Origin of the sequence: Plantactinospora sp. CA-294935, assembly GCF_050936445.1 — a bacterium.
In the GTDB taxonomy this organism is placed as follows: Bacteria; Actinomycetota; Actinomycetes; order Mycobacteriales; family Micromonosporaceae; genus Plantactinospora.
The window spans coordinates 5,964,729-6,195,414 of sequence record NZ_JBNJMU010000001.1; the positions used below are offsets into that span (position 1 = coordinate 5,964,729).

At 70.9% G+C, this 230,686-nt stretch carries 182 protein-coding genes (2 of these 182 only partly in view); 110 read left to right on the plus strand and 72 right to left on the minus strand.

Annotation, left to right across the window (positions count from 1 at the left end):
• Window positions 1-597: the 5' portion of a glycosyl hydrolase family 95 catalytic domain-containing protein gene (locus ACQEVC_RS26485; protein ID WP_432882468.1), read on the minus strand. It extends 2,802 nt beyond the left edge of the window; the window shows 597 of its 3,399 coding nt (coding positions 1-597); its start codon is at window positions 595-597; the stop codon falls past the left edge of the window.
• A 338-nt stretch (window positions 598-935) separates the two neighbouring features.
• Here ACQEVC_RS26485 and ACQEVC_RS26490 point away from each other — a divergent pair, with 338 nt between their 5' ends.
• The 10 genes from ACQEVC_RS26490 (at window position 936) to ACQEVC_RS26535 (ending at window position 10,888) form a co-directional block, all read left to right on the plus strand.
• The gene (locus tag ACQEVC_RS26490; protein ID WP_432882470.1) at window positions 936-1,766 is read left to right on the plus strand and encodes a fumarylacetoacetate hydrolase family protein; all 831 of its coding nucleotides are present in this window, start codon (window positions 936-938) and stop codon (window positions 1,764-1,766) included.
• On the plus strand, window positions 1,763-3,082 hold the full coding sequence (locus tag ACQEVC_RS26495; RefSeq protein ID WP_432882473.1) for an L-fuconate dehydratase: 1,320 nt from the start codon (window positions 1,763-1,765) through the stop codon (window positions 3,080-3,082). The genes ACQEVC_RS26490 and ACQEVC_RS26495 overlap by 4 nt, the downstream gene beginning before the upstream one ends.
• Entirely contained in the window at window positions 3,079-3,972 is an 894-nt protein-coding gene (locus ACQEVC_RS26500; protein WP_432882476.1) for an SDR family NAD(P)-dependent oxidoreductase, read from the plus strand. The genes ACQEVC_RS26495 and ACQEVC_RS26500 overlap by 4 nt, the downstream gene beginning before the upstream one ends.
• Before the next feature lie 319 nt (window positions 3,973-4,291).
• Window positions 4,292-5,341: a sugar ABC transporter substrate-binding protein gene (locus ACQEVC_RS26505; RefSeq protein WP_432882479.1), complete on the plus strand. Its 1,050-nt coding sequence runs from the start codon at window positions 4,292-4,294 to the stop codon at window positions 5,339-5,341.
• Entirely contained in the window at window positions 5,341-6,873 is a 1,533-nt protein-coding gene (locus tag ACQEVC_RS26510) for a sugar ABC transporter ATP-binding protein (RefSeq protein ID WP_432882481.1), read from the plus strand. The genes ACQEVC_RS26505 and ACQEVC_RS26510 overlap by 1 nt, the downstream gene beginning before the upstream one ends.
• A complete protein-coding gene (locus ACQEVC_RS26515) occupies window positions 6,870-7,901 on the plus strand; it encodes an ABC transporter permease (protein WP_432882483.1) in 1,032 nt (343 codons plus the stop codon). The genes ACQEVC_RS26510 and ACQEVC_RS26515 overlap by 4 nt, the downstream gene beginning before the upstream one ends.
• An 82-nt stretch (window positions 7,902-7,983) precedes the next feature.
• Window positions 7,984-8,316 carry an L-rhamnose mutarotase gene (locus tag ACQEVC_RS26520; RefSeq protein ID WP_432882486.1) on the plus strand — a complete coding sequence of 111 codons (333 nt, stop codon included), beginning with the start codon at window positions 7,984-7,986 and terminating at the stop codon, window positions 8,314-8,316.
• Entirely contained in the window at window positions 8,313-9,323 is a 1,011-nt protein-coding gene (locus tag ACQEVC_RS26525; RefSeq protein WP_432882489.1) for an aldo/keto reductase, read from the plus strand. The genes ACQEVC_RS26520 and ACQEVC_RS26525 overlap by 4 nt, the downstream gene beginning before the upstream one ends.
• On the plus strand, window positions 9,320-10,171 hold the full coding sequence (locus ACQEVC_RS26530; protein ID WP_432882492.1) for an amidohydrolase family protein: 852 nt from the start codon (window positions 9,320-9,322) through the stop codon (window positions 10,169-10,171). The genes ACQEVC_RS26525 and ACQEVC_RS26530 overlap by 4 nt, the downstream gene beginning before the upstream one ends.
• A gap of 45 nt (window positions 10,172-10,216) precedes the next feature.
• Entirely contained in the window at window positions 10,217-10,888 is a 672-nt protein-coding gene (locus tag ACQEVC_RS26535) for a FadR/GntR family transcriptional regulator (protein ID WP_432882495.1), read from the plus strand.
• A gap of 69 nt (window positions 10,889-10,957) precedes the next feature.
• Here ACQEVC_RS26535 and ACQEVC_RS26540 read toward each other — a convergent pair whose 3' ends face one another.
• Together ACQEVC_RS26540 and ACQEVC_RS26545 are read right to left on the minus strand one after the other, a co-directional pair.
• Window positions 10,958-11,509, minus strand: a complete 552-nt coding sequence (locus ACQEVC_RS26540; protein ID WP_432882498.1) for a hypothetical protein — start codon at window positions 11,507-11,509, stop codon at window positions 10,958-10,960.
• Between the two features lie 103 nt (window positions 11,510-11,612).
• Window positions 11,613-12,563, minus strand: coding sequence for an AraC family transcriptional regulator (locus tag ACQEVC_RS26545; protein ID WP_432882500.1), 951 nt, complete (start codon window positions 12,561-12,563; stop codon window positions 11,613-11,615).
• 73 nt (window positions 12,564-12,636) lie between these two features.
• On the opposite strand from ACQEVC_RS26545, the gene ACQEVC_RS26550 reads away from it, so the two are divergent.
• Window positions 12,637-13,641, plus strand: a complete 1,005-nt coding sequence (locus ACQEVC_RS26550; RefSeq protein WP_432882502.1) for an SDR family NAD(P)-dependent oxidoreductase — start codon at window positions 12,637-12,639, stop codon at window positions 13,639-13,641.
• Window positions 13,642-13,684: 43 nt separating this feature from the next.
• On the opposite strand, the gene ACQEVC_RS26555 is transcribed toward ACQEVC_RS26550, so the two are convergent.
• Together ACQEVC_RS26555 and ACQEVC_RS26560 are read right to left on the minus strand one after the other, a co-directional pair.
• Entirely contained in the window at window positions 13,685-14,446 is a 762-nt protein-coding gene (locus ACQEVC_RS26555) for a PIG-L deacetylase family protein (RefSeq protein WP_432882505.1), read from the minus strand.
• Window positions 14,447-14,652: 206 nt separating this feature from the next.
• A complete protein-coding gene (locus tag ACQEVC_RS26560) occupies window positions 14,653-15,675 on the minus strand; it encodes a zinc-dependent alcohol dehydrogenase (RefSeq protein ID WP_432882508.1) in 1,023 nt (340 codons plus the stop codon).
• Window positions 15,676-15,777: 102 nt separating this feature from the next.
• Between ACQEVC_RS26560 and ACQEVC_RS26565 the strand changes: the two genes are divergently transcribed.
• Complete coding sequence (locus ACQEVC_RS26565) at window positions 15,778-17,493, plus strand: dihydroxy-acid dehydratase (RefSeq protein ID WP_432882511.1); 1,716 nt, start codon at window positions 15,778-15,780, stop codon at window positions 17,491-17,493.
• Window positions 17,494-17,514: 21 nt separating this feature from the next.
• On the opposite strand, the gene ACQEVC_RS26570 is transcribed toward ACQEVC_RS26565, so the two are convergent.
• From ACQEVC_RS26570 to ACQEVC_RS26580, 3 genes are all read right to left on the minus strand, one after another.
• A complete protein-coding gene (locus tag ACQEVC_RS26570; RefSeq protein ID WP_432882513.1) occupies window positions 17,515-18,477 on the minus strand; it encodes an NAD(P)H-dependent flavin oxidoreductase in 963 nt (320 codons plus the stop codon).
• 180 nt (window positions 18,478-18,657) lie between these two features.
• Window positions 18,658-19,869, minus strand: a complete 1,212-nt coding sequence (locus ACQEVC_RS26575; RefSeq protein ID WP_432882516.1) for a right-handed parallel beta-helix repeat-containing protein — start codon at window positions 19,867-19,869, stop codon at window positions 18,658-18,660.
• A gap of 76 nt (window positions 19,870-19,945) precedes the next feature.
• Window positions 19,946-21,220: a pectate lyase gene (locus ACQEVC_RS26580; RefSeq protein WP_432882518.1), complete on the minus strand. Its 1,275-nt coding sequence runs from the start codon at window positions 21,218-21,220 to the stop codon at window positions 19,946-19,948.
• Window positions 21,221-21,610: 390 nt separating this feature from the next.
• Here ACQEVC_RS26580 and ACQEVC_RS26585 point away from each other — a divergent pair, with 390 nt between their 5' ends.
• The 10 genes from ACQEVC_RS26585 to ACQEVC_RS26630 all read left to right on the plus strand — a co-directional run bounded on the left by ACQEVC_RS26585 (window position 21,611) and on the right by ACQEVC_RS26630 (window position 38,207).
• Window positions 21,611-23,806 carry a sigma-70 family RNA polymerase sigma factor gene (locus ACQEVC_RS26585; RefSeq protein WP_432882521.1) on the plus strand — a complete coding sequence of 732 codons (2,196 nt, stop codon included), beginning with the start codon at window positions 21,611-21,613 and terminating at the stop codon, window positions 23,804-23,806.
• Window positions 23,807-24,274: 468 nt separating this feature from the next.
• Window positions 24,275-25,612 (plus strand): ABC transporter substrate-binding protein, encoded by a 1,338-nt coding sequence (locus tag ACQEVC_RS26590; protein WP_432882524.1) that lies wholly within the window; start codon window positions 24,275-24,277, stop codon window positions 25,610-25,612.
• 31 nt (window positions 25,613-25,643) lie between these two features.
• A complete protein-coding gene (locus tag ACQEVC_RS26595) occupies window positions 25,644-26,600 on the plus strand; it encodes a carbohydrate ABC transporter permease (RefSeq protein ID WP_432882527.1) in 957 nt (318 codons plus the stop codon).
• A gap of 9 nt (window positions 26,601-26,609) precedes the next feature.
• The gene (locus ACQEVC_RS26600) at window positions 26,610-27,515 is read left to right on the plus strand and encodes a carbohydrate ABC transporter permease (RefSeq protein ID WP_318395639.1); all 906 of its coding nucleotides are present in this window, start codon (window positions 26,610-26,612) and stop codon (window positions 27,513-27,515) included.
• Between the two features lie 30 nt (window positions 27,516-27,545).
• Window positions 27,546-29,300, plus strand: coding sequence for a glycoside hydrolase family 43 protein (locus ACQEVC_RS26605; protein ID WP_432882530.1), 1,755 nt, complete (start codon window positions 27,546-27,548; stop codon window positions 29,298-29,300).
• Between the two features lie 32 nt (window positions 29,301-29,332).
• The gene (locus ACQEVC_RS26610; protein ID WP_432882533.1) at window positions 29,333-30,223 is read left to right on the plus strand and encodes a PmoA family protein; all 891 of its coding nucleotides are present in this window, start codon (window positions 29,333-29,335) and stop codon (window positions 30,221-30,223) included.
• Window positions 30,220-31,230: a PmoA family protein gene (locus ACQEVC_RS26615; protein ID WP_432882535.1), complete on the plus strand. Its 1,011-nt coding sequence runs from the start codon at window positions 30,220-30,222 to the stop codon at window positions 31,228-31,230. The genes ACQEVC_RS26610 and ACQEVC_RS26615 overlap by 4 nt, the downstream gene beginning before the upstream one ends.
• Window positions 31,227-32,501 carry an ROK family protein gene (locus tag ACQEVC_RS26620; protein ID WP_432882537.1) on the plus strand — a complete coding sequence of 425 codons (1,275 nt, stop codon included), beginning with the start codon at window positions 31,227-31,229 and terminating at the stop codon, window positions 32,499-32,501. Before ACQEVC_RS26615 ends, ACQEVC_RS26620 begins: the two co-directional genes overlap by 4 nt.
• Before the next feature lie 300 nt (window positions 32,502-32,801).
• Entirely contained in the window at window positions 32,802-35,672 is a 2,871-nt protein-coding gene (locus ACQEVC_RS26625) for an immune inhibitor A domain-containing protein (RefSeq protein WP_432882540.1), read from the plus strand.
• Window positions 35,673-36,032: 360 nt separating this feature from the next.
• Window positions 36,033-38,207, plus strand: coding sequence for an amylo-alpha-1,6-glucosidase (locus tag ACQEVC_RS26630; protein ID WP_432882543.1), 2,175 nt, complete (start codon window positions 36,033-36,035; stop codon window positions 38,205-38,207).
• A 91-nt stretch (window positions 38,208-38,298) separates the two neighbouring features.
• On the opposite strand, the gene ACQEVC_RS26635 is transcribed toward ACQEVC_RS26630, so the two are convergent.
• Both ACQEVC_RS26635 and ACQEVC_RS26640 read right to left on the minus strand, forming a co-directional pair.
• Window positions 38,299-38,850: a dihydrofolate reductase family protein gene (locus ACQEVC_RS26635; protein ID WP_432882546.1), complete on the minus strand. Its 552-nt coding sequence runs from the start codon at window positions 38,848-38,850 to the stop codon at window positions 38,299-38,301.
• Window positions 38,851-39,130: 280 nt separating this feature from the next.
• The gene (locus ACQEVC_RS26640) at window positions 39,131-41,821 is read right to left on the minus strand and encodes a M14 family zinc carboxypeptidase (protein ID WP_432882549.1); all 2,691 of its coding nucleotides are present in this window, start codon (window positions 41,819-41,821) and stop codon (window positions 39,131-39,133) included.
• 196 nt (window positions 41,822-42,017) lie between these two features.
• Between ACQEVC_RS26640 and ACQEVC_RS26645 the strand changes: the two genes are divergently transcribed.
• Window positions 42,018-43,403: an aminotransferase class I/II-fold pyridoxal phosphate-dependent enzyme gene (locus ACQEVC_RS26645; RefSeq protein ID WP_432882552.1), complete on the plus strand. Its 1,386-nt coding sequence runs from the start codon at window positions 42,018-42,020 to the stop codon at window positions 43,401-43,403.
• A gap of 43 nt (window positions 43,404-43,446) precedes the next feature.
• Here the strand turns inward: ACQEVC_RS26645 and ACQEVC_RS26650 are convergent, their stop codons facing one another.
• Window positions 43,447-45,405 carry a fibronectin type III domain-containing protein gene (locus ACQEVC_RS26650; RefSeq protein ID WP_432882554.1) on the minus strand — a complete coding sequence of 653 codons (1,959 nt, stop codon included), beginning with the start codon at window positions 45,403-45,405 and terminating at the stop codon, window positions 43,447-43,449.
• Between the two features lie 148 nt (window positions 45,406-45,553).
• Complete coding sequence (locus tag ACQEVC_RS26655) at window positions 45,554-46,213, minus strand: M23 family metallopeptidase (RefSeq protein ID WP_432882556.1); 660 nt, start codon at window positions 46,211-46,213, stop codon at window positions 45,554-45,556.
• Window positions 46,214-46,692: 479 nt separating this feature from the next.
• Here ACQEVC_RS26655 and ACQEVC_RS26660 point away from each other — a divergent pair, with 479 nt between their 5' ends.
• Both ACQEVC_RS26660 and ACQEVC_RS26665 read left to right on the plus strand, forming a co-directional pair.
• Window positions 46,693-48,174 (plus strand): RICIN domain-containing protein, encoded by a 1,482-nt coding sequence (locus ACQEVC_RS26660; protein WP_432882558.1) that lies wholly within the window; start codon window positions 46,693-46,695, stop codon window positions 48,172-48,174.
• Window positions 48,175-48,263: 89 nt separating this feature from the next.
• Window positions 48,264-49,607, plus strand: a complete 1,344-nt coding sequence (locus tag ACQEVC_RS26665) for a hypothetical protein (protein ID WP_432882561.1) — start codon at window positions 48,264-48,266, stop codon at window positions 49,605-49,607.
• Window positions 49,608-49,659: 52 nt separating this feature from the next.
• Here ACQEVC_RS26665 and ACQEVC_RS26670 read toward each other — a convergent pair whose 3' ends face one another.
• Window positions 49,660-50,631, minus strand: a complete 972-nt coding sequence (locus ACQEVC_RS26670) for an ion transporter (protein WP_432882563.1) — start codon at window positions 50,629-50,631, stop codon at window positions 49,660-49,662.
• Window positions 50,632-50,903: 272 nt separating this feature from the next.
• Here ACQEVC_RS26670 and ACQEVC_RS26675 point away from each other — a divergent pair, with 272 nt between their 5' ends.
• Both ACQEVC_RS26675 and ACQEVC_RS26680 read left to right on the plus strand, forming a co-directional pair.
• Window positions 50,904-51,368: an NUDIX domain-containing protein gene (locus ACQEVC_RS26675; RefSeq protein WP_432882566.1), complete on the plus strand. Its 465-nt coding sequence runs from the start codon at window positions 50,904-50,906 to the stop codon at window positions 51,366-51,368.
• 272 nt (window positions 51,369-51,640) lie between these two features.
• Entirely contained in the window at window positions 51,641-52,843 is a 1,203-nt protein-coding gene (locus tag ACQEVC_RS26680) for a fumarylacetoacetate hydrolase family protein (RefSeq protein ID WP_432882569.1), read from the plus strand.
• Window positions 52,844-53,076: 233 nt separating this feature from the next.
• On the opposite strand, the gene ACQEVC_RS26685 is transcribed toward ACQEVC_RS26680, so the two are convergent.
• Window positions 53,077-54,741, minus strand: coding sequence for a glucuronyl esterase domain-containing protein (locus tag ACQEVC_RS26685; RefSeq protein ID WP_432882572.1), 1,665 nt, complete (start codon window positions 54,739-54,741; stop codon window positions 53,077-53,079).
• 453 nt (window positions 54,742-55,194) lie between these two features.
• Between ACQEVC_RS26685 and ACQEVC_RS26690 the strand changes: the two genes are divergently transcribed.
• Window positions 55,195-55,992, plus strand: coding sequence for an NADPH-dependent oxidoreductase (locus tag ACQEVC_RS26690; RefSeq protein ID WP_432882574.1), 798 nt, complete (start codon window positions 55,195-55,197; stop codon window positions 55,990-55,992).
• Window positions 55,993-56,060: 68 nt separating this feature from the next.
• Here the strand turns inward: ACQEVC_RS26690 and ACQEVC_RS26695 are convergent, their stop codons facing one another.
• Together ACQEVC_RS26695 and ACQEVC_RS26700 are read right to left on the minus strand one after the other, a co-directional pair.
• Window positions 56,061-56,297: a preprotein translocase YidC gene (locus ACQEVC_RS26695; protein ID WP_318395658.1), complete on the minus strand. Its 237-nt coding sequence runs from the start codon at window positions 56,295-56,297 to the stop codon at window positions 56,061-56,063.
• A gap of 279 nt (window positions 56,298-56,576) precedes the next feature.
• Entirely contained in the window at window positions 56,577-57,290 is a 714-nt protein-coding gene (locus ACQEVC_RS26700) for a hypothetical protein (RefSeq protein WP_432882577.1), read from the minus strand.
• A gap of 394 nt (window positions 57,291-57,684) precedes the next feature.
• On the opposite strand from ACQEVC_RS26700, the gene ACQEVC_RS26705 reads away from it, so the two are divergent.
• The 4 genes from ACQEVC_RS26705 to ACQEVC_RS26720 all read left to right on the plus strand — a co-directional run bounded on the left by ACQEVC_RS26705 (window position 57,685) and on the right by ACQEVC_RS26720 (window position 63,279).
• Window positions 57,685-58,716: a HEAT repeat domain-containing protein gene (locus tag ACQEVC_RS26705; RefSeq protein ID WP_432882580.1), complete on the plus strand. Its 1,032-nt coding sequence runs from the start codon at window positions 57,685-57,687 to the stop codon at window positions 58,714-58,716.
• A gap of 49 nt (window positions 58,717-58,765) precedes the next feature.
• The gene (locus tag ACQEVC_RS26710) at window positions 58,766-58,945 is read left to right on the plus strand and encodes a hypothetical protein (RefSeq protein WP_432882583.1); all 180 of its coding nucleotides are present in this window, start codon (window positions 58,766-58,768) and stop codon (window positions 58,943-58,945) included.
• Between the two features lie 283 nt (window positions 58,946-59,228).
• Window positions 59,229-60,488 carry an acetamidase/formamidase family protein gene (locus tag ACQEVC_RS26715; RefSeq protein WP_432882586.1) on the plus strand — a complete coding sequence of 420 codons (1,260 nt, stop codon included), beginning with the start codon at window positions 59,229-59,231 and terminating at the stop codon, window positions 60,486-60,488.
• A 310-nt stretch (window positions 60,489-60,798) separates the two neighbouring features.
• Window positions 60,799-63,279, plus strand: coding sequence for a M14 family zinc carboxypeptidase (locus ACQEVC_RS26720; protein WP_432882588.1), 2,481 nt, complete (start codon window positions 60,799-60,801; stop codon window positions 63,277-63,279).
• Window positions 63,280-63,446: 167 nt separating this feature from the next.
• Here the strand turns inward: ACQEVC_RS26720 and ACQEVC_RS26725 are convergent, their stop codons facing one another.
• On the minus strand, window positions 63,447-63,830 hold the full coding sequence (locus ACQEVC_RS26725) for a cellulose binding domain-containing protein (protein ID WP_432882590.1): 384 nt from the start codon (window positions 63,828-63,830) through the stop codon (window positions 63,447-63,449).
• Between the two features lie 120 nt (window positions 63,831-63,950).
• On the opposite strand from ACQEVC_RS26725, the gene ACQEVC_RS26730 reads away from it, so the two are divergent.
• Window positions 63,951-64,217: a hypothetical protein gene (locus ACQEVC_RS26730; RefSeq protein WP_432882592.1), complete on the plus strand. Its 267-nt coding sequence runs from the start codon at window positions 63,951-63,953 to the stop codon at window positions 64,215-64,217.
• A gap of 1 nt (window position 64,218) precedes the next feature.
• Window positions 64,219-65,016: a CehA/McbA family metallohydrolase gene (locus ACQEVC_RS26735; RefSeq protein ID WP_432882594.1), complete on the plus strand. Its 798-nt coding sequence runs from the start codon at window positions 64,219-64,221 to the stop codon at window positions 65,014-65,016.
• Between the two features lie 107 nt (window positions 65,017-65,123).
• Here ACQEVC_RS26735 and ACQEVC_RS26740 read toward each other — a convergent pair whose 3' ends face one another.
• Window positions 65,124-66,056 (minus strand): lysophospholipid acyltransferase family protein, encoded by a 933-nt coding sequence (locus ACQEVC_RS26740; protein ID WP_432882597.1) that lies wholly within the window; start codon window positions 66,054-66,056, stop codon window positions 65,124-65,126.
• A gap of 398 nt (window positions 66,057-66,454) precedes the next feature.
• Here ACQEVC_RS26740 and ACQEVC_RS26745 point away from each other — a divergent pair, with 398 nt between their 5' ends.
• The 3 genes from ACQEVC_RS26745 (at window position 66,455) to ACQEVC_RS26755 (ending at window position 69,941) form a co-directional block, all read left to right on the plus strand.
• Entirely contained in the window at window positions 66,455-67,504 is a 1,050-nt protein-coding gene (locus tag ACQEVC_RS26745; RefSeq protein ID WP_432882599.1) for an LLM class flavin-dependent oxidoreductase, read from the plus strand.
• A 139-nt stretch (window positions 67,505-67,643) separates the two neighbouring features.
• Entirely contained in the window at window positions 67,644-68,300 is a 657-nt protein-coding gene (locus ACQEVC_RS26750) for a maleylpyruvate isomerase N-terminal domain-containing protein (protein ID WP_432882602.1), read from the plus strand.
• A 153-nt stretch (window positions 68,301-68,453) separates the two neighbouring features.
• Window positions 68,454-69,941 carry a chitinase gene (locus ACQEVC_RS26755; protein WP_432891704.1) on the plus strand — a complete coding sequence of 496 codons (1,488 nt, stop codon included), beginning with the start codon at window positions 68,454-68,456 and terminating at the stop codon, window positions 69,939-69,941.
• A 376-nt stretch (window positions 69,942-70,317) separates the two neighbouring features.
• On the opposite strand, the gene ACQEVC_RS26760 is transcribed toward ACQEVC_RS26755, so the two are convergent.
• Window positions 70,318-71,595, minus strand: a complete 1,278-nt coding sequence (locus ACQEVC_RS26760) for an IS110 family transposase (RefSeq protein WP_432882604.1) — start codon at window positions 71,593-71,595, stop codon at window positions 70,318-70,320.
• Window positions 71,596-72,135: 540 nt separating this feature from the next.
• On the minus strand, window positions 72,136-72,903 hold the full coding sequence (locus tag ACQEVC_RS26765; protein ID WP_432882606.1) for an SDR family oxidoreductase: 768 nt from the start codon (window positions 72,901-72,903) through the stop codon (window positions 72,136-72,138).
• Between the two features lie 77 nt (window positions 72,904-72,980).
• Between ACQEVC_RS26765 and ACQEVC_RS26770 the strand changes: the two genes are divergently transcribed.
• On the plus strand, window positions 72,981-73,601 hold the full coding sequence (locus ACQEVC_RS26770) for a TetR/AcrR family transcriptional regulator (protein WP_432882609.1): 621 nt from the start codon (window positions 72,981-72,983) through the stop codon (window positions 73,599-73,601).
• Between the two features lie 531 nt (window positions 73,602-74,132).
• Window positions 74,133-74,612, plus strand: a complete 480-nt coding sequence (locus ACQEVC_RS26775; protein ID WP_346263625.1) for a YcxB family protein — start codon at window positions 74,133-74,135, stop codon at window positions 74,610-74,612.
• A 525-nt stretch (window positions 74,613-75,137) separates the two neighbouring features.
• Here ACQEVC_RS26775 and ACQEVC_RS26780 read toward each other — a convergent pair.
• The 3 genes from ACQEVC_RS26780 to ACQEVC_RS26790 form a co-directional block, all read right to left on the minus strand.
• The gene (locus ACQEVC_RS26780; RefSeq protein WP_432882613.1) at window positions 75,138-75,575 is read right to left on the minus strand and encodes a hypothetical protein; all 438 of its coding nucleotides are present in this window, start codon (window positions 75,573-75,575) and stop codon (window positions 75,138-75,140) included.
• Between the two features lie 177 nt (window positions 75,576-75,752).
• Window positions 75,753-75,983 carry an anthrone oxygenase family protein gene (locus ACQEVC_RS26785; RefSeq protein WP_432882616.1) on the minus strand — a complete coding sequence of 77 codons (231 nt, stop codon included), beginning with the start codon at window positions 75,981-75,983 and terminating at the stop codon, window positions 75,753-75,755.
• 158 nt (window positions 75,984-76,141) lie between these two features.
• Entirely contained in the window at window positions 76,142-77,005 is an 864-nt protein-coding gene (locus ACQEVC_RS26790; protein WP_432882618.1) for a hypothetical protein, read from the minus strand.
• A 3-nt stretch (window positions 77,006-77,008) separates the two neighbouring features.
• Between ACQEVC_RS26790 and ACQEVC_RS26795 the strand changes: the two genes are divergently transcribed.
• Window positions 77,009-77,635: a TetR/AcrR family transcriptional regulator gene (locus tag ACQEVC_RS26795; protein WP_432882620.1), complete on the plus strand. Its 627-nt coding sequence runs from the start codon at window positions 77,009-77,011 to the stop codon at window positions 77,633-77,635.
• 242 nt (window positions 77,636-77,877) lie between these two features.
• On the opposite strand, the gene ACQEVC_RS26800 is transcribed toward ACQEVC_RS26795, so the two are convergent.
• Entirely contained in the window at window positions 77,878-78,333 is a 456-nt protein-coding gene (locus tag ACQEVC_RS26800) for an anthrone oxygenase family protein (protein ID WP_432882622.1), read from the minus strand.
• A 194-nt stretch (window positions 78,334-78,527) separates the two neighbouring features.
• Here ACQEVC_RS26800 and ACQEVC_RS26805 point away from each other — a divergent pair, with 194 nt between their 5' ends.
• The 3 genes from ACQEVC_RS26805 (at window position 78,528) to ACQEVC_RS26815 (ending at window position 80,483) form a co-directional block, all read left to right on the plus strand.
• Window positions 78,528-79,148: a TetR/AcrR family transcriptional regulator gene (locus ACQEVC_RS26805; protein ID WP_432882624.1), complete on the plus strand. Its 621-nt coding sequence runs from the start codon at window positions 78,528-78,530 to the stop codon at window positions 79,146-79,148.
• A 297-nt stretch (window positions 79,149-79,445) separates the two neighbouring features.
• Window positions 79,446-79,790 (plus strand): winged helix-turn-helix transcriptional regulator, encoded by a 345-nt coding sequence (locus tag ACQEVC_RS26810; RefSeq protein ID WP_432882627.1) that lies wholly within the window; start codon window positions 79,446-79,448, stop codon window positions 79,788-79,790.
• A 48-nt stretch (window positions 79,791-79,838) separates the two neighbouring features.
• Window positions 79,839-80,483, plus strand: a complete 645-nt coding sequence (locus ACQEVC_RS26815) for an NADPH-dependent F420 reductase (RefSeq protein ID WP_432882630.1) — start codon at window positions 79,839-79,841, stop codon at window positions 80,481-80,483.
• A gap of 117 nt (window positions 80,484-80,600) precedes the next feature.
• Here ACQEVC_RS26815 and ACQEVC_RS26820 read toward each other — a convergent pair whose 3' ends face one another.
• The 4 genes from ACQEVC_RS26820 to ACQEVC_RS26835 form a co-directional block, all read right to left on the minus strand.
• Window positions 80,601-81,845: a tyrosine-type recombinase/integrase gene (locus ACQEVC_RS26820; RefSeq protein WP_432876572.1), complete on the minus strand. Its 1,245-nt coding sequence runs from the start codon at window positions 81,843-81,845 to the stop codon at window positions 80,601-80,603.
• Window positions 81,842-82,915, minus strand: coding sequence for a tyrosine-type recombinase/integrase (locus tag ACQEVC_RS26825; RefSeq protein ID WP_432876570.1), 1,074 nt, complete (start codon window positions 82,913-82,915; stop codon window positions 81,842-81,844). The genes ACQEVC_RS26820 and ACQEVC_RS26825 overlap by 4 nt, the downstream gene beginning before the upstream one ends.
• 235 nt (window positions 82,916-83,150) lie before the next feature.
• On the minus strand, window positions 83,151-83,615 hold the full coding sequence (locus tag ACQEVC_RS26830) for a nuclear transport factor 2 family protein (protein WP_432882633.1): 465 nt from the start codon (window positions 83,613-83,615) through the stop codon (window positions 83,151-83,153).
• A 223-nt stretch (window positions 83,616-83,838) separates the two neighbouring features.
• Window positions 83,839-84,741, minus strand: coding sequence for a LysR family transcriptional regulator (locus ACQEVC_RS26835; RefSeq protein WP_432882635.1), 903 nt, complete (start codon window positions 84,739-84,741; stop codon window positions 83,839-83,841).
• Window positions 84,742-84,856: 115 nt separating this feature from the next.
• Between ACQEVC_RS26835 and ACQEVC_RS26840 the strand changes: the two genes are divergently transcribed.
• From ACQEVC_RS26840 to ACQEVC_RS26850, 3 genes are all read left to right on the plus strand, one after another.
• Window positions 84,857-85,702, plus strand: a complete 846-nt coding sequence (locus tag ACQEVC_RS26840; protein WP_432882638.1) for an oxidoreductase — start codon at window positions 84,857-84,859, stop codon at window positions 85,700-85,702.
• 132 nt (window positions 85,703-85,834) lie between these two features.
• A complete protein-coding gene (locus ACQEVC_RS26845; RefSeq protein ID WP_432882640.1) occupies window positions 85,835-86,125 on the plus strand; it encodes a hypothetical protein in 291 nt (96 codons plus the stop codon).
• Between the two features lie 8 nt (window positions 86,126-86,133).
• The gene (locus tag ACQEVC_RS26850) at window positions 86,134-86,718 is read left to right on the plus strand and encodes a GNAT family N-acetyltransferase (RefSeq protein ID WP_432882643.1); all 585 of its coding nucleotides are present in this window, start codon (window positions 86,134-86,136) and stop codon (window positions 86,716-86,718) included.
• Window positions 86,719-86,924: 206 nt separating this feature from the next.
• On the opposite strand, the gene ACQEVC_RS26855 is transcribed toward ACQEVC_RS26850, so the two are convergent.
• Entirely contained in the window at window positions 86,925-88,892 is a 1,968-nt protein-coding gene (locus ACQEVC_RS26855) for an ABC transporter ATP-binding protein (protein WP_432882646.1), read from the minus strand.
• A 447-nt stretch (window positions 88,893-89,339) separates the two neighbouring features.
• Window positions 89,340-90,665, minus strand: coding sequence for an MFS transporter (locus tag ACQEVC_RS26860; protein WP_432882649.1), 1,326 nt, complete (start codon window positions 90,663-90,665; stop codon window positions 89,340-89,342).
• 249 nt (window positions 90,666-90,914) lie between these two features.
• Here ACQEVC_RS26860 and ACQEVC_RS26865 point away from each other — a divergent pair, with 249 nt between their 5' ends.
• Complete coding sequence (locus ACQEVC_RS26865) at window positions 90,915-91,994, plus strand: glycoside hydrolase family 19 protein (RefSeq protein ID WP_432882652.1); 1,080 nt, start codon at window positions 90,915-90,917, stop codon at window positions 91,992-91,994.
• A 134-nt stretch (window positions 91,995-92,128) separates the two neighbouring features.
• Here the strand turns inward: ACQEVC_RS26865 and ACQEVC_RS26870 are convergent, their stop codons facing one another.
• Both ACQEVC_RS26870 and ACQEVC_RS26875 read right to left on the minus strand, forming a co-directional pair.
• Entirely contained in the window at window positions 92,129-92,437 is a 309-nt protein-coding gene (locus ACQEVC_RS26870; protein ID WP_432882655.1) for a hypothetical protein, read from the minus strand.
• A 596-nt stretch (window positions 92,438-93,033) separates the two neighbouring features.
• A complete protein-coding gene (locus tag ACQEVC_RS26875) occupies window positions 93,034-93,312 on the minus strand; it encodes a GlsB/YeaQ/YmgE family stress response membrane protein (protein ID WP_432882657.1) in 279 nt (92 codons plus the stop codon).
• Between the two features lie 329 nt (window positions 93,313-93,641).
• On the opposite strand from ACQEVC_RS26875, the gene ACQEVC_RS26880 reads away from it, so the two are divergent.
• Together ACQEVC_RS26880 and ACQEVC_RS26885 are read left to right on the plus strand one after the other, a co-directional pair.
• Entirely contained in the window at window positions 93,642-93,965 is a 324-nt protein-coding gene (locus tag ACQEVC_RS26880; protein ID WP_346261793.1) for an STAS domain-containing protein, read from the plus strand.
• Window positions 93,966-94,032: 67 nt separating this feature from the next.
• Entirely contained in the window at window positions 94,033-96,735 is a 2,703-nt protein-coding gene (locus ACQEVC_RS26885) for a hypothetical protein (protein WP_432882660.1), read from the plus strand.
• A gap of 48 nt (window positions 96,736-96,783) precedes the next feature.
• On the opposite strand, the gene ACQEVC_RS26890 is transcribed toward ACQEVC_RS26885, so the two are convergent.
• Window positions 96,784-97,101, minus strand: coding sequence for a hypothetical protein (locus ACQEVC_RS26890; RefSeq protein WP_432882662.1), 318 nt, complete (start codon window positions 97,099-97,101; stop codon window positions 96,784-96,786).
• Window positions 97,102-97,451: 350 nt separating this feature from the next.
• Between ACQEVC_RS26890 and ACQEVC_RS26895 the strand changes: the two genes are divergently transcribed.
• On the plus strand, window positions 97,452-100,856 hold the full coding sequence (locus ACQEVC_RS26895; RefSeq protein WP_432882664.1) for a galactose-binding domain-containing protein: 3,405 nt from the start codon (window positions 97,452-97,454) through the stop codon (window positions 100,854-100,856).
• Window positions 100,857-101,190: 334 nt separating this feature from the next.
• Here ACQEVC_RS26895 and ACQEVC_RS26900 read toward each other — a convergent pair whose 3' ends face one another.
• Complete coding sequence (locus ACQEVC_RS26900; protein WP_432882667.1) at window positions 101,191-101,919, minus strand: class I SAM-dependent methyltransferase; 729 nt, start codon at window positions 101,917-101,919, stop codon at window positions 101,191-101,193.
• A gap of 168 nt (window positions 101,920-102,087) precedes the next feature.
• Here ACQEVC_RS26900 and ACQEVC_RS26905 point away from each other — a divergent pair, with 168 nt between their 5' ends.
• Complete coding sequence (locus tag ACQEVC_RS26905) at window positions 102,088-102,597, plus strand: mycothiol transferase (RefSeq protein WP_432882670.1); 510 nt, start codon at window positions 102,088-102,090, stop codon at window positions 102,595-102,597.
• Between the two features lie 153 nt (window positions 102,598-102,750).
• Here the strand turns inward: ACQEVC_RS26905 and ACQEVC_RS26910 are convergent, their stop codons facing one another.
• Complete coding sequence (locus ACQEVC_RS26910) at window positions 102,751-105,066, minus strand: ATP-binding protein (RefSeq protein WP_432882672.1); 2,316 nt, start codon at window positions 105,064-105,066, stop codon at window positions 102,751-102,753.
• Between the two features lie 191 nt (window positions 105,067-105,257).
• Between ACQEVC_RS26910 and ACQEVC_RS26915 the strand changes: the two genes are divergently transcribed.
• The 6 genes from ACQEVC_RS26915 (at window position 105,258) to ACQEVC_RS26940 (ending at window position 113,420) form a co-directional block, all read left to right on the plus strand.
• Window positions 105,258-105,950: a hypothetical protein gene (locus tag ACQEVC_RS26915; RefSeq protein ID WP_432882674.1), complete on the plus strand. Its 693-nt coding sequence runs from the start codon at window positions 105,258-105,260 to the stop codon at window positions 105,948-105,950.
• Between the two features lie 73 nt (window positions 105,951-106,023).
• The gene (locus ACQEVC_RS26920; RefSeq protein WP_432882677.1) at window positions 106,024-108,054 is read left to right on the plus strand and encodes a hypothetical protein; all 2,031 of its coding nucleotides are present in this window, start codon (window positions 106,024-106,026) and stop codon (window positions 108,052-108,054) included.
• Window positions 108,055-108,058: 4 nt separating this feature from the next.
• The gene (locus ACQEVC_RS26925) at window positions 108,059-111,079 is read left to right on the plus strand and encodes an ATP-binding protein (RefSeq protein WP_432882678.1); all 3,021 of its coding nucleotides are present in this window, start codon (window positions 108,059-108,061) and stop codon (window positions 111,077-111,079) included.
• Window positions 111,080-111,087: 8 nt separating this feature from the next.
• Window positions 111,088-111,507 (plus strand): hypothetical protein, encoded by a 420-nt coding sequence (locus ACQEVC_RS26930; RefSeq protein WP_432882680.1) that lies wholly within the window; start codon window positions 111,088-111,090, stop codon window positions 111,505-111,507.
• A complete protein-coding gene (locus ACQEVC_RS26935; RefSeq protein WP_432882681.1) occupies window positions 111,504-112,550 on the plus strand; it encodes a hypothetical protein in 1,047 nt (348 codons plus the stop codon). Before ACQEVC_RS26930 ends, ACQEVC_RS26935 begins: the two co-directional genes overlap by 4 nt.
• A 27-nt stretch (window positions 112,551-112,577) precedes the next feature.
• Window positions 112,578-113,420 carry a hypothetical protein gene (locus ACQEVC_RS26940; RefSeq protein ID WP_432882684.1) on the plus strand — a complete coding sequence of 281 codons (843 nt, stop codon included), beginning with the start codon at window positions 112,578-112,580 and terminating at the stop codon, window positions 113,418-113,420.
• A gap of 232 nt (window positions 113,421-113,652) precedes the next feature.
• On the opposite strand, the gene ACQEVC_RS26945 is transcribed toward ACQEVC_RS26940, so the two are convergent.
• Window positions 113,653-115,089: a non-reducing end alpha-L-arabinofuranosidase family hydrolase gene (locus ACQEVC_RS26945; RefSeq protein WP_432882686.1), complete on the minus strand. Its 1,437-nt coding sequence runs from the start codon at window positions 115,087-115,089 to the stop codon at window positions 113,653-113,655.
• 719 nt (window positions 115,090-115,808) lie between these two features.
• Between ACQEVC_RS26945 and ACQEVC_RS26950 the strand changes: the two genes are divergently transcribed.
• The 15 genes from ACQEVC_RS26950 (at window position 115,809) to ACQEVC_RS27020 (ending at window position 141,936) form a co-directional block, all read left to right on the plus strand.
• A complete protein-coding gene (locus tag ACQEVC_RS26950) occupies window positions 115,809-117,431 on the plus strand; it encodes a sigma-70 family RNA polymerase sigma factor (RefSeq protein ID WP_432882689.1) in 1,623 nt (540 codons plus the stop codon).
• Between the two features lie 1,117 nt (window positions 117,432-118,548).
• The gene (locus tag ACQEVC_RS26955; RefSeq protein ID WP_432882691.1) at window positions 118,549-119,712 is read left to right on the plus strand and encodes a hypothetical protein; all 1,164 of its coding nucleotides are present in this window, start codon (window positions 118,549-118,551) and stop codon (window positions 119,710-119,712) included.
• A 317-nt stretch (window positions 119,713-120,029) separates the two neighbouring features.
• Window positions 120,030-126,770 (plus strand): SDR family oxidoreductase, encoded by a 6,741-nt coding sequence (locus ACQEVC_RS26960; RefSeq protein WP_432882693.1) that lies wholly within the window; start codon window positions 120,030-120,032, stop codon window positions 126,768-126,770.
• 2 nt (window positions 126,771-126,772) lie between these two features.
• Window positions 126,773-131,245: a beta-ketoacyl synthase N-terminal-like domain-containing protein gene (locus ACQEVC_RS26965; RefSeq protein ID WP_432882696.1), complete on the plus strand. Its 4,473-nt coding sequence runs from the start codon at window positions 126,773-126,775 to the stop codon at window positions 131,243-131,245.
• A gap of 31 nt (window positions 131,246-131,276) precedes the next feature.
• Complete coding sequence (locus tag ACQEVC_RS26970) at window positions 131,277-131,564, plus strand: acyl carrier protein (protein ID WP_432882699.1); 288 nt, start codon at window positions 131,277-131,279, stop codon at window positions 131,562-131,564.
• Window positions 131,561-132,343 carry an alpha/beta fold hydrolase gene (locus tag ACQEVC_RS26975; protein WP_432882702.1) on the plus strand — a complete coding sequence of 261 codons (783 nt, stop codon included), beginning with the start codon at window positions 131,561-131,563 and terminating at the stop codon, window positions 132,341-132,343. Before ACQEVC_RS26970 ends, ACQEVC_RS26975 begins: the two co-directional genes overlap by 4 nt.
• The gene (locus ACQEVC_RS26980) at window positions 132,273-133,250 is read left to right on the plus strand and encodes a hypothetical protein (RefSeq protein WP_432882705.1); all 978 of its coding nucleotides are present in this window, start codon (window positions 132,273-132,275) and stop codon (window positions 133,248-133,250) included. The genes ACQEVC_RS26975 and ACQEVC_RS26980 overlap by 71 nt, the downstream gene beginning before the upstream one ends.
• On the plus strand, window positions 133,247-134,983 hold the full coding sequence (locus ACQEVC_RS26985) for a hypothetical protein (RefSeq protein WP_432882707.1): 1,737 nt from the start codon (window positions 133,247-133,249) through the stop codon (window positions 134,981-134,983). Before ACQEVC_RS26980 ends, ACQEVC_RS26985 begins: the two co-directional genes overlap by 4 nt.
• Window positions 134,984-134,996: 13 nt before the next feature.
• Window positions 134,997-136,004 (plus strand): extracellular catalytic domain type 1 short-chain-length polyhydroxyalkanoate depolymerase, encoded by a 1,008-nt coding sequence (locus tag ACQEVC_RS26990; protein ID WP_432882709.1) that lies wholly within the window; start codon window positions 134,997-134,999, stop codon window positions 136,002-136,004.
• A 491-nt stretch (window positions 136,005-136,495) separates the two neighbouring features.
• A complete protein-coding gene (locus tag ACQEVC_RS26995; protein ID WP_432882711.1) occupies window positions 136,496-137,587 on the plus strand; it encodes a sensor histidine kinase in 1,092 nt (363 codons plus the stop codon).
• Window positions 137,580-138,704, plus strand: a complete 1,125-nt coding sequence (locus ACQEVC_RS27000; protein WP_432882713.1) for a hypothetical protein — start codon at window positions 137,580-137,582, stop codon at window positions 138,702-138,704. Before ACQEVC_RS26995 ends, ACQEVC_RS27000 begins: the two co-directional genes overlap by 8 nt.
• Window positions 138,686-139,342 (plus strand): DNA-binding response regulator, encoded by a 657-nt coding sequence (locus ACQEVC_RS27005; protein WP_432882716.1) that lies wholly within the window; start codon window positions 138,686-138,688, stop codon window positions 139,340-139,342. Before ACQEVC_RS27000 ends, ACQEVC_RS27005 begins: the two co-directional genes overlap by 19 nt.
• A 515-nt stretch (window positions 139,343-139,857) precedes the next feature.
• Window positions 139,858-140,433, plus strand: a complete 576-nt coding sequence (locus ACQEVC_RS27010) for a hypothetical protein (protein WP_432882718.1) — start codon at window positions 139,858-139,860, stop codon at window positions 140,431-140,433.
• A complete protein-coding gene (locus ACQEVC_RS27015) occupies window positions 140,417-141,064 on the plus strand; it encodes an OmpA family protein (protein WP_432882720.1) in 648 nt (215 codons plus the stop codon). The genes ACQEVC_RS27010 and ACQEVC_RS27015 overlap by 17 nt, the downstream gene beginning before the upstream one ends.
• Window positions 141,061-141,936 (plus strand): SMI1/KNR4 family protein, encoded by an 876-nt coding sequence (locus tag ACQEVC_RS27020; RefSeq protein WP_432882722.1) that lies wholly within the window; start codon window positions 141,061-141,063, stop codon window positions 141,934-141,936. The genes ACQEVC_RS27015 and ACQEVC_RS27020 overlap by 4 nt, the downstream gene beginning before the upstream one ends.
• Window positions 141,937-142,378: 442 nt before the next feature.
• Here ACQEVC_RS27020 and ACQEVC_RS27025 read toward each other — a convergent pair whose 3' ends face one another.
• Window positions 142,379-143,665 carry an MFS transporter gene (locus tag ACQEVC_RS27025; protein WP_432882725.1) on the minus strand — a complete coding sequence of 429 codons (1,287 nt, stop codon included), beginning with the start codon at window positions 143,663-143,665 and terminating at the stop codon, window positions 142,379-142,381.
• 102 nt (window positions 143,666-143,767) lie between these two features.
• Between ACQEVC_RS27025 and ACQEVC_RS27030 the strand changes: the two genes are divergently transcribed.
• Window positions 143,768-144,883 carry a MerR family transcriptional regulator gene (locus ACQEVC_RS27030; RefSeq protein WP_432882728.1) on the plus strand — a complete coding sequence of 372 codons (1,116 nt, stop codon included), beginning with the start codon at window positions 143,768-143,770 and terminating at the stop codon, window positions 144,881-144,883.
• A gap of 129 nt (window positions 144,884-145,012) precedes the next feature.
• Here ACQEVC_RS27030 and helR read toward each other — a convergent pair whose 3' ends face one another.
• From helR to ACQEVC_RS27045, 3 genes are all read right to left on the minus strand, one after another.
• Window positions 145,013-147,166, minus strand: a complete 2,154-nt coding sequence (gene helR / locus ACQEVC_RS27035) for an RNA polymerase recycling motor ATPase HelR (RefSeq protein ID WP_432882730.1) — start codon at window positions 147,164-147,166, stop codon at window positions 145,013-145,015.
• Window positions 147,167-147,185: 19 nt separating this feature from the next.
• Complete coding sequence (locus ACQEVC_RS27040; protein ID WP_432891706.1) at window positions 147,186-148,700, minus strand: MDR family MFS transporter; 1,515 nt, start codon at window positions 148,698-148,700, stop codon at window positions 147,186-147,188.
• Between the two features lie 519 nt (window positions 148,701-149,219).
• A complete protein-coding gene (locus ACQEVC_RS27045; protein ID WP_432882732.1) occupies window positions 149,220-152,612 on the minus strand; it encodes a glycosyl hydrolase family 18 protein in 3,393 nt (1,130 codons plus the stop codon).
• Between the two features lie 280 nt (window positions 152,613-152,892).
• Here ACQEVC_RS27045 and ACQEVC_RS27050 point away from each other — a divergent pair, with 280 nt between their 5' ends.
• Complete coding sequence (locus ACQEVC_RS27050; protein ID WP_432882734.1) at window positions 152,893-155,754, plus strand: helix-turn-helix transcriptional regulator; 2,862 nt, start codon at window positions 152,893-152,895, stop codon at window positions 155,752-155,754.
• A gap of 216 nt (window positions 155,755-155,970) precedes the next feature.
• On the opposite strand, the gene ACQEVC_RS27055 is transcribed toward ACQEVC_RS27050, so the two are convergent.
• The 3 genes from ACQEVC_RS27055 to ACQEVC_RS27065 all read right to left on the minus strand — a co-directional run bounded on the left by ACQEVC_RS27055 (window position 155,971) and on the right by ACQEVC_RS27065 (window position 158,347).
• Window positions 155,971-156,609 carry a TetR/AcrR family transcriptional regulator gene (locus tag ACQEVC_RS27055; RefSeq protein WP_432882736.1) on the minus strand — a complete coding sequence of 213 codons (639 nt, stop codon included), beginning with the start codon at window positions 156,607-156,609 and terminating at the stop codon, window positions 155,971-155,973.
• 42 nt (window positions 156,610-156,651) lie between these two features.
• Window positions 156,652-157,488: a class I SAM-dependent methyltransferase gene (locus ACQEVC_RS27060; protein WP_432882739.1), complete on the minus strand. Its 837-nt coding sequence runs from the start codon at window positions 157,486-157,488 to the stop codon at window positions 156,652-156,654.
• A 199-nt stretch (window positions 157,489-157,687) separates the two neighbouring features.
• Window positions 157,688-158,347, minus strand: a complete 660-nt coding sequence (locus ACQEVC_RS27065) for a class I SAM-dependent methyltransferase (RefSeq protein ID WP_432891709.1) — start codon at window positions 158,345-158,347, stop codon at window positions 157,688-157,690.
• An 87-nt stretch (window positions 158,348-158,434) separates the two neighbouring features.
• Here ACQEVC_RS27065 and ACQEVC_RS27070 point away from each other — a divergent pair, with 87 nt between their 5' ends.
• Both ACQEVC_RS27070 and ACQEVC_RS27075 read left to right on the plus strand, forming a co-directional pair.
• The gene (locus ACQEVC_RS27070; RefSeq protein ID WP_432882742.1) at window positions 158,435-159,370 is read left to right on the plus strand and encodes an AraC family transcriptional regulator; all 936 of its coding nucleotides are present in this window, start codon (window positions 158,435-158,437) and stop codon (window positions 159,368-159,370) included.
• A 214-nt stretch (window positions 159,371-159,584) separates the two neighbouring features.
• Entirely contained in the window at window positions 159,585-160,316 is a 732-nt protein-coding gene (locus ACQEVC_RS27075) for a tetratricopeptide repeat protein (RefSeq protein ID WP_432882745.1), read from the plus strand.
• Between the two features lie 137 nt (window positions 160,317-160,453).
• Here ACQEVC_RS27075 and ACQEVC_RS27080 read toward each other — a convergent pair whose 3' ends face one another.
• Window positions 160,454-161,215 carry a methyltransferase domain-containing protein gene (locus tag ACQEVC_RS27080; protein ID WP_432882747.1) on the minus strand — a complete coding sequence of 254 codons (762 nt, stop codon included), beginning with the start codon at window positions 161,213-161,215 and terminating at the stop codon, window positions 160,454-160,456.
• A gap of 80 nt (window positions 161,216-161,295) precedes the next feature.
• On the opposite strand from ACQEVC_RS27080, the gene ACQEVC_RS27085 reads away from it, so the two are divergent.
• Together ACQEVC_RS27085 and ACQEVC_RS27090 are read left to right on the plus strand one after the other, a co-directional pair.
• On the plus strand, window positions 161,296-161,712 hold the full coding sequence (locus ACQEVC_RS27085) for a MerR family transcriptional regulator (protein WP_432882749.1): 417 nt from the start codon (window positions 161,296-161,298) through the stop codon (window positions 161,710-161,712).
• Window positions 161,713-161,794: 82 nt separating this feature from the next.
• Complete coding sequence (locus tag ACQEVC_RS27090; RefSeq protein WP_432882752.1) at window positions 161,795-162,043, plus strand: RCC1-like domain-containing protein; 249 nt, start codon at window positions 161,795-161,797, stop codon at window positions 162,041-162,043.
• A gap of 82 nt (window positions 162,044-162,125) precedes the next feature.
• On the opposite strand, the gene ACQEVC_RS27095 is transcribed toward ACQEVC_RS27090, so the two are convergent.
• From ACQEVC_RS27095 to ACQEVC_RS27110, 4 genes are all read right to left on the minus strand, one after another.
• Window positions 162,126-162,443, minus strand: coding sequence for a hypothetical protein (locus ACQEVC_RS27095; protein WP_432882755.1), 318 nt, complete (start codon window positions 162,441-162,443; stop codon window positions 162,126-162,128).
• Window positions 162,444-162,478: 35 nt separating this feature from the next.
• The gene (locus ACQEVC_RS27100; RefSeq protein WP_432882758.1) at window positions 162,479-162,859 is read right to left on the minus strand and encodes a hypothetical protein; all 381 of its coding nucleotides are present in this window, start codon (window positions 162,857-162,859) and stop codon (window positions 162,479-162,481) included.
• 253 nt (window positions 162,860-163,112) lie between these two features.
• Window positions 163,113-164,399, minus strand: coding sequence for an epoxide hydrolase family protein (locus tag ACQEVC_RS27105; RefSeq protein WP_432882761.1), 1,287 nt, complete (start codon window positions 164,397-164,399; stop codon window positions 163,113-163,115).
• Between the two features lie 190 nt (window positions 164,400-164,589).
• Window positions 164,590-165,564: a DUF5937 family protein gene (locus ACQEVC_RS27110; protein WP_432882764.1), complete on the minus strand. Its 975-nt coding sequence runs from the start codon at window positions 165,562-165,564 to the stop codon at window positions 164,590-164,592.
• Window positions 165,565-165,779: 215 nt separating this feature from the next.
• Here ACQEVC_RS27110 and ACQEVC_RS27115 point away from each other — a divergent pair, with 215 nt between their 5' ends.
• Window positions 165,780-166,793: an alcohol dehydrogenase catalytic domain-containing protein gene (locus tag ACQEVC_RS27115; RefSeq protein WP_432882767.1), complete on the plus strand. Its 1,014-nt coding sequence runs from the start codon at window positions 165,780-165,782 to the stop codon at window positions 166,791-166,793.
• A 180-nt stretch (window positions 166,794-166,973) separates the two neighbouring features.
• Window positions 166,974-167,129 (plus strand): hypothetical protein, encoded by a 156-nt coding sequence (locus tag ACQEVC_RS27120; protein ID WP_432882769.1) that lies wholly within the window; start codon window positions 166,974-166,976, stop codon window positions 167,127-167,129.
• A gap of 397 nt (window positions 167,130-167,526) precedes the next feature.
• Here the strand turns inward: ACQEVC_RS27120 and ACQEVC_RS27125 are convergent, their stop codons facing one another.
• Window positions 167,527-168,315: an ABC transporter permease gene (locus ACQEVC_RS27125; RefSeq protein ID WP_432882771.1), complete on the minus strand. Its 789-nt coding sequence runs from the start codon at window positions 168,313-168,315 to the stop codon at window positions 167,527-167,529.
• The gene (locus ACQEVC_RS27130) at window positions 168,312-169,241 is read right to left on the minus strand and encodes an ATP-binding cassette domain-containing protein (protein WP_432882772.1); all 930 of its coding nucleotides are present in this window, start codon (window positions 169,239-169,241) and stop codon (window positions 168,312-168,314) included. Before ACQEVC_RS27130 ends, ACQEVC_RS27125 begins: the two co-directional genes overlap by 4 nt.
• 108 nt (window positions 169,242-169,349) lie before the next feature.
• On the opposite strand from ACQEVC_RS27130, the gene ACQEVC_RS27135 reads away from it, so the two are divergent.
• The 3 genes from ACQEVC_RS27135 to ACQEVC_RS27145 all read left to right on the plus strand — a co-directional run bounded on the left by ACQEVC_RS27135 (window position 169,350) and on the right by ACQEVC_RS27145 (window position 172,906).
• Complete coding sequence (locus tag ACQEVC_RS27135; protein WP_432882775.1) at window positions 169,350-170,714, plus strand: sensor histidine kinase; 1,365 nt, start codon at window positions 169,350-169,352, stop codon at window positions 170,712-170,714.
• Window positions 170,714-171,370: a response regulator gene (locus tag ACQEVC_RS27140; RefSeq protein WP_432882778.1), complete on the plus strand. Its 657-nt coding sequence runs from the start codon at window positions 170,714-170,716 to the stop codon at window positions 171,368-171,370. The genes ACQEVC_RS27135 and ACQEVC_RS27140 overlap by 1 nt, the downstream gene beginning before the upstream one ends.
• A gap of 303 nt (window positions 171,371-171,673) precedes the next feature.
• Window positions 171,674-172,906 carry a cytochrome P450 family protein gene (locus ACQEVC_RS27145; protein WP_432882781.1) on the plus strand — a complete coding sequence of 411 codons (1,233 nt, stop codon included), beginning with the start codon at window positions 171,674-171,676 and terminating at the stop codon, window positions 172,904-172,906.
• A gap of 4 nt (window positions 172,907-172,910) precedes the next feature.
• Here ACQEVC_RS27145 and ACQEVC_RS27150 read toward each other — a convergent pair whose 3' ends face one another.
• The 3 genes from ACQEVC_RS27150 to ACQEVC_RS27160 are packed head-to-tail and all read right to left on the minus strand — an operon-like array spanning window position 172,911 to window position 175,826.
• Window positions 172,911-173,570 (minus strand): response regulator, encoded by a 660-nt coding sequence (locus ACQEVC_RS27150; RefSeq protein WP_432882783.1) that lies wholly within the window; start codon window positions 173,568-173,570, stop codon window positions 172,911-172,913.
• Entirely contained in the window at window positions 173,552-174,676 is a 1,125-nt protein-coding gene (locus ACQEVC_RS27155; RefSeq protein WP_432882785.1) for a hypothetical protein, read from the minus strand. Before ACQEVC_RS27155 ends, ACQEVC_RS27150 begins: the two co-directional genes overlap by 19 nt.
• Window positions 174,669-175,826, minus strand: coding sequence for a sensor histidine kinase (locus ACQEVC_RS27160; protein ID WP_432882788.1), 1,158 nt, complete (start codon window positions 175,824-175,826; stop codon window positions 174,669-174,671). The genes ACQEVC_RS27155 and ACQEVC_RS27160 overlap by 8 nt, the downstream gene beginning before the upstream one ends.
• Between ACQEVC_RS27160 and ACQEVC_RS27165 the strand changes: the two genes are divergently transcribed.
• Together ACQEVC_RS27165 and ACQEVC_RS27170 are read left to right on the plus strand one after the other, a co-directional pair.
• Window positions 175,819-177,198, plus strand: coding sequence for a type VII secretion target (locus ACQEVC_RS27165; RefSeq protein ID WP_432882789.1), 1,380 nt, complete (start codon window positions 175,819-175,821; stop codon window positions 177,196-177,198). The genes ACQEVC_RS27160 and ACQEVC_RS27165 overlap by 8 nt on opposite strands.
• Entirely contained in the window at window positions 177,195-177,488 is a 294-nt protein-coding gene (locus ACQEVC_RS27170) for a hypothetical protein (RefSeq protein WP_432882792.1), read from the plus strand. The genes ACQEVC_RS27165 and ACQEVC_RS27170 overlap by 4 nt, the downstream gene beginning before the upstream one ends.
• Before the next feature lie 67 nt (window positions 177,489-177,555).
• Here the strand turns inward: ACQEVC_RS27170 and ACQEVC_RS27175 are convergent, their stop codons facing one another.
• Together ACQEVC_RS27175 and ACQEVC_RS27180 are read right to left on the minus strand one after the other, a co-directional pair.
• Window positions 177,556-179,073, minus strand: coding sequence for an RICIN domain-containing protein (locus ACQEVC_RS27175; RefSeq protein ID WP_432882794.1), 1,518 nt, complete (start codon window positions 179,071-179,073; stop codon window positions 177,556-177,558).
• A 307-nt stretch (window positions 179,074-179,380) separates the two neighbouring features.
• Window positions 179,381-180,847 (minus strand): glycoside hydrolase, encoded by a 1,467-nt coding sequence (locus tag ACQEVC_RS27180; RefSeq protein WP_432882796.1) that lies wholly within the window; start codon window positions 180,845-180,847, stop codon window positions 179,381-179,383.
• A gap of 676 nt (window positions 180,848-181,523) precedes the next feature.
• On the opposite strand from ACQEVC_RS27180, the gene ACQEVC_RS27185 reads away from it, so the two are divergent.
• The 9 genes from ACQEVC_RS27185 to ACQEVC_RS27225 all read left to right on the plus strand — a co-directional run bounded on the left by ACQEVC_RS27185 (window position 181,524) and on the right by ACQEVC_RS27225 (window position 189,577).
• Window positions 181,524-183,416, plus strand: a complete 1,893-nt coding sequence (locus tag ACQEVC_RS27185) for a rhamnogalacturonan lyase (RefSeq protein WP_432882799.1) — start codon at window positions 181,524-181,526, stop codon at window positions 183,414-183,416.
• Window positions 183,417-183,613: 197 nt separating this feature from the next.
• Window positions 183,614-185,410 (plus strand): ABC transporter ATP-binding protein, encoded by a 1,797-nt coding sequence (locus ACQEVC_RS27190; protein WP_432882802.1) that lies wholly within the window; start codon window positions 183,614-183,616, stop codon window positions 185,408-185,410.
• Between the two features lie 74 nt (window positions 185,411-185,484).
• Window positions 185,485-185,619, plus strand: a complete 135-nt coding sequence (locus ACQEVC_RS27195) for a keywimysin-related RiPP (RefSeq protein WP_432882805.1) — start codon at window positions 185,485-185,487, stop codon at window positions 185,617-185,619.
• A gap of 58 nt (window positions 185,620-185,677) precedes the next feature.
• Window positions 185,678-187,489, plus strand: a complete 1,812-nt coding sequence (locus ACQEVC_RS27200) for an asparagine synthase-related protein (protein ID WP_432882808.1) — start codon at window positions 185,678-185,680, stop codon at window positions 187,487-187,489.
• Between the two features lie 10 nt (window positions 187,490-187,499).
• Window positions 187,500-187,760, plus strand: a complete 261-nt coding sequence (locus ACQEVC_RS27205) for a lasso peptide biosynthesis PqqD family chaperone (RefSeq protein ID WP_318395731.1) — start codon at window positions 187,500-187,502, stop codon at window positions 187,758-187,760.
• Window positions 187,757-188,197 (plus strand): lasso peptide biosynthesis B2 protein, encoded by a 441-nt coding sequence (locus ACQEVC_RS27210; protein WP_432882811.1) that lies wholly within the window; start codon window positions 187,757-187,759, stop codon window positions 188,195-188,197. Before ACQEVC_RS27205 ends, ACQEVC_RS27210 begins: the two co-directional genes overlap by 4 nt.
• Entirely contained in the window at window positions 188,194-188,736 is a 543-nt protein-coding gene (locus ACQEVC_RS27215; RefSeq protein WP_432882814.1) for a MauE/DoxX family redox-associated membrane protein, read from the plus strand. Before ACQEVC_RS27210 ends, ACQEVC_RS27215 begins: the two co-directional genes overlap by 4 nt.
• A gap of 9 nt (window positions 188,737-188,745) precedes the next feature.
• The gene (locus tag ACQEVC_RS27220; protein WP_432882817.1) at window positions 188,746-189,300 is read left to right on the plus strand and encodes a hypothetical protein; all 555 of its coding nucleotides are present in this window, start codon (window positions 188,746-188,748) and stop codon (window positions 189,298-189,300) included.
• Between the two features lie 64 nt (window positions 189,301-189,364).
• Window positions 189,365-189,577, plus strand: coding sequence for a DNA-binding protein (locus ACQEVC_RS27225; protein WP_432882820.1), 213 nt, complete (start codon window positions 189,365-189,367; stop codon window positions 189,575-189,577).
• Window positions 189,578-189,729: 152 nt separating this feature from the next.
• Here the strand turns inward: ACQEVC_RS27225 and ACQEVC_RS27230 are convergent, their stop codons facing one another.
• Window positions 189,730-190,788, minus strand: coding sequence for a Glu/Leu/Phe/Val dehydrogenase dimerization domain-containing protein (locus tag ACQEVC_RS27230; RefSeq protein WP_432882822.1), 1,059 nt, complete (start codon window positions 190,786-190,788; stop codon window positions 189,730-189,732).
• A 109-nt stretch (window positions 190,789-190,897) separates the two neighbouring features.
• On the opposite strand from ACQEVC_RS27230, the gene ACQEVC_RS27235 reads away from it, so the two are divergent.
• Entirely contained in the window at window positions 190,898-191,356 is a 459-nt protein-coding gene (locus tag ACQEVC_RS27235) for an Lrp/AsnC family transcriptional regulator (protein WP_432882824.1), read from the plus strand.
• Between the two features lie 36 nt (window positions 191,357-191,392).
• Here ACQEVC_RS27235 and ACQEVC_RS27240 read toward each other — a convergent pair whose 3' ends face one another.
• Window positions 191,393-192,076: a DNA alkylation repair protein gene (locus ACQEVC_RS27240; protein ID WP_432882827.1), complete on the minus strand. Its 684-nt coding sequence runs from the start codon at window positions 192,074-192,076 to the stop codon at window positions 191,393-191,395.
• 389 nt (window positions 192,077-192,465) lie between these two features.
• On the opposite strand from ACQEVC_RS27240, the gene ACQEVC_RS27245 reads away from it, so the two are divergent.
• The gene (locus ACQEVC_RS27245; RefSeq protein WP_432882829.1) at window positions 192,466-192,885 is read left to right on the plus strand and encodes a hypothetical protein; all 420 of its coding nucleotides are present in this window, start codon (window positions 192,466-192,468) and stop codon (window positions 192,883-192,885) included.
• Window positions 192,886-193,150: 265 nt separating this feature from the next.
• On the opposite strand, the gene ACQEVC_RS27250 is transcribed toward ACQEVC_RS27245, so the two are convergent.
• Window positions 193,151-194,644: an MFS transporter gene (locus ACQEVC_RS27250; RefSeq protein ID WP_432882831.1), complete on the minus strand. Its 1,494-nt coding sequence runs from the start codon at window positions 194,642-194,644 to the stop codon at window positions 193,151-193,153.
• Between the two features lie 254 nt (window positions 194,645-194,898).
• Here ACQEVC_RS27250 and ACQEVC_RS27255 point away from each other — a divergent pair, with 254 nt between their 5' ends.
• Entirely contained in the window at window positions 194,899-195,270 is a 372-nt protein-coding gene (locus tag ACQEVC_RS27255) for a YciI family protein (RefSeq protein WP_432882834.1), read from the plus strand.
• On the plus strand, window positions 195,267-196,520 hold the full coding sequence (locus ACQEVC_RS27260; protein WP_432882836.1) for an RNA polymerase sigma factor: 1,254 nt from the start codon (window positions 195,267-195,269) through the stop codon (window positions 196,518-196,520). The genes ACQEVC_RS27255 and ACQEVC_RS27260 overlap by 4 nt, the downstream gene beginning before the upstream one ends.
• A gap of 188 nt (window positions 196,521-196,708) precedes the next feature.
• Here the strand turns inward: ACQEVC_RS27260 and ACQEVC_RS27265 are convergent, their stop codons facing one another.
• The 3 genes from ACQEVC_RS27265 to ACQEVC_RS27275 form a co-directional block, all read right to left on the minus strand.
• Entirely contained in the window at window positions 196,709-198,592 is a 1,884-nt protein-coding gene (locus tag ACQEVC_RS27265) for a calcineurin-like phosphoesterase C-terminal domain-containing protein (RefSeq protein ID WP_432882839.1), read from the minus strand.
• Window positions 198,593-198,982: 390 nt separating this feature from the next.
• Entirely contained in the window at window positions 198,983-199,684 is a 702-nt protein-coding gene (locus ACQEVC_RS27270; RefSeq protein ID WP_432882841.1) for a VOC family protein, read from the minus strand.
• Between the two features lie 97 nt (window positions 199,685-199,781).
• Entirely contained in the window at window positions 199,782-200,369 is a 588-nt protein-coding gene (locus ACQEVC_RS27275; protein WP_432882844.1) for a TetR/AcrR family transcriptional regulator, read from the minus strand.
• A gap of 67 nt (window positions 200,370-200,436) precedes the next feature.
• Here ACQEVC_RS27275 and ACQEVC_RS27280 point away from each other — a divergent pair, with 67 nt between their 5' ends.
• A complete protein-coding gene (locus ACQEVC_RS27280) occupies window positions 200,437-201,279 on the plus strand; it encodes a class I SAM-dependent methyltransferase (RefSeq protein WP_432882847.1) in 843 nt (280 codons plus the stop codon).
• A 112-nt stretch (window positions 201,280-201,391) separates the two neighbouring features.
• Window positions 201,392-201,775, plus strand: coding sequence for a hypothetical protein (locus tag ACQEVC_RS27285; RefSeq protein ID WP_432882849.1), 384 nt, complete (start codon window positions 201,392-201,394; stop codon window positions 201,773-201,775).
• 116 nt (window positions 201,776-201,891) lie between these two features.
• Here ACQEVC_RS27285 and ACQEVC_RS27290 read toward each other — a convergent pair whose 3' ends face one another.
• From ACQEVC_RS27290 to ACQEVC_RS27320, 7 genes are all read right to left on the minus strand, one after another.
• A complete protein-coding gene (locus tag ACQEVC_RS27290; protein WP_432882851.1) occupies window positions 201,892-202,485 on the minus strand; it encodes a lytic polysaccharide monooxygenase auxiliary activity family 9 protein in 594 nt (197 codons plus the stop codon).
• Between the two features lie 409 nt (window positions 202,486-202,894).
• A complete protein-coding gene (locus ACQEVC_RS27295; RefSeq protein WP_432891711.1) occupies window positions 202,895-203,974 on the minus strand; it encodes an enolase C-terminal domain-like protein in 1,080 nt (359 codons plus the stop codon).
• Between the two features lie 5 nt (window positions 203,975-203,979).
• Window positions 203,980-207,117 (minus strand): FAD-binding and (Fe-S)-binding domain-containing protein, encoded by a 3,138-nt coding sequence (locus ACQEVC_RS27300; RefSeq protein ID WP_432882854.1) that lies wholly within the window; start codon window positions 207,115-207,117, stop codon window positions 203,980-203,982.
• Window positions 207,118-207,187: 70 nt separating this feature from the next.
• Window positions 207,188-208,954: a thiamine pyrophosphate-dependent enzyme gene (locus ACQEVC_RS27305; RefSeq protein WP_432882856.1), complete on the minus strand. Its 1,767-nt coding sequence runs from the start codon at window positions 208,952-208,954 to the stop codon at window positions 207,188-207,190.
• Window positions 208,955-208,988: 34 nt separating this feature from the next.
• Window positions 208,989-209,198, minus strand: coding sequence for a hypothetical protein (locus tag ACQEVC_RS27310; RefSeq protein ID WP_432882859.1), 210 nt, complete (start codon window positions 209,196-209,198; stop codon window positions 208,989-208,991).
• A 649-nt stretch (window positions 209,199-209,847) separates the two neighbouring features.
• Entirely contained in the window at window positions 209,848-211,050 is a 1,203-nt protein-coding gene (locus tag ACQEVC_RS27315) for an MFS transporter (RefSeq protein WP_432882862.1), read from the minus strand.
• A gap of 158 nt (window positions 211,051-211,208) precedes the next feature.
• Window positions 211,209-212,333, minus strand: a complete 1,125-nt coding sequence (locus ACQEVC_RS27320; protein WP_432882865.1) for a DUF2330 domain-containing protein — start codon at window positions 212,331-212,333, stop codon at window positions 211,209-211,211.
• A gap of 318 nt (window positions 212,334-212,651) precedes the next feature.
• On the opposite strand from ACQEVC_RS27320, the gene ACQEVC_RS27325 reads away from it, so the two are divergent.
• Window positions 212,652-213,476: a hypothetical protein gene (locus ACQEVC_RS27325; protein WP_432882867.1), complete on the plus strand. Its 825-nt coding sequence runs from the start codon at window positions 212,652-212,654 to the stop codon at window positions 213,474-213,476.
• 114 nt (window positions 213,477-213,590) lie between these two features.
• Here ACQEVC_RS27325 and ACQEVC_RS27330 read toward each other — a convergent pair whose 3' ends face one another.
• Genes ACQEVC_RS27330 through ACQEVC_RS27340 form a run of 3 tightly spaced genes read right to left on the minus strand, consistent with a single transcriptional unit; the run spans window position 213,591 to window position 216,387 of the window.
• Window positions 213,591-214,352, minus strand: coding sequence for an SDR family NAD(P)-dependent oxidoreductase (locus ACQEVC_RS27330; RefSeq protein WP_432882869.1), 762 nt, complete (start codon window positions 214,350-214,352; stop codon window positions 213,591-213,593).
• The gene (locus ACQEVC_RS27335) at window positions 214,349-215,245 is read right to left on the minus strand and encodes a dihydrodipicolinate synthase family protein (RefSeq protein WP_432882872.1); all 897 of its coding nucleotides are present in this window, start codon (window positions 215,243-215,245) and stop codon (window positions 214,349-214,351) included. The genes ACQEVC_RS27330 and ACQEVC_RS27335 overlap by 4 nt, the downstream gene beginning before the upstream one ends.
• Window positions 215,242-216,387 (minus strand): mandelate racemase/muconate lactonizing enzyme family protein, encoded by a 1,146-nt coding sequence (locus ACQEVC_RS27340; RefSeq protein WP_318395754.1) that lies wholly within the window; start codon window positions 216,385-216,387, stop codon window positions 215,242-215,244. Before ACQEVC_RS27340 ends, ACQEVC_RS27335 begins: the two co-directional genes overlap by 4 nt.
• 144 nt (window positions 216,388-216,531) lie before the next feature.
• On the opposite strand from ACQEVC_RS27340, the gene ACQEVC_RS27345 reads away from it, so the two are divergent.
• From ACQEVC_RS27345 to ACQEVC_RS27385, 9 genes are all read left to right on the plus strand, one after another.
• Window positions 216,532-219,642 (plus strand): TIM-barrel domain-containing protein, encoded by a 3,111-nt coding sequence (locus tag ACQEVC_RS27345; protein WP_432882875.1) that lies wholly within the window; start codon window positions 216,532-216,534, stop codon window positions 219,640-219,642.
• Window positions 219,643-219,758: 116 nt separating this feature from the next.
• Window positions 219,759-220,580: an IclR family transcriptional regulator gene (locus ACQEVC_RS27350; protein WP_432882878.1), complete on the plus strand. Its 822-nt coding sequence runs from the start codon at window positions 219,759-219,761 to the stop codon at window positions 220,578-220,580.
• Entirely contained in the window at window positions 220,577-221,461 is an 885-nt protein-coding gene (locus tag ACQEVC_RS27355; RefSeq protein WP_432882881.1) for a carbohydrate ABC transporter permease, read from the plus strand. The genes ACQEVC_RS27350 and ACQEVC_RS27355 overlap by 4 nt, the downstream gene beginning before the upstream one ends.
• A complete protein-coding gene (locus tag ACQEVC_RS27360) occupies window positions 221,458-222,357 on the plus strand; it encodes a carbohydrate ABC transporter permease (protein WP_432882884.1) in 900 nt (299 codons plus the stop codon). Before ACQEVC_RS27355 ends, ACQEVC_RS27360 begins: the two co-directional genes overlap by 4 nt.
• Before the next feature lie 87 nt (window positions 222,358-222,444).
• A complete protein-coding gene (locus ACQEVC_RS27365) occupies window positions 222,445-223,761 on the plus strand; it encodes a sugar ABC transporter substrate-binding protein (protein WP_432882887.1) in 1,317 nt (438 codons plus the stop codon).
• Window positions 223,762-224,111: 350 nt separating this feature from the next.
• On the plus strand, window positions 224,112-225,941 hold the full coding sequence (locus ACQEVC_RS27370) for an RICIN domain-containing protein (RefSeq protein WP_432882890.1): 1,830 nt from the start codon (window positions 224,112-224,114) through the stop codon (window positions 225,939-225,941).
• Complete coding sequence (locus ACQEVC_RS27375; RefSeq protein ID WP_432882892.1) at window positions 225,938-227,224, plus strand: NucA/NucB deoxyribonuclease domain-containing protein; 1,287 nt, start codon at window positions 225,938-225,940, stop codon at window positions 227,222-227,224. The genes ACQEVC_RS27370 and ACQEVC_RS27375 overlap by 4 nt, the downstream gene beginning before the upstream one ends.
• A 69-nt stretch (window positions 227,225-227,293) precedes the next feature.
• The gene (locus ACQEVC_RS27380) at window positions 227,294-227,878 is read left to right on the plus strand and encodes a hypothetical protein (RefSeq protein WP_432882895.1); all 585 of its coding nucleotides are present in this window, start codon (window positions 227,294-227,296) and stop codon (window positions 227,876-227,878) included.
• 331 nt (window positions 227,879-228,209) lie between these two features.
• Complete coding sequence (locus ACQEVC_RS27385; RefSeq protein ID WP_432882898.1) at window positions 228,210-230,366, plus strand: M1 family metallopeptidase; 2,157 nt, start codon at window positions 228,210-228,212, stop codon at window positions 230,364-230,366.
• On the opposite strand, the gene ACQEVC_RS27390 is transcribed toward ACQEVC_RS27385, so the two are convergent.
• Window positions 230,360-230,686: the 3' end of a LacI family DNA-binding transcriptional regulator gene (locus ACQEVC_RS27390; RefSeq protein WP_432882901.1), read on the minus strand. Its footprint extends 741 nt past the window's final position; the window shows 327 of its 1,068 coding nt (coding positions 742-1,068); the start codon falls outside the window, past its right edge; the stop codon is at window positions 230,360-230,362. The genes ACQEVC_RS27385 and ACQEVC_RS27390 overlap by 7 nt on opposite strands.

A 230,686-nucleotide genomic window follows, 5' to 3' on the forward strand; every position in this document is an offset into this window, starting at 1 on the left:
GGCGAAGTACTCCCGGGTGTAGCGCACCCCGTCGTCGGTGTAGGAGACCTTGGCGACCGCCCGGCCGATGTTCAACTCGCGGCGGTAGTCGCTGACCGTGCCCGGGTCCTCGGTGAGCCGCAGCGACAGATCCCCGAAGGTGTTGTACGACCCGAAGCCGCTCTTCGGCTGGCCGAGCCGGTCCGCCACCTCCTGCGGGCTGAGCCGGCCCCGCTCGTTGATCAGGCGCTGCACCTCCTCGATCGCGCCGGGGCGCGGCGAGGTCCAGTTGCCGAAGTTGTAGCCGCCGGCCGAGCCGGGGCCACCGGTCCAGAGCGTCTTCTCGTTGAACTGCACGGTCTCGGCCGCGACCCGGCCGAAGACCATGCCGCCGAGGGCGCCGTTGCCGATCGGCAGCGCCTGGGTCTCCCAGTCGGCGGCGGGTTCGTCGTACCAGAGGGTGAGCGCGTCGTCGCCGGAGGCCGCGCTGCCCGACCTGCTGTCGGGGGCGGCGGAGGCGGGGGTGGTGGAGAAGGCGGGCGCGAACGCGGTCAGCGCGGCCACCAGCGCGGCGGCCGTCCACCGGCGCGGCAGGGGCCGCCGGTTAGGGTCATCCATTACTGTCTCCGGATCGTCCAGATGGGCCGGGGGAGAACTCTGGCGGGGCGAACGTCGCGGCCACGACCGCGCGTCCAGCATGCATCCGATGTTTGGCGATGAGGTTACAAAGGACACCCGGGAGAAACAAGAGAGGATCTTGGCACGGGTCACCTGGTCACCGACCTATCGCCAGCCTAGGCCCGAATTTTCCGTGCGGACGACGGCAGCGTGCCGAGGTCGCAGGCCCGCGATTACCGTCCTGGTCTTGTGCCCGGCCGAGCCCACCTGATAGACATCGGATGTATTGCTGACGGGTTACCACAGAAGTCTGGGGGCGACGGGTGAGGCTGTTGCGGGTGGGCGCACCGGGGCAGGAGTCCCCGGCGCTGCTGGACGAGGCCGGGCGGTTGCGCGACCTCCGTGGAGTGGTCGACGACCTGGACGGATCGTTCCTGGCCGGCGGCGGCATCGAGCGGCTGGCCGGGCTCGACGTCGAGGGGCTGCCGGTCCTTCCCGAGGGCCTGCGGGTCGGGCCGCCGCTGCGGCCGGGAAAGATCATCTGCATTGGCCTGAACTACCGGGACCACGCCGCCGAGACCGGCGCTCCGCTCCCGACCGAGCCGGTGGTCTTCATGAAGGCCCCGGACACCGTGGTCGGCCCGGACGACGAGGTGCTGGTGCCACGCGGCAGCACCAAGACCGACTGGGAGGTCGAGCTGGCGGTGGTGATCGGGCGTAAGGCCCGCTACCTGTCCAGCCCGGAGGAGGCGCTCGGCTGCGTCGCCGGCTACGCCGTCTCGCACGACGTCTCCGAACGGGAGTTCCAGCTCGAACGCGGCGGCCAGTGGGACAAGGGCAAGAACTGCGAGACCTTCAACCCGCTCGGCCCCTGGCTGGTCACCGCCGACGAGGTGCCCGACCCGCAGGATCTCGGGCTGCGGCTCCGGGTCAACGGCGCGCTCAAGCAGGACGGCAACACCAGGAACATGGTCTTCCCGGTCGCCGAGATCGTGCGCTACCTGAGCCAGTTCCTGGTGCTCTATCCCGGCGACGTCATCAACACCGGCACGCCGGCCGGGGTGGCGCTCGGCCAGCCCGAGCCGAAGCCGTACCTGGTCGCCGGTGACGTCGTCGAACTGGAGATCGACGGGCTGGGGCGGCAGCGCCAGACGGTGGGGCAGGCATGATCTTCACCGGGCTGGAGATCGCCGACATCCGCTTCCCGACCTCCCGCGAACTCGACGGCTCCGACGCGATGAACCCCGACCCCGACTACTCGGCCGCGTACGTGGTGCTGCGCACCGACGCCGGGGACGGGCACGAGGGGCACGGCTTCGCCTTCACCATCGGGCGGGGCAACGACGTACAGGCGGCGGCGATCGCGTCGCTGCGGCCGTACCTGATCGGACGACCGGTCGAGGCGGTCCTGGCCGACCTCGGCGGCTTCTGGCGCGAGCTGGTGCACGACTCGCAGCTTCGCTGGCTCGGCCCGGAGAAGGGCGTCATGCACATGGCGATCGCCGCCGTGGTCAACGCGCTCTGGGACCTGCGGGCCAAGCGGGCCGGGCTGCCGCTGTGGCGGCTGCTGGCCAGGATGAGCCCGGAGGAACTGGTCGACCTGGTCGACTTCCGCTACCTCAGCGACGCGCTGACCCCGGACGAGGCGCTCCAGATCCTCCGGGACGCCCGTCCCGGCTGGGCCGAGCGGGAGGAACACCTGCTGCGTGACGGCTTCCCCGCCTACACCACCTCGCCCGGCTGGCTCGGCTACGACGACGACAAGCTGCGCCGGCTCTGCAAGGAGGCGCTGGCCGACGGCTTCACCCAGATCAAGCTGAAGGTCGGCGCCGACCTTCACGACGACATCCGGCGGATGGGCATCGCCCGGCAGACCTGCGGGCCGGACATCCGGATCGCGGTCGACGCCAACCAGCGCTGGGACGTGCCGCAGGCGATTTCCTGGGTACGCGAGCTGGCGCCCTTCGACCCGTACTGGATCGAGGAGCCGACCAGCCCGGACGACGTCGTCGGGCACGCCACCATCGCCCGGGAACTGGCACCGGTCCGGATCGCCACCGGCGAGCACGTCGCCAACCGGGTGGTCTTCAAGCAACTGCTCCAGCTCGACGCGATCTCCTACGTGCAGATCGACGCGAGCCGGGTGGCCGGGGTCAACGAGAACATCGCGATCCTGCTGCTGGCGGCGAAGTTCGGGGTGCCGGTCTGCCCGCACGCGGGCGGGGTCGGGCTCTGCGAGCTGGTGCAGCACCTGTCGATGTTCGACTACGTCGCGGTCGCAGGCTCCATGCAGGACCGGGTCATCGAGTACGTCGACCACCTGCACGAGCACTTCGTCGATCCGGTGGTGATCCGCAGGGGCCGGTACGTCGCACCGACCGCGCCCGGCTTCAGCGCGACGATGCGCCCGGAGACGCTGACCGAGTACGCCTATCCAGACGGCCCGGTCTGGGCCGCCCCGCCGGCCGAGGTGGCGGTGCCGTGACCGCCGAGATCGTGCCCGGCGTCGGAGGCGGCACCGGTCGGGGCGAGTTCGCCGGGCTGACCGCGGTGGTGACCGGTGGGGCCTCGGGCATCGGCCTGGCCACCGCCACCCTGCTGGCCGCCCGGGGCGCCCGGGTCGCCTGCCTGGACCTGAACCCGGGCGGCGTCCCCGAGCCGCTGAACCTTTTTCAACCTGAACCGCGCGGCGCCCACGCACCGCGTCCGACCTCGCGGCCCGCCGGACCGCAAGGGGAGGGTGAAAAAGGTTCACTGCTCGGGATCGCCGCCGACGTCTCCGACGACACCTCGGTGCGGGTCGGTGTCGCCGCCGCGGCCGGCGCGCTCGGCGGCATCGACGTACTCGTCAACAACGCCGGGATCGGCGCGCAGGGCACCGTGGAGTCCAACCCGGACGACGAGTGGCACCGGGTGCTCGACGTGAACGTGGTCGGGATGGTCCGGGTGACCCGGGCCGCGCTGCCGTACCTGCGCCGCTCGGCGCACGCCGCGATCGTCAACACCTGCTCGATCGCGGCCTGGGCCGGGCTGCCCAACCGGGCGCTCTACAGCGCCAGCAAGGGCGCGGTGCAGTCGTTGACCCTGGCGATGGCGGCCGACCACGTCCGGGAGGGGATCCGGGTCAACTGCGTCAACCCCGGCACCGTGGACACCCCCTGGGTACGCCGGCTGCTGAACTCCGCCGACGACCCGGCGGCGGAACTCGCCGCGCTCCAGGCCCGCCAGCCCACCGGCCGGCTGGTCGGCGCGGACGAGGTGGCGGCGGCGATCGCCTACCTCGCCAGCCCACTGTCCGGGGCGACCACCGGCACGGTGCTCGGGGTGGACGGCGGCATGCACGGGCTGCGGCTGCGCCCCGCCCCGCCGGGCTGACCGGCTCCACCATCGGCCCTCCGATGTGGACCGTCGACCTTCGGGCAGGTTGCCGGTTTCGCGTTCCAGGCTGCCTGTTGCACGGCTCTCCGATGTGGACCGTCGACCTTCGGGCAGGTTGCCGGTCTCGCGTTCCAGGCTGCCCGTCGCACGGTCATCCGATGTAACGATTCCGCCTGCCCGGTAACAGGCCGGGAGATTGCCGGTTCTGGGTCTTGCGGGGGCAAGGGCGGACTGATAGACATCCGATGTATTACCCGCGTGTTTCCGATTGCCTCCAAGAATTGCCCACCGTATCCGCACCGGATGGAGGACCACAGTGAGACATACCGCCAAGTCCCTGGCGGGGATCGCGATGGCCGCGACTCTCGCCGTCGGCACCGTCGCCTGCGGCGAGTCGTCGTCGAGCGGGACGGGTGGCCAGACCGGCAGCAGCCCGCAGATCGGCATCGACCTGCCCCGCGCCGACTCCGACTTCTGGAACTCCTACGCCAAGTACGTCCCGCAGTTCGCCGACGAGTACGACATCAACCTGATGGCGCCGACCAACTCGCAGAACGACGTCGCCAAGCTGGTGGCGAACGTGCAGGCGATGGTGAGCCAGGGTGCCAAGGCGATCGTGATGGCGCCGCAGGACACCGGCGCGATCGCCTCCACGCTGACCACTCTGGAGTCGAAGAAGATCCCGGTGGTCTCCGTCGACACCCGTCCCGACAAGGGCAAGGTCTTCATGGTGGTCCGGGCCGACAACCGGGCGTACGGCCAGAAGGCGTGCGAGTTCCTCGGCGAGAAGCTCGGCGGCAAGGGCAAGGTGATCGAGTTCCAGGGTTCGCTCTCCTCGATCAACGGCCGGGACCGCTCCGAGGCGTTCGCCGAGTGCATGAAGACGAAGTTCCCCGGGATCACCATCTTCGAGGAGCCGACCGAGTGGGAGGGGCCGAAGGCCGCCGCCGCGCTACAGACCCGGCTCGCCCAGCACCCCGACATCAAGGGCATCTACATGCAGGCCGGCGGCGTCTTCCTGGCGCCGACCCTCCAGGTGCTGAAGGCCAAGAACCTGCTGGTGCCACCGACCGACCCCAAGCACATCTTCGTCGTCTCCAACGACGGCATCCCGCAGGAGTTCGAGGCGATTCGCAAGGGCGAGATCGACGCCACCGTCTCGCAGCCCGCCGACCTCTACGCCAAGTGGGCGCTCTATTACGCCAAGGCGGCGGCCGAGGGCAAGACCTTCCAGCCCGGCCCGACCGACCACAACAGCACCATCATCGACGTCGGCAACGGCCTTGAGGACCAGATCGCCGCCCCGCTGGTCACCAAGGAGAACGTCGACGATCCGGCGCTCTGGGGAAACCAGATCGGCAAGTGATGACCGGTCAGACGCAGACCGCAGGCACCGTGGCCGGGGCCGTCGCCCCGGCCGCGGAGGCCCGCGACATCTCGAAACGGTACGGCGCGACGGTCGCCCTGCACGCCGCCGGCATCAGCATCGCAGCGGGCGAGACACACGCCCTGGTCGGGCGTAACGGCGCCGGCAAGTCCACCCTGGTCTCGATCCTGACCGGGCTGCAGCGGCCGGACAGCGGCCAGGTGCACTTCGACGGGGTGCCCGCGCCGGCGCTGGCCGACCGCGACGCCTGGCGACAACGGGTCGCCTGCGTCTACCAGAAGTCGACCATCATCCCCACCCTGACGGTCGCGGAGAACCTCTTCCTGAACCGGCAGGCCGGGCGCGGGCTGATCGACTGGCGCGGGCTGCGCCGCCGCGCCGCCGACCTGCTCGAAGGGTACGGCGTCGCGGTCGATCCGGCCGCGCCGGCCGGCAGCCTCAGCGTCGAGCAGCGCCAGCTCGTCGAGATCGCCCGCGCGCTGTCGTTCGGTGCCACGTTCATCATCCTGGACGAGCCGACCGCGCAGCTCGACGCCGCCGCGATCGAACGGCTCTTCGACCGGATGCGCGAGTTGCAGGCCGCCGGGGTGACCTTCCTGTTCATCTCGCACCACCTCCAGGAGGTCTACCAGGTCTGCCAGACCGTGACGGTGCTGCGCGACGCCCGGCACATCCTGACCCAGCCGGTCGACACGCTCTCCCGGGAGGCGCTGGTCGCCGCGATGACCGGCGACGCGGGGGAGACCCTGGCCGGGATCGACCGGCCGGCCGTACCGGAGAGCGCGCCGGTCGTGCTCGACGTCGCCGGGCTCGGCCTGGCCGGCTTCTACGAGAACGTCGACCTGACGGTGCGGGCCGGTGAACTGGTCGGGCTGATCGGTTCGGGCAGCAGCGGCAAGGTGGCGCTGGCCGAGACGATCGCCGGGTTGCGCCGGGCCGACACCGGCACGGTCAGCCTGGCCGGCAACACCCCGAAGCCGGGCAGCGTGCCCGCCGCGCTTGCCGCCGGCCTCGGCTACCTGCCGCAGGACCGGCACCGGGAGGGGCTGGTACCGCTGCTGTCGGTGGCGGAGAACGCCACCCTGCCGATCACCGACCGGCTCGGGCCGGCCGGGATCGTCGCGCCGGCCCGGCAGCGTGCCGTGGCCCAACGCATGATCGAAACCTACGACATCAAGACCGACGGTCCGCACCAGCCGGTCAACGGCCTCTCCGGCGGCAACGCCCAGAAGGTGGTACTCGCCCGCGCGCTGGCGAACGACCCGAAGGCGCTGGTGATGGTGAGCCCGACCGCCGGAGTGGACGTCCGTTCCAAGGACTCCCTGCTGCGGGCCGTCGCCGAGGCGGCCGCCCGGGGCACCGGGGTGCTGATCGTCTCCGACGAGCTTGACGACCTGCGCTCGTGCGACCGGGTGCTGGTGATGTTCCACGGACGGGTGGTCCGGGAGGTCTCCCGGGGCTGGGCGGATGCCGAACTGGTGACCGCAGTAGAGGGAGTGGAGGAGCCGTGACCGGCACCCAGACAATCGCCAAGCCGCCGGCCCCGGCCGGAGGAGGCCGGCCCGGCCTGGGCGGCCGGGTGCCGCTGGCCCGGCTGCGGGACCTCGCGCTGGTCCCCGCGATCCTGCTGCTCGTCGTGGTGGGCGCGATCATCGACCCGGTGTTCCTCTCCGCCGCCAACATCACCAACGTGCTGCAACAGCAGACCGAACTGGCCCTGCTGGTACTCGCCGAGGCGATCATCCTGATCGCCGGCAAGTTCGACCTGTCGCTGGAGTCGACCATCGGGCTCGCCCCGGCGCTGGCCCTGGCGCTGGTCATCCCGGCCGCCAGCAACGGGCTCGGCACCGAGCTGCCGGCCAGCCTGGCGATCCCGATCTGCCTGCTCGCCGGCATGGCGATCGGGGCGTTCAACGGGCTGCTCATCCTGCGCTTCAAGCTCTCCGCCTTCATCGTGACCCTGGGCATGTTGATCGTGCTGCGCGGTCTCCAGATCGGGATCACCGGCGGGCAGAATCTCTTCGACATCCCGCCCTCGGTGCTCTATCTGGGCAACGCGGTCTGGTTCGGCGTACCGGCGTCGATCTGGATCAGCGGGACGCTCTTCGTCGTCGGGATCGCCGCGCTCGGGTTCTTCCGGCACGGCCGGGCGGTCTACGCGATCGGCGGCAACACCGACGCGGCCCGGGCCGCCGGGATCCGTACCGACCGGGTGGTCTGGATCATCCTGATGATCGGCGGGCTGCTGGCGGCGCTGGCCGGGCTGCTGATGACCGGCCGGCTCGGCTCGGTCGCGGCGGCACAGGGCGACGGCATGATCTTCACCGTCTTCGCCGCCGCGGTGATCGGTGGGATCAGCCTCGACGGCGGCAAGGGGACGCTCTTCGGCGCGCTCTGCGGCGTCATCGTCCTCGGCTTGATCAACAACATCCTGACCCTCGCCGGGGTCTCCGCCCAGTGGATCCAGGCCATCTACGGCGCCATCATCCTGATCGCGCTGATCCTGGCCCGGCTCACCTCCGGCAAGGCGCAGGACTAGCGGACCGACCGGTCCGGTGTGCCCGCCGACGGCACACCGGACCGGTCCCGACCGGACAGGCATCGGAAGGAGCTTCGCAGCCATGCAGCGGATCGCCCTGCACACCCGGCTCAGGCCGGGGCGGGAGGCCGAGTACGACCGCGTCCACCAGGTCATCCCCGCCGAGCTGGACGGCGCGCTGCGCGCAGCCGGGGTGCGGAGCTGGCGGATCTGGCGGGACGGGCGCGACCTGTTCCACCTGGTGGAGGTCTCCGACTACCAGCGGATGCGGCACGAACTGCGCGACCATCCGGCGAACGTGCCGTGGCAGGCTCGGATGGCGGAGCTGCTGGAGGTGCGGGACGACTACTCCGGCGACGACTCGGGCCTGTCGCTGGTCTGGGAGTTGCCGGTACGCGACGAGGAGGCGGCATGACGGGGATCAGGGTGGGGCACTCCAAGGTGGTCGTGAGCCCGCTGGGCCTCGGCTGTGCCCCGATCGGCAACCTCTACACGGCGGTCGGCGAGGCCGAGGCGATGGCGACGGTGGCGGCGGCCTGGGAATCCGGGATCCGCTACTTCGACACCGCCCCGCACTACGGCCTCGGGCTCTCCGAGCGGCGGCTCGGCGACGCGCTGCGTACGCTGCCGCGCGAGGAATACACCGTGAGCAGCAAGGTGGGGCGGCTGCTGGTACCGGACCGGTCCGGGGCGGGGCGGCGGGACGACGAGGGTTTCGACGTACCGGCCGACCACCGGCGGCTCTGGGACTTCAGCGCCGACGGGGTCCGGCGGTCGCTGGAGGCGAGCCTGGTCCGGCTCGGCCTGGACCGGATCGACCTGGTGCTGATCCACGACCCGGAGGACCACCAGACACAGGCGCTGGAGCAGGGCTATCCGGCCCTGCACGAGCTGCGGGCCCAGGGCGTCGTCGGGGCCATCGGGGTCGGCTCGAAGCAGTGGCAGGTGCTGCACCGGTTCGTCGCCGAGACCGAGGTCGACGCGGTGATGGTGGCCGGCCGGTACACGCTGCTGGAGCAGCCGGCGCTGGACAGCCTGCTGCCGGAGTGCGGCCGGCGCGGCGTGTCGGTGCTGAACGCGGGCGTCTTCAACAGCGGACTGCTCGCCGTCGAGCGGCCGCACGCCGGGCTTCCGTACGACTACGCCGACGCCCCGGCCGAGATTCTGGAGCGGGCCCGGGCGATCGCCACCCTCTGCACCGAACACGGCACCACGCTGCCGGCGGCGGCGCTCGCCTTCGCCGCCGCCCACCCGGCGGTCGCCTCCGTGGTGGTCGGCGCGCACAACCCCGAGCAGGTACGCCGGAACGCCGCGCTCTACGCGGCCGAGCCGCCGTCCGGGGAGTTCTGGTCGGAGCTGGTCGCCGTGGGACTGCTCCGCCCGGACGCGCCCGTCCCCACCCAACGGGTCGGTACGCCGTGATCGTCGACGCGCACCACCACCTGTGGCGGATCGAGGACGGCTACCGGTGGCTGGACGCGCCGGAGCTGGCCCCGATCCGCCGCTCCTTCCTCCCCGCTGACCTGGTCACCGAGCTGGCGGCGGCCGGGGTCGACCGGACGGTACTGGTCGAGGGCGGCCGGTGCGACACCGCCGAGGCGGAGATCCTGCTCGGCCACGCCGCCGAGTGTCCGGCGATCGCCGGAGTGGTCGCCTGGGCGGACCCGGCCGATCCGGAGCTGGCCGACACCATCGCCGGCTACCGCCGGCTGCCCGGTGCCGAGCTGCTGGTCGGGATCCGGCCGCAGGTGCAGGCCGAGACCGATCCGGGCTACCTGGACCGGCCGGAGGTGCGGCGCGGGCTGCGTACCATCGCGGAAGCCGGACTGGCCTTCGACGTGGTGTGCCGGGCGGACCAGTTGCCGGCGGTGGCCCGGGCCGCCCGGGAGGTGCCGGAGCTGCGGTTCGTGCTGGACCACCTGGGCAAGCCGGCGATCCGCGACGGTGCGGCCGGGTTGGCCGCCTGGTCCGGTCCGGTCGCCGAGCTGGCGGCCGTGCCGAACGCGACCGCGAAGCTCTCGGGGCTGGTGACCGAGGCGGACTGGGGGCGGTGGCTCCCGGCGGACCTGCGGCCGTTCGTGGCCGAGGCGGTCCGGCTGTTCGGGCCGGAGCGGCTGATGTTCGGTTCGGACTGGCCGGTCTGCCGACTCGCCGCCGGTTACGGCGCGGTGTTGTCGGCGCTGACCGAGGTGCTGCCGCCGCTGTCGACGGCCGAGCGGTCGGCAGTCTTCGGCGAAACGGCGGTGCGGACCTACCGGCTCGGCACCTAGCCGGCGCCTAGTCTTCGCGGTACGGAAGGACGTTGGAGGAAACGCGTGGCGGTCACAGACGAGGCGATCGACAAAATCAAACAGATGATCGTCGCCGGCGAACTGCGCCCCGGTGACCGGCTGCCCCGGGAACCCGACCTGGCCGAGCGGCTCGGCCTGTCCCGCAACTCGCTGCGGGAGGCGGTCAAGGCGCTCTCGCTGATCCGGGTCCTCGACGTACGCCAGGGCGACGGCACCTATGTGACGAGCCTCGACCCGGCGCTGCTGCTGGACGCGTTGAGCTTTGTCGTCGACTTCCACCGCGACGACACCGTGCTCGAATTCCTGGAGGTACGCCGGATCCTGGAGCCGGCCGCGACGGCGCTGGCCGCGCAGCGGATGACCGAGGAGCAGTTGGGCAAGCTGCGAGATGTGCTGGACGGGCTCGGGGAGGATCCGAGCATCGACGAGCTGGTCGCGAACGACCTGGAGTTCCATCGGCAGATCGCGGCCTGTGCCGGCAACAACGTGTTGACGTCGTTGCTGGACAGCCTCTCCGGGCCGACGACCCGGGCCCGGGTGTGGCGCGGGCTCACCCAGGAGGGTGCGGTCAGCAAGACCCGGGAGCAGCATGCGGCGATCCTGGACGCGGTCGCGTCGGGGCAGCCGGAGCTGGCCCGGGCGTGGGCGACGGTGCACGTCGCCGGGGTGGAGGAGTGGCTGCGCCGGGTGCTCTGACGCCCCCCGTCGACATCGTCGTCGGGGCAGGCATCCTCAGCGGGGGCAGGGGCATCCGGGCGAGGCTGGTCACGGCACCGGGTCGGCCGAGCTGGCCTGGCGGCGCCCACCACGTCGTTGCAGCAGCCGCGCCACGACCATGGGCAGCAGGTGCAGCACGACGATGAGCACGGCGGCCAGCGAGGCGGTCTGACCGGCTGAAAGCCCCTGCAGCGCGAGCACCAACCATGCGCATGCGCCGGTGACCAGCGCGTTGATCGCAAGCCGCAGCACAATCCCGCGAGTCGACGTGTCCGTGCCGGCCGCGTCGGGCTTGGCGGCGTTCCGCCGCAGGTTCGTGACCGTCGCCGCGACCGCCATCAGGATGGCGAACTGGAGCGCCCAGAAGGCGGTCCTGCCGACGCTGGCCCCGCCGGTCACCGAGGGCGCGGCGACGGTCGTGACCGCGAACACGGCGAAGGCCGGAATCCAGGTGAAGACGAAGGCGGACGTCGCTGTCAGCGCGATCCTTCTCGGCAGGCTCATCTCCGGCTGAACCTGTTGTCCGATGCGGGCGAGCACCTCGTCGGAGGCCCACACCAACTTCCGGGGCGACCGCGTGTCGGGCGTCGGGCGTGACATGCGGGCAAGCCTAGTGGGGTCGGTCACCGATGGCGAGAACGGGCAAACCGCCGGACTCCGTGGCCTGGATATCCGTAGCGCCGCTGTTGCCGCCCGGTGGAGGTCAGACCTTCAGAGAGGTCGTCCGGGCGGACAATTCATCGCGTACCCGGTGTCGGTAGCGCAGCGGTGACTCGCCCACCTCCCGCTTGAACGCGGTGCTGAACGCACTCTCCGACGCGTAGCCCAGTTCCGACGCCAGCGATCCGACCCGGACATCGCCGTCCCGAAGAGCCCGCTGCGCCAGCAGCATCCGCCAGCGGTTGAGGTAGGTCAGCGGCGGCATGCCCGCCACGGTCCGGAAGCGTTCGGCGAACGACGTCCGCGACATCGCCGCGGCACGCGCCAGTTCCTCCAGGCCCCAAGGCTTCCCGGGTTCGGCATGCATGCGGCGCAGCGCCGGGCGCAGCCGTTCGTCGGTCAGTACCCGCAGCCATCCCGGGGGCAGCTCGGCCTGGTCGACGTAGGCGCGCAGCACCTCGAGCAGCAGGAGTTGGCCGTACTGCCGGATCGCGAACGCGGAACCCAGCCGGCTCCCGGTCACCTCGTCGAACAGCCGGTCGAGAGTGCCGCGCAGGTTGGTCGCCGCAGCAGCCGATGCCCGGACGTGCCCGACCGGCGGAAGCGCGTGCAACAGGAGTGCCTGACCGGCCGGGTTGAGGTCGACGCGACCGCCGACCACGACGTCGTCGGCATCGCGGTCGGCGGTGACGAGCCGGGTGGAGGCGAAGCCCGGCTCGGGCCCGATCTCGTGGCGTGGTCCGTCGCCGGTGCCGCCCTCGAGTTCCAGCCACGACCGGTTGTTCAGAATGGCGACGTCGCCCGGCTCCAGCTCGATCGGCCCGTCGACGCCGTTGGTGGTCAGCCGGGCCCGACCGCAGACCAGCGCGAAGAACTTCAGCCGGCCGTCGATGGCGGCGCGCGACACCCAGCGGCCCCGCATCGCGAAACCGCCGGACAGCAGACCGCGGACCTCGACGAGGTCGAACGCCTCGGATAGCTGATCACCGGCCATCTCCGTACTATCACGCAAGAAATGCGGACTGACAACTATTCAGAGTCCGAAAGGCCGGGCGCAGGCTGGTGGCATGACAGACAAGCAGCAGCCAATCGGCACCGGATTCACCGCCGCCTCGACGGCCGACGACGTCCTCCGGGGCATCGACCTGGCCGGCCGGAACGCCATCGTCACCGGCGGACACGCCGGGCTCGGCCTGGAGACCACCCGTGCGCTCAGCAGGGCCGGCGCATCCGTCACCGTCGGGGTGCGCAACCCGGACCGCGCGGCGGCAGCGTTGGCCGGGATCGAGCGGGTCGAGATCGGTCACCTGGACCTGCTCGACCCGACGTCGATCGACGCCTTCGCCGCCCGCTACCTCGGCTCCAACCGCCCGCTGCACATCCTGATCAACAACGCCGGCATCATGAGCGGGCCCCTGTTCCGAGACGCGCGTGGGTACGAATCGCAGTTCGCGACCAACCATCTCGGCCACTTCCAGTTGACGCTGGGCCTGCTGCCCGCACTGCGCGCCGCCCACGGCGCCCGGGTCGTCAACGTGACCTCCGGTGGGCACCGCCTCTCCGACATCCGCTGGGACGACCCGCACTTCGCCACCGGCTACGACGGGATGCTCGCCTACGGCCAGTCCAAGACCGCCAACGTGCTGTTCGCGGTCGAGCTGGACCGCCGATGGGCCGACGACGGGATCCGCGGCTACGCGGTGCACCCCGGCATCGTCGTCAGCACCGGCCTGGGACCCTCGCGGGCCGAGGACGGACCCTCGGTGACCGAGGACCAACTGCGGGCCATGGGACTGGTCGACGAATCCGGTCTGCCGATCATCGACCCCGACCGTGGGCAGAAGACACCGCAACAGGGGGCCAGCACCAGCGTGTTCGCCGCGACCAGCCCACTGCTGGCCGGAATCGGCGGTGTCTACCTGAAGGACAACGACATCTCACCGCTGGACACCCCGAGGCCCATCGACTTCGGTACCGAGCCGGACGTCCCGTCCGACGTCGTTCCGCACGCGCTCGACCCGAAGTCGGCGCAGCGGCTCTGGGAGCTGAGCGAGCAACTGCTCAAGGCGTAACGCACCGCCGCGGTCTCGGCGCGATGGCTGCGGCAGCCGAGCTCTATTGGAGGCCGAGGCGGAAGACCTCGAAGCCGGCCGCGTACCTGACGCCCAGGCGGTTGCCGGTCTGCCGGGAGATGCCCTCCAGGAACTCTTCGGGGTCGAAGTCGCCGGCGCCGAGACCGCGCAGGTAGGCGGCATGCGCCTCAAGTGACCGGACGCCCAGGTCGAAGGTGTCGGTGATATCGGCGGCGTGCTTCGACAGCGGTGAACCGGCCGCCCACACCTCCCGGACCCCGCCCCACCTCTCCAGCCCCTCGTCGAGTTGCTCGCGGAACACCCAGCGGTTGGCCGCGTCGCGTACGGCGTCGAGCACCGCCCGACCGGTGACGATGTGGTCGGACATGTTCAGCGCGTTGCCGGCCTCGTCCCAACTGTCCCGGAAGTTGTTGGTGATCACGATCTCCGGCCGGTACCTCCGGATCACCCGGCTCAGGTCACGGCGCAGCGCGACGCCGTACTCCAGTACGCCGTCGGGCAGCCCGAGGAAGTCGACCTGGGACACCCCGACGATCGCTGCGGAGGCGCGCTGCTCCTCCTCACGGATCGGCCCGGCCTCGGCCGGGTCCATCCCGTCAATGCCGGCCTCACCGCTGGTGAGTAGCGCGTAGACGACCTCCTTGCCCTGCCGCGTCCAGCGCGCGACGGCTGCGGCGGCGCCGAACTCCAGGTCGTCGGGGTGGGCGACGATGGCGAGCGCGCGCTGCCAGTCCTCGTCGACGGGCTGGAGCGGGTTGGGGACGACGGGTGTGTCAGCAGTCATGGAGCCCATCTTGCTCGACGCCGCTTCGAGGCAGCATCCGCGCCACGGTTCCACGCCGTTGCGATTCCGGCTGCCCGTCCCGTCCTCGGCCAACCAGGTCGGGTAGGTGTGCCGGGACAGCCGGGCCGGCGTGACCCGGCCGCGTTCCGGGTCGCGGTCGCTCAGCGGGCTCCGGTCGCAGTCTCAGCGGCGCGGGTCGCGGTCGCTCAGCGGCGCGGGTCGACGTGGATCTTCGGGGCGGCGCCCCAGCCGGGCTCGCGCTCGCCACGCAGCACCCCCGCCACCTCGTCCAACCCGACCGTCGCCGCCACCAGCGGGCGCGGGTCGACCGCTCCGGAGGCGTACAGCTCGATGGCGCCGGCCAGCCCTCCGGACGCGCTGAGCACGCCGACCGCGGTGACGTCCTTGAGCACCAGGTCCCGGGTGTCGAGCAGGCTCGGCCGTTCGGCGAGGCCGATGTAGACGACCCGGCCACCGGGCTCCACCCGGTCGACGGCGAGCGCCGGCAGCCGCTCGTCGTTGGCGGCGTCGGCCACCGCGTCGAAGGCGAGCGCCGCCGGGTCCGGCAACGTCCGCGCGGTCCAGGCGTACCCGAAGCCGAGCCGGCGGGCGAAGTCGAGCGAGGGCTCGTCCCGGCCGAGCAGGTGCACCTCGGCACCCCGGGCCGCCGCGATCTGTGCCACCAGCAGCCCGATGGTGCCCGGGCCGAGCACCAGCAGCCGGCGGCCGGGGCCGACCTGAGCCGCCTCGACCACCCGGAGCGCGTTGCCGCCCGGCTCCACCAGCGCACCGAGCGCCGCGTCGACCGAGTCGGGCAGCGGGTGCAGGGCCCGGACCGGTACCGGCAGCCGCTCGGCGAGCGCACCCGGCCACCCGCCCCGGATGCCGATCTCGTGGCGGTCGGCGCAGAGATGCTGCCGTCCGCCGTGGCACCGGGCGCACCGGCCGCAGCCGAGCATGGTGTCACCGGTGACCCGCCGACCCAGCCACCCCTCGGCCACGCCCGGGCCGACCGACGACACCACCCCGCACCACTCGTGCCCGATCCGGAGCGGATACCGGGCATCGCCGCTGTGCAGGTACGCCATGTGCCCGGAGAAGAACTCGGCGTCGGTGCCGCAGACGCCGGCCCGCCGTACGTCGACCACCACCTCGCCCGGCCCGGCGACCGGCGGCGCGACCTCGCGTACCTCGGCCGCACCCGGGCCGCTCAGCACGAAGGCACGCACGGTCAGATCACCGCACCGGACGGGGCGCGACGTCGCGGTGCCGGCGCGATTCGAGGAAGCCGGCGTAGGCGGTACCCGAAGTTGTTCTTGATAATGGAGAGTATGCCTGCACTTCGGAGCGACCAGTGGTACGCCGGCTCGGACCGTAACGCCTACCTGCACCGGGCGTGGATGCGGCGCGGCCTGCCGGACTCGGCGTTCGAGGGACGCCCGCAGATCGCGATCGCCAACACCGCCTCGGACCTCACCCCCTGCAACCGGCACCTGGACGAGGTCGCGGCGAGCGTCGCGAACGGGATCTGGGAGGCCGGCGGGGTGCCGCTGAACCTGCCGGTGGTCTCGCTGGGGGAGACGCAGGTCAGGCCGACCGCGATGCTGTGGCGCAACATGGCCGCGATGGCGATCGAGGAGATGATCCGGGCCAACCCGGTCGACGGGGTGGTGCTGCTCGGCGGCTGCGACAAGACCATCCCGGCGCTGCTGATGGGTGCCGCCTCGGTGGACCTGCCGGCGGTGGTGGTGCCCGGCGGCCCGATGCTGACCGGTACGTTCCGGGGCGTGCCGCTCGGCTGCGGCACCGACGTGTGGCGGCTGTCGGAGGAGGTACGGGCCGGCACGCTCTCCCCGGAGGGCTTCCTCGACTCCGAGTCGTCGATGATCCGCAGCCGTGGGCACTGCAACACCATGGGTACGGCCTCCACGATGGGCCTGCTCGCCGAGGTACTCGGGATGACCCTGCCCGGTACGGCCGGCCTGCCGGCCCCGGACAGCCGGCTGCTGGCCCGGTCGCACGGCACCGGCAAGCTGATCGTGGAGATGGTCGCGCGGCAGCGCCGGCCGAGTCAGGTGTTGACCGAGGCGTCCTTCCGGAACGCGATCGTCGCGCTGGCCGCGCTGGGCGGCTCGACGAACGCGGTCGTGCACCTGCTGGCCATCGCCGGCCGGGTCGGGGTGCCGATCACCCTGGACGACGTCGACCGGCTCGGCAGCGGGGTACCGCTGCTGGTCGACCTGCAACCGGCCGGCCGCTTCCTGATGGAGGACTTCCACCGGGCCGGTGGCCTGCCGGCGGTGCTGAACCAGGTCGCCGACCTGCTCGACCCGGCGGCGCCGACGGTGACCGGCCGGCCGATCGGCGACTACCTCGCCGGGCACGAGATCAGTGATCCGGAGGTGATCCGGACCCGCAGCGCACCGCTGATGCCGGAGGCGGGGATCGCGGTGCTGCGCGGCAGCCTCGCCCCGGCCGGCGCCATCATCAAGCCCGCCGCCGCCTCTGCGCACCTGCTGCGGCACCGGGGCCGGGCGGTGGTCTTCGACTCGGTCGAGGACCTGCACGCCCGGCTCGACGACCCGGATCTCGACGTCGACGCCGACTCGGTGCTGGTGCTGCGCGGCTGCGGGCCGAAGGGCTATCCGGGGATGCCGGAGGTGGCCAACCTGCCGCTGCCGGAGAAGCTGCTGCGCCAGGGGGTACGGGACATGGTGCGGATCTGCGACGGCCGGATGAGCGGCACCGCGTACGGGACGGTGGTGCTGCACGTCGCGCCGGAGGCCGCCGCCGGTGGACCGCTGGGTCGGGTACGCACCGGTGACCCGATCGTGCTCGACGTCGAGGCGCGCCGGCTCGACGTGGACATCCCGGCCGCCGAACTGGCGGCCCGGCCGCTCGCCGAGGCGATGGCGACCGCGTTCGCCCAGCCGGCCCGGGGCTGGGAGCGGCTCTACGTCGACACGGTGCTCGGGGCGGACACCGGCGCCGACCTGGCGTTCCTGGTCGGCGGCAGCGGCGACCGGGTGGCCCGGGAGTCGCACTGACGAACCGGGCCGGGCCGTCTGTCAGCGCCGTCCGGCTCTGGCCAGGGCCTCCTCGGCCTGGGTGGCCAGGGTGCTGACCAGGTCGGCTGCGGACGGCAGGTCGGTGATGAGGTCGACGGCCTCGCCGGCCCAGACCGGTAGCGGCGGTATGGCGCCGAGGGCGACGTCGTTCTGGTAGTCCCGTCCGGCCTGGGAGTCGCCGGCGAGTTCGGCCTCGCGGCCGCGCCACCGGTCCAGGTGGGGGTGGCCGAGGGTCCGGGCGGGGTACTTCGACGGCCATCGGGAGCCGCGCAGGACGTCCAGTACGCTGCTGCGCTCGGTCTCCTCGCCCCGTCCTTCGATGATCGCCTTGGTGATCTCGGGTGGGACCAGCGCCTCGGCACTGGCCTGGAAACGGGTACCGATCAGGGCTCCGGCGGCGCCCAGGGCCAGGGCCGCGGCGAGGCCGCGGCCGTCGGCGATCCCGCCGGCCGCCAGCACCGGCACCGGCGCCGCGAGATCCACCACGACGGGTACGAACGGCAGTGTGGACCGTCCCCGCCGGGCTCCGTGGCCGCCGGCCTCGGTGCCCTGCGCCACGATGACGTCGGCGCCCAGGTCCACGGCCTGCCGGGCCTCCTCCAGATCGGTGACCTGGATGATCAGGACCGCTCCGGCCCGCCGGACGGGTTCCACGAAGGGGCTCGGATCGCCGAAGGAGAGCATGACCGCCCGGGGGTGGTATTCCAGCGCGCGTTCCACCGCACCGACGTCGATCGCCCAGGTCAGGAAGCCGACCCCCCACGGCTGATCCGTGCCTGCCGCGACGATCGGCGCCTCGCGGTCGAGCCACTCCCGATCGCCGTGAGCCGCGCCGAGCATCCCGAGGCCGCCGCCGCGAGCGACGGCCGCTGCCAGTGCGCCGCCGGCCGACCCGCCCATCGGCGCCAGCGCGATCGGATGCCGTACCCCGAACAACCGCGTGAACTCTGTCGTCAACGCCATCGTCGCATCATCGCTGCCGCGCGGTGACATTGTCTCGTTCCCGACCCGGGTCGGTGCGACGTACTCGATCACGTCGCCGTGGCGGTGCCGGGACCCGACCGGCCCGGCGAGGGACCTCGCCGGGCCGGTGGCCCTGTCAGAGCTGCCTGAAACCGGGTGTCCGTGCCGACAGCCGGGTGCCTACAGCCGGGCGCCGAGCTGGGGATAGTCGCGTGGGCGCAGGAAGTCCGAGCTGCGGATGTTGCCGTTGGCGTCGCGCGGTCCGGTCAGCGTGGCCGGGTTGGTGCTGACCAGGTCGGCCGCGCTCCACGAACTCTTGATGTCCCAGGAGTTGCCGGTGGCCGTGGAGGAGCCGAGCGAGACCCCGGCGCCGTTGGCGACGGCGAGGTTCCCGGTCAGCCGGGACGTGGAGTTGGCGAACTTGAAACCGCCGTCGCCGTTGCGCCAGGCGCTGTTCCGGTCGACGGTGATGGTGCCGGGGTTGCCGTTGTCGATGAAGCCGCCGACGGCGTTGTCGAAGGCGATGCTGTTCCGGATGGTGTGGTTGGCCGGCGGATCGGGGTCGCCGCCGCCCATCTTGAAGCCGTTGCCGTCGCCGACGTAGTCGGGCAGGTTCCACCGGTTGACGCCGTTGCCCCAGGCGGCCGAGTTCTCCACCAGGATGGGGGAGGTGAAGAGCCAGGCGTCGAAGCCGTCGTCGGAGTTGTTCCACAGCCGGGCGCCGCGTACGACGTTGCCGCTGCCCGAGCCCTCCTTGATGGCGAGCCCGTCGGCGCTCTCGCCGTTCTTGCGCGGGTCGCGGTTGCCGTACGCGTCGAGGTTGAGCACCTGGTTGTTACTGGCCGCACCCTGGATCTGGAGTCCGGACTCGTAGTTGTCCCGGGTGACGAGCCGGTCGAAGACGTTGTTGTTGCAGTCCCGGCAGAAGATCGCGTACGGCCCGTGCGTGATCTCCAGCCCGCGGATCCGCCAGTAGTCGGCCTCCATGTGCAGCACTCCGCGCTCCAGGTTCGGGATGCTGCCGCCGACCGGCGCCGGGGTGTGCGGCAGGTTCTCCCCGTCCAGCACCACCCGTTCGCCGTTGTAGTTGCTGATCGTGTACGGGCTCGCCGAGGTGCCGTCCTTCATGATCCGTACGTTGGTGCCGAACTGGTAGGTGCCGCCCCGCAGCGCGATGGTGGTGCCCGGGGTGGCCAGGTCGACCGCCCGGCCCAGCGTCGCCAGTGGGGCACTCAACGTGCCCGGGTTGGCGTCGTTGCCGTTCGTCGCCACGATCAGCGTCGACGCCGCGGCCTGCGCGGGGACGGTGGGGCCGAGACTGGTGCCCACGGCAGCGGCGACGGTGGCAGCCAGCGCCGCCGACAGTGCCGTTCGGTGCAGTCGTCGAGACATCGAGAAACTCCCTGGTGGTTGACCGGGGTGGGCGGGCCCGCCGTGCCGCGCGGGCCCGCCCGGTGCGGCCCGGGTGTTACCGGTAGGTGAGGTCGGACGAGGAGTAGACGCAGTTGGTGCCGTCGGCGCCGGTGCCGACCTGGGTGGGCTCGTCACCGTCGTCGTTGCCGTTGTACTTGCGGCAGATCACCATGGACTGGCCGGAGTCGTTGACGATGGTGATCCCGGTGAACCGGGCGGTATCGCCGTAGTTCACGTTGACCCCGGCGACGGTGTTGCCGGGCCGGGTCAGCGTGACGTTGCGGATCACGACGTTGCGCTGGTGCTGGGTCGAGCAGTTGCCGCACGAGCGGTAGAAGGTGCCGAAGTTGCTGGCCTGGAAGTTCTGGATGGTCAGCGTGCCGGGCCCGTTGTGCTGGAAGACCTTGTCGCTGGCGCTGCGCGCACCGCCGCCGTCGACCAGGAAGCTCGGCGATCCGCTGCCCCGGAAGGTGGCGGCGTCCTCGCCGACGTCCTCCCACCAGACGTTGCGCAGGGTGCACGGCCCGGAGCAGTGCACGCCGTCCCCGGCGGGAGCGCCGATGATGACGTTCTGCAGGGTGGCGCCGGAGGCGAGGTTGAACATCGGGTCCTGGTCCTCTTCCTGGCCGCCGTCGCCGATGCAGCAGTACCGGCGCATCCCGCCGTCGAGGGTGCCGGAGACCGAGATGGTGCCGTTGACGCTGACCTGCCCGGTCGGGGTGGGCCAGGCGCCGGTCGGCGGCGGGTTCGTCGGTGGTGTACCGCCGCCGACGGTGGCCAGCCGCCACTGCTGGTTCGCCCCGTCCAGGTCGGCGAACTGGGCGATCGGGGCGCCGTCGGCGGTCGACCACTCCCAGACGTCCAGGGCCTTGCCGCTGTGCCGGTTGATGAACCGGACGTGCCCGCCGTCGGAGTCGGCCAGCCGGAAGTGCTGCCGGGTGTTGTTGTTGTCGGTCATCTGGACCAGGCCGGCGCCGTCGTCGGCGTTGGGCAGTTCCAGCACCTTGCCGCTGTGCACCGAGCGGATCCGGTAGTAGCCGCCGCCGGCGTCGACGAACCGCCACTGCTGGACGGCCAGGTCGTTGCGGGCGAACTGGACGATCGGCGCACCGTCGTTGGTGGCCCAGTTGTAGACGTCCAGGGCCTTGCCGCTGTGCCGGGAGATGATCACGTAGGTGGCGTTGGTGTCGACGGTCGCGGCCGAGGCGGTGCCGACGTCGACGACGCCGATCGTCGCCACCGCGGCGAGCGTGGTCGCGCCGGCCAGGACTGCCGCCCGCCAGCGTCTGGCGGGGCGGGTAAGGCCGGCCGCCGCTATGGACTGCGTCATATCGGAGGACCTCCGGGAGCGTGGGTGGTGGTTGGGGGTACGAGGAACGCGCTTTCCTGTCAAGGCCGGAATCCTGTCGATCGATCAACCTCCAGTGCTGGTAGTGCGGCCGGGAGCCGGACCGCCGGCTCGCCGGGGCGCCGGACCTGCTCCTCGGACGGTCGCGCCGTCCGTCGCCGGTGCCGGGACGACCGGTCGGTGTGGCTGCCCCGCCGCCGCTGTTGGAGCGGCACTGTAGTAGAGCCATCGACAGCCGTCCAGATAACAGAAACCTGCCGAGAATTCGCGTCCATTGGAAGAACTGGGCGAACGCCGTCTCGTTGACGTCCGCCGGTCACTGTGTCACGCTCTGGCACAGCATGGCGCCGATCGACAGTGAGCGATGTGCGGATGGCCCGGAGCAAGGTCGAGTCACCCCGCGACACCGGCACGCTGGTCCGCGCCGCGCAGGCCGGCGACAAGCAGGCGCTCGGCGAACTCGTCGCCACCCATCTCCCGCTGGTCTACAACGTCATCGGCCGCGCGCTGAACGGGCACGCCGACGTGGACGACCTGGTGCAGGAGAGCATGGTCCGGGTGATGCGCGGCCTGCCGGGGCTGCGCGAGCCGGACCGGTTCCGCGCCTGGGCGGTGACCATCGCCTACCGGCAGGTCCAGCGCTATCTGCGGGAGCACCGGTCGAACCGGCTCCGCCTCCAGGAGGCGCCGCCGGAACTCGCCGACCCGAGCGGCGACTTCGCCGAACGTACCGTCACCGAGCTGGTGCTCACCGGCCAGCGCCGGGAACTGGTCGAGGCCACCGCCTGGCTGGCCGACGACGACCGGTACCTGCTCGCCCTCTGGTGGCAGGAGGCGGCCGGCGAGCTGACCCGGAGCGAGCTGGCGGAGGCGCTGGCCATCACCCCGCAGCACGCCGCCGTACGCCTGCAACGGATGCGGGCGCGGCTGGACTCGGCGCGGAGTCTCGTCCGGGCACTGCGGGCCGAGCCGCGCTGCCCCGACCTGCCGGGCCTGGGCAGTGCCGGAACCGGCCCGTCCGACTCCCGCAGCCGCAAGCGGCTCACCCGGCACGTCCGGGAGTGTCCGCGCTGCACACCGCACCGGCACGGACTGGTGCCGCCGGAGCGGCTGCTCCTCGGCGTCTCCGCCCTGCCGCTGCCGGTCGCCGTCGCCGAAGGGGTCCGGATCGCACTCGACGCCGCCGCGCCCGCGCTGCTCGCCCCGGCCGTGCAGTCGGCGTGGCAGTCGGTCGTCGGCACCGTGCACCGGTTCTTCCAGGTCAAGACCGCGGCGGCGACCGCCGTGACCGTGCTGGCCGGCGGCGGGTTCTCGTATGCGGTCCACCAGACAGGGCTGCCGGAGGTCGAGGCCGGTGGCGCGGCGGCGTATCCGAGCGTGGTGACCAGTGGGGAAGCCGCTGCGGCCGCCACCCCGACCGCGAACCCGGCGGTACGGCAGCCCTCGCCGCCGGCCGGTCCGGGCGCGGTCACCGGCCTGACCCGGGCCGACCTGTACGTCGCGCCGGACGGCTCGGACAGCGCCGACGGCAGCCTGGAGCGGCCGTACGCCACCCTGAACAAGGCGGTCGCGGTGGTCCGGCCCGGCCAGACGATCGCACTGCGCGGCGGGACGTACCGGCCGACCGAGCCCGTGGTGATCGACACCAGCGGTACCCCGGACCGCCGGATCACCCTCGGCAACTACCGCGACGAGCGCCCGGTTGTCGACGCCGCCGCAGTGCCGGCGGACAAGTGGATGGTCACGCACCGGGGCAGCTACTGGACCGTCCTCGGCCTGGCGGTGACGAACTCCCGCAGCCACGCGTACGTCTGCGTGGCCTGCCGGCACAACGTGTTCCGGCGGCTCTCCATGCACGACAACGTGCGCTCCGGGCTGACCCTGCGCGAGCCGGGCACCATCGGCAACCAGGTGCTCGACAGCGACTTCTTCGGCAACTACGACCCGGCCGACCGGGGCCGCTCGGGTGTCGGGCTGGCCGTGAAGTTCGGGTCGGGGGAGGGCAACCTGGTCCGGGGCTGCCGGGCGTTCGACAACGCCGCCACCGGCTTCGACGTCGGCCACTTCGCCGGCTCGGTGCGGCTCGAACACAACTGGTCGTACGGCAACGGCGTCAACCGGTGGGGTGCGACCGAGTGGCAGGCCAACGCCGACGGCTTCCGGCTGGGCGGCGGCGACCCGGCACCGGCCGCCCCGCACGTGCTGCGGCAGAACGCGGCCTGGGACAACGCCGGGCACGGCTTCGCCGACGGGGGCAATCCCGGAGCGGTACGGCTGGAGCGGAACACGTCCTTCCGCAACGGCGGTACCGGCTTCGAGGTCCCCGGCGCGGCGGCCGTGCTGGACCGCAACGCGGCCGTCGGCAACTCCTCGCCCGCCTCGCTCGGCGACGACGGCCGGTCCACTGGCAACAGTTGGGACCGTGGTGGCCCGGCGGGGATGGGGTTCCGGTCCACCGATCCGGCCGGCGCACAGGGACAGCGCCGGCCGGACGGTCGGCTTCCGTCGACGGAGTTCCTCGTCGGCGCCACCGACATCGGCGCCACGATGCGGCCACCGGCACAGTGAACCTTTCACCCTGAACCGCGCGGTGCTTGCGCACCGCGTCTGACCTTGCGGTCCACCGCATCGCAAAGGCGAGGTTGGAGAAGGTTCAGTGACGAGCCGGTCCCTGCGGGCCCGGTCGTGGCGGACCGGCACCCGGGGCGAGGGCGGCGGGACGGAGATCCGGTGGGCCCGGCCGGTGCGGGGCCACTGTAGATCCGGCACTGACCGCAGTCAATGCGCTTCGCTATTCGCGAGGAGTTTGTTTCATCGGTTGACGTAAACCGAAATCCGGTCGTAACCTGTCCGGCAAGATCGGACCCGCCGGCCTGCTTCCCCTGCTCCACAGCGCCCCGACACCACCGAGCCGGTGGGCCCGTCGCGGCCGACCCGTCGCCGTAGCCGGTGCGGCGCGGCCCGCCCGGGTACCCCCGCACCAGCCTGGAACCCGCACCGGTGGCCGCCGGCAACTCCTGAAGGGACTGGGATCCCGTGACTGACCGAACGGCAAGAGTCGCCCGGACGCCGATGAGCCGCCGGGCCGTGCTGAGGACGGCCGGGCTCACCGGCCTCGGTCTCGGCCTCGGCGCCTCGGCATGCGGCCGGGGGTTCGGCGGCGGTGACGACGCCGAGGGCGGCACCGTCGCGCTCAACATGGTCTGGTGGGGCGACGCCAAGCGCGCCGAGAAGACCCAGGCCGCGCTGGACATCTTCCAGCGGAAGAACCCCGGCGTCACCGTGCGGACCGAATACCAGGACAGCGGACCGTACAAGGACAAGCTGGCCACCCGGTTCGCCGCCGGAGACGCGCCGGACGTGATGGCGATGCGGATGGACAGCCTGCGCGAGTACGCCGACCGGGGCGCGCTGCTCGACCTCGGGCAGCACGCCGACGCGGTGGACCTGACCGGGTTGAGCGAGAACGCCCGGGCGCTGGCCGCGGTCGGCGACAGGACCTACGGGGTACCGGCCGGGCTCAACGCGATCGGCTTCGTCGTCAACCGGACGCTGACCGAGAAGTACGGCGTCGCGGTGCCGGACGGCGACACCTGGAACTGGCCGGACCTGGCGAGGTTCGCCCGGGAGGTGACCAGGGCCAGCGGCGGCAAGGTCTACGGCACCAACTTCGAGGCGTACACCCTGGCCAACATCATCGTCTTCACCCGGCAGCGGGGTGAGGACTTCTACACCGCCGACGGCGGGCTCGGGGTCAGCGAGGCGACCGTCGCCGACTGGTTCGGGATGGTCGAGTCGATGCGCGCCGAGGGCGGCTTCCCGCCGGCCGGGTTCATCGAGAAGATCGGTGCGTCGGCGGAGCAGTCCTACCTGGCCAGAGGGTCCATCGCGTCGCAGATCATCCCGACCAACAACCTGCTGGCCTTCAACTCGGCCGCCGGGGGCAACCTGGCCCTGCTGCGCATCCCGGGCGAGACGCAGAGCTCTCGTCGCGGCCAGTCCGTCGACTGCCCGCACCTCTGGTCGGTCGCCGCCGCCTCCAAGCACCGTGCCGAGGCGTTGCGGCTGCTCGACTTCCTGGTCAACGATGTCGAGGCGTCGAAGGCCACCGGCACCACCCGGGGCGTGCCGGCGAACTCGACGGTGGCCGACGAGATCAAGGCGACCCTGAGCCGGGACGACCAGGTCGCCACCGAATACCTCGGCGGGTTGCAGCGGGAGCAACTGCCCCGCTCGTACACCTATCCACCCGGCTCGTCGAAGATCGCCGCCACCCTGGAGTCGATCGCCGCCGAGGTCGAGTTCACGCGACAGACCCCGCAGCAGGCGGCGAAGGCGTTCGTCGAGGCCGGTCGGAAGGCGCTCGGCAGGTGAGGGCATCCTCCCCGGCGGGGGACGGCCGACCGTGAGCACGACGACCGGAGCGCCGGCCGGCGCCGCGGTCCGGCTCGATCCGGGTACGCCGCCGCGGGTGCCCGCCGCCCGCCGGGCCCGGCCGGGCAGGGACCGGGCCGGCTATCTGTTCCTGCTGCCCTGGTTCCTCGGGATGCTCTTCACGGTCATCCCGTTCTTCGCCTCGCTCTACCTGGCGTTCACCGACTACAACCTGCTCAACGCGCCCCGCTGGATCGGCGCGGAGAACTTCACCGAGATGCTGCACGACCCGCTGTTGCGCCAGTCGCTGAAGGTGACCTTCGTCTACACCTTCGTCTCGGTGCCGCTTTCCCTGGTCGTGGCGCTCGGGGTGGCGATGCTGCTCAACCGCGGCATCCGGGGCCTGTCCGTCTACCGGGCCGTCTTCTATCTGCCGTCGCTGCTCGGCGGCAGCGTCGCGGTGGTGCTGCTCTGGCGGTACATCTTCGGCCTGGACGGGATCGTCAACGCCTTCCTCGGCTGGTTCGGCATCGACGGACCCGGCTGGACCTCCGACCCCGACTGGGCGCTGACCACCCTGATCGTGCTGCACATCTGGACCTTCGGCTCGCCGATGGTGATCTTCCTCGCCGGGCTGCGCCAGATCCCGACCATGTACTACGAGGCCGCCGCGATGGACGGGGCGTCGAAGTGGCGACAGTTCCGCTCGGTGACGCTGCCGCTGCTCAGTCCGATCATCTTCTTCAACCTGATCCAGTCGCTGATCACGTCGTTCCAGACCTTCACCCAGGGCTTCGTGCTCAGCGGCGGCACCGGCGGCCCGGCCGACTCCACGATGTTCTACAACCTCTACCTCTACCAGCAGGGATTTTCCCAGTTCAACATGGGCTACGCCTCGGCCATGGCCTGGATGCTGCTGGTCATCATCGCGGCCTTCACCGCGCTGAACTTCCTGGCCGCGAAGTACTGGGTCTTCTACGACAACTGAGGTCACGCCATGTCGATCGAGACGAAGACTCCGGCCCGGGCTGCCCGGCGGCGGGCCGAGGAGGAGAGCCACCTCGAACGGGTGGGGAGCACTCGCCGGTCCCGGTTCACCCGGCACGTACTGCTCTGCCTGGTCGGCGCGGTGATGCTCTATCCGCTGCTCTGGATGGTCTCCAGCTCGGTCAAGCCGAGCCGGCAGGTCTTCACCGACCTGTCGCTGTGGCCGGCGGACTGGGACCTGAGCAACTATCCGGACGGGTGGGTCGCGCTGGAGCAGCCGTTCAGCGTCTACCTGGCCAACTCGTTCGTGATCGTCGTGCTGAGCATCGTCGGCAACCTGCTGTCCTGCTCACTGGCAGCGTACGGCTTCGCCCGGCTGAACTTCACCGGCCGCAAGCTCTTCTTCGCCCTGATGCTCGGCACCATGATGCTGCCCGGGCACGTGCTGCTGGTGCCGCAGTACATCGTCTTCGCCAAGCTGGGCTGGATCAACACGTACTACCCGCTGCTGGTGCCGAACTTCCTGGCCACCAACGCGTTCTACATCTTCCTGATGGTGCAGTTCATGCGGGCGCTGCCCCGGGAACTCGACGACGCCGCCCGGATCGACGGCTGCGGGCCGTTCCGGACCTTCTGGAGCGTGATCATGCCGCTCTGCATGCCCGCCTTCGCCACCACCGCGATCTTCACCTTCATCTCGGTCTGGAACGAGTTCTTCGGCCCGCTCATCTACCTCACCGACTCCGAGCTGTACACGGTGCCGCTGGCGCTGCGCCAGTTCGTCGACTCGGAGGGCCAGTCCCAGTGGGGGCAGATGTTCGCCATGTCGTTCCTGTCGCTCGCCCCGGTGATCGGGTTCTTCATCGCCGGGCAGAGGTACCTGGTCAAGGGCATCGCCACCACCGGCCTGAAATAGCCGGCCGAGGACGGGGAGGGCGCCACGCCGATGGCAGAGCAGCGACGACCGGCAGAGCAGCGACGACCGGCAGAGCGGCGACGACCGGCGGGGTACCGGCGGCCGTGGGTCGCCGACAACGGCGACGGCACCTACCGCAACCCGGTGCTGCACGCCGACTGGTCCGACCCCGACATCGTGCGGGTCGGTGCCGACTACTACCTCGTCGCGTCCAGCTTCCACCGGGTACCCGGACTGCCGGTCCTGCACAGCCGGGACCTGGTCAACTGGTCCATCGTCGGCCACGCGCTGCCCCGGCTGGAGCCCGAGGAGGAGTTCCGGACCCCGCAGCACGGCCGCGGAGTGTGGGCGCCGGCCATCCGGCACCACGACGGCCGGTTCTGGATCTTCTATCCCGACCCGGACCGGGGGATCTTCGTGGTCACCGCCGCCGACCCCGCCGGTCCGTGGAGCCGGCCCCACCCGCTCAAGACCGGTCGCGGTCTGATCGATCCCTGTCCACTGTGGGACGAGGACGGCTCGGCGTACCTGGTGCACGCCTGGGCGAAGAGCCGGGCCGGCTTCAACAACCGGCTCACCTGCCACCGGATGAGTCCGGACGCGACCGAGCTGCGTGACGGCGGGCGGGATGTCGTCGACGGTGCCGCGCTGCCCGGCTACCGCACCCTGGAGGGCCCGAAGTTCTACCGCCGCGACGGCTGGTACTGGATCTTCGCGCCGGCCGGCGGGGTCACCGACGGCTGGCAGTCGGCGTTCCGGTCCCGGCACGTCCTCGGCCCCTACCAGGACCGGATCGTGCTGGCCCGGGGCGACACCGCGATCAACGGACCGCACCAGGGCGCCTGGGTGACGACCCCGCAGGGACAGGACTGGTTCCTGCACTTCCAGGACAAGGGCGCCTTCGGCCGGGTCGTGCACCTGCAACCGATGCGGTGGACCGCCGACGGCTGGCCGGCGATCGGCACACCGACCGGCCGCGCCGTCGACCGAGCCGGCGAGCCGGCGGGCGTGTTCGGCGACGGGCCCGGCCGGCCGGTGCTCCGGCACGCCAAGCCGGCCGTCACCCCGGTCAGCCCGGTCACCGCCCCGGCCGCCGGTGACGACTTCACCGGGCCGCGGCTCGGGCCGCAGTGGGCGTGGGCCGCCAACCCCCGGCCGGACTGGTGGACGCTGCGGCCGGCGGGCGGGCTGCGGTTGGCCTGCGTACCCACCGATGCCGGCGACGACCTGCGGGGACTGCCCAACCTGCTCGGCCAGCGGCTGCCCGCCGACCGGTTCCGGGCCAGCACCCGGCTGCGGCTCACCGGTACCGGCCCCGGCGCCCGGGCCGGGCTGGCCGTACTCGGTAGAAGCTACGCCTGGACCGGCCTGCTGCGCACCGCGCACGGCGCCGTGCTGGTGCGGCGTACGGCGGGCGCGGGGGAGCGGGAGCGGGACGACGCCGCCGGGCTCGACGTACCGCTGCTGGCCGACGGGGATCCCGCCCCGGTGCTGCTCCGGGTGGACGTCTTCCCCGACGGGCGGTGCCAGTTCCTCGCCGCCGTCGGACCCGAGCCGCCCCGACCGGTCGGCCCGCCGTTTCCGGCCACCGCCGGCCACTGGGTCGGTGCCATCCTCGGCCTCTTCGCCACCGCACCAGCGCAGGCGGCGCCGGAGGACCCGGCACAGGGGTCCGCCGACTTTCCCGGATCCGGCCCAGCAGCAGGTCCGCTGGCCGGCACCGGCACGGCGGAGTTCGACGCCTTCTGCGTCACCGATGCCGGCCGAGCGGACCGCCCGGCATGACGGCCGGGCAGCCACCCCGGGAGGAGGCGAGGATGCACGACCGGGAGAGCGCCGCCGACCCCGTCAGGCTGAGCCTGGGCGGCCGGGCCGTCGCCGACTACGTGTGGCTGCCGCGGCTGCCCCGCACCGTGTCGCCCCGGCCGTTCCTGCATCCGGTACGCACCCTCGCCGGCACCGAGGTCACCGAGTCGATGCCGGAGGACCACCTGCACCACCTCGGGGTCAGCGTCGCGGTCGCCGACGTGGGCGGCGCCAACTTCTGGGGCGGGCGCACCTACGTGCCCGGGCACGGGCCGGTGCAGCTACCCAACCACGGCACCCAACACCATCGCGTCTGGACCGTCCGGACCAGCACCGACGTACGCCACGAGCTGCGCTGGGTCGGCCCGGACGGCACCGAGCTGCTGCACGAGCGCCGGCGGATCGCCGCCCTGCCGCTCACCGGGCAGGCGTGGGCGCTCGACTTCGGCTTCGAGCTGACCAACGTGACCGCCGAGCCGCTGGCCATCGCCAGTCCCGCCACCAACGGGCGGCTGGGCGCCGGGTACGGCGGGTTCTTCTGGCGGGCCCGGCGCGGCGACCGCCGGGTGCACGTGCTGGGTCCGGAGCGGACCGGCGAGCGGCACCTGCACGGTCGACGGGCCGCCTGGCTGGCGCTGACCGGCGCCAGCACAGACCCGTGGACGTTGATCTTCGTCCCGGCGGACCGGCCGCACCGGACCGACCTGTGGTTCGTGCGCAGCCGCGACTACGCCGGGGTGGGTTCCGCGCTGGCCTGGACGCAGCCGCTGGTCGTCGCGCCCGGCGGCCGGCTGCACCGGCGCATCGTCACCGTCGTCGCCGACGGCAGGCTACGCTCCCGACAGGTCGCCGACCTCGCCGGCGCGGTGGCGGCGATCCCGGCCGAGGCGGCACGGTCGTGAGCGCCAGCCGTCGGGTCGAGCCCGGTGGCGCGGCCGTCCGGGCCGGCGGCGAACCTCGGCGGTTGGCGCACCACGGGGGCCAGGCGACGAGAGGCGGCGAGGTAACGATGGCACGTCCCGGCGTACCGGATCCGGTGCTCGCCGACCGGCCGCCCGGCACCGCCGTACTCCGGGTCCAGGGTCGCGACGTCGCCCGGTACACCTGGCGGCCCGACCTGCCGCTGGCCATGTCCCCACGCCCCTACCTGCACCCGGTGCGCACCCTCGCCGGCAGTACGGTCACCGACGCCGCCCCCGACTCGCACCCGCACCAGTTGGGGATCAGCATCGCCGCCCCGGACGTCGGCGGGCGCAACTTCTGGGGCGGGCGCACCTTCGTGGCCGGACACGGCCCGGCCTGGCTGGACAACCACGGTTTCCAACGGCACCGGCGCTGGCTCCGGCACACGGGCGAGGAACTGGTGCACACGCTGGTCTGGACGGACGCGCACGACCGCACGCTGCTGGCCGAGCAGCGCGCCATCACCTGCCGGCCGGTCGACGGGACCGCCTGGACGCTGGGCCTGCACACCCGGCTGGCCAACGTCACCGACCGGCCGTTGACCATCCGCAGCCCGGCGGCCCAGGGCCGGGCCGGGGCCGGCTACGGCGGGTTCTTCTGGCGCGGCCCGGCGGTCGCCGACACCGCCCGGATCCTCAGCCCCGCCGGCACCGACGCGACCGCCGTCAACGGCAGCCTCACCGGCTGGGTCGCGGTCACCGCCACCGGCGATGCCGGCCCGTGGACCGTGCTCTTCGTGCCGGGTGACGACACCACCGCCCGGGACAAATGGTTCGTCCGGGCCCGCGACTATCTCGGCGTCGGCTCGTCGCTGACCTGGGACCGGCCGCTCGTGCTCGGCCCGGCCGAGACGATCACCCGGCACCTGGTCACCGTCGTCGTCGACGGCGCCCTGTCGGTGGCGACGGCCGCCGTACTCGCCGAGCGCGTCCGGCAGCCGGCATGACCGGACCGATCCGGCCGAGCCGACCCCGGCAGGTCGAGCAGCCCGTCCGGCAGGAGAGCCTACGCAGCATCAACCTCGAACTCGTCTTCCGGCAGATCCTCGGCGCCGCGCACCCGATCTCCCGTACCGAACTCGCCTCGGTCACCGGGCTGACCCGGCCCACCATCACCCGGATCGTCGACGACCTGCTCGCCGGTCGACTCGTCACCGAGACCGGCCTCGCCCACGACGGTCGGGCCGGCCGGCCCCGGGTCGGGCTGACCATCTCCGACCGCGGACCGGCCGGGCTCGGCCTCGACATCCGCGCCGATGGGCTGGCCGCGTGCGTCGTCGACCTCACCGGTACCGTCCGGCACCTGGCCTTCGCCCCGGCGAGCTACGCCGACCGGGGCGCCCCGGCCGTGCTGGCCGACCTGGCCCGGATGGCCGACGCCGCCGTGCACGCCGTCGCGGCCGAGGATCTCGCCGTCGTCACCGCCACCCTCGCCGTGCCCGGTCCGGTCGATGCCGGGCTGGTCAGGTCCGCCCCGGCGCTGGGCTGGCGCAACGCCGACGCCGGTACGCTGCTGCGGGCCGCCACCCGGCACCTCGACCTGCCGATCACCGTCGACAACGAGGCCAACCTCGCCGCGCTCGGCGAGCTGTACGCCACCCACCACACCCTGGACAGTTTCGTCTACGTCTCCGGCGGGCTCGGTATCGGTGCCGGGATCGTCCTGGACGGACGGTTGATGCGCGGCTCGCGGGGTTGGAGCGGCGAACTCGGCCACGTCACCGTCTATCCGGACGGCAAGCCCTGCCCCTGCGGCTCCCGGGGCTGCCTGCAGACCTACGCCAGCCTGGAGGCGATCCTCGGCGCCGAGCCGGCGCCGCCGGGCTGCACTCCGGACGCCGAGATCACCGCCCGGGCCGACGCCGGCCGCCCCGACACCCTCGCCGCGCTCGACGTCGCCGGCACCGCGCTGGGCGTCGCGCTCTCCGACATGCTCAACATCCTCGACATCGGCTCGGTACTCCTCGGCGGCAGCTTCTCGCTGCTGGCGTCCTGGCTCACCGCCAACGCCCGGGCCGAGATCGACCAGCGGGTGCTGACCACGGACTGGGCGCCGGTGACCGTCCGACCTGCCCTGCTCGGTCCGGACGCGGCCGTGATCGGTGCCGCGCTGACCTCCATCGACCAGGTCCGCGAGCAGCCGGCCGGCTGGCTGTTGCGCCAGTCGGGACGGTCCGGACCTGCCCGGTCGAGACAGCCGGCGAAGCGGTCCGGGTAGCGGCCGGACCCGGCGCGCTTCGGCCCGCTCCGCGCCGGGGGCGGGGATGTCGGGCGTCCCGCTCGGTGCCCGGACCGAGTGGCCGGGGGACCGGTGCGGGGGCGTCGCGGCTGCTGGCCGGGAACGTACGTGATGGACGGACAAGCGCGAACTGCCCGGTTGGACGGTTCTGTGATGCCGAAAAGACAACGGTGGTTGTCCATGGCCGTGCCGTCGCATAGCGTCCCTGTCGTTGCCCGCGTGTCCGAGCGGATGCGCGGGGTGATTGCTTCGCTCAGGGAAGCGCGGAAGGGGAGGGACGTGCAACGACTGACAGTCAGCGGGGGGATGAGATGGGCGGGCGGGCGCAAGCGCCTGCTCGCGGCGTCGGTACCCGTGCTGCTGGTCGCGGCGGCCGGGGTGGCGATCAGCGGTGCCGAGCCGGCGACCGCTGACCGGGCGGCCCGGTTCACGCCGACCGAGCGGGACTACTACATCAACTACGTCGACCCGAAGGTCGAGCGGCCCAGCGACGGCCCCGAGGTGGCGGTCCAGGGCGGCAAGCGCAAGGTCAAGCAGGAGCGGCCCGATCCGGTCGCCGCGTTCGGCCGAAAGTTCGTCGAGGGCAACCCGGTGGCGGCCCGGGGCCTGGCCAAGACCGAGGCCGAGGCGATCCGGACCGGCAAGAACCCCCGGCACATCCGCTACAAGCAGGCCGACGAGACGCAGGTCGCGAAGCTGTTGACCATCCTGGTCGAGTTCAACCCCGACGCGGACGACGACTTCACCGGCGTGATGGTGCCACGCGCGACGTTCGACGACGCGACCACGCCGGAGAACGAGCGGGAGTGCGTGCCCGGCAACGTCCAGAACGGGCCGCTGCACAACAACATCCCGAACCCGGCGAAGGCCTCGCACCCGGACAACAACTCGATGTGGGTGCCGGACTTCTCCACCGAGTTCTACAACAAGATGCTCTACAGCCGGGAGGGCATCACCGAGCGGGTCCGCACCGACCTGCGCGGCCCGGACGGCCGGCGCGGCATCGACCTGCGCGGGTACACGATGCGCAACATGTACCTGGAGATGTCCAAGGGCGCGTACACGGTGGACGGCCAGGCGACCCCCTGGGTGACCGTGCCGCACTCCGAGGCGTGGTACGGCGCCGACACCTGCACGCAGGTCGACGGCGAGTGGGTGGCCGGGGCCAGCCAGGACATGAACGGGCACCCGGACAACCCGGCCGGGCCCGGCGCGCTCGGCGTCGACGCGGTCAACGTGCTGGCCGCGCAGAACCCGGACTTCCCGTGGGCCGACTACGACATCGAGGACACCGCGGACGCCGACGGTGACGGCAACTTCAACGAGCCGGACGGGGTGGTCGACCACCTGGTGCTGGTGCACGCGGGTGAGGACAAGTCCGGCGGCGGTGGCGCCGAGGGCGCGTACGCGATCTGGGCACACTCGTCCGCCATCGTGCCCGGCCACACCATCCCGGGTACCGACAAGATGATCAGCAACTACATCGTCCAGCCGGAGGACTCCGGTGTCGGCGTCTTCGCCCACGAGTACGGCCACGACCTCGGCCTGCCGGACCTGTACGACATCGGCTCCGGCGGCGACTCGGACGTCGACTTCTGGGACCTGATGTCGTCCGGCTCGCACACCGGCCCGATCTTCCAGGGCATCCCCACCCACATGGGCCTCTGGGACAAGTTCGTGCTGGGCTGGGCCGACCCGGTCATCCTGAACCCCGGCGACGACCCGGCCCGGGTCAAGCTCGGGCAGACCTCGCGTACCCCGGTCGGCACCGAGGACGGGGTCCGGGTGAACCTGCCGGCCAAGCAGATCACCCTCTCCACCCCGCACAGCGGGGAGGGCCAGTGGTGGACCAGCAACGACCAGTCCTGGGCCGACGTACGGCTGACCCGCACCCTGGAGGTGCCGGCCGGTGGCGACGTGCGGTTCTGGCTCTGGAACAACTACTCCATCGAGGCAGACTGGGACTTCGGCTTCGTCGAGGTCTCCACCGACGGTGGCAACACCTGGGCCGAGCAGAAGGTTTTCGACTCCGCCGGCAACCTCGTCTCCACCGACGACGGCTACGCCGACCCGAACGGCCGGATGCACGACTACGGTGACAAGAAGTACGGCCTGACCGGCAGCACCGGAGGCGAGTGGCGGCACGACTACGTCAGTCTGACCGGCTTCGCGGGCCAGACCGTGCAACTGCGGCTGCGGTACGCCACCGACGCCGGGTTCGAGGACACCGGCTGGTTCACCGACGACTTCTCGGTCACCGCGGACGGCGCCGCCGTCTGGTCGGACGACGTGGAGAGCGGTGCCAACGGCTGGACCGCGACCGTCGGCAGCTTCACCACCACCACCGGGGCCGGCTGGGCCATCTCGCCCGGCGAGTTCTCGTTCGCGCACTACTACCTCGCCGAGTGGCGTAACCACGACGGCTTCGACGAGGGCCTGAAGTACGCGTACCAGACGAACTACAGCCGGGACGGTGCCTGGAAGGTGGACCGGGTGCCGTACAACGCCCCGGGCATGCTCGTCTGGTACCGGGACACCAGCTACGGCGACCTCAACCTGACCCTCAACAACCTGTTCGACCCGCCGAGCGTCGGTTCCAAGGGCGGTCTGCTGATCGTGGACTCGCACTTCGACCCGTACCGCCGGCAGGGCACGGCGGCGGCGAAGGACCCCTCGGGGCTGGACAACCTGCCCTCGCGGCCGCAGTCGTCGAACGCGGCGTTCGGGTTCGGCAAGACGTACCCGTTCACCGAGTGTTTCGAGGCGCCGAACGAGCCGTTCAGCGCGTACTGCACCAAGTTCAAGTCGCAGCCCGGGGTCAGGTCGTTCACCGACAGCAGGGGCTGGTACCCGGGCATCGAGTACCGGCCGGACCTCGACGCCGCGAACCCGCTGTTCTTCCGCGACGCCGACGCGTCGGTCGTGCTGCCCTCGAAGGGCAACGCGCCGTACTCGGTGCGGACCGTGGACAAGAACGGCAAGCCGGCGCCTGGCCAGTACGGCATCGACCTGGGTGGCGGAGTCCTGACCGGCACCGGCAACCCGGGCGAGGTCGGACTGAACTTCGGTGTCCGGTTCGACCTGCTCCAGCCCGGCCACCGCAACCAGTGGGCGGTCGTCCAGGTGGTGCCGCCCACGGCGGCGCCGTAACCCGGCACCGGAGAGGTCCGGAGCGTTTCCGGGGCCGCCGCCAGCACCCCGCTGGCGGCGGCCCCGTCCGCTTCCGGCCGGTCTGCCGCCGCTGCCTGCCGAGCCGCCGGCGCACCGCGGCCGCCCGGTGGTGCGGTCGGGTCCGCCGCTCGGCGGGCGTGGCGACCCGGGCCAGCTTCACGAGATCGATTGGACGGAGGTTGGCGGGGAACTGGACGCCGTCGGCGACGGACCGGTGCGGTGCCCGGCGGGTCGGGGGCGAGGCTGCGCCGGCCCGCGTCCGGGCGTTTAGCCAGGCCGCAGGGCTGCCGCCAGGTAGCATTACGGGCTATATGCACGCAATCCGCTCCCCTCTCGGAGGTGCGCGTGACGACGACCGGTCGACGGCGGCCCACTCCCGCCGACCCGAGCCCCGAGCCGGTTCCGGGCGGCCAGGCACCGAGCGGGACGGATCGTGACCTGCCGCCCGAGCTGGGCCCGAACGCGATCGGCGTACTCGACGGGCTGTCGTTCATGCTCTCCGACGCGGTCGGAGACGTGCCGCCCGGCTCGATCGGCGGGCTGGTCCACGAGGACACCCGCTTCCTGAGCCGCTGGCAACTCCTGCTGGGCGGCGTCCGACCGCTGCTGCTCGGGTCCAGCTCGGTCGACCCGTTCTCGGCGGCCTTCTTCCTGGCCAACGCGGAGCTGCCCGAGCTGCCCGCCAACCGGATCGGGATCCGCCGGCAGCGGTTCGTCGGCGAGGGCATGTTCGAGCGGATCGCGGTGCAGTGCTTCGCCGACGAGCGGGTGCCGATCGAACTGCGGCTCGCGGTCGACGCCGACTTCGCCGACCTGTTCGAGATCAAGGAGCAGCTCCGGGACCGGTCCGGACAGATCGTCCGGCAGCACGTGGCCGACGGTTCCCAGCTCTGCTTCGGGTACGAGAACGAGGGTTTCACCGCCCGCACCCAGGTGCTGGCGATCCCGCCCGCGACCCGGATCGAGGGCGACGACCTGGTCTGGGACCTGGACCTGCACCCGGGGGAGAGCTGGCAGGTCGAGCTGCACGTGCCGCTGCGGTACGTCAACATCGACGTGGTGCCGACCCGCCGCGAGTTCGGCGAGGTGTTCGAGGTCGGCGGCGGCGGCAACGACTCGACCAGCCGGTGGCGGGCCAGCCGACCGGACGTGCACGCCGACTCCGACCTGCTCTGCGACGTCTACCACCAGTCCGTGGCCGACCTGGTGTCGATGCGGGTCGAAAAGGAGGTCTCCGGGCAGCGGGTCGTCATCACCGCTGCCGGGCTGCCGTGGTTCCTCACCGTGTTCGGGCGGGACTCGTTGATCACGGCGTACCAGGCGATGATCGGCGGGCCGGAACTCGCCCGGGGCACCCTGCTGACCCTCGCCGCGCACCAGGCCACCGAGCTGGACGACTTCACCGACCGGGAGCCGGGCAAGATGATGCACGAGTACCGCAGCGGCGAGCTGACCCGGCTCGGTGTCAAGCCGCACAACCCGTACTTCGGCGCCTCCGACACCACCCAGCTCTGGCTGGTGCTGCTCTCCGAGTACTGGCGCTGGACCGGCGACGACCAACTCCTGCACGACGTACGGGACAACGCGTACGCGGCGCTGCGCTGGATCGACGAGTACGGCGACTCCGACGGCGACGGCTACGTCGAGTACGCAACCCGGTCCAGCCAGGGGCTGGGCAACCAGTGCTGGCGGGACTCCTGGAACGGGGTGCAGTCCGCCGACGGGACGATTCCGGTGCTGCCGATCGCGACCTGCGAGATCCAGGGTTACACCTACGACGCGAAGCTGCGGATGGCCGAACTCGCCGACGGCCCGTACGCGGACCCGGAGCTGGCCCGGCGGCTGCGCGCCGAGGCCGCCGAGCTGGCCGACCGGTTCGACCGGGACTTCTGGCTCGACGACCGGGGCGGCTACTACGCCCTCGGCCTGGACGGCGACAAACAGCCGATCGACGCGATGACCTCCAACATGGGCCACCTGCTGTGGAGCGGCATCGTGCCGGCGGAGCGGGCCGCGATCCTGGCCCGGCAGCTCATGTCCGACCAACTCTTCTCCGGCTGGGGCGTGCGTACGCTCTCGACCGGTGATCGCGGCTACAACCCGATCGGCTACCACCTCGGCACGGTCTGGCCGCACGACAACTCGCTGATCGCGCACGGGCTGGCCCGGTACGGCTTCCGGGCGGAGGCGAACCGGATCATCGAGGCGATGATGGAGGCGGCCCGGTACTCCGACAACCGGCTACCGGAGGCGTACTCCGGCTACGACCGCTCGTTCGGCCGGGTTCCGGTGCCGTACCCGACCGCCTGCAACCCGCAGGCCTGGGCCAGTGCCGCACCGCTGCTGTTCCTGCGGACCATGTTCGGCCTGGAGGCCCGGGACGGACGGTTCGTGCTGGACCCGGACGTCCCCGAGCGGTTCGGACGGATCCAGCTCAGCCGGGTGCAGGGCTTCGGCCAGTGTTGGGAGATCGAGGTGAACCGCCGGCAGGGCCACCTGCGGCTGGTGGCCTGACCCGGGCGGTGCCGGGTTCGTCAGCCACCCGGTGCGGCGCGGCTGTGGCCGGGCGGAGGTGGACCCGGGCGGGGCCCGGGCCCACCGTGGCTCAGGCGTCGGCCGGCCGGTAGGTGGCGATGATGACACCGCTCTTCATGACCCGGGTGTCGGCCAGTTCCAGCGTCGTCGTCACGTCGGAGAGCGCCGAGCTGAACGTCGGGCCGCCCTGGAAGACCGGGTGGATCCAGAACCGGACCTCGTCGAGCAGGCCGGCCTTGAGCAGGGTGTGCGTGACCACGCCGTATCCGTACATCAGGATGTCCCCGCCGTCCTGGGCCTTGAGCCGGGTGACGGCCTCGACGAGGTCGCCCTGGAGTACCTCGGTGTTGTTCCACTCCGGTTCGGTCAGGGTGGTCGAGGCGACGTACTTCTGCACGCTGTTGAAGTACGCGGCACCGGTCCTCGGGTCGCTCTCGTCCATCTTCGGCCAGGTGGCGGCGAATCCGTCGTAGGTGTGCCGGCCCATCAGCAGCGCGTCGGCGGCCGCGGTCTGGCTGGCGGCGACCGCACCGGCCTCCTCGTCGAAGTACGGGGCCGTCCACACCGGGTTGTCGATGACGCCGTCGAGGGTGATGTAGGTCGAGCTGATGATCTTGCGCATCGGGGTGTCTCCTGTCGTGTCGTCGCTGTCGACCAGAACACTGCCCGGGCGCCCTTACGATTCGCTTCAGCTGGCCTTACCCGGCCGGTTCCGGCGGCCCGACCGGTCTCCGCGGGTCGGCGGCGGGGGCGGCGGCGGGTCCAGCGCCGCCCGGAGCAGCGCGACCGCTGTGCCGCGCCGACCACCACGGGCGCAGGCGGACGGCACCGGGGAGCCGACGCGCGGGTCCGGGTGGCCACCTCGACGGTGACCACCCGGACCCGGTGTCGTGCCGACCGCGCTACCGTGCGGCGAGCGCGCCGTCCGACCCGAACCGTGTCCGGAGTTGCTGGAGCCCGGTCGCGTCCACCTCGGCCGCCGGGCCGTGGTAGATCGCGTTGTACAGCAGGTTGAACTGCGCCCGGGGCAGGGTACGGAAGGTGATCTCGCTGCCGTACGTCACCGCCTGCCCCTTGCCGACGGTGAAGGACGCGGTGTTGACCGCACCCCGGATGTGCTCGGCCCCGCGCAGGTATCCGCTGGCCAGCACCTCACCCTCGGCCGGGTAGTTCGACACCACCGTCCCGCCCGCGCCGGTCAGCTCCCACGCCTGGGTGTCGTAGAGCCAGACCGGCCAGGATTCCGGCATGCCCCAGGCGACCGGGTTGTCCGGGTCGAACTCCTGGTGCAGCAGGCTGCCACCGGTGACGAACTGGTCCTCGTCGTCGGGCAGGGCCGGCTTGATCGGCAGGTTCAGCAGCTCCTGCACCGTCGCCACCGAGCTGCCGATCGCCAGCAGCGTGCCACCGTTGCGGACGAACTGCTGAAGCTTCCGCCACCCCTTGTCGCCGACCCCGTAGGCCCAGGAGTACTCCTCGGCGTACTCCTTCGGGTCCAGGCCCTCGACGATGTCGTCCTTGGAGATGCCGTGCGACAGGACGATGGTGTCGTACAGCTCGTTCAGCGACTTCCGCTGGAAGTCCTGCGCGGCGACCACGTCGTAGTTGACGCCGTACTGGTCGAACTGCCACATGTCCCAGCCGCCCGGCATGTTGCCGATGCCCCGGAACAGGCCGACCCGGGTCTGCGGCTTGAGCTGCACCCCGGCGACGCGCGGCGCCCGGGCGACCGCGGTGACCTGGAGGCCGACCTTGGCCGACGCGGTCGCCAGCACGTTGCGGGCCTGCGGGGTGGCCGGCACGACGTAGGTACCGGCCGGATAGCTGCCGCCCGGCGCGCTGAACCCCTTCGCGGCGCGGAACGTCGGGATGTTCGCGTCCTGCAACGCCGAGACGATCTGGATCGTCCCGTACGACTCGGGGCGGACCAGGTAGGCGCCCCTGTCGCCCGGAGCGGGCGGCATCGTCACCTGGGGCAGCTTCACCGAGGTGACCCGTTCCAGGCTGGCCTGGAACGGCGCGCGGATCTCGGCGACGTCGACCCCGAGTTGCAGCGGCAGGCTGGTGGTCGCCTCCGCGTACGGCAGCAGCACCGGGCACTCGGTGCAGTCGCGCACCTCGGGGTACTTGTCGGTGCCGAGCACCTGGTGCGCCCAGTTGCCGCGCGGCTGCCGCATCTTGATCACGTACGAGCCGGCGCCGTAGCGCTTCCCGTCGGCGACGAACTCCGAGGTGGCCCGCTCGATCTCCACCTGTGTCCACTCCAGGCGCTGGAGCATCTCGAAGGTGGCGTACGGGTCACGCTGGTCCGCGTCGACCACGAACGCGTAGCTGCCGGCGGGTACGCCCTTGGTCATGTACTCGTGCGGCACCGCGTACAGGTTGTCGTAGAGCAGTTCCCGGCCGTTGTCCGCGGTGTACTCCATCCCGGCGTAGGTGGCGATCTTCGCGTAGTCGACGATGTCCGCCAGGGTCCAGGTGTTCGAGCGGTACGGCTCGATCAGGCTCATCCGGGCCTGCTGCGGGCCGAGCGGGCGACCGTCCGACGACACCTGCGGGTACGCGTAGTCGGTCACCGAGGCGATCTCGGTCAGGTAGACGCCGGAGCCGGTGAACGGGAAGAACCCGACCGGCTGCTCCAGGGTCCAGAAGATGTGGTAGTCGAGGCTGCCGACCCCGGTCTTGCCGGCGGCGGCGAGCGACCGGGCGGCGTGCTGGCCGATCGCCGAGACCGAGGAGCTCATGTTCGCCGGCACGTTCTCGCTGGTGATCCCCCCATACGGCGGTACGAAGATCCGGCTGCCGGTGTTGCCCTTCTGGTGCATGATGTGCACGATCGCCGGCCGGTACTTCTTCTCCAGCGCCAGCCGGTACTGCGCCTCGATCTGGGTGAACATCGTCCAGTCGCGGTTGTCGTCGTGCCCGGTGTACTTCTGGTAGAGGTCCGGGTAGGTCCGCCGGTAGTTCGTGCCGGCGGTTTTGTTGAAGTGGTCGATGATCAGGTGCTGGCCGTCCGGGTTCTGCGACGGCACCAGCACGATGACCGAGTTGTTCAGGACGTTCCTGGTGAAGTCCGAGTCCTCGGTGGCGAGCCGGTGCACGATGTCGTTGATCGCCTGTCCGTTCCCCACCTCGCTGGAGTGGATCGTCGCCTCCAGGTGGTAGAACGGCACCCCCTCCTCGGCGAGCCTGCGGGCCTGCTCCGGGCTGGTGTTGCGCGGGTCCGAGAGCTTCTGGTTGATTTCGACCAGGCGGTCCAGCCGGCGCAGGTTCTTCGGCGCGCTGATGAGCACGGTCGCGTATTCGTTGCCCATTGTGGTGCGCCCGATGGTCTCGTAGTCGACCCGGTCGGACCGTTCCGCGACGAGTTTCATGTAGCGGAGTACGTCGGGATAGCCGGCCAGTTTCCCTTCGGCGCCCATCTTGAAGCCGAAGTGCTGTTCCGGGGTGGGGATGGCCGTGGCCCGGGCGGTGACGGCGGTTTCGGCGAGGCCGGGACCGGCGGTGGCGGTGGGTGCGACGGCGGTGGATCCGACCAGGGCCACCAGGCCGACACAGGCGGCGTATAACAACGGGGGGCGGGTCTTGAGCATCGCGGGACCTTTCGACTCGACATCAGTAGTCGTAGATCGACCGTGCCTGAACGCTAGCGGTGTGCGTGAAGATCCACAGTGGGGTCGCTGTTCGCGTTTGTTCGGTCTTCGGGCCCGCTCGACGAAAGCTCAAGAATGCCTCAACATGGTTGCCCCGGGCATGGACGGCGATGTATCAAGAGCCATGATCGCTGGGGTGCCGCAGCCACGGATCACCGACCAGCTCAGGGACGCCGACGCGGTGCCCGGGCGCCAGTCGGACCGGCTGCACGCCAGCGCCCTCGCATTGATGCTCACCGACCGGTCGGCCCGGGGGATCGCCGACCGGCTCGGCCACCTGATCTATTCCGGCGAACTCGGCCAGGGGCTGCACCTGCCCACCGTGCGTGCCCTGGCCGCCGCACTGCACGTCGGTCCGACGACGATCGCGTCGGCCTGGGCCCAACTGCGGCAACGCGGGCTGATCCACTCCGACCGACGGCACGGCAGCTTCGTGGGCGGCCCGGGTCGGCTGGCCGGTCGCCGCTACGCCAGCCTCCCGGCCCCGGCTCGGGTCGGGTTGGACCTCTCCACCGCCTTTCCCGATCCGGCGCTGCTGCCGGACCTGGCCGGCCCGATGGCCGAGGCGGTGCTCGGTACCCGCTGGCGCAGCTATCCGGACGACACCGTGGACCCGCACCTGGCCGCCGTCCTGCACGCGAGCTGGCCGTTCGAGGCCGAGGACTTCACCGTCACCAGCGGTGCGCACGACGCCGTGCACCGGGTCGCCGACGTGCTGCTGCACCCGCACGACCGGGTGGTCGTCGAGGAGGTCGCCGCCGCGTCGCTGCTGGACATCGTCGAGGACCACCGGGCCCGGGCGACCCCGGTGATCTGCGACGACGAGGGACCGCTGCCCGAGGCGCTCGAACTGGCCCTGACCGCCCAGCCCAGGATGCTGCTGTTCCAGTCCCGGATGGCCAGCCCGCACGGCCACGCGCTGTCCCGGCGCCGCGCCCAGGCGCTGGCGCCGATGCTCGCCGGCCGGGACATCGTGATCGTCGAGCAGGACACCGCGCACGAACTCGCCCCGACCCCGGACGTCTCGCTCGGCGAGTACCTGCCGGAGCAGACCCTCCTGGTGCGGAGCTGGAACAAGTCGCACGGGCCGCACCTGCGGGTCGGCGCGCTGGCCGGGATCCGGCGGGTCGTGTCCCGGGTACGTGCCCGGCAGAAGGCGACCGGCAGTTGGCCGTCGGTGCTGACCCAGCGCGCCCTGGCGCAGATGCTCACCGACCCGCAGACACAGGCGGCGATCCGGCTGGCCGGGAGCCGCTACCGGCAGCGCCGGCAGCGGATGGTCCGGGCCCTGCACGAGCACGGGCTGGCGCCCACCGGCGTGGCCGGGCTCTCCGTCTGGGTGCAGGTCCGCAACGCCGGCACCGCGATCCGGTCGCTGGCCGCGGACGGCATCGGCGTCGCCTCCGGTGCGCCGTTCGTCGCGTACGCCGACGGCAGGGCGCACGTGCGGATCGCCACCACCCTGCAGCACGACCGGCACGCACACATCGCCCGTACCCTCGGCGAGGCGCACCGTAGCTGACCGGCCGGCAGCCGGGTCCGGTCCGCACCGCCGTCGGGCGCCGTCAGCGCAGCACCAGCACGTCGTAGTAGTCGAGCCGGTCGACCGTGACCGACAGGCGGCCGTGCCGGCAGGACCAGGCCGGCACCCGCGACCCCGCGAAGTCGGGCGAGACCAGCTCGATCCGCCGGGGGCAGGACGGCAGCTCCACCCGCAGGTCGACGCCGGTCTGCGGGATGATCCCCCGGTCGTAGTTGTGGTTGACCAGGTGCAGTGTCCGCGCCCCGCTGCCCCGCTGCACCAGCAGGCTCGCCGCGACGTTGCCCACCCCGACCCGTACGCCCTGCGGACCGTGCTCGTTGTCCCGGTAGAGCGCCCGGTGCTCCCGGTAGAACCTGGTGTACGTCTGGAAGAAGCCCAGCATCCCGGACTGCTCGGCCGTCGGGCCACCGACCGTGTCCTTGAGGTGGAAGGCCGGAAAGAGCCCGTTGGCGTACGCCTCGGCGCCGAAGATCTGCCAGTAGTCCTGCTTCTGGGCCGGCGGCAGGTTCTGGTAGTCGGTCATCATGTCGTTGGGCCAGTCGATGAAGACCGCCACCGGCACGTCACCGGCGATCTCGCGGTTGCGCTCCTTGAGATAGCGGTAGTTGGCCTGCAACGACTTGGCGCCGTCGAGGTGCCCGTCGACCACCGGCACGTAGTCGGCGCCCCGGAAGTCGGGGGTCTGCTCGTCGGGGTTCCACGGGTACATCCCGACACTGTTGAAGTCGACGTACGGCAGCAGCCCGTTCGAGCTGACCAGGAGTTGGCGGTGCGCGGTGTCCCGGGCGTACGCCCGCAGCTCGTCCACCATCTCCTTCCAGTACCGCCGCAGGTAGCTGACGGTGAACGACAGGTCGTCGGCGTACATCCGGTTGGCGGTCACCCGCCCCCACTCGGCGGCCATCGGGTTGGCGGCGGTGAGCGGGTCGAGGTTCCAGCCGTTGGCCCGCAGGTAGTCGCGGTAGTTGAAGTTGCGGGTCAGGTCGTCGGCGGGTACGTCGGGGCGGACGAGGTTGTCGTCGGTCATCCCGAACCGGGACTTCCAGTCGGCGGCGGTGAAGGCCGGGTACTTCGCCAGCAGGTACCGGTTGAAGTCGGCGATGGCGTGGTCGTCGAAGCCCTCGTTGCCGTTGAAGCCGTACTTCTGCCCACCGCTGAACCCGGCGTTCACCTCGTCGAGGTTGATCCCGTCCACCCCGCCGTCGATCTGGATCTTGGCCCAGTCGAGCAGGTACTCCCGGTACCTCGGATTGAACATGTTGCCCCGGCGGGCCGGATCGGGGAATCCGAACTCGTCGTGCGGTACCGGGTTGTTGTCGGCGTCCCGGGTCGACATGTCGTCGAAGATCTCGGTGCTGGCGAAGTCGTGCGGGAAGATGACGCTGGCCGTCCCGCTGCCCATGAAGGTGATGCCCTTGGCGTGGTAGCGCCGGATCTGGTCGAAGTTGTAGTCGGCCGCCTCGTCGCCGCTGGTGGACCACTTCCCGATGGCCCGGATGGTGACATCGGGGACCAGCTCGTAGACCTGCGGATCCTCCTCGTGCACGTCGGACTGGCTGAAGCCGAAGACGGCGAAGTCGGCAGCCCGGGGCCGACCGACGGTCGCCGTCGCCCGGTTGCTGGCCGGCGAGACGTTGCCGGCCGCGTCCCGGGCGGTCACCACGAACGCGTAGGTCGTCCCCGGCACCAGGTCGGCGACGGTCGCGGTCGTGCCGGGGACCGACCGGACCAGGGACCGCCCGGCGTAGAGGTCGTAGGCCACCACCGCCACGTCGTCGGTGGACGGGCGCCAGCTGAGGGTGACCCCGGTGCCGGTCACCCCGGACGCGGTCAGCCCGGTCGGCGCGGTCGGCGGTCGGGCGTCGTGGCCGTCCGGGAGCCCGGGCGCGGCCGGGGCGGCGGTGGCGGGCCGCACCGGCAGCACCAGCGCCAGTACGACGGCGCACAGTGCCCAGCGCGGGGTTCCGGATCGCCGTGGCATCGCGTTCCTCCGTGGCCAGCATCCGACGGTCGTCCGCCGGGCCGGCGTCGCGCTGCTGCCGGCAGGGCACCGCGAGCATATGCCCGGAGCATCAATATAGAAAGCTGTCTATCGTGACTCTCGGGGCCGACGGCGTCCGGAGGACGGGTTACGGCTGCCCGGCGGCGCAGTTGTTGCTGGTCCGGGTGACCGTGTATTCGGTGTCGTCGTGGGTGATCCCGGAGGGCTCGCCGTCGAAGTACGTCTCGACCTTCTGCCAGCCCTGGCGCTGCTCGTAGTGCAGGTGCGGGGCGCCGGAGTTGCCGGTGCTGCCGACCCGCCCGATCTGCTCGCCCTGCTCCACCCGCTGACCGACCCGGACCAGCGGCGGTTCGAGCAGGTGCAGGTACTGCGTCTCCCACTTGCCGCCGTGGTCGATCTTCACCCAGTAACCGCCGCCCCGCCCGCGCGGACCGTCCGGGTCCTCCGGCGTACGGCCGCCGACCGAACCGTTGATCCCGGCCACCGTGACCCGACCGGCGTACGACGCCAGCACCGGCCGCCCCCACGCTTCGCCCTCGGTCGGGAAGAGGTCGACGTCGTAGTCGTCGTGCCCGGGATAGGTCCCGAGCTGCCAGGTCTCGCCACAGGCGACCGGCAGCTGGAAGAGCGGACGTGGACCCGGCGGTCGCAGCAGCAGCACGGCGACCACGGCCACCGCGAGCACGGCCACGGCCGACGCGACGGCGGCGAGCGTCAGCAGGATCCGGCTGGTACGGCTCCGGGGGCGGCGGCGGGTGCGGCGTCTGGTCGGCTGGCCGGTCGTCACCGCCCCGAGGATGGCAGACGGCGGCAACCCGCCGGCCTCCGGGTCCGGCGCGAGCGGCCGGCGTCGGGCGGTCAGGTATGCGTGGCACCGGTTTGTTTCATCGATTGACTTAATCTGTTGCGGTGTCATAACCTCGCAGGTGCATCGAGATGGATCAGTGGCAGGGGCAACCACCTCCATCAGCTCGTCGCTCGTCCGGGCCGGCGGCGGCTACCCAGTCACACGATGACGGCCGACAAGATCGCGACAGTTCGGATTCCCCACGATCGCGACCCCGCGCGACGCGGCGACCGCCGTCGAGCCCCCGGCACCAGGCAGGGCGCCGCCGAAGCGTCGTACGGCCCTCTCGGCGTCGACCGTCCCACTGTCGGTCGGTGCTGCCTCGGACCCGATCAACGTGGCCACTGTCGGCGACGCTCCCGACCGGCGAGCCGTCGCACCCCACCCGGCCGGCCATCCTCACGCAGAAAGGACAGTAGATGTCCCAACCATTCCCGCCGGCGTTCCGGCGTGTGGTCCTGACGGCTGTGCTGGCGCTGACGGTGCCCGCCGCCGTCGTGGCGGTGTCGGTGCTGCCGTCCCAGGCGGCGGTGGCGCCGGCCGACGGCGGTGTTTACACGATGGCGGTGGGTGCGTCGGGTAAGTGTCTGGAGGTGGCGGACGGTTCGGCGGACAACGGTGCGTTGTTGCAGCAGGCGTCGTGTTCGGGATCGGCGCGTCAACAGTGGCGGGTGGTGTCGTCGGCGGGCCGGTTCAACGTGGTGAATGTTGGTAGTACCCGGTGTGTGGACGTGCCGTCGGGTTCGGCGGTGTCGGGTGTGCAGTTGCAGCAGTGGGGCTGTGGTGACGGTACGAAGGTGAACCAGTTGTGGTCGTTCGTGGGGTCGTCGGCGGCGTCGGGGAGGTACCGGATCACGAGTGCGGCGAGTGGGTTGTGTGTCAGTGACCGGGACGGTTCGACGGCGGGTGGTAATCCGATCGTCCAGGAGACCTGCGCGGACGTGGCCCGGATGCAGTGGGCCTTCGAGCAGGTCGGCGGCAACCCCAACCCGACGCCGACCGGCGGGCGGAACTGGCCGAACACGGCCGACGGCTTCGCGCAGGGCACCACGGGCGGTGCCGGCGGGCAGACCGTCACGGTCAGCACGCAGGCGCAGCTCAACCAGTACGTCACGGCGAGCGCCCCGTACGTGATCCGGGTGGCCGGCACCATCAACATCAGCCCGAAGGGCACCGAGCTGCGGGTCGCCTCGAACAAGACCATCATCGGGGTGGGCACCAGCGGACACATCGTCGGCGGGGGCTTTTTCCTCGGCGCCGGAGTCAGCAACGTGATCATCCGGAACCTGACCATCCGCGACACCCTGATGCCGGACGACGACCCGGGCGACGACGCGTACGACTACGACGCGATCCAGATGGACACCGCGAACCGGATCTGGATCGACCACAACCGGCTGTCCCGGATGAACGACGGCCTGATCGACAGCCGCAAGGACACCACCAACCTGACCGTCTCCTGGAACCACCTGGTCGACAACAACAAGACCTTCGGCATCGGCTGGACCGACAACGTCACCGCCCGGATCACCATCCACCACAACTGGTTCCAGAACACCCGGACCCGCAACCCGAGCGCGGACAACATCGCGTACTGCCACCTCTACAACAACTACGTCCAGAACACCTCGTCGTACGGCAACTACATCCGGGGCCTGACCAAGGGTGTGGTCGAGAACAGCTACTTCGAGAACAGCCGCAACCCGTACTACGTCGAGGCCGGTGAGCTGGTCAACCGGGGCAACGTGTTGGTGAACAGCCCGTGGGACTCCGGCAAGGTCACCGCCAAGGGCTCGGCGTTCAACCCGAGCAGCTTCTACTCGTACACCCTCGACCCGGCCGCCAACGTGCCCGGCCTGCTGCGCAGCTACGCCGGGCCGCAGGCGAACATCGGCACCTGATCCACCCCGCGCGCCGTCCCCGCCCCGCGTGACCCCCAGCCCGGGGCGGGGACGGCGGCATCCGCCATTCCGCCACGTCTGGAGTAGCGATGAAACGTCGTACCGCACTGCTCACGACCGGGCTGCTCGCGGCCACCTCCCTGGGCACGCTCTGGACCCCGGCCCTCGGCGCTCCGACGTCGCCGGACACGCCGGCTGCCGCTCCCACCGGCCCGCAGGCCGTCGGGCCGGTCGTCGCCTTCCCCGGCGCGGTCGGGGTCGGTGCGCTGGCCAGCGGTGGCCGGGGCGGCTCGGTCCACCACGTGACCAACCTCAACGACTCCGGCCCCGGTTCGTTCCGGGACGCCGTCGGCACCGGCAACCGGATCGTCGTCTTCGACGTCGGCGGCTACATCCGGCTCAGCTCCACCGTGCTGGTCAAGAGCAACATCACCATCGCCGGCCAGACCGCACCCGGTGGCGGCATCGGGGTGATGGGCGGCGAGGTCTCGTTCAACAGCGCGACGAACGTGATCGTCCGGGACTTCCGGTTCCGGCAGGGCGACCTCGACCCGAACGACGAGAACAACGGCCTCAACTGGCTCGACGCCAGCAACATGATTTTCGACCACGTGTCGGTGGAGTTCGCCCAGTGGAACAACATCGGCGCCGTCCGTTCCCGGGACGTCACCATGCAGTACTCGATCAACGCGAACCCGATCGGCCAGCAGTTCGCGGCGCACACCGAGACCGGCCCGTTCACCTGGTATCGCAACCTGTTCGCGAACGCGCACAACCGCTGCCCGCTGGCCAAGGGGAACACGCAGTACATCAACAACGTCGTCTACAACTACCAGGCGGCGTACACCGCCGGGAACTCCAGCGGGCACTTCCTGCACGACGTGGTCGGCAACTACTTCATCACCGGGCCGCGCACCACGAACTCGTCCAACGCGTACTACCAGATGCGCAACCAGGAGGTCTACAACAGCGGCAACGTCATCGACAGCAACCGCGACGGCCAGCTCAACGGCGGGACGCTCAACGTCGGTGCCGGGGGAACCGCGATGGCCACCCCGTGGTCCGGGACCACCGCCGGGATACCGACCCTGCCCGCCGCGGACGCGTACGCCGAGGTGCTGGCCCGGGCCGGTGCCCAGCCGCGCGACCGGGTCGACGACCTGGTGCTCGCCGACGTCGCCTCGCTCGGCACGGCCGGCGACCTGTGGGCCTCGCAGACCGCCACCGGCCTGGACAACAGCGGCTACGGCACGATCCCCGGCGGTGCCGGCCCCACCGACACCGACCGCGACGGCATGCCGAACGCCTGGGAGACCAGGTACGGTCTGGACCCGAACTCCGGCGCCGACGCCTCCGGCGACTTCGACCGGACCGGCTACACCAACATCGAGAAGTACGTCAACGGGCTCCTCGACGGCTCCTACCGAGCCTGAACGGTCAGCGGGCGCCGGGCCCGGCGGCGCCCGGCTCCGGCATCCGCCGTGCTCACTTTCCCGCCCTGGCCGCCCTGCGCCCGGACTTCGGCCGCCGGCCGGTCGGGCGGCGGTCCGCCCCGCCGGCCGGCGCCTGGCCGGCCAGCTCGGCTTCCAGGGCGTCCAGCGCGGTCCGCAACTCCCGCAGCCGCGCACCGATCTCCGGCGACGCCCCGGGCCGCGGCACCCGATGCCCGGCCGGTGCCGCCACGACCGCCGTCCGCGCCGGCTCGGGCGCCGTGCCGGGACCGGCCGGCCGCTCCGCCTGGTGGGCGTCCTCCAACGCCTTCAGCACGATGCCGACCAGCAGGTTGGTGAGCAGGTACGAGGCCATGATGATGTACGAGGCGTAGTAGAGGACGCTCCACTCCGAGACGGCCCGACCGGCCTCGAAGGCGTCGGTGATGCCGTCCAGGGAGAGCAGCAGGAAGAGCGTGAACATGGCGCGCCCGACCGTGCCGTACCGGTCGGGGTAGGCGTCGCCGAACGCCATCCAGCCCACCATGGCGTACAGGTAGATGGTCAGGGTCGCGATCAGCAGGAAGCTGACCAGTCCGGGGAGGCTGCGCAGCACGCCGCCGATCACCACCCGCAGGCCGGGAAAGAGCCGTACCGCCCGCACCACCCGGGCGAGCCGGACCAGGCGCAGCAGGGTCACGTTCTCCCGTACGCCGGGCAGCAGCGGCGCGCAGACGATCAGCAGGTCGAACAGGTTCCAGCCGTCGCGGAAGAACCGGTGCGGGGTGGTGAGGTGCGCACCGAACCGCAGGAGCAGTTCGACGACGAAGAGCGTGAGGCAGACGTACTCGACGGCCAGCAGGACACCGCCGGCCCGGTCGAGCGCGCGGTCGTAGGTCTCGACGCCGAGCACGATCGCGTTGACGATGATCAGGGCGAAGGACCCGGTGTTGAACCAGTCGGCGTCGACCACCCGGTCACACCGGGCCGCCAGGCGCGCTCTGGCGGTGGGCCGGGCTTCGTACACGCCGACACTCTCCTCTGTGGATGGACCTGCCGCCGGACAGCCTAATTCGCGGCCTACCCGGCGATGTCGGGGGAGGAGGATGCTGCCGACGACCCGGGCCGAACCACCCGGTGTCCCGCCCGTGCCGCCTTTGCTCTCCGGACCGGGATGACCTATGGTTCCTATTCGATGTAGCCGACTCCTTCCCCCGTGGGAGCCGGCTACATCCTTTTCGGAGATCGTCACCCGGGCGACGACGAGGGGCCTGACCGCCCGGACGGGGAGACCTGACGATGCCGGAGAGCAGGCTCGCGCGGCCTCGGGTCTCGGCCGGCGCGCTCTTCGCCGACGACGACGGCCGGATACTTCTGGTCGATCCGGTGTACAAGGCGTTCTGGAACCTGCCGGGCGGTGGCGTCGACGCCACCGAGACGCCCCGGGCGGCCTGCCGCAGGGAGGTACGCGAGGAACTCGGGCTCGACCTCCCCGTCGGTGCACTGCTCGCGGTCGCCTGGACGGCCAACGGTCCGGACGGACACCTCTTCTTCGTCTTCGACGGCGGAGTGCTGTCGCCGGAGCAGCGGGCCGCGATCGTGCTGCCTCCCGGCGAACTCGCCAGGTACGCCTTCGTTCCGCCGGCGGCGGCCCCGCCGCTGCTCGCCGAACCCCGCCGGGTGCTGCTCGCCGAGGTGTTGCGGGCCCGTGCCGACGGCCTGACCCGGTACCTGGAGCTGGAACTGGAACTGGACGGAGCCTGACCTCCCCGGCCCGGTCGCTCCGGCCGGCCGGCGGAGCAGCGGAAGCCCCGGGGCGCTCCCGTCCCGGTGGCGGGTGACGTCGGCACCCGCGTTGACTACCGTGCCGGGGAGGGGCGGGAGGTCCCGGTGCACCGGGTGGGCGCCGCATTGAGTTCGATCTTCAGGCGATCGGGCGGTATCGTTGCAGGCCGCACCCATGCTCATGTTCCGGGACGCCGTCGACGACATCCGCCCCCGAGACGAGCGGTCCCTCGCCACCCTGGGAGACCCTCGTGACCCTGCCACCGCCCGAGCCGACCGCTGACTGGTTCGGCACCGCCGCCGAGGCATTGCCGGACGACGCCGAGCACAGTGTCCTGGTCGGCCGGATCTGGGACCCGGCCGTCGGGGGGCCGTCGCCGGTGGTGGTCCGCGACGGCGAGGTCTTCGACGTCAGCGCCGAGTTCGCCACCGTTCGCGACATCTGTGAGCTGCCGGAACCCGCCGCCGTGGTCGCCGGGCTCGGTGGCCGGCGGGTCGGTGGCTTCGCGGAACTGCTCGGCAACACGGGCCGGGTGGCTCGGGACCGGGGCCGGCCCTGGCTGCTCGCGCCGGTCGACCTCCAGGCGCTCAAGGCCGCCGGGGTGACGTTCGCGGTCTCGCTGATCGAGCGGGTCATCGAGGAGCGGGCCCGGGGCGACCAGGCGCTGGCGGCGGAGATCCGGCAGCGGTTGCTCGCCGAGGTGGGCGCCGACCTCCAGGATCTGGCCCCGGGTTCCGAGGAGGCGGCGCGGTTGAAGGAGCTGCTGGTGGCCGAGGGAGTCTGGAGCCAGTACCTCGAGGTGGGGATCGGGCCGGACGCCGAGATCTTCACCAAGGGGCAGATCCTCTCCGCCGTGGGTACCGCCGTTCCGGTCGGCGTACTCGGCACGTCGACCTGGAACAACCCCGAGCCGGAGGTGGCGCTGCTCGTCGCGTCGACCGGGCGGATCGTCGGGGCGACCCTCGGCAACGACGTGAACCTGCGGGATGTCGAAGGCCGGTCGGCGCTGCTGCTGCCGAAGGCCAAGGACAACAACGCGTCGTGCGCGCTCGGCCCGCTCGTGCGGCTCTTCGACGACCGGTTCGACCTGGACCGGGTACGCGGGCTCGAGGTGGCGTTGGAGATCGAGGGTGCGGACGGCTTCCGTCTCGACGGGATCTCGGACATGTCGCGGATGTCGCGCGACCCGGAGGCGCTGGTACGGCAGTTGCTCGGCCCCCACCACCACTATCCGGACGGAGCCGTCCTGATGCTCGGTACCATGTTCGCGCCGATCCAGGACCGGGACCGCCCGGGAGAGGGGTTCACGCACAAGGTCGACGACGTGGTCAGGATCAGCTCGGCTCCGCTCGGCACCCTGGTCAACCGCGTCCGGCACAGCGAGGACTGCGACCCCTGGGACTTCGGGGTCCGCGACCTGATGGGCAGTCTCGCCCGCAGGGGACTGCTCTGAACGTCGGGACCCGCAGGACTGGGCGGGCGTGCCCTCGGCGACGATCTCGCCGCCGTGGTGGACCCGCCCCGCCGGCGGCGTCACCGGCGCGAAGATCAGGCGTCGGGCGACCGGTGCTTCGGCCCCGGGCCGCGACGGTCGGGCCCTCGGTCGACGGGAATCGGCGGGGCCCGGTGCGGAGGCTCGTCGCCGCCGCACCGGGCCCCTGCGGATAGGCTCCCGGGCGCGGGAGCCTATCCGGCGGAACAGGTCGGACTCATGCCCGACCCGGAACCGGATCCCTGGAAGCCGAACTCGGTCGACTGGCCGGCGGCGATCGAGCCGTTGAAACTGACGTTGGTGAACTGCACCGCACCGGCGTTCCCGCTGCGGTTGGCGTTCCAGACGTTGGTGACGCTGGCACCCGACGGCAGGGTGACCGAGACCGTCCAGCCGTTCACCGGCGCGGAGCCGGCGGTGACCCGTACCGTGGCGACGAAGCCACCCGTCCACTGGTTGAGCGACACCGTCGCCGAGCAGGCGCCGGTGACCGGCGGAGTGGTCGGCGGCCGCGTGGTGGGCGGGGTGGTGACCGGGGGCGTGGTCGGCCCACCGGTCGGCGGCGTGCTGGGCGTCGTGCCCGGGCCGTCGGTCAGGGTCGGGGTCTGCCAGTCGCGCCACTCGGCCAGGTTGCCGGCCTTCCGGCTGGAGATCCGCATCGTGCCGGCGGCGTTGCCCGTCTTCAGCAGGAACTTCTGGAGGTTCTGCTGCAACGGGGTGCGCCACTCGGACCGGACGGCGCAGTGGGTGCCGTCCTGGACGTCCGACCAGTAGGTGATGTTGTCACCCGCGCCGAGCGCCTTGTAGACCTCGGCGCCGCCCAGGGCCGCCACGCTGCCGGACCGGGCGCCCAGCCAGTCGACGTGCGGGTTGTCCATGATGAACAACCCGCGCGGCGCGACCATGCCCACCATCTGGTGGGTGTCGATCGGCAGGCTGTTCGGGTTGCCGGTGAACGAGCTGAACGCGTCACCGAGCCACGGCTGCTCGGAGTAGGCGCTGCTCAGTGGCTGGGCTCCGCTCTCCGTGGCGATCGAGCGGAAGGCGCCGACGCCGGCGCTGCCGGACTCGATCGGCATGGTCAGCGCGATGCGCTGGTCGAAGACGCCGATCGTGAACGCGCCCTTGCCGTACCGGGAGCAGCCGGTGACGCCCATCGCGTCGGCCCGGAGAATGTTGCCGCCGGACTGCTCGATGACGTCGATGATCCGGCTCACGCCCCAGGCCCAGGCCATCAGGATCCCGGTGCTGCTGGACGCGCCGTAGATGCTGTAGAAGGCGCCCTGCTTGTTGTTCCGGGGAGTGCCCTCCCGGCCCACGGCGAAGGGGTCGAAGCTGATGGTGGCGACACCGGCGGACCGGATCGTCGAGGTGTCCGCCCCGAGACCGCCCACGACGACGACGGCCGGGAAGGGGCCAGTGCCACTCGGCAGTTGGACGCCTGCCGAGAAGCTCGCGCTCCTGCCCTGGTCCGACACGTTCACCGTGATGTTGCTGTTCGACACCGTGCCCGTGACGGTGGCCGGCTTCGCGGGCTTCTGGCCGTAGACGTGCCGCTCCGCCAACTCCCGGGTCTCCGCCCGGCGGCATCGCCAGTCGGCCTTGCTGGTGATCCGGGTGCCGTCTATCTTCCGGAACGGGTCCGGGAGCCTGGAGTTGGATGTCGACGAGCCTGAGCCGGGCACGGGGCAGTCGGCGCCCTCGTCTTCCACGGTCGAGGCGGCCACGACGACGTCGGCGGCAGCCTCGGCGGTGGTTGTTCTCGCTACTACAGTTACCGTTCCGACGACCGCGAGCGCCGCTACCGCGAGCGTGACGACCGTCGAGCGGATCTTAGAGCAGCCCGAGGTGATGGCCACTAGGGCTCTCCTTCCGGGTGGGGTGATGGTCTCGGCGGACAGCGATCGATGATCGCCGATGCCGACATTGATAAGTTTCAAGCAAGGCACTGAAACATGTCAATGCCGCCTGGCCGCTGCTGGATCTTGTCGCCGCCGGTCACCCGAGGATCACCCGAAGTGGCCGTACTCACCCCTGGGGCAGGGGTAGGAGCTGGTCACCCGGGCGGGTGATCTCCGGCAGGTAGGGGGTCTCGGAGAGTACGAAACGGGTGACGCCGCGCTGCTACTCACCCGAACGGGAGGACGATCCCGGACACCGGATCAGCCCACCCGGGCCGCGCATGGCACCATCGCGCGAATGATGCCCGCCCACTCCCGCCCCGCCCGGTGCCGTCGCCTTGCCCGCCGGGTCCGCCCCGGCCAGCCGTTCCCGTACCGGACCCGGCGATCCTCGGACGAGGTGACGGCGCGATGACGGCCGCGGCCCGCTACGGCGACCCCGCCGCCGTTCTCGCGGTGGCCAGCGATGTGCTCAACCTGCAACTCGCACACCGTTCCGTGCGCAGGTTCGGGCCGCGCGAGGTCACCGACGACGAACTGACCGCGTTGATCGCGGCGGCCCAGTCCGCGCCGACGTCGTCCAACCTCCAAGCCTGGAGCGTGGTGGCGGTGCGCGACCCCGCGCGCAAGGCCCGGCTGGCCGGGCTCGCCGGCAACCAGGCCTTCGTCGCGCAGGCGCCGCTCTTCCTGGTCTGGGTCGCCGACCTCGACCGGGCCCACCGGCTGGCCGCACGCGCCCGCCGGGAGGTCGCCGCCGCCGACTACCTGGAGACCACCATCATCGGCTTCGTCGACACCGCGCTGGCCGCCCAGAACGCGGTGGTGGCCGCCGCATCGCTCGGCCTCGGCTCGGTGTTCGTCGGCGCCATCCGCAACCGGCCCGCCGAGGTCGCGGCGGAACTGAAGCTACCGCCGCACGCGGTGGCGACCTTCGGGCTGGCCGTCGGCACGCCCGATCCCACCGAACAGGCCGACATCAAGCCGCGGTTGCCGCAGGCCGCCGTCCTGCACCGAGAGCAGTACGACGCCGTCGCGGCCGACGCGCACATCGCCAGCTACGACAGGATCCTCTCCGGGTACAACGCCCGCTTCGGGTTGTCCGGCAACTGGAGCAGCAGGGTGTTGGACCGCCTCCGTGGGCCGGCGTCGATGGCCGGCCGGCACCGGCTGCGGGAGATCCTGGAACGCCTGGGCCTGCCGTCGCGCTGACCGGACCGGGGACCCGCCACCGGCCGATGACGACCGCGACGGGTGCGGGTAGCGCTCAGCGGATCGGTTCAGTGCACCGAATCGGGGTGCCCGGTCGTCGCCGAGCCGCCGCCGCTACCGCCGGACGCGCCGCCGGCCACCCCGGAGTTGTCGTCCTCGGTGACGATGTCTGGCCTCTCGTCCGTACCCGACGGCGCCGGAACCTCCGTCTCGGCGACCACCTGTGTCAACCTGGCCTGGCCGTCCTCGTCCTCGGCGCGGTCCGGATCGACCGGCTGCTCGCCCTGACGCGCCCGGTATCCCATGACCGTCCTCCCGATCCGCTCCCGGACGCGGCAGTCGCCTGCCGTTGCCCACCGAGGGCCCGTCCGCGCGGTGCGCTTACCCACGGCGGACTCCGAGTCACCCACCAGCGCCCGGATGTACGGCGGCTGAGCCGGACGGTGCCGGAATCGTGGTCGGTGAGGCTCGATCTCCCGGATCTCCCGCTTCGGGTCGGTTTGTGCCCGATGCGGGTCGGCTCGTGCCCACTTGGGGTCGGCTCGTGCCTGCTTCGGGGTCGGCTCGGCGGCTTGCCGGGGATCTCAGGCCAGCAGCGCTGGTCTCATCTCCGCGCCCAGATTGATCGCGCTGACCACCCGGCGGCCGGTGTGGTCATAGACGTCGATGTTGTTGTTGCGCCGCATCAGTTCCCGGGCCGGAGGCGGCAGCCGGGGTGGGTCGTCCATGGCCGCGCGGATCTGCTGGGCGGTCGATATCAGCCGGTTGGCCAGGGCGGCGGCGTCGACGTCCGCCCGGACCCGGCCGTACTCCCAGCCGGCGGCGGTGAGGTCGAGCACCTCGAACACGTGTCGGAGCAGCGGGCTCGGATCGGTCATCCGCACCAGCCGGGGCGCCCGGGCGCCGACGACCGTGACCGCGCCGGCCACCTGCGCGTACGGGTGGAAGCCGCAGGGCAGCGCCAGCAACGGCCAGCGCAACTGCGGCCCGGCCTCCCGCCACAGCGGCCGGTAGTTCCGGCGGTCCACCACGAGCCGGCGACCGGTACGCCGGTACAACTCGGTGGCCTGGGCGAAAAGGTCGGCGTGAGCCGCGTCGGCGAACTCCCGGATGACCCTGGCCGCCACGATCAGGCCGTCGTCGCCGTCCAGCAACCGGGTGACCGCGTCGGCCTGGTCGGCGAACCGGACCTGCGCGCCGGCGCCGAACCGGTGCCGAAGGTCCGACAGGAGTGCCTCCTGCCGGGCCGGATCGTGCTGGACCTGCCTCCTACCCAGCAGACGCCGGAACCACCGCATGTCGTCTCGTTTCAGCAGCCGACTGAGGAACGCGGCAATGTTACAAGGTCCGGCCGGCGGAAGTGGAGAGCGGCGCCGTACCCGGCCCGGCGATCATGGTGGCGGCAGCGCCCGTCGCGGCCTCCGGGGCGGGACGAGGAGGGCTGCCGTCCCGTCGGCGCCGGGGGGAGCGGATCCGGCCCGGACCGGAGGCCGGGTCCCGCGTCAGCCCCGCTGTCCCTTGTGGGAACGGCGGGGCCTCCTTGGCGCTGGATTCCAGGCGCACCACGGTAATCCCGCCAAGCCTACCGATGATCCGGTCTTGGCGATCTTCGCGGTGGGGGCGGAGCGCCGGGGCGGACGGGACGACGGGACGCCGGCGACACGGGACGCCGAGGGTGTGTACCGTCGCCCCGTGCTGGACGAGCTAGACCGGTTGCCGTGGACGGAGCTGACGCACGCGTACGGCCCCGCCGGCGACGTGCCCGACCTGATCCGCAGAGTCGCCGGTCCCGACGAGGAGGACGCGCTCCAGTCGCTCTACGAACTGCGCGCCCGCATCCTGCACCAGGGCAACGTGTGTTCGGCGACCGCCCCGGCGGTGCCGTTCCTCGCCGTCCTGCTGAACGAGCCGGCCACCACGGACCCGGGCGGCATCGCACATCTGCTCGGCGACATGGCCGACATCGTCGACCCGGACAATCCGGTGCTGGCCGCACTCCGCAGCACGGTCACCGCCCAGGTCGACCGGCTGCTTCCACTGCTGGCCGCCGCCGAACCGTGGACCCGGCTGGCCGCCGCCTACGCGCTCGGACAGTGCCCGGAGCGGGCCGGCGACATCCTGACGGCCCTGCACGGCCGCTGGCCGGTCGAGACCGACGCCCACGCACGGGGGGCGCTGGTCATCGCGGCGGCCACCCTCGACCCGGCCACCACGCTGCTCGCCGAGGCGTTCGCCGGGGACGGGCCGGCCACCGTACGCGCCGCGGCGGCACTGGCCGCGGCCCGCGCACCGGCACCGTGGCCCGGCGACGTGGCGGTCGCGGCCGTACGGGCGGGCTGGGCCGACGGGGACCCCTGGCTCGACCGCGACGAGCACGAGTACGGCGTCGAGGTCGGCCCGTACCTGTGGAACTGGGATCCGATCGAGGACCTGCTCGACCATCTCGTCCCCGCCGACCAGCCCGCCGTGGTCACGGCACTGCTCGCCTCGGCCGATCCGGCGGTACGCGAGAAGGCGGCCCGCTGCGGCGGCGGGCTCGTCGGCCGGTACCGGTCGGTGCGCCGGCCGATGGTGCAGGTGCTGGCGACCGCGCTCGACGACCCCGCCCCCGCGGTCCGGGAGGCGGCGGTCTGGGGACTCCGCCGGGCCGGCGACGCCACCGCCGTCGCCGCCGACGCGCTGGCCGCGTCGGTCGGGCGGGACGACGACCTCGCAGCCGGTTAGGCGCTCGCCGCCCTGGTCGAGATCGGCGACCCCCGGGTACGCCCACCGGTTGCCGGCGAGGATCGCCGCCGGGACCGCCGGTCCCGACGCCGTGACCGCGCTCGCCTCGGCCGGCGTACCGGCGGATCCGGGCCTGCTCGACGCGGTCCGCCACCGGCTGGCGCGGTTGCCCGCCGACGTGCCGTTCGACCCGGCCGCGCACCTCGGCCGGCTGTCCGACGCCTCCTGACCCGGCTCGCCGTCGTCGCCGCCGCCGAGCCGGCCAGTGGTACCGAGCGGAAGCACCGGATTTGCACGACCGTCACGTGGTGGAAACACCGGACGGCGACGGTGTACCGACCCTCCATGATCGAGAGGGCGGATCCGAGTACCCGGGAGCGGCTCCGGCCGGGCCCGTGGTGCCCTTGCCAGTGGACCTCATCAACCTCCGGTGCGGTCGGTGTGGCCGCAGGTGAGCGCCGAACCTGACCGCCACGGCCCAGGTTGAGCAGGTTCAGGGACGGGAGTCGAGCATGTCCACCAACCACTGGAGTTCGGCGAGTCGGCGCAGTCTGCTGGCCGCCGGTCTGGCCGCGACCGTCGCGGCCGGCGTCCCGGCCGCCGCCCAGGCGTCGCCCACCCGTGCCGGTGGCCGGGGCGGTCCGCAGCGGCCGAAGTGGAACCACCACCTCAGGTCCACCCCGGACACCTTGCACTGGGGCGGGTTCCCGATCGGCTGGGAGCCGGGTCTCACCATGAGGTCGGGCGAGACCGTCCGGGTCGACACCCTCTCCCACCAGGGGTTCACCAACCCCGCCGTGGACCCGCGCGACTATTTCGGTGCCTTCGGAGTCAAGCCGGACGAGATCCTCTCCGACGGACTGGCGTTCTGGGAGACCCTGCCGGAGCGGCAGGCCACCGGCCGGCAGTACGGCGGGCACGTGCTGACCGGCCCGATCTACGTCAGGGGTGCCGAGCCGGGCGACACCATCGCGGTCGACATCCTCGACATCGACACCCGGGTGCCGTACGGCTTCAACAACACCGCGCCGACCGGCGGAGTCATGGCGACCTTCTATCCGGGTTGGCGGGAGGGCGACCAGGGCCTCGACATACCGGCCGAGATCCCGCCCGGCCTGCCGGCCGGCGTCTGGCCCGACGTGCGTACCCACCTCTACCGCACCGGCATGTACCGGGGGAGGGAGGTCGTCTTCTTCTCCGAAGACATCATCATCCCGACGAGGAAGTTCATGGGGATCATCGCGGTCGCCTCGCCGACCGGCGAGTTCATCGGCAACACCGAGGACGCCCCGCCGCCGGCCACCGGCGTGCAGAACTCCACGCCGCCGGGCAAGTTCGGCGGCAACATGGACGTCCGCGACCTCAACGTCGGGACCACGCTCTATCTGCCGGTCTTCCAACCCGGGGCGCAGGTTTTCATCGGCGACCCGCACAGCTGCCAGGGCGACGGCGAGGTCAGCGGCACCGCCGTCGAGCACTCGCTCTCCGGTACGTTCCGGATCACCCTGGTCAAGAACGTGCCGACCGAACTGCCGTGGGCCGAGACCGACGACCACTGGATGATGATGGGCATCCACTGGGACCTCGACCGGGCGATGCGGATCGCGGTCGAGAAAACCGTGGACTTCCTCGTCACCACCCAGGGCCTGACCGTCCCGAAGGCGTACTCGTTCGCCTCCATCGCGGTGAACTACCACAACGCCGAGGTGGTCGACCGCACCCAGGTCGTGACCGGCTACATCCCGAAGAGCGTCTTCAAGGGCCGCCGCTGATCCGGGCACCGGTCGTGGCGACGCCGGGGAGGTGCAGACGGGACTGTCGTTACTCCGCGTTGCCGCGGTGGGACGACAAGCTCAAGTAATGCTCAAGATCCGGTTTGCGCCACCCGTCGATGCGAAAAATGCGCATACGCTCACCGCACCCAGCCCGCTCACCGGCCACGCCATCCTCTTCAGGTCGGCAACCGCGTCGTACCACGGCTCACCGTGGGCGAGCTCAGCACGACCGTGCTGAACGGATCGGGCCGCCCCGACCTGGGGCCGGCCCGGCGTCAACCACAGGCCGCAAACAGAAGGAGGGAGCATGCGACGCAGACGACTGCGCATCGCGCTGCTCGCGTTGCCCGCCCTGGTCGGGACAGTCCTCATGGCGACGGCGCCGGCAGGCGCGGATCCAGCGAAGTCCGCGGCCGCGGGCGGTCCCGGACGATCCTCGCTTGAGGGCCAGGAGTCGGTACGCCTGGTGCGCATCCAGCTCACCGGTGCCGACATGCTGGACAAGGTGGTCGCCGCCGGCTTCGACCTTGAGCACGGGCTTCGACGCGTGCCGGCCGGCATCGAGGGCGAGGCGGTGGTGACCGCCGGACAGGTCGCCGAACTCAGGGCGATGGGCGTCACCATCCTCGGCAACGGCGAGAGCTTCGCCTGGAGCGACGAGGCCGACGGCGGCCTCCAGACCCTCGGCGCGCGGGCCGTCCAGCCGGTCAACCACGAAGAGACGGTACGGGTCGTCCGCGCCGACTGGTTCACCACCAAGGGCCAGGGCTTCCTCTACGTCGAGGCGCGGACCACCGAAGGGCAGCAGTCCGACCCGGTCGTCACGATGCAGCTCGAGAACGACTCGGGCCGGGGCACGCCGTTCGGCTTCGCCCGGACGATGAGCCGGTTCGTCGACTCCGGGCAGTACATGTTCCATCGGAACCTGTTCAAGCTCGACGCGCGCCCGAAGCAGATCCGGGTGACGAGTTCGACCGGCGGCGTCACGACCGGTTTCGTCTCCAACTGGCTTGAGGAGGCTCCGCCGCCACTGACGGCGAATCCGGGCTACAAGTCGGACTTCGTGGACGGCTACCGGCACCCGCAGCAGCTCTACCGCCGCGCCGAGGAGATCGCCCGGCAGTACCCGGACATCGCCGAGATCGTCTATCTGCCGAACAGGACGAACGGCTACCAGCGCAAGGCGCAGGCCACCATCGGCGGTACCGGGCAGGAGGCGGTCGTCGTCAGTTCGGCGGCGTGGGGCCACGAGGGCGGCAACGACATCACCGTCGAGTTCGTGGACCGTCCGGGGGCGAACCTGCCGCTCGGCGTCGAGGTCGTCGGCAAGGCGGTCCGGGTCCTCCTCGGCAAGGACGCCTCGGGCGGGCTCGCGAGCACCGCCGCGCAGGTGGCCGCAGCCCTGGAGACCGGGTCGCAGGGCCTCATCGACCGGGCGCACCCGTACCGGACGAACGCCGGTACCGGCATCGTGGCTCCGACGGCCGGTCCGGTCGCGCTGACCGACTTCCTCGACCAGAAGCGCGCCGGCGCACCGGAGGGTGAGGTGCCACGCGGCCCGGCCACGATCCCGGTCCTGCGGATCGGCAAGCACCGCGACGGCAAGAAGCCGGGTGTGCTGATCCAGGCGCAGGACCACGCCCGCGAGTGGGTACCCGCGACGACCACGCTGGAGACGGCCGAGCGGCTGGTGCACAACTACCGGTCCGACCGGGAGACGAAGAAGATCGTCAACGACACCGACATCTTCCTCATCCTCTCCAACAACCCGGACGGCGCGAACTACAGCTTCTACAACTTCGCGTCGCAGCGGCGGAACATGACGAACCACTGCCCGGACGAGAACGCCGATCCGGCCCGGCGTGACGCCTGGGGCGTCGACCTGAACCGGAACTACCGGGTCGGGTCCGGCCACGACGGCTACGCGGGTGGGTCGACCGACTGCGTCAGCAACACCTACCAGGGACCGGAGGAGCTGTCCGAGCCCGAGTCGAAAAACATCATCTGGCTGGTCGAGAAGTACTCGAACATCAAGTTCATGATGTCGGTGCACTCCAACGGTGGCCAGCTCTTCTGGCAGCCCGGCGCCTACATCGCGGACGGCCGGATCACCACGCCGCGCCCGCCGCTGGGTGACGAGGCGTTCTACTGGCAGTCGGCCGCCCGGATCCTGTCGCAGGTCAAGGCGCACCGGGAGACCGTGGTCACGCCGGAGAACGTCGGCGGGTCGTCGGACGTCCTCTACTCCTCGGCCGGCAACGTGCGCGAGGACCTGTACCACACCTACGGGATCTACGCCTTCGGCTGGGAGGTCGGCGGCTCGATCTACAACCCGGCCACCGGCACCTGGCAGGGCGGCTCGTTCCAGCCGCCGTGGGTGGGTGATCCGGCGCTGGTCAGCGGCCACGCCGAGACGATGGAGTACGCCAACGGGATCATGGAGATGTTCCGGATCGCGGCGGAGTGGGGCAGGGACAAGCAGGACCCGACGTCCCGGCTGCTGCCTGGCGGCGGAAAGTACTACGGCCCCGTCGACGTCCGCTTCGAGACCAACGAGCCGGCCACCATCTACTACACGACGGACGGCAGCCGACCCACCCTGAACTCGCCGCGCTACGAGGCGACCGAGTTCCGTGAGCCGGGGCAGGTGTTCCACGTGACCGAGACGACGACGTTCCGGTGGTTCTCGGTCGACGCCGCCGGCAACATCGAGAACAACTACGACCCGACGAAGAACGAGCGGCGCGACAAGTACCGCACGGCGACGATCAGGATCGTCAAGAGATGACGATCAGGATCGTCAAGAAATAGCGCCCCAGGTGACCAACTGCCTCGTCAGTGCGGTTCCGCCGTACTGACGAGGCAGTGGTCGTCACGATGTCGGGCCCGGTCCGCCCGGGAGGTGCGGCGTCCGTCCGGTACTCCGTTGTCGCGGGATCGTCCGTCGAACGGACGCTAGCCGGCCTGGCAGGGGGCGCCGTTCACCGCGAAGTCGGTCGGGGTCGGCGCGGGAATGGTGGTGAGATAGCCGATCGTCACGCTGCCGTTCGGCGGGACCACGGCGTTGTACCCGAGGTCCCGGGTGGTGACGATGTCCGCACCCCGGCTGACCAGCTCCGCTCCGAAGAAGTACAGCGGCTGCTTGTCGGGGAAGGAGAATCGCAGCGTCCACCCGTTGATCTCGGCCTGGCCGAGGTTGCTGATGATCAGTTGGGCCTGCATGGCCGGCGGGAACGCTCCGGTGACCTGGTACCGCACGCCACAGGCGGGTGCCGGCTCCGCCGCCGCGTACCCGACCGTGCCGGAGGCGGCGGTCAGGACGGCGGCGAGGGCGGGCACGAGCAGGATACGGAGCCAACGGGCCACTCGGGACGGACGATTGCGCATGACGGTCCTCGCTCTCGGCTAGCGCCGGCGGCGGGGTGCCCCCGACACCCGGACATCCATGATGAGCGACGGATGACCGCTCGCGATAGCGTCGATTCGCCAAGGCCGATCGATGTCGGAAAGCTGTCCGTCCCGGCACGGGCGGTGCCCGGCACCGACCGCCGGCTCCAGGATCGGTGCACGACCTCGGCTGCGGCCCGGTCCGCGCGGCGGTACGCCGACGATCGTGACGTGCACGACCTCGGCGGCGGCGCGGCCGGCTCGGGGTACGCCTACGATCGTGACGTGCACGACTTCGGTGGCGGCCCGGCCGGCTCGGCGGTACGCCTACGATCGTGAGGTGCACGACCAGAGGAGCAGCGAGCCCGGAGTCGACAGCACGCTGCCGGCGCCCGGTTTCGGCCGGGCCGACATTCACCTGCACACCAACCTGGGCGACGGCTGGATCAGCCCGGCGCGGTTGGTCCAGACCGCGGCTCTCCGGCAACTGACACTGATCGCGGTCACCGATCACGATCATGTCGAGGGTGCACGGCGGGTCGAGGAACTGCTGGCCGAACAGGACTCCCCGGTGCGGATGATCACCGGAGTCGAGGTTTCGACACGTCACGGCCATCTTCTCGGCCTCTTCGTCACGAAGGCACCCAAGCCGCTGCGCCCGGTTCAGGAGAGCATCGACGCCATCAAGGAGCAGGGAGGGCTGGTGGTCGTGCCGCACCCGCTCGGGAACCTGGTGCCGAGCCTGAGCCGCCGGAGGATCGACGCACTGCTCAGCGCGGGGTACGAGATCGACGGGATCGAGGTTTACAATCCGAGCCCTGCCAACTCGACCCGGCGCGCCGCCGTGCGTTCGGCCAACGAGGAGTGGGGCCTGGCCGAGATCGGTGCGAGCGACGCGCACTTCTGGCAGCACATCGGTGCCGCCTACACGCGCTTTCCCGGAACCACACCGAACGACCTGCGCCGAGCCATCCTCGACCGCAGGGTGCGGGCCGGTGGGCAGGAGCAGCCACCGGCCCGGCTCAACCCCGCCGCCTACGTCGCACAATGTGCCTGGAGTTGGTTCGTCGACCCTCCGCGCCGGATGGTCCGTCGCCGCCGCGAGTCCCGGGCCGAGCGCCGGGCTGCCGAGAGCTGATCGCGGCGATCACGGGCGCTGCCAGGTCCCTGCGTCGGAAGCGCCTCACACCCGCAGGCGTGCGACCCATGGCGTGCGGAGATGGCCTCGCCGAGCGGTGTGTGCGGCTACGCGGCCATCGCCTCCGTGGCCTCCGCTCCCGGTACCTCCGCCTCGGCGGGCCAGAATCGGCGGAACATGAACCACTGCGTCGGGCACTGCCGTACCACCTCCTCCTGACACGCGAACATGTACTGCGCCAGGCGCCGCATCTCCCGCTTCCGTTCGGGGTGGCTACTCGCCGCGTTCGGGAACATCGGTGGGAACGCCCGGATGTAGTAGCGGTTGTTCGGTGCGTACCAGACGTAGCCGGGCATGATCGGCGCCCCCGATCTCACCGACAGCGCCGCCGACCCGACGGGCACGTAGGTCTTGTGGCCGAAGAACGTCACCTCCACGCCCCGTTCTCTGGGCACCGGCCGGTCAATGACGATCGCCACCGCTCTGCTCGCGACGAGTTCCTGCATCACCCGGCGGACGGCACTCGACACCGGGATGATGTCGACGCTCTTCTCCCTCCGGTGTCCCTGAAGGAGGTTGTTCAGTCGCGGATCCTTGAATGTGTCCGCGATGGCGGAGAGCGGGACGTGGCGCGCGGCGATGGCGCCGGCAAGGTCCCAACTCCCGAAATGACCGGTAGTGATGATCACCCCCTTTCCGGGCGCCATCGCCGATCGGACGCACTCTGTCCAGGTCATGCCCTGGGTCAGATCCTGGGTGCGGGCGTCGATGTCGAGCATGTCGAGATAGGGCAGGCAGATCAGTGATGCCGCAGTCCGGCCGTAGTTGCTCCAGGAACTCAGCGCGGCCCGCCTGACCCGAGAATCGGATGCGGGCAGACCCAGGACCTTCGCCATGTTTTCCTGCGTCACCAGGCGCTTGGAGCGCCATCCCAGGTAGCTCGCCGAGGTGACGGTTGCGGCAAGTCCGTTCCTCACGCGGCGCGGCGTCCTACCCACGACGGCAATTCCCGAGCGCGCGAGCCAGTATACGGATGACACCGTGCGGCCTCCCTACGTCCGGAATTCCATCATCAAAGACGAATGGCGAAGCAGACAGTGTGGATGCCTGAAATCTGTGTGGCTCGGTGGTGAACCTCGCTCATTCGCCGCCGGCCCCGTCGCCAGGGCTCGGCACCGTCGAGCGCTGTCGTCGCGGCGCGGCCGTGTCACGGCGGTGGACCGTCCGCCCCGGCTCGGCTGGGGCCTCGCCCGGGGTGGTCGACGGTCGCCTCCGGCACGGAGGAAGCGAAGGCCGCCTGGGTGCGGGACGGGGCGTGGGTGGAGCTTTCGACAATCGACACGTCGGAGAGGTGATGGTTAGGGTTGGGTTGCTACGTACTTCAACCGCACTGCTTCCCCCACGTGTGACGACGACCCGCGGCCAAGGAGGCACCACCGTGAAGTTCAGCTACGCCATGCTCCCCGATTATCCGATCAGCGAGTCACTCGCATCCATCAGGCTGGCGGACGAACTTGGCCTCTATGCCGTGTACGCGGCGGACGAGCCGTGGCACAAGGACATGTGGCTGCTGTTCGCCGCCGCTGCGGCCCAGACCTCGCGGATCCGGCTGGGCCCGAGCCTGTCGTCCGTCACGCTCCGCGAACCGAGCCTCATCGCGCAGGCCGCCGCGACCCTCGACGAGCTGACCGGCGGCCGTGCCGAGGTCGTGCTGGGCAGCGGCAACTTCGGCGTCCTGGCGCAATACAAGATCGACTGGACCACCACCAAGCCGCTCAGTCGGGTCAAGGAGGCGGTCGGGGTCGTCCGTACGCTGCTGGACCAGGGCACCATAACCCGCGATGGCGAGTTCCACTCCTACGACGGGTTGTTCACCTTCGCCCGTCCGGTCCAGCAGCACCTACCCGTCAAGATCGGTGCGATGCGAGGGCCGAAGTCCTTCCAGGCCGCCGGTGAACTCTCCGACGGCGTGCACCACGCGCTCAGCTACTCGCGTGCCGCCTACGAGTACGCGGTCGAGCATTTCAGGATCGGCGCGGAGCGCGCGGGCAAGGACTGGCGGTCCCTGGACATCGGCGCCTGGGTCGTCTTCGCCGTCGGACCGGACTCGGCTGCCGCCAAGGAGGCTGCTCGGAGCATGGTCGGCCTGTACGCCTCCGCGATGCCGAGCGAGCAGCTCGAACGCAACGGCGTGAACCCCGATGACCTGGTGCCGATCACCAAGGCCATCGCAGCGGGAGACCTCGCGCGAGGCATCGAGCTGACCAGTCCGGAGATCACCGAGAAGCTGTCCCTGGCGGGCACTCCCGACGAGGTGCGGGCGAAGATCGAGAGGGACATCGCCCCGACCGGTGTCAACCATATGATCTGCGCGATCACCGATGCCGGCCTGGTCAAATCCTTCACCGGCCGTGACGTTCCCGGGGTGGCCGACGTCGACAGTCAGCTTCGCCTGATCCACGACGAGTTGATGCCGGCCTTCCCCTGACCGGCGCTGCTTTCCACCCGCCTCGGATCGGATCGGATCTACCGATCGGACGCGTTCCGGTCGGCTTCGGGCCGCTCGTCGAGTACGGCGGTTCGACGGTCTTGCCGTCGCGGGGGCGGCACCGCACTATCTTGCCGATGTGGACCTCTTTTCACGCTCCTGGACGGCGCTGCGCACGGCGATCGCCGAACTGCCGGACGAGGCCTTCGCCCGGCCGTCCGGCTGTACCGGCTGGCTCGTGCGGGACCTGGTGTGTCACCTCGTCATCGACGCCCAGGATGTCCTGATCATCCTCGTGACTCCCGCCGAATCCGAACCGACCCGCGACGCGGTCACCTACTGGGAGGTCGCCGAGACGCCGCCGACCGGGGACGACCCGCTCGACGCGCTGATCGTCCGGCTGGCCGCCGCGTACCAGGAGCCGTGGCTGCTGAAGTTCCACCTCGACGACGTGGGTTCCGCCGCCGGTCGGGCCGCCGTACTCGCCGACCCGGACCTCCGGGTCAGCACCCGCGACCAGGTGCTCACCGTGCGCGACTACCTCGCCGCGTACGTCCTGGAGTGGACGTTGCACCACCTCGACCTGATCGCGTACGTCGAGTATCCGAGGAAGCCGCCCGCCGAGGGTCTCGCCCGGTCGCGCGAGATGCTGGAAAAGATAGCCGGTAGCCCGTTTCCCGCAGCGTTCTCGGACGAGGACGCGCTGCTGGTCGGCACCGGCCGGCGTCCCCCCACCAGCTCGGAAGAGGCCGAATTGGGCGAGCTGGCCGGGAAACTCCCGCTCGTCCTCACCTGATCGTCTGAGTCGACCGCACCGGCGGCGCGGCAGGACGGGTTTGCCGCCGGGGTCTGGACAGGAACTGTTAATAGTCCTAATAATTAACCATCCTGTCGATGGTCGGTATGCCCAGTGACGCCTCCGGAGGACCCCATGAGACGCTCCAGAACACTGCTGCTCACCGCCGTCGCCGCGGTACTGGCGACCAGCGGCGCCGTGGCTGTCGCGCTGCCCGCGTTCGCCGCCGGACCCACCGCCACCTTTGCCAAGACCTCCGACTGGGGGGCCGGCTGGGAGGGGAAGTACACCGTCAGCAACGGCGGCACCAGCACGCTGACCTCGTGGTCCGTCGCGTTCGACCTGCCGGCCGGCAGCGTCGTCGGCACCTACTGGGACGCCCTGCTGACCTCCTCCGGCCAGCGGTACACCTTCACCAACCGATCCTGGAACGGCACTCTCGCTCCGGGCGCCTCCGCGTCGTTCGGCTTCGTCGTGACCGGCGCCGGCACCCCGACCAACTGCACCCTCAACGGAGCCTCCTGCGGGGGCACCGGCACGCCACCCACCACCACCCCGCCCGCGACCACCCCGCCACCCAGCACTCCGCCGCCCACCACCCCGCCCACCGGTGGGCTGCCGAAACGGGCACTGATCGGATACCTGCACGCCAGCTTCGCCAACGGCTCCGGATACCTCCGGATGGCGGACGTGCCCGCCGACTGGGACATCATCAACCTCGCCTTCGGGGAACCGACCTCGGTGACCTCCGGCGACATCCGCTTCCAGCTCTGCCCGGCCGGCGAATGCCCCGGCGTGGAGACCGAGGCGGCGTTCATCGCCGCGATCCGGGCCAAGCAGCAGCAGGGCAAGAAGGTGCTCATCTCGATCGGCGGGCAGAACGGCCAGGTGCAGTTGACGACCACGGCGGCCCGGGACCGGTTCGTCAGCTCGGTCAGCGCCATCATCGACCGGTACGGGCTCGACGGGCTGGACATCGACTTCGAGGGCCACTCCCTGTCGCTGAACACCGGCGACACCGATTTCCGGAACCCGACCACCCCGGTGATCGTGAACCTGATCTCGGCGATCCGGGCCCTCAAGCAGCGCTACGGCGCCGGCTTCGTCCTCACCATGGCGCCGGAGACCTTCTTCGTGCAGCTCGGCTACCAGTACTACGGCTCCGGTCCGTGGGGCGGGCAGGACCCGCGCGCCGGGTCGTACCTGCCGGTGATCCACGCCCTGCGCAACGACATCACGGTGCTGCACGTGCAGGACTACAACTCCGGACCGATCATGGGACTGGACAACCAGTACCACACCATGGGCGGCGCGGACTTCCACATCGCCATGACCGACATGCTGCTCGCCGGCTTCCCGGTCGCCGGGAACGCCGCCAACGTCTTCCCGCCGCTACGCGAGGACCAGGTCGCATTCGGTACGCCCGCGGCCACCAGCGCCGGCAACGGCTACGTGGCCCCGGCCGGCGTGCAGCAGGCGGTCACCTGCCTGGTACGCGGCACCTCCTGCGGCGGCTACACCCCGCGCAGCGGCACCAATCCGAACTTCCGGGGCCTGATGACCTGGTCGATCAACTGGGACCGCTACTACGGCTGGGAGTTCCGGAACGCCCACGAGCCGTTCCTCAACTCCCTTTCCTGACCCTGTTCCCGTTCAGCGGCAGACCGCCGGTCGCCGCCGTTTCGGATCGAGTCGAGATCGACCTCGCGTTCTCCGAGCAGGACTCGGCGGAGGTGGTCCTGCTCCACCTTACCCGCCGCCCTAAGTGTCATTGATGGCCTTGAGCTGGGCGAACACGTCACGCACATGTTCATGACGTTGGTGTGGGGCGACGGGATCGATGCCCCCCGCCCTGCGGCTGCCGTCCACGGCACTGGCGCCGGCCCACTACACTCGGTCACCGCCTAGCGGATGCCTCGGGCGCGGATCGCGGCTGACTCGAAAATGTTGAGTGGGTGGGCAGGCGGCAGCATCGCGGTGTAGCCGCGATGGGTTGGGTTGGCTGTGACCTGGTTGGTTAGGTGGCGGAGGCGTCGATGCGGGTGGTGAGGGTGACTTGCTGTCCGGTGATGCGTTCGAGTTGGTGGATGAGGTTGTGTTGGAGGTGTTGGTGGTAGCGGGTGTCGTGGTAGTTGGCGCCGAGGTCGTGGTAGCGGGCGGTGGGGTCGGCGAGTAGGTGCCAGATGACGGTGCGGATCGAGTTGCCGGTGGCGACGATGGCGCGGAGTTTGCCTCGGCGTCGGGACAGGCGTCGGTAGCGTTCGCCGAGGAAGGTGTCGCTGCGGGCGAGCACTGCGGTGATTTCGCCGAGGGTGCTGGCGAGCCAGGGGTTGCCCTTGCCGGTGGTGGCGGGTTTCGTCTTGCCGGCGGACTGGTTCGCGCGGGGTGCGAAGCGGGCCCAGGACGCGAGATGTTTGGCGGTGGGGAAGACGGTCATGTCGACGCCGAGTTCGGCGATGAGTTCCTGGGCGCAGGTGGCGCCGATCCCGGTCACTTCATCGAGTTGAGCGACCTGAGCCGCATAAGGGCTGATCACGGTTTCGATCACGGTGTTGAGCTCGCTGATGTCGGCGGTCATCGCGTCGATACGTTGGAGCATCTTGGCGCAGAGCAGGGCGTGGTGGTCGGCGAAGTGGCCGGTCAGGGCCTCCCGGAGTTGGGTGATCTTTGCGCGGAGCCGGCCGCGGGCCAGCTCGGCCAGGACCTGCGGGTCGCGTTCCCCGGCGATCAGCGCTGTGAGGATGGCCCGGCCGGAGACGCCGAACATGTCCGAGGCGACGACGGACAGTTTGATCTGGGCGTCTTCGAGGAGTTTCTCCAGGCGTTGCTTCTCTCGGGTGCGGTCGCGGATGAGGGAGCGGCGGTAGCGGGTGAGGTCGCGTAGCTGGCGGATCGGTTTGGGTGGCACGAAGCTGGGCGCGCAGATGCCCCGCTCGACGACCTTGGCCAACCATACGGCGTCGAGTTTGTCGGTCTTGGGTCGTCCGGGCACGTTCTTGACGTGGCTGGCGTTGAGGAGCCAGCACTGGAACCCTTCCGCCTCCAGGAGGTAGAACACCGGCTTCCAGTAGTCGGAGGTGGCCTCCATCGCCACTCGCGTGACCTGTAGCCGACGCAGTTGGTCAGCGAGGTGGAGCAGGGCGCCGGTAGTCGTGGCGTACTCGGCGACTTCTTGTCGCCGTCGGCCTGGAAGGCGTTCGTGCGGCACCCGGATGCAGGCCACGAGATTGGCTTTGCCGATATCCAGAGCGGCGACCCGCTCCACGAACTCGGCTGATTCGTCGGTTGCTTCCACCTTCGCTCCTCACCGCACTGTAGGCAGCATCGGGTGGCTGCCCGCAGGGCCGAGGAACAACAACAGGCGGACCACCTCGTCCTGCTGAGGACTTCGGCCAGCGAGGCCCTGGGGTGTCAACCACGAAGCATGCGGATTGCAGGATCTCCAGGAGTGCGGCACGGACCCGTCGGATCCCGGCGTCGTCCACGTCGAGGTGCAGGCGGCAGTCGCGCGGGAAGCCGAGGGCCGCGGCGGTCCGTGCGCCCAGTTCGAGGGACAGCTCGTGGTCGATGAGGGTCCAAGCGCCCGGTCCGTTCGCGACCGATCCGGCGCTGTTGATCACCTCGTCCGCCCATCCGTCGTAGCGCAGCCGGATCAGCATGACGTGGACGCCTGCGACGCCGAGGATCAGCGTGAGTTCGTCCTCCCGACACACGACCGCCGACCCACATGATGCTCAACCAGATGCACGCGCCTCGGTGCAACCGACGCCGGCGAGCAGCGCCCGCCGTCGATTTCGGTGACGAGCGGATCGCGGCTTTTCCGCACAGGGATGTGTCACAGGTGTGCGCCGCCGGTGGCGTCGAGATGCTGGCCGGTGACCCAGCGGGCCTCGTCGGAGGCGAGGAAGGCCACCACGTCGGCGATGTCAGCGGGTTGGCCGACCCGGTTGAACGCGGAGAAGGAGCCCCAGAAAGCGAGTTGTTCAGGGTTGTCCCGCAGCCAGACGGCGTTGCTGTCCACGTCGACGATGCCAGGGACCACCGAGTTGACCGTGATACCGCGTTCGCCGAGCTGTTTGGCGAGGGTGAAGGTGAGAGTGTGGATGGCGCCCTTGGTCAGCGAGTAGGTGATCATCGCGGGTGCGGCGATGCGGGTGACGCCGGAGGAGATGTTGATGACCCGGCCGTTGTTCCGCAACTGGTTCAGGGCCTGCTGAAGGATGAAGAACGGGGCTTTCACGTTCACGGCGACGATCTTGTCGAATTCGGCCTCGGTCGTGCGGGCCAGGTCGTTGGAGCTCGCGATGCCGGCGTTGTTGACCACGATGTCGACGCCCGGTTCGGCGCCGGATTCGGTGAGGCCGGCGTCGAAGGCGGACCACAGCGCCTGTGCGTCGCCGGGTACACCCAGTTCAGCGCGGACCGCGAACGCGCGGCCGCCGGCTCCGGTGATGGCGGTGACGGTGTCGTTCGCGGCCGCCTCGTTGGTGCCGTAGTGGACGGCGACGAGGGCGCCGTCCGCCGCGAGTCGTGTGGCGATTGCCCGACCGATGCCTCGGCTGCCGCCCGTGACCAGAGCGGTCTTGCCGTTGAGCAGTGCCATGATGCCGCGTGACCTTTCTGTAGTAATCACTATGTATTGCCTGGGCATCAGGCTAGCGAGCGCTATAGAATGTGTCAATGGCCAATGATCGTCCCCGCCGGCGTGGCCGGCCCCGAGCCTTCGATCGGGACCAGGCCCTGGTGACGGCCCTGCGCGAGTTCTGGCAACGCGGCTTCGAGTCGGTGTCGGTGGCCGAACTCACCGCGGCCATGGGCATCACGCCACCCAGCCTCTACGCGGCGTTCGGCGACAAGAAGACCCTGTTCCGCGAGGTGGTCGAGCGCTATCAGCAGACTCACGGCGCGTTCTTCGCGACGGCACTCTCGGCGGAGGAGTCCGTGCGCGACGGTGTCGCCCGCGCGCTACGCGCCGCTGCGGTGGAGTACACCCGGCCCGAGCATCCACCTGGTTGCCTCGTCATCAGCGCGGCCGTCAACTGCACCGCAGCATCGGCTGACATCACCGAACTGCTGCGCGCCCAACGGACCGCCAACATCACCGCGCTGCGAAAGCGGATCGAGGCCGATGTCGCCGACGGCCGGCTGCCCGCCGGCACCGACGCCGGCCGTCTGGCCGTCCTCGTCGGCGTCATCCTGCAAGGCATGTCCCAGCACGCGCGCGACGGCGCCGGCACGGATGAGCTTCTCGCCGTTGCCGAAGCCGCTATGCTCGCCTGGCCCGCGAAGATCGACGCGTAACCGTTTACACGCTGCGCATGATCCGATATCCGCTCATCGGCTCCGTTCCGGGCGCCCGTCAGACCGCCTCCACGTGACCGTGCGTGACGCGCGGATCGCGGCTACGAGCGTGTGCGTCTGTCAGCCATCATGTGCGGATGGCAGCAGACATCTCGCCCACGCCCTTGAGCGATGCGGAGATGGAACAGCTCGTCGAGTCCTCGCCCGGTACGTCAACACCGAGCTCGACCAGTTTGAGCATTGGCGGGTCGAGACAGACTACGGACCCGCGTTCATCGACATCTCACGCCACGCGTCGCACGACGCCCACTGGGCGATCTGGCCATTGCCCGCTTCCGTCGGCAAGGAGTCCTGAACGACAGCGCGTGCTCACCGGCTCGGCATGAAGTCTTCCGACCATGCGCCCGCCGCTTCGGTCAACGCCCAGGCTCCTTTCCGGTAGTGGCTCCTTCCACCCGAGTGGATGACCCACGAAGATCAACCACAAGAGCGGAACCGAGCCGGCCGTTCCATGCTGACTAGGATGCGGCGATGCAGATCTCCATGTGGGTCCCCTATGACGAGAAGCGACTACGGCGCACGCTCCGGTTCCTCCTCCGTCCGCAGCTGAACTCCGTCCGCATCCTGGGCGGAGTGCTGATCGTCCTCGGCCTCGCCCTGGTGGCACTGGAGCCCTCGATGCCGATGGCCTACGGGGCTTTGGTCCTCGGACTGCTGTTCGTGGTCGCGATCGCACCGATCACGGTGGCTCGGTCGGTGCGTATGCAGTCCGACGTCATCAAGGACGGGTTTCACATGACGCTGGACGACGAGTGGGTCACGGTGGCCAACCCGCTCGCCGAGTCGCGGTTTCGGTGGGCCGGCCTCGGCCGCGTCATCGAGACCCCCGAGGTCTGGTACATCATGTTCGGCAAGATCCAGGCGATCACGATCCCGAAGGACCTGTTGACCGAGGAGCAGCGGGCCGAGTTCGCCGCGTTCGTCAACGGGTTGCAACCCGCCTGGAAGTGACCGCCGCCCATGGCGAAACAGTCACGAGCCAAGACGATGGGGCCGCGAGCCGGCCGATCGTCGGGTTCGGCGCAGGCGAGCTTGACTACCCCGCCCTGAGCACGTCGTCGAGCGGCCAGGCGCGGCGCAGCATAAGCAGCCCGCGGACCGTACGAAGGCGCTGGTGTTCGTCGCACAGTGAACCCGACAGGGCGGTGTACAGCGCCGAGCAGGTGACGGCGATCGGACGCTGGGGCATGTCGTCTGCCCACGCCGCACTCGGCAGGACCAGCCACGACCCCACCCGAGCAGGAGGCCCAAACGCACGACATTCGGCAGATCCGGGCACCGCCGTCCCCGCTTGCGGTGACTTAGCGTAGTCGACGAATGCTCGCGGCCTGCCCTCGCGGACGTACCGACGTCAATGGCTGCTGTGTACTTCATGGCGTACGCGGCTCTGCAGTTCGAGGCCTGTATCTCACTCTCTTCGATCAGGCCCTGGAAGAGTCGAGTTATCCGGGGAGGGTCGGCTATCCGGGCCGTCGTTCAGGAGCGCCGACGGAAGAGTCGGAAGGTCAGGTAGACGATCGCCGTGGCCAGCAGCACGCTTCCCACCGGCGCCATGACCGAGGTTCCCAGGGAGCTCTTTCCAGGGGATCCCAATGCCATGTGCACGAAGAAGCCACCGGAGAGCAGCCCCATCCCCGTGAAATAGACGAGGAAGCTGATGATCGTGGCGCGATCGGACAGACCGGCCCGATTCGCCGACATTACATAGAGGATGCCGATCGCGGTGAGGATGCCGGCGTGAGCATGACCGGCGCGGAAGAACTGTTCGGCATGCGCATCGATGGCGATCTCGGTCAGCAGTCGCAGCAGCGAGTAGCCGCCGAACATGACCCCGAGCAGGGTGAGCCAGCTGATGGCGATGAGAGTGTCGGTGACTTTCCGGCGCACGGGCGGGGCGGTGGTCTCTTGCGTCATGGTGGCTCCGTTCTCGATGGTGTGGTGACGTGGTCTGGCTGGTGGTGGCGGTTTCGCGGTCATGCGATGTCTGCTGTGCCGATGGCGACTAAGACGAATCCGGCGAGCAGTAGCCAGGGCCGCACGCCCTGGAACGCTTCCCAGCGGCGGCGGGTGCGTTCCCAGTCCACCGGTGGATCATCGATGTTCCAGGACCCCGTGGGCGATGTTGATAGGGACATTGACGATGACCGTGAACCCGATCGCCGAGCCGAAGGCGACCACCGCGACCCAGTACCACCGCGCTGAAGGCGAGCCGCTGGAGCTGGCGACGGCGATGGTCAGCGCAAGGCTGCGGAGAGCCTTTGGGACGAACTGCTTGACGGCATCAGGCAGCTCCAGGAATCGCCCGACGTACCGCACCGGCACTCGGACTAGCCGCAGGGATGACGCCGCGGGGCTGCCTCGCCAAGGTCACGTGTACGGATCTGCCGCCGAGCGCGGGCGCTCTGGACACCGGCGCCCCGTCACTCTCCGTACGCCATCGACCAGCCGCCGAACGCACGCTCGTGTCGATGAGCGGATGTCTATGCCTGCGCGCTCTCCGGCGGTTCGACGCGCTGCTGTGCTGGATGGCGACGCTGGCCGGCGGGTGGATCGGCCTGCCGATGGTCTGATCGAAATGACTCAACGGGACCGGTGCGTCGGTTATTCGGTATCGCCTGGATGGGAACGGATGTCAGGCGGATCAGGGTGATGCTGTAGGCGACGATCCACACGACCCAGATCAGCCAGCCGACAAGGCCGAGGAGACTGACCGGACCGGGGTCGTCGATGACCAGGGGGCTCAGCACGGCCGAGCCGAACTGGAGTGCGGCGGCCAGCAGGCCGATCCCGCTGTGCCAGCGGCGGATCAGGCCGGCGCGTCGGCCGCTGATGGACAGGCCGGTCATGGCCAGTGCCAGGAAGGTGCCGTTGAAGATGAACAGCGCGTTGTGTAGTGCCCAGAGTCCGGCGATCGTGCTGCTGTCCTGCGTGGTCGTTGACGCGAGCGCGAGCCGGGTGGCCATCACGCCGGTGAAGGTGATGTTCTGCATGATCACCCCGGCGAATCCGACCAGGGACCAGGCTGTGCCTTGCTCGCGATCGGATCGCCACAGCACGGAGACCGCGCCGGCGCCGAACAGGGTGGCCAGCACCCAGGCGATCGGGGCGAGTGCTGACGCGAGGCCGACGGTGTTCTGTTGGGTGGTGAAGAACTGGACAACGTCGTTGGTCTCAGCGCCGGTGTGGGGCAGGCCGGCTGGCACCAGGAAGGCGTTGGTGGAGGCGATCAGGATGGCGAAGCCGAGTCCGGCGAGTCCGGCGATCCGTGAGAACGTCCAGGTGCTTCCGACGCCGAGTTTACGTGACATGTATTCAATATAAGGTACGGAAAGCGAAGGAGGCAAGCCATGACCGCCGAGGCAGGCAGGCGCAGGTACGAGTCGTTGCGCCGGGCGGCGCAAGCGGCAGAGACCAGGGGTGAGATCGCCAGCGCCGCTCGTCGGCTGTTCCTCTCCCGGGGCTGGGCGGCGACCACGGTACGTGACGTGGCGCGGGAGGCCAGGGTCTCGGTGCCGACCGTCTACGCGGTGTACGGGAACAAGATCGGGCTGATCCAAGCCCTGGCCGACGCGGCAGACATCGCCGCGAATCCATCGCAGTCGCTCGCCGAACTGGAAGAGGCCGGGAACGATCCGGTGCGGCAGCTCGCGGCGATGGCCGGCTACGACCGGCGTCTCTTCGAGCGCGCCGGTGACGTCATCACGCTCGTGCGCGAGGCGGGCCGCACCGAGCCCGAGCTGGCGAGCGTCTACCACGCCGGCCGTCAGCGGGGGGACGAAACCAGGATCCAGGTGTTCTCGTCGTGGCCGGGTGGCGTTCTCCGGCAAGGATTGGACATACCGTCGGCCGTCGACATCTACGCGGCGATCTGCAACATCGACGTCTACACCGCACTGACCAACGAACGCGGCTGGCAACCCGATCAAGTCGAGCGCTGGTGGACCGAGGCCCTGGCCCGCGAACTCCTGACCTGAAGTGTCATGAGGCGCCTCATGACGGGCCGTCCTGGTACGGAAGATTACGAGGTAGACGACGACTACGAAGACCACGCCACCTCGTCCCACGGGCACCGCATCCCAAGCCAGGCGGGTACTGGCCGCGACTGACCGTCGGCAAGCCGGTCGCATTTGATTCGGTATCCGCTTCTGTAATCCCCTACACCACAACGGATCCCGTCAACTCACTTCACGTGGTCAACGGGTAACCCAACACTCTCTCAGCCGACCGTGGCGACCGAGAGAGCGACGAGCAGGAAGGCCGCGAGATAGGCCCACGAACGGTATCCCTGAAACCACTCCCAGCGGTTACGGCGCTCTTGCCAGCGCTCCGGAGGGAAATCCTTGTCCCAGCGCAGTGTGGACAGGTTGATCGGCACGTTCACGACCACGGTCGTGACGATGCCCGTGGCCCAGGTCGCGGCCGCAACCCAACGCAACACCTCGGGCAACCCCGCTCCATCAGGGCGGGCCGCGTAGCTGATAGCCAGCACGAGCGAAGCCGTCATCAGCACCGGCATCACAATCCCGAAGGTACGCAGCAGACCCTGTTCGACCTGGATGTGGTCACGCGGCGCCAGACGCTTGACCACCGGATGCACAAAAGCATAGGAGCCGAACTCGGCGCACGCCGTGAACCCCAGCACCGCGACGGTGGCGAACATCAGCACGTCCATACCCGGTCCTCTCATCGTGCCGGACTGCACAGTGTCACGCCCCATCGACGAGCTGTGCCGCAGCATCCGCGACGTGACACCGCACATGAGAAAGCACGACTGGAGCCGATCGCCGCGATCGCCGGTGCTCCCGCCGAGGTGGCCGATCGGCAGCGCAGCGCAAAGGTTATTGATTGATTGATAACATGTCAACCATGGGCCAGAAACGAAACTCCTCGTCCCAGCGACGCGCTTCCGTGCTCGCTGCGGCGATCCGGATCTTCGGCAGCAAGGGCTTCGCCGCAACCACCACGGCAGACATCGCCCGCGAGGCCGCCGTGAGCCAGCCCTACGTGGTGTCCCTGTTCGGCAGCAAAGACGCGCTCATCCGAGCCGCGATCGAGCACGCGCTCGACAGAGTGGTCGAGGTGTTCGAGCAGACGATCGACGACGACGCACCTGGCGACCTCGCACCGCGTATCGGCGTCGCCTACCTTCAACTGTTCAAGGAGCAGGGATTGCAACTCTGCCTCGCGCACGCCTTCACCGCCGGCACCGATCCGGAGATCGGGCCACTCGCCAGAGACGGCTTCCTCCGCGTCTACCGAGTGCTCGTCAACCGCGGCGATCTCACACCCGAACAAGCCAGTCAGACCCTCGCCACCGGCATGATGGCCAACGTCATCCTCGGCTTACGTCTGGCCGACGACTACGACCGTGAACCCGTAATACGCGAACTCCTCTCGGCGACCTACCCGAGCAATGTCGAGCTCCTCAGGACCGTCACCGGTGCCTACGATGGCGTCGCCCCTCTACAAGGTGGGGCCGGCGTTTGATCCGCTGGTGGGTCAGGTCAACGACGGGACGGTCGGATCGTTGGGCTGCAACTGCAGCGCCCGATGGGGCGCCGACCGTTGTAGTGACGCGAATGTTCAAGTGGCCCCTGCCCGGCGCATGCCGCAACTCCCGCCGTGCGCCCACGCCGTCGGCCAGCGGGTCGCCGAGCGGCTTGGTTTCACCGTAGACATGCGCCCGGGTACGCGGTGCCTGCCAGCATGGTGGATCCTGGTTGACGTGGACCACGATCTGTTGACCGCTGTAGCGCCCTCGCGAGAAGCGGAGGTCGGCGTTGCATGAGTGACTTAGACGTGTTTCTCGCTGACTGCCCCGCCCGCACGACGCTGGATCTGGTGGCTGACACCTGGTCGGTCGTCGTGGTGTTCGGGCTGGGACGCGGTCCGCAACGCTACAGCGATCTCCACGACCGAATCGGCGGGATCAGCAAGAAGATGCTCACCCAGACACTGCGCAAGCTGGAGCGCAACAACCTCGTGGAGCGACGAGTCTTGGCTACCGCGCCTGCGGGCGTAGAGTACCGACTGACCCAGCTCGGGCAGAGCCTGCTCGGGCCGGTGTCGGTACTCGCCCGGTGGGCTGAGGAGCACGCCGACGATCTTGTTGACGACGACAGCATCTGACCAAGCAGGGAACCGGATGGTGCCCCACGTCCGCCTAACGTTGCCGTCATGAGAATTGGTGTTCTTGGTGCCGGGGTGATGGCCGACGCGCTCGGCACCCGGTGGGCCGCCGCCGGCCACGAGTTGATGGTCGCGGGTCGGACGGCGAGCAAGGCCGAGGCATTGGCCCGGAAGTGGGGCTGCCGCGCCGGAAGCTTCAGGGAAGTGGCCGAGTTCGGCGATGTCGCTCTGATCGCAGTCCTCTACCAAGGCATGCCGGCCACCCTGGCCGAGATTGGCGACGCGCTGCGCGGCAAACCGATCGTCGACTGCAATAACCCGGTCGAGATCGAGCACTTCACTCTGGTCACCGAACCCGGTCGGTCGATGGCACAGGACATCGAGCTGGCGACCGGCGGACACGTCGTCAAGGCGTTCAACCTCTGTGAGGCGCGCGTGTGGCAGATGGATCCGCCGATGTTCGACAACCGTCGTCTGGTGGTGCCCTACTGTGGTGACCACTCCGCCGCGCTGGACATAACGCGACATCTCATCGCCGACCTCGGCGGTGAACCGGTGCCGATCGGCGGCCTCCGGCATGCTCACCACCTTGAGGCGATGGCTGCGGTCGTGATTTCGTTGCTGTTCGGCGGACGTGATCCGTACACCGTCTTCAACCTCGTTGACCGCGCCACCGTCAGTATCGACGCGTAGCTGAATCCGCCGGGACATCGCTGGCCGACAGCCGAAGGGCTGTCGGCCAGCCCGTCGAGATGCGTCTCCACGAACGCACTGTCATCGGCATTATGCAGGTAATCCTTGTCAAGTTGATCATGATGCTTGTTGGTCGAGGCCATCGAGGAGCCGGGTGAACAGGTCGGCGCGGTGGGTCTGGTTGTTGGCGGCGGCGTGGTCGTGCTGGCGTTGCAGGGTGGGCCGGAACTCGATGCTGGTTTGGAAGAAGGTGCAGGTCTCGCAGATGGCTTCGAAGGCGCAGTCGAGTTCGGGTGGGCGGGTGCAGTAGCCGTTGCCGAGCAGGCGGTGGTGTTCGCGGCGAAGTTGGGCCATGCGGGGCCCGATGGTGTCGGCGGGTAGGGGTTTTCCTTGCTGGTAAAGGGATTCGACCTTTTCGGTGACGGCGAAGTATTCGTCGGCGACGGTGCGGTTGGCGATTTTGGCGTAGCGCAGGGTCATGTCGAGGCTGCGGTGTCCGAGGAGGGCGGCGATGGCTTCGAGGGTCATGCCGCGGTTGATGGCCTGGGTGGCCAGAGTGTGCCGGAGTTGGTGCGGGTGGATGTGGGTGAGACCGGCTGCGGTGCCGGCTTTGTTGATCAGCCGGGTGACGGTGTGCCGGTCGAGCGGGCGGCCGTTCTCGCGGGGCAGCAGTAGCGGGTTGTCGGCGTGGACGTGGACGTTGCGGTAGTCACCGATCAGGGTGACCAGGTGCGGATGCAGGGGCAGGTAGCGGTCCTCGTGGAGTTTGCCGACCGGGACGTGCAGCCAGTGCGCGGCGCCGATGAGCACGATCGCGTCGGCTTGCAGGGCGGTGAACTCGCCGACGCGTAGCCCGGTGCGCAGCAGCACTTCGACCACGACACGGGTGAGCACGCGGGGCTGGGTTTGGGCGGCTCGTAGCAGTTTCGCCGCGGACGCGTCGTCGAGGGCCTTTGGCAGGGGGTGGTCCTGTCGCGGCAGGTCGGCGGGGATGATCGGGATCCGGGCGGGAGCTTCGGGCCAGTCCCAGTCGCTGATGCGGACGAAGAAGATGCGCAGGGTGCCGAGCCGGTGCGCGAGGGTCGCCGGGGTGAGCTTGTCGGTGCGGTAGCCGGTTCTGGCGGTGAGCCAGGTGCGGAAGCCCTCGATGTGCCGGCGGTGGATGTCGGCGACGTGGCGGACCTCGGGTGCCTGCTCGACCAGGAACGCGGCCAAGGATCGCAGGGCCAGGTCGGCGCTTTTCACGCTGCCCGGCCGCAGGATGCAGGTCAGTTGGTCGAGGTAGCGGCGCATCGGTGTCACCATGTCAGGGATCTCGGTGGCGAGCTGGTCCCAGCCGGGGAGCTGCCGAGGGCTGCTCACCGTCCCCCCTCGATCAGGCTGACGCCGTTGCGGGGCAACGGTTTTCCGGAGAACAGTTGCGCGTCGATCACCTCGGCGGCCCGCCGGTATTGCGAGGCCAGCCAGTCGTCGGCCAGGTGCAGGTAGATGCGGGTGGACTCGATCGAGGCGTGCCCGGCCTGGGCCTGGACCGCCTCCAAGGCCATCCCGGCCTCCCGCAGCCGGGTCAGGCAGGTGTGCCGCAGCTGATGGCAGGTCACCGTGTCCAGCCCGGCCCGCTGCCGGGCCGAGTCCAGGATCTGATCCAGCCCAGCCGGTGACAGTGGCCGGCCCCGGCGAGGGCCTTTCAGCACCACGAACAGCCGGTCGGTGGCGATGCCGGGCGGGCGTTCGTGGTGCAGGTAGGCGGCCACGGAGGTGAAGAACCGGCCGGAGACCGGGATCTGCCGCTGATGGCCGCCCTTGCCCTCGGCGATGAACACCCGCCGGGCAGCGACCTGCAGATCGTCCAGCCGTAGACCGAGGACCTCACAGCGGCGCAGTCCACCCAGCACCATCGCCTCACACATGGCCCGGTCCCGATGCGTGCGCAACGCCGCCAGCAGCGCATCCACCTGAACCGGAGACAGAATCCGCGGCAGGGTGCGTGGCGTGCGTACCAGCGGCACGCCCTGACGGGGTCGCTGCCGTTCGCGGCGTGTCGGCAGGCCTCGGGGCACCGGGTTCGCCTCGACATCACCGCGGGCCTGCAGGAACGCGAACAACCCGGACACGCTTGACAGCCGCCGCCGGACCGTCCGGGCCGACACGCCAGCGCCGTCACCGGCGGCCTGCAACCGCCGTGCCGGGCCGCCGGCATACTGCGCGGTTACGAACGCCAGAACGTCGGCCGCGACGACCCGACCCGGCGCCTTACCGACCACGGTGAAGAACACCTTCAGGTCATACGCGACCGCGACCACAGTGTTCGGCCGCGACCGCACCGACAGGAACTCCAGATAGGCGTCCAGCAACGGCATGCCGAACCGGACAACAAGATCACCAGCCGCGGTCCTCGACCGCCTCAGCACAAGATCGACCCAGACGGACATGCAGGAACCTCTCCATCGAACCCACCACCAACACCGGCAATGGGTCAACGACGATTACCTGCATATCAAGCAGTTCCGGACGTCCCACCATGGAGTCTGGTCACGAAGCGTGACGGCGGCAGATCGGCGGCCGTGGCATCCGAAGCTGGAGGTCGCTGATCTGGGCTTGCCGGACGGGTGCCTGCCGGATCTGCCGCAGGCATCGTGGGAAGGCTCGTGCTGACACTGGGAATTTTCAGGCGGTCGAGGGCCGGCGGTCGACCCAGTCGGTGATGAGCCGGCGCTCGGCGAAGAACCATCGACCGCTCTGCCGGACGAAGGTGTCGTGGTAGCGGATCGACATGACCATGAGGGTGCGCTGTCCCTGTTCGGTCCAGAGGTGGTGCGCGAGACAGTAGGTTTCTCCGGTGGCGTCGTCACCGTCGACGGTCACCGTGCTCTGACCGTTGAAGTGGGTCGTCCTGTCGTAGTTTCGCAGCGAGGCGAAGGCGGTGGCCAGTTCGTTTCGACCGGTGAGGACCTGCGCCGGCTCGGTCGTGTCGGGCTCGCCGTCGTACACCGCGACGCGGGCGTCGTCGGTGAAGAGTGCCGCTTGTCCCTGGGGGTCGCGTCGGTCGGCCAGGTGGGCGTAGGCGTCGACCAGTTCGCGGATCGCCAGCCGGTCGGCGACCTGCTCAGGCAACGGATTGCGATTACTCATGGTGGTTCCTTGTGCTCAGCACGGTAGCCCGTGGCGCATTGTCACCGACGATACTGACCCGGACCGGCCCAGTCCGGCCAACACCGATTACCTGGCACGGCGGCAGTCGCAGCCTGTGGCCCGTGGCTTTCGGTGCCAGGAAGCCCTGCCGACCGTCGGGCCAGGGCGGGGATATGTGTGGGGTTGGTGATCCGGAACTGGGATCCGGGTGATCGGTGGGTGGTCAGCCGGTGGTGGTGAGGTCCGTGGTGGCGGCCAGGTCGGTCACCATGTTCAGAATTCGGCGGAGCGCGGGCGAGGTGTTGTGGGGCTGCCAGACCATTTCGGTTGCCATGACCTCCCCGGCGAGCGGTATGAACACCACGCCGGTACGGCGCAGGTTGTGCGCCGACCAGCCGAGTCGGGTGATCCCGACGCCGGCCGCGACGAGGCCGAGTAGCCCTTGAACGCTGGTGTCCCGGGCGACGATGTCGGGGGTGAACCCGGCGGCGCGGAAGTTCTCGTCGAACGTCTGGTGCCAGGGTTCCCAGGAACTGCGCGGGGTCATCACCCAACGTTCGTTCGCTAGTTCAGACAGGGTCAGCTCGGTGCGGTCGGCGAGGGGGTGCCCCTGGGGCAGGACGACGCATACCGGTTCGGTGGCGACGGTGCGGGCGGCAAGGCCGGGGACCTGCGGTGGGCGGGTGAACGCGAGGTCGTACCGGCCGTCGAACAGGCCCTCGACCAGCGGCCCGATTGTGGTCTCTTCGGTGGTGAGTTTCAGGTGGGGGAGACGTTCCCGGGCGGCCCGGACCACCGGTGGGAGCAGGTGGTTCGCGGTGGTGGCCAGGAAGGCCAGGCGGAGCTGGCCGGTCTCGCCGCGTACGGCCCGTCGGATCACGGCGACGGCCTCGTCGGCGCGGTTCAGCACCGCGCGTGCCTCGGGCAGGAACAATGCCCCGGTATCGGTCAGTTTGGTGCCCCGACTGTCTCGGTCGAACAGTTTCGCGCCGAGGATCCGTTCCAGTGCGTTGATCTGCTGTGACAGGGACTGTTGCGTGATCATGAGTCGGGTGGCGGCCTGGGTGAAGCTTGACTCCTCGGCGACGGCGACGAAGTACCTGAGCTGCCGAAGATCAGGGGTCACAGGCCAAGCCTACCGCCGTACCAGGTAGCCGGTGTTGGCCGTTGCCAACCACTCGTCGGCAGCATCGTTCGTGTTCACGACGAACACGTAATCGGCAAACACCACGTTGAAGGGCATGGGAATGACGAACTCAACGCAGGGCCGCGTCTGGTTGATCACGGGCTGCTCGACTGGGTTCGGCCGGGAGGTCGCGCTGGCCGCGCTGGCTGCCGGCGACCAGGTCATGGCCACCGCACGCCGTCCGGAGACGCTCGCCGACCTTGCGGAGATCGGCGGCGACCGGGTCAGCACAGCGGCACTGGACGTTACGGACCCGGCATCCGTCCAGGCGGCGGTAAAGGCGACGCTGGCTGTGTTCGGTCGCATCGACGTCCTGGTGAACAACGCCGGGTTCACCATGATCGGCGCCGTCGAGGAAACCTCGATGGCGCAGCTGCGCTCGCTGATGGAGGTCAATTTCTTCGGTGCCGCGGAGGTCACCAAGGCGATTGTCCCCCTCATGCGCGAGCAGGGCAGCGGGACGATCGTGCAGATGAGCTCCCTAGGCGGCCGGATGACCTACCCGGGACTGGGCGGCTACGACGCCGCGAAGCACGCGCTCGAGGCTTTCAGCGAGGCGCTGTCGAGTGAACTGGCACCCCTGGGCGTTCGGGTGCTGCTGGTGGAACCGGGCATGTTCCGCACCAAGATCACCAGCAACATGGTGCTGGCCCCCGAGAACCCGGCCTACCAGGCGAGCTCGGGAGGTCTCCGGCAGATGGTCGCGGGGTTCGCGGGCAACGAACCGGGTGACCCCGCGAAGGCCGCCGCGGCCATCATCAAGGTGCTCGACGCCGAGAACCCGCCGCTCCGCCTCGTACTCGGCAGCGACGCGGTCGATGCGCTGCGTGCCCACCACGAGTCCCTGCTGGCCGACATGGTCACCTGGGAGACGCTCAGCCGCTCGACGACGATGTCGTGACATCCGCAACCGTCTTCCGGTGACCGGAGCCACCTGATGGCGTCTCCGAACAACGTCCGATGGCAGAACAACACGCGGGACCGGGCCTGGCTGATCACCGGCTTTTCCGCCGGCTTCGGTCGGGAACCGGCGGTGGCCGCCGGCGACCGGGTGATGGCCACCGCACGCCGGCCGCGGAAACCCAAGGAGCAATTTGACATGCCCGGTCCACAACGACCGATCGGTTCCGGCTTCGGCGCCGCGTCCACCGCCGGGGAGGTCATCGAGGGGATCGACCTCTCGGGCAGAACCGCGATCGTCACGGGCTGCCACTCCGGCCTCGGCCTGGAGACCACCCGCCGGGTTGCCGTTACCCCGTTACCGCCGAATGGGGCGCAGACCCGAGTTGTACCGGCGGGCGAAAGCCGCACCCGGTCGAAATGAGGTGCTTGATGATTCCGACGCCTGCCAGGCTGCGCGGCATGGACGTTCGTCTTGAGCCTTGGTCGGAATCCGCGCTCGACCTCCTGCGCCGGATCAACACTCCGCAGATGCGTCGACACGTCGGCGGTCCCGAGCCGGAGGAACAACTGCTTGCCCGGCACCGCCGATACCTTGCCATGCCGGCAACTGGTCGCGGCTGCATGTTCGCCGTACTGCTTCGCGACGAGATGGTCGGCAGCATCGCCTACCACCAGCGTGACTGGCAGGGTGAGCAGATTTACGAGACCGGCTGGAACGTCCTACCGCCCTACCAGGGGGGCCGAGGCATCGCCACCACAGCCGGCACCGCCCTGATCACCATCGTCCGCGAGCTTGCCCGCCACCCCGACACGCCCCACAGCCTGCACGCGTTCCCCTCGGCCGAGAACGCCCCCTCCAACGCGCTCTGCCACCGCCTTGGCTTCACTCTCCTCGGCCCCTGCAACTTCGAGTACCCGCCGGGTAGCGGCTCCCTGATGCGCAGCAACGACTGGCGCATCGACCTCGCCAACTCCGGCCGGCCTGCCGTCACGCCGCGGCTCGACCGCCGGTGACTTCGACACAGGCCCTAGCGGAGGTAGATGCGGACGTGCACCCGGTGGTCCCGTCGTCTGCGCGACGCTGTGCAGGTTCGTCTGGACCTACCCGTGCAAGTTGGGCATGTACGCCGAGGGCTGCAGCATTGCGCACCTTCTGATATCCCACTGTCCCAATATCCGCTGTGCCGGCGGGAATGACCGGGTCCGTGCCGGCGTACCCTTCACGCGGACGCGGTCTGCCGGGGCAGTACCGCCGCGCTGGGTGCGCTGGTGTCGTAGCCGGCGGCCTGGAGGGTGAACAGTTCGGCGTACCGGCCGGCGGCGGCGATCAGCTCGTCGTGGGTGCCGGCCTCGACCAGCCGGCCGTGGTGCAGGACGTAGATGCGATCGGCGTGCCGCACGTTGGCCAGCCGGTGGGTGATGAGGATCGTGGTGGCCCGGCCCTGCCGGTCCCGGATCGCCTGGAACAGCGCGTCTTCGGCACGGGGGTCGAGGGCCGAGGACGGTTCGTCCATGATGAGCAGGTCGGCGTCGCGCAGGAAGCCGCGGGCGGCGGTGATGCGCTGCCACTGCCCGCCGGAGAGGTCCTGCCCGTTGGCGAAGGTGCGGTCGAGCAGCGTGTCGTACCCGTGCGGCAGCTCGCGGATCATGTCGTGGGCGACGGCGCGGGCGGCGGCGGTCCCGATTCTGTCCTGGTCGGGATCGCTGGAGATGTCGCCGATGGCGATGTTCGTGGCGGCGGTGAACGGCCACTTGTGGTAGTCCTGCGTGACCACCGCGATCCGGGACCGCAGCTTGTCGACGTCCCAGTCCGGCAGGGGTCGGCCGTTGTAGCGGATGGTCCCGCCGGTGGGCGTGCGCAGGGTGGCGATCATGGCGGCGAGGGTCGACTTGCCGGAGCCGTTCTCCCCGACGAACGCCACCGTCTGTCCCGAGTCGATCGTGAGGGTCACGCCGTCCACCGCCGGCCTGTCCCGCTCGGGGTATCGCAGGCTGACCGCCTCGACCGCGATCTCACGTAGCCGACCGCCGGATGCGGCGTGCGGGGCCACCACGGCCGTGGGCGGGAGGTAGTCGGCGGCGCGCGCCATGAAGCCGGTGTAGTCGCGGAAGTGCTGGCCCTCGGTGTAGACGCGGTCGATCTGGAACGTGACCACGGACAGGGAGCGCTGCGCGGACTGCACGGCGATCACGCAGGTCGCCGCGGCGGCGAGCGGGATCTGCCCGTCGACGAGCAGCAGCCCGAGCAGGGCGTAGACCGCGGCCGTGGCCACGCCGCCGACCATCGCCCCGACGGTGGTGGTCGTGGTGACCCGCCGGGCCAGGGCGAGTTGGATCGCGGTCTCCACGCCCATCACCCGGTCGTACTGGTCGAGCAGGAACCGGCGCAGCCCGTACGAGCGCAGCTCCGGCGCCGAGGCCCGCTCGGCCATCAGGCGGTGCAGTAGCCACAGCCGGCGACGGCGGACCGAGCCGGCCGCGTAGGTCTGGTAGCGCAGGTGACCGGCCCGCAGTGACGCCCACGCGTTGGGTACCGTCGCGACCAGCAGCGCCACCAGCAGCAACGGGTGGACCACGACGACGGCAACCGCCACGGCGAGCAGCCCGGCGAGCCCGGCGAGCAGGTTCATCGACGACTGCACCAGGTCGGTGGTGGAGTCCGCGCCACGGGAGGCGCGTTCCATGTCGTCGGCGAACGCGTCGGCGTCGAACGCCTCCAGCCGTACGGCGGTGGTCACCTCGAACAGGCCCCGCTCCACCTCGCGGTCCACCTTCGGGGCGAGCCCGTTCTGCGCGTACCCCATCGCGGTGGCCATCCCCGCCCGTAGCCCGGTCACCGCGGCCAGGGCGACCAGCGCGGGCAGTGCGGCGATCACCTTGTCGCCGGTGGGTCCGCCCGCGAACAGCTCCACCAGCACCCGCTGCGCGGCGAGAAGCCCGAACGCCGACATCACCCCCGCGGCCACCGTCGTCGCCGCCACCACCGACGTCCGGACCCGGTCGGCACGCCAGCTCACCACGAGCGCGGCCCAGACCAGGCGGGGCAGCTCGGCGAAGACGGCGAACAGGCCCGCCTGCGCCCGCGCCCGCACTCCGGTCTCCCACCACATCTCCCGCAGTTCCGGCAGCACCGAATCCGTCTTGACCGGGCCGGGCGGGGCGGGTGTGCGGTGGTCGGTAGTGGGCATGGGGTACCTCCGGATCATGAACTGGCGGCGGTTCCGGTGCTTCCGGCGGCGCGGTGCGGCGAATGGGTGGCCCCTGCCGACGACGTGGCCGGTGCGTGCGAGGTGTACGGCGTCAGCGATGGTCCGGGGTCAGGCACCCGGGGGCCGCCCTCGGGGGACGGAGCGGCCCGGTACCCCGAACACGGTGAGCGGCCGCCCCGGGGAGAAGCCGAGTCGTACCCGCTGTTGGGGTCGGTGAGCGGCAGCCCGGCTGTCAGCCGCGTGCCGGGCAGGGTGATGGTGAAGTCGAGACGACCGGAGGGCATGGATGGACCGTAGGACGGCCTCCTCCCGACACGCCCGCAGCGCCGGGCGCGGAAAATTTCGGTAGACGCGAACACCAACTCCGACAGATCTCTGACACCGCGCGGCCCCTGCGGTCGCCGTCGGTTGCCCGGCGTCCCGGTGCTACCCGGACCGCGTGGGCGTCGGGGTGGCGTCTGCGGCGACCGTCGATGCTGCCTGGGCCGCCCACTCCTCGTCGGCGGCCCGCTTCCTGGCGAGCCCGTCCCGGCCGTCGTAGCGCATGAACGCCGGTAGGGCCGCCGCCAGCGCCAGCGTGCCGACCACACAGAGCACGCCACCGGAGACGATCGACCCGCCGATGCCCATGAAACGGGCGGCGACCCCGGAGCGGAGCTGGCCGAGCAGCGGCCCGGTGGCATACGAGATCATCTCGATGCCGGCCAGCCGGCCACGCAGGTGATCGGGGATGGTCTGGTTCCAGATGGTCATCCGGAAGATGCCCGAGACCATGTCGGCCGCGCCGGCGAACGCGAGGAAGACGAGCGCCAGCCAGAGCCAGTCGGTCAGGCCGAAGCCGATGATTCCCACGCCCCACAGCCCGGCGGCGATCACGACCATCAGCCCGTGCCGGTGCACCCGCCCGGTCCAACCGGAGGTCACCGTCGCGAGCAACGCGCCGGCGGCGGGCGCCGCGTAGAGCAGGCCGAGCACCGCGGGGCCGCCGAGCTTGCTCGCCATGAAGGGGTAGAGCGCCTGTGGCATCCCGAAGAACATCGCGTTGATGTCCACGAGGTAGGTACCGAGCAGTTCGGGCCGACTTCGCGCGTAGCGCAGGCCGGTCACCACGGAGCGCAGCGAGGGGCGCTCGGCGGCCGGCGGAGGCGGCACGGCCCTGACCAGATACAGGCAGATCAGTGAGAAGGCGAACGTGCCGAGGTCGACCGCGTAGACCCAGGGCATGTCGACCGACGCGATCAGCAGGCCGGCGACGGCCGGACCGCCGAGTTGGGCGATCTGCATCCGCAGGGAGTTCAGCGCGCTGGCCGCCGGGATCTCGTCCAGCGTGACGACGCGCGGGGTGAGTCCTTCGAGCGCCGGCCGCTGGATGCCGTCGATCGCGGCGGCCAGCGCGGCGATGACGTAGAGCAGCCAGAGGTGCGGGCGGTCGAAGAGCGAGTTGACCAGCAGCACGCCGCAGAGTGCGGTGAACGCGACCTCGGCGCCCAGCACCAGCGCGCGCCGGTCGAGGTAGTCGGCCAGGGCGCCGCCGACGAAGGCCATCACCAGCAGGGGTACGAGTTCGCACACGCCGAGCAGACCGACCAGGAGCGGATCGTCGGTCAGTGCGTACACCTGGAAGGGGATGGTGACGTACGTTATGAACGACCCGAACCCGGACACCCCGCCCGCCGCGAACAGGAGCCGGAAGTCCCGCGACGTGCGTAGCGGCGTGACGTCGAGCGCCATCCGGCGGAGCAGGCGTTTCACGAACCGTGATGCTGCACGACCGGTGTTGCCGGTGTCGATCGGGTTTCCCGGCCACCCGGAGCGACCCTACCGAATGTGGACAGTGGAATCCGACCCGCGAGGTCCGGTCCCGCGCGCCGACGCTCTGTAATCAGTAAGGACTGTGAACAAAAAGATTAGTAAGGTTTACGAACAGAGCGTGTTACGGTCACCTCCATCGATGTGCGGCCAGCCATCGGCCCGAGGTATCCCAGGGGAAGGAGTGACCACATGTCGAGACTGCGCGCCCTGGTCGCGCTCGCGACGCTGGTTGCCGCGAGTGGACTCATGGCGATCATCCCGTCGACCCCGGCGTCGGCGGCGGCCTGCGCCGCGCCGTGGCAGTCCTCGGCCGTCTACTGGGGCGGCGATCAGGCCTCCCGCGGCGGGCGTAACTACCAGGCGAAATGGTGGACCCAGAACGAGGCGCCGCCGGGCACCACCGGCGTCTGGCAGGACCTCGGCGCCTGTGACGGCGGCACCACGCCGCCACCAGGAGGAAGCTGCGACTACCCGAACTGGGTCGCCGGCACCTGGTACGCCGCCGGCAGCATCGTGCGGTACACCAACGGCCTGTACTACGTCGCCGAGCACGACAATCCCGGCTACGACCCCGTTGTCAGCACCTGGTACTGGGAGCCGTACACCTGCGGCGGCCAACCGCCGACCACTCCGCCCCCCACCGGCCCGGGCGGCTTCGTGGTCGGCGAGGCGCAGTTCAACCAGATGTTCCCGAGCCGCAACTCCTTCTACACGTACTCCGGACTCGTCGCCGCCCTCAGCGCCTACCCGGCGTTCACCAAGACCGGGAGCGCCACCGTCCAGCGCCAGGAGGCGGCGGCCTTCCTGGCGAACGTGCACCACGAGACCGGTGGACTCGTCCACATCGTGGAGCAGAACACCGCGAACTACCCGCACTACTGCGACCCCGGCCAACCCTACGGCTGCCCCGCCGGGCAGGCCGCCTACTACGGGCGGGGGCCGATCCAGTTGAGCTGGAACTTCAACTACAACGCCGCCGGGAACGCCCTCGGGCTACCCCTGCTGACGAACCCCTGGCTGGTGCAGAACGACGCCGCGGTGGCCTGGAAGACCGCGATCTGGTACTGGATGACCCAGAACGGGCCGGGCAGCATGACCGCCCACAACGCGATGGTCACCGGCGCCGGGTTCGGCGAGACCATCCGCAGCATCAACGGCTCGATCGAATGCAACGGTGGGAACCCCGCCCAGGTGCAGAGCCGCGTCACCAGGTACCAGCAGTTCGTCGGCATCCTCGGCGTACCGGCCGGAGCGAATCTCCACTGCTGATCCACGGCTGGGCCTCGTCACCCGTCGCCGCGCGGGCGACGAGGCCCGACCGGTCCCGGACAGTTACCCGGGACGCGCGACCCCCGACCCTGCCAGCCTCGGAGGCGCAGGACGTGTTCGACCGGCCCGGAGGTTCAGATCCGCGTTCTCGGCTGCGGTTGGATCGTCGCGACCGCGCCGTTGAGCGACGTCAGGGCACGGTTCTGGTGTGCGACGGCCTTACGCAACGCGTCGGCCGGGCCGGTCTGTCCGGCGGTGGCGGCGGCACCGGCCAGTTCGGTCATGCACTCCTCCAGTCCCGAGCCGATCCGCTGCAGGACGGCGAGCAGGACTGCCGGCTCGGTCACCCGCACGTCGCCGCGCAGGTGGAGCGCCAGCTCTTCGAGGGCCTGTTGCGAGTCGATCGCCAGGTTGACGAGCTTCGGGTCGGGGGTGTCGGGCATCAGCCGGCCCTGCCCGTGCGCGGAGTCGGCGGGTCGGCCGGTCGGCGTACGGCGTGGGGTGTCCGCTCGGCGGACCGGTTACGAAGGCCTGCGGTCGTACCGTCGTGCGGCTGCCGGGACAGGCCGACGGCGGCGCGGTGTAGGCGGTGGGCGGTCTGGGCGGGAGAGTCGGAGCATGGTGCCACCGGTCCAGGATGGCAGCGGATACCCGCGTCGCCCTCGGACCTCCGATCATCACTTGGGCCTGAGTGGTCCGGGCCGGGTGCCGATTGGACTGTCCCCCTTTCCTGCCCACGGGCACCGAATCACCGCACCTCGGCGGGTACGGCGACGGTCGGGCGATTTGGCGTCGGCCGATCGGCGGTCAACGGGGCGTGGTACGGCGCCTGGTGGCGGCCCGGCCGTCGTCGGTGACCGCGCCCGGATCTCGTGGCCGGGGAGGTCGCCGACGTGGCCCGGGCCGGACCGCCGTAGCTCAACGGGATGCTGACCAGGTGGCGTGCACTACTGAACCCTTTTCAACCTGAACCGCGCGGCGCTCACACACCGCGTCCGGCCTCGCGTTCCGCCGTACCGCAAGGGGAGGTTGAAAAGGTTCACTGGGTGGAGGTCGCCGGATTGCCGGGCGACTTGCGGTTGCCGAGCAGGTACGCCAGCCCCACGCCGGCGATCGCCAGCACGATCTGCAGGGTGATCTCCTTCCATCCGTACTGTCGGTCGTCGCCGAAGATCAGTGCGAGTACGGCGGCCACCAGCGCGCCGGCCACGGCGAGCGCGGGCGCCAGCCAGATGGCGTTGGCCTGACGGCCTTTCAGCGCGAACCCGCCGATGAGGCCGATGAGGACGCCGATGATGACGGCGAAGAGGAAGTTCATGTGGGTACTGCCTCTTTCTTCTCTCGAAGGGACGGATGCCCCAAGAGGATCCTCAGGTTCTCAACGGACGTCAATATGTAGACGGGCGGCGAGCCACCCGTCGCCCCGGACGCCTTTCCCGGAGGTCGGCGGTCGCGGTCGCCACCGCGACTCGGGACACCGCCGGTACCCCCGGCGGCCAGGAGCAGCCCGTAGCCGGCGGCCACGAGAACACCTGGCGACACGTCGCGATATCGAAATAGGCGCAATCCTTGCACCGTTCTCGACACCTGCTTTTCGGCTTCATAGGGTGGGCGATCACACAGTCTGTGGTGAAGAAGGGCGGTCCAGTGCCCAACACCCTGGTGGAGGTGTCGACGGTCGGGGACGGCACCCTCGTCGTGCAGCCGCACGGGCCGGTCGGGATCGACTGCGCCGCCGAACTGCGGCACATTCTCGTGCGTGCGGTCCGCAAGATCCGGCCGTGGCGTGTGATGGTGGACCTGTCCGACGTGTCGGCCCTGGACCCGATCGGAGTCGGCACGCTCGCCGCCGCCTGCCATGTCGGTGACGACGACAACGTCATCGTTTCCTTCTGTACCGGATCCGCGGTCATAGCCAGCCGGCTCGCCGCCGCCGGGGTCCCTCCGCAACGACTCCGGCAGACCCGGTGACATCCGCCCGGAAGAGTTGGTCGACTCGCTGCCCGCGACGTTGCGCGCATGGGATAGAAACAGTCACATGCACAGATTCCTGATCTCGGCCGCGCTCGCCCTGGCACTGGTGACGGGGGCGGCCGGGCCGGCGACGGCCGTTCCCCCCGGAAGCCCTTCGCCGCGGCCGGCGGCCTTGGGCTGGTCGGTGACCGACGGCAAGCTGACGTGGCGCTCGGAGAGCCGGGTGCCGATCGGCGACGCCGCCGTGGAGTTCTGGTCGGGCGACAAGCGGCTCGGCCGGGCCCGCCCCCACCCGGACGGTCGCACCTTCAGCCTCGGGCTCAGCGGATCCGTCCGGTTCGGCGAACTGACGGTGCGGGCCGGCGGCAGGCGGATCGACCAGGCCGCGACGCCCAGCCCCCGGCGCTCCGCGCCGGTCGCCGCCGTGCCGGCCCCACAGCCGGCCGGCGCCGTCGATCCCGGCGTCGCCGGGCCGTACCGGTCCGTCACCGGAGAATACGACCTGCCCGCCGTCAAGCTGCCCGACTTCCCGGAGAAGGTCGAGATGCGCGCCGTCGTGGTCGCCCCGCAGGGCGCGCCCGGCAACCGGCCGCTTGCCCTGTTCCTGCACGGCCGACACACCTTCTGCTATCGAGGAGCCGAGGAGGTGCCCCAGGAGTGGCCGTGCCCGGCCGGCACCGACCCGATCCCGAGCCACCGGGGCTACCTACAGGCCCAGCGGCTGCTTGCCTCGCAGGGCTACCTGACCGTCTCCATCTCGGCCAACGGTGTCAACGGACAGGACTGGGACGCCGAGGACGGCGGCGCGCAGGCACGCTCCTCGCTCGTCCGGCTGCACCTGGCGAACTGGGCCGACTGGGCGGGTGCCGGACGCGTCGGCGCCCCGGCGATCGTCCGCGCCGCGCCGCGCGCCGACCTGTCCCGGGTGTTCCTGATGGGCCACTCCCGCGGCGGCGAGGGCGTCAGCCGCGCGGCGATGGACTCGCTCACCCCGCCGCCCGCCGCACAGGACGGCTACCACGGCAAAGTCCGCTGGAGCGTACGCGGACTGCTGCTCATCGGTCCCACCATCTTCGGCCACGACCCGGTGCCGAGCGTCCCGTCGGTGACCATCCTGCCCGGCTGCGACGGTGACGTCTCCGACCTGCAGGGCCAGATGTTCGTGGACGAGACCCGGGACGTCGGCGACAGCCGGGCGCTGCGCAGCGCGCTGTACGTGGTCGGCGCCAACCACAACTTCTTCAACACCGAGTGGACGCCCGGGCAGTCGGTGGCACCGTCCATCGACGACTTCCGTGCGGTTGGCGAGCCCGACCCGGTCTGTTCGCCCGGCGCTGGGACCCGGCTCACCGCCACGCAGCAGCAGACCGTCGGCGCGACCTACATCGCCGCCGCCGCGCGGCTGTTCGTCGCTGGCGACGACCGGGTCCGACCGCTGCTCGACGGCACCGGCGTGCGGGCGCCCTCGGCCGACCCGGCCCGGGTGCTCAGCCACGCGCTCGGTGCCAACCGTACCCGGCTGCTCACCCCGGACCCGTCGATGACGGTGTCCGGCGGCGCGCGGATCTGCGACCAGGTAACCGACGACGCCGAGCGTTCATGTATCCCCCCGGAGGACCGGAACGCCCTCCGGGCGCACTTCGTGCCGTTCCTCTGGACCGTCCCCGAGCCCGACCGGTACGCGGCAGCGCTGAACTGGTCCGCCGCCGGCAGCCCGATCCGGCTGGCTCCGGCCCGCCCGGTCACCGTCGCCGGTGCCCGCGACCTGGCGCTGCGCGTGATCGTCCCACCGAACACGACCGGTACCCGGCTCGACGTCACCGTCGTCGGCACGGACGGCCGCCGCAGCAGGCTGGGCGAGGTCCGGATCGACGGTCTGCCCGGCACCGACAACACGACCTCGTACTGGGGTCAGGAGGTGCGGGTGCCGCTCAAGGACGCACCCGCGAGGCTGGCCGCCATCGAACTCACCCCGCGCGGTGGGCCGGGCCGGGCCTGGCTGCTCGACGCGTGGGGCTGGAAGCCGGGTACACCCCAGGCGCGCCCGGAACGCCTGCCACGGCTCGACATCGGCACCCTGCGGGTCGCCGAGGGCGACTCCGGCACGAAGACGTACGAGATCCCGGTAACCGTCACCGGAGACGGCGGCGGCGTGGTGCGGCTGTTCCAGTCCGACGACACGACGTTCACGAGCCGTTCCTGGCTGGTCACCGTCCAGCCCGGGCAGCGCACCATCCGGGTGCCGATCGACGTCACCGGTGACTCGGTGTGGAACTACACCGAGAATCAGACCCTGGCCGCCAAGGCGGAGCGGGGCTTCGTGATCGGTAGCTACTACGGCGGAATCTCGACCGTCAACGACGACCCGGAGCCGACGCTCTCCATCGAGTCCGCTTCCGCCCGCGCCGCCGAGGGCGAGACGCTGACCTGGCGCTTCTCCTCGTCGGCGCCGACCGAGACGGGCATTTTCGGGTACGCCCTGCCGCAGGCTCCGGCCAGCGGCGTGGAACTGTCCACCACGGACGTCGACCCGGACTGGTTCACCCTGGGCTCGCTGGAACCGGTGCAGCCGTCACGCCCGCTGTCGCAGACCTGGCTGGCGCCGTACCTGTTCATCGACCCGGCCGCGGCCACCGGCGAGATCACCGTACCGACGATCACCGACTCGGTGGCCGAACCGGACGAGTTCGTCGAGCTGCATTTCGTCGACATGCCGGAAGGGCCGGTACCGAGCACGGTATTGACCGGTGTGGTGACCGACGGCTGACCCGATGGGTCCGGGCCGTACCGCAGGGCACGGCCCGGACCTTCTCTGTTACGCCTGGATGGCGCAGCGCGGTTCGCAGGTGCCCAGGAACAGCGTCGTCCAGCTCGCGGCGGCGCTGGTCACCGGTGCCATCTCCCGGGTCAGCCGGCCGGTGTCCAGGTCGAGGACCTGCACCGCGTTGTCCCGGAAGACCGGTACGGCGTCCCGGGTGAGCTGGATCCTCCGCCACTGGTGCGACCCGGACGACGCCTCCCGCTGCCAGCGCGATTTTCCGCTGTGCCGGTCGAGGACGGCAATCCCGCCCGGCTCGGTCACCACCACGCTCCGGTCGCCGCAGAGCGTGGCGCCGCTCCGGGAGGCCTTCACGAACCCGACGAGACACGATCCCGATCCGGGACCGCCGGGTGTGCGGAGCCCCGGGCCCGGGCGGCCTGTCCGGTACGTTTCGCGCTTTCGTCGAACTATCGGAAAGTTAGAGCTGTCACGACGAAACATCTAGACATCCAAACGTAACGATCGTAGGGTTTGCCTCGCCAGGCAGCGGCGTGCCCGGTCAGCTCAGGACGTACGAGGTTTCCCGTCGGCCATCAGGGTGCGCGCCGCCGAGCGGTCGGCCGTGCCGTGACGGTGCGGCGTCGTCCCGCTCACCCCTGGGAGGAAACGTGTTCCTACCATCCCGACGAGCGCGCACATCGATTCTGGGCACGGTCGCCACCGTGCTCGCCGTCGCGGCCGTCTGCCTGCCGGCCGGCGGTGCCACGGCCGCGCCGCCGCCACAGGAGCCCGGTGTCACGCTGCGGGTCTTCGACCTTCAGGTGCCGCTGAACAACCTCTGCACCCTCAAGGCCGCGCAGACCCCGAACGTCGACAAGCTCATGCCGGTGGTCGACTGGACCAGCGCGGCCGACTTCGGTTTCGAGAACTACTTCCTGGCCCAGGTCCTCGGCAACATCAACATCGCCCAGGCCGGCAGCTACACCTTCCGGCTGCTCAGCGACGACGGGTCGCGACTGCTGATCGACGACGCTGTCGTCGTCGACCACGACGGACTGCACGGACCGGATCCGAAGGACGGCACGGTCGACCTCACGACCGGCTACCACTCGCTGCGGATCGAGCACTTCGAGCGCGAAGGCGGCCAGCAGCTGACGCTGCAGTGGCGCACACCCGGCTCGACGTCGTTCGTGACCGTGCCCAACTCGGTGCTGAGCACCGACGCCGGGGTCGTCCGGGTGACCGCGCCCGGCCGCAAGGAGTGCGAGGCCAGCGGTGACTCGCCCGGCGACGGGCTGCCGCTGGACGCCGTACACCCCGGCTTCACGCTGACGAACCTGCGGCCCAGTGGCTTCGAGCCGCAGGTCACCGGTTTCGACTGGCTTCCGGACGGGCGCCTCGCGGTGCTCACCTGGGGAGGTTCGCTGACCACCGCCGGCGAGGTCTGGCTGCTGGGCAACGTCACCGGCAACACCAGCCCGGCCCAGGTGACCCGGACCCGGGTGGCCAGCGGGCTCCAGGAGCCGATGGGCATCAAGTACGTCGACGGCAAGCTCTACGTGTCGGAGAAGCACCGGCTCACGGAGCTGAACGACACCAACGGCGACGGGGTGACCGACAACTATCGCACCGTGGCCACCTGGCCGTTCGGCCAGAACTTCCACGAGTTCGGGTTCGGGCTGCTCTACGCCGACGGGTTCTTCTACCTGAACCTCTCGGTGTCGATCAACTACGGCGGCGCCACCACGAACCCGCAGCCGGCGGGTAACCGGGGCACCACCATCAAGGTGAACCGGACGACCGGCGCGGTGTCGTACATCGCGGGCGGGCTGCGTACCCCGCACGGCATCGGCTGGGGGCCGGAGAACGGGCTCTTCGTCACCGACAACCAGGGCGGCTACCAGCCGGCGTCCAAGCTGCTGCACATCAAGCAGGACCGGTTCTTCAACCACTACCTCAACCCGGCCGGGCCGTTCGACAACAACCCGGTGACCCAGCCGGTCATCTGGTTCCCGCAGAACGAGATCGGCAACTCGCCGAGTACGCCGGTGATGATGACCCAGGGGCCCTTCGCCGGGCAGATGGCGATCGGCGACGTGACGTACGGCGGCCTCCAGCGGGCGTACCTGGAGAAGGTCAACGGGGAGTACCAGGGCGCACTGTTCCGGATGACCCAGGGTCTTGAGGCCGGTGTCTCCGAGGTCAGCGTCGGCCCGGACGGTGCTCTCTACACCGGCGGGCTGCACGGCGGCGGGAACTGGGGGCAGGAGGGCAAGCTCAGCTACGGCCTGCAGAAGATCACCCCGAATGCCAGCGCCAACTTCGACATGCTCGCGATGCGGGCCCGGCCGAACGGGTTCGAGATCGAGTACACCAAGCCGCTCTCGGCGGCGACCGCGACCGCGCTGGCCTCGAAGTACCGGGTCAAGCAGTGGCGGTACGTCCCGACCGCCGCCTACGGCGGGCCGAAGGTGGACGAGGAGACGCTGTCGGTCTCCTCGGCGACGCTGTCGGCGGACGGCAAGAAGGTCACCCTGGTCGTCAACGGGCTCAAGGCCGGCCGGGTGGTCCACGTCCGCTCGCCCCGGCCGTTCAGCGCGAGCGACGGCCAGGCGCTGTGGAGCACCGAGGTCTGGTACACCCTCAACGCCATCCCCGGCCAGGTGCCGCCGGTCAACCTCGCCCTGGGCAAGCCGGCCACGGCCGACAGTTCCTGCTCGGCGATCGAGGGCCCGGCGAAGGCCGTCAACGGGACCACCACCTCGGGGAACCTCGACAAGTGGTGCTCGTCGGGATCCAGCAGGTGGTTGCAGGTCGATCTCGGCTCGGCCCAGAGCGTGAACCGGGTCGTCGTCGCGCACGCCGGTGCCGGCGGTGAGGCCGCCGCCTGGAACACCCGCGACTTCGCCGTCCAGGTCAGCACCAACGGCACCGCCTGGACCACGGTGGCGAACGTCGCCGCGAACACCGCCAACACCACCACGCACACCTTCGCGGCGACCCAGGCCCGGTACGTCCGCCTCGCCATCACCACCCCGAGCAGCGACGGCAACACCGCGGCCCGGATCTACGAGTTCGAGGTGTACGGCGGTGCCGCCCCGACATCGGGCAACCTCGCCCTGGGGCGGCCGGCGACCGCGGACAGTTCCTGCTCCGGCACCGAGGGACCGTCGCAGGCGGTCAACGGCAGCGTGACCGGCGGCAACAGCGACAAGTGGTGCTCTCTCGGCGCCACCAAGTGGCTGCAGGTCGACCTCGGCACCACCCAGACGGTGCACCGGTTCGTGGTCCGGCACGCGGGCGCCGGTGGCGAGAACGCCGCCTGGAACACCCGCGACTTCGCCGTCCAGGTCAGCACCAACGGCACCGCCTGGACCACGGTCGCGAACGTCACCGGCAACACCGCGAACGTCACCACCCACGACGTCCCGGCCAGCCAGGCCAGGTACGCCCGACTGGCCGTGACCGCGCCGACCAGTACCACCGACAACGCGGCCCGGATCTACGAGTTCGAGGCGTACGGACCCGGTGCGGACACCGGCCGGATCACGCTCTTCGACGGGACCAACATGAACAACTTCCAGCAGGCCAACGGGGCCAACCCGACCTGGCCGCTGGGCAACGGCGGCGTGGAGGTGCTCGGCGGCGACATCCGGAGCCGGCAGAGCTTCGGCGACTTCAGGCTGCACATTGAGTTCTGGCTGCCGAACCTGCCGGCGGACGTCACCGGGCAGGCCCGGGCGAACAGCGGCATCTACCTGCAGGACCGGTACGAGTTGCAGGTGCTCGACTCGTACGGCGACACCACCCCGGCCAGCAACGAGTGCGGCGCCATCTACGAGAAGCTGGCGCCGAGGGTGAACGCCGCGACCGCGCCGCAGACCTGGCAGACGTACGACGTGACGTTCCGCGCCGCCCGGTTCGACGCCTCCGGGGCCAAGACGGAGAACGCCCGGGTCACCGTCGTGTGGAACGGCGTCACCGTGCACGACAACGCCGAGATCACCGGGCCGACCGGCGGCGGAGCGCCGGAGGGGCCGTCGGTGGGCCCGATCCGCCTCCAGGACCACGGCGATCCCGGCCCCAACCTGTTCTACCGGAACATCTGGGTCGAGCCGCTCAGTTAGCCGGCGTCCGGTACACCGCCCGTCGTGCGCGGGCGGGCGGTGCACCGGCGGCGGACGTGCGAACGGTCGTCTCCGGGGACACCGACGCGTCGAAGATCGGCCTGGTCAACCACGTTCGTCAACCGCGGCGACGACTCGTTCGATGCCGGGCCGGTGGCGAACGACGAGGTTCACTGATGAAAGCTCTCGCGACCGCTGTCGCCACTCCGAATCGGGAAGGCAATACAGACCGGCCGTCACGACGCCGAACCTCGTCGGCACCGCCGCCAAGGCTCGATCGGAGAAGCCGATGGCCAGCAACGGCGATGCCGGCTGGTGCGCCGGTAAGACGGTCTCAGGCCACGGGCAGGTCGGCGGCACGCCAGAGGCCGAGTGTTTTGTCGGCGTAGGCGCCGCCGGCCTCCGTACAGCCCTCGACGATCACGCAGAGTGGCTCGGGCAGGCAGAACGGCGGCAGCTGGAAGTTGAGCGGGCGCCAGTCGCCGGTAGCCGCGTCGGCGTTGGTGTCGATCTCGACGAACGTGGTCATCAGCACGTACTCGGCGCCGCTGGCCTTGATGTTGGCCAACACCCGCCGAATCTGGTCGTACGTCAGGTGTACCAGGCAGTCGCGGCACAGGACCAGGTCGGCCCGGGGCAGGCGATCGCGGCTCAGATCGAGCAGTTCGAAACGCCGGTGCTCGTCGGCGTATCGAGCGTTGTTGCGGTCGACGATATCCGCGACGATGTCGGCGCCGATGTAGCGGTCGAGCGTGCTCAGGTCGACGTGTCGCATCCAGCCAAAGTCGCCGCAGGGTGCATCGAGCATCACCTTCACGCCGAGCCGTCGCAGCAGCGCGGGGATCTCCGCGCGGAGCACCGCCGTGGCGCCCAGTTCGGAGCCCTCGCCCGAGGTGGATTCCGAGCTTCCCCACAGGTTCGTGCGGTGGATGTAGGTGAAAATCTCGTCCTGTAGCCGGCCGGTCAGATCGGCGGCGCGCTCGTGGTAGCGCAGGCTGGCGAGCACCGGCGGGCGCTCGGCGGCCGGGGGAAGGGGCCGGCGCGGACGGTCCTGGTCGCTCATGACGCCATTGTTCACGCTCCTGAGAACTGGGTATCGGCGGCGGCAGGCTGGCCCCAGCCGGCCATTCAGCCGGTAGCGGCGGCGTGGCTGAGGGTGTCGACGAGCACGACGGCCGCATGCGTGGTTGAGTGGGACGAGAGGGCCCGCCACGCGAAGGGAGCCGAAGACGTGAACGGTGCGCAGCTGCTCGGTGACGGGTTCGGCCGGGTACGCGACGAGCTGCGGGCGACGGTCGAAGGGCTGACCACGGAGCAGCTCGTGTACCGCCCCACGCCGGAGGCCAACTCGATCGGTTGGCTGGTCTGGCACCTGACCCGGATCCAGGACGACCACGTCGCCGACGTCGCCGGTACGGAGCAGGTCTGGACGGCGGCCGGCTGGTCCGACGAGTTCGGGCTGCCGTTCGACGTGTCGGCGACCGGCTTTCGACACAGCAGCGCCGACGTCGCGGCGGTACGGGTCCGGCCGGAGCAGTTGCTCGGCTACTACGACGCGGTGCACGACCGGACCGTCGAGTTCCTCTCCGGACTCACCGACGACGACTTCGACCGGATCGTCGACCCCTCGTGGGATCCGCCGGTGAGCCTCGGCGTCCGCCTGGTCAGCGTGCTCACCGACGACCTGGAGCACCTCGGGCAGGCGGCCTACGTACGCGGCATGCTGCCGGTGGCGACGTGATCTCCGGCCAGGAGGTGGTGAAGGCCAGAGCCGTCGACGACGTGGTGCTGCGTATCCTGCTCGCCCCGCTGTCGGGGCAAGGCGAGGGCGACCACCCTCCAGGTGCTCAGCGACCGGACTGGCGATGGAGTTCGCGCCGAGTCGGGCGGCCGATTACCCGGGCCAGCCTCCGCCGGCTCCGGTGAGCGCCGCCAGATCGTCCAGCGCGCGCCGGCTCGCCGCCTCGTGGCGTCGGTCGCCGAGGGCGCCGAACGCCGCAGCGGCTTGGTCGAGCAGATTTGCCGCGTCGTGGAGCCGGCCGATCCCGCGTACGGCGATCGCCAGCTCGTGCCGGGCGTACGCGGCGCCCCAGCCGTCGTCCACCTCGGTGAAGAGGCGGATGGCCGCGTGGTGCTGGTCGATGGCGTCGACGGTTCGGCCGGTGTGGGTCAGCGCCCGGCCGAGGCCCACCCGGGTCATGGCCTCGCTGCCGGTGCTGCCGAGGGCCTGGAAGATGCGCAGCGCGCGGCCGTACTCCCGCAGAGCCTGCGCCGAACCATCCGCCCGGATGAGCACGTGGCCCAGATGGTTGAGGGCGGCCGCCTCCTCCCACCAGTCGCCGTACTCGTGGGCCAGCGCGACAGCCCGGCGCAGTACGGTGGCGGCCCGGGCGTACCGGCCCAGTTCGGACAGTGCCATCCCCATCCGATCCAGTGCCCACGCCTCCTCGACGGTGCCGGCGCCGCGCGCTACCCGGACCGCCTCGCCGGCGCAGCGCAGTGCCGCGGCCGGCCGTCGTAGCTGGTACCAGGCGAGCGCCAGCGCGTTCAGGGCCGCCGCTGTCGGAACGGCGGCGCCCTGTCGGCGGGCCAGGCCGAGCGCTGTGCGGGCCAGTTCTCGCAGGTCGCGCCAGTGACAGCGCAGGTCGTAGAACCACGGCAGCAGCGAGACCAGCGGATGGACGAGATCGGCGCGGTTCAGCGCGGCGGCCCGCCGTACGCCACCGAGAATCGCCGCACGTTCGGCCTCGAGCCACTGGATCGCCTGCTGCTGGCTGGCGTGGTTGGCGTGGTTGACGGTGCGCCGCCGTCCGTTCGGCGGGGCGCCGCCGTCCGTCTCGTCCAGGGCGAGCCGGGCGGCCATCTCCGCCGTCGTGCCGAGCAGCCAGCCGAGCAGGTCCTCCTCCGCGCCTCGACGCTGGTCTGGCCCTTCCTCGGCGATCAGGCGCTCCCGGGCGTAGAGCGCCAGCAGGTCGTGGATCCGGTACCGGCCGGGCGCCGTGCCGGGCTGGACCATGCCCGCCTGCTCGACGCTGTGCAGCAGCCTCTCGGCCACCGAGGGCACCGTGCGGGTCAGGGCAGCGGCGGCCGGGATGGTGCACTCCGGTACGGGCAGCAGGGCGAGCCGGCGGAAGAGCCGGCGGGCGTCGGCCGGCAGGATTCGGTACGACATGTCAAAGGTGCTCCGCACCGCGCGGTCGCCGCCGGCCAGCCAGTCCAGGCGTTGGTGCCGGTCGGCCAGCGCCTCGGCGCAGTCGCGGAGTCGCCACCCGGACCAGGCGGCCAGGCGCCGGCCGGTGATCCGGGTGGCCAGGGGTAGTCCGGCGCAGTGCCGGGCGATCTCCGTGGCGGCGGCGGGCTCGGCAGCGATCCGGGCAGCACCGACGATCTCGCCGAGCAGCGCTGTGGCGTCCTGTTCGGACAATGGTCCGACGGGATGGTGCAGCGTGCCGTCCAGGCCCATCAGCGGGTTGCGACTGGTCACGATGACCAGAACCTCGGCGGAGCCGGGCAGCAGCGGCCGGACCTGGGCCTCGGTCGCGGCGTTGTCGACCAGGACGAGCATCCGGCGGCCGGCCAGCAGCGACCGGTACCAGCCGGCCAGCTCGGCATCGCCGTTGCGCGCCACCGCGTCCGCGACCCCGAGTGCGCGTAGCCACTGCCCGAGGGCGACGGCCGGCGCGACCGGCCGTTCGTCCGCTCCGCGCAGGTCGACGAAGAGCTGCCCGTCCGGGAAGCCCGGGGCGAGCAGGTGCGCCAGGTGCACCGCGAGACTGGTCTTGCCCACGCCCGGCGGTCCGGAGACCACCAGTACGGCCGGCGTCCGCGCGGCGGCGGCCGACAGCACTGCCAGGTCGTCGGCGCGGCCCACGAAGTCGGCCAGGTCTGCGGGAAGCTGGGCGGGGCGGGGACCGGCCGGCGGAGACTCGACCGGACCGGCCGGGGCGGCGTCGGTCGCTGACTCGCCGTCGGCCCTGGCCGCGAGCGCCTCCTGCCACTTCCGGCGCAGTGTCGCGGCGTGTTCCGGGAAGACCCGCTCGTACCGGTACAGCAGGTCCTCCGGCGGCAGGCGCCGGCCGTGCTCGTAATCGGAGAGTGCGCTGTGCGCGCGCAGGCCCAGCCGGCGGGCGAGTACCCGCAGCGACAGGCCGGCGAGCCGGCGGCAGCGGCGTAGTGCCGTGCCCAGCTCGGCGTACGGGGCTTCGGTCATCACCAGTTCCAGCGGAGGCGACGGTGGCGCGGATTCGGCGCGGTGAGTCGGATGTGCTGGAAGCGTTCCGCAATCGGTCTGCAGAACGCAAGTCGACCGCGATGGTTGCTTGACTGTGCACCGTGCCACCGGTCAATCGGGTGTCGTGGAGGGGGTAGAGCTTGGTAGGGCAGCCGTTTCCGTCCTCGCCCGTGGTGCGGCCGGCCTCCGGCGCGGGGGAGATCCGGTCCGGCTACCTCCACCTGAAGTTTCCTTCCGTGGACCTGGCGGCGGTGCTGGGCCTGGTCGACGTGGCGCTCGGTGAGCAGGGCTGGCTGCCGGGCGAGGCGCCGAACCGCGGTGTCCGGGCCGGGGACGGCCGGCGGTCGTACCACCGGAGCTGGCGGCATCCGACGGCGCCGGTCTGGCTGGCGCGGGCGGCCATCGCGTTCCACCCGGTGGCCGTGACCATCGGCCGCGAGCGGATCGGGCCCCCGTTCTCGCCGGGCCGCCGGCTGCTCCGTGGCACGCTGCTGTACCTGGTACGCCGGGCCAGGAGCCTCGGCGGGGTACCGCTGTCCGACGGGGCGCTGCCGCAGTTCCACGCGGATGCCCAGCGCCGGGTCGTCCAGGCGACCGCGATCGCGTTCGAACTCGAACAGTTGACGTTCGCGCTGCGACACCGCAGGTGCCCGCGCTGTGCCCGCTGGGGCGAGCCACGGCAGCGCTGGTGCTGGGCCTGCCAGTACGAGTTCACCGGCGAGGAGGACCACGTGGCCGATGCCGCCGCGGCCGCCGCGCGGCAGCGCCTCGACTGGCTCCGTGCACAGCGACTCGACGAGCCCGCCGGTCGACCGCCGGCCGCGCCACCGCTGTCCGCGCTCGGCCTGGGCGGGCCGGAATGACCGAGCAGAGCGACGGCGTCAGCCAGCTCAGCCCGACAGGCCAGGCCGCCGACGAGCGACGCGAGGAGGGGTCGTGACCGAAGCGCGGTGGGGAGCCGGCATGGGAGCCCGGACGCTGTCCACCACGGTGCCGGTCGGGGCGGCCGCGATCCGGCGGGCGGGGGAGCTGCCCGCCCGGATCTTCGCCTCGGCGGAGCGGTGGGGCTGGGAGTTCCGGCCGCCGGGTCCGGTGGCGGTGCCACCCGACCTGCCCCAGCCCGTCTGCCACCTGCCGCCGCCGGCCTGGGCCACCGACGCGGCCCGGGCCCGTGGCCGCGCGAGCACGCTGCGGGTACTGCTCGGACTGGCGATCGGCGTACTGGCCATCTCGTACGTGGTCGCCGGGTTCTACACCTTCGGCAGGGTGTCCGGGGCGCTCAGCGTGCCGGACGTGCCGGAGCCGGAGAAGACCCGCCTGGAGCAGGCGGCGGCGGACCGCTATTTCGAGGCGCATCCGTTTGCCGACGAGCCGTTGCACTACCTGTCCATGGGGCCCGACGTGGTGCTGGGCCTGCTGCTGGCCGGCGTGCTGCTGTGGGTGGTGGTCGGGCCACTCGCCCGGTCACGCGCCGCGGCCGGGCACCGGGACTGGCTCGGCGCGGTCCGCGACTCGCTGGACCGGTACGAGGCGGAGGCCGGGCCCTGGGCGGCCCGCCGACGGGCGGCCCGGGAGGAGGCGGAGGACCAGATCAATGGAATGCCGTTCTGGTTTCCGCTGGGTCCGCACGACGACGGCCGGGTCGACGTGTACGGGGGCACCACGCGCGGCTGGTGCTGCCTGCTGCTCACGATGGGCGCCTCCCTGGTCGGGGCGGGCGCCCGGCTGAGCCTGCTGGACCTGACCAGGGAGGGGGTCGGTCAGCCGCTGGTCCTGCTCGCCGAGGCGCACGGCCGGTCGGTACGGCGGCTGAACCTGCCGGCCGACGCCCGGAGCCTCAACCTGCTGGCCGGACTGGAGGGCCGCGAGGTCGCCGAGTTGCTCGTCATGGCCGCGCACGCGGCGGAGCCGGTCGCGTCCCCGGAGCGGCACACCCTGGACATGCGGGTGGTGGGCCAGGTGTGCGACATCCTCGCACCGGAGCTGACGATCGCCCGGGTCTGCGCCGGGCTGCGTACGCTGCTGCGCCAGGAGCCGTTTCCCGGCCCAGGCTCGGTGCTGACGGTCGACGAGTACGAGCGCCTGCACGAGGCGTTCGGCGAGGTGTCCCGGAAGACTCTTGAGGATCGCATCGGCGCCATCGAGGCACGCCTGCACCCGCTGCTGCGCTTCGGTGCCCACGCCGGTGAGCCGGTGCTCGACGGCACTGTCGAGATCTCCGTCGTGGAGGTGGACGAGGCGGCCGGCGATCTCGCGGCCGAGCTGCTCGCCCCGTTGCTGCTCAACGTCGCAGCCGCACACGCGCAGCACGGAACGGGCGGTGCCGGCGGTCGCCGGGCACTGGTCGTCGCCGGCGCGGACCTCGTCCCGCGCGCCCAACTCGAACGCCTGGACCGCATCGCGCGACGCCGTGACATCCGGCTGGTCTATCTCTTCCGGCACGTGCGGCAGGACGCCGAACAGTTGCTCGGCAGCGGCGGACCGGTGGTCCTCATGCGGGTGGGCAACGCCAAGGAGGCCGAGGCGGCGACGACCTTCATCGGGCGCGAGCACCGGTTCGTCGTCAGCCAGCTCACCATCGCCGCCGGCACCGGCACCAGCGAGTCCACCAGCACCACCCGTACGCACGGCACGTCCCGTTCCGAGACGAGGTCGGACAGCCGTACGTTCGGCGCCGGCCACGGCAGCCGCACGTCCGGCCGGAGCGTCACCGAGGGCACCTCGGAGAGTACGTCCCACGGCACGTCGGACGGGACGAGCATGTCGTTCAACGAGTCGGTCGGGCGGCAGCGCAACTATCAGCTCACCGTCGAACCGCGCCAGCTACAGACCCTGCCGGAAACCGCGCTGTTCGTCGTCGACCCGGAACGACGAGAGGGGCCACGGGCCCGGCTCGGCGACTGCAACCCGTGGATCGTCACCGCCGGCCGGGTACAGGACGAGCCGCGCCGTTCGTTGGCCGGGTGACCCGGTGTCCGGCGGAATCCCGCTCCTGGACGAGGGGCGACCCGTACACCGGCTGGTCGCGATCCAGGCCACCCCGGACGTTCCCGAACAGGACCGGGAACCGGCGGGGGCACGAGCCACACTGCTGCCGGCACTGGGCCAGGCGCACGCCTTCGGGTCCACCGTCCTACATGCCTGGGTGCGTCCGGTTCCGGGGGCGCCGATCGAGGTGCTGACCGGCGGCTTCGCGGCGGTCGGCGCGGCCGGCCCGTACCGGAGCACGCTGTATCCGCTGGGCGGGCTGGTGGCGCCGCTCGCCGACGGTGCCGCCGGTCGCACGCTGCGCTCCCTGCCGGCCTGGGTGCGTTGCGCGGGCGGGGTGGACACGCTGGCCGCCCCCGCGACCGGGCAGCGCCGCTCGCCGGGTGCGTTCGTCTTCGAGGACTGCGTGACGCAGCTCGTGGACACCCCGTTCGCCTGGTTCGTCGTCGCCGAGCCGGTTGCCGACGAACACGCCCGGAACAGGCTGCGCGAGCTGGCGTACGCGATTCCGCGGCTGCGTGACCGCCAGGGCGTCTCGGAGACCGGCCGGATGGAGCTGGAGCAGGCCGAGGCGCGCTATCGCGAGCTGGCCCGGGCCGAGCCGGCCGGGCTGTGGGACGTACACGTGCTCGTCGGGGCCACCGACAGTGTCCGCGCCCGCGGCGTGGCGGCCCTGCTCTGCCGGGCGGCGGCCACCGCCCCACTGCCGTACGCCCTGCGCCCGCTGCCGGAGGTGGCCGACGGGCTGGACGGGGCGTGGGCCGCACCCGGCCGGGTGACAGCACTGCACGCGCCGTTCGCCGCGCCGGCCGAGGTGGTCGCGGCGGTGGCCCGCCCGCCGCACCGGGAGCTTCCGGGGGTACGGATCGTCCGGCCGAACACCTTCGACGTCACGCCGGAGACCGTCCCGTCCGAAGCCGTCGTCGCGCCGGGGACCGTCCCGTCCGGGACCGGCACGGCGGCCGGCTCCGTCCCGCCCGGGACCGGCGCGGCGGCCGGGTCACTGGTGCTCGGCACGGTGCTGGACCGGGCGCTGCTGCCGGCCGGTGAGTTCCGGGTCGGCACCGGGACTCTCAACCGGCACACGTTCGTCTGCGGCGCGACCGGCGCCGGCAAGTCCCAGACGGTACGCGCGTTGCTGGAGTCGCTGCACGGTGCGGGCGTGCCGTGGCTGGTGATCGAGCCGGCCAAGGCCGAGTACGCCGGAATGGCCGGGCGGCTGCCTCCGGACGCCCGCGTGCTGGTCATCCGGCCCGGTGAGGTGGACGTCGCGCCGGCCTCACTCAACCCGCTCGAACCGGAGCCGGGCTTCCCCATGCAGACGCACATCGACCTGGTACGGGCTCTCTTCCTTGCCGCGTTCGAGGCCAACGAGCCGTTTCCACAGGTGCTCAGCCAGGCGATCGTGCGCTGCTACGAGGAACTGGGTTGGGAACTGCCGCTCAGCGAACCCCGGGACCAGTCCGTCCGGCCCCGTTACCCCACCCTCGGCGACCTCCAGCGCGCCGCCCGGGAGGTCGTCACCCGGATCGGCTACAGCGACCGGATCGCCGCCGACGTACGCGGCTTCGTCGACGTACGGCTCGGCAGCCTGCGCCTCGGCACGCCCGGCCAGTTCTTCGAGGGCGGCCACCCGTTGGACCTTGCGGACCTGTTGCGCCGCAACGTCGTGCTGGAACTGGAGGACATCGGCGACGACCAGGACAAGGCGTTCTTCATCGGTACGGTGCTGATCCGGATCGTCGAGCATCTGCGGGTACGCGCGGCCAGGGACGGCGCCCCGCGCGGCCTGCGCCACGTCACGGTGATCGAGGAGGCGCACCGGCTGCTCAAGCGAGTACCCGAGGGGAGCACCGCCGGGCACGCCGTGGAGCTGTTCGCCGGCCTGCTCGCCGAGATCCGCGCGTACGGCGAGGGCATCGTGGTCGCGGAGCAGATCCCCGCGAAGATCCTGCCGGACGTCGTGAAGAACACCGCCCTGAAGGTGGTGCACCGGCTGCCCGCCGCCGACGACCGGCTCGCCGTCGGTGCCACCATGAACCTGGACCCGGAGCAGTCGCAGTACGTCGTGACGCTGCCGCCCGGCCGGGCCGCCGTCTTCGCCGACGGCATGGATCGTCCGGTCCTGGTCGGGATCCCGTTGGGCGAAGAGCGGGAGGACACCTCGGCCGCCACCCGCCGGGTCGCGATCGCCCGGCCGGCGTTCGCCGGCTGCCCGGTGTCCTGCCGCGCGGAGCCCTGCACCCTGCGGCGGATGGTCACGGCCGCCGGGCTGGTCCGGGACGAGCCGAGGCTGGTGCTCTGGGCCGAGGTGCTGACCGCCGCCCACGTCGTCGGCGAGGCGGAACCGGTGCCGGACGCCCGATGGCTGGCCTCGGTGCGCGGTCGCGCCGACGAGGCGACGCTGGTCTGCGCTACGGCCCAACTCGCCCACGAGGCGGTCCAGGTGCGATACCAGGTCCTCGCGTCGGCGTACCAGCCGGAGGCGCTCGCCGGCCACCTGGCCGACCGGCTGCGCGGTTGGCTGCTCGGCCCGGCCGCCGAGGACTCCCGGTGCGCCGGCGAGACGCACTGGCAGGCGGGCGCCTTCCGCTGGGTGGACGTGGGTTGGGCGCTGCGGCGGGCCGGGCGACAGGACGGCCCGCACGCCGACACCGGCCAGTGGCGGCGGCGCGGCCTGGATCTGCCCGGTACCACCCCTGCCGAGCAGTTGGCACAGCTCCACGCCCGTCCGGAGAGCCGGCTGCCCGGGTGGACCGGGGTGGGTGGCACGTCCCGCCCGGCCCGCTGGGCCGTCGCGGTCGACCGGCTGAGCGACGAGCCGGACCCGCGCCGCCGCCTGCGGCAGGCGGCTGGCTTCCTCGCCCTGCAACGGCCCTGGCTGGTCGGCCGGTTCCTGCCACCGGCGCCCGGCACCGCCGGCCAGCCGGCGGGGCGGGCCGGGACGCCCCGGGCGGAGACCGGATCGGCGCCGGCGGACGCTCCGGCGGCCGGTGACGAGTAGGAGGACCGATGGACTCGCCGGACCACGACATCGTCGCCGCCGACCGGCGGCTGTCCCTGGCTACCCCGACCGACCTGGAGGCGGTCGCCACCCGCGCCGTCGACCTCTACGACGAACGGCTCCTCGAAGAGGAGATCCCCACCATCGACCAGGGCGGACCGACCGGGCCCGGTGGGTTCGACCCGTACGACGAGCAGTTCCTCGCCGACGGCGGCCCGAGTGGCTACCTCGGCCCAGCCGACCGGCACCCCGGGCCGGGCGGCGGTGCTGGTCCGGCCGGCGACGGCTACGACACGTCGAGCCTGGCGCCCCCGGTCTCGCCCTCGGCGCTCAACTTTGTCGACGGGCACCCGCACAGCGGACTCATGCCCGAGGAGTTCATCCTCGCCGAGCAGTTCGACCAGTTGCGCACGAAGGAAGGTTGGTGACGATGATCGGACTCGCCCAGGCCGACGATTTCGACGAGCAGCGGCAGGACCAACAGAAGGAAGGGATCGACTATCTGGCCCGGTTGCCCCAGCAGCCCTGGACGGACGAACCGAAGCCGCCCAGCGACACCTTCGTCGAGGACCTGCGTAAGGATGCGCAGGAGACCGCCGGCCTGCTGCACGATGCCGCCCAGGTGGGTGGGCAGCTCGCCGACGGGGCCGCCGCCGGCCTGCCGCAGGAGGGGCAAGCCACCGTCCAGGTCGGTGGCGATCTCGTCGAGGGCGCGACCGGAATGATTAAGGACGCGTACCAGATGCCACCGTCGCCGGAGTGGTACCTGGACGCGGAGACCCAGGAGGTGACCGCCTGGGTCGAGCATGCCGGGAGGCTGTACCACGGACCGCTCCCGGAGTCGGAGTCGGAGTCGACAGCCGGGGCGAGCATTCGCGATGCCAGCGAGTTCCAGCCGTTCGCCGACCCGATGGACGTGGTGATGACCCGGCCCTGGTCCGCCGGCCAGGGCCAGGGATCGGAGAGCGCCGACGAGGTGGCGACGCGGCTACCGGCACCGGCCCAGGCGGTGTCCGAGCTGTACGAGAGCGTGCAGGTCCTCGACGCCCAGTTCCGGCACGGGCACGACCTGCCGACCCAGCTACCCGAGCTGTCCGAGATGGACACCGCCGAGCTTCGCGGCGTGGTGGCCGAACTCAAGACGCAGGTCAAGGAGCTGGTCGCCGAGATCAAGGAGCGCCGCGCCGAGGAGAGCCGGGCGGTGGTCGAGGAGAGCCAGCAGGTGGTCGAGGAGACGGCCACGCTGGACGAGGCACCACCGCCGCTGGTCGCGGTGACCACCGACCCGCCGCCGGATGGTTCCTACCAAGCCGGGTATCGCGGTGAGCCGGGCGGCGACCAGACTCGACCGGTGGTCGAGCCCACACCGGCGCCAGCGGAACCGACGGTGGAAACGCCCACGACGCCGGAGGAGTATCCCCCGTACGAGGCCGGATATCGCGGCGAGCAGCCGCGCCGGCCGGAACAGTGACGGATCGTCCCCCGTGCGGGCCACGCCGTGAGTGAGCTGCCCGGTGCGTTCAACATCGCGCTGACCGTGTCACGCCCGCTGGCCCGCGCCCAGCTCCGTACCCTGCCGTGGGGAGTGTCCGGCTGGTTGTTCGGGCTGGGCTGGCGGTTTTTCGCCCGCAGGGTCGACGGGCATTGGGCGCTGGCGAACGCCGAACGGCTCCGCTTCGCCCTCGGCGCGGTGGTGGTCTGTTCCGGCCTGGCGAGCGCCGCCACCCTCGGTGCCCGGGTCTGGCCGCTGATCCTGGCGAAGGCCGTGCTCGGCCCGGTGCTCGGGACGCCGGGCGTCGCGGCGGCCGGCGCGTACCTCCTCGTGCGCTCCGAGGGCGACCGGGCGTACGCCCGGACGCTGCTGCGCCGCCCGTTCGTCGTGGGGCTCGGCTGGCTCTCCGCCGCCGGCGTTCTGCTGCTGGTGTTCTGGTTCGTGCACGACGATCTGCGCCGGCCCGGCGTGTCCACTCTGCTGTTGCTGCTCGGGGCGGCCGGTCTGGCGCCGTTCACGCTGGGCGGCGTACTCCAGATCCACCGCAACGTGTTCGCGGCGGCCGACGGGCATCCACTGATGCCCGCGCTCGCCGCGCCGTGGCTCTGCCTCGGCGCGGTAACGGTGGAACTCGCCATGGTGGGTGTGCGACCGGCGTCGCTGGCCCTGTCCGGGGCGGCCGCCGCCGCAGTGGTGGCGGTCTGCGGGTGGGAGTACCGTACCGGCCGCGAGGTGTACGGCATCAGCGCCCGTACGGGCCCACCGGGCCTGGAAACCGACCCGGACACCGGTCAGGTGTGGTGGTCCCCGGTTGCCGGCCCTTCGTACTCACCGGCCCGGCCCGAGTGAGGAGCTCCGGTGCTTGATCAGTGAACCTGGGCGCAGCCGGCCTGATGGCCGATCCGGACTGACCCGACCACGGTGGGCGTGCGCCCCTGCACGTCAACGAGCCGGTTCACGGGGTGGCGCGGGTGCGCGGGCCGGCGGCTCCGCCCCATCGTGGTGCGGGGCCGCCGGCGGACCTGCGGTCGGCTGTGCGCTTACCGCTGGGATGTACGGAGGCTTCCTCAGCGGACAACCGTCAGCAGGTGGAGTTGGTCTGGGTGAGTAGGCCGAGGCGCCAGGGGAGGCTGTTGTAGTCGCCTCCGGCGTTGGGGTCCATGCCCTGGTAGGCGTAGCGCATGTTGCAGGGGCTGATGGTGAGGGTCTGGTCGACCTGGTCGCGGATCATCTCGCCGTGGCTGATGTCCCGGGTCCAGGCGCCGGCGGGGAAGTTCACGTTGTTGGCACGGGCGAAGGGGTTGCTCTCGGTGTCGGCCAGCGCCTGCCAGGGGCCGGCGATGGCAGGTGCGGTCCAGGATCGGAACCACCGGCGGCCGTCGCTGCCGATCGCCTCGTGGATCAGGAGGTACTGATTCTGGCCGGCCACCTTGTAGACGTTGGCGGCTTCGAAGAGCCGGTTGCGGTCGGCGTCCTGCATCGTGATCACCGGCTGGTTCATGCCGTTGGGGAAGTTCGCCACCGAGGTCTGTGACCGGTAGAGGTGGCCGTTGTCGTCCGAGGAGAACAGGTGGCAGTTGGCGCTGTCGCAGATGACCCACATGTCGACCCAGTAGCCGTTGCCGATGTTGTCCCGGATGATCTGCGGCATGTCGCTGTAGAAGTGCCGTGGCGCGGTCCAGCCGTTCGGGTTGCTGATGTCCGGGTTGGTGGAGTAGGAGGCGTTACCGGTCTGGTAGACGAGGTACCACAGTCGGTGCGGTGCGAAGTAGAACACCTGTGGTGCGGCCCGGTACCCGGTGCCGAGCGGCGCCTGGTCGAGGTAGTGGAAGGTGGCGTTGTTGGCCTGCGACCAGTCGGTGAAGTTGAGGTAGACGAGGTTGTAGCCCTCGGACTTCGCCGTGCTCGCGAAGACGTGGTACCGGCCGTTGTGGTAGACGACCGAGGGGTCCTTGATCCCGGCGATCTGGCGACCGTCGTTCTTGGGCCCGACCAGCACTCCGCTGGAGTTCCACCGGAAGCTGGTGGGCAGGCTTCCGGTGGGCGGGTTCGTGGGCGGGTCGGTCGGCGGGTTCGTGGGCGGGTTGGTCGATGGGTTGGTGACGCCGCCGGTGCAGGTCGTGCCGTTCAGGGTGAACGTCGAGGGCACCGGATTGCTGCCGGTCCACGATCCGTTGAAGCCGAACGACACGCTCGCGTTCGTGGCGATCGCGCCGTTGTAGCCGGCGTTCCTCGCGGTGACCTGGGCGCCGCTCTGGGTGACCGACGCGTTCCACGCCTGGGTGACCTGCTGACCCCCGCCGTACGTCCAGGTCAGGGTCCATCCGTTGATCGGGTCACCCAGGTTGGTCACGGTGACATTCGCGCCGAACCCGCCGGACCACTGGGACGATATCGAGTAGTTCACCGAGCAGCCGGCCGCAGCGGCGTGCGCGGGGAGGACCGCTGCCGCTGCGGCGGCAACCATTCCGATGACCGGTACGAGCAACCCTGCTCGTAGTCTGGCTGTCTGACGCACTGAAGACTCCTTACAGTCGCGCTGGTATCCGCCGCGTGTGGTGCACGGGACGGCGGGGCGTGTCCGCGTCGGCTCCGTACCAGCCAGCGGCCCTCGTGCCCGCGATGGGGTCGCGAGCGGTGCGACCGCCGGCGGTGGGTCCGGGGTGCACACGGTGCGCGACCGGCGCACCGGGCGGGCCCGCCCGCTCGATCGTGATTGGCGTGTCGGGTGACCCGACCGGTGGCGCGTCCGCGCGGCGGTACCGGTGCCTCCCCGGGTGCGGTATGCACCCGTGCCCATGGGTCGACATCGATGTGAGCGGTAACATATCCCTATCGGGACAGGGATCGCAAGAGGCGATTCCCGGCGTGTCGAATGAACGCACCACGTCGTCCGAACGATGGACCTGGCGGTCGCCCTCGGGTCGCCTCTTCCTGTTTCTGGACGACAGCGAGAAAGTCCGAGAATCCATCCCGGGATCCCGGATAAGGCGTACCGGGTTCCGCGTTCTGGTGGGGGTGGTGCTTCGTGACCGGTGGCCGGACAGATGCGGCCGGTTCTTGACTCAGCCGCCGCCGTCCATCACAGTCAACCACCACACCGCGGGCGCGGCGACTGCCAGGTACGCGTTCGGCGTGTGGCGGTTCGACCCGTGCCGCTGCTCGCCGGGTCGTCCTCTGGTCCGGGACGCCGGCCCCGATCCACCACCACCCCGGGTCCTGCGACAGCGATGGGATATGCGAGCTACCCGTACCAACGAGGCGAGCCTGGTCGTCGCCGCGCAGGCCGGGGACCGGCAGGCGCTCGACGAGCTCATCGCCGCCTACCTGCCGATCGTGTACACCCTGGTGCGCAGGGCCATGAGCGGCGATCCGGATGTCGACGACGTCGTGCAGGAGACGATGCTCCGCGCCCTGCGCGATCTGCGGATGCTGCGGACGCCGGAGAGCTTCCGGCCCTGGCTGCTCGCGGTCGCGTTGCGCCAGGTAAGCACCCAACTACAGCGGCAGCGCCGGGCCGCCGAGCGGGCCGTACCCCTGGACGAGGTGGCCGCGGAGCCGGACGCCGACGCGGACTTCGAGGATCTGACGTTGCTGCGTCTGGACCTGTCCGACCAGCGCCGGCAGGTGGTACGGGCCAGTCGCTGGCTCGATCCGGAGGACCGGGCCTTGCTGTCGCTGTGGTGGCTGGAGACCGCGGGTCGGTTGAGCAGGGCGGAGCTGGCGGAATCGCTCGGCGTCGGAGTGGCGCACGCCGGGGTGCGCGTCCAGCGGATGCGCCAGCAGCTTGAACTGAGCCGGACGCTGGTGGCCGCGTTGGACGCCAGCCCCGGCTGCGACCGTCTCGGGGCTGTGCTGGTCGGCTGGGACGGCCGGCCGAGCCCGCTGTGGCGCAAACGTATTACCCGGCACACCCGGTCCTGCCCGATCTGCCAGCGCCGTACCGGGGATCTGGTCGCGCTGGAGCGCCTGCTCGTGGGCCTCGCGCTGGTTCCGGTTCCCGCCGCGCTGGCGGCGGCGCTGGCCGGCAAGAGCACGGTGACGGCCGGGGTCGTCGGCGCTCTGTCGACGGCGGCCGTCTCGGGCGGGAGCGGGGCCGGCGGTTCCGCGGCGGTCGGCGCGAGCCTCAAGGCCGGGCTTGTCGGACAGCTCGGTCAGCTGATCGGGGCGCATCCCATCGTGGCGGCGGTCGCCGCCGGTACCGTCGTCGCCGGTGCCACGGTCACCACGGCAACCTGGCCGGCGCCGGAACCACGGCCACCCGTGCGCATCGCCGCGCCGCCATCGGCACCTGGCGCCACCGTGCCGCCGTCGGTGCCGGCGGTCGTCGTCGCGCCGACGTCGGCACCGCCCGCGAGCGCGCCGACTCCCCGGCGCCCGAGCCCGGCCGGCGGTACGCCGTCGAGCGTCGAATCCCGGCCGTTTCCGTCCGGGAGCGTGTCGATGGAGTCGGTCAACCAGGTGGGGCTGTTCGTCATCACGACCGACGACCTCGGTGTACTGACCCGGGTCGGCCCGGACAGCGACGGGACGGCCCGGCAACGTGCGACGTTCGAGGCGGTCCCCGGCCTGGCCGACAGTAGCTGTGTCTCCTTCCGGGCCCAGGACGGGCGGTACCTGCGGCATCTGAACTGGCGGGTGCGGTTGAACGCGGACGTGGGCACCCCGCTGTTCCGGGGGGACGCGACCTTCTGCGTGCGCGAGGGCGTGCTACCGGGCTCCGTGTCGCTGGAGTCGTCCAACTACCCCGGCTGGTTCCTGCGCCACCGCGACCTCCAGTTGTGGGTGGACCAGTCGACCGGCACCCCGGACTTTCGTGCTGACGCCTCCTTCCGGACCCGGCCTCCGCTGGCCGGGTGACACCCTGCCCTCGCCGTCGGCCTCCCTCCGGGCGGTCACGTCGCCGGCCGTTCGGCGAATGGCCGTGCGGCGGCGGTGCGACGGTCGACCGCTCGGCGGCCGTCGCGACCGTCCGGCACCGTCGCCGATAACAGAAAAACGGTGTGAGATTTGTGATTGTGGTGGATCGGCTCCTCTTCGGTGAAAAGTGTTATCGGTCGCCACGGTCAGAAGTCGGAGTCGTAAGGGCTTGTTCGGACGTGCGGGAAGCCGGTTCAGGCGCGGGCATTGAGGCCTGCACCTTGAAGGCCCTGAAACGGTCGGGCAATATCACATACGTCCGCTGAGCGGTTTCATCCGGTCCCGTTCGATGTGCCGAGGCATCGGCCGTCGGCCTTTGTTACCGTTAACACGCTCGGTGTCGCACCCGGGCGACAGAGGGGAAAGACCCTTGGACGTCGTGGCGCAGACCCCGCCGGTCGCGCCGGCTGCCGGACCGCCCACGGTACGGGTCGCGGCTGGTGGCCATCCTGGCGGACCGCGATCGCCGCCACCCTGGCCGGTGGCCCTCCTGGCGGTCGCGTTCCGCCCGGCGACGGGATCGCCGGTGTCGGTGGATACCACCCGGCTCCGGCCAACGCGGACATCCGCCCCGGCGCCGGACGGCAGGCCCGCTCCTCCTGCAGCAGGGATGGCGTCACCTTCGCCACCCACGGCCCGGCCCTCACGTTGCACAACGCCTGGCAGTTCTTCATGGGATACCGGTCAGACCGAGGTCGTTACCGGTAGAGGACTCGGGATACTCAACTACGCCACCCAGGCGCTCGGTGGCGCGGTCACGGGCCGGAGGTTCGACCTGTCCGCACCCTGAGGCTCCCGACGAATCAGGCGCAGGGACCGCCTTTCGGCGTCGACGACGTCCCGACGTCACCCCATCCGCGACGTGGAAATGGCCCGCCCGGAGCCGGTGCGGAGCGGGCCCGCACCGGATCCCGGCGCTGTCCGTGGATACCCGGACGAGATCATTTCCGCTCGACCGGTCGGGCGCGGACACATCGATCGAGGCCTTCCGGATCAACGGGCAGCGTGATCAATTGTTTGGACTACCATCGGCCCCTCCCAACGGAAGGAGTCCATAGTGAAGCGATTGATCGTCGTCGGCGTCGCCGCCATCCTGCCGCTCTGGCCCGGCATCCCGGCGTCCGCCAACACCGCGGCGGCACCGCCGGCCCGGGTAACCTCGCACTACGAGACGGCCACCGGTAACACCGCCGCACGGGACTGTGGCTACAGCGTCGCCCTGCCGGACCAACCTGGCCAGGCGCTCTGGCTCTTCTGCGACACCGTGTTCCTCGACGCGGCGGGTGAGGCCTTCGGTTTCATCGGCGGGACCACCGCCGCCACCGGCCCGTACGCGCCGGGAGCGGTGCCGGACCAGTTGAGTGAGCTGCCCACCCCGCCCGCCACGCCAGCGGTACCGCCGCGCACCGATGCCCCACGCCCGTTCCTCCCGACGCCCACCGGGCTGGTGCTCCCGGACGGCAGGCCGTGCGGTACGGCCGGCACCAACTCGTACGCGGCGTCGTGGCTCAGTGGGGCCACCCGGGGGCCGGCCCGGCTGATCAACGGGTACGACGGCAGTGACCTAGTCGCCCTCACCTACTCCGACGTCTGCGTCCGCGGCAACTGGGTGTGGACGACGCAGGCCTGGGGGATCAGCTTCTATCACCCGGCGAGCAACACGTTCGTGGCGCACCACCGCGTTTTCGCCACCGGCTCCACCGACGACCTCGCGTGGCAGCGGCAGTTCGGCTCGCCGATCTTCGCCGACGACGGGTTCCTCTACGTCTACGCGTTCCACTGCGACGACTCGGGCTTCGGCACGTGCGGCACCGGCCGTACCGTGCTGGCCCGTACGCTGTGGCGCGGCGTCGCCGCCTGGTCGCGCCCGCTGGCCTACCGCTACTGGACCACCGACGGCTGGACCAGCGACATCACCGCCGCCGACTCGGTGATGTCCGGGGCCCGGCCGTTCTTCCTCGACGTTCGCGCCTATTCCGACGGGCTGGCCGCCATCGAGCAGACCAGCCTCGGCGGCCACTACCGGATCTGGCGCGCGGGTTCTCCGGCCGGCCCCTGGACCGTCGGTGAAGAGCGACAGATCCCGGATTGCGCGTCGAGTGCCGAATCCTGGTGCTACGCATTCTTCGGGCATCCGGAGCTAAGTACGGCGAGCCATCTCATGTTGTCCTATTACGACCCTGACCAGCAACACGTCTTGGCGAACGCCGTGTCGTGGTGAAGCAACCGACTGCATGGCATCTGCGAAATGTTACATAGCGGGTGCAGATACTCTGCGGCGTCCCGTCGATGACGGGGAATGCCCAGGTGCCTGGGGATTGAAGAAGATCACCAAAACGGCGAAGGGACGTCGTCAAGTGGTCTTGTCCGATTGATATTGGCGCCCATAAAGTGATGGCCAGCTCAGCAGCGGATCTTTGTCCACCTAGTGCGGATCGCCGTTGAAGTAATCACACCATTCGGGGGCATGCGGTGTGTAGTGATGAGCTAGTGGTCGCCATCTGTCCAGGTACCGTCTTCGAACCCAGTCCACGTCTGGTGGCCGCCGTCGGCGCCGGTGGCGGTCTGGGCGTACTCGACCTGTCTGTCGACAACACGCGCGGGTTGCGGGCGGTGCGCGAAACCGCGTCGCTCTCCTCCGTACCGTTCGGGATCCGGGTGGCCGCAGGCTGCGAGGCAACTTTGTCCGATGTGGAGCAGGCGGCCGCGGGCCGGCTCTGCACGGTGGTCGTGGCACCGGACTCACCCTGGCCCGTGCCGGAGGTGGCGGCCCGGCACCGGGTTCTCGTCGAGGTCACCGGCCTCGACGAGGCCCGCCGGGCCGCCACGGCCGGCGCGTACGGGCTGATCGTCCGCGGCTCGGAGGCAGGCGGCCGGGTCGGTGAACTCAGTTCGTTCGTCCTGATGCAGCGGATTCTCGCCGACGACACCCTGGACCTGCCGGTCTGGGTCTGCGGCGGCATCGGCCCGCGCACCGCCGCGGCCTGCGTCGTCGGCGGTGCCCGCGGCGTGGTGCTGGACAGCCAGCTCGCGCTCATGCCCGAGGCCGACCTGCCGGACGACACCATCGCCGCCATCCGCCGGATGGACGGCTCGGAAACCGTCCTTCGTGGACACGTACGGGGGATTTCCCGACCTGGCACCGACGACCTGCTCCAGGTCGGCCAGGACGGTGGACTGGCGTCGGAGTTCGTCCGCCGCTGGCCGGACGCCGCTGCTGCGGTACGCGGAGTCAGGGCGGCGATCCTCGACGCCACCGCCGACGACGCCGCCCCCGATCTGCTGGCCTCCGGGGCGCCGCTGGCCCGCGCGCTCGGCGTGCGGTTCCCGGTGGCACAGGGGCCGATGACCCGGGTCAGCGACGAGGCGCCGTTCGCGGCAGCGGTCGCGGACGGCGGCGGCCTGCCGTTCGTCGCGCTGGCGCTGGCCGACGCGGAACGGTCCCGGCGCCTGCTGCGCGAGACCGCCGCCGCGCTGGGCGACCGTCCCTGGGGGGTCGGCATCCTCGGGTTCGTCCCGGACGAACTGCGGGCGGCGCAGCTCGAGGTGATCCGGGAGATCCGACCGACCTGCGTCATCGTCGCCGGAGGGCGGCCGGCGCAGGCGACCGTGCTGGAGGCCGACGGCATCGCGACCTTCCTGCACGTGCCCTCGCCCGGCCTGCTGCGCCAGTTCCTGGCCGCCGGTGCCCGCAGGTTCGTCTTCGAGGGCGCGGAGTGCGGCGGGCACGTCGGCCCCCGGGCCAGCTTCCCGCTGTGGGAGGCCCAGCTCACGGTGATCGAGCAGCACCTCGACGCGGGCGGCGACGGCGCCGGCCTGGAGGTGTTCTTCGCCGGCGGCGTCCACGACGCGCGGTCCGCGGCGATGGTCGCGACCATGGCGGCGCCGCTGGCCCGCCGTGGCGTGCGGATGGGCGTCCTGATGGGTACGGCCTACCTGTTCACCCGCGAGGCGGTCGAGTGCGGCGCGATCCGGCCCGGGTTCCAGCGCGAGGCGTTGGCGGCGACCGGCACCGCCCTGTTGGAGACGGCGCCCGGGCACGCCACCCGGTGCCTGCCCAGCCCGTTCGTGGACGACTTCCACCGGCTCCAGGCCGAGTTGTCCGCCGCCGGAGCCGACAGCCGGCAGGTGTGGCAGCACCTGGAAATGCTCAACGTCGGCCGGCTACGACTCGCCAGCAAGGGCGTCCGCCGCGACGGCGACGACCTGGTGGCGGTCGACGAGCACATCCAGGCCGCCGAGGGGCTGTTCATGGCCGGCCAGGTCGCCGTGCTGCGCGACGAGCCGACCACCATCGCCGACCTGCACGCCGGGGTGACCGGTGACGCGGCCGCCTTCCACCGCGAGCGGACCCGCACGCTGCGCGCCGAACTCGGCAGCTCGGAGCCGGCCGGGCGGCCACGGCAACCCGCACCGCTGGACATCGCGATCGTCGGCATGGCCTGCGTGTTCCCCGGGTCGCCCGACCTGGCCGGTTTCTGGCGGACGATCCTCGACGCCGAGGACGCGATCACCGAGGTACCCGCACAGCGGTGGGACGTCGACACCTACTACCGGCCCGAGGTGGGCCCCGACCAGGCCGGCCGGTACACCGTGTCCAAGTGGGGCGGCTTCCTCCGGCCGGTACCCTTCGACGCGATCCGGTACGGCATCCCGCCGGCCGCGCTGGGCAGCATCGACCCGACCCAACTGCTGGCGTTGGAGGTCGCGCACCGGGCCTTGCTCGACGCGGGATACCCGCCGGAGTCGTCCACGGTGGACCGCTCCCGGATCGGGGTGGTCTTCGGTGCCGAGGCCGGCAGCGACATGGGGCACGCGCAGACGCTGCGTACCATGCTCCCCGGCTACCTGGGTGAGGTACCCGCCGGGCTGGAGGGTCAGCTCCCGACGGTGACCGAGGACTCCTTCCCCGGCGTACTGGCGAACGTCATCGCCGGCCGGGTCGCCAACCGGCTGGACCTGGGCGGGCCGAACCTCACCGTCGACGCCGCCTGCGCATCCTCGCTGGCCGCGCTCGACGCGGCCTGCAAGGAACTGCTGACCGGCGACAGCGACGTGATGGTCTGCGGCGCGGCCGACCTGCACAACGGCATCAACGACTTCCTGATGTTCACCTCCGCCCACGCGCTCTCCCCGACCGGGCGCTGCCGCACCTTCGACAGCTCCGGAGACGGGATCGCGTTGGGAGAGGGAGTGGCCTGCGTGGTGCTGCGGCGGCTGGCCGACGCCGAGCGCGACCACGACCGCATCTACGCGGTGATCAAGGGCGTCGGCGCGTCGAGCGACGGTCGGGCGCTCGGCCTCACCGCTCCGCGTGCGGAGGGCCAGCGGCGGGCGCTGGACCGGGCGTACCGCAGCGCCGGGGTCTCGCCGAGCCGGGTGGGGCTGGTGGAGGCGCACGGTACCGGCACGGTCGTCGGCGACCGTACCGAGCTGGAGACCCTCACCAGGCTCTTCACGGACGCGGGTGCGGCGGCCGGAGAGTGCGCGCTGGGATCGGTGAAGTCACAGATCGGGCACACCAAGTGCGCCGCCGGTCTGGCCGGCGTGATCAAGGTCGCCCTCTCGCTCCACCACGGAGTCCGTCCGCCCACGATCAACCTGAGCCGGCCCAACCCGGCCTGGCAGCCCGAACTGAGCCCGTTCGCGTTCTACACCGAGTCGCGTCCATGGCTGGCGGCCCCAGCGGATCGACTGGCCGGGGTGAGCGCCTTCGGCTTCGGCGGCACCAACTACCACGCCGTACTCGGCGGTCACGCCGGCACGGTGCCGCCGCGCCACACCCGGCACGAGTGGCCTGCGGAGCTCTTCTGCTTCCGCGGCGCCGACCGGGCCGCGGCACACCGGTCGGTGTCGGCGCTGGCGGGCGAGCTGGCCGCGCCGCGGGTACCCGCCGTCCGGCTGCGCGACCTGGCCGCCCGGCTGGCCCGGGAGTCCGACCGCCGGAGCGGCCCGGTCCAGGTCGCGGTCGTCGCCCGTGACCTGGACGAGCTGGCGACCCTGCTGCGGCGTGCGCTGGCCGGTGAGCACGACCCGAGGAGCGGCCTGGTCCAGCCGTCCCGGCCGCCCACCGGGGGCACGGTGGCCTTCCTGTTTCCCGGGCAGGGCAGCCAGCGGCCGGGTGCGTTGGCCGACCTGTTCGTGAGCTTTCCCGAGCTGCGGCGCTACCTTCACCTCGGCGGAGAGCTGTCCCGGCTGCTCTGCCCGCCCAGCGCGTTCGGCGAGCCGGCCCGGCGCGAGCTCTCGGAGCGGGTCCGGGACACCCGTGCCGCGCAGCCGATCCTCGGCATCTGCGGTCTCGCCGTCGACCATCTGCTACGCCGGCTCGGCGTCCAGCCGGACGCCGCCGCCGGGCACAGCTACGGCGAGCTGGTCGCGCTCTGCGTGGCCGGCGCCTTCGACGAGCAGACCCTGCTGGACCTCAGCCAGGAGCGGGCGGACGCCATCCTGGCTGCCGCCGGTGCCGACCCGGGCACGATGGCCGCGGTCGCGGGGACCGCGCGGCAGGTCGGCGACATACTCGCCGACGGTGGCGTCGACGACGTGGTCGTGGCCAACCACAACGCACCGGACCAGGTCGTGATCTCCGGACCCAGCCCGGCCGTCCGGGCCGCGGTCGCGACGTTGACCGACGCCGGACTGTCCGCTCGGGGACTCCAGGTCGGGTGCGCGTTCCACAGTCCGCTGGTCGCTGGGGCCGGCGAACGGCTGGCCGAGGTGCTGGCCCAAACCCCGGTGACGAGGCCGGCGATTCCGGTCTGGGCCAACCGGACCGCCGGGCGCTACCCGGACGACCCCGACGGGATCCGGCGCGAACTGTCCGCGCAGGTCGGCGCGTCGGTGCGGTTCGTGGACCAGATCGAGGCCATGTACGCCAGCGGGGTGCGGACCTTCGTCGAGACCGGTCCGGGTCAGGCGCTCACCCGGCTGGTCGGTGCGGTGCTGGGCGACCGCCCGCACCTGGCCGTCGCGTGTGACGGTGCGCCAGGTGCGGGGCTGCGGGCCTTCCTGCTCGCGCTCGCCGAGCTGGCCTGTGCGGGCGTACCGGTGCAGACCGGCTGGCTGTTCCGGGGGCGGGACGCGGACGGTGTCCCGGAGCGCGAGTCCCCGGCCCGGCCGACCTGGACGGTCGACGGTCAGCTCGTCCGGGACGCCAACGGCGACTGCCTGCCCGGTGGCATGAGACCACCCCGACGCGTCGAGGAGTTGCAGATGACCACAGCGGCTGGCGGACGGGACGATCTGGTCGCCGAATATCTCAAGACGGCCCGCGAGCTGATCGCCTCGCAGCGTGACGTCATGCTCGCGTACCTCTCGGACGGGGCGCCGGGGAACACCGGCCGGCTGGTCTGGCAGCCCGCCCAGGCGGAGCTGGCGGCGTCCCCGGCGGTCGCCGTACCGGCGCCGGCCGAACCCGCGCCGGAGCCGGTCGAGGCGGTACCCCCGGCCGAGCTGGACTTCCAGGGCGCGGTGCTCGCGGTCATCAGCGAACGCACCGGCTACCCGGTCGACCTGGTCGGCCTCGACCTCGACCTGGAGGCCGACCTGAGCATCGACTCGATCAAGCGCGCCGAGGTCGCCGGAGAGGTCGCCACCCGCCTGCGGCTGCCGGTGGCCGGCGGTGACCAGGCCGCGCTCGAGGACCTGGTCAAGGCGCGCACGGTCCGCGCCATGGTGGAGTGGTTGACCGAGAAGGTCGCCGCCACCGCACCGGCGGGTGGCCCGTCCCTGCGGGCGCCGGAACCACCGGCGTCGCCGCGCTCCCCGCAGGCGGCGGAGCGGACCGGCCCCGACCATCCGATCGCGGCGCCGACCCGGATGGTGGCCCGCCGTCTGGCCCTGACGGAACCGGCGGGGGCGGCGGACAGCGACCTGTCGGGCGCTACCTTCCTGGTCACCGGTGCCGGGCCGGTACCGGACCGGGTGGTGGAATTGCTCCGCGAGCGTGGTGCGACCGCGCGGACCGCAACGCTGGAGGAGGACCGGCCGCTCCCGGCGGACGAGCTGGCTGCGGCCGGCAAGCTGGACGGACTGGTCGTGCTCGACGGCCTGACCACCGCCGGGTGGCAGTTGCTGCCGGCGGTCTTCCCGCTGGTCAAGCAGGCCCTGGCCGCCGGTCCCCGCTGGCTGCTGGCCGCCGCCGCGGCCGGCGGAACCCGGGCCGACGGCCTGCCGGGTCTGTTCCGGACGATCAACCGGGAGTACCCGGCGGTGTCGGCGCGGCTGGTAGAGATGGACGGCTCGGCGCCGGCCGAGCGGCTCGCCGCCGAACTGGTCGAGGAGATCCTGCTCGGCGGGCAGGTGCCGGTGGTCTGCCGGGACGACGGCGCCCGGTACACCGTGGACCTGGTCGGGGAACCACTGCCCGGCCCGTCCGGCGGCGGCGCCGGGCCGGCGGCCGACGGGGTGGCGGAAGCGCGGGCGCTCGGTCTCGGCAGCGACTCGGTGGTGGTCCTGATCGGCGGTGCGCAGGGCATCACGGCGTCGTTCGCCCGGCTGCTCGCGTCCGCCACCCGCTGCCACCTCCAGCTGGTCGGCCGCACCTCACCGCCGGACCATCCCGAGCAGCCCGACACGGCCGGCGCCGCCGACCTCGCCGGGGTACGTGCGGCGCTGTCCCGGCGCGGCCTGCGCTCACCGGCCGAGATCGACCGGATGGCGCAGGGCATCATCACCGGACGCGAGGTCGAGGCCACCGTCCGCGAACTGCGTGATCTCGGCAGCGAGGTGCGCTACCACACCCTGGACGTGCGCGACCAGGAGGCGACCCACCGGCTGCTGAAGGAGATCCAGAGCGAGTACGGCCGGATCGACGGCGTGGTCTTCGCCGCCGGGATCATCGAGGACAAGCTGCTGGCGGACAAGTCCCCGGAGTCTTTCGCCCGCGTGTTCGGCACCAAGGTGGACGGTGTGCACGGTGTGCTGGAGGCGCTGGAGGACCTGCCCCGGGCGCCCCGGTTCGTGGTCCTCTACGGCAGCATCGCCGCGGCCTTCGGCAGTCGCGGCCAGGGCGACTACGCGGCCGCGAACGACGCGATGGCCACGGTCGGCGGGCGGTGGGCGGCCCGTACCGGCATCCGCTGCCTGACCGTGCACTGGGGACCGTGGGCGCCGGTGGCGGGGCACCGTGGCATGGTGACGGCCGAGCTGAGCCAGGAGTACGCCCGCCGCGGCATCGCGCTGATCGACCGCGAGGAGGGCGTGCTCAGCCTGCTGCGCGAGCTGGCCTGGGGTGACGCCACGGTCGGCTCGGTCGTCTACACCGCCTCGGGCTGGTAGCCGTGACCGGGCCGATCGCCATCGTCGGGATGGCCGTGCTGATGCCCCGGGCGCGGACCCTGGAGGACTACTGGCGCAACCTGGTCGACGGGGTGGACGCCATCACCGACGTGCCGCCGAACAAGTGGGACGCGGAGTTCTTCGACCCCGACCAGGCGCACCGGCCGGACCGGCTGTACTGCCGGCGCGGCGGGTTCGTCGACGAACTCGCCACGTTCGAGCCGCTGCGCTACGGACTCATGCCCGCGTCGGTCCCGGACATCGAACCGGATCAGTTGATCGCGCTGGACGTCGCCGCGGCGGCGATTGAGGATGCCGGCGGGTTCGACCGGCTCCCCGACGGCGACCGGGTCGGGGTGATTCTCGGCCGAGGTGGCATCCTCAGCCCGGCACAGGCCCGCTACGCCCAGCGGGTACGGATGTCCAGCCAGGTGACCCTGGCACTCCGTGAGCTGCTGCCCGACCTGGAGCCCGGCCGGCTGGACCTGGTGCGGCAGCTCTTCGACGAGCGGCTCGGGCCGCACCAGCCGGAGGGCACGATCGGGCTCGTCCCCAACCTGACCGCGTCGCGGATCGCCAACCGGTTCAACTTCCGTGGCGCCGCGTACACCCTCGACGCCGCCTGTGCCTCCTCGCTGATCGCGGTGGACCAGGCGATTGGCGAGCTGTACCGCGGGCGGCTGGACGTGGTGCTGGCCGGCGGTGTGCACCACGTGCACGACATCAGTTTCTGGTCGGTTTTCAGCCAGCTCCGGGCGCTGTCCCGGCGCGGCGAGATCCGGCCGTTCGACCGGGACGCCGACGGGCTCCTGATCGGCGAGGGCACCGGCATCGTGGTGCTCAAGCGGATGGCCGACGCGGTCCGGGACGGTGACCGGGTCTACGCCGTGGTCAGGGGCATCGGGGTGTCCAGCGACGGCCGGTCGGCCAGCATGTTCAACCCGGCCACCTCCGGCCAGGTACTCGCCATCCGGCGGGCCTGGCAGGCGGCCGGGCTGGACCCGACCGCTTCGGACGCGCTGGCGATGCTGGAGGCGCACGGCACGGGTACTCCGACCGGCGACGCGGCGGAACTGGCCACCGTGGCCGAGGTGTTCGGCCCGGACCGGGGCGGAACCCGGCCGGTGATCGGATCCGTGAAGTCGATGATCGGCCACACCATGCCGGCCGCCGGGGTCGCCGGGCTGGTCAAGGCGGTGCTGGCCGTACACCGTGGCGTGCTGCTGCCCACGCTGCACTGCGACCGTCCCCGGCCCGAGCTGGAACGGACGCGGTTCCGGCCGCTGCCGACGGCGGCTCCGTGGGAGGGTACCGGCCCGCGCCGGGCCGGCGTGAACGCGTTCGGCTTCGGCGGCATCAACGCGCACATCATCGTCGAGCAACCACCGGACCCGCCGCTGCGGCGCCGCACCTCCCCGGCCACGGTGACCGTCGAGGAGCCGGAGCAGGTACTCCGGCTGGCCGCACCCGACCCGGCGGCGCTGCGCCGGCTGCTCGACGCCGACGACGCCGAGGTCCGCGCCCTGGCCGCCGCCGGCCCCGCCGGGCAGCGGTGCCGGATCGGGATCGTCGGCCCCACGGCCGACCGGCTCGGCACCGCCCGGCGCGCGGTCGCGCTGGGCCGGGCGTGGCGTGGCGGTCGCGACGTCTGGTTCAGTCCGGAACCGCTGCTGTCCGGCCCGACCCCGGGGCAGCTCGCGTTCGTCTTCCCCGGCCTGGAGGCGGAGTTCACCCCTCGGGTGGACGACGTGGCGGCACACTTCGGCCTCCCCGACCGGGACTGGTCGGTACCGGATCTCGGCCAGCACGGGGTCTGCGTGATCGAGGCGGGCCGGCTGCTCGACGCGGCCCTGCGGCGCGTCGGTGTGCTGCCCGACGCGGTCGCCGGGCACAGCCTGGGCGAGTGGGCGGCGGCGGCGACCACCGGGCAGATGAGCACCGCGTCCGTCGAGGAGTTCCTGGCCCTGTTCAACGCCGACGCGGTCGAGCTGGCCGACTACCGCTTCGCGTACGTCGGTGCCGGCGTCGAGCAGGTGGAACCGCTGCTCCGCGACTACCCGGGCGTACGGATCTCGCACGACAACGCGCCCAGCCAGTGCGTGGTCAACGGGCCGGAGGCGCAGGTGCAGCGGCTCGTCGCCGAGCTGCGCCGTAACCACGTCATCTGCCAGCCACTGCCGTTCCGGTCGGCGTTCCACACCCCGGCGTTCGCGCCCGGACTGGAGGCGATCGGCGCGGCGTTGCGCCGCTGGGAGGTGGGTACCCCGTCCCGCCCGGTCTGGTCGGCGACCATCGCCGCGCCGTACCCGTCGGATCCGGCCGAGGTGTCGGCGCTGTTCACCCGACACATGATCGAACCGGTCCGGTTCCGGGCCACCGTCGCGGCCATGCACGACGCCGGAATCCGGGTCTTCCTACAGGTCGGAGTCGGACAACTCAGCTCGGTCATCGCGGAGAACCTGCGCGGGCGCGATCACCTCGCGATGCCGGTCAACGTGCCGGCCCGGACCGGGCTGGCCCAGCTCCGCCGGGTGGCCACCGCGCTGTGGGTGGAGGGCGCCGACCCGGATCTGACCGCGCTCCCGTCCGCGCCGGGAGGCTCCGCGTCCGGTACCCGGCCGACACCGCCCGCCTCCGGTGGCGGGCCGGCGGCGGGCAACCCGCCGGTACGTCGCGGCGCGCCGGTCCGGCTCGACCTCGGCGGACCGCTGGTGCGGCTCGGCCCCGCCGCGAACGGCCTGCTGGGCGCCGCCGGAGACGGCACCGGGCAGGTCGGTGCCTCCGACGACAGCGCCGCCACGTCCGGCGGGGCGGACGTGCTCAGCACCCTCGAACGGCTGGCCGGGGGTTCGAGCGCCGCCGCCGAGCTGGCCGCGCTACTGAAGGACACGGCACACAGCGCGGTCAGCGTCCTGGACGCCGCGAGCCGGACATCGTCGTACCGGGAGACCGTCCGGGTGTCCCTGGACGACATGCCGTACCTGCGACACCACTGCTTCTTCGTCCAGCCCGACGACTGGCCGCATCCGGAGGACCGCTGGCCGGTCGTACCGGCGACCACCGTCGTGCAGCACATGATGGACGCGGTGGAGCGGGCGGCGCCCGGCGTACGAGCGGTCGCGGTCCGCGACGCCCGATTCCACCGCTGGGTGATCGCCGCACCCCCGCAGGACGTCGAGATCACCGTCCAGCCGGACGGCCCCGGCCGGTACGCGGTCTCGTTCGGCGCGTTCGCCAGGGCCGTGGTGGAGGTGGCCGACGGTTATCCCACGGACCCGCCCCCGCCGCTGTGCCACGACCCGGGCACCGAACGGCCGCCCACGGTCAGCGCCGCGCAGATGTACGCCGAGCGGCTGATGTTCCACGGGCCGATGTTCCAGGGCGTCAGCGAGGTGCACGCGCTCGGCGACATGCACGTGCGGGGCGTGGTGACCACCCCGTCGCCGCCCGGCGCGCTGCTGGACAACGCGCTCCAGCTCATCGGCAACTGGCTGATCACCACCCAGCCGTGGCGCACCGTGGCGCTGCCGGTGGCGCTGGGCCGGGTCCGGTTCTTCGGCCCGCCGCCGCCGGCCGGAAAGGCGTTCACCTGCGTCGCCCGGGTCCGCTCCATCGACGACACCCAGCTCGTGGCGGACACCCAGCTCGTCGACGGCGACCGGGTCTACGCCGTGATCGAGGGGGCGGTCGACCGGCGCTTCGACAGCCACCCCTCGGCCCGCCCGGCGGAGCGCTTCCCGGAGCGGTACCCGATGTCGCAGCGGCAGCCGGAGGGCTGGGCCATGGCCTTCGACGCCTGGACCGACCCGGTGACGCTCGCGATGGCCGCCCGCGGCATTCTCGGCGGCGCCGCGTACGCCGACTTCGAGCGGCAGCCCCCCGCGACCCGTAAGCGCTGGCTGCTCGGCCGGATCGCGGCCAAGGACGCGGTCCGGTTCCGACTGTGGGAGGACGGCCACGTCGACGTGTACCCGATCGAGCTGACCGTCCGCGACGAGCCGGACGGGCGGTCCTGGGTGGACCCGCGACCGGGCCGGGGCATGCCGGAGTGCGACGTGTCGCTGGCGTACTGCGCCGAGATGGCGGTGGCGATCGCCCGGCCACGCGCCGGGACGGCATCACCCGGCGGCCCGGGGGTGGGCATCGATGTCGCCGAGATCGTCGAGCCGCCGCAGAGTACCGCCGGGTTCGACGAGGCAGAGTCCGCGCTGCGGGAGGCCGTGTTGGCGACGGGGGACCGGGCCACCTGGCTGGCCCGGACCCGGACGGCCAAGGAGGCGGTGGCCAGGGCGGAGGGTGCCGGTCCGGACGGCACCGCGGACCGGTGCACCGTCGTGGCGGCCACGCCCGACGAGACCACGGTCGCCGTCTCGGGCCGCACCTACCGGGTCGGGCACCGGACGGTGGCCAACCCCGACGACCTTCCGGCGCGGCGCTACGTCGTGAGCTGGACCTGGGGGCCGGTGTCGGGATGACGGACGAGCCAACGACAAGGGGGAGTACCCGATGATGCCGGCACAGGTCGCCATCCTCGCCGAGGTCACGGACATGCTGCGCGCCGTCCGCGACGACATCGACGCCGAAGTCACCATGGACACCACGTTCCGGGAGGACCTCGGCATCGAGAGCATCGAGATCGTCGCACTCGCCGGCCGGTTGCAGGCCCGGTACGGCAACGCGGTGAACCTGGCCCAGTTCGTCGCCGGCCTGGACCTCGCCTCCATCCGCGACCTGCGGGTCGGTGAACTCGTCGACTACATCGCGGCGGCCCTCGACCGGCCGGTACGCACATGACCACCCTGCGGGTGAACGGCATCTCTCTGCACGTCCAGGTGCTGGCGCCGGTGGCCGAGCGGGCCGCCCCGGCGGTGCTGGTGCACGGCCTGGGCGTCGACACGCTGGCCAGTTGGTACTTCACCCTGGCCGGGGCGGTCAACGACACCGGACGCCGGGTGGTCATGTACGACCTGCGGGGACACGGCCGCAGCGAGCGTCCGGCGACCGGGTACCGGCTCGACGACTTCGTCGACGACCTGGCCGGCCTGCTGGCGGCGCTCGGCGTCACCGGCCCGGTCTGCCTGCTGGGCAACTCCTTCGGCGGGACTGTCGCGTTCGGGTACGCGCTGCGGCACCCGGACCGGGTCAGCGGCATCGTCGCGATCGAGTCGGCGCCACCGACCGAGGAGTGGTTGTCGCGGGCCCGCCGCCGGCTGGAGTTGCCCGCCGGTCGCGAGCGGTACGGCGCCTCGACGCTCGCCGCCGACCTCGGCAGCAGCCGGCCGGCGGATCCGGCGGAACTGGCCGGGATCACCTGCCCGGTCCTCTGCGTCTACGGCGCGGAGTCCGGTCTCGCCGCAGCCCTGCCGCGGATCCGGAACTGGCTGCCGCAGGCACGCATGGCGGTGGTGCCCGGGCAGCGGCACACCGTCCTCGTCGACGCGCCCGCAGCGGTACGCGAGCTCGTCCTGCCCTGGTTGGACACCCTGGAGGGGAGGCATCCGGATGACCGCACCGATCTCGGGGCGCTGGATCATCATCAGCAACGGCCGCTGCGGCTCGACACTGCTCTCTGACCTGATCGCCGATCAGCCCGACACGCTGTCGGTGCAGGAGTTCTTCATGTCGACCGTACCGGCGACGAAGAGCGACGCCGTGCTCGCCGGTGCCGAATACTGGGCGCTGCTGAGCAGTCCCAAGCCGGACCTGGCCGAACTGTTCCGGATCGGCCTGCTGCCCCGCGAGGTGCGGTATCCGGCGGACGGCCGCTGGGCCGGCGAGCTGACCGCGCTGCCGGGCATCCTGGCGGTGACCCTGTCGAAGATCTCCGACGACCCGGACGCGCTGTTCGACGCGCTGGCCGCGCGGGTGCCGGGCTTTCCGCGCCAGCCGGTGGGGCGGCACCACGAGATGTTCCTCGACCTGCTGACCGTGCTCACCGGACGGCGGCGCTGGGTCGAGCGTTCCGGCGGCTCCAGCTATCTGGCGCCGTACCTGCTGCGGGCCTTCCCGGACGCCGGGTTCGTCTATCTGACCCGCAACACGTCCGACACGGCGCGGTCGATGAGCCGCCACTCGTCGTTCCAGATGATCCAGCTCCGGGCGGAGTTCCTGGGCCGCTGCGGGGTCGACCCGTTCTATGCCGAGCCGGAGGCGGTACCGGCGGATCTCGCGCCGCTGCTCCCCGACCGGCTGACCGCCGCCGCACTGCGCGAGCGGGGTCAGGACGTGCGCCGCTACCTCTGGCTGTGCGCGTTCCTGACCAACCAGGTGGAGCAGGCCCTCGCCGACGTCGCGCCCCGACGGTTGCTCACCATGCGGTACGAGGACCTGGTCGCCCGACCGGTCGAGGAACTGGGCCGGCTGGGCCGGTTCCTGGAGTTCGAGGACTGGGCCGGTTGGGCGGACGTCGCCTCGGAACGGGTCGTTGCGCCGGCACCCGGCACCCGCCATCAGATCGAGGGAGGAGCAACGGTCTCATGAACATCCGTCGCAGATATCCGACCCGACGACACCGGCTCGGCGCGGTGCTGGCCGTGCTGTTGCTGACCCTGCCGTTCACCGCCACCCCGGCCACGGCCACCCCGGCCCCAGCCGAGCCCGAGCCGGGGCAGCGCGCCTCCGTGACGAGCACGCTGCCGTACCAACTCATCGCCAAGGCGCGCCCGGACGAGTGCTTCAACGGGATCGGCGTGGTCTATCCGGCCGGGCCGCCGTGCGCACAGGGACAGCCGAAGGTCAACCAGGCGTACGTCTGGGGGCTGGCCCAGGTCGGTACCCGGGTGTGGTTCGGCACCGGCGCGAACGTGCACTGCGTGGTGCAGGGCGCGACGCTCGGCGAGCCGCAACCCGTCGCGATCCCGGACTACGTCTGCGAGTACGGGGAGAGCCAGATCGTCAAGCAGAACCCGATCGTGCCGGCGGCCGTCGGCGACCAGCGCCGGCCGGAGGTGTTCTACTTCGACCAGTCGACCCGCACGGTGGTGCGCAAGACCACCGACATCGAGAACGCGTCCGCCGCCGACCAGCTCCGGCTGCGGGCGACGCTCGGACTGCGGGCCGGTGGCGCCTTCAACAACGTGGTGCTCTTCGGTGGCCCCGGACTCAACAACAGCATCAACCTGTTCGCGTTCAACGGCACCACGGGGGCCTTCCTCGGGTCGACGAACCTCACCGCGTACGGCAACATCCGCCACTTCGTGGTGGCCGAGGGCGCCCTCTACGCGGGCGTCGGAATCGGGCGCAACGGCGAGGACGGCGGCCAGGTGCTGCGGTGGACCGGCAGCCTGACCAACCCGTTCAGCTTCGTGACCGTGGCGAACCTGCCGGCGCAGGCCGCCGACCTCACCTACTTCAAGGGCCGGATCTACGTCAGTTCGTGGTCGACCGCGCTGGCCAGTACCCCGCAGCAGACGGCCGGCCTGTGGATGAGCCCGCTGCTGGCCGACGGCCAGCCGGGACTGGTCGCGGGCGACGCGGGTAGCTGGCGGCAGGTCTGGCACGCGCGGATGTACGAGCCGGACCCGGTGATCGCCGGTACCTACGGCCTCGGCGGCCTGGCCGCGTTCGGCGACTACCTCTACTGGGGCACCATGCACGTGCCGCTGAAGTCGGCGTTCGCGCTGCGGTTGCGGTACCCGCAGCCGAGCGACGAGGCCAACTGCCAGCTCCTCAAGAGTTCGCTGCGGGCCGCCGTCGTGTTCCGGGGCCGGGACTTCGGTGCCACGAACCAGCAGGTCGACCTGCTCTACGGCGCCTCGGAACTGTCGGCGTACGACCCGGCGGCGAACGCCGGCGTGGGCGGCTGGGTGAACAGGCCGACCAACTACACCCCGCTGTACGGCTCGCAGGGCATCGGCAACGGGTACAACAACTACCTCTGGAAGATGACCGTGGCCGGCGGAAAACTGTTCATCGGCACGATGGACTGGAGTTACCTGCTCAAGGGGCGGATCGGCAGCGGCCGGTGCGGCCACGACATGGGGGAGTACAACGACTACGGCGGCGACCTGTGGATGTTCAGCACCCCGGACGGGCCGGGAACGCCGGTCGACACGGTCGGGGTCGGCAACTACCTCAACTACGGGATCCGCAACATGCTCGCCGACGGGTCCAGGCTGTATCTGGGCATGGCCAACCCGATGAACCTGCGCACCGACCCCAACGACGCCGTTCCGGAAGGCGGTTGGGAACTGATCGAGATGACCGTCGGGTAGGGCGGGGACCGGCATGGTCGACCGACCGGCATGGCACCGGCGGGTCCGGTCCGTGCTGCCCCCGGTGCTCGTCGCGCTGCTGTTGGCCGGCGGCTGCTGGTCGGCGGACCCGCCCCGCCGGCCCGGCGGATCCCCGCCGGCACCGTCCGGCGGGGCGGCGCCCGAGGGCCTGCCCGCCGGTACCAGCGAGCACACCCTCACCGTGGACGGCCGGCGGCGCACCTTCCGGGTGTACCGGCCGGCCACCCTTGCCCGGTCCGCCCCGGCGCCGCTCGTGGTGATGCTGCACGGCGCCCTGGGCAGCGGTAGCCAGGCGCAGTCGTCGTACGGCTGGAACGCCGAGGCGGACCGCGGGGGTTTCCTCGTCGCGTACCCGGACGGGATCCGGCGGGCCTGGGCGGTCAGTCCCGGCTGCTGCGGCCCGCCCGCCCGGTCCAACGTGGACGACGTCGGGTTCGTCGAACGGATGGTGTCGGCGATCGCCTCTAGGACGCCGGTCGACCCGGCCCGGATCTACGCCACCGGGATCTCCAACGGCGGAATGCTCGCGTACCGCCTCGGTTGCGACACGACCCTGTTCGCGGCGATCGGGGTAACCTCGGCCACCCTGCTGGGCCCGTGTCCGGCGCCAGCGCCGACGTCGGTCATCCACCTCCATGGCACGGCGGACCGCACCGTCCCCTACGGTGGCGGGCCGGGGCGGCGGGACAACGGCGGCCAGGGGGCGATGCCGGCCGACACCGCCGGCCCGGCAGTACCGGCGCTGATCGACACCTGGCGGCGGGTCGCCGGGTGCGGCGCAGCCACGGTCAGCGTCGCGGGCGCCGTGACGACCTCGGCCGCCACCTGTCCGGAGGGGCGAGGGGTCACCCTGGTCACCGTCGCCGGGGCTGGCCACCAGTGGCCGGGCCAGCCGGGGCCGGGCGGCGCGGCGGCACGGGCGCTGCTCGACCCGCCGTCACCGGCCCTGGACGGTACGGCGGTGATCTGGGCGTTCTTCCGCGCCCACCCCGGACCCTGAGCGGCGCCGTCCACCGCCGGGCGCCGTGCCGGGGGCGTGCGGTGCAGACCGGCCGGCGGGTGCGAAGGGTGCTACGCGGGACAGGACGCAGTCGTTGAGGTCTTCCAGCACAGACAGTCGCTGGTCCAGGCGGGTGCGGAGCAGCTCACGGCTTTCCAGGTCGAAGAACGTCGCCGGGACCGTACGGCATCCGGGGGCGCCCTGGTCGACTCCGACGGCAGCAGGTATACCGATTACGACCGTGTCGCGGACCGGTGGACGTACTGACACGGATTCCCAGGAGCTCCGGTGACACTACCGATCGCCAGGCATCGCCCGGCGCTGCCGGCGAGACCGATTGCCGACGCCCTCGTCCGCGCGGTTCTCGGTAAGCACGTCGAGGGCTGGATGCCATGACGGGTCGGTGGTGGTCGCGGTCGTCACCGCTGAAGCCTCGGCCGAGGCTGGCAGTTCCTCCGTCTGGCGGACTTCCGGGTGCGACGGAGGACGGGTTGGGCCGGCTGGGCCGCCGTTATGCCGTCCTCGTACGCACGGCGGTGCTGGTCTGCGCGAGCGGTGCGGCGTTGTTCCAGGCGACCCCCGACCGTCGGTCGCTGGTCGGAGTGGTGGTCGTAGGGCTCGGCACATGGAGTGTGGTGTACGCGCGCTTCGGCTCCCGTGGTTGGCTGCTGCTCGCGGACACGTCCGTGATCATGTTGCTGTGCCTGACCCAGCGGTGGACGGTGCCGCCGGATGCGCTCGGCGACAGCACGAACTGGGTCCTCGCCGTCGCGGCTATCACGGCCGTCGCACACCAGTGGCTCACCAGTGCGGCCCAGGGCGCGCTGCTGACCACGGCGATCGTGGCGGCGCACCTGACCGGGAACGTCCTCGCTTCGTCCGACCCGCCGGCCGGGTCCGTTCCGCTCGGCCTCTGGACCTTCGCCGAGGCCGGGCTGTCCAGGGCGCTGTACCTGCTTGTCCGGGCCGGTGCCCGGCAGGCTGACCTGGCTGTCGCGCGGAATGAACAGGCCCGGCGCGACGCCGCGGTCGCGGCCGCCCGGCGCGTGGACGAACGAGAGCACCTGGCGGTGCTGCACGACACCGCGGCGAGCACCCTGCTTGCGGTCGGCGCGGGCATGGTCGACGGCACGGAGCCGTGGCTCGCCGACCAGGCGGCCCGCGACCTGGAGATCCTCGCCGCACGACCGGACCTCGGCGGCGGTGACGCCGACCTGGTGCGGCTGCTGCACCAGGTGGTGCGGCAGGCGCCGGTCGCGGTGGAGCTGTGCTCGCCGCCGGTGGTGCCGATGACGAGCTTCCGGGCCACGGCGATCAGCGCGGCCGTCCGGGAGGCGCTGACCAACGTGGCGCGGCATGCCGGGGTTGAGTCGGCCGAACTGACGGTGCGGCGTACCGGTGGGTGGACCGTGGTGGAGGTCGCCGATCGGGGCAGGGGCTTCGCGCCGGAGCAGGTACCGGAGCACCGGCGGGGATTGTCGCACTCCATCGGGCAGCGCATGGCGCGGGTGGGTGGGCGGGCGGTCGTGACGTCCCGTCCCGCCGGCGGCGCCCGGGTGAGCCTGGAGGTGCCGGATGACTGAGCCGACGTCGTACCCGATGGCGGGCCGGCTTGTTCGGGGCCTGCGGTTGGCGACCTTGGCCATCACGGTCTCCGTGTTGTTCGGTTTCGCTCTGCCGTTGATGATCGGGAGCCCGGAGACCTACCGCAGCCTGGCGCACCAGGTGGTGGCCTTCACGCTGCTGACCGCTGTCGCCGTCGTGGCAGGTGTGCAGATCCTGCGGGACAGGCCGCTCGGCCGACCGCGCTGGGTGATGTTGGCGGCGGTCTGCGTGGCGGCGGTGTTGGCGACCACCGGGATTCCGCCCGCCGAGCTCATGTCGGAAGAGGAGTGGTCCTACGGTGTGATCGGCTGGTTCGGCCTGCTGGTGCTGATGGATTACAGCACCAGGGCCGCAGCCGTGTTCCTCGGTGCACACACCGTCGCGAGTTTCGGGCAGTTGGCGCTGGTCGGGCAGCAGCACGAGATCGCCGACCTGGTCGTCGTCACCGCCATTGTGCTCGGTGGCGAATTGCCGGTCCTGGCCGGTGCCATGGCGCTGCAGGGCCTCGTCGACGCCGCGTCGGCGGCCGCCGCCGACGCGGAGCGGGTGCGCACCGCCGAGGCCATCGCGGAACACCTGCACGCGGACCGCCAGGTCCGGTACGCCGACCTCGCCACGACCTCCGTACCGCTGCTGGCCGACCTGGCGGCCGGTTCGGCAGACCTGTCCGACGAGCGGGTCCGGGCCGGCTACGCGGTGGCCGCGGCACGCTTGCGCCGGCTGTTCGCCGAGCACGACGAGGTGTCCGATCCGTTGTTGCACGAACTGCGCGCGTGTCTCGACGTCGCGGATCGTAACGGAGTCGCGGTCTACCTCGGCACCCTCGGCACGTGGCCGACGCCGCCGTTGGCGGTACGCCGCGCGTTGACCGAACCGGCGTTGCGGATTCTGGCGGCCGCTGCCGCCCAGGCCCGGGTCACGGTGCTCGGATCGCCGACCAGCGTCACAGTGAGCGTTCTCGCCGACGCTAGGATCGGTGCGTCGGCCGGTGACGCCCCGGAGGCCACGGCCGTCGACCGCAGCGGGGTCACCGTGACCCGGCTGGTGGACGGGCCGAAGGTGTGGGTAGAGGCCACATGGCGCGCGAGGGACTGAACACGGTGGTGGTCATCGACGACCATCCGGCGATCATCTCCGGGATCGCGGCCTGGTGCGCGGCGGCCGACCCGCCGGTCCAGATCGTCGACTCCGGCCGGACCCCTGCGGTGGCGTGGACCGACCCCGGCCTCTCCGCCGACGTGGTCGTGTTCGACCTCCTGCTCAGCGGGCAGGTTCCCGCCTACCCCGACCTGCGGCGGCTGGTCGACTCGGGTCGGCAGGTGATCGTCTACACCATGCGCGAGGACCGGGAAACCATCCTCACCTGCCTCGACCTCGGCGCGTTCGCCTGCCTCGCCAAGACCGAGGGGCCGGGGCACCTGGTCCATGCGATCCACGCGGCGAGCCGGAACCTGCCCTACACGCCTCCCTCGATGGCCCGTGCGATCAGCACGGACACCCGGCCGGACCGGCCGCGTCTGACTTCCCGCGAACTCGACGTGCTGGCCAATTGGTTCGCCTGCGAATCCAAGGAGATGGTGGCCCGCAAGCTCGGGCTCTCCGTCCGAACGGTGAACAGCTACATCGACCGGGTCCGCATCAGGTACGCCGAGGCCGGCCGCCCGGCCTCGACCAAGGCAGCGCTGGTTGCCCGGGCCATCCAGGACGGCCTGGTCCGGTTGGACGAGCTGTAGTCGCAACTGCCCGGACTTGTGGGTCAAATGACCGTCACGGCGGCCTCGGCCCCGCCCTAGCGTTGTCGACAGGTACACCCCCACGCCGAACCGCGGCTCCCCAGGGTACGACGCGTCGCTTCGCCGTCGTGAGAGTTGTCGCCGAGGAGGAACGACATGGTCGCGGACATGACCGGTGACAGATCAGCGTGAGCGGGGCGGTATTCATCACGGTTCGGTCCGGACCGGCGTGGACGTTCCGGCGAAGCTGGGCAGGTTCTCCTCCGGGACTGGAGGCTACCGCAGGGCCGCCGGGGCGTGGGAGGCGATCGGCGAGGCGTCGGGACGGATCGGCAGGAACATCGACCGGGGGAATCGCCTCGCTTCCCGGCCGCGTTCGGACTGATCGGAAGGACGATCCAATGAACCATTTTCAACCTGAACCGTGCGGCGCTCACGCACCGCGTCTGACCTTGCGGCCCACCGCACCGGAAGGGGAGGTTGAGAAAGGTTCGATGCGAATGAGATCCGCGCACGTGACGGCCTTGCTCCTCGCCGCGATCCTGACGCTGGCCGGCTGCACCGGGGACGACGAGCGGGGTTCGGGATCGCCAGGTGCGCAGCGGACGACCGATCCCTCGGGCGAGCTGCCCGGGGGGCCGGGCCGCTCCGGTCAGCTCGGTGCCGTCGTCGCGACGCGGCAAGGATCGGTATCCGGCACCAACTGGTCCAATCCAATCAAGGTCGAGCTGTACGAACTCCGACGTGACCAAGGGTTCGTCACGGTCAATGTCCGGATCACCGACATGACTCCGAAGGGCGGTGGAGGCGTCTTCGGTTGGCGTGCGGCGGACTTCTTCAGCATCGAAGGCTCGGCCGGGACACACGGCTTCGACAGCGTCTATCTGCTCGACCGGAAGAACCGCAAGAAGTATCTGGTCGCACGTGACGCGCACAAAGGGTGCCTGTGTTCCACCAGGCTGGGGATTCATGTGCAGCCTCAGCAGACGATCGGCCTCTATGCCACCTTCGGGGCCCCGCCGGACGACGTGACCGCCGTCGACGTCTACGTGCCGCAGGTGGAGGCGTTCGAAGATGTTCCGCTCGCCTAGCCGCGGACGCCACCTGCCACGCGCCTCGGCGGCCGCCGTCGTCGGACTGCTTGCCTCGGCAGGGCTGCTCGGCCCGGAGCAGACCGGGGTGCGTGCCGCGCCGGCCCCCACTCCGGCTCCGTCGGCATCGGTGCTCGAGTTGGCCGGGGAACCCCCGGTCGGTCCGATCACCAGGCCCGTGGTCGAGGTACAGACTCCGGCGCTCGACGTGTTCTCGGTGACCGGGACGGTACAGGGAGACGAGACCGAGGCCGACTCCACCAGCGAGGTCGAACTGACCCTCGCCGCCGACGTGCTCTTCGCCTTCGCCAAGGCGGAACTGACGCCCGCCGCCCGCAAACGGCTCGACCGAGCCGCCGAGCGGCTGCGTACCCAGGCAGCGGGTTCGGTGCATATCGCCGGGCACACCGATTCGATCGGTACCGAATCCAGCAACTTCGCGCTTTCCCGATCTCGGGCCGAGGCCGTCCGGGCCCACCTCACTGCGCTGCTGGCCGATGTGCCGCTCACCTTCGAGGTCACCGGCCACGGGGAGAGCCGGCCGGTCGCCGGGAACACCACCGCGGACGGAGCGGACAATCCGTCGGGCCGGGCCAAAAACCGGCGGGTGGAAATACGCTACCGGAAATGAACCGCGTTCCGGCCGGCTTCTCGGAAGGGAGTGGCCCTGCGATGGACCAGCCGTACAACGGACGGCTCCGTACGCTGGCGGAGGATTTTCCGCACCTGTTCGAGCTGCTGCCGGGAATGTCCACACAGGAGATCGATGCTGCGGCCGAGCGGCTCGCCGTCGCGCTCCCAGGGGAGGTACGCCAGCTACTCGTCACCAGCAGAGGAATCCGGCTCCGCGGGACGTACGTCGAAGAGCGCTTCGACGATCATGGCTTGCAGCAAGGCTACCTGAGCGCAGGCGTCGGCTGGCCGAGCCGGCCCTGGCCGCTCTCCACCGACGGCGGTCGCGGCTACCAACTGGTTTCGGTCCTGCCGAGCGGGGCGTGGGGTCCCGTGCTGTACACCCACAACCTGCTGGAATACCAACTGCTCGCGACGTCGTTCGACGCCTACCTCGATTGGTATGCGGCAACAGCCCGGTCCCTCGACCTGGGTGAGATCCTCGACGACCTCGGCCTCGACGACCTTCCCGACGATACCGACCCGTGGCAGCACCACGACGTGCGAGATGCCGTCTCCGTCATCTTCGACGACAATCTCGTAGCCGATCCGGTACCCGCTCGGATCTGGACGGTCGCCGACGCGATCAAGGGTCCCGATGCGTGCGTGTCGGAGTGTTTGACGGACCTCGACGATTCCTGGTTGGTGGCCGACCTGCGCGCCGGCGGGCAACCGCTATTGCGTCTCCACTACGGCGAGCGGGACGAAGAGGTACCGGCTCGGTGCAGCGATGACGGCCTGGTCTTCGCCCTGCGGATGCACAGCCCGGAGGAGGTGAGGCAGGTAGTTCAGCGACATCGACCGACTGAGACGGCTCCAGGCGGGTCTTGAAGCCCGGGCAGACAATGGCCGGGGTGTTCGGCGCGTGTCAGGGGCCCGCACGGTCACGCCGCTGACACGCGCAGCTGCCCGGAACGGAGACGGAAAGGCCCGGTCAATTGACAGGTCTCGCAGACCCGGCGTGCGGGTGGGTAGGTCAGACGCTCAGCTTCGCATCCGGCCCGAACCGAGCAGACATCCCTCATTCGCGGCACTACCCAACGCACCGCACCGCCGCCGGTCTCACGCCCGGAATTAGAGCCCTCGTCACTTCTTCGGGTACGGCGTCAGGTCCGTCATCATGGTCACGCCGACGGGCGGGGGAGGTCGTAGAGCAGATGCGTCACACGGTTGCCCGCGGGCTGCGCACGGGTCCCAGAGTGCGGCGGCGTACGGCTGGCTCGCAGCGTCCGATCATGCCGAGAAACGGACGCGTGGACTGCGTACGAGGGCGTCATCGCGGGTGTGGTTCTGGAGCGGATCGCGCATCACGGGCGGACTCCGCGCGGTTGGGGGAAGTCCCAGGGGTGCGGCCCGGCACGGCGACGCGGATCACGAGCGGACCCCGGCGGCCCAGCGTCCACACGGTGAGCGCGCAGCAACAGAGCGCCGCTCCCGCGATCGTGACCGCTGTCCAGCCGCCTGCGGACCAGAGTGCGGTCGCGGTGGCGGAGCCGATCGCAGCGCCGATGAAGTTGCCGGTGCCCAGCGCCGTGTTGAGCCGGCTGCGGGCCTCGTGGGAGAGGGCGAACAGCCGCGCCCGGTTGAGGAGGGCCTGCCCCTGGAGGGCGATATCGATCATGATGATCACGATGACGACGAGCACGACAGACCGGCCGGCGAACGCCGCGCCGACGAAGGCGCCGAGGGCCAGTACCCATGCCGCGCCGGTGGCCGGAAGCGACCAACCGCGGTCGTGCAGCCGACCGGCATGCTGGACAGCGAGGGCACCGGCGAGGCCGGCCAACCCGAACAACCCGATCACCGGCACCGGGTACCGGAACGGCGGACCGCTGAGCAGGAACGTCAACGCCGTCCAGAACAACGAGAACACGGCGAACCCGATGGCCGCGAGGACCAGTGTCCATCGGGCCGCCCGCTCACGCATGACCACCGCGCCGACCGACGCGATCAGCGCCGGGTACGACATGCGCGTCCGCGGTGCCAGCGGTGGGATCGCGCGGTACAGCAGGACCGCGAGCAGGACGGCGACGACCGCGGCGAGGGCGAAGATCGTACGCCAGCCGGCGGCACCGGCGACGAACCCACTGATGGTGCGGGAGGCCAGGATACCGGTGAGGGTCCCGGACCCGACGGCGCCGACGACTCGGCCACGTCGGGCATCGTCGGCAAGGTCCCCGGCGAGCGGTGTGAGGACCTGTCCGGAAATCGTCGTCACGCCGAGCACGCCGAGCGCGAGGAGGAGTAGCCCGATCGATGGCGCCAGCGCGCACAGCAGCAGCGCGGCGGCCGACATCAGCAGCATCACCGGGACGAACCGGCGGCGGTCGACGACGTCGCCGAGCGGCACGAGCAGCAGCACGCCGACGGCGTACCCGAGCTGCGTCGCGGTGACGAGCCAGCCAGCCGTCGCGGTCGTGGCACGTAGCTCGCCCGCGATGAAGCCGAGCAGCGGCTGCGCCCAGTACAGGTTCCCGATGGCCGCTCCCGCCGCCACCGCGAACAGGAACGTCAGCCGGCTGCTCATCTCCGACGGCGGTACCACTCGGGGTGCTGCCACCCTGCCACGCTAAGGCGCGGAATCAAGGCGTCGACCCGGCGGCAGGACGGCCTTACCGCTGCGCTTGACCCTCACGTGGCGTCATGCCGCATTGTCGGTGGCGTGGAAGAGCACCTGACCGTGGGACGCGTGGCCGAGTTGGCCGACGTGAGCGTCCGCACGCTGCATCACTACGACGAGATTGGCCTCGTGCAGCCGTCCGCGCGGACCGCGGCCGGATACCGGGCCTACTCCGTGGGCGACGTGCAGCGACTGCGGGAGGTGCTCGCCTACCGGCGGCTGGGTTTCGGATTGCGCGAGATCGCGGATCTGGTGGACGCCCCGACCACCGACGCGGTCGCACATCTGCACCGGCTGCGCGGCCTGCTGCTGGAACAGCGCGACCGCGCTGCCGCCATGGTGACGGCCATAGACACGGAACTGGAGGCACGGGCAATGGGGATCAGGACGACGCCGGAGGAACAACTCAAGGTGTTCGGCGCGCAGTTGTACGAAGCCATCGGGTCCGCTTACCCGGCGACGCGGCGCACCGAGCCGCGGATCGCCGCGCGCGTCTGGGATGCGCTGGGTGACGCACGGACGGTACTGAACGTCGGGGCTGGCACCGGCTCCTACGAGCCCCCCGACCGCGATGTCACGGCGGTGGAACCGTCGGCGGTCATGCGGGCACAGCGTCCCGCGGGCGCGGCGCCGTGCGTGGCCGCCGCTGCGGAGAGCCTCCCGTTCGAGGACCAGTCCTTCGACGCCGCGGTGGCCTTCAGCACTGTGCATCACTGGCACGACCCGATCGCCGGGCTGCGCGAGATGCGGCGCGTGGCCCGCCGCGTGGTGGTGTTCACACACGACGCCAGTAACGCCGGCTGGCGTCAGCGGTTCTGGCTGACCCGCGACTACCTGCCCGAGGTCGCCGGCCTGGTCGCCGGCCGGCCCTCGGTGGACCAACTGGCCCGCGCGATCGGGGCCCGCATGGAGCCGGTGCTCGTCCCGTGGGACTGCGCTGACGGCTTCTTCGAGGCCTACTGGCGTCGGCCCGAGGCGTACCTGCAGGAACATGTGCGTCGGGCGGTATCGGTATGGACCAGAGTCGGGCCGGAGGCCGAGCAGCGGGCGATAAGCACGCTCCGGCAGGACCTTTCCTCGGGCCGGTGGGCCGAGCGCAACCGCGAACTCGCCGCCCTCGACGCGGCAGAACTCGGTCTCCGTCTCCTCGTAGCCTGACCACCGTGCGATAACGCCGTCAAGCGGTGCCTGAGCTGCGGTGGCCCCCCGACCCGCGGTCCCGGCCGACGCCAGTTGGCCCCGGCTGCCTGCTGTCGTGGGCAGGCGAGATCACTCAACGGGCTGCGGTCACGTGGTCAGGATGACGAGCTGCCGGGTCGCCCGGGTCATCGCGACGTAGCGGTCGACCGCTCCCTCGATACCGTCACCGAATCTCTCCGGGTCGATGAGGACGACCAGGTCGAACTCGAGACCCTTGGCGAGTTCCGGGGTCAGCGACCGGACCCGGGCCGTGTCACGGAATGCCGGGTCGCCGATGACACAGGCGATCCCTTCGGCGTGCGCGGCGAGCCATGTGTCGAGGATCGGGGTCAGCTCCGAGGCGGAGCTGTGCACGACCGGGATGCCGCTGGTGCGGATCGAGGTCGGCACGTTGGCGTCCGGGAGCACGGCCCGGATGACCGGCTCGGCTTCCGCCATGACCTCTTGCGGCGTCCGGTAGTTGATGCTCAGCGAAGCTGTCTCGATCCGGTCGAGACCGGCCCGCCGGAGGCGGTCCTGCCACGACTCGGTGAACCCGTGCCGGGCCTGGGCGCGGTCGCCGACGATGGTGAAGCTGCGCGACGGGCAGCGCAGCAGCAACATCTGCCACTCCGCGTCGGTGAGCTCCTGCGCCTCGTCCACGACGATGTGCGCGAACGGGCCGGCGAGCAGGTCCCGGGCATCGGCGGGCGGCGGCGCGACGCCGTCGGCCAGGGCATCCTGGAGGTCCGATTGGCGCAGCATCGTCATCAGGCCTTCGCCGTCGTCGTGGGCAGCGGAGGCGATCAGGTCGTCGACGACCCGGGCGAGCTGGTCGCGGCCGGCGGAGACGGCGGCATCATGCCGGCGCCGACGTTCGGAGGCCTCCGCATCGCCGAGCCGCTGCCGCGCGGCGTCCAGCAGCGGCAGGTCGGACACCGTCCATGCCTGGGCGTCCGCGCGCTGCAGCTTGCGGATGTCGTCGGTACTGAGCCAGGGGGCGCACTTGCGCAGGTAGGCGGGGACCGACCACAGGTCGCCGACAAGACTCGGGGCATCGAGCAGCGGCCACGCGCGGTGGAGAACCGCGCGCAGTTCCCGGTTCCGCTCCATCGACGCGCGGAACTGGGCCTCCGGCTCGTCGCCGTCGTACTTCTCCAGCAGGATCGTGAGCAGCGCGTCCCAGATCTGCTCGCGCGCCTCGTTGTGCGGCGTGCCCGGATCGGGCGCTTCGAACGCCTCTGCCCAGTCGTCGGCGCTCAGCCGGATGTCGGACCATTCGGTCGCGATCGTCATCCCCTGCGCGGGCGGCTCCTCGTAGAACCGTACGGCCGCCTCGATCGCCGTGACCATGTCCGCGGACGACTTCAGCGCGGCCACCTCCGGGACGGTCTCGGCGACCGCTGCGACGCCCTCGGGTACGAGGTCCCGCAGCGTGCAGGTCTGCACGTCCTCCTCGCCGAGGCTGGGCAGCACGTCGGCGACGTACGCCAGATACGGCTCATGCGGGCCGACGAACAGTACGCCGCCGCGCCGGTGACGGAGCCGGGGATCGGAGTAGAGCAGGTACGCGGTGCGGTGCAGGGCGACCACGGTCTTGCCCGTACCCGGACCGCCGTCGACGACGAGCGCGCCCTGTGATCCGGCCCGGATGATCGCGTCCTGGTCGGCCTGGATGGTGCCGAGCACGTCCCGCATCCGGGCCGACCGGTTGCCGCCGAGGCTGGCGATGAAGGCGGACTGGTCGTCGAGCGCGGCGTGTCCCTGCAGGCCGTCGGGGTTGAACACCTCGTCCCAGTAGTCGGTGATCCTGCCACGGGTCCAGCGGTACCGGCGGCGGCTCGCCAGGCCCATCGGGTTGGCGTGGGTCGCCGCGAAGAACGGCGCGGCCGCGGGGGAGCGCCAGTCGACCAGCAGCCGGCGGCCGTCGCTGTCGGTGAGGCCGAGCCGCCCGACGTAGACCGGCTCGGCGTCGTCCGCGCCGACCATGCGGCCGAGGCACAGGTCCAGGCTGAAACGGCGCAGCGTACGCAGCCGCGCGGTCAGCTGGCGGACCTCCTGGTCCCGGTCCACCGCCTGCCGGCCCTTGCCGGCGGGCGCCTTGCGCGCGGCGTCCAGGCGGGCGGACAGGTCGGTGTACGTCTGCTCCAGGCTCTCCGCCATGGCCGTGAAATGCTGGTCGTCGTCGGCGATCAGCCTCGGGTCGGCCTTGGCCGCGAGGTTGCCGGGCAGGTTGAACACGGCGGTGGTCAGATGGTTCATGTCTTGGCTCCGAGGTGAGTCAGTTGCGGCCGGCGGATTCCCGGGCGAGGCGCTCGTCGCCGGTGAGGGTGGACAGCGGCTTCTCCTTGATGAAGACCACCGCGAGGACGGCGAGGAACGCGATCGGCGCGGCGACCAGGAACAGCTCCGAGGTTGCCGTGCCGTAGATGTCGCGGATCACGGCGAGGACCGGTGCGGGAAGTGTCTCGAGGTCGGGTACCTTGGCGCCGCCCGCCATCGCGGCCGCACCGAAGTGGTCGGCGGAGAGCGAGGTCACCCGGGCGGTGAGCACCGCGCCGAGCGCGCTCACCCCGATCGCGCCGCCCATGCTGCGGAAGAACGTGAGCGTCGAGGTGGCCGCGCCGAGTTGCGCGGCGGGTACGTCGTTCTGCGCCGCGAGCACGAGGTTCTGCATGAGCATGCCGACACCGACCCCGAGCAGCAGCATGTACGCCGCCAGCGGCACCGTGCCGGTCCGCACGCCGATCGTGCTCAGCAGCAGGAACCCGCTGGTCATCACGAGCGAGCCCACCACCAGGTACGCCTTCCACCGGCCGAATCGGGTGATGAGTTGTCCGGCGACGGTCGAGGAGACCAGGACGCCGAAGATCATCGGAAGGCTCATCAGGCCGGCCACCGTCGGGGACTTGCCGAGCGCCACCTGGAAGTACTGGGACAGGAAGACCGTGCTGCCGAACATCGCCACGCCGACCAGCGTGCTGGCCACCACGGCGAGGGTGACCGTGCGGTTGCGGAAGAGGCCGAGCGGGACGATCGGGTCCGCGGCTCGCGACTCGGTCCGCACGGCGAGCGCGAGCAGGAGCAGACCGCCGCCGGCGAATGCCGCGCTCTGCCACGAGCCCCATCCGAAATGTTGACCGGCCAGGCTCGACCAGATCAGCAGGGCGCAGACGCCGGCCATGATCAGGAACGCGCCCAGCCAGTCGATGGTGACCGGCCGGCGGAGGACCGGCAGGTGCAGCGTCCTCTGCAGCAGCGCGATCGCGGCCAGGGAGAACGGCACGCCGATGAGGAAACACCAGCGCCAGCCCAGCCACGAGGTGTCCACCAGGATCCCGCCGATCAGTGGGCCGGCGATCGTGGCCACGCCGAACACCGCGCCGAAGACGCCGGAGTAACGGCCCAGCTCACGTGGCGGGATCATCGCGGCCATCACGATCATCGCGAGCGCGCCCATGCCCCCGGCGCCCACCCCCTGCGCGACCCGGCTGATCAGCAGCAGCGTGACGTCCGGCGCGAGGCCGGCGATCAGCGAGCCGACCACGAAGAGACTCAGCGAGATCTGGATCAGCAGCTTCTTGCTGTAGAGGTCGGCCAGCTTGCCCCAGAGCGGCACGGTCGCGGTCATCGACAGCAGCTCGGTGGTGATCACCCAGGTGTAGACCGACTGGGTACCGCCGAGGTCGGCGACGATGCGCGGCAGCGCGTTGGAGACGATCGTCGATGCCAGGATCGTGACGAAGAGGCCGAGCATCAGGCCGGACAACGCCTGGATCACCTCGGTGTGCGACATCCGCGGGGACGGCTCGATCCTCTCGGGCGGATCGTCCGGCGTGGCCGCCGCCGGGGTGCCGGACGAGGCCAGCTCGGAGGGAACGGACATCGATTCTCCTGACGGTCAGGTGTTTCATGGACGCGACGGATCGCGGCCGCGCGGTCACGCGGGCCGGGACGAAGGCGCTGTTGGTACCCGCCCGGTGGCGGGGCTTGATTGCTTCGGGCCGGACTGGGGCCGTGCGGGGTCAGGTCGCCCGCGCCCGTGTCACTCCTCCTGCGCGGTCGCCGTGCGGCCCGATCTTCGGCACCGACATCCGCATTTGTGAGCCCCCCGTTTCCCGCGGACTCCGGCTTCGACCAGCGATTCTGCAGCACGACCTGGGTCTTGCGGCAAGCCCCGGGGTGCGCTATACGTTAAGAAGGGCAAGGAGTGTGCAGTCCTCCTCGCCAGTTCTCCGGACCCGCCCATGAGAGCAAGGCGTCCCTCAAGTAGCTGTGCAGCTTGAGGGACGCCTCACAGATCACAGTGGCGGGGTCAGCCGGCTGGGCCGATCAGCTTCCACGGCTCGTGGTCCGCGTCCACCCCGGTACCCGGGATGTTGCCCTGGGTCCACCACTTGGCCTGCCAGACCATGCCGCCGTACTTCACGGTGGTCTGTTCGATCGGCTGGGTCGCCGGATCGTAGACCTTGCTCGCGTCCCATCCGGGGGCGGAGCAGCCGCCCGCCGGTGGGGCCGTCTGGGATGCCCCCCGGTTGTGTTCCGACTGCAGCGCGAACCGCTGGGTTGCCACCCTGAGCGTGGTGTTCACGGGTCCGGTGGCCGGGAGGTAGTAGATGATCGGGATGTCCAGACTCTTTCCCGACGGGATGATCTGGCAGTAGTCCAGTTTCACGCCGACCCGGTGGAAGTCACCGCTCAGCCCGCTGCCGACGTTGGGGCCGGTGTGCCCCGGCTCCACCTGCCATCTGCCGCCCTGCGGCCCTGTCTGCCAGTTGCCGTCCTTGACCAGGGGCGGGGTGGAGGTGGGCAGGTCGAAGCGGAGTTCGACGTCCTTGCCGCCACCGATCGTGACGCCGGTGTTGTTGGTGATCCGGAGCCTGGGCTGCATCGGCCACAGGTCCGTGGCCGTGGAGCCGTACTCCACCAGGTCGACCGTGACGTCGATCGCCGCCGACGGCATCGTCACGGAGCTGCCCGTGTTGCGGCTGTCGCCGTAGGGGTCCACGCCGGCCAGCCGCTGGTGCAGCTTGTCGGTCATCGTGTAGCCCATGCGGCAGGGGTTCGTGCCGGTCACGCTCGCCGGGCAGTGGTAGTCACCGGCCAGCTCCCACATCATCACACCACCGGCGCCCTTGTCGATCACGTAGTCGGCGACCGCGTCGATGCCTTCCCCGTCCATCGTGGACAGGAACACGTCCTTGCTGTCGTTCCACAACCAGGACGTCTTCGTGGTGTCGTCCCAGTGCCGGACGTACTGCCCCTTGATCTCGTCGGACGGGTCGTCGTCCGGAGTCAGGCCCACGTTGTCCGCGTACCCCGGCATGACGTTCCGCTCCAGGTTCTCGGCGTGCCACATGGGGCTGACGCCGGCACCCAACTCCTCGCCCTCGGCGGTCTTGTCGTGCCAGATGTTGTCGATGCCGACGGCGCCGTTGCCGCACGGCCGGACGAGGCCGGTGCCGGGTGCGCAGTCGGTCCCCTCTGACGTCCCCCACAGCCCGGATTCGCCACCGTCGACGCCCCGCCAGCCCCGGGTGTAATACGGGATACCGATGTTGATCCGCCCCGCCTGCATCGCACCGCGCAGGTAGTGGAATGCCCAGTCGGTGTTGAAGTAGCCGATGCCGTCGTACTCCGGGGTCTCGTAGAGGTCCTTCAGCTCCACGTCCCTGCCGTCGTCGTAGAGCGGGGCGTTGGGTCCGACCACGTCGTTCCAGGTGCCGTGGAAGTCGTACGACATCAGGTTGGTGAAGTCCTGGTACCGCAGCGCCTTCTGGTTGGCCATGCCGCGCACCAGGTAGCCCGACGCCGACGATGCGGAGGTCAACAGGTAGTACCTGTCGTCCGTGGCGGCGGCCCGGTCCAGCTTCTCACGCAGCGTCTTCATCAGCGCGGTGTAGCTGGCCGGCAGTCCCGGCCGCCGGGACCGCGCCGCGTCCCAGTCGTTCGGGTTGCCGGTCTGGTCCAGCATGGTCGGGTACTCGTAGTCGATGTCCACCCCGTCGAAGCTGTACCGGCGCAGGAAGTCCACCACGGAGTCCGCGAAGGTGTTGATCCCGCCCTGGTTGACCGTGCCGTCGGCGTTGGTGGTCATCGCGTAGAAGCCGCGTGACTCGGCCCAGCCGCCGACCGAGATCAGCGTCTTGACCCGGGGGTGCAGTCCCTTGTACTTGGTCAGCAGGTTGAAGTGCCCCTGGTACGGCAGGCCGGGGTCCATCTCGGCGCCCCGCATGCCGGGCCACGTCATGCCGATGGCCGGGTTGTCCGGGCCGGCGGCGCCCACGGATATCCGGTTGTTCTCGATGTGCGCGAAGGCGTAGTTGAGGTGCGTCACCTTCGACCATGGGATGTTCTTGACCAGGTAGTGCGGCGTGCCGTCGGCGCCGGTGCGGCCACCGTTGAAGTAGCCGATCACCCGCCGGGACCGGCCCTGGCCGAGCCATTCCCGGCCAGCGGAGTCGTAGACGTCGCAGTACGGGGTCTCCACGCCCGCGGTCGGCGGCAGGCCGTCAGGTCGGCAGGTGTGGTGGGCGCCGGTCGGCGGCTTGGTGCCGCCGTCGTCGCCACCGGCGTGCGCCTCCATCGGGTCGCCCACCCCGCCGTTGAGCTCGGAGGGGTCGGGCGGGGTGACCCCGTTGTACGCGTTCCAGGTGTAGTCGAGGTCGGCGGAGTCGGGCTTGCCCGGCCAGTTGAAGTAGTTGTGGACGAGCTCAGCCGGGTTGGTGGCCAGATACCCCCTGCCCGGGACGTCATCGGCGTCGTCCCAGGCCCACGCCGGGTTGGCGGCGTCGGTAGGGCAGTCGCCGTCCGCCGGTCCTGCCACCCCGCCTTCGCCGCAGACGGCGCCGTGCGGGTTGCCGCCGTCGTCGCCGGCGAAATTGTTCGGCGTGGCGAACAACGTTGTCAGGTTGCGGTTGTCCCACATGCCGCCCGGGGCGAAGATGTCGGTCAGGGTGTACTGCACGTCCCGGTCGTTCGGCCCGTCGGGCACCTCGGCGGTGGAGCCGGGGTAGTAGAGGATGCCGTCGCCGTTCCGGTACTGGTCTCCGAGGTCGGGGGAGGGCTTCCGCTCAGCACCCATGGCCCACGCGGCGTGCGTGCCGGCCTGCTGGGCCGTCCACGGGCGCTGGTGATCGTCGTCGTCGTGCGGACTGCTCGTCATCGCGATCACACCGTCGACGTCCTCCCCGCCGCTGGCGAAGTCGCTGCCGTCGGGTACCCAGGAGTAGAAGTCGCTGTGCGACACGGTGATGGCGGCCTTGAGCCTGCCGTGCGCGGTGCCGTCGTTGGCCACGACGAGCAGGGCGCCTTCGGCGTCGTTCTCGTGCTCGGTCGCGTCCTCCTCGTAGTCGTCGAGAGCGGCGTCCGCCCAGTCGCGGGGGTGGAAGAACATGTAGATCAGGTAGGAGAAGCTCGGCGTCTGGACCACCGAGTAGTACACCTGGGCCGCCAGCGGGTGCTCGCTGGCGTTCTCCCAGTTGTTGCGGCCGTTGAGGTCGCCGTCGAAGTCGTACGACGTGATGTAGTCGGACTCGCCACCGAATGAGGTCTCGCCGCTGGTGTCGACGTCCTGGAAGTGCACCGGGGCCCACCACCGGGCGAGTTCGGCCCGCTCCGCCGCCGTGGACGGAATTGTCGTCGCGGCTGCGGCGGGACGGGCCAGACCGACGGGGACGGACACGGCCAGTAGGGCGAGGACGAGCATTACCGCCAGAATTCTCGGAATTGACTGCACACGGTGGGGAAATGTCGCCATCGTTTCGACCGACCGCCCGCTGCTGCTCAACATTTGAGAATCGTGCCAGCAGCAGCACGGGTCAGACATCGGCACGGTGACGCCACTGGTCGGCCGAAACCTCGACCGGTCTGATAAGCCCATACGTCAGATGACGCACCCGTCCTCAGTCAGGATCAAGGAGTCTCCCACGTCCGTGCTCCCGACAAGAGGGACGCCTTGATCATGAGTGAGGCGCTATCGTATCGAAGTGATTCCCGTCGATCGACCGAATGTCTGGGTTGGGCGCGACGAGGAACTGGCGGTCCTCGGCGCCGCAGTCGAGGGCCTGGGGCGCGGTGCAGGCTCGGTGGTGTGGGTGGAGGGTGAGGCCGGCATCGGCAAGTCCTCCATGGTGGCGGCGGCGCTGGGCGCCGCCCGCGACAGCGGACACGAGGTGCTGTGGGGCACGGCGGATCAGCTCTCCCAGCGCTTCCCGTTGGGCGTGATGGTGGATTGCCTGCAGGTCCGGACAGGCTCGCCGGATCCCCGTCGGGCGGGTATCGCGAAATTCCTCCGGGACCGGCGACCGGGACTGTTCGAGGCGGACGACATCGCGCACACCGCGGTCGAGATGCTCGTGTCGCTGGTGGACGAGATGTGCACGGCGGCCGCCACCGTCCTGGTCGTGGACGACGTGCAGTGGGCGGACGAGGCGTCGTTGCTGGTGTGGCACCGGCTGGCCATCGCGGCCGAGCAGCTTCCGCTGCTGCTGGTCGGTGTGTGCCGGATGGGGCCCGGCCGGCAGGAGGTGCGGGAGTTGCGGGCGGCCGCCGGGCGCCGCGGCACCGTGATCTCGCTCGGCGCGCTGCCGGATACCGACGTCGCGGCCCTGGTGGCCGGCCTGATCGGCGTGCTGCCAGGACCGGGCCTGACCCGGTTGACCGCACGGGCCATGGGCAACCCGCTCTACGTACGCGAACTGGTGGACGCGCTGGTCCGGGAGCAGCTCGTCGGGCTTTCCGGCGACGTACCGGAGACCGTGCTCGACCGCATTCCGCCCTCGTACGCGGCCGCGCTGAGCGACCGGCTCGGCGCCCTCCCCGCGCAGACCGCACGGATACTGCGCACCGCGTCCCTGCTCGGTGGCGAGTTCACGGTCACGGAGCTGGCGGCGGTGCTGGGGGTACCCGCCTCGGAGCTGGCCGCGGGCGTGCAGGACGCGGTCGTGTCCGGGCTGCTCGTCGGCGTGGGCCGGGAGCTGGCGTTCCGGCACCCGTTGATCCGGCAGGCTCTCTACGAGGGCATGCCCACCGCGTTGCGATCGGCGCTGCACGGCGAGGCGGCCCAGGCGCTGGCGGCAGCCGGTGCCGACCCGCTGCGGGTGGCGCAGCAGCTACTCGCGTCGGATCATCCCGGCCGCGACTGGGCGCGCGGCTGGCTCGTCGGGGCCGCTCCGGCCCTGGCCGCGCGGGCCCCCGGCATCGCGGTCGACCTTCTCCAGCGAGCGCTCGACCCGGCGCTGCCCAACCAAAGTGACCGGCAGACCCTGCTCGTCGGCCTCGCCCGCACGCTGCTCCGGATGGGCCGGCACGTGGATGCTGCGGCACGCGCTCGGCAGGCGTTGGCGATCACGGTCGAGCCGCAGCACCGCGCCGAGATGCACTGGGTGCTGGCCCGGGCGCTGTTCAGCGCGGGCGACAACGACGAAGCCGTGACCGCCGTCCGGCGCGCGCTCGCCTGGCCGGAGCAGCCCGACCGGTGGCGGGCTCGGCTGCTTGCGTCGCTCGCAATGTTCCAACGCGCGAGCACCGGCGACCTCGACGCCGCCGACGCCACCGCCCGGCAGGCTCTGGACGTGGGCGAGAAGGCGGCCGACCCGCTCTCGATGGGCTACGCGTTGATCGATCTCTGGTTGAGCCACTCCGTCCGGCGGGACCACGCCGCCGCGCTGCACTACGTCGATCGCGCCCTGGAAGTGCTGGCGGAGGACCCAGAGCACGCGAACCTGCGAACGTACGCGCTCGACGCCCGGACCTTCACCCTGCAGAACCTCGACCGCTGGCCAGAGGCTGAGGCCGCCCTTCGGCGCGGTCGGGCGCTGACCCCGCATACGAACGATTCCGGCCAGGTGACCTCGGCGCTGACCGCGGCCGTGCTGCTCTACTGGCTGGGCCAGTGGGACGACGCGATGGCCGCGCTGGCCCCGGTCGACCTGGACGCCACCACACTCACGTACTCCGGTCTGCGCGAGCGCGGGCCGATGCTGCTGTGGCACGGTGTTGCCGCGATGATCACCGGTCGGCGGGCCGAGCGGTCGGCGGCGGACGAGCACCTGCGCGCCGGACTGGACCTCCCCGTCGTGACGATCTCGGACCGGGAGAACTCCGACTTCCTGCTCGCCGGGCACGCGCTCGCCGCCGAGCAGGACGGGAAACCGGGCACCGCCCTGTCGATCCTGTCGGGCATGCTGACCCGGCGGCCCGGTGAGATGACGCTGGCCCACCAGTGGCTGCCAGACCTGGTACGGATCGCACTGGAGGTCGGCGACCACGCGGCCGCGGCGGCCGCGCTGCGCGCCTGCGAGTCCGAGGCCGCGGCGGAGGACCCGCCGGCACGGGCGTCCGCCGCCAGCCACCGCTGTCGGGGACTGTTCGACCGGGACCCCGCGCCGCTGCGCGCGGCCGCCGCACATTACCGGGCGGTCGGACCGCCGGTGCCGCTGGCCGGCACCCTGGAGGATCTCGCCGACGTGCTCGCCGGCCGCGGCGACGCGGCCGAGGCGCGGCTCGTCCTCAACGAGGCGGTCGACCTCTACGACGGCTTCGGCGCCGCCTGGGACATCCGCCGCGCGGAGAGCCGGCTACGCCGGCACGGCATCCGGCGAGGCATCCGAGGGGTACGTCCACCTCGCCCCACCGCGGGCTGGGAGGCACTCACCCCGACCGAGCGCCGGGTGGCCGCCATGATCGCCGAAGGCCGTTCGACACCGGTCATCGCGCAGGACATGTACCTGTCCCGGCGCACCGTGCAGACGCACGTCTCGCACATCCTCGGCAAGCTCGGCATGCGCAGCCGACTGGAGATCGCCCGCGAGGTACTGCGCCGCGAAGCCGACGCCGTCCAGCACTGAACCCAGCCAGGCTCCGGCCGTGTTCGGTGTCCCCCGGTTACGCACCCGCAGCGACCGGCGACGTCGCGACGGAGCCCGCAGCGTGCACGGCCCGGGCCTTCGCGCGCTCGTCCGCCGACGGCTGACGTCGGCGACCGGCGTGTGCTCGGTCGTCGACGGCATGCCGAAGCCGAAACGCTGCACCGCCGCAGTCGGGTGAGTTCGGTGGGCTGGACTTCAGCCCGGTCCGGAGGTGCTTCCTCCGTGCCCGATTCCGGCCAGCACGGTGGTGACGATGGATTCGACCGAAGGTGGCTCCGCGGTTGCCGCCCGGTGCCGGAACAACCCCGGTAGCACTGTCTCGTGACAGGCCCCCACGATCATCGCGGCGGCGGCGTCGAGTTGGGCGTCCGCGGCGAGCCGGCCCAGGTCTCTTTCCGCGTGCAGGTAACGGGCCAACCGATCGCGCCAGTCCTCGCCGTGCCCGTCCAGCTCCGCGAACTTGGCGAGGACCGTGGGCTGGGCGAGCAAGCCGGCGAACGCGGGCAGGATCGCCCGGTGCAGCGCCAGGCCGTAGCCGAGGTAGCCGCGCAGGTTGGCTTCGACGGTGTCGGTACCGGGTTCGGGGAGGTCACCCAGCCCTCGTTCGACGGTGCGGACATGCGCGCGTAGGGCGTTGGCCAGTAACTCCTCCTTGTCGGCGAAGTAGTTGTAGAGCACCCCGTCGGCGACACCCGCCTGCCGAGCGATCGCCCGCACGGTGAGTCCCGCCGTACCCTGGGTGGAGATCATGCGTTCGGTGATGGCGATCAGATGCTCACGCAGGCTTCGCCCATCGTCGCTGTGGCGCAGCGCTGCCGCGTTTCTCGGTGACATCCGGCCTCGTCGTGGTCAGTCGAACCAATCGGGCGGGAGATGTTACGGGGTGGCGGCGGTGACCAGCCACGCCGTGCCGCGCAGCCGGACGGCCTCGGCCTGGGCGAAGGAGCCCAGCGCGGTGGTGAGCGCGTCCCGGGCGTGCGCCGCGGCCTCGGGGTCGACCTGCGTCATGTGGTACCTGACCGGTCCCCAGCCGGTGAGGAACTCGACCGCGTCGGGGACATCCCGACCCCAGATCTGGTCCGCTTCGACGCGCATGCAGGTGATCTCCTGGAATCCGGCGTCAGTCAGCAGGCGGCGGATCCGCGCGGGATCGGCCAACGACGTGGGTCCGCTGCCATCCGCGCCGGTCGGGCGCGGCAGGTACGGGGCCATCGCGTCGAGCACGGTGCCCAGGTCGGTGCCGGTGAGTTCGGTCAGGGACACGAACCCGAGCCGGCCCGCCGGGCGCAGCGCGCGACGGATGTTGGCGAAGGCGGCGACGGGGTCGGCGAAGAACATCACCCCGAACCGGCTGACCGCGACGTCGAAGGCGCCCTCCTGGAACGGGTGGACCTGCACGTCACCCTGCTCGAAGGTGACGTTGGGGACGAACTCGGCCGCCGCGCGGGCCCGCGCCCTGGCGAGCATGGGCGCTGACAGGTCGACACCGGTTGCGTGCCCGTGCGGGGCTCGACCGGCCGCCAACCGGGTCAGTTGACCGTTCCCACAGCCGATGTCGAGTATCCGATCCCGCTCGCCGATCCCGGCCGCCTCGAGCAGGTACTCGTTGAAGCCGCTGTTCACCGCGTCGTAGCGGTCGTCGTGGGTCGCCCAGTGCTCGCCCTCGTAGCCGTTCCACGCCTGCGCCTGGGCGGTGTTGACGATGCCTGCCACCGGTACCTCCCCGTCATCGATATGAACGGTTGTTCATGAACGCAGGTTCAGAATGACCCGTCGGGGAGCACGCGTCAACGCGGCGGGCCGTTCCAACTGACCGATACTGCCGCCGGGCGTGCCGACACCGCGATCCGGCGATCGCGCCGACCGGTTGGCGGCCAAGGGGTGGAACTGTCGACCCGGAGGACGGCCAGCCCTACCCCGCTCTGCCTGCTGCGGCGCGGTAGAACACGACGCCGCCGAGCCGGCTCCTCCCACGACCGTTTTCCGTGACACCGGTCAGGCCGGCATCGGTCAGCGCGGCCAACACCCGCTCGGGGAGGCTGCCCGCCAGCCGCGGATCGCGGTGGGCCCGGCCCGCTCGCCGCCCGGACGGCGTGCCGTCGATGTCGACCAGGTGCAGTTCACCGCCGGGACGCAGCACCCGTCCGACTTCACGCAGCGCGCGCGTCCGATCGTCCTCGTCGAGGTGGTGCAGCATGAACGCGGACAGCACCCGGTCGAAGCTGTCGTCGGGCAACGGCAGCGCGCCGGCGAAGGCGCGCTCGTACCGGATCGGGAGCTTGGCCCGGGCCGCCTTGCGGCGGGCCCGGCGCAGCACGGCCGGGTCCGGGTCGATGCCCAGCGCGTCGACGTCCAGGCGCCGACGCCCGAGCGCCCGCAGCAGGTTGCCGGTGCCGCAGCCGATCTCCAGGATCCGCTGGCCGGGTCGGAGGTCCGCGAGGTCCAGAAGCTGTTCGTGAACGCGTCCGACGCCCACGAGGCGGGCGAACGGATCGTAGAGGGGCAGCAGCCAGCGCTTGCCCATGGCGGGCAGGTAGTGCTGCTCGCGACTGGCGTCGGCCGGTCCGGTCATGTCACGCTCCGATATCCGATGAAGTTTGGTCGCACCCTCAGCCTCATTCGGCCCGGGGACGTGGACAATGGCGGAAATATGGCTGAGATGCGACAAAGTTTGGTTCCGGGGTCCCGCCCTGTCGGGGTGACCGGCCAGGGCGTACCGGTCATCGGCTTCGGCCACGTGCCCGGCGTTGCCCCGGTCGCGGTGGCCCGGGTCCCCGAGAGCCTGCCGGTCGGCCCTGCCGGCGGCGGCGCGCACACGCACGACTTCCTGGCGCTCTTCTACGCGCATCGTGCCGACGGGGTGGTGTTGATCGACGGCCGGAGATGGACGGTGACCGACGGCGACGTGTTCGTCATCGCACCGGGGCAGGTCGTCTCGCTCCGTGACCCGCACGAGGAGGTCGCCACCGACGGCTGGGTGGTGTGGTTTCCCGCCGACGTCGTGCGGCCCGGGATGTCCGGGGCCTACTCGTCGTGGCGGGCGCACCCGTTGCTCTTCCCGTTCGCGCAGGGCACCGATCGGGCGCAGCGGCTGCGCATCCCAGCGGCCGACCGCGCGGGGTGGGTCGAGCGCTTCGCCGCGCTCGATGCCGAGCTACGGGCCCGGCGCGACGGCCACCAGGAGGCCGCCCTCGCCCACCTGACCCTGTTGCTCGTGGCTGCGGCTCGGCTGTCGACCGGCGTCGCCGACCAGTTGCGGTCCTCGGACGAGCCGCTGCTCGCGGCCGTCTTCGACGCCATCGAGCAGCGCTACCACGAGGGCATCTCGCTCGCCGACGTCGCCGCCGAACTCGCGCTCACCACCGGCCACCTCACCACCGTGGTACGCCGCAAGACCGGCCGGACCGTTCAGCAGTGGATCGCGCAGCGCCGCATGCAGCAGGCGCGTCTACTGCTCACCGAGACCGATTTGACCGTGGCGGCGATCAGCCGTCGGGTCGGCTATCCCGACGTCAGCTACTTCGTCAAACGCTTCCGCGCCGACCACGGGGTGACCCCGGGGCAGTGGCGCGACACCGCCCTTCCCACCCGGTGAAACACTCCACGGTGACATTTGTCCAAGACTGAACCTTTTTCAACCTGGACCGCGCGGCGCTCACACACCGCGTCCGACCTTACGGTCCGCCGGACCGTAAGGGGAGGTTGAAAACCGCGCCGCTCCAGCAGTTGCAGAGGTCGAACAGTGGTTCAGAGGTCGAGCGCCGGACCTTTCCTGAGCGCGCCGGGAAAATATGTGGGAGATACGAGTCATGAACTTCAGCGCGGACGTGCGTGCGGCCTTCCGGCGTGGTGAGAGCGATGCCGTGGTGCGGATGAGCGAGGCCGAGATCGAGCGGGCCCGGGCGGCCGGCGACCCGGCGGGCGAGGTGGAGGCCCGGTACAGCCTGGCGCGGGTGGCCATCCGCGGCGGTGACCTGCCGGGCGGGGAGGCTCGGGCTCGGGAGGCGCTCGCGGTCGCGGTGCGTTCCGGTGACCGGAGCCTTGAGGAACGGCCGAGGCACGTACTGGCAGCCGTGGCCCGGATGTCCGGCGACCTGCTCCGTGCGCGGGAGCTGTACCTGGAGAGCATCGCCCTCAACGAGGCGCTCGGCCAGCCCAGGATGGTGAACTCGGAATATCACAACCTCGCCTTCTGCGAGCTGGGTCTGGGCAATCTCGACGTGGCGAGAGAGCTGTTCGCCGAGGGCCGTGAGCGGGTGTTCCGCAACGGCTGGGCCGACTTCGTGCCGTACGTCTGCGTGGCGGGCGCCGCGCTCGCCTCGGTCGAGGGCGATCACGCGCGGACAGCGCGGATGATCGGCGTCGCCGACGCCGCGTTCGCGTCGCTCGGCCAGGTACCGGATCCCGACGACGCGGCCGACCTGGCCAAGGCCCGCGCCGCCGCGACCGAGGCGCTCGGACCGGCCGCCTTCACCGAGGAGTACGCACGAGGTCAGCTCCTCGACCCGGCCGCGGCCTTCACCGACGACCGCGAGGAGTGAGGGGAGGTGGCGAAGTATTGATGGCGCTGACCTCCTACGATCTGGTCGGTGACGGCGGACGAGCTGGCTCGCCCGTACCGACACCTCCCGGAGTTCACCGCTCGGCGGCGGGGACGTAGCGCCCGACGTGTGTGAGGTCAGCGGGTGGCGGAGGCCAGGAACATCGGGATGGCGACCAGCAGCCGTCCGTCCCGGGCGCGCTGGGTCTGCTCGTCGACCCAGTGCTCGGCCTGGTCGTCGCTGATGGCACCCGTCCTGCGTGCGGCGGTGGCATGTCCGGTGAGGATCGGCAGCATCGTGGTCTCGGTGAACACCGAGGTGTGAACCTCGATTTCGACGTTCTGGAAGCCCGTGTCGAGAAGCAGGGCACGGTAGGCGCGTGCGATGCGGGGGTGGGGGAGGGTGTCGGCGCGGGCGTGCACGATGCGGCGGGTCAGTGTGGGCTGGTCGGAGTCGATCACCAGGGTGTCCCAGTCCTGGCCGAGCAGGACGATCCGCCCATCGGGGGCGAGGACCCGGCGGGCTTCGGCCAGCGCGGCGTGCGGGTCAGGCAGGACGTGGTAGACCTTGTCCGCCCGGTATCCGCGCACCTGCCCGTCCGGCAGCGGCAGGTCGGCGGCGTCCGCGGCGCGTACGTCGATGTCGGGGAACCGGGTGTGGGCGGCGGTCAGCATCGCCGGATCCGGGTCCACGCCGATCGCGGTGGCGCCCTGTCTGGTCAGTTCGGCGACGGCCCGTCCGGTGCCGCAGCCGACGTCGACCACGGTCGCGCCTGGCGCCAGCCGCAGCAATTCATAGGTACGCGCGCGGAGCTGGGCGGCACCGGGCATGGCGTCGGCGGCGTCGAGTACCCGGATCAGAGTGTCGGTGTCGGTGTAGGCGGTGTGCGTGTCGGCCATGGCCCGAGTCTGCGAGTTCAGGTTGACCTGAAGTCAACCCGGCTCTTGTTAAGGTGCACCTGAACTGGGGTGGTGGTGGGGTGGAATACAGGATCGGCGAGTTGGCGGCCCGGTTCGGACTGGCCACGCACGTGCTGCGGCACTGGGAGGAGATGGGCTTGCTGTCCCCGGCCCGGCGGGTGGCCGGCCGGCGGGTGTACGGACCGGCGCACGTGACCCGGGTGGCGGAGATCCTGCTGGGCAAGGATGCCGGCTTCAGCCTCGAGCAGTTGCGGGAACTGTTCACCGCCCCGGACCGCGACCGACGGCGGGAGGTGCTGCGCGGCCAATTGGCCCAGGTGCGGGCCCGGATGGCCCGGCTGGCGCTGTCGCAGACGCTGTTGGAGCACGGGTTGCGCTGCCGGCACCCCGATTACCAGTCCTGTCCGCGGTTCCAGGCGATGGTGCTGGCCCGGCTGGACGGCGTGGACCTGGCCGAGTCCCTTGACCACCCCTGACCCTGCTGGCTGCGATGGGAGGACGTGCCGGTCCGGTGGATCGGTAGCCGCCCGGCCGTGCGCGTGCGGTCAGAGGTGCACGATGCCCCAGGTGCGCTCATCCGGGCCGACCAGAACAGTCATACCGGACCGGCTCACGGTCCGATTCGCTCACCAGGCCATTCTATGGAGCGTGGCGGACACCTCCACCGGTCAGGCCTATATCTGGGGCAACAACGCCTACGGCCAGTTGGGCAACGGCGGTAACGTCGACTGCAGCGCCCGGCACAGACCGTGCGTTGCCGGGCTGCGGAACGGGACGGCGAGGAGCCGGGGCTACCCGGCCCGGTAGCGGGCGATCGACCCGGCGGCGGCCTCGTCGTCCTCGTAGTAGCGCATGAAACGCTCGACGGAGCCACCGGTCTCCAACATGCTCAGTCCGATGGCCCGGACCTTGCGTGCCAGGTCGGGTCGTCTGGTCCACCGGCGTCGTCCGGGATGTCGAGGATGGCCGCCATCACGGGGGCGACTGCTGGATCGTGGTTGCCGGAAACTGCCCGGATCAGGTGGGCACGTTGTGTCCAGTCGTCCAGCGAGGGGTACGCCTCGACCAGAGCCTTGAGCAGGTTCTCACCGAACGGTTGCCGCAACCGCTCCACCGCGCCGCGGTCGCCGGCACGGATCGCCGCCAGCAGGGCATGCAGCAGGCTGGCGTCGCTGATGTCGTACTGCCGGGCCTCGACGGTCTCCACCCGGTGCTCCCCATCGACAACGGCCAGTACGGTGGTCAGTTCAAGTACCACAGCCGGTCGGCGTACATGTCCTGTTCGATCGCCCCGGCGAGATCGCCCTTCCCGTGCTCGCGGAGGCGGTCGGCGGCGTGCCGCAGGTAGTCGCGGGTGCCGGCGACCACCGTCCTGCCACCCGGAGACTGCCGCCGTGGCAACGTGTACTCGCCGGCCAGCGCGGTGACCACGAGCAGCTGCGGGCCGTCGTCGTCCGGCACCCGCCACACCGCGTCAAGCTCGTCGGGCTCGGTCGGCTCGCCGTCCCCGCCCCGGAGAGGTACCGCTCCCGGAAACACCTGTTGTACGTAGCTCCTGGCGCACAGCCGGGCGATCGTCCGGTCCGCCTCCCACACCGTGCGGGCCGCCGCCTCGCGATCCATCCGCCGTCAAAGCTCAGCCACGGGTCCGGGCACCAGCCCGACACGCTACCGCTGCGGCACCACGGGGCAGAAGGCCGCGTACCGCACCCGGAACCGAGCGCCCAGCACCCGGGCGACCAGGGTGTCCCCGTCGCGGGATGCCGCCGCGGGGCGGTACGGACGCCCACCCCGCGACGGTCGTTACCCGGTCAGCCGGCCGGTCGTCGGCCGACTGACCGGGGATGCTCAGCCGCCCGATGCCGTACCCGGTGGGTCAACGAACCAGGCGAGCGAACCTCCGCAACTCCTCGGTGAGGATTTCCGGTTGCTCGAACGCGGCGAAATGGCCGCCCCGGGTGACCGTGTTGAAGTAGACGAGATTGGACTCGTAGACGCGTTCGGCCCAGACTCTCGGAGTGGGGATGATCTCGTGGGGAAAGACCGTGAATCCGACCGGGACCGTGAAGTCGTCGGCCGTGCCGGCGGCCCGCGCGTCCTCCCAGTAGATCCGCGCCGAGGAGGCGGCGGTGCCAGGCAGCCAGTACAGCATGATGTCGTCGAGCATCCGGTCGACACCGAGGACCCGTTCGGGATTGCCGTCGCTGTCGGTCCACTCCATGAACTTCTCGTAGATCCACGCCGCCTGCCCCACCGGGGAGTCGGTCAACGCGTACCCCAGCGTCTGGGGGCGGGTGGACTGCTGGTAGATGAAGCCGGCGCCGTCGTCGAAGAACCGCCGCAGCTTGTCCAGCGCCTCCTGCTCCGGGGGCGTCGGCGGGTCGCTGACCGGCGGCTGGAAAACGGGGAAGAAGTTGAGGTGGATCCCGGCGAGTCCGGCGGGCCCGAGCTTGGCGAGTTCATGCGTTACGGAGCCGCCCAGGTCGCCGCCCTGAGCGAGCCAGCGACGGTAGCCGAGCCGGGACATGAGTTCCGCCCAGGCTTTCGCGATCCGCTGGATGTTCCACCCGGTCGTGCCCGGCTTGTCGGAGAATCCGAAGCCCGGTAGGGACGGCACCACGACATGGAACGCGTCCGCGGCGCTTCCGCCGAACGCCGTCGGATCGGTCAACGGCCCGATCATGTCGAGGAACTCCACCACCGAACCCGGCCAGCCGTGGGTCAGCACCACCGGTACGGCGCTGGCGTGCCGGGAGCGTACGTGCAGAAAGTGGATCCCCAACCCGTCGATCTGGGTGCGGAACTGGCCGAACCCGTTCAGCCGTGCCTCGACCCGACGCCAGTCGTACCGGGTCCGCCAGTGCTCGACCAGGGCGCGTACCCGCTCCAGCGGCACCCCCTGGGATCCGTCGGGAACAGTCGCCCGCTCCGGAAACCGGGTCGCCGCCAACCGCCGCTGCAGATCGCGCAGCGCGCTGTCCGACACCGACAACCGGAACGGTGTCACGTCGGTTGTGGCCGCCGGCAACGTCGCCCCGGGCTCGGCAGCCGCCGGGGATGCCGCTGTGCCCACCAGCCCGAGCGGGCCGGCGACAGCGCCGACCGTCGCGGCCGCCCGCAAGGCCGTGCGACGGGTCAGGCCACGGGTATCTTCGTTCCGCACGATTCCAGCCTTCCTTGTTCGAGTGATCGGCAAGGACGACGGTCTGCGGTGATGGTCGGGATGAACGTCCGACTGCGACTCGACCGGGCACCGTAGCGCGTCGAATGCCTGCGTCCGCTCACCGTGGCAGCCCTGCCCGGAGGTCACCAACGATTCGATGGGGTTGGAATCCGGCGTCGCCGTCGGCACCTCAGCCGGGATCCGGCCAGCTCCGCTCGAACCCGGAACCACCGGCCGTGACCAGTACGCTGGCCAGCGGCGTTCGCCGGTACAACACCCGGCGCCCGGACCGCCACGACGTCACCAGGCCGTTGCGGCGCAGCACCGACAGGTGGAAGCTGACCGACGGTGCGCTCTGACCGAGTTCACGGGCGAGGTCGGTGGTCGATTTCGGCAGCGTGAGACAGCTCAGGATCGCCGCGCGGCTGTGACCCAGCAGCGCACCCAGCGCGTCGTCGTCATAGTCGGCGTCCCGGGAATCGCCTCCCCACAGGGTGCCGACTCCGCGACAGGCATAGATGAGGCTCGCCGGTCGGTCGGGACTCTTGTCCACCACCAGGTTCGGCCACGCGAAGACCGACGGCACCAGCAGGAGCCCGTCACCGGCCAGGTCGTGTTCCACCGAGTGCCGGGGCTTGTCGATGCGCAGGATGTCACCCCGCACGCTGATCTCCGGGTGCAGGCTCGACAGCAGCGCGTCGACGCCACCGCCGGTCAGCCGACCAGCCCGGTACGCGACATCGTCCTCCAGCACCGCGCGTAGCTCCCGCCAGTGCGGTTCGAGCGCCACCGACCAGTACCGCCACAGCTCGTCGGCCAACCGTCGCGCGCCGGCCGCCCCTTCGGCAACCAATGCCTGGGCCGGCGCCGGCATGGGTTCCCGCTCCCACACCGCCGCCAGGTCGGCACGGATTTCCGCCACGGGCGACTCGGCAACCAGCGTTAGCTGGTCGTCGATGGTGCCGGCATCGGTGGCCGCGACGAACAGGAAGTCCGCCACGTACGCGCTCGCCGGCACCACCGCGCCCAACAGCGCCATGTCCACCCCACGGAGGCCGTCCCGCGTCGCCGCCAGCCAGCCCTGGTGCAGCGGCGCAACCCGTCCCGACGACAGTTGGTACAGGCTCTCGATCACCTCGGCGAGCGGCGAGAGCGTAAACCGCATTCTGGCCACGTCAGCCAGACCCATCCGCAGCCGGATCACACCGCCAGCCTAGGCGCTCCGGATGCTGGAAGAGCGGCGGCGGTCCAGGTGTCTCGGCTGGCCGGCCGGGTAGGCGTGAGCTTCGTGCGGGGGTGGCCGGATGTCCTGTGCGCGGCCCCGCCGCCGTGGGGGAGGGGATGTTCGACCGCTTATGCGGATAGGAGTGAGGTTTGCCCATGCTTACGGCCATTGCCACCGCAGTTGGTGAGCCGCTCACGGTCACCGAACGCCAGGTACCCGAACCTGGACAGGGCGAGGTCCTAGTCAAGATCAGCGCGTGCGGGATCTGTTACACGGACCTGGACCTGCTCCAGGGCCACTGGCCCATCGCCCGCTTCCCGGTCGTCCCCGGCCACGAGATCACCGGCGTGGTGGCCGCTACCGGCCCCGGCGTGTCGTGGCCCGAGGTCGGTGCGTCCGTGGGCGCCCAGTTCCTGGGCGACTCCTGCCGCCACTGCGACTACTGCGTGCGCGGCGAGCAGATCCTCTGTCCTCGTAAGCGCATCACGGGCATCGTGCTGGACGGCGGTTACGCCGAGTACGCGGTGCTGAAGGCCGACTTCGTGACCCCGCTGCCGGAGGGGCTCGACCCGGTCGCCGCGGCCCCGCTGATGTGCGCGGGCCTGACCGCCTTCAACAGCCTGCGGCAGGGCGGGATCACCGCCACCTCGCGCGTCGCGGTCATCGGCACCGGGGGCGTCGGCGCGCTGGCGACCCGCTACGCCGTCGCCATGGGAGCCCGGGTGGCCGTCATCGGCCGGACTGACCGGGGCGAAGCAGCCGCGAGGGAGATGGGCGCCGAGCAGTTCATCGCGACCCAGCAGACCGACCCGGCCGAGGCACTCAAGGCATGGGACGGCTGCGGTGCGAACCTCGTCCTCAACGCCACGCCGTCCACCTCGGCCGCCGCGGCGACGCTTCCCGGTCTGGCGCCCGACGGCTGGCTCGTGCTGTGCGGGTACGACCCCGAGCCGCTGACCCTGCCCACCCAGACAATGGTCCTCAACCGGCTGCACGTCATGGTCAATCCGTCCGGCTCCCCGCACGACCTCCGCGACACCCTCGCGTTCTCGGCGGCACACGACATCCTGCCCGAGATCACCCCGATAGGGCTGCGCGATGCCAACACGGTGCTCGACAACATGGCCAAGGGCCATTCCGGCAAGCGGTCGGTCATCACCTTCGACTGAACGCCACCCGTGACCGCATGGCCGGACATCGACTGCGCGCCGGAGATCCCACCACCACCTGACTGTTGCCCCTCGACCACACAGGCCCTTCCCAAGGTCACGCCCGTGCCCGGGCGCCGGTCGGCGCCGTTTGGTGATACTGTTGACTCAGTCAATGAAATAGCTGAGGTGGGCAATGTTATGTCACTTCTCCTGCTCCTGCTGTTCCTGCTCGGGCTCGGACTGGCCTCGGCGGCTGGTCTGACGGTGGACAGTCGGGACGGGGCGGACTGGCGTCCGAGCTGCGGCGGACTCCGCCAGCCGCCGGGCCGCCGCTCGTTGTCCGCGGGACGGTGACCTCCGCCCGTCGCATCCGAGTGCCCCGGGCGAGGCCGCCGTCCTTCCCGCGAGCAGTTGCCCGCACATCGATATCGGCCGCCGGTCGGTCCGGCCGATATCGGCGTCGAGTTGCCGTGCGGCACGAGCCGCCGGGCTCCGTCGCGGTGCGGGGGTACGACCTGGGCGAGTGTGCCGCACGTCCTGCTCCTCGGTGCCTGGGACACGCATGGTCACGGCCAGCCGGCAGGCGGATCTTGGTCAGCGTCCAGGCGCCTTCGTCGCGGTGCCGGGCTGTGGCGTCACGAGTCGGGCGGCCACGCTGGCACAGATCCCCGCACCGTGGCCGAGACCCCTCTGGTCGGGATGGCGCGTCTACGCGACGGGCCATCGGCGATGGCTCACCCGACAGCTCCCGTCAGGCGTCCCGGCGCGCGAACAATGTCCAGGCGGCGGTCAGGACGATGACGACGAAGGCCGTGAAGACGCCACCGGCTGCCCAGCGGCCGAACAGGTCGAAGTTGTCGGCGTCGGTGAGAGCGGCGGTTCCGCTGAGGTCGACCAGCCGCAGGCCGGCGGAGAACGGCAAGAACTTGATCATGGGCGCGAGCCAGTCGAGCGCGGGGACGAGCGACAGCCTGAAGATCATCTGTTCCACGACGAGTGGCGTCACGAGGATCGCCACCAGCGCCGCCGGCACGCTGCGGAACAACTGGGCCAGTGCGGCGCCCAGCACGGCCCACAGCACGACGAGCAGGACGTAGCCGGGCAGCGCCGCATCGAGAGGCTGCTCGGTCAGCCCTGGGAACTCACCCCAGAAGACGAGGCCGACGGCGACGTTGACGAGCATGGAGGCGACCGTGACCGCCACCGCCGCGGCGGCCACGACCGCGAGCTTGGCGGTCAGGACCGTGGCTCGGCGCGGAATGGTGGTCAGCGTCGGCTGGATCGTGCCGTACCGGTACTCGTGACCGGTGGCGAGGATGCCGACGGCGGCCATGAACACCGCCAGCAGCGGCAGCGGCGAGGCGGTGCCTCCGCCGGTCACGGTAGCCCCGACGATGTCGGTGTCCAGTGGATTGTTACGGGTGGCCAGATTGACCAGGAACGCCACCGCGGCGTTGAGGAGCAGGGCCAGGCCGATGAGCCAGTACGTCGAGCGGATGGTACGGAGGCGTACCCATTCGAAGCGCAACGCGTCGATCATGCGGCACCGCCGGCGGTGCCGAGTTGCCGGGCGACGTACTCCTCGGATGCGCCGGTGGCGGAGATGAACGCCGTTTCCAGCGACGCGGTCAGGGTGGTCAGCTCGTGCAGCGGGATGTTGTTGGCGAACGCGATCTCGCCCACGTCGGCCGCGTCGGCCCCGGACACCCGCAGTGTGCCGTCATCGGCGACCTCGACCTCGACGCCGTGGGTACCCTTCAGCGCCTGGGCGAGCCGGTCGGCCCGGGGGCTGCGGATCTGGACGGTCGCCTGGGTGAACTGCTTCACGAACCCGTCCACGTCGCCGTTGTAGATCATTCTTCCGCGGCCGATCACCACCAGTTCGTCGGCCATCAGCTCCATCTCCGACAGCAGGTGACTGGAGACGAGGATGGTGCGGCCCTGCGCCGCGAGCGACTTCAATATGTCGCGCAGCCAGTGGATGCCGTGCGGGTCAAGCCCGTTGGCCGGCTCGTCGAGAATCAGCGTCTGCGGATCCCCCAACAGGGCCTGCGCCAGCCCCAGCCGCTGCGCCATGCCCAGCGAGAAGCTCCGCGGCTTCTTCCGGGCCACCTCCGCCAACCCGACGAACTCCAACACCTCGTCCGCCCGGGCCGCCGGGATCCCGCCGCCGGCGGCCAGCATCCGCAGATGGTTCCGGGCAGTGCGGGTCGGGTGGAACGCCCTGGCCTCCAGTACGGCACCGATCTGGCGCATCGGATGCCGGATCGTGCCGAACCGGCGTCCGTCGAACAGTGTCTCGCCGCCGCCGTGGTCGAGATCGAGCATCAGACGCATGGTGGTGGACTTGCCGGCCCCGTTGGGACCGAGGAAACCCGTCACCATACCCGGAAGTACATCGAACGAGAGATCATCGACGGCGACCTTCCCGCTGTACCGTTTATGCAGTCCTTGGGCTCTGATCATGTCCCGGACGCTACGAGGAACCGGCCTGCCGGACATCGGTCTGTCGTCAGGCCTGCCCCTGACTTTCGTCAAGGGTGCCGCCGGCACCAGCGTATGTATCGTGGCCTGGTGCGTTACGACCGGGCGGACCGGGCGTGGACACCGCTGCTGATCGTGTCGGCCGGGGTGTCGGTCTCGGAGGTCTTCACCACCGGCGGCTGGCTGCCCCTGGTGGCAATCGTGCCGGCTTTCGTGGCCGGGCGGCGGATGGCCTCGCTTTCGGTCGCGCTGTGGGTTTTCACGGCGGCGGCGTTCGCCGGGCTCGCGGTGGCGCTGTGGCGCTCCACCGATCCGTTGTCGTACTGGCTCACGCTGGTCCTGCTGTTGTTCGTCGTCTCGGTGCTGCCGTGGTGGGTGGGCCGCTACCGGCGCCTGAGTGCCGAGCACGGCGAGCGCGAGCGCACGATCGTCGCGGGACAGGCCCGGCTGCGCGAGCGGGCGACGATCGCCCGGGACATGCATGACTCGCTCGGACACGAACTGGCCCTGATCGCGCTGCACAGCGGTGCGCTGGAACTGGCCGGCGACCTCACCGACAAGCACCGGCACGCCGCCGGAGAACTGCGGGCGAGCGCGGTCCGGGCCACCGAACGGCTGCGCGACATCCTCCGGGTACTCGGCAACGCCGATGCCGCCGCCGATCTGCAACCGGCCGACGAGAGCGTCGACGATCTGGTCCGCCGCGCCGTCACGGCCGGCATGCAGGTGCGGCTTCGCCGTGACGGATCAGGCCCGACATGGTTGCCGATGAGCAGCCAGGCGGTGCACCGCGTGGTCCAGGAGTCGTTGACCAACGCCGCCCGACACGCACCCGGAGCGCAGGTCACCGTCACCATCGCCCGCCAGCACGCCGGCACCCGCATCGACATCGTGAACGACGCACCGGCGCGGCCCGGCGACGGTGCCGGCAGCGGGCAGGGGCTGATCGGGCTGGACGAGCGGGTCCGGCTGGTCGGCGGCCGGCTCGAAGCCGGACCCCGGCCGGACGGCGGCTGGGCGGTCACCGCGGTGCTGCCCGACGACGCCGGATCGCGGCTCGACGACGGTCCCGCCGGATTCGAACTGCAAGGCACGAGGCGGCTCACCCGCCGCCGGCAGATGCAGTCCGCCGCCCTTCCCCTCGGCGCCGCGCTCCTGCTCGTCGCGGCCCTCGCCATCCTGCAGATGTACACCGTGTCACGCACCGGGCTCTCCGACGAGCTGTACCAACACCTGCGGCTCGGCCAGACGCGGGCACAGATCCAGCCGCAGTTGCCGCCACGCGAGATCGACCCGCTGCCGCGAATCCTGAACGAGCCACCGACCCCGGCCGGCTCGACCTGCGCCTACTTCCAGGCCGGTGCCAGCCTGTTCAGCGACGCCGCCAGCGTCTACCGACTCTGTTTCAGCGACGAAGACGTACTCGTCGCCAAGAACCGGATGGAAAAGGTGTGATGGTGACCCCGATCCGGGTACTGCTGGCCGACGACGAGGCCATGATCCGCGCCGGTGTCCGGGCGATCCTGGACACCGACGACCGCATCGAGGTCGTCGCCGAGGCCGCCGACGGACGCCGAGCCGTCGAGCTGTGCCGCGCCCACCGTCCCGACATCGCGCTGCTGGACATCCGGATGCCGGTTCTCGACGGACTCGCCGCGGCCGACGAGATCGCCGGCACGGTACCGACCACCAGCATCGTGATGCTCACCACCTTCGGCGAGGAGGAGTACATCGCGCGGGCGCTCGGCGGTGGCGCCGCCGGGTTCCTGCTCAAGGCCGCCGACCCGCGCGAACTGATCGCCGCGGTGCACGCCGTCAGCGACGGGGCCGCCTTCCTCTCACCGGCCATCGCCCGGCAGGTCATCGGAACCTACCGCGACAGTCACCGCCGCCGGGCCGCCGATGCGGCGCGGCGCGTCGGGTCGCTGACCGAGCGGGAACGCGAGGTACTCGCGCTGCTCGGCGCCGGACACTCCAACGGCCAGATCGCCCGCTCCCTGCACGTCGTCGAGGGAACCGTCAAGGCGCACGTCAGCTCGATCCTCATCAAGCTCGACGCGCAGAACCGGGTCCAGGCCGCCGTCCTCGCCCACCAGGCCGGCCTGTCGTGAGCACGTCGCGCACCTGGCCTGCGTCGCAGATGACATGGATCCTGCTGTCCGGTTCGTCGCGGTCGACCGGGTTCGGCATGACCGCTGCGTACACTGCCGCGCGCCTGGAGCGGGTCCGTTTCATTCCGGAAGAACCACTCCCTGGATGACCGGTGCGACTCGGTCGATACTTGTCGATGTGACCGATGCGCGCGGCGTGGCGGCGTCCTACGCCGCCGGGATCCGGCACCGTGCTGCTCGGGACCCCACGCCGCACGGGGCTCAGCAGCACGGCCCCACCAACCGTGACCCTGGAGAGGACTTATGGACGCCCCTGACGTCGGTACCTTCGTCATCGACCCCACTGGTCGCGACATCCTCGGCGACGCGGAGCGCATCCGCCGAGTAGGCCCGGTCGCCCGCGTCGAGATGCCTGGCGGCGTGCGGGCCTGGGCGGTGAGCGACCAAGGGCTGCTCAAGCGCCTGCTCGTCGACCCGCGCGTGTCCAAGGACGCCTACCAGCACTGGCCGGCATGGATCAACGGCGAGATCTCCTCCGACTGGCCGCTGCTCCCGTGGGTGGCCGTCCGCAACATGCTCACCGCCTATGGGCCCGATCACCGGCGGCTGCGCGGGCTGGTTGCCGGCACCTTCACCGCACGCCGGATCGCCGCACTGCGGCCGCGGGTCGAGGCGATCACCGGCGACCTGCTGACCGAGCTGACCGCCCTACCCCCGGACCGGCCGGTCGACCTGCGCGAACGCTATGCCTACCAGTTGCCGATCACGGTGATCTGCGAGCTGTTCGGCATCAGCGACGACGCCACCCGCGAGGAGGTGTCCCGGTGCGTGGACGCGTTGTTCAACATCGGGAAGGCGCCCGAGGAGACCGTCGCCGCCTTCCCGCGCCTACAGCAGATCCTCCGGGAGCTGATCGCCGAGAAGCGCCAGCGACCCGGCGACGATCTCGCCTCGGCCCTGATCGCCGCCCGCGACGACAGGTCGTCGCTGTCCGAGGACGAACTGGTCGACACGCTGGGGCTGTTCGTGAGCGCTGGCCACGAGACCACCGTCAACCTGCTCGGCAACGCGGTTGTCGCGATGCTCACCCACCCCGACCAACTCGGCCTCGTCCGCAGCGGGCGGGTCGGCTGGGGGGAGGTGATCGAGGAAACGCTACGCAACCAGGCGCCGGTGCCGAACCTGCCGCTGCGCTTCGCCGTCGAGGACATCGACGTCGGTGACGGCGTCACGCTACGCGCGGGCGAGGCCATCCTCGCCTGCTACGGGGCGGCCGGACGTGACCCGCTCGTACACGGCGGCGACGCCGACCGGTTCGACGTCACCCGCGCGGCCAAGGAGCATCTGGCCTTCGGCCACGGCGTGCATCATTGCCTCGGCGCGCCACTGGCCAGGTTGGAGGCCGCGATCGCGCTCCCCGCGCTCTTCGCGCGTTTTCCGGATCTGACCCTGGCCGCCGAGCCGGGCGAGCTGCTTCCACTGGAGTCCTTCGTCTCGAACGGGTACCGCACGCTGCCCGTCCGGCTCGCCCCCTGACCCCTTACCCGTCCAGCTCGTCGAGTGTGATCAGGCCGTCGTGGAGGGCTCGGGTCACGAGTTCGCTCTTGGTACGGGCCGGCCGGCCGACATTGGCGTACTTGACCCGTACCCGCTCGATGTGCGTGTCCACGGTTTTCACGCTGATGTTCAGCCTGGCGGCGACGAGTTCCTTGGAGGAGGAGGCGAACCAGGCGCGCAACACCTCGGTCTCCCGACGGGAGATCCGGGGGCGGCCCGGATCATCGTCGGTTATCAGCACTCCGCCGAGCGAAGGCGCGGTGTACGGCTTGCCGTTCGCGGCCGCCTGGATGGCCGGTACCAGGTGCTCCTGCCCCTCGGTTTTGGTCAGGTACGCGAGCGCGCCGAGGTTCACGCACTTGAGCACCGTACGACTGTCGGTGTGCTGGGAGTAGACGATGACCCGGCGACCGTGGTCGACAAGCCGGCTCAGCTCGCCGAAGGCGGGCGTCTTGGGTATCAGTTCCAGGTCGAGGATGACCACGTCGGCCTTTGCGCCCGGGCCCGTCCACACGTTTGCCAATCGGGCCTCCGCGTCGATCAGCTCGATCGGTGGCCGCGCCTGGCTGCACCAGTAGCGCACGCCTGCGGCGATCGCTACATGGTCGTCAACGATCACTGCCGTTATGGGTCCGCCCGCCATCGCACCTCCACCCACAGCTTCTCCTCGTTGCGAAACGTGTCGAGCCGTACCCCCGGCACCTCGGGCGGCGGCAGGTCGACCTGGCCGCAGTCGGCGACGACGCTGACCGACACCAGGTCGGGAGTGCCGATGACGGTGACCCGCGCCCACGACGCCGCCGTGGCCAGCATGGTGAGCGGGGCCTCGGTGAGGTCGCGACGGACCGGCAGCGGAAGGTCCGGGCATTGGCCTCGGGCGTCCAGCTCCACGAGTACGCCTTTGCGGTCCGCGACATCCGCGCAGTGCCGCAGCTCGTGCAAGAGCTGGTTCTGCGCGATGTCGACCTCGGCGAACAACCGCCGCATCCGGGCCGACTCGATCGCGCAAGCGCGGCGGACCTGTCGGTCGAGGGGGTCGAGCCGTCCGCTGGACAGCCCTTCCAGCAACGGGATCGTGCTGTGGTCCAGGTCGGCCAGCCGCTGCTGCCGCCGTCGGTGTGATTCGACCGCCGCGGCCTCCGCGACCGATATCCGCTCGGTTTCCCATTTGGCGGCGGCCGCCGACGCGGCGATGTTCCGGAACGCGGCGGCAGCTATCGCCATGCACATCGGGTAGCCGATGACCCCGATCGACCCCGTCGCGAACCGCAGGAGCATGGCCCGATCGCCGTCGCTGGACAACAGGACGTTCACCAGCGCCACGCTCCAGTGGGCGCCGAGAAATCCGAGATGGACCCGCAGCGGTTGACTCAGCAGGATCACCAGGCCGACCCAGGTCGCCTCGCCGAAGATCCAGTCACCGGCCAGGGCCGCGTGGCCGTAGGGCAGCGCCGCGTACGACAGCGCTGAACAGAGCAGGACCACCGCCACGGCCGGCCATCGCCACGCCACCGGCCACAGTCGGCCACGGGCCACCAGCACCGCCTCGACGGACAGTAGCCCGGCGAGCAAGGCGAACGCGCACATCTGTACCCACGCCGGCTCGTACCACGTCCAGTGCCGCAGAATGTTGGGCAGGCTCAGCAGCAGCAGACCGCTCGCTGCGACGGCCAGGACCCCGAACCGCAGCCGAGCGATCAGCTGGGCCCGGGTGGCTCGCTCGATCGCCTCCCGGGGATCGTCATCCACCGTGCCACTCCAGCCGCACCAGCGTGCCCTCGCCGAGCCGGGAGGTGACCGTCGCAGTACCGCCGATCGCGGCCAAGCGGCCGCTTATGCAGTCCCGCAGGCCTCGCCTGGTCGCAGGCACCTGTTCGGGGATGAAGCCCGCGCCATCGTCGGCGACATCCAGCCGCAACCGTGCCGGCCCTCCACTCAGCCGCACCGTGATTTCCTGTGCGCGGGCATGCCGGACGGCATTGTTCATCGCCTCGCGCGCCGCGTCAGCCAGCGCGCGGCCGACGCGGTAGGGCACCAGCAGGTCCGAGGGGGTCGAGAGGTGTACCGGCAGCCGGTTCACCGCCTCCACCTCCGCGCCGAGGAACTGCACCAGATCGGCGTGAGAACCCACCTGCTCGCCGTACGCACGCAACATCTCCAGGTCCCGCCGGGCCCGTGGTGCGAGCCAGTCGTTCCCGGCCCGCACCTCACCGCCGCCCACCATCAACAGAGTCGTGGCAGCGGTGTCGTGCAGCGCGTTGACCAGTTCCCGCTCGTCGGCCCGGACCGCGGCCGCGACCTGGTGCGCCCTGCGCGCGTTCTCCGCGTCCCGGGCCAGACGATCCGCGCTGCGGGCTCCCTGCTCCACGAGCAGCCACGCCACCCGGGACAGCGTCGCGATCGCCAGCACCCAGATCGCGGCGTGCACCACGTTCGCCGCCGCATCCGACCTCAGCACGACGGCAAGCAACGTCCCGGCAGCCACCGCGGTCGCCGCGATGCCGTACGCCAGCGGCGTATACCACTGATAGGTCACGCAGGCGAAGCTGACCAGCAGGCGTATCCAACCGATGTTCTCGTGCTCCGCCGCGTCGGTCCAGAAGATGCTCAGGCACACCAGGGCCATGACCGCGGCGTCCACCCCGGCTCCCCACAGGTCCGTCCGTCGGAGCAGCCACCACACGTACACTGCGCTCCACACCGCGGCGCAGCCGACCACCAGTGCCGTCGACGTCACGTGCTCGTCCGTGGCACGAAGCAGCCCGATGACGGCGACCGGCCCGAAGATCGCGACCCGGACAACGGCCGCGAAGCGCCGGCCGAACCGCGACAGGAGCACCGACGACTCCCCGCCGTCGGTCGCCTTCACCACATCACCGAAGCCTGGAACCGTGCCCACCGCCCCTCAGCTTGAAGGCATGGCCGGCAGACACTCTAGCGCCGCCAGCGGTACTGAGAACGAACATGTGTGGGGTGTTCACCTGACACAGCTCAGGTCCGTACGTCAATACCCTGATAGCCGCGATACGCCTCCTCGGCGGCGCTGCCGCCGGGCCGACTGCGCCGCCCGGTCGGTGCTGTACCGGATGCGGAGGCGCTGGCTGGCACCGTGCACCGGCTCACGGCGCCGGCTCGACACGCGAGGACGAACCAGGCACGGCGACGCGGGGAGCGGCATGAGCACATTGCGCGTTGAGGCAACCGGGCTCGAATCGTTCGCCTCGCGCATCGGCGACCTCGGCCGGGATGTGTTTGCGGCCCGGTCCTACATCTACGGATACGCCGATTTCAGCTGGCAGGAAGAGGGGCTGATCAGCCTCTTTCGCTCCGCCCACGAGAGCGCGAGCGACGACCTCGTCGATGCGCTGCGCCACCTGGAGGACCTGCTGAGCGAGTCGGCCTTCGAGCTGTTCTCCGCCGCGCACTACTACGTCAACACCGACATTGCCGCCGCCGCCGAACTGGACCGCGGCTACGCCGCGCCTGTGGCGTGGTACCAGCCGCCGGGTTGGCGCGAGACAGCCACGGTGCCGCACGGGCCGCTGTACGCCGGGAGCGACCCCACTCACCACCTGACCGACCCCGGTGAGCCGGAAGCCAGCGTCGGCAACGGGTACCTCGACCTGAACGCGGTCTTCGAACCTGTCAGTCCGGCATCCTGGCTGAACTGGCTGCTCCGCGAGACCCTCGGCTACGACGTCATCAGATCGCTGACCACACCGTTCACCGGTGACTGGCGAGCGCTGGCCCGCTACGGCCTCGCCCTGGACCGGTTGGGTGCGTGTCTGGCCGAGGTGGGCCGCAATATCCAGCACGCCACGGACGAGGTCGACCAGTACTGGACCGGCAACGCGGCGAGCGGCGCGACGGCGTACTTCGCCGAGGTGGCGGCGGCATGCCACCGAGCGCAGTCCGTGCTGCGTGAGGTGTCCGTGCAGTACCAGGAGGCCGCGCAGGGTGTGTGGCTGCTCGCCAACCAGGTCGCCGGGATCATCAGCGCGATCACCGACGCGGTGCTGGTCGGCGGACTCGGCGCCGGCCTGGGTGCGCTGACGAGTTGGAGCGGGATCGGCGGCTGGGCCGGTGGCACGCTGGCCGCCTCACAGGTGCTGCGCATCCAGCAGCTGATCCAGAAGGCAGCCGGCAAGATCCAGGCCGCCACCACCGCACTGCAGGCCATCGCCGGAGCGGTGAAGGCCCTGACCGACCTGGACGCGCTCAAGTCGTTGAAGCTGCCGGCCCAACCGTACGACCACCCGAGGCAACCGTGACCGTCTACGACGAGTTGGTGACGATGACCGGGGGCGACCAGCAGGCCGCCCGAGTGCTGCTGGCGGGCTTACGCCAACTCCGGGACCGCGCGCCGGACCAGGAGATGCGGAGGTTCGCCCGAGAGGTCCTGGAGGGACAGGTCAGCCTACGCGAGGTTGCCCGGTCCGAAGCGTACGCGTGCGTACTGAGCCGGCACTTCGATCACCTGACCGATTGGCGCGATCATGTCCAGGACGTCGATCCGGCCGGCGAGGACCGTGAGCGTGGCGTCCGCCGGGACCAGCGCTGAGCCGGCGTCGTGACCCGGAGCGTCGGCCTACCCCGGTGCCCGGAGATACCCGACGGCTCTGCGCCACTCACCCCCAGCGTCGGGCGAGGCCGTCGTACTCGGCCTGGGTCAGCGGGAGGACGGTGCCGTGGCGAGGCCGACCGGGCATCGTGTAGCCGGAGACCATGCTCCATTGGCCGGTCGCCAGGTCGGTCGTGGTGAACGGGATGTAGCCCCGGCCGCCGTACTCGTCGATGTAGAGGTACCACCGGTTCTCGGTGTTCGACTTGAACACGAGCGGCCCCTCGCCCTGGCTCAGCGAGCCCTGGCCGATGCACTCCCGGACGAACGAGTAGTTTCGGTTGAGGACCGTGGCGGACCGCTCGGCCAGGATGAACTTGCCGCACGCCGACTGGGAGGAGCTGCGCTCGTCCTTGGTGTAGCGGTAGTAGCTGCCGTTGTCCTTGATGAGCGTGGAGTCGATGGTGGAGTAGCCCTTGTCCACCCAGACCTGTGCGGGGCTGAAGGTGCGGAAGTCGCGCGTGGTCGCGTACATCATCCGGTTGTAGCTGCTGCCGGTGTGGTTCGGGTCGTCGGCGGCGTAGAGCTTCGAAGCCCAGAAGACCACGTACTGGCCGATGCTGTCGTCGTAGTAGGCCTCCGGCGCCCAGGTGTTGCCGGCGGTGTCGGGCGAGACCCGGACCAGCCGGGGGGCGCTCCAGGTCACCAGGTCGGTGGACTCCCAGACCACGATGGACTTGCTGCCGGTGCGCTGCGCGGCGTCCCAGTTGCCGCCGCCGTAGATGCGCAGGTCGGTCGCGATCTGGTAGAAGCGGTCGCCCTGCGGAGCACGGATGATGAACGGGTCCCGCACACCCCTGGTGCCGACGTTCGAGGTGAGGACCGGCTGTCCGCCGTTGAGCTGCCGCCACCGGACCGGGTCGTTGCCCTGGCTCAACCCGAAGTAGATCTGCTCGCCGTTGGCGCTACCCTCGCCGGTCATGTAGCTGAACAGGTAGCCGGCGTAGGTGGTGGGCGGGAGCGCGTCGGTGCGGACGAGTTGCCACTGCTGGTTTGCGCCGCCGGTGTCGGTGTACTGCGAGATCCGGCCGCCGTCCGTGGTCGACCAGTCCCACACCTCCAGAGCCTTGCCGCTGTTGCGGTTGACGAGCTTGACATACCCGCTGTCGGTATCCACGACCCGGAACTGCTGGTTGGTACCGCCGTTGTCGGGCCACTGCACGACATCGGCGCCGTCGGCGGTGGAGGAGCCCGAGACGTCGACGAGGCTGCCGCTGTGCCGGGCACGCAGCTTGTGGTAGCCGCCGCCGGCATCGACGAACTGGAACTGCTGGTTGGTCTGACCGGTCCGGGCCCACTGCTGAACGGCCGTCCCGTCGGCGGTGGACCGGCCGGCGATCTCGACCGCCTTTCCGCTGTGCCGGGACACGATCTGGTAGTACGCCAACGGATCGATCGTGGCGGCGCTGGCCTGCTGGCTGGGGACGAGCGCGGTGAGCCCGGCGACGAGCACCGTGCCGACCAGCGCGGCGCCGAGGCGACGGGGACGACGGTCCAGGCCGGCGGGCCGTTCAACGACGGACATGTTCAACTCCTGGAGACGGGGCGCTTCGAACGGAGCGCGACGATGGCCCGGTACGGGCGTCGCAGAACGGCACGGCTGCGCCAACCCTGACGGTGGGACGGCGGTGGTTGGTGGGTTCGGACGTCCGGCATCGTGCTGCCGGTACCGGCGGTGGGATCCAGGCACTCCACGACGACGTCTCGCACTGGTCGAGGCGCGGTGCCCGTTCGTCGCGGGTGTTGCACCTCATCCGCTGCAACAGGTCCATGGACAATCCCTGAGATCTCGTCGCGGTGCGACCGGTGACCGGTCGGGGTCCGGTCGCGCGCTACACAGTGACACCGTCGACCTGGAGGGTCTGCACCGATGCCGCGGGGAAGGCGACACTGACCCGTTTGCCGTCGACCCGGGTGTCCTGGCGTTCGGTGTACCGGTCACCGCCGGCCGGCACGGTGGACCAGCGCGGCACCAGGCCGGCGGAGCCACCGGTCACCTGGCCGAAGCCGGACATGTCGAAGGTGAGGGTCTGGGCGGCGCCCGTGTTGACGGCGACGATGACCAGCCGGCGAGCGCCGGGGTCGTACCCGGCGACGGCGTGGTCCACGCCGGTGTCGATGATCCGCATGCCGGGGCGGATGTGCCGGGTGAACTGGGCAAGTACGTAGTACTTCGGCTGTACGGCGCCGGCGCGCAGGGTGTTGAAGTCGTACTGGATGGCCGCCCAGCCCGCACTCGGGTCCATCACCTGCCAGTAGCACCACGCGGTCGGATGTAGCCAGCGCCAGTCCAGGCAGAGGTTGCGCGCCATGGTGATACCGGTACCGTCGCTGTCGCCGGCCTCCGAGTTCCAGAGAATCTTCCCCGCGGCGCGTACGTCGCTGTACAGCAGATCGCGTCGACCACTGGCGCCCTGGTATCCGTGCACGTTGACCTGCCGTACCACCGCCCTGGTGCCGGCGTCGAAGCTGTTCCAGGTGGTACGGGCCAGGTCGTAGCTGGTTTCGTCGGACGCCGAGATGGCGACACCGGTCAGGCCCTGCCGGTCCAGTTCGGTGCGCAGGTTGGCCAGCACGCTGCGCTGCGTGGTGGCGTCGATGTGGCATCCTTCCTGCGTGCCGCCGGCCCGCCACCAGTTCGACGACGGTTCGTTGAAGGGATCCACGGTGCGGAAGGTGACGCCCCAGCGGTCGCGGGCGTAGCGTGCGGTCACCGCCAGGTGCAGGGCGTGTTGACGGTGGTTCCACGACTGGAGGTTGAGACCGCCGTCCGCAGCGCCGGACGGGTTGTGGTTGAGGCACATCCACCACATCGGGGAGTTCGCGAACAGCTCGGCGATCGCCCCTCGCTGGACCGCCTTGGCCAGCGCGGCGCGTTGCGTGGCGTCGACGTTCCAGTTCCACGCCGACGACGCCGGGTCCTCGTTGTGCCAGTCCTGCCAGAAGCCCTCGATCTGCTTGAAGCGGGGGATGTTGGGGGAGGCCACCATCGTCTCGCCGTCGACGCTGTTCCAGCTACAGGCGCCCAGGTTGTAGCGGGCGATGTTCAGGCCGAGACCGGGGAGCGTGGCGCCGTTGTACGCCACGGACCCGGTGGTGAAGAAGATGTCCGCGAAGTCGTCCCGGTCGCCGAACACGTTGGCCCACCAGGCCAGCGACGTGCCCCAGCCCTCCCACCCGCCGTAGTCGGCGCGAGGATCGATCGTGATCGTGACGTCGGCGCGGGCTGGGCCTCCGGCGATCGCGCCACCTAACGCTCCGGCGCCCGCTGCGACGAGCAGCGTCCTGCGCTTGGTCATGGGTCCTCCAGCAGGCTGTGGGACACACCGCCAGGTGCCGAGACGAGAACCTGGCGAGCCGGTCGGCCGACCCGGGCCGGCTGCGGATCACGCCGAATTGATGTTAGCGCTCACATTCGCCTGGTTCGTCAGAGGCGGTTGTTTCGGGCTTGTGCTGAAGTGTTGACGCTCGTAACTGCGATGTCAAGGTCGGCGACGGTGCGCCTCCGGTCGGTCGGGAGGGGGGTCCTGGGTTCGTGAACGGTTCCGGTGTGCAGGCCTTTGGGTCGGCCTGGAGGGCCTGGCCGGGTGGCGGAGGAGTAGCGTTTGTCCTGGCTGGTCCGCCGGGGAGCACTTGACGCACATACGCTCCATGTTTACATTCGTCTATGCAAGTGTATTGACCGATCGTGTGGCGGATGTCCTCTAGACCGGACCAGGGGCGACGGGGGCCTCGGGGCGGGCTCGGGGGTGCGCGGCGAGCGGGGCCGCCTCGCCCGGAGGGTCGCCGCATCTGTTAGCGCTCACAGTTGCGGTCGGTGGGCTGACGCCGCTCAAGGGACGATGCCGTTCGCGTCAACACCGGCCGTCGTCCTCGGTAGACGGTGCAACATCGAACGTCAGGGCATCACCCGGTACGAGGCCACTCAACATCCATCGGTGCGCATTCCTGTGCACCCCTTACCTGGACGGTCCAATGAAACGTATCAACCACCACCCCCCGACCGGCCTGTCCCACGTCCGGTCAGCTCCGCGTCTCGTGCTCGCCACGGCAACCGCCATCACCGTCGTGGCTGCCGGCATCGCCGCCCCGACCGGCGCGCACGCCGCAACCGGCCCGCTCTCCGCCCGAGCCGCCTCCGCACCCCCCGACGCCCATGCGACGACGGAGAAGCTGAACCGCGGAGCGATCGCGATCCGCTCCGACAGGGGCAACTTCGTGTCCTGGCGGTTACTGCGTACCGATCCGCCCGGCACCGCCTTCAACGTCTACCGGGACGCAGTCAGAATCAACCCCACGCCGATCACCACGGCCACCAGTTACCTGGACGCCGGTGCGCCTGCGGACGCGACCTACTCCGTCCGCCCGGTCACCGCAGGCGTGGAGCTGCGCTCCGCCGCCGAGCCCGAGGTCGTACCGTTCGCCACCTCACGTGACGTGCCCTTGCAGATCCCGCCCGGCGGCTCGACGCCCAGCGGTGAGTCGTACAGCTACTCGGCCAACGACGCCAGCGTCGGGGACCTGGACGGCGACGGCGAGTACGAGATCGTGCTCAAGTGGGACCCGTCCAACGCCAAGGACAACTCACAGTCGGGCTACACCGGCAACGTCTACATCGACGCCTACAAGCTCAACGGCACCCGGCTGTGGCGGATAGATCTCGGCCGCAACATCCGGGCCGGTGCCCACTACACCCAGTTCCAGGTCTTCGACTACGACGGCGACGGCCGCGCGGAAGTGGCGATGAAGACCGCCGACGGCACCCGCTCCGGCACCGGGCAGGTGATCGGCAACGCCAACGCCGACCATCGCAACTCCAGCGGCTACATCCTCGCCGGTCCGGAGTTCCTGACAATGTTCAACGGCCAGACCGGCGCCGTGCTCGCCACCGTGAACTACGAGCCGGCGCGCGGCAACGTCTCCTCCTGGGGAGACAACTACGGCAACCGGGTCGACCGGTTCCTGGCCGGCACCGCGTACGTCGACGGGCAGCGACCGTCGCTGATCATGGCGCGGGGCTACTACACCCGGGCCGTGATCGTCGCGTGGGATTTCCGCAACGGCAGTCTGACCCGGCGCTGGACCTACGACTCCGGCAGCGGCGGTGCGTACGGGCAGGGCAACCACAACCTGTCCATCGCCGACGTCGACTCCGACGGCCGTGACGAGATCGTCTACGGGTCGGCCACCATCAACGACAACGGCACCCTGATGTACTCCACCGGCTTCGGGCACGGCGACGCGATGCACGTCGGCGACCTGATCCCCAGCCGGGCCGGCCTCGAGGTGTTCACCATCCACGAGTCCGGCAACCAGCCGGCTGCCGACGTGCACGCCGGCAGCAACGGCCAGGTCATCTGGCAGCGGCCGAACAACGGGGGAGCGGAGGGTCCCGGCCGGGGCGTGGCCGCCGACATCTACGCGGGCAGCCCCGGCGCGGAGTTCTGGGGCTCCGGCACCCAGATGGGCAACCTGTACAACAGCTCCGGTGCCTCGATCGGCCGCAACCCGTCCTCGGCGAACTTCGTCATCTGGTGGGACGGCGACGCGCAGCGGGAGTTGCTCGACGGCACCCACATCGACAAGTACGGGACCGGCGGCGACACCAGGCTGCTCACCGGATCCGGGGTCGCCTCGAACAACGGCACCAAGTCCACCCCGGCACTCTCCGCCGACATCCTCGGTGACTGGCGTGAGGAGGTCATCTGGCGTACGTCGAACAACTCGGCGCTGCGCATCTACTCCACCACCGACTCGACCAGCATCGCCCGGCCCTCCCTGATGCAGGACCGGCAGTACCGGGTCGCCGTCGCCTGGCAGAACACCGCCTACAACCAACCGCCGCACCCCAGCTTCGCCATCGGGTAGCGCACCCTCGGCGCCATTGCGCCGAATGCAGACCCATCGGGTACGTGCACAGCCGGGTGCAGTCGAGGCGGTCAGGTTCACCAACCCTGACCGTCCTCGGCTTCCGATATAGCTGGAGTATCGGGCCACGCCGGAGGGTGTCGGTGGGCCGGCGCCGATCCCGACCGGCACCTCCGACACCCGGTGAGGACGACGGCATGCTTCCCATCACCCGTGCCGCCGGCCGGGCACCGCTGGCGTCCCTGCTGAGCTACGTCCGTCCGCACGCCCGTGGACTGCTCGGCGGAGCGCTCCTGATGTTCCTCGGCGGGCTGGCCAATCTCGCCCAGCCGATGGTGGTCAAGAGCCTGATCGACGCGCTGACCGGCGGCACCCCGTACCACCAGCCGATGCTGCTGCTGGTGTCGCTGCTGGTACTCAGCGTGATTGTCGGGGTCTGGGGCATGTACCTCGTGGAATTGACCGCCGAGAGCGTCGTGTTGACCGCGCGGCAGCGGCTTGTCACCCGGTTGCTGCGGCTGCGCGTCGCGGTCGTGGACGGCGCCGAGCCCGGGGACCTGCTGTCGCGGGCGACGGGAGACACCACGCAACTGCGGGCGGCGGCCACCAGCAACGTCATCGACCTGGTGGCGGGGACCTTCCAGATCGCGGGCGCGGTGCTCCTGATGGCGCGCCTCGACGCGGTCCTGCTCGCGGTGGTACTCGTTGTGCTGCTGATGCTCGCCGCCGTGACGCTGGCCCTGGTCCCGCGGATCCGCAGCGCCGGGGAACAGGCGCAGGAGGCGGTCGGCGGGATGGGAGCGGTTCTCGAACGTACGCTGGGCGCCTTTCGGACGGTCAAGGCCAACGGCGCCGAGGAGCGGCAGGCCGCCGCGGTGCACGACGCGGCCCGGCAGGCGTGGCGGCGCGGGCGGCAGGCGGCGCGGTGGGTCTCGCTGGCCGGCATCGCCACCGGCCTCGCGGTCCAGGTCGCCTTCATCGTGGTGCTGGGGGTGGGTGGCGCGCGGGTCGCCGCCGGCGGTCTCGCCGTGTCGTCCCTGGTGGCCTTCCTGCTGTACCTCTTCTACCTCGGCGGCCCGGTGACCCAGCTGGTGGGCGGCTTCACCGGGCTACAGGCGGGCCTGGCCGCGGTCCGGCGTATCGACGGGATCGCCGAACTCGCCGCCGAGGACCTGGACCGGCCCGTGGACGCCCTGGCAGGCAGTACCGCGGCGCCCGTGACGGTGACGTTCCGGGACGTCTCGCTGCGACATCGGCCCGGCGGCCCGACGATCCTGGAGCACGTCGACCTGCGGCTGCCGGCGACCGGCCTCACCGCCATCGTGGGACCCTCCGGTGCCGGGAAGACGACCCTGCTGGCGCTGATCGAGCGCTTCTACGATCCCACCACCGGTCATGTCGAGATCGACGGCCGCGACGTACGGGATTGGCCCCTGGCCGACCTGCGCGCCCGGATCGGCTACGTCGAGCAGGACGCTCCGGTCCTGTCCGGAACGCTGCGGGACAACGTGACGATGGGCTCGGCACACGTGCCGGAGCCGTGGCTGGCGGAGGTGCTCGAACGGACCCGCCTCGTCCCGCTCCTACAGCGGCTACCGGACGGCCTCGGCACCGAGGTCGGCCATCGCGGTGCGTCGCTGTCCGGCGGGGAACGGCAACGCATCGCGATCGCCCGCGCCCTGCTGCGCCGACCGGGGCTGCTGCTGCTGGACGAGCCGACCTCGCAGCTCGACGCCATGAACGAACGTGCGCTCGGTGAGATTGTCGCCGCCGTCTCCCGGACCACCACGGTGGTGATGGTGGCGCACCGCCTGTCCACGGTGACCCGGGCCGACCGCATCGTCGTGCTGGACGCGGGCCGGATTCGTGCGGTAGGCACGCATGCCGACCTCCTGGACGACTGCGAGCTCTACCGCGGGCTGGCGGCGACCCAGTTGCTCACCGGAGCCGGTGCGCAGGTGCGGAAACAGAGCTCCGATATCGCGGCAGTATAGATCCACCTCGGATAGTGCTCGCACGACGGGCTCAGGACGCCGGAGCCCGACTCACACCGAGGAGGTACATCGAGATGGTGCAGAAGAAGGCCTACGAGCGGCCCACCCTGTCGAAGGAAGGCAGCTTCGCCCGCAAGACGGCCGGCAGCCTTTTCACCAGCTGCCGGGAGTCGTTCGTCACCCAGAAGCCGCGTTCGATCTGCAGCTGACGGCACGAGCCCACCGTACCGAGACAGAGGGGTAGTGCCGATGGTGGCCGTTCCGGACATGGCATCCGGGCTTTCGTGGTTCGTGGTCGTCCCGGACACCGACGCCGGTCGCGCGCTCGTCGAGCCGCTCCGGCAGCGGGCCACGGGGCTGCGGATGCTCACCCATGCCTCCGGACGCCCATGGATGCTCGGCCGGTGGACGGACGACGAGGTGGCGGTGGCCGAGTTGGGCGACCGCCGCCTCGTCGCGCTGGGCGAACACCGTCTCCCAGTGGATGAGCTCGAACGACGTGGTGCGGGCGCCCGCGACGCCGGGCAGATGTGCGCCGCCCTGCAGGGCCTGCCCGGAAGCTTCCATGCGCTCGCCGCGACCCCGGCGGGGACGGCGGTGCACGGCAGCCTGTCGGGATACCGCCGGGTCTATTTCGTCTCGGCGGGGGAGCAGACCGCCGCCGGCGACCGGGCCGACGTACTGGCCGGGCTGGGCGGCGCGCAGATCGACGACGAAGCACTCGCCCTGCGGATGCTTGCCCCGTACGCCCCCTGGCCGATCTTCTGGCAGCCGGTCTGGCGCGGAGTGCACGCCGTACCTCCGGACGGCCGGCTGCTTCTGGACCGTGCCGCGGCACCGCGCACCGTGACCCGGTGGCGCGCTCCCGAACCCGTGCTCGACCTGGCCACCGCCGCCGACCGGCTACGTCGGGCGTTGTCCGACGCCGTCGCCGTGCGCGCGGGCGCGAACGACGTGATAGCGAGCGACCTGAGCGGCATGGATTCGACGTCGCTGTGCGCGCTGGCCGTCCGCGGCGGCAGCCGGGTGGTAGGGCTGACGTGCGTGAGCCCGGACCCGCTCGACGACGACCTGCCGTGGGCCCGCCGGGCCGCCGCCGAACTCGGCTCCGTGATCCACGAAGTGGTGGACGGCGAGGCGAACCCCCTACCGTACGAGGGCATCCTCCGGGCGGAGGACCGCTTCGACGAGCCGACCGCCGCAGTGCTGTACCGAGCGAGCTTCCTCGCCGTGTCCCGCCGGGCTGCCGCGCACGGCGCTCGTACCCGTCTCACCGGGTTCGGTGGTGACGAACTGCTCACCGCCGACCCCATGATGCAACTGACCCTGCTGACAACGCATCCCCGGCAGGCTGTTCGTCACCTGCGACTGCTGCGCGCGGCATACCGGTGGGGACGCCGGGACACGCTGCGTGCGGTCGTGGACAGGCGCTCGTACGGCCGCTGGATGGCGTCGCTCGGCGAAGACCTGGACGGTGCCGAGATCGCGCGGGTGCGTCCGCTCCTCGGCTGGGGCGCTCCGGCCGCGACAGCGCCGTGGCTCACGGCGGATGCCAGGGCGGGGCTGGGCAAGGCACTGCGCGCGCGGGCGGCCGCGGCAGTGCCGCTCTCCGGCGACCGCGGGCTGCACGGTCGGCTCGCGGGGGTGTACGCCGGTGCGGCAAATGCCCGGCACCTCGCCCAGTCGACGCGCCGGGTCGGGGTGACCGCGGCTCTGCCGTACCTCGACGACCAGGTCCTCGAGGCGTGCCTGGCGGCGCACCCCGCCCACATCACCGCACCCCGCGACTACAAGCCCCTGATCCGCGCCGCTATGCAGGGCGTGGTGCCGCAGGCGCTGCTCGCGCGCGACACCAAGGCCGACACCTCGATCGCCGCCACCCGTGGCGCCCTCCGGTACCGCGACGACCTGCTCGCACTCGCCGACGATTCGCGGCTGGCCGGACACGGCCTCGTGGACGTCGCCGCACTGCGCGCGGCCCTCCGCAACCCGGACGACCGCACCTGGTACGACCTCGACCAGACGCTGGCCTGCGAGACCTGGCTGCGCACCGTGGAACCCGCCCCCGCTATCCGATGAGGGAACGACCATGACGTGGAAGCTGCGCGACCGGGTGTCCTGGACGCCGACCGAGTACGGTGGCGTGCTACTGGACTCCACCTCCGGCGAGTACTGGACGCTCAACCCGACCGCGGCGGCGGTGCTCGCCTCGCTGCTGGCCGACGGGAGCCCCGCGCACGCGGCGGCACGACTCGAGGAGGAGTTCGACGGCGACGCCGCGGCGATGGCCGCGGACGTGCCCGGGCTGATCGCCGACCTGGAGGCCGCCGGACTGGTGGTCGTGGGGTGACCTCGGAACAGGTACTCCGGCACGACCCCGGGCGCCTGGGTATGCGGCGCCGGCTGGTCGTGCGCGCGGTCGTTGCCGTGGCCAGGCTGCTGGCCGTGCAGAAGCCCGATCGCATTCAGCGGGTACTGCACCGCCTCAGCCGTGGCGCGCGTCCGGCGAGTCGTGCGGAGGCGGCCACCGCACGCCGGGACACCGTCGCGATCAGCGCCTTCTGCAGCGGTCCACTCGGATGCCTGCCGCGTTCGATCGCCACCGTGCTGCTGTGCCGGCTCGAGGGCGGCTGGCCGGTGTGGCACGCCGGCGTACGGCGGTATCCGCCGTTCGGCGCGCATGCCTGGGTCTCGGTGGACGGCGCCGCGGTGGACGAGCCGTACCCGGAGGGCTTCCACATCCCGCTGCTGACCGTCGCCGTCGAGAACCGGCAGGAACTCGGATGAGCGCGGTGCTCCCGTACCTCTCCGTCGTCTGCCGCGGCACTGTCGTCGTGGTGTTCGCGCTCTCCGCGGTCAGCAAGCTTCGCAGCCGGGCGGCGTACGCTCGGTTCCGCCGTTCCACCCGCCTGTTGACGGGCCTGCCGGAGGATCCGGCCTCGGCGCTGGCCCGGCTCGTCATCGCCGGTGAGGTGACGGTGGCGGTGACCGCATCCGCCGGCCCGCTCTCATCCGCCGGGCTCGGCGTGGCCGGCGTGCTGCTGTGCGGCTTCACCTGGGCACTGGCGCGGTCCCCGGAATCCGGGCAGGCACTGGAGTGCGGCTGCTTCGGCTCGTCGGTCTCCGCCACCCGCCACACCGCCATCGCCCGTAACCTTCTGCTGCTGGGCGTGGTGTTCGGCGGACTCGTGAGCAGCCACATCGCGACCGGGGCCGTACCGGTGCGCTGGGACGCCACGCTGGTGTGTGTGGTGGGCGCCGTCGCGCTGGCCACCTTCATCACCCACCTGCACGAGATCACGTCCCTGTTCACCGCTCGTCTGTGAGGCCGCGTCATGTCCGTGCTCGTCGCCACCGTCGTGCTCAACAGCGTCGTGTGCGTGTTCAACACCGCCCTGCTGGCCGCGGTCGTGCGGCGGCTGCGCTACCAGTCCGAACTGCTGTCCGAGGTGGAGCGACAGGGCGTTCCCGCGCGTGCACTCCCGCGCGGTGACATCGTGGGAGGCTTTCTCGCTCACGACACCCGCGGCCGGCCGGTCACCTCGGACGTACCGGCGGACACGCTGGTCGGCTTCTTCAGTCCCACCTGTGCATCCTGCCGTCGTGAGCGCGCACGGTTCCGGGCGGTGGCGGCGCGCTGGCCGGGCGGCTCGGCGCAGGTGCTCGCCGTGGTGACGGGACCCGGCGCGTCGGCCCGGTTCCTCCACCGGCTGGAGCCGGTGGCCCGGATCGTCGTGGACGCGGACGAGGTGATGCGACACGCGTTCGGTATCGAGGGATTCCCGGCGATCTTCGTGCTGGCGGAGTCCGGGTGCTTGAGCTGGACCGGTATACACGCCGATGCGGTGCCGGGCCTGACCGCGAACCCGGTCGGCCCGCAGGCACGGTGACCGCACGCACAAGGCGGGGCTGTCACTTCCGGTCCGGGGCGCGCGGCCGAATTATCGTGATCCCATGAGTACTCGCCAGGTGCCCGTGCAGATCGGTGACCTGCCAGCGATCGGCCGACCAGCCAACAGCGCCTTGCTCGAAGCCGGCATCACGACGCTCGCGGAAGTGGCCGCCTACCGGCGCCGCGATCTGCTGGCCCTGCACGGGGTAGGGCCGAAGGCGGTCAGCATCCTGGCCGCCGCGCTGGCCGAGCGTGGCCTTGCCTTTGCCGATTGACGACAGCGGCCCCGGCTTCGGTAGACGGGCGGGCCATCGCGCGTCACGTCAAAGGCCACGAGAACGGAGCTTCCGGTCAGGGGCAGGTGGCGGTACTCCAGGGCCGGTAGGAGCCGGTGACTGGTTGCGGCGCCGAGTGGTGACGGCAGAGGTCAGCCGCGGCCGCCGTGAATGCGTCGGCGAGCGCGGGAGCGCGCGGCTTCGGCCGGGGTCGAGCCGGTGGTTCGGGCGGTACGCAGGATGCCGGCGAGGGTGTCGGCGATGCCGCTGACCCGGACGGTGGCCTGGGCGGAGGTCTCGTGCAGCAGCTCGACGGCGGTGGCGTGGATGACGCCGCCGGCGCTGACGACGACGTCCGGCGCCCAGAGGATGCCGCGCTGGTGCAGCAGGTCGGCGGTGGCCGGGGTGTCGAGTTGGTTGTTGGCCGGTCCGGCGATCGCGGCGCAGCCCAGCGCCGGCACCGTACGCGCGGTCAGGAGACCGCCGAGGGCGGCGGGAACGAGCACCTCCACGTCGGCGGTCAGGCACTCCCGCGGACTGACCCAGGCGGCACCGGCGGCCTCGGCGAGCGGGCGCAGGCTCTCGTCGATGTCGCTGGCGACCAGGGTCGCGCCGGCGTCGGTGAGCATCCGCAGCACGTGGCTACCGACCCGGCCGAGGCCGAGCACGGCGAAGCTGCGCAGGGACAGGTCGTCCGAGCCGAACCGTTCGGAACACAGAGCGTGTAGTGCGGCGAGTACCCCGACGGCGGTGTACTCGGAGGAGTCGCCGCTGCCGCCGGCCTCGACCGGTCGGCAGAACGCGTACGGGGTGCGCTCGGCGATCGTGACCATGTCGTCCGGTCCGGTGCCCACGTCCGGGCCGGTGGCGTAGCTGCCGGCCAGACCGGCGATGACGTCGCCCACGTCGTGCAACACCGCCGTGCGGTCGGCCGCGTTCGGCGGGCTGCCCACAGGCAGGGCGACGACGGCCTTGCCACCGCCGTTGGGCAGACCGGCCAGCGCGCACTTGTCCGACATCGCGGCGGAGAGCCGCAGCGCGTCGGTGAGCCCGTCCCGCCAGTGCGGGTAGGGTGCGAGCCGGCAGCCGCCGATGGCCTGCCCGAGCTTGGTGGAGTGCACCGCGACCACGATCGGCAGGCCCGATCGTGCGCCTCGCCTGACGACGACGTGTTCGTGCGTGAAGTCGGTGTCGATCCCGCTCGTGACCATGATGGCTCCCTGCCGTTCGCTTGCCGCAACCGGGCCGACATTAGGCAGGTGATCGGCTCTGTCTCGCTCTTACCGAACGTCGTTCGAACAAAGTGGCAAGATTTGGGTCGTGGACGAACTTGATACGGCGATCATCGAACGCCTGCAAACGGATGCCCGGCAGACCAACCGCGAACTGGCCCACGCGGTCGGCATCGCGCCGTCCACCTGCCTCGAGCGGGTACGCGCGCTCCGGGAACGCGGCGTGATCACTGGATTCCACGCCGAGATCAGCCTGTCCGCCCTGAACCGGGGTGTCCAGGCCCTGCTGCACGTACAGGTCCGGCCCCTGAGCCGTACCGTCATCGACAGCTTCAAGAAGTACGCGATGGACCTGCCCGAGGTGCTGTCGGTGTTCGTCGTGGCGGGCGGTGACGACTTCCTGGTCCACGTCGCCGTGCCCAGCGTGGACGGCTTGCACGCCTTCCTCATGGACAAGTTCAGCGGGCGCCGCGAGATCGTCGGCTTCCGCAGCTCGATCATTTACCAGCACGCCCGGAAGCAGGTCATCGAACCGATCGATCTATGATCATGTGAGCGCGATCCCCGGCCAGTCGGAATCGCGCTAGGCGTGCTGTCGGCGCACCATCTCGCCGATCCAGATGGGCGCGAACGGAGACGTGCAGCCCGGGGAGGTCGGGTAGTCCTTGAGTACCTCCAGGCGCTCGCCGATGGCGATCGCCCGGGCGCGGTGCTCGGCATGCTCGATCCCGATCTGAGCCAGGCAGTGGTTCATCGCCCACTGCAGGCGATCCGGGGCACCCTTCATCTCCGCCTCGATGACGTCGAGCAGTCCTGCGAGGTCGAGGCCCTCGGGCTTCTTGGCCACGCGTTCGGTGGTCAGCGCCCAGCCGGCACTCGCGACCACCGGGTCCGGATCGGCAAACCAGGCCAGGCGCAGCTCTTCGAAGTGCGGATTGTTCTTCACCACGTAGTTCACGAGCCAGTCGTGCACCTTGGGCGTGCGCGCCTCGCGCAACATGGCGTCCAACTCGTCACGCGCGAACGCCTTCGGTCGGCAGATCAGCATCGCCAGCAGTCTCGCCGCGGTGTCGTCCGTCTCCCAGAGCTGGCGCGCGAGTTCCTGCTGCGTCTTCAGCCGCTTCGCGAGCGCGCGCAACTTGCTGAGGTTCACGCCGTGATCGTCACCGTGTTTCTCGTTCACCTTGCGGATTTTCGGGTCCTCAAGCTCGGCCAGCTCGGCCAGCACCTCGGCCAGCATCGTCTCGGTCAGCGTCGTCTCGGCCATCTCAGCCTCCTGTCCACCACGGGCGAGATGCAGCCTACGACGGAGCCCCTGCCGGTGGACCCCCGCCGCGAGCGACTACGGCGAACCCGGTCGGCGGTCTGACGCCGAATCCTGGCGATACTCCAACCTCCCGGCACGCTCGCTGCCATGGATGGCGGCCGATGTCGGCAGCGATTTGTCCGGCCGGTTGGCGATCGACGGTGCTAGATGCCGATCGCGAAAACACAAGGCTGTCTCGATGGGCCGGAGGCGACGCGATCGGTGAAAGCCCGATGCAAGCCTTGTGAAGGCGGGCCTCGATAACGTCATTCCGGTATCGGACTCTGAGCGCCTGTGGAGGTTGTGCTATGAGAAGTGGACGCACGATTGTCGGTATCATCGGCGTCGCTGTGGGAATGCTGGTTCTCGCACTGGCCGGCGCCCCGGCGCAGGCCGCTACGGCCGACCCGACCACGTCGGCGGCGGATTCGACCGCCTTCGCGCAGTCGCCCGGCATCTCGCCGGCTCCCGAGCGGGTCACACACGTCGGCCGTTACGACTTCGCGGACTACGACTGCCGGCTCGGCCGGGCCTGCCTGGCCGTGTGGGACCCCACGGTCGGCAACTGGAAGGTCTTCGACCTGTACCGGTGCGGCACGTACAGCGTGTCGTACTGGTACGACCTGGGAGCCATGAAGAACAACCAGACCGGCGGTGCCGCGGTACGGACCTTCGGATCCGGTGGCGGCCTGCTCGGAACGTATCCGCCGAACGGAAACGGGCTCTACGAGGTCAACTGGACCCCGGTATGGACCGTCCGGCCCTGCTGAATCCGGACGCCCAGCTCGAACGGGGCAGCATGCGTGATTCTGGTTGATTGAACCTTTTTCAACCTCCCCTTGCGGTCCGGCGGACCGCAAGGTCGGACGCGGTGCGTGAGCGCCGCGCGGTTCAGGTTGAAAAAGGTTCATTGTTCGGGAGTGTCGTCGGGCTGTGGCATGGTGACCGCGACCGGAACCTCTGGCTCCGGTCGCGGTCGGTCACACGATTGGCGGCGCGCAGGCGCTGGTGGACCCGTCGCAGGCGGCTGTGGTCCTATCCGCGAGTCGTCTCGTATTCGGGGAGTACGGCCGGGGCGGCCTGGGTTGCCGGGCGCATGGTCAGGATCAGCACGGCCAGTCCGGTGAAGATGATCGCGGCGGTGACGCCGGTGACGTGCAGGCTGGCGGTGAACGCCTCCCGCGCGCTGTGTAGCAGATCCGCGCCCTGACCGGCGGGAAGGTGCCGGCTCGCGGCGACCGCGCCGGCCAGTGAGTCGGACGTGCCGTCCATCCGGCTGCGGTAGACCACCGCGGCCAGCACGCCCAGCAGCGCGAAGCCGAGCGACCCGCCGAAGTAGTTGCCGGTCTCCGACATCGACGCGGCCGTGCCGGCGCGCCCGGGCGGTACGGACCCGACGACCAGCCCGGTTCCCAGTGCGAACAGCGGACCGGTGCCCAGCGCCAGTACGGCGATGCCGATCATCACCATCGGCAGGGCGCCCGTACCGTGCACGCCGACCAGCAGCAGGCTGCCCAGCGCAGACCCGACCAGCCCACCGGCGATCGCGGTCGCCGGCCTCATCCGCCGGGTCAGCACCGGCGCGGCCATGGTGCCGACCGCCGTTCCCAGGCCCATCGGTGCGAACAGCATCGCCGACGCGACCGGCGAGAATCCCAGTACGCCCTGCAGGTACTGGGTCACCAGCAGTCCCGTACCCGCCATGGCGATCCCGGCGCAGGCCAGCGCGATGAGTACGGCCGTGAACGGGCGGCTGCGGAACAGCCGGAGGTCCAGCAGCGGCGCCTCCAGCCGCAACTGCCGGCGCACGAACAGGAATCCGATGACTGCGCCGAGGACGAGTGCCGTGGCCGGCACGACCGACACGTGCGCGATGGTCAGCTGCTTGATGCCGTAGACCATCAGGAGCACGGCCGCGAGCGACAGCCCGACACTGGCCAGGTCCAGCCTGCCGACGTGGTCGCCGCGGAACTCCGGCAGCAGGGCCGGCCCGGCGAGCAGCAGCAGCACCATCGCCGGCACGGCGGCCAGGAACACCGATCCCCACCAGAAGTGCTGGAGCAGGAGTCCGGCGAGTACGGGACCGAGCGCGCCGCCGGCGAACTGGCAGGTCGCCCAGATCGCGATGGCCCGCCCGCGCTGTCGTTCGGCACGGAACATGTTGGTGATCAGGGCAAGGGTGGACGGCGCCAGGGATGCGCCGGCAACGCCCAGCAGGGCACGCGCGACGATCAACACCGTCGGGTCGGTCGCGAAGGCCGCCACGACCGACAGCACCGCGAACGCCGCCCCGCCGATCATCAGCAGGCGGCGGCGGCCGATCCGGTCGCCGAGCGTACCCATCGTGATGACCAGGCCGGCCACCATGAAGCCGTAGCTGTCACTGATCCACAACTGCTGGACGTTGGTGGCACCCAGGTCGGCGCTCAGCCGTGGGAGCGCGAGGAGCAACGCCGTCGTATCGATCGCGACGAGCGACGTCGGCATCATGAGGACGGCCAGTCCCAGCCAGGCCCGGTTGACTCGCATATCCGAAATTTCCTGTTCTCTCGACGTGTCGCAGGTTGGTCGGAGCGGCCGAGAGCTTCTTGACGTCGGTACGGAAGAAATCTCTTCCGTCAGCCACGGCGGGTGTCCCCCGAAATGACGACCTCGCCGTCCGGGTGGTGCGGCGGTGGAGAACCTCGTGCGAAAGTCCTGGCCGGGACGTCAAGACGGCGGCGGCGGGTCCGACCAACCGGCGATGGGCCAACCAGGGCTCGCGAACCACGAGGAGTAGCACCATGCAGTTCCTGATCAGCCTGCACATCAACCCGGCCGTGCTGGACGCGCTGACCGACGAGGAGAAGGCGGCGATCGGCGATGGCCACGGCACGTTCATCGAGGCGCTGAAGGAGTCCGGCGAGCTGATCACCACGCAGGCGCTGGTGGACCCCTCGCAGGCGGCTGTGGTGCGGGTACGCAACGGCCAGCCGGTGGTGACCGACGGCCCTTTTCTGGAGTCGAAGGAGTATCTGGGCGGTTTCTACCTGATCGACTGCGAGAACAGGGAGCGGGCGATCGAGCTGGCACTGCAGATCCCGGACACCGCGATTGAGGGTCTGGGTGTCGAGGTGCGGCAGGTGATGTTCGCTGACGGACAATTGGAGGCATGACGGCACGAGTCATCGAGGACCTGCTGCGTGAGCTGACGCCGCAGGTCCTCGGCGCGCTGGTACGTCGGCACGGCCAGTTCGAAGGGTGCGAGGACGCCGTGCAGGAGGCGGTCCTCGCCGCCACCGTGCGGTGGCCGGCCGAGGGGATGCCGGACAATCCGCGCGGCTGGCTGGTGACCGTCGCGTCCCGGCGATTCATCGACCAGCTACGCAGTGACCGCGCGCGCCGCGAGCGGGAGTCGGCCGTCGCCACCGAACTGGTGCCCGAGGACGTACCGGACACCGACGACACCCTCGTCCTGCTGTTCCTGTGCTGTCATCCGACGTTGACCGCTGCCTCACAGATCGCCCTGACGCTGCGGGCGGTCGGCGGCCTGACCACCGCCGAGATCGCCCGCGCGTTCCTGGTGCCGGAGGCGACGATGGCGGCCAGGATCAGCCGGGCCAAGCAGCGCATCAAGGCGGCCGGCAGCTCTTTCAGCCTGCCGCAGGGCGCGGCGCGCGAGGAGCGGCTACGGGTGGTCCTGCACGTGCTCTACCTGATCTTCAATGAGGGGTACACCGCCTCCTCGGGCACCGAGTTGCACCGTGCCGACCTCGCGCACGAGGCGATCCGGCTGACCAGGATGATGCACGCGCAGCTGCCCGAGGACGAGGAGGTGACCGGGCTGCTCGCGCTGATGCTGCTGACCCACGCGCGCCGCAGGGCGCGTACGACGGCTGCCGGTGACCTGGTGCCGCTGGACGAGCAGGACCGCACGAAGTGGGACCGCGGACTGATCGACGAGGGCATCGAACTGGCCAGGGCGTCATTGGCCGGCCCGGCGCTGGGGCCGTACCAGCTACAGGCCGCCATCGCCGCCACGCACGACGACGCGACCACGGCCGAGGAGACCAACTGGGCGCAGGTGCACGCCCTTTACCTGATCCTGGAACGAGTCGCCCCGAACCCGATGGTCACCCTCAACCGGGCGATCGCGCTCGCCGAGATCTCGGGTCCGCCGGCCGGGCTGGCCCTGCTCTCCACACTCGATGATGACGCGCGGATGGCCGGGCATCACCGGCTGCTCTCCGTGCGGGCGCATCTACTGGAGAAGACCGGCGACCCGGCCGGGGCGTACGACGACTACCGGCGCGCCGCGAAGTCCACCGCCAGCATCGCCGAGCAACGCTACCTGGAGTCCCGAGCCAGCCGGGTGAGGCCGGGATCCGGTGAGGCGTGCCCCGGCACCAGACATCGCTGCCGTTGATCGGCTGATCCTGGCCGTGGCCGCCGGTGGTGGCGCCCACGTGCGGGCGAGCTACCGGGCCCCGAAGACCGGGACACCACGCGCCTGGCCCGGGTTGCCGGACGGCACGTCGTGGCCGGGTGACCGGGGACGAAGGCGGGGCCGTCACCGGTACGGTGACGGCCCCGGGTAACGGGGTGGGCAACCGGTTACCGCTGCTCGACGACGCGGAAGTTCAGGATGTCGGTGAACTCGCGGCCGTACGAGTCGGTGGCGGTGACCACGGCGCGGTGCGGGCCCGTGGCGAGGTCGGCAGGGAGCTCGAACCGCCACAGGTGCATCGTCCGGTCGGCGAGGCTGCCGCCGTGGACCAACTGCTGCGCGGCGGCGGTCGGATCCGACCACTCCGGACCGGCCAACTGGCTCTCACCGCGCATCTGCTGGGTGCGGGTCGCCGGCCGTACCCCGCCGCCGTCGATGCGGACCCTGACCGTGGAGCCGGTGGCACCCATGAAGAAGTTCGTGGTGAGCCAGGTCCGGCCGGCCAGGTCCGCGCGGTCGATCACGTGCGGGTCACCGAGCTCGGGTGCCGGGCCCTGCGGCTCGTCGTTCCACTCGCCCCGCGCGACGTACCACTCGCGGTAGGTCGGGCTGTTGACGCCGAGTTGCGTCTGCACCCGGTCGCTCTCGCCGGTCACCGTGAACCGCTCCTTGAACGAACTGCCCCTGACATCGAGGGTGAGGATGCCGGGCCGGCCGCCGTCGCGCTGGAGTGCGGTCGGGTAGCCCTCCCCGGTCACCTCGCCGGAGTACCAGTCGCCGGAGATCGCTCCCGCCGTGATGTGCGGGAACGGCAGCCCTTCGACTCCGTAGACCTCGCGCCAGCCCTTGACGGCGTCGCCGGCCCTCAGGTTCTCGATCGAGTGGCTGTGCCCGGCGACGGCGACGGCCTTGCGGCGCTTGAGCAGGTCGTACACCTCGCGGACCTGGGCCACCTGGTGGATCGGGCTGCTCTCGTCGGCGAAGTTCAGCAGGCCGATGTGGCTGGCGACCACGACGAGCTTGTCCCGGTCGACCCTGGCCAGGTCCCGCTCCAGCCACTTGAGCTGGTTCTCGTCGAGCCGGCCGGTGTAGCGGGGCTGATTCACCGGGTCGTTGCAACTGGGCCGCGTACCGTCGACGTTGTCGACCTCAGGGGTGCACGGGTAGCGCACCGTGTTGAGCGCCAGGACGTGCACGTTGCCGACGTCGTACGAGTAGTAAGCGGGTGCGAGCTGGGCCCGGAACGTGTCGAACGAGTGCTCGGCCGTGGTGGCGTCGAAGTCCAGGTCGTGGTTGCCGGGCAGGAACCGGGCCGGGCCGTTGGTGAGGCGGGTGAGCCGCTTCACGTCCGGGTAGAGGGAGAGGTCGTCACCGACGACGTCGCCGATGAAGAGGCTGCCGCAGCCCTGGTAGTCGTGCCGCCTCGCGAGGTCGTCGATCGCGCCCTTGCGGGCGTACCCGACCTCGGTCTGGTTGTACGTCTGCAGGTCGCCCGCGATCACGCAGTGCTGTTCCTGCGACCGGGTGAGCTTGCTCTCCACCAGGGGGAAGTTCACCGCGGCCGGGAGCGGCCCGGTCGGGGCGATGCCGCCGTAGCGCAGTTCCGGCGAGCCCTCGGGCAGGTGGTGGTAGTGGAACTGCGCGACGTTGAACTCGTCTACCGGCACCTGGTAGCCGGACGGCTGGGTGACGAAGACCGTCATGTTGTCGTACACGGGAAGCCGGTAGCGACCGTCGCGGTCGGTCGTGACGACGTCGCGACCGTTCGACACCTCGACGCCGGCGAGGCCGCGCTCGCGGCGGTTGCTGACGCTGTCGCGGTCACGGTCGATGAAGACCCTGCCGGTCAGGACGGTGGGGTCGGCGGGACGGCCGTTGTCGCGGAGCACTTCGACGTGGCCGCGGTACGCGGTCTCGTTCCAGGTCTTCTCCGAACGGGTCGCCAGGGCGGCGGGGGCGGAAACGACCGTCGCGGTCGCTCCGGCGACCGCGACGGTGGTGAGGGTGGTCAGGGCGACGCGGAGTTTGCTGCGTACTCGCGTGGAGGACATCAACATGCACTACTCTCCGGTGAGTCGTCGGGACACGGTCGGTCATCCGACCGACAGAAATTGATCTTCCACGATCAACCTGAACAAAAGTCTCTTCCTGGGGCAAACCTCGGTCGTAGCCACGGTTTCGAGAGTTCACCTGACCGCCACTTGTCGGCAGGGATCAGCCACGATCGGAGGACCCGCTGGTCGTCCATGCCGTGACCCGCGATCCAGGGCGCGAGGTCACGGTCTCCGTCCTGACGGACCTATCCGGGGTGGTGGCTGGGCCGTCCACCGGATCGGCGAGGTGTGGGAGTGGTGGCCCGGACGCGGCGGGGCCCGGACGCGGCCGGAGCCGATCCGGCGGCAGCCCGCCCCGACCCGTCGGGCAACCCGGCGGTGCTGTGGTCAGTTCCCCCTGACGCGGAATTCGTTGCCGTCCGGATCGGCCAGCACGACGGTGCCGTCCTGATCGACCTCGAGCCGAGTGGCACCGAGGGAGACCAGCCGGTCGACCTCCGACTGCTGGTCACCGGCCGGGGCGAGGTCGAAGCGCTGCCGGTTCCTCGCCTCTTTCGGGGCCACGGGTGGGCCTCCCCACGCGACCTTCGTACCGCCGTCCGGTGACTGGATCGCGGTCTCCTGGTCCTGGTCCCACACCAGGGGCCAACCCAGCGTCTCGCTCCAGAAGAGGCCGACCTCCCGGGTGCCGTCGCAGGCGAGCTCCCCGAGTAAGCCGCATCCGGCGAGGAAGGCGTTGCCCGGCTCGACCACGCAGAACTCGTTGCCCTCGGGGTCGGCTAGGACGACGTGCCCCTCCTCGGGGCGCTGCCCGACGTCGAGGTGGCCGGCGCCGAGCCCCAGCGCCGTCGTCACCTTGTGCTGCTGGTCGGCGAGGCTGGCGCTGGTCAGGTGAAGGTGCATGCGGTTCAGCCCCACCTTCTCCGTGGGGCTTTGGACGAACCGGAGGCTGAGCTGGGTGTCGCCACCGGGCAGAAGCGCACCGGTGACCTCCTCGACGACCTCCCGGCCGAGGAGGCCGGCCCAGAACTGCGCCAGGCGGGCCGGGTCGTGCGCATCGAAGGCCACCGTCAACAGTCGCGAGAGCATCACCGCAGAGTAGACAGGGGTCGGCAGGACAACAAGGCGGCGAACCGAGCCTGCCGTGTCGGGATCCCCTGGCCCGCCTGGTTCAGGGGGATGACAGTCACCGCATGGCACCGGCCAGGACCGTGGTCACGACCTTGTGGACGGCTCCGGGCTCCGGTGGGCTGCCCGCCTCTTCGGTGAACAGCAGGTGCGCGGCGCCGATCAGGGTGGGTGCGAGGGCGTCGATGTCGGCGTCGGAGGCGATCCGGCCATGGTCCCGCTCGGCCGTCAGGTACCCGGCGATCATGGCCACCCCCTCGCCGACGAGCGGGAACCGGGCGGTGCCCGCCGCACGCAGCCGGGTGCGCAGTTCGTCCCGGGCGATGACGAGGACCACGATCGCGACCATGACCGGCTCGAAGAGGGTCACCAGGGCACGGGTCAGGTTGTCGGCGACGCTGCCGGTTCCGGCCGCGTCCCGCACTGCGGTGGCCTGGGCCTCGACCTGAGCGATGCGGTCCAGCACCAGCTCGGCGAGGAAGGCGTCGAAGTCGGCGAAGTGCCGGTGCAGGACCCCCTTGGCAACGCCCGCCTCCGTGGTGACCGCCCGGCTGGTGAGGCCGGTGACGCCGTCGTGGACCAGCACCCGCACGGCGGCGTCGAAGAGCTGTCGGCGTGGATCTTGTAGTGCTACGCCGGTCGGCAACGGGCGTCCCTTTCTCGCTGAGCGAACACGATTGCAGTAGTGGGCATGCGCCCACTACTGTGGGCGCATGCCCACTATATCGTCGTCGCCCACCCCGGACCCGCACCTGCACCGCCGCATGGCGGAGTCGTTCGGGATCGACCCCGAACGGTACGACCGGAACCGGCCCGCGTACCCCGACGCCATGATCGAGCGGATCGTGGCCCTCAGCCCGGGCGCCGACTTCCTCGACGTCGGTTGCGGCACCGGCATCGAAGCCCGCCAGTTCCTGGCCGCCGGCTGCGCGGTGCTCGGGGTGGAGGCCGATCCCCGGATGGCCGACTTCGCGCGCGGGACCGGCATCGAGGTCGAGGTCGCGACCTTCGAGGCGTGGGAGCCGGCCGGGCGGACCTTCGACGCGGTGGTCTCCGGTACGGCCTGGCACTGGGTCGACCCGATCGCCGGCGCGGCGAAGGCGGCACGGATCCTGCGACCGGGCGGCGTGCTGGCGCCGTTCGGGCATGTGTACCAGCTTCCGTCCACCGTGGCGGACGCCCTCGCTGCGGAGTACCGCCGCGTGGCCCCTGATTCACCGCTCAACCTGCGCGGCCCTTCGGACGGCTCGCTCCTCGACGGGTACCAGGCCCTGTACGCCAGGGCTGCGGACGGGATCCGCGAGGCGGGCGGGTTCGGCGAGCCCGAACTGTGGCGGTACGACTGGAAGCGCTCGTACACCCGCGACGAGCTCTTGGATCTGGTGTCGACCTCGGGCGGCCTCAGCAGTCTGCCGCCAGACCGGGTAGCGGGGGTGCTGGCGGCCGTGGGCACAGCGGTCGACGCCCTGGGCGCCTCCGTCACGCTGTCGTACGCCACCTGGGGGCTCACCGCGACGCTGACCGGTGTCCAGTCCGGGGAGAGGAAGGCCAACTGAGCCGGTGCGCCGACGACTGTCACTGAGGTACGCACCCTCCGCCAGCTGCGGTCGGGGCTGCGGCAGCGGCTGGTTTGCTCAGGACTGCTCGGTGAACTGTCATCATGCTTCCATGCCACTGCCCGCACCTTTGCTTCTGGCCAAGGCGCTTCGTCTGCTCGACCGGGACGAGGTGACGCGGGCGGAGGTGGCACTCAGGGACGCCCTGGCCGCCGGGGATGCCGACACCGGCGGTGTCACCAGGGTTGTCGCGCTGTGCTGTCTCGGCGATCTGATGGCCCGGCAGGGCCGGCGCGCCGAGGCCGTCGAAATGCTTCGCTTGTGCCTGGACACACCGGTACCGGAGCATCTGGACGACGTATGCGCCGACGAACGGGCCCGGGCACGGCAACTGCTCGCCGGGTTGTCGTGCCCGAACCTCGACCAGGTCGTCCAGGTCGTCTTCGAGCCGGGCCGTGCCGGTGTCCGCCTCGGCGTACGCGTCCTCGTGCTGTAGCAGCCCGGTTGCCGGTTGATCTTTCCGCACGGCCGGCTGGGCCACCTCCGGTGAACTGCTCCGGCCCAGGACGATGTCCTGGGCCGGAGCAGTTCCGTGGCTGTCGGTCTTGCGGATCAGGAGATGTTGATGTCGCTGCACCACATGTAGGCCTGGTCCAGGTGCGATGCCTGCCAGATCACGAAGAGGATGTGGTGGCCGGTGCGCCCAGAGGTCGAGACGTTGAACGAGATGTTCTGCGCCGGCGCGTAACGCCCGGTCGTCGTGATCAAGTCGAGGTTTCCCCAACCGAGGCGCTGGCTGGTGGGGTTGAACCCCTGCTTGGTGACGTAGACCCGGAAGTAGTCGGCACCGTGGCTGGCCTGGTCGTACAGCTGGACCGTGAAGCTGCGGCCGACGTTCGTCGCCTTCCACGATCCGGGGTTGTTCAGGCTGTTGTTCCTGGAGAGAGCGTTGCTGCACAGCTGTCCGTCGGGGGTACGGGCTTGGAACTGCCCGCCGAGGCCGTCGCGCAGCGCGCTCATCCAGTTCCACATGGTGTCAGGGTTGGCCTGGAACGCCTGGTAGCACATGGGGTCCTGTTGCTGCATGGCCGGGTTCGTGTGGTTGCTTCCCCAGTCCTTCCAGCACTGGTAGGCCCGAGACGCCGGATTGACGATGGTGCCATGAGCTTGGGCCGTGCCGGTCCAGGTCAGCGTACTGGCCACCATGGCGAGCACAATGACAAGCGCTCGAAGGGGCTGGCGGGCGGCTGACCGGGCTCGCCCACCGGATTGATCGGGCTTGTGTGAACGCACTGTACATCCTCCGTTCCTCGGCGCTGACGATCACTGTGGGAGCGCTTCCAGCAAGTATCACACCTACGGGTCGAAATATCAACGATCGTCTATTAGTATTGGCATGGGCCGAGTTGGCCGGAGTCGCCGTCGGGTGCGCGGCTTGTCCGCCCCGGACGGGCGGGGAAATCCGGCGGTCAGCGACGAACAGCGTGACGGTCGCCGGGCGGTTGGCGGCACGCGATCCAGAGCGTCGGCAAAGTCCTCGGTAAATATACGTGGGCTGTAATGACGTTGCGCGTCGGCCGGGGATGGGCAGGATCGATCGTGGATCAGAGGCCCGTCAGGCTATCCGCAACGGCTCGGCGTCGGCTTGCCGCAGCGCCAGCCCGTTGCCCGGTTCCGTCAGGTTCACCGGCACGTCGCCGCCGAGTGCCTGCACCGCGCCGTCGAAGAGGAGTGTCTCGATGCGGACGTGGTCGTGAAACCACTCCAGGTGGCGTAGGTTCGGCACCGCCGCGGCGACGGCGAGGTGCTGGTTCGGCGCGGTGTGCGCGGAGACCTCCAGTCCGGCCGCCGCGGCCACCGCTGCCGCCCGGAGGAACTCACTGATCCCACCGCATCGAGTCACATCGACCTGCTGGCAGTCCACGTACGGCACCATGCGCTGGAAGTAGGCCAGGTCGTAGCCGTACTCGCCGGCCGCCACGTCGGCGGTCACCCGGTCCCGGACCATGCCCAGCCCGGCCAGGTCGTCGGAGCTGACCGGCTCCTCGAACCACCGGACGTCGAGGTCGCCGGCCGCCCGCAGCACCCGGATCGCCTGCTTGCGCCGGTAACCGCCGTTGGCGTCGACGTAGAGTTCGGCCTCCCCACCGATGCTGCGACGGGCGGCTGCCATCCGGGCCAGGTCGCGTTTCTCCTCGGCCCCCCACGAGCCGCCGATCTTGATCTTCACCCGGGGGATGCCCTGCTCCCGTGTCCAGGCGGCCAACTGACGGTGCTGCCGCTCCGTGTCGTAGCTGGTGAATCCGCCGCTGGCGTAGACGGGCAGCCGGCGCCGTACGGTACCGAGCAGGCGGGCCAGCGGCAGATTCAGCCGGCGGGCCTTGAGGTCCCAGATCGCGTTGTCCGCCGCGGAGAGGGCCAGCGCCCCGATCCCGGGCCGGCCGGCGTTGCGCAGTTCGCGGTGCATCGCCAGCCAGGCGGCGGGTACGTCGTCCGGGTCGATCTGGGTCACGACCGGCGCGAGCAACTCGGTGACGACACCGGCGGTGACCGCCGGCCCGTACGTCCAGCCGAGCCCGGTGAACCCGTCGGCGCTCGCCTGGGCCAGGACCAGGGTGCTGCTGGACCAGGCGAGCGTGGCGTCTGCCTCGGGCGCGTCGGTCGGCACCCGGTAGGCCCGGGCGACCAGCCGCATCCCGTTCACCGCCGGCGGCTGGTGCCGGTCCCGGACGCGCCCGGCCCGCGCCCCGGGACACGGGTGCCGGCCAGCGCGCTCAGCGCGCCGATCAGCGCGCCGGTCGCCGCGACCCCGGCCGCCGCGCCGACCAGCGCCCGCAGCGGCGCGGTGGGCTGGTCCGGGCGCTGCGCCCACCGGCGTTCCGGCATCGGTTCGCCGTGATCGCCGCGCAGTCCGGCGCGGAGCAACTCGGCGAGGTGGATCGCGGCGCGCCCGTCCGCCGCGCCCTGCTCGATCTGGGTACGGCAGCTGAATCCGTCGGCGAGGATGACATCGCCCGGTTCGGCGGCGCGTACCGCCGGCAGCAGCACCCGTTCGGCGCAGGCCTCGGAGACCTCGTAGTGCCCCCGTTCGAAGCCGAAGTTGCCGGCCAGCCCGCAACAGCCGGAGTCGAGGAAGTGCGCCGTCACCCCGGCCTGGCGCAGCACCGCCGCTTCGGCAGTTGTGCCGAGCACGGCGTGCTGGTGGCAGTGGGTCTGGATCAACGCGGTCCGGGAGAGCTGGGGCGGCCGCCAGCCGGGGGTGTGCTCGTGTAGCAGTTCGGCCAGGGTCACGGTCTGCCGCTTGAGCCGGCGTACGTCCTCGTCGTCGGGGAACAGGTCGAAGGCGTCGGCGCGGAACACCGCGGTGCAGGAGGGTTCCAGGCCGACCACCAGTGCGCCGGCCCGCAGATGACGCCGCAGCGAGGCCACCGTACGCCGCAACACTCGCCTGGCGGTGTGCAACTGGCCGGTGGAGATCCAGGTGAGGCCGCAGCAGACGGTCTCGGCCGGCATGCGTACCCGCCAGCCGGCGGCTTCCAGCAGCTCGACGGCGGCCCGGCCGACCGACGGGTGGAACCGGTTGGTGAAGGTGTCCGGCCAGAGCACCACCTCGCCCCGCGACCCGTCGCCGCTCGGCGTCCGGTCGGCGAACCAGCGCTGGAGCGTCTGCTCGGCGAAGAGCGGCAGCTCACGGCGCTGGTCCAGGCCCCCCGCCGACTTGACCAACCGGGACAGGCCGGGCGCGTGGGTCAGGCTGTTGACCAGCCGGGGTACCCGCGACGCGGCCGCGGCCAGGACGGGTAGCCAGCCCATCGAGTAGTGCGCGCGGGGTCGCAGCCGCCCGGCGTAGTGGTGGGAGAGGAACTCGGCCTTGTAGGTGGCCATGTCGACGTTCACCGGACAGTCGGACTTGCAGCCCTTGCAGGCGAGGCAGAGGTCGAGGGCGTCGCGGACCGCGGTGGAGCGCCAGCCGTCGCCGATCGTGCCGCCCCGGTCGGTACCGTCGAGCATCTCGAAGAGCAGCCGCGCCCGGCCCCGGGTGGAGTGCTCCTCCTCCCGGGTCACCATGTACGACGGGCACATCACCCCGCCGTGTTCGCGGCGGCACTTGCCCACCCCGACGCAGCGCAGTACCGCCCGGGGGAAGCTGCCGGCGTCCTCCGGGTAGCGGAACACCGTGTCGACCGGGCCGTGGTTGTAGTCCACGCCGAGCCGCAACTGGGTGTCCATCGGGTAGGCGGGCGTCACCTTGCCGGGGTTCATCCGGTCGGTCGGATCGAAGATGGCCTTGAACTGGCCGAAGGCGCGGGCCACCCGCTCGCCGAACATCCGGGGCAGCAGTTCGCCGGTGGCCTGTCCGTCCCCGTGCTCGCCCGAGAACGAGCCGCCGTACGAGACGACCAGGTCCGCTGCGCGTTCCACGAAGGACCGGAACTGCCGTACGCCGTCGGCGGTGCGCGGCTCGAAGGGGATCCGGCTGTGCACGCATCCCTGCCCGAAGTGCCCGTAGCGGGACGCCTGTTCGAACCCGAACTCCTGGTAGAGCCGTTCGAGGTCGCGCAGGTAGGCGCCGAGCCGCTCGGGCGGGACGGCCGAGTCTTCCCAACCGGGATAGGTGTCGGCCATCCCGGGTACCCAGGCGGTGGCGCCGAGGCCGGCCTCCCGGACCGCCCAGAGCTGCGCCTCGTCGGCCTCCTCCTCGAAGCGGAAGACGATCGGCCCGTCCAGCCCCTGCGTCTCGGCGCTGAACCGCTGCGCGGCCTCGTCGGCCTCCCGCTCGGTGTCCGCACCGAACTGAACCATCAGCCAGCCGCCGCCCGGCGGCAGCAGGTGCAGGGCCGCCGGGTGCAGGTGCTTGCGCTTCTCGAAGTCGATGAGCTTGTCGTCGATCCCCTCCAGGGCGATCGGGTCGTACGACAGGACGCGCGGCACGTCGTCGGCGGCGGCGGCGAGATCCCGATAGCCGAGCACGACCAGGCACCGTGCCTTGACCGTGGGCAGCAGACGCAACCGGGCACGCAGGATCGTGACCAGGGTCCCCTCCGCGCCGACCAGCGCCTGGCCGAGGTGGAACCGGTTCTCCGGCAGCAGGCTGTCGAGGTTGTAGCCCGAGACCCGGCGGGGGATCTTCGGGAAGCGGGCGCGGATGTCGTCGGCGTACTCGTCGCGCAGCGCCCGGAGCTGCCGATAGATCTCGGCCCGCCGACCGCCGCCGCGCTGGATCTCGGCGTACTGCTCGTCGCTGGTCTCACCCACCCACATCCGGGTGCCGTCGTAGAGCAGCACCTCCAGTTCGACGACGTTGTCGACCACCTTGCCGGTGCGCTGGGCGCTGGCACCACAGGAGTTGTTGCCGAGCATGCCGCCGACGGTGCAGTGGTCGTGGGTCGCCGGCATCGGGCCGAACTCCAACCCGTACGACGCCAGCCGCTCGTTGAGCGTGTCCCGGACGATGCCCGGCTCGACCAGGCAGGTCCGCCGCTCCTGGTCGACCTCCAGCACCCGGTGGCAGTACTTCGACCAGTCCAGCACCACGGCCACGTTGGTGCACTCGCCGATCAGACTCGTACCGCCGCCGCGGGACAGCACCGGGGCCGCGTACCGCCGACAGACCGCCACCGCCGCCACGGCCGCCTCCACGGTACGTGGCAGCACCACCCCGAGCGGTACCTGGCGGTAGTTGGAGGCATCGGTCGAGTACGCGGCCCGGGAGCCGGCGTCGAACCGCACCTCCCCGTCCACCACGGCGCGCAGGTCGGCCGCGAGCCCCGACACGTCGATCCCCTCGACCGGCCCGGGCGCCCGGGTGACCGGGTCGGGCAGGTGTGTCGCACTCATCTCGGTACTCCGGTTCGCTCCGCGCCGCCAGCCGGCACGCCGCGCCCGATGACCCGCCTGCCGCGCTCGCTCATGACCGAAGCTGGTTGATCTTGTCGCGGGTGACCGTGGCCAGCTTGGCCATCCGGTTCGGCTCACCGCGCAGGAACGCTTCGGTGAACGCCTTCGCCTGTTCGTAGCGCACCTTGCCGGGCATCGGCGGCTCGTCGGCGTTGACCTGGCAGTCCACCAGCGCCGGCCCCGGGTGGGCCAGGGCCGCCCGGATCGCGGCGGAGACCCGTCCCGGCTCGGTGATCTTGGCGCCGTACCCGCCGCAGCTCTGGGCCCAGGCGGCGAAGTCGGGCTCCGGCTGCGGGTGCCGGACGGCATACTCGGGATAGCCGAGGACGATCTGTTCCCAGAGGATCTGCCCGTACGCGTTGTTGTTGTTGACGATCACCTTGATCGGCAGTTCGTGCCGGACCGCGGTGAGGAACTCCGCCATCAGCATCGCGAAGCCGCCGTCCCCGACGTACGCGATCACCTGCCGCCCGGGGTACGCGCGCTGGATGGCGATGGCGTACGGCAGGCCGCAGGCCATCGTGGCGAGGTTCCCGGAGAGGTAGTACTCCCGGCCGCCCCGGATCGTCCAGTGCCGTGCCGACCAGGTGGCGATTGTGCCGGAGTCGCAGGTGAGAATCGCGTCGTCGGCGGCCATCTCGTCCAGGCAGCCGACCACGTACTGCGGGGCGATCGGGTGCCGGCTCGGGTCGCAGAGCGACTTCATGTCCGCCCGCCACTCGTCGCGGGCCCGCTGGTACTTGCCGAGGAAGGAGCGGTCCGAGGCCGGTCGCAGCATCGGCACGAGCTGCTTGAGCGCCAGCCCGGCGTCGGCGGTGACCGCCGCCGCCACCGGCAGCCGCATGCCGATCTGGTCGGCGTCCCGGTCGATCTGGACCACCTTCGCCTGCCCCGGCGAGGGCAGATAACTGGAGTACGGGAAGTTCGTCCCCACCATCAGGAGGGTGTCGCACTCCTCGATCAGTTCCTCGCTCGGCTTCGTGCCCAGCAGCCCGAGACCGCCGGTGGCGAGCGGATGCTCGTCGGGAACGACCTGCTTGCCGGGGAGCGTCTTGACGATCGGCGCGGCGAGGCGGTCGGCCGCGGCCAGCACCTCGTCGCGGGCGTTCCGGGCGCCGACACCGACCAGCATCGCGACCTTGCGGCCGGCGTTGAGCACCTCGGCGGCCCGCTCCAGTTCCTCCTGGGCGGCCGGCACCGGAGGACGGGCGACCGACGGACTGCTGCGTGGCGGGGCTCCCGGGCTGACGTGCCGGTACGGGTCGGCCGTGGCCGCCGCGACCTGCACGTCGTTCGGAAAGGTCAGGTGTGCCACGGTGTGCCTGGCCAGGGCGGTGCGGATGGCGATGTCGACCACACCCGGCACCTGCTGCGGGTTCATGACCACCACGTTGTAGCCGGCGACGTCCTGAAAGAGCAGGTCGGTGTGCACCTCCTGCTGGTATTGGGAGCCGATGACCGAGGTCTCCGACATGCCGGTGAGGGCCAGTACCGGCACGTGGTCGAGCTTCGCGTCGTACAACCCGTTGAGCAGGTGGATCGCTCCTGGGCCGGAGGTGGCGGCGCAGACGCCGAGCCGCCCGGTCGCCTTGGCGTACCCGGTGGCCATGAAGGCCGCGGCCTCCTCGTGGTGGACCAGGACGAACCGCAGCCGGTCCCGCTGTCGACGGAAGCCTTCCATCAGGCCGTTGATCCCGTCGCCGGGAAGCCCGAAGATCGTGTCGACGCCCCACTCGACCAGGCGGCGGGCAACGACCTCTCCGACAATCTCCTGCATGACTGGTCCCCCGTATCCGACCGGCCGAACTGGTTCAGCGACGGCGGCGGCCGAGCAGATAACCGACGACCAGGGCGACCGCGATCCCGACCGCGGCCGGCCGGGCCACCCGGCCGCGGAGCTGCCCCACCCCCGCCCTGGGATCCGCGGCGGTACCCGCGGCGGCACCGACCGCCTCGACGACACGGTCACCGACCCGCCCCCGCGACATCGCCCGTCCCCCCGTCGCCTCGGCCCCGAACATCCGTCCACCCGACGATAGCGAGTTTTTATCCGAATACTGGACATACCGCAAAGGATCCGAGCAGCACACCGGCACCTGCACGGTGAGCTGGGCCGGAGCCTTCCTCCGGGCCGGCCGCCGACGGTCCGGAGGAGGTCACGCCCTCCGGCCGGCACGGACCTGCCGGGGCTGCCACCCGTGCTGAGGTGCCAGGGCGGGCAACGAGGGGCCCCGGGATCCGACGGATCTTCGCATCTCGGAGGTCGTGATGTAACGAGGTCTCCGGTTTCGGGTTCGGCGACCACCCGGAACCTGAACCGGAGACCTCGTGGACACCCGTAGGGTGCCGAACTCGGTTCGGGGTCTGGCGTTCTGGTGCGGGAACGGCCTCGGCTCTCCGGTTCAGCGGCCCTCGCGGGCCTGGCGTTCCCGGGCCCTGGCTTCCCGACGGCGCTGGCCGGCCCGGTCCAGGCAGTAGTAGACCGAAGGTCCGGCACGACGCTCACGGCCGCCGCACGTCGCGGTGAACCGGGCCAGCCCGTAGCCGCGCCGGTTGTTGTGGAACCTCAGGTGCGGGTTGTGCGAGTTGCGCCACGAGGTGAGGTGCGGTCGTCCGGGCGGCGCAGGAAACCGTCGGAGTCCTGTGCATGCCCAGCCGACCGCACCGGCGTTATCCGATCGGCGCCGTCCGGGTGTCGGGCGTAGCGGCCAGCAACAGCGTCGACACGGCCGCGAAGGCGGCCGCACCGGCGAAGACCAGACCTGGTGACGCGTACGTCAGCGACCACCCGAACGCCGTCCCGGCCGCAACCGGCACCACGGTCTCGGCAATGGCGCCGATCCCGGTCAGCGCGCCCTGCACGGTCCCTTGTTCGTCGGCCCGGACGTTGCGGGAGATCCACGATCGTGCGGCCGCACCGCCGACCGACCCGAGCACGCCGACCGCCTGTAGGACGTAGAGCATCCACGGCACGGACACGAACGCCGTACCTGCCAGCGACGCGACGCCGAGCAGGCTGCCGGCCACCGCGGCACGCTTGTCGCCGAGCCGTCGGACGACCGGACCGACGGCCCGCGCCTGGAAGACCGCGCCGGCGAACGCGCCCGCCGCCATCACGACGCCGACGTGCGTGGTGCTCCAAGCGAACTGGTACGTGAGGAAGAACGTCCAGGTCGACTGGTGGGTCATGCGGGCGACATCGGCGCAGAAGCGGGCGTACCCGAGCCGTCCGAGCACCGGCCGGCCCAGGACGACGGCGACCGCCCCGGCCGGGTTCGCCAGCCGCAGGGTGAGCGGGGTGGTCCGGTCGCCGGGCCGCGACTCGGGCAGGACGAACCAGCCGTACGCGACGTTGGCGAAGGACAGCGCGGCCGCGGCGAAGAACGGCAGGCGTACGTCGACGGCGCCGAGCAGGCCGCCGACGGAGGGGCCGGCAACGAAGCCGAGCCCGAACGCGGAGCCGATCAGCCCGTACGCGCGAGCCCGCGACTCGGGCTCCGTGACGTCCGCGATGTACGCGTTGACCACGGTGTTCGTTCCCGCGCACGCACCGGCGAGGGCATGGAACACCAAGAGCGTCCAGGGGCTGGGTGACATCGCATGGGCCAGCCAGTCGAGGCCGAGGCAGGCCAGCGACGCGAGTAGGACGGGCCGTCGACCGTACCGGTCGGAGAGCCGACCGAGCAGCGGCGAGACGGCGAACTGCAGCAGGCCGTAGATCGAGCCGAGCAGGCCGGACCAGAAGACCGCGGCGGCGGCGTCCTCGGTGACGGCCGTCATCAGGGCCGGCACGATCGGCACGATCAGGCCGAGCCCGAGCATGTCGAGGAAGACAGTGACGAGGAGAAAGGAGAGGGCGGGCGCCCGGCGCATTGCGGCTCCTGAGTCTTGAGCGGGCAGGGCCCCCTCGCGACTCACGATCCGCCGAAAGTACGGAGGATCAGACTATCGTCGCCGTCAAATCGTTTTCGCCGTCGCCTTGGCACCGACTCGACCGCCGTCGGGGTGAGCCTCCAGCAAGGAGCACGCCGTCAGGCCCTGGCCGACCGTCGGCGTACGACCACGACCACCACGGCGATGGCGACGGCGACCAGCGCCGAGCCCAGCAGGATCAGCGGCACCGCGGGCATCGGCCACGGTGAGCGGACGTACTCCGTGACGATCACGACCGCGCGGTGGGGCTCGTCGGTCGCGGAGCGGGTGAAGCGGATGTCGTCGGTGATCTGCGCGGGCCTGAACTCCCCGTCGTAGCGGGTCAGGAAGCGGGGGCCGACCAACGCCGCAGACAGCGTCGGATATTGCGGGTCCGGCTTCACCTCGCCCGCGAACGTCAGATCGGGCGCCTTGCCCCTGGGCGCCGGATTGCTGATATCCATCCGGTGGTCGGCCAGCACGTACAGGCGCAGCGGCTGACTGCCCTCGGCCGTGGCCGACAGTCGCATCGGGTAGACCGGAGTGTCGGTCTCGAACTCCAGCCGCATCGGCGGCAGTCCGGCGGAGAGGCTCCCGGAGGTCGGGGCCAGGCGCACCGCGACGACGAGCCAACCCTCCGCGAGGTACGGTCCGAGCGCGCCTTCGAGGGCGGCGGGCAGGGTGAATTCGTTGTCGCCCAGCCAGCGCGTCACGGCGGTGGCGTCGGTGCCGGCGAGTTGGGCGACCTCGTAGGGCCCGATCTCGATGTGGTCGACGACGGTGGCGCCGCGATCGGACTGCGGGGGTGCACCCGCGCCGTCACCGTCCACCCGCACGCGCCGCACCTCGACGTCCGGGCGGCTGATCCGGTCGAGCTCGCTGAACAGTTCCCCGTTGGCCACCGCGAACCGGGCGCGGGCGGGAACCGGCATCAGGAACGCCGCCTGGGTCGCCTCGGAACGCGCCTGTACCGAGAGGGTGATCGACTCGGTGCGGCCGGTCAGCTCCACCAGCGCGGTCTCCTGCTGCGCACGCAGCTTGTCGTTGGCGACGAACGCCCCGCAGGCGCAGGCGCCGGACGTCGCGGGATCGACTCCCAGCATCGTGACGGCGAGCGCAACCACCACCCCGATCCGGGTTGCCGTACGGCCGATTGCCATGACGCGTCGGACGCGGTCGACCACGGTCGGGTTCCGCCCTCCGGTCCGGCCGTCGTGCTTCTCGGCGATCTCCGGTCGGATCACCGGCCGGTCTGTTCCGCGGACTGTCACAGCACCCTCCCGTCGTGTCGTCGGCATAGTGTGCGGCAGCTCCGGAGCGTGACCGGGCGGGGGTCCACTCGGCAGCACCTGGTCGACCGCGGGCGCAGGGCCACGACGGTGCCGACTGTGTGCCGCGGGAGAAGCTGGTGATCAGGCCCCCGGTGCGCCCTCGCCTTGATCAAGGAGGCTAACCTGCCTACCGTCGACGAACACCCCCGCAGGCTTCAGACGGTCGCGACCCCTGCAGGCCAGGTCTCGGCCTGATCGGCCCCGGCCGGTTACCCCTTGAAGGAGACGACAGTGGGAAGAAACGGCCTGCGGTGGCCGGTGTCGATCATCGCGTTCGCGCTGGGCCTGACCTTGTTGACCGGCTGCGCCATCGACAAGGGCTCGGCACTCGCCGCGGATTTCGAGGACGACTGGGCCGGCACGCCGGACGTCGCCGAAATCCACACCACCGACAACAACACGCTGCCCTTCCTCGGAACGGCGAGCGGCGTGCTGATCCTCAAGGACGGCACCTCGGCCGACCGCGTGACCGAGCTGGCGAACGAGCTGAGGGAGTACGTCGCCGATCACGACAACACCACCGGCCGGATCACGGCGGACGGCATCACCTTCACCGTTGTCGCGGACAAGACCCGCGCCGGCAAGGTACTGGCGCTGTGGCACTCTCTGACGGACGACGACCGGGTGGTGACCGGCGACATCAAGGATGCGCCCTGGAAAGAGAAGACCGACCGCTGGGAGATCAAGGTCACCGCGGTCGATTCCGCTGGGGCGATGGCGCTGTTCAAGGACATGATGGCCGACGGCGACCAGCACCAGCCACTCTCGAAAGTGACCTCGTTGGAGGTCAGCACCGAGCGTGGCGTGCGGCCCTCGCTCCGCGTCGAGACCGACTTCAGCGACGGTTTCCCCGCCGAGGCGATCGCCGCGTACGACGCGGTGGTCGCTCGGTACCGCGTCGTCGGGGCGACGCTGCGACGCGATCGTGCGACAGGATCGGCGGTGAGCATCGTCGTGGCGGACGGCGCGGATCTGGCCCGTGCCGGCGAACTCGCCAGGACGGCGGCACCGACCCTCGGTGCCGCCGTCAAGGTCACCAGCGACGGCGGCGACTGACCTGGCCGAGGGCTGGGCACGGCGTCCAGTCGTCGGGTCCTGGGCCCACGACGTTTCCCGCCCGTCGTGTCCGGGGCAGGGCGGAGGTGGCCGGCGTCGGGTGCGGTACCGGCCCTACGCCGCTCCGCCGGGCGCCAGCCATCTGGCCCGCAGGTCCGGCCGGAGGAAGGCGGCGGGGGAGGCGATCGTGAGGCCGCCGTCCACCGGCAGCACCGCGCCCGTGACAAAGCCCGCTCCGGCGAGGAAGAACACCGCCGCCGCCACCTCCTCCGGCGTGCCGGTACGCCCCAGCGGGTAGCCCGCTGAGGCGTCGGGAATCCCGTCGCCGCCGATCAAGCCGGGCGCGACGGCGTTGACCCGTACGCCCACCGGGCCGTATTCCAGGGCGAGCTGGCGGACGAGTCCCTCCAGCCCGGCCTTGGCGGTCGCGTACCCGGGCAGGCCGGGTGCGGCGAGGGTGGCGTTGACCGAGCTCACCGCGACGATCGCGGGGCCGGACAGCCGAGGGCGGTCGCGCCGGGCGGTCGCCGCCAGCAGCGGCAGCGCCGCACGGCTGACCGCGAACGCCGTGCCGAGGGTGGCGTCGAGCGCCGAGCGCCACTGGGCATCGGTGGTCGCGGTGATCGGCGCCACCGGCATGGTGGCCGCCGCGAGCACCACCACGTCGAGCCGGCCGGCCAGCTCGACGGTGGCGCCTACCGCGGCTTCGGCGCCGGTCGCGGTCGCGCAGTCCCCGACCAGGTCCGCCGCATACGGGGAGTCGTCGACCTGCTCCAACGCGGCACCTACCACGGTGTCCCCGGCGTCGGCGAAGGCGCGGCCGATCGCCCGGCCGATCGGCGAGCCGGAGCCGACGACCAGGACTCCCCGGGTCACCGGAGCCCCAGGTCGTCGAGGATGTCGGCGAGCGCGGCCAGGGTGCCCGGGGTGGCGTCCACCGCCGGTGGCCGGACCGCCGGGGAGTCGATGATCCCGCGACGGACCAGGACGTGCTTATGGACCGACCAGGCGATTCCCGGTTGCAGGCCGAACCGGATCAGCGGAAGCAGCCGGTTGAACGCGGCGCGGGCGGACCGGACGTCACCCGCCGCCCAGTTCTGCAGCACCGGCCGCAGCAGGTCCGGGAACTCGCAGGCGGGCATGGTGCCGACGGCGCCGAGGCGGTACTCCTCCAGCAGGAACAGGGCGTTCTGCCCGCCGAGTACCAGCAGGTGCGGGGCGACGGCCTCGACCACCGCGCCGACCTTGGGCGCGGTCGGCGGGGCTTCCACCTTGACCGAGGCGACGCCGTCAACCTTGGACACCTCCGCGATCAGCGGCACCGGCATGGTCACCCCGGTACTTCCGGGGGCGTCCTGCACCATCACCGGCAGGCCGCCGTCCCGGGCGACCGCTCCGTAGAAGTCGACCACCTGCGCGGCGCTGGGCTTCACCATGAAGGGCGGTACCACCATGACGGTGCTCGCGCCATGGTCCGCGGCGCGGCGTGCCTGCTCGACGGCCTCGGCCGTACCGGTGGCCGCCACCCCGGCGACCACCGGCAGGTGTGGGCCCACCACGTTGGTCACGACGTCGAGGATCCGGGCCCGCTCGGTGGTGGAGAGGGCGAAGCCCTCGCTGGCGAAACCGAACACCGCGACCCCGTCGACGCCGGCTGCGGCCTGGAACTCGACCAGCCGGCGCAACGAGTCGAGGTCGAGCTCACCGTTGTCGGCGAACGGGGTGGCGAGCACCGGGATCAGGCCGCGTACGTCGGGTGATCGGGTCACAGGTCCTCCAGGAGAGATAGGTCGACGTCCACACCGAGGCCGGGGGTGTCGGGGAGTGGGAAGGAGACCGGGCCACCGGGCAGCGGCGCGCTGAGGATGCGGCTCGCGACGGCCATGGTTCCCGGCTGGAACTCGAACGCCGGCATCGCCTCGACGGCGGCGGCGAGGTGCAGGCCGGCGGCGACCGCGACCCCGAGGCCGACCGAATGGTGCGGGGCGACCGGCACGTGGTGGGCCGCGGCGAGTTCCGCGACCGCCATCGCCTCGGTGATCCCGGTCCGGGCCACGTCCGGTTGGCACAGGTCGACCGCGCGGGCGGCGAGCCAGGTCCGGAACTCGTACCGGTTGCGCAGCGCCTCGCCGATGGCGACCGGGGTGGCGATCGCCGCGGCCAGTTCCCGGTGGCCGTCGACGTCCTCGGGAACCAGCGGCGCCTCCAGGAACCAGGCCCGCCGTTCGTCCAGGGCCCGTCCCAGCCGCAGGGCGTCCGCGGTGTCGTAGGCCCAGTGCGCGTCGACCGCGACGCGTAGCTCGGGGTGGGCGGCGGCGACGGCGTCGTAGGTGGCGAGGTCGGCGTCGACCCCGTGCCCGAGGTGCAGCTTGATGGCGCGTACTCCCTGCCGGACCCAGTCGCGGGCGAGTTCGGCGCGGGCGGCGTCGGTGGGCTTGGGCAGCCCGGAGACGTACGTCGGCACCTCGGTGCGGTACGCGCCGCCGAGCAGGGCGTGCACCGGTGCGCCGTACGCCTTGCCGGCGAGGTCCCACAGGGCGGTGTCGACGGCGGCCAGCGCGTCGGCCTGGTGCCCGACGAGGTGACCGCGTTCCCGCATGAGCCCGGTGAGCCGGGCCCAGAGTGGGCGTACCCGGCGCGGGTCCTGGCCGATCAGCGCGGGGCTGAGCAGTCGGTCGACGATCGCCTGGGGCACCTCCGGCGCCACCGGGGCGAGCGCCTCACCCCAGCCGTACGTGCCGTCGACGCAGGTGAGTTTGACCAGCAGCGTCTCGAACCGGTCGGAGTAGAGGCTGCGCCACGGGGGCCGGAGATAGTACGCGTCGCCGTCGCCGCCGTCCGGCCGCGCGCCGAGGTACGCCTCCGGTGGACGCAGTTTCACCACGTGGGTCTCGACCCGCTCAATCTCCACTACAGACTCCCGGCTGGCGGTTGACCTTGTGCAACATGCGGGATATCTTGCCGTATCGCGCAAGCAACTTCCAGATAGGGTCGCTCACTCCACACCTTCACCCCCAGGGCGTGCCCCCGCCGCCCGGTGACTCAGGAGCCCATCATGCGGAAACGCGCCACGCGGACAACCGCGGTCGCCACCACGGTCATAGTCGGGTTCGGCCTCACCGCCGCAGCCCCCGCCGCCGGCCAACCCGACACCGACCGACCGGGCCGGCGGGTGGTCGACGCCGGTGACAGCATCGTGATCCGTGGTACGACCTACCGGATGCGGATCGTCAAGGACGGCTTCCGGTACTCGTTCGAGACCCCGACCGGCAAGCCCGTCGCGCCGGCCCACCCGACCTCCGGCCTGCGGATCAAGACCTCCACCGCGACCGACTTCAGCGACGCCGCCGACACCCGGCTGGTCTCCGGTCCCAGGTCCGCCACCGCAGTGCTGGCGGTCACGATGACGGACGGCGCGCGGGTCACCGTGCACATCCAGCCGACCGACACGTACGCCCGGGTCACCGTGCCGGACCTGCCCGGGCAGAGCAGCACGGTCGACTTCCGTACCGGCGGGGTGGCCCCGGCGTACGGGCTCGGCGACTACGGCTCGTTCGCCGACGGGCAGCCGGAGCAGGGCACACCGTGCAGCGGCAACGTGCAGGTCCGGCCGAGCACCGAGCTGACCGGCCTGGTGCTGGACAACCTGACCAACGAGGGTAGCTGCAAGCGCTTTATCACCAACTTCACCGTCTTCCCCAAGCAGCGGTTCGGCCAGGTGTGGTTCGCCGAGGGCCAGAAGCGGGTCGGTCTCACCACGGACGAGAACCGGCTCGGCGCCGCCGGCGTCGACGAGGTGCAGAGCCTGTACTACTTCGTCGGCCGCGACCTGCGCCAGGTGTACGCCGACTACCGGCAGGCCCGGCACCGGCACGGGTACCTCGACGCCAAGCCCGCCGAGTCTGCCTTCGGGCTGGGCTGGGAGGCGTACGGCGCCCTCGCCTGGGACACGTACCAGTCCTCGGTGCTGGACACGGTCCAGGGGTTCCTCGACCACGGCTACCCGCTGAGCTGGGGCGTGGTCGGGTCCGGCTTCTGGCCGGGGCCGCGCGGAAACAAGGTCGAGGGCACCACGAACAGCTTCGGGATGTGGGACGACACCGCCGAGGAGGGCCGCGACGACGGGCTGCCCAACCCGCGCTACCCCGATCCGGACGCGCTGAAGAAGCTCTTCGCCGACAACGACATCAAGCTCCTGCTCGGCGCCCGCAACAACTTCAAGGCCCTGCCGGCCGACGGCGGCAACCACAACCCGAGGTACGACGGGCCGTTCCTGCAGGAGGCGCTGGACCACGGCTACCTGCTCCGCAACGCCGACGGTACGCCGCGGGTGGTGACCCGGGCCCAGTTCCCGTCCGGCGCCAGCTACGTCCTGGACGGCACCAACCCGGAGGCGGTGCGCTGGTATGTCGACCGGCTGCGGCTGTGGGGGGTGGACGGGTTCAAGGAGGACACCATGCTCTACGACCCGAACTTCCACCTCGACGGCAACTGGAACGCGGTCCAGAACGCGCTGCACGACGCCAGCGAACTGCTGATGGTGCGCAACGCGGCGTACTCGGTGCCGGGTGACATGATCCGGATCAACGACACCATCTACGGCACCGGCGAGGTCTACCACGAGGACCCGGACCGGATGCCGGTGAACCTGCTCAACTACGCCGCCTCCGGCGCCGGCAACCTGTCCCCCGACATCGTCGGCGGCACCCCGGGACCGTCGCTGGGGGACCCGGCGTACCAGCGGTACTTCGTCCGCAACGCCCAGTTCAACGCGATGCTGCCGGTGCTGACCTTCGGCAAGGGCCCGTGGGAACTCGGCCGCGGGGACTACGCGGCGTCGGTGAAGCGGCTGGCGCTGTGGCACGAGGCGCTGCGGCCGTACATCTACGACGCGGTGCTGGACGGGTACGAGACCGGGTTCCCGAGCGCGGTGACCCCGCTGCCGCTGGCCTACCCGGACGACCCGGCCACCTATGGCCTGGCGAACGACACCACCCGGCAGTACGAGTGGATGTTCGGCGAATCGCTGCTCGCCACCCCGGTCTTCGGCGCCGACTTCGCCACGGCGCAGACCCGGGACGTCTACCTGCCGGCGGGCAAGTGGATCGACATCGAGACCGGAGCGGTGTTCCACGGACCGACGACCCTGCGCGGCTACGCGATCGGTGCCGAACGGATCCCCGCCTTCGCCGGCGGCAAGGGTGTCCTGGTCACCGGCAAGGCCGGGGCGCTGAAGGCCGAGGTGTACCCGGTCTCGACCGGGTCCCGCTACACCGCCGGCCGGGGCCGCGACGCGGTCACCGTCGAGAACGCCAACACCGGCTGGGATCCCCGCTCGCTGACCGTGCGGGACACCAGGACCGGCGCCCGGGTCGGCTACCGGATCGACCCGGTCACGGGTGCGCTGCGTTTCCCGGTCGCCGGGGGACACACGTACCGGCTCACCGGCGGCGGCACCGCCGAGCACACCGTCGGGCGGGACACCGCCGTGCCGGGGCGGGTCACCGGCCTGGAGCACGACACCGGCACCGGGACCACGACGCTGAGCTGGGACCCGGTCGAGGGCACCCGGTCGTACGTGGTGACGGCACAGCTACGGCAGGACTGCGGCATCAGCCCGGAGCTGGTGGTCGGCTCGTCGACCGGCACCAGTCTGGTGCTCGACAACGAGAGTGTCGCCGGCACCTACCGGGTGACCGCGACGAACAGCGCCGGCGGCGGGGAGCCGTCGGAGCCGCATTCGATCGAGCCGTTGCCCGGCGAGGTGGAGCGGGTCGTCGTCGTCACCAACGAGGGGACGCCGTCGACCTGCGATCCGGACAACCCGGCGTACGGCGAGTCCGGTAGCTGGCTCTCCAGCAGCCTGAAGGGCTTCGACGGGTCGGGCAGCCGGTACACCCGAACGGCCGGGCTCACCGCCACCTGGCGCGCGATCCTGCCGGCCGGCAGTTACCAGGTCGAGGTCTGGTCACCCGGGAACACGATCTGCAGCGCCGACGCGACGTACACGGTCGGCGGGGTGACGGTGCCGGTCGACCAGTGCGCCACCGGCGGGTCGTGGCACTCGATCGGCACGTACCAGCTACCGGAGGGACTCGCCGCGGTGACGTTGACGGCGGGTTCCGGCGCCACCCGGGCGGACGCGGTCCGCTTCACCCGGCCCTGACGAGCGGTCGACGCCGGATGCCGAGGCAGGTCGCCACGGCATCCGGGCGTTGACCGCATGCAACCTGCGGGATTAGCTTCCCGGATCGCGCAAGTAACTTTCAGAGAGGGTCTCACATGGCAGCGGAATCCGGCAGCAACCAGAGCGTCGAGCGGGCACTGGGCGTGCTGCGCGCCCTGAGCGCCGGGCGGTCCGAGATGCGCGTCTCCGACGTGGCCAAGGCGACCGGCCTCGGCCTCTCCACCGCGTCCCGGCTGTTGGCCACCCTGGAGAGCGCCGGCTTCGTCGACCGCGACCCGATCAGCGGCCTCTACCGGCTCGGGCTCGACCTGGTCTCGCTCGGCGGTTCGGTCCTGAACAACCACCCGGTGCACCGGGAGGCCCGGCAGACGGCGCAGAACCTCGCCGCCGAGCTCGGGCTGGGCGCCAACGTCGCGGTACGGCGTGGCGACCGGCTCTTCTACCTGCTCAACTTCGAGGGCCGGAACGCCCCCCGGTCGTTCGTCCTCGCCGGGCAGTACAACCCGCTGCACGCCACCGGCCTCGGCAAGGCGCTGCTCTCCGGGCTCACCGCCGAGCAGCGGCGCAGCGTACTGCCGGGCGAGGCGCTGCCGGCCTACACGCCCCGCACGGTCACCAGCCACGAGCAGCTCGACGAGGAGATCGCCCGTACGCTGGCCCGGGGCTACGCCACCGAGATCGAGGAGTTGGCCCTCGGCCGGGCCTGCGTCGCGACGCCGATCCGGGACGGATCCGGAGCGGTGGTGGCCGGCCTGTCGGTGTCCGGCCCGCTGTCCGCGATCGACCTGCCGCAGCGCGAGGCGGAACTCGTGCGGGTCGTGATCGAAGCGGCCGACTCGATCAGCATCGGTCTCGGCTATGTCGGCCCGGCCCACGTCACGCCGCAGCGGCTCAGCACGCCAGAGGTGGTGTCATGACCGCCGGCCGCCGGCTCTCCGACCGTACCTTCGGCTTTCTGCTCACCCTGCCGGCGCTGGTGCTGTTCGGCGCGATCGTGCTCTATCCCCTGGTCGGGTCCTTGACCACGAGCCTGTTCCGGCAGAGCCTGGTGTTGCCCGGGCGCAGCTTCGCCGGACTGGACAACTTCCGGACCGTCCTCGCGGACCAGTTCTGGCCGGTGCTGCAGAACACCCTCGTGTTCACCGTCGCCAGCACGCTCATCCCGTTCGCGATCGGCTTCGCCCTCGCGCTCGCGCTGCACACCCGGCTGCCCGGCCGGGCCGTACTCCGAGGGCTGTTCCTCTTCCCGTGGATCATCCCCGGCGTCGTGGTGTCGTTCGTCTGGATGTGGATCTTCAACGCCAACTACGGGGTCCTGAACGGCCTGCTGGTACGCCTCGGCCTGGTCGACGACCCGATCAGCTGGCTCGGGCAGCCCGGTACGGCGATGCTCGCGGTGATCGTCGCCAAGTCCTGGGCCAGCTTCCCCTGGATGATGGTGATGCTGCTGGCCGGTCTCCAGACCGTGCCGCAGACGCTGCACGAGGCGGCCGCACTCGACGGGGCCGGTACGCTGCGCCGGTTCTGGCACGTCACCCTGCCCCACCTGCGCGGCATCGTCGGGGTGGTGCTGTTGCTGGAGACCATCTGGAACTTCCAGCACTTCGACACGATCTACGTGCTGACCGGCGGCGGGCCCGCCGGTGCCACCACGACCTTCGCCGTCTCGGTCTACGACACCGCGTTCAAGGGCTTCGACCTGGGCCGCGCCGCCGCGCTCGGCGCGCTCTGGATGGCGCTGCTGTCGGTCCTCGTCGTGGTCTACGTCTGGGCCTCCGAACGAGGGGAGAAGTCGTGACGATCGCCGAATCCAGGACTCTGCCGGCAAAGGATGCCGGCACCCCCGCCGCCCCGCCACGCGCCCGACGCCGACGCCGGCCCCGGCCGTTCGGTGCGGCCGCCACCGTCGCCGTGATCGGCGCCTTCGCCTTCAGCCCGGTCTACTGGCTGCTGGTCACCGCGCTCACCCCGAACGACGAGGTGTTCGCCTTCCCGCCCCGGCTGTGGCCCCGGACGGTGACCTTCGAGCACTTCACCAACCTCGCCGACAACCCGGCGCTAGCCCGCTACCTGGGCAACAGCCTTGTCGTCTCGCTGCTGACCGCGCTCCTCACGGTGATCGTCTCCGGCTACACCGCGTACTCCTTCGCGAAGTTCCGCTACCGCGGCCGGCGGTCGTTGATGTACCTGGTGCTGGCCTCCCAGATGTTCCCGCAGGCGCTCCTGCTCATCACGCTCTACCTGGTCTTCAGCGCGTACGGGCTGCTCAACACCTACCTGGCGCTGGTGCTCTCGTTCACGACGTTCACGCTGCCGCTCTGTGTCTGGATACTCAAGGGCTTCTTCGACACGATCCCCGACGAACTGATCGAGGCGGCCAAGATGGACGGCGCAGGGCAGGGCGCCATCATCCACCGCATCGTGTTGCCGGTGAGCCTGCCCGGCCTCGTCGCCACCGGACTGTTCGCCTTCATCCGAGGCTGGAACGACTTCATCTTCGCCCTCACCCTCGCCGGCCCGGAGAAGCAGACCCTTCCCCCGGGGCTGGTCAACACCTATCTGGGCGAGTTCCAGGCCGCCTGGCCCGACCTCATGGCCGCCTCGCTCGTCGTATCGCTACCTGTCGTCGTCGGTTTCATCATCCTCCAGCGCTACCTCGTCGCCGGCCTCACCGCCGGCGCGGTCAAGGGCTGACGCCTCGCATCCCGCGCCGACCGTCCGGCTCCGGGCGGCCCGGCAATAACGCCACACACCTCGTCCCGTAACCACAGGAGATTCCAGATGACATCGTCAGGCAGTCTTCCCGCCAGCTCGCTGTCCCGCCGTAACCTGCTCCGGCTCGTGGGCCTCGGCGCCGGCGCCACGCTGGGCGCGGGGGCCCTCGCCGGCTGCGCCCCGTCGACCACCGGCTCCGCCGGGTCGTCGGGTGACGACGGCGGGAAGGACTTCTCGTTCACCGGATGGTCGCTCAACGAGGCGTCGACGAAGGACGCGCTCCAGGCGCTCCTCGACACGTACGCCGGCGCCAACGGCGCGAAGATCACCACCGCGTCGTACCCGTACAACGACTACCTCAACCAGGTGCTGCTACAGGTCCGTGGCGGCACGCTCACCGGCGCCGTACAGGTGGACGTCGCCTGGCTCGCCACCCTGGCCGCGACCGGCAAGCTGGTGGAGTTCGGCGCGCCGGCGACCGGTGGCGGCTACACCCAGGCGGCGCTGGACATCGGAAAGGTCCAGGGCAAGCAGTACGGACTGCCCTGGACCACGGCGGGGATCGGCCTGATCGGCAACTCCGAACTGCTCGGCAGGGCCGGCATCAGCACCGCGCCGACCACCGTCGAGGACTTCGAGCAGGCGCTGCGCGCGCTCAAGGGGCTCGGTAACGGGATCGTGCCGTGGGCGGCGATGACCAAGGTCGACCAGCTCAAGGACTTCATCGCCTGGATGTGGGCGTTCGGCTCGCCGGTCGTCCAGGATGGCCGGGTGGTCGTCGGCGACGACGCCAGCGTAGCGGCGCTCACCTGGTACAAGAAGCTGTACGACGAGAAGCTCATCGCCCCCGACGTGAACCGGTTCGACGCCCGTGCCCTGTTCGCCCAGGGGAAGGTCGGCTACTACGAGGACGCCATCGCGGGCCGGGGTGCGGTCCTCAAGACCGCCTCGGACAAGCAGCTCGGCGAGAAGCTGCGGCCCACCTCCCGGCCGGTGCTGGCAAGCGGAGCGAAGTCGCGCAACCTGGCCTGGGGACACGCGATCGCGGTCGTGCAGGGCAACGGTGCCGAGGCGGCGACGAAGTTCGCCGCGACGCTCACCAGCGACCCGAAGTACGGCGCCGAATGGTTCGCCAAGGCAGGTCTTCCGCCCACCACCACAGCGGGCCTGTCCGGTGCGGAGGTCCAGGCGGACGTGTTCACCAAGGAGTTCAGCGCCAGCATCGGGGCATCCGCCGAGCCCGACCCGTTCTGGATCTACCCCCAGTTCGCCCAGATCGAACAGGCCCTCGCGACCGGCGTACAGGCCGCACTGGTGGGCAAGGCCTCCCCGAAGGACGCCCTGGCCACGGCCCGTGAGCAGATGCAGGCGCTGACGAAGTGACCTTGCCAGGCGGCGCGCGGGCGATCGCGATCCTGCGGTCGCTCGCGCCCCGGGGTGGCCGTCCGGGCTGGTCGGCACACTCTTCGGCGTCCGTGACGGAGCTTGACGCCGAAAGCGACCCCTGGAGGCTCTGATACCCGTCGGGTCCTCCAGCCGTCGCGACCTTGGCCCTTCCGGAGTCGCGCTGCCCCTCACCGCAGCGGCGTGAGCTGCACATTCAAGCCGGCTGCATGCCAGATTCAAACCCGAGGCCCCAGGCTGGGACCGCATAGCCAACGCCGAAGCGGTACGGGGGCCGCCGGGTTGTCGAGTCGTGCCCCTGTATCCGCGGCATCGCGGGAGGAGCATGTATGCAGCAAGTCCGACGCCGATGTGCGACGGTACTCGCCGCCACCCTGGCAGCGGGAGTCCTTCTGGTACCAGCCAGCGCGGCCGAGGCCGCGGTCCCGCTCCCGGATCCGGTGGCCATCGGCCAGGCCACCGAGGACGACCTCCAGGTGTTGGCAGCCGACGCCGACGCCGCAGGCACCAAGGTCAAGGTTCGCAGCTACCAGGTCGGCCAGCTAGCCGACGTCAAGGCGCAGCGCTGGAGTTTCGAGGTCGTCACGCCGGGTGCCGCACCCGTCTACCGCATCCGGCACGCCTCGTCCGGCCGCTGCCTGCAGGCGGCGGCCGCCGCCGACGGTGCCGACGTCGCGCTCGCCGACTGCGGCACCGCGGACCAGCAACTGTGGACCACCGGGACCGCCCGGACATTTCCCACCGGCGGCTTCGCGCTACGCAACAAGCGCGACGGACGCTGCCTGGACCTGTACAACAGCGCGGACAACGCGCCGGCGACGATGTGGGGCTGTAGCAGCTACTTCGCGACCCAGCTCTGGCGGATCCGAATCGGTACCTTCGACTGTCCTGCCCGCCATGTGATCGCGCTGTGCGTACACTCGTCCGACCTGGTGTCCGGGGTGATGGGAGCGTGGCGCCAGCACCCGATGACGTTGAACGAGGCGGGCTCCACCCCTCGGGACGCCAACACCATGTCCAACCAGGTCAACTGGAATCCGTTGACCAGTGGGGGAGACAACCCCGGATACGACTACGTCGAAATGGGCTGGCGGGGCGACTACCTGGCCAGCACCAACTCCACCAGCCACTCGGCCTACTGGGTCGAGACGGGCCTGCGCGACGGGTGGCTCGTCGAGGAGTACCACGCCATCGACGCGGTCGACTCCACACTCGACGACGGCACCATGCACACCTGGATGAGCCTGGGGAACTCCGACGGCCAGTGGGACATGTTCTACGACTTCAATCCGGTGGGTACGACCCAACTCGCCACCGGCGGCCGCGCCCGGGACCTGCAGTACGGGCTGCTTCCCCAGTACGCCGAGAACACGGTGCTGGACAAGACGTTCGAAAACCGGGTGCAGATTCTCGGCGACGAGGGACTGTGGCGCCGTCCGCAGTTGCGCGAGGTGGCTGCCTTTCCGGCCAACGTCTGTGGACAGCCGGATCCGCTGACGCTCACGTTGGACGAGCCCGACAGTCCACCACACTGCTTCACCGCGTCACTGGTTACCCGAGACTCGAGCGCCGCCGGCTTGCCGGGGGAAGTGGACCGATTCGTGGTCGGTAAGCCCGGTGTCGGGTCGGTGGCCCGGACCGGCAGTGTGCCGCCGGCACCAGCGGCCCCGGCCAGCGGCGTACACAACGGAGTAGACCAGCGCGCTCTGGCTGCCTGCCTGGCGGCCGACGCCACCCGGTGCCTGGCCACTGTTCCCGGGCTGGCGGATTGTGTGCGGGCCCGCAAGGTGTGCAACACCACCCGCGGTCCCGCGGCCGGGGCAGACCGTCGGGCAGCCGCGCCGAAGCGGAGCGCTCCGGTAACGGCGGACGCAGCCCGGCAGCGTGCCCGCGCCGCGGTCGGCGACCGTGCGGCGGCAGCGGGTGTGCACACGACGACGTTGACGGCTGCGGACTTCACCCGCCGCTCCGGTACGACCCTCAACACCGTCGACGGTGCCGAGAAGGTGCATGTGGTGACCAGTGACAGCCCGGCGACCGGACTGAGCCGGCAAGCCGACCGGTCCTACGCCGGATACACGATGGTCTACCTGGCCGAGACCGGCCGACTGCTCTACGCCTGCCTGGGCCACCGCTGCGTCCGGAAGGAATTCGCGTGACCACCGTACTGAAGCGACTCGCAGTGCTGCTGACCACGACTCTCGCGACGGGCGTCGCCGCGGTGCCCGCCACGGCGGCCCCGGCGTCGGCCGAGTTCGGCTGGATCGTCACCGAGTCGGTGGGCGGTACGCCGGTGCCACCCGACGCGCCACCACAGACCAACAGCGCCGTTCCGCGCAGCGCCGACCGGGCCACAGCGTCCCGGGAGGACGAGCTCAAGGAGGTGTGCCGGAGCGAGCACGCCTCAGCCGCCGCGACCCAGGAGGGCTGGATGGCCGACCGGTTCAGCCGGTGTCACATCGGCCATCGCAAGGTCGAGCTGCGCTGCACCGGCTGCACCACCGTGCTGGCCAGCGTGGAGTTCGACTACACCCTGATCGGTATCGCGCAGAACGGCACCCGACAGGTGGACTTCACCCTGACCTTCGACAACTGGACGGCGCTGGGTGGCGTCGAACGCGAGACGACACCGATGAGAGTGGATCTGAGCGGCTGTAACAGTGGCCTCGTCACCTGCACTCCGACATCGGGTGAGCGGGAGCAACTGCTCGGGACCTGGCGACTCGATCCCCGGTTCGATGTCACGATGACCTCGCCGGACGGCACCGGCATCGGTGCCGAGTATCTGGTCGACAGCCTGGTCGAACTCAACATGGCGATCATGCCGGTGGATCCGAGGATCGCCCCGTGGATCGAGGACGACATGACCAGGGCCCAGGTGCGCTTCGACTCGGCTGGCCAGGTCGCCGGCAAACACAACGGTACGGTCTTCGCCGACTTCATTCCCACCTACGACCTGCTGGCGCTGGCCCGGGCCGACGGTAACGAGCAAGCCGTCAGAGAATCGATTCAGCACATCGATGACGCGCTGCACCATGTCGAGCGCACCTTCCCGTCCTTGTTGATCAAGGTCCCGCCGGGTGAGTTCAAGCCGTCGCTGGGTGCCGACCAGCGGCCGTTGCACCGCCTGGTCGACAGCGTCCTGCAGGACCGCAACCGCACGTACGCGGGCAAGGTCTGCGAGGACGTGTGGGGTCCGGGCGCGGCAAGCCCCAACCTCAACTGCGACGAGTATCCGTTCGCCTCGACCAAGGAGGGCGCGTACACCGGCAGTAGCGCGGCCGACGGAGACACCAACGGTTGGCGGACCTGGCACGGATCCTCCCGTCTCATCGGGGAACTCGACAACCAGGAATCCGGCCGCCGGTACCTGAATCTGGGCTTCTACCAGACCCAACGGATCCTCAACAACGATCCGTTCTTCGTCTCCATCGACCGCTGACCGGTTCCCGGGGTTGCCGGCGCTGCTCGCGGCGCCGGCAACCCCGGAAGGGTGGAGCAGGAGCAGCCGATGCCGCTGACCGTCGAGTGCGTGATCCCCACCGCGGACGGGGTGTTCCTGGTGCGAGACGTCAGCGCCGACACCGCTGTCGCGCAACAAGGGGCCGCCGACGCCGCGCGCATTCCCGGCAGCCGTGCCGGGCGCGGCTACGGCGCCGCCGGGGGTGTCCTGCTGGTCCGCTGTGCCGACCAGCTCAGCCGGCCGCGCCTGCGCATCGAGATCCTCGGTGCGGCGCCAGCCGACCAACCGCCGTGGCACCGGGAGCCGCACACCACCCTCGACCTACCGAGCGGACGGATCCTGGTGGACGCGGCCGACAATGCCGTACCGGCGGTCATGCGGGACATCGATGCCGGGGCGGGACCGGGCAGCTACGCCGTACGCCTCGGGCACACCGGGCGGGCCGAGATGCGCGAAGCGGCGCGCCGCGTCCGGGAGGAGACCCTGTACGCCTCCGTCGAGGACACGATGACGGCCTGGGGGAGCCTTGCGGGGCTGGAACGGTACCTCGTCCGGTTGTGGCCGCACCGTGCGGCGGCTGGCGGGATTCCCGTCGGCTCTATCGGAGTGCGGGCGAGACCGAGGGCGATCTGACCGGACCGCATCCAGTCGACCGAGACAGCGGCCCGCCTACCGACACGAGCCCCAGGGTCAGGGTCGTGATCACAAGCGTCCTTCGCATGCGGGCCATCCCGCCCATCGTTCGACCTGTTCCGGCGAAAGTGCCCACCAGACCGCTGCCAGCGTTCCCGACAACGTCCGGGGCCGGAATGTGTCGGCAGTAGACAGCGGGCCAGACCGCTCCGCTCCGTATCGTGAGCGCGTCGGTGGTCGCGCTGGACTACGGAGTCGACAGGAGGCGCACCGGACCGAGGTCCGTCTCGGCCGCCGAGGAAGAGTCGTCCCAGCTCCCCGCGGAGAACACATGTTGCGCAGAGCCACACTCGTCATCTCGACCGCACTCGCCGTCGTCCTGGCCTCGAGTCCGGCCGGTGCGATGGCCGCCGCCCAGGGCGGCTTCAGCCCCGGCGCGGCGGGCGCGGGCGACCCCTACCTCCCCCTCGACGGCAACGGGGGGTACGACGTCCAGCACTACCGGCTGGAGATCGGCTACAGCCCCGCCACCGACGTGCTGACCGGCGTTGCGACGATCACCTCGGTCGCCACGCAGAACCTCTCCGCCTTCAACCTCGACCTCGACGGGCTGACCGTCCGTTCGGTCACGGTCGACGGGCACTCGGCCAGGTGGAGCCGGGACGAGGGCGAACTGACGGTCACCCCGGCGCGGGGCGTCGCCCGGAACGCCACCTTCAGCACCGTGGTGCGTTACGGCGGCGTACCGCAGACGATCGACGATCCCGCGATCGGTACCTCCGGCTTCGTCCACACCACGGACGGCATGGTCGTAGCCGGCCAACCGCACGTTGCCGCCACCTGGTTCCCGGTCAACGACCACCCGAGCGACAAGGCGTCGTACACGATCCGGATCACCGTGCCGGACGGCCTGACGGCGGTCTCGAACGGTGTCCTGACCGGCCGCTCCAGCCGGGACGGCCGGACCACCTGGAGCTGGGACGCCCGGCAGCCGATGGCCTCCTACCTGGCCACCGCCACGGTGGGCAGCTTCGACCTGCGTGCGTACGAACGGGCCGGAATCCGGTACTGGGACGCGGTCGACAGCGAGCTGACCGGGCCGGTCGTGCGGCCGCGCACCGGTGACCGGCTGCTCTACTCCCGGAGCGGCGCGCCCGGCTACAAGCGGCTCTCCCGGACCATCGACGTCCCCGCCGACGGCGCGCAGCTGAGCTTCTGGGCCAGTCTGGACACGCCGGACCCGGGCTTCTTCTTCGTCGAGGCGCACACCGTCGGGTCGGACGACTGGACCACCCTGCCGGACGCCGACGGCTACGCCAGGGACTACCCCGGGTCGTTGTGTGACAGCATCCCCGGCACGCATCCCTTCCTCGCCCACTACCTGAGCGTCGGACCCGACGGCACGTGCGTGCCGTCCGGCACCACCGGCAGGTGGTTCGGGCAGAGTTCGTTCAACTACGGCAACGAGTACGGCAGGTGGACCGTCGACCTGGCCGCGTACGCCGGCAAGCGGGTGGAGGTCTCGCTCTCCTACGTCAGCAAGGCGCCGGGCCCGGCCGACGACACGACCGAGCGCACCGGTGTGTACCTGGACGACCTCACCGTCTCCACCGGGGCCGGCAACACCTCCTTCGAGGCGGACGGGGATGTCCTGGACGGTTGGACCACGCCCCCCGCTCCGGCGGGCAGCCCCGCCAACCCGAACACCTGGACCTCCACCACGGTCGACGAGCTGCCGTCGGCGGGGAGTGTCATCGACCGGGCACTCGGCCGCCAGCCCGAGGTCATCGAGTTCCTCGCCGACGCGTTCGGCCCGTACCCGTTCCGCACGGCGGGCGCCATCGTCGACAACGCGCCACTCGGCTTCGCGCTCGAGACCCAGACCCGGCCCGTCTACTCACCCGACTTCTTCGCGTACCAGAGCCAGGCCGACAGCGTCGTGGTCCACGAACTGGCCCACCAGTGGTTCGGCGACGCCCTGACGGTCCGGCAGTGGCGAGACATCTGGCTCAACGAGGGGTTCGCGACCTACGCCGAATGGCTCTGGGAGGAGCACGACGGCGGCTCGACACCCCAGGAGACCTTCGACTACTACTACCGGGAGTTCCCCGCCGACTCGCCGATCTGGCAACTGAAGATCGGCGATCCCGGTCCGGCGGAGATGCTCTCCCCGGTCGTCTACAGCCGGGGGGCGATGACGCTACAGGCGCTGCGGGTCACCGTCGGCGATGCCGCCTTCTTCGACATCCTGCGCACCTGGACGGCTTCCCGGGCGGGTGGCACGGTCAGCACCGACGAGTTCATCGCGCTCGCCGAGCGGATCTCCGGGAAGTCTCTCGACGAGTTCTTCGCCGCATGGCTCTACAGCACGACCAAGCCGACGGCGCCGGGCGTCCGGCGCGGCACCGACCAGCCGGGGCGGGACCTGGTACCCGAGCCCCGGTTCAGCTCGTCGCTCCGGCCCGACGGGCAGCCGATGCGCTACTGATGTCGCGGCGGTACGGGCGGCGGCGCGACGGTGGCGCCCGGCACGAGCGGGCACTCGACGCTCTCGCAGTGGGCCGCCTCCTCCGCCTCCTCCGCCGGCTTCAGCAGCCGAACCAGCAGCCGGGTCGCCTGTCGGCCCATCTGCTCGCGGGGCACCACCAGCCCGGTCCACGGCGTGTCGTCACCGCGGGCACCCGTGGAGTCGCCGAGAACGACGATGCTCAGGTCGCCCGGAACTGACATGCCCTGCCGCTCACCGCAGGCCAGCAGCTCCTGGGCGAGGACGTGCTGCTCCGCGACGACCGCGGTGACGCCGGCCCG

Coding starts and splice junctions, on each gene's coding strand:
- ACQEVC_RS27180 (WP_432882796.1), bottom strand. CDS start 180,847: ATGACCAAGCGCAGGACGCTGCTCGTCGCAGCGGGCGCCGGAGCGTTA.
- ACQEVC_RS26520 (WP_432882486.1), top strand. CDS start 7,984: ATGCAGCGGATCGCCCTGCACACCCGGCTCAGGCCGGGGCGGGAGGCC.
- ACQEVC_RS27080 (WP_432882747.1), bottom strand. CDS start 161,215: ATGGCCGACACGCACACCGCCTACACCGACACCGACACTCTGATCCGG.
- ACQEVC_RS27225 (WP_432882820.1), top strand. CDS start 189,365: ATGAGTACTCGCCAGGTGCCCGTGCAGATCGGTGACCTGCCAGCGATC.
- ACQEVC_RS26540 (WP_432882498.1), bottom strand. CDS start 11,509: ATGTCACGCCCGACGCCCGACACGCGGTCGCCCCGGAAGTTGGTGTGG.
- ACQEVC_RS26865 (WP_432882652.1), top strand. CDS start 90,915: ATGTCGAGACTGCGCGCCCTGGTCGCGCTCGCGACGCTGGTTGCCGCG.
- ACQEVC_RS26780 (WP_432882613.1), bottom strand. CDS start 75,575: ATGACGCAAGAGACCACCGCCCCGCCCGTGCGCCGGAAAGTCACCGAC.
- ACQEVC_RS26575 (WP_432882516.1), bottom strand. CDS start 19,869: ATGTCTCGACGACTGCACCGAACGGCACTGTCGGCGGCGCTGGCTGCC.
- ACQEVC_RS27350 (WP_432882878.1), top strand. CDS start 219,759: ATGGCAGCGGAATCCGGCAGCAACCAGAGCGTCGAGCGGGCACTGGGC.
- ACQEVC_RS26550 (WP_432882502.1), top strand. CDS start 12,637: ATGACAGACAAGCAGCAGCCAATCGGCACCGGATTCACCGCCGCCTCG.
- ACQEVC_RS26695 (WP_318395658.1), bottom strand. CDS start 56,297: ATGGGATACCGGGCGCGTCAGGGCGAGCAGCCGGTCGATCCGGACCGC.
- ACQEVC_RS26850 (WP_432882643.1), top strand. CDS start 86,134: ATGATTCCGACGCCTGCCAGGCTGCGCGGCATGGACGTTCGTCTTGAG.
- ACQEVC_RS27300 (WP_432882854.1), bottom strand. CDS start 207,117: ATGAGTGCGACACACCTGCCCGACCCGGTCACCCGGGCGCCCGGGCCG.
- ACQEVC_RS27125 (WP_432882771.1), bottom strand. CDS start 168,315: ATGATCGACGCGTTGCGCTTCGAATGGGTACGCCTCCGTACCATCCGC.
- ACQEVC_RS27150 (WP_432882783.1), bottom strand. CDS start 173,570: ATGGCGGGCGGACCCATAACGGCAGTGATCGTTGACGACCATGTAGCG.
- ACQEVC_RS27240 (WP_432882827.1), bottom strand. CDS start 192,076: ATGGCCGAGACGACGCTGACCGAGACGATGCTGGCCGAGGTGCTGGCC.
- ACQEVC_RS26970 (WP_432882699.1), top strand. CDS start 131,277: ATGATGCCGGCACAGGTCGCCATCCTCGCCGAGGTCACGGACATGCTG.
- helR (WP_432882730.1), bottom strand. CDS start 147,166: ATGAACCATCTGACCACCGCCGTGTTCAACCTGCCCGGCAACCTCGCG.
- ACQEVC_RS26660 (WP_432882558.1), top strand. CDS start 46,693: ATGTCCCAACCATTCCCGCCGGCGTTCCGGCGTGTGGTCCTGACGGCT.
- ACQEVC_RS26555 (WP_432882505.1), bottom strand. CDS start 14,446: ATGACTGCTGACACACCCGTCGTCCCCAACCCGCTCCAGCCCGTCGAC.
- ACQEVC_RS27090 (WP_432882752.1), top strand. CDS start 161,795: ATGCCCCAGGTGCGCTCATCCGGGCCGACCAGAACAGTCATACCGGAC.
- ACQEVC_RS26610 (WP_432882533.1), top strand. CDS start 29,333: ATGCACGACCGGGAGAGCGCCGCCGACCCCGTCAGGCTGAGCCTGGGC.
- ACQEVC_RS27280 (WP_432882847.1), top strand. CDS start 200,437: ATGCCCACTATATCGTCGTCGCCCACCCCGGACCCGCACCTGCACCGC.
- ACQEVC_RS26510 (WP_432882481.1), top strand. CDS start 5,341: ATGACCGGTCAGACGCAGACCGCAGGCACCGTGGCCGGGGCCGTCGCC.
- ACQEVC_RS26700 (WP_432882577.1), bottom strand. CDS start 57,290: ATGCGGTGGTTCCGGCGTCTGCTGGGTAGGAGGCAGGTCCAGCACGAT.
- ACQEVC_RS26730 (WP_432882592.1), top strand. CDS start 63,951: ATGACCGCTCGCGATAGCGTCGATTCGCCAAGGCCGATCGATGTCGGA.
- ACQEVC_RS27305 (WP_432882856.1), bottom strand. CDS start 208,954: ATGCAGGAGATTGTCGGAGAGGTCGTTGCCCGCCGCCTGGTCGAGTGG.
- ACQEVC_RS27255 (WP_432882834.1), top strand. CDS start 194,899: ATGCAGTTCCTGATCAGCCTGCACATCAACCCGGCCGTGCTGGACGCG.
- ACQEVC_RS27040 (WP_432891706.1), bottom strand. CDS start 148,700: ATGTCGCACACCGAGGTGATCCAGGCGTTGTCCGGCCTGATGCTCGGC.
- ACQEVC_RS26800 (WP_432882622.1), bottom strand. CDS start 78,333: ATGGACGTGCTGATGTTCGCCACCGTCGCGGTGCTGGGGTTCACGGCG.
- ACQEVC_RS26690 (WP_432882574.1), top strand. CDS start 55,195: ATGACGGCCGCGGCCCGCTACGGCGACCCCGCCGCCGTTCTCGCGGTG.
- ACQEVC_RS27355 (WP_432882881.1), top strand. CDS start 220,577: ATGACCGCCGGCCGCCGGCTCTCCGACCGTACCTTCGGCTTTCTGCTC.
- ACQEVC_RS26545 (WP_432882500.1), bottom strand. CDS start 12,563: ATGGCCGGTGATCAGCTATCCGAGGCGTTCGACCTCGTCGAGGTCCGC.
- ACQEVC_RS26640 (WP_432882549.1), bottom strand. CDS start 41,821: ATGCTCAAGACCCGCCCCCCGTTGTTATACGCCGCCTGTGTCGGCCTG.
- ACQEVC_RS27145 (WP_432882781.1), top strand. CDS start 171,674: ATGGACGCCCCTGACGTCGGTACCTTCGTCATCGACCCCACTGGTCGC.
- ACQEVC_RS26600 (WP_318395639.1), top strand. CDS start 26,610: ATGTCGATCGAGACGAAGACTCCGGCCCGGGCTGCCCGGCGGCGGGCC.
- ACQEVC_RS26985 (WP_432882707.1), top strand. CDS start 133,247: ATGAACATCCGTCGCAGATATCCGACCCGACGACACCGGCTCGGCGCG.
- ACQEVC_RS27120 (WP_432882769.1), top strand. CDS start 166,974: ATGTCACTTCTCCTGCTCCTGCTGTTCCTGCTCGGGCTCGGACTGGCC.
- ACQEVC_RS27075 (WP_432882745.1), top strand. CDS start 159,585: ATGAACTTCAGCGCGGACGTGCGTGCGGCCTTCCGGCGTGGTGAGAGC.
- ACQEVC_RS27295 (WP_432891711.1), bottom strand. CDS start 203,974: ATGCGGCTGGTCGCCCGGGCCTACCGGGTGCCGACCGACGCGCCCGAG.
- ACQEVC_RS27250 (WP_432882831.1), bottom strand. CDS start 194,644: ATGCGAGTCAACCGGGCCTGGCTGGGACTGGCCGTCCTCATGATGCCG.
- ACQEVC_RS27115 (WP_432882767.1), top strand. CDS start 165,780: ATGCTTACGGCCATTGCCACCGCAGTTGGTGAGCCGCTCACGGTCACC.
- ACQEVC_RS26805 (WP_432882624.1), top strand. CDS start 78,528: ATGGGCCAGAAACGAAACTCCTCGTCCCAGCGACGCGCTTCCGTGCTC.
- ACQEVC_RS26675 (WP_432882566.1), top strand. CDS start 50,904: ATGCCGGAGAGCAGGCTCGCGCGGCCTCGGGTCTCGGCCGGCGCGCTC.
- ACQEVC_RS27315 (WP_432882862.1), bottom strand. CDS start 211,050: ATGCGCCGGGCGCCCGCCCTCTCCTTTCTCCTCGTCACTGTCTTCCTC.
- ACQEVC_RS27000 (WP_432882713.1), top strand. CDS start 137,580: ATGACTGAGCCGACGTCGTACCCGATGGCGGGCCGGCTTGTTCGGGGC.
- ACQEVC_RS26875 (WP_432882657.1), bottom strand. CDS start 93,312: ATGAACTTCCTCTTCGCCGTCATCATCGGCGTCCTCATCGGCCTCATC.
- ACQEVC_RS26930 (WP_432882680.1), top strand. CDS start 111,088: ATGGACTCGCCGGACCACGACATCGTCGCCGCCGACCGGCGGCTGTCC.
- ACQEVC_RS26580 (WP_432882518.1), bottom strand. CDS start 21,220: ATGACGCAGTCCATAGCGGCGGCCGGCCTTACCCGCCCCGCCAGACGC.
- ACQEVC_RS26795 (WP_432882620.1), top strand. CDS start 77,009: ATGACCGCCGAGGCAGGCAGGCGCAGGTACGAGTCGTTGCGCCGGGCG.
- ACQEVC_RS27140 (WP_432882778.1), top strand. CDS start 170,714: ATGGTGACCCCGATCCGGGTACTGCTGGCCGACGACGAGGCCATGATC.
- ACQEVC_RS27310 (WP_432882859.1), bottom strand. CDS start 209,198: ATGTTCGGGGCCGAGGCGACGGGGGGACGGGCGATGTCGCGGGGGCGG.
- ACQEVC_RS26815 (WP_432882630.1), top strand. CDS start 79,839: ATGAGAATTGGTGTTCTTGGTGCCGGGGTGATGGCCGACGCGCTCGGC.
- ACQEVC_RS26635 (WP_432882546.1), bottom strand. CDS start 38,850: ATGCGCAAGATCATCAGCTCGACCTACATCACCCTCGACGGCGTCATC.
- ACQEVC_RS27200 (WP_432882808.1), top strand. CDS start 185,678: ATGGCATCCGGGCTTTCGTGGTTCGTGGTCGTCCCGGACACCGACGCC.
- ACQEVC_RS26765 (WP_432882606.1), bottom strand. CDS start 72,903: ATGGCACTGCTCAACGGCAAGACCGCTCTGGTCACGGGCGGCAGCCGA.
- ACQEVC_RS26715 (WP_432882586.1), top strand. CDS start 59,229: ATGTCCACCAACCACTGGAGTTCGGCGAGTCGGCGCAGTCTGCTGGCC.
- ACQEVC_RS26775 (WP_346263625.1), top strand. CDS start 74,133: ATGCAGATCTCCATGTGGGTCCCCTATGACGAGAAGCGACTACGGCGC.
- ACQEVC_RS27130 (WP_432882772.1), bottom strand. CDS start 169,241: ATGATCAGAGCCCAAGGACTGCATAAACGGTACAGCGGGAAGGTCGCC.
- ACQEVC_RS27070 (WP_432882742.1), top strand. CDS start 158,435: ATGCGACAAAGTTTGGTTCCGGGGTCCCGCCCTGTCGGGGTGACCGGC.
- ACQEVC_RS26570 (WP_432882513.1), bottom strand. CDS start 18,477: ATGGCGTTGACGACAGAGTTCACGCGGTTGTTCGGGGTACGGCATCCG.
- ACQEVC_RS26620 (WP_432882537.1), top strand. CDS start 31,227: ATGACCGGACCGATCCGGCCGAGCCGACCCCGGCAGGTCGAGCAGCCC.
- ACQEVC_RS27285 (WP_432882849.1), top strand. CDS start 201,392: ATGCCACTGCCCGCACCTTTGCTTCTGGCCAAGGCGCTTCGTCTGCTC.
- ACQEVC_RS26825 (WP_432876570.1), bottom strand. CDS start 82,915: ATGTCCGTCTGGGTCGATCTTGTGCTGAGGCGGTCGAGGACCGCGGCT.
- ACQEVC_RS27370 (WP_432882890.1), top strand. CDS start 224,112: ATGCAGCAAGTCCGACGCCGATGTGCGACGGTACTCGCCGCCACCCTG.
- ACQEVC_RS27265 (WP_432882839.1), bottom strand. CDS start 198,592: ATGTCCTCCACGCGAGTACGCAGCAAACTCCGCGTCGCCCTGACCACC.
- ACQEVC_RS26565 (WP_432882511.1), top strand. CDS start 15,778: ATGCCTGCACTTCGGAGCGACCAGTGGTACGCCGGCTCGGACCGTAAC.
- ACQEVC_RS27365 (WP_432882887.1), top strand. CDS start 222,445: ATGACATCGTCAGGCAGTCTTCCCGCCAGCTCGCTGTCCCGCCGTAAC.
- ACQEVC_RS26810 (WP_432882627.1), top strand. CDS start 79,446: ATGAGTGACTTAGACGTGTTTCTCGCTGACTGCCCCGCCCGCACGACG.
- ACQEVC_RS27220 (WP_432882817.1), top strand. CDS start 188,746: ATGTCCGTGCTCGTCGCCACCGTCGTGCTCAACAGCGTCGTGTGCGTG.
- ACQEVC_RS26650 (WP_432882554.1), bottom strand. CDS start 45,405: ATGCCACGGCGATCCGGAACCCCGCGCTGGGCACTGTGCGCCGTCGTA.
- ACQEVC_RS26495 (WP_432882473.1), top strand. CDS start 1,763: ATGATCTTCACCGGGCTGGAGATCGCCGACATCCGCTTCCCGACCTCC.
- ACQEVC_RS27215 (WP_432882814.1), top strand. CDS start 188,194: ATGAGCGCGGTGCTCCCGTACCTCTCCGTCGTCTGCCGCGGCACTGTC.
- ACQEVC_RS26525 (WP_432882489.1), top strand. CDS start 8,313: ATGACGGGGATCAGGGTGGGGCACTCCAAGGTGGTCGTGAGCCCGCTG.
- ACQEVC_RS27380 (WP_432882895.1), top strand. CDS start 227,294: ATGCCGCTGACCGTCGAGTGCGTGATCCCCACCGCGGACGGGGTGTTC.
- ACQEVC_RS26830 (WP_432882633.1), bottom strand. CDS start 83,615: ATGAGTAATCGCAATCCGTTGCCTGAGCAGGTCGCCGACCGGCTGGCG.
- ACQEVC_RS26665 (WP_432882561.1), top strand. CDS start 48,264: ATGAAACGTCGTACCGCACTGCTCACGACCGGGCTGCTCGCGGCCACC.
- ACQEVC_RS27260 (WP_432882836.1), top strand. CDS start 195,267: ATGACGGCACGAGTCATCGAGGACCTGCTGCGTGAGCTGACGCCGCAG.
- ACQEVC_RS26990 (WP_432882709.1), top strand. CDS start 134,997: ATGGTCGACCGACCGGCATGGCACCGGCGGGTCCGGTCCGTGCTGCCC.
- ACQEVC_RS27385 (WP_432882898.1), top strand. CDS start 228,210: ATGTTGCGCAGAGCCACACTCGTCATCTCGACCGCACTCGCCGTCGTC.
- ACQEVC_RS27020 (WP_432882722.1), top strand. CDS start 141,061: ATGAACCGCGTTCCGGCCGGCTTCTCGGAAGGGAGTGGCCCTGCGATG.
- ACQEVC_RS26605 (WP_432882530.1), top strand. CDS start 27,546: ATGGCAGAGCAGCGACGACCGGCAGAGCAGCGACGACCGGCAGAGCGG.
- ACQEVC_RS26900 (WP_432882667.1), bottom strand. CDS start 101,919: ATGAGCGACCAGGACCGTCCGCGCCGGCCCCTTCCCCCGGCCGCCGAG.
- ACQEVC_RS26980 (WP_432882705.1), top strand. CDS start 132,273: ATGACCGCACCGATCTCGGGGCGCTGGATCATCATCAGCAACGGCCGC.
- ACQEVC_RS27045 (WP_432882732.1), bottom strand. CDS start 152,612: ATGCTCGTCCTCGCCCTACTGGCCGTGTCCGTCCCCGTCGGTCTGGCC.
- ACQEVC_RS26840 (WP_432882638.1), top strand. CDS start 84,857: ATGGGAATGACGAACTCAACGCAGGGCCGCGTCTGGTTGATCACGGGC.
- ACQEVC_RS27015 (WP_432882720.1), top strand. CDS start 140,417: ATGTTCCGCTCGCCTAGCCGCGGACGCCACCTGCCACGCGCCTCGGCG.
- ACQEVC_RS27175 (WP_432882794.1), bottom strand. CDS start 179,073: ATGTCCGTCGTTGAACGGCCCGCCGGCCTGGACCGTCGTCCCCGTCGC.
- ACQEVC_RS27065 (WP_432891709.1), bottom strand. CDS start 158,347: ATGACCGGACCGGCCGACGCCAGTCGCGAGCAGCACTACCTGCCCGCC.
- ACQEVC_RS26770 (WP_432882609.1), top strand. CDS start 72,981: ATGGCCAATGATCGTCCCCGCCGGCGTGGCCGGCCCCGAGCCTTCGAT.
- ACQEVC_RS26870 (WP_432882655.1), bottom strand. CDS start 92,437: ATGCCCGACACCCCCGACCCGAAGCTCGTCAACCTGGCGATCGACTCG.
- ACQEVC_RS27270 (WP_432882841.1), bottom strand. CDS start 199,684: ATGCTCTCGCGACTGTTGACGGTGGCCTTCGATGCGCACGACCCGGCC.
- ACQEVC_RS26585 (WP_432882521.1), top strand. CDS start 21,611: ATGGCCCGGAGCAAGGTCGAGTCACCCCGCGACACCGGCACGCTGGTC.
- ACQEVC_RS27190 (WP_432882802.1), top strand. CDS start 183,614: ATGCTTCCCATCACCCGTGCCGCCGGCCGGGCACCGCTGGCGTCCCTG.
- ACQEVC_RS26950 (WP_432882689.1), top strand. CDS start 115,809: ATGCGAGCTACCCGTACCAACGAGGCGAGCCTGGTCGTCGCCGCGCAG.
- ACQEVC_RS27195 (WP_432882805.1), top strand. CDS start 185,485: ATGGTGCAGAAGAAGGCCTACGAGCGGCCCACCCTGTCGAAGGAAGGC.
- ACQEVC_RS26885 (WP_432882660.1), top strand. CDS start 94,033: ATGCACAGATTCCTGATCTCGGCCGCGCTCGCCCTGGCACTGGTGACG.
- ACQEVC_RS27110 (WP_432882764.1), bottom strand. CDS start 165,564: ATGCGGTTTACGCTCTCGCCGCTCGCCGAGGTGATCGAGAGCCTGTAC.
- ACQEVC_RS26975 (WP_432882702.1), top strand. CDS start 131,561: ATGACCACCCTGCGGGTGAACGGCATCTCTCTGCACGTCCAGGTGCTG.
- ACQEVC_RS27345 (WP_432882875.1), top strand. CDS start 216,532: ATGCGGAAACGCGCCACGCGGACAACCGCGGTCGCCACCACGGTCATA.
- ACQEVC_RS27290 (WP_432882851.1), bottom strand. CDS start 202,485: ATGGTGGCCAGTACGCTGACCTGGACCGGCACGGCCCAAGCTCATGGC.
- ACQEVC_RS27230 (WP_432882822.1), bottom strand. CDS start 190,788: ATGGTCACGAGCGGGATCGACACCGACTTCACGCACGAACACGTCGTC.
- ACQEVC_RS26855 (WP_432882646.1), bottom strand. CDS start 88,892: ATGCCCACTACCGACCACCGCACACCCGCCCCGCCCGGCCCGGTCAAG.
- ACQEVC_RS27100 (WP_432882758.1), bottom strand. CDS start 162,859: ATGGATCGCGAGGCGGCGGCCCGCACGGTGTGGGAGGCGGACCGGACG.
- ACQEVC_RS27185 (WP_432882799.1), top strand. CDS start 181,524: ATGAAACGTATCAACCACCACCCCCCGACCGGCCTGTCCCACGTCCGG.
- ACQEVC_RS27205 (WP_318395731.1), top strand. CDS start 187,500: ATGACGTGGAAGCTGCGCGACCGGGTGTCCTGGACGCCGACCGAGTAC.
- ACQEVC_RS26910 (WP_432882672.1), bottom strand. CDS start 105,066: ATGACCGAAGCCCCGTACGCCGAGCTGGGCACGGCACTACGCCGCTGC.
- ACQEVC_RS27005 (WP_432882716.1), top strand. CDS start 138,686: ATGGCGCGCGAGGGACTGAACACGGTGGTGGTCATCGACGACCATCCG.
- ACQEVC_RS27055 (WP_432882736.1), bottom strand. CDS start 156,609: ATGTCACCGAGAAACGCGGCAGCGCTGCGCCACAGCGACGATGGGCGA.
- ACQEVC_RS26720 (WP_432882588.1), top strand. CDS start 60,799: ATGCGACGCAGACGACTGCGCATCGCGCTGCTCGCGTTGCCCGCCCTG.